Here is a 230686-nt window from a genome sequence, read left to right as displayed (position 1 = left end):
CGATGGCGGTCTCGGAGCCGAAGACCTTGGCATGCAGGGCGAGTTCCAGTCCTGCGGGATCTCCGGAGGAGACAGCGTCGAGGGCCTTCCAGGACAGCATGCGGGTGGCCTCGATCCTGCCCTTGGCGTCGGTGAGGAAGTCGGCGACGGGGCGGTGCTCGATGATCGGCACACCGCCGCCGCGGGTCTGCTGCCTGGCGAAGGCGAAGGCCACGTCGAAGGCGGCGCGCATGGTGGCGGTGGCCATCACGCCGACGGCTGCCGACGAGGCGGTGAAGGCGATGTAGGTCAGGTCCGGCCCCATGCCCTCGGTGCCGATCAGGTTGCCCTTGGGGACGCGGACGCCTTCCAGGCGCACGGTCTGGGTGAGGTGACCGCGCAAGCCGGGCATGTCCAGAGTGTCGAGCACCTGGAGGTTGTCGGGCGTGAAGTGCTCCTTCTCGACCCCGATCAGGGAGATCCCGCCGGGGGTGCGGCACACGACGACCATGAGCTCGGGGCCGGTGCCGTCCCAGCCGCCGAGGTTGGCCGACCACTGCTTCTCGCCGGTGATCACCCACTCCTCGCCGTCGAGGACAGCGGTGGTGGCGATCCCCTCGGCCGGGGCGGGCGCGGCGAAGTTGGCGGTGCCGGCCGGTTCGGAGAGCGCCATCACGGCCTGGGGTGATCCCTCGCCGGCCAGGAAGGGCGCGAGGAACCTGCTGGTCTGGTCCATGTCGCCACCGAAGTAGACCGGCGTCAGCGCGAGCAGGACCCCGCCGAGGGCCGCGACGAAGTCGGGCATGACGGCCGCCAGCTCCTCGGTCACGATCGCGGCGTCGACGCCGCTGCCCATGGTCCCGCCGAAGACCTCGGGGATCATGCCCTTGACCAGGCCGGCCGCCAGCGCCGCCTCGTGGGCGGGCTTGACCAGCAGCGCGGCCTCGTAGGGGTCAGTGGTGGAACGGACCCGATCGACCAGCGGGGCGAGATGCTGCTGGGCGAAGGCACGGGCCTGGTTACGGAGCTCGATCTGCTCCGGGGTGAGGGTGAACCCGATGGGCATGGGGTCTTCCGTCCTGCGAGTGGTCGGTGGCGGGGCGGTCAGGCGATGCCGCGGCGGGCGGGCTTGCCGATCAGGCCGGTGGTGCGCATGTAGTGGAGCACGTTGCGCAGCGGGTGCCGCTCGGGGTCGGGGTCCTTGCCCTGGCCGATGCGGCGCAGTTGGACGCCGTACCACATCAGCTCGCCCATCCCTTCGAGGTGCTTGATCCGCAGCTTTTTGATCGTGACGGGAAGCGCGGCCTCGGTGCCGGCGATCAGGCGCCGGGGCAGGTCGGGCTCCAGGATGAGCGGTCGGCCGAGACCGATCACGTCGACGGCGCCGCTCTCGAGGGCTTCGGTCATGCCCGTACGGGTGCGGAACCCGCCGGTGACCATCAGCGGCAGCGTGGTGCCGCTGTCATCGATCGCCTTGCGGACCCGTTCGGCGTAGCCGAGGAAGTATGCCTCCCGGCTCTTGGTGGAGGCCCTGGCCTCGCCCCGCTCGGCGGCGTCGGCACCCATGAAGACCGTGGACTCGTAGTTGCCGCCGGAGATCTCCAGCAGGTCGATGCCCTCTGCTGCCAGGGCGAGGACGACCTCGGTGGACTCGTCCTCGGTCATGCCGCCGCGCTGGAAGTCGGCGGAGTTGAGCTTGACCCCGATCGGGATGCCGGGACCCAGGGCGGCTCGGATCGCACGGACGATCTCGATCAGGAATCGACGGCGGTTCTCCGGGGTGCCGCCCCACTCGTCGGTGCGCCGGTTGGTCAGCGGAGAGAGGAACTGGCTGATGAGGTAGCCGTGGGCGGCATGGACCTGCACACCGGTGAAGCCGGCCTCGACCACCGTCCGTGCCGCGGCGGCGAAGCGCGCGACGATCCCGGAGATCTCCTCACGTCCCAGCGCCCGCGGCTTGCCGAAGACACCGGGGGCTCCGGAGACGGACGTGACCGACGGTGCCACCGCCTGATGGCTGCCGTTGAGGCCCTTGGGTGCCTGGCGTCCGGGGTGGTTGAGCTGAACCCATGCCTGGGCGCCCACGGCGGTGGCCGCGGCGGCCCACTCCTTGAGCAACGGCAGGTGCCGTCCGTCCTCGACGGCCACGTTGCCGGGCTCACCGAGGGCGCGGCGGTCGACCATCACGTTGCCGGTGATGAGCAGTCCTGCGCCCGAGCCGGCCCACCGGTCGTAGAGGCGGATCAGCTCCGGTGTGGGTGCGTTGTCCTGGCTGCCGATCGCCTCGCTGAGCGCGGACTTCGCGATCCTGCTCGTCAGCGTCGCGCCTGAAGGGAGAACGAGTGGAGTGTCAAGGTCGTGGGACATGCCATGAACGCTAGGCAGCCATCAGGTTGCGCCACAGAGCCCGGGCGGCACGGAAGTTACTCGATCAGGCCCGCCTGGGATCAGGCGCCGCGGAGGCGCTGTACCCGGAACGTGGAGCGGAACTCACGCGGCCCCACTCCCTTCCAGCGCCGGAACGCCTGGGAGAAGCTGGAGACCTCCACATAGCCGAGCCGATGGGCGATGGCCTCCACCGGCAGCCCCCCGGCCAGCAGCAACTCCTCCGCCAAGTGCTCCCGCACCTCATCGAGCAGGATCCGGTACGAGGTGCCCTCGGCTGTGAGGCGTTTGCGCAGGGTGCGCCCGCTCATGTGCAGAAAGGCCGCGACAGTGTCCAGAGAGGGCGGATCAGCGATCCCCGCCACGAGCTCGTCCCGGACCCGTCTGGCCACCCCGGTGCGGGCGCGACGGGAATCCAGCAGCCGGCGACACTGCTCGATCGTCTGCGCGGCGGTGTGAGGATTCGCCCCGGGCAGCGGCGCATCGACGACAGCACGGTCGATGACGAGCACGGTCTCCTCCGCGTCGAAGAGCGGCTCAAGACCGAAGACATCACGAAAGACGCTGTCGCCCTCGGGTGGCGCCGGGAAGGCGAACTCGACACGAGTGATCGCCTCCAGGTTCGGAGCGATCACGCGCTGAATCGTCATGATCGATGCGGCATCACGCTCCACATAGAAGCGACGCACCGTCGGAGGAAGCTCAGGGGCGTCGAGGCTGAGAATCAGATCGCCGTCGCGGTCTGTCCGTGCCTCGACGGTGCCCATCGCGAAGGCCAGGTCCAGAAATCTCAGGCCGACATCGACGGCCTGCCGCAGCGTGGGGCTGCTCAGCAACGCGAACCCGTAGATGCCCTGCTCGGCCAACCGGAACCGGCTGCCCATCTCCAGCCCGGGGTGACCCGACGGCACCAGCGTGATCAGGTTGCGGGCCACCGCGAGGTCGTGGCGTGGCGTGACCTCGGTCCCCGGGTCGAGCAACGCCTCCGGCGTCACTCCCGTGCCCGCCAGGCACGCCTCCGCCGGCACGCCATGGTCCGCGGCGATCTGCGTCATCAGCAGCAGGCTGACCGGCGGCCTCGGCTGATCCCAATCCATGGGGCCCAATCTAGTAACTCCGGGGCCGCACCGCATCTGTCTCGGCTCTTCGCGTGTGGCCACGCTGAAGGTGGCCACCCACCCCGAGAGAGAGGAGAACCGGTGTCCGGCTACGAGGGCCCGCCGACGTCCGGTGTACTGGTTGCCCCGGCTGATCCTGGCCTCGCCACTCGTGCCGGGGATCCGGGGTCCGTGCTGAGGCCGCGCCTGCGTGGTCGGCTCCACGCCGCCGCGGCGCCGCTGGTGCTGGCCGCGGGGATCGTGCTGATCGCTCTCGCACCGGCCGGGGCCGGGAGGGCCGCGGCCGTGGTCTATGCGGCGACCGGGTTCGTCCTCTTCGCGACCTCTGCGGTCTACCACCTCGGCGCTTGGGGCCCCCGGGCCGAACTGGCGCTGCGGCGGGTGGATCACACCAACATCTTCCTGATCACCGCCGGCAGCTACACCCCGATCGCGGTGGCCGCGCTCACCGGATTCGAGCAGGCCGCGATCCTGGCCTGGGTGTGGACCGGTGCAGCGGCGGGAATCGCGCTCCGGCTGGGCTGGCGCACCGCGCCACGAGCGCTGACCACCGGTCTCTGCATCGCCCTGGGCTGGTCGGTCGTCCCGGTGCTGAGCTCCCTCTTCGCCGCCTCCACCGCGGCCGGGGTCCTGATCGTGGTCGGCGGCGGGCTCTACACCCTCGGCGGGATCGTGTACGCCGCCAGGTGGCCCGACCCCTCACCACGGTGGTTCGGCTTCCACGAGCTGTTCCACCTCTTCACCATCACCGCCTGGACCTGCCAGTACATCGGCATCGTCCTGCTCCACCTCGGCTGACCCAACCCACAAGGATCCCTGAGGGGCCACCATGACCACCGCTCCCACCACTTCCACCACTCCCTCGGCTTCCGGCGTCCTCGGCTCGATCACCCCGGCCCTGCTCGCCTGGCTCGCCACCCGGGTCACCGCCGCCGGCCACGACACGGTCACCACCCTGGCGCCCTACACCCTGGAGCCGCTCGCCACCCTCCCGGTCTCCTCCCCGAAGGTGGTCACCGAGGCGTTCCTCACCGCCCGCGAGGCCCAGCGCGCCTGGGCGGCCCGCCCGGCGAGGGACCGCGCCGCGGTGCTGCTCCGGTTCCACGACCTGGTCCTCGACCGGCAGGACGCAGCCCTGGACCTGATGCAGGCCGAGAACGGCAAACCCCGCCGCGACGCCTTCCTGGAGATCACCGACATCGCCGCCACGGCGCGCTACTACGCCCGCATGGGGCCCTCGCTGCTCAAGCCGCGCCGCCGCAGCGGCACGATTCCCGGCCTGACCCGCACCCGGGAGCTGCACCACCCCAAGGGCGTGATCGCCGTGATCTCCCCCTGGAACTACCCGCTCTCCATGGCCGCCGGCGACACCATCGCCGCGCTCATGGCCGGCAACGCCGTGGTGCAGAAGCCCGACACCCAGACCGCACTGACCGCGCTGTGGGCCCACGAGCTGCTCGCCGAGGCGGGCCTCCCGGCCGGTGTGTGGCAGCTCGTCGTCGGCTCCGGCTCCTCGATCGGACCAGCGCTCATGGCCGGTGCGGACTACGTCATGTTCACCGGCTCGACCGCCACCGGCCGCTCCATCGCCCGCGACGCCGGGGAGCGCCTCATCGGCGCCTCCCTGGAGCTGGGCGGCAAGAACCCGATGCTGGTGCTGGCCGACGCCGACCTCGACCAGGCCGTCGAGGGCGCGATCCGCGCCTGCTTCCCGTCCGCCGGACAGCTCTGCGTCTCGATCGAACGGCTCTACGTGCACGACTCGCTGTACGACGAGTTCACCACCCGGTTCGCCGCCCGCACCCGCGAGCTCACCCTGGGAGCGGGATTCGACTACGGCTACGACGTCGGCTCCCTGACCAACCCCGCCCAACTGTCCACGGTCACCGCCCACGTCGACGACGCCGTGGCGACGGGCGCCACCGTGCTCGCCGGCGGCAGGGCCCGCCCCGACCTCGGCCCACTCTTCTACGAGCCGACCATCCTCACCGGCGTCACCTCCGACGCCGTCTGCTACCGCGCCGAGACCTTCGGGCCGCTGGTCTCGGTCTATCCCTACTCCACCGACGAGGAGGCGATCGCGCTCGCCAACGACACCGAATACGGCCTCAACGCCAGTGTCTGGACCACCAGTCCCCGCCACGGCCGGCAGGTCGCCGCCCAGATCCACGCCGGCACCGTCAACATCAACGAAGCCTTTGCCGCCGCCTGGGGCAGCCTCGACGCCCCGATGGGCGGCATGGGCGACTCCGGCCTGGGCCGACGCCACGGCGCCGACGGCCTGCTGAAGTACACCGAAGCCCAGACCATCGCCCACCAGCGACTCCACCCGATCGCCCCAGCCCGCGGCATGGACCACGACACCTTCGCCAAGGCGATCACCACCGGCCTGCGCCTGCTGAAAAGGACGCGACTGCGCTGACGAGTGAGGGCGTGAGCCTAGGCGACCGCGCCGGTGCGGGCCCTGCCGGTCCTGACGAACCGCGAAGTCGCCCGCTGACCGACGATCTCCACCGAAGTCACCCGCCCACAACCAGCATGAGCACCTCGACACCACCACACACCAGGCCGGTGAACTGCAACTTCACGATGCACACCACTCAGTGCTCGTCAGGATCGGCAAGGAGCATGGCAAGTCCGTCGCCCAGGCCGTCCTGCGCCGGACGACCCCGCGCGGCCGTCCCCAGGGCCGTGCGCGCCGAGCGCATGGCCGGGACCACCGGCGTCTTCGGCTTCCAGCTCCCATCGACGAGCAGATCGCCTGGCTCGCGGGGCACGCCGCGTCCCCGGCCGCCACCCGCCCCTCCTCACCATCTCCACGTACAGGCACAGCATGGGCGGTGCGCTTGCAGGGCGGCCGACGACACCGATGTCTGCCGTCATGGCCCGCCGCCGTTCAGCCTCCTCCCCCCGTGGCGGGGCCGGGAGCATCCCACGTGTCGAGCGGAACGGGCGGAAGCCGATAGGAGCGCACGACCGCGATCACGGAGGCGGCGAGCAGAGCCACTGCCCAGCCGACGAGATCGCGGACGGGGCGCGCCCAGGGCACCCCGGCTTCCACCCCCTGCGGCGACACACTCCCCATCGGGTCGTACACGACCGCGAGTGCGTCACCGGGGCGTGTGGTCTGCTCGCATCCCCTCCAGATGCGGACGTCGAGCGGTACGCCGTGCCGGTCGGCCACCGAGCAGAGGTAGCGCCCAGGGCCGGTTGCCGCCGTCGCGTCCTGCACGGCCGTCACCACCACGGACTCGACGCGCCCGCGCTCCGCCAGGACCACCCCCGCGGCCACCTGGGGTGCGTGGAGCGCCAGGCACACACCGAGTACGGCCACGATGCCGATGAGCGCCCGCCCTGCCCGCACCGCACAGAGGTAGACGGCCAGCGCTGCGGCGCACACCAGACCGGCCTCGCCGCGAGCTGGCCCCGCGATCCCGTACCAGGCGCCCGCGACCGTCGTACCGACGATGGCGCCCACCGCGAGCACTCCGGCGAGCAGCCCTTCCCCGGTCAGCCACCATGGCGGCAGGCCGACGAACTCCGCGGGTCCCCACACCGCGGAACGCACCTGACCCATCAGGCGTGGTTCCGCCGCGGGCCGAGGGCGATGCGGTCGCCGCATGTCCGTCTCGACCCCCCGCGTTCCGCCGCGTCGCTCGACGCCTTCCCAGTTCCCTTGCATTATGCAAAATTCACCGTGCCGGTAAAGATGCGGCGTGCGAACAGGCAAACGATCGTTACCGCGGCACCTCAGTCGCCCTGCCCGATCGCCGCCTCGCCCACCCACCCCAGCGGATGCGGCTCCGGATCGTCCGACGCCGGCGCCAGCGGCTCGCCTCCGGCCTCGTTGAAGGCGTTCAGCGCCTCGACGAGGGCCACCCGCTGGGCAGGGCCGAGCCGCTCCACGATCGCGGTGATCTCGGCGCGGCGCCGGGCGGTCACGTCCCCCACGATGCGATGCCCTTCGGCGGTGAGCCGCAACAGCGTCTCGCGGCGGTTGCCGGGATTGGTCTGCCGGTCGGCAAGGCCGGCGGCGATCAGCCGGTCCACCATGCGCATCGCCGTCGACGGCGCGACGTGGAGCTGGTCGGCCAGCGCGACCAGCTTGGTGGCACCGCGCGTGGACAGCACGACCAGCATCCGGAACTGCGGCAAGGTCACCCGCTCCTCGACCGCGGCCAATGAGCGGGCGGAGACCGCCACCAGCAGACGCGAGGCGGTCAGTACCGCACCCGTGACCGCGTCGACGTCATCCGTGGTCTCACGGCGGGTCTCGTGCACCGGCATACGTCCTTTCTACCGTGCGGAAGCCACCGCTCACGCACGGGGTGGGAGCAGTCGCCGGCTGCCGGCGCCCCGGCCCGAACCCATGGCCGCCCCCTACGCGGGACCTTGACCGCGGTAGCGCAGCAGAAGCATCGCCGCGTCGTCGTGGGCGGGTCCCGCGACGTGCTGGACCACGTCCTCCCGAAGTGCCCGCAGAGCGCCGTGCGCGTCCGGGTCCTTCAGCAGGTGCGTGCGCTCCCCGAGGGGATAGAAGCGGCCGTCGCTGTCGCGGGCCTCGGTGACGCCGTCGGTGTACAGCAGCAACTGCTCGCCGGGCGCGAAGCCGACACGGAACGGCTCGGGCGGGTCCGTCCCGTGCACACCCAGGCCCAAGGGGAGCGCGAACGAGGGCGGTTGGGGGAAGTCGGCCGTGCCGTCGCGCCGGACGAGCATCGGCGCCGGATGGCCGTAGTTGAGGAAGACGGCCTCATGATCTGTGCCGATCTCGGCGAGGATCGCGGTGACGAACTTCTCCCCCTCCAGTTCCCTGGCCACGCTGCGCTCCACACGCGCGCCGAGCCCCGTGAGGGCCGGCTCGTCGTGGGCGGCCTCACGGAATGCGCCCAGCACCACCGCGGCCGTCTCCACCGCGGCCAGCCCCTTGCCCTGTACGTCCCCCACGATGACCCGAACCCCGTGCGGCGAGGCCACCACTTCGTACAGGTCACCCCCGATCCGCGCCTCCGCCACCGCGGAGGTGTACGACACCGCGGCCTGCAAGGGCCCCGCGGTCAACGGCACCGGCCGCAGCAGTACCCGCTGGGCCACCTCCGCAATGCGCTGCACATTCGCCAGCTCCGCCTCCCGGCGCGAACGCATCACGGCCGCCGCGATGCCCGCGCCGGTCACTCCCGCCACCGAAGCCATCGCGGTGTACCCCCGCCGGGACTCGAACAGACCGTCGTACAGCCCGAGCCCCACACACAGCACCAGGGCCACGACGCCGATCAGCGCGGTGCGCCGCCAACCGCCGACCAGCCCCGCGAACGCCGGCCCGAGCGACACCAGCGGCAGCAGGCCCACCCCCGGACCGGCCACGATGTCCAGGCCCGCCACCGCGGTCATGACCATGATCGGCATCCAGGACAGGGCTGTGCCTCCGGACGACGGCTTCTTCACGGTCACGACGTACTCCAGGGGTGCGGCGGCTCCGGAGGGCCACCTTTGCCGGTAACCTTCCCCATCTTTAGACTATGCAATGGTCAGTCCGGGCCAGGCGTTCTCCCCACGGGACCTTTACCCAATCGAGCCCGAGAGCCGACAGCCCACCCGCGAGAGGGTCACGATGACACGCAGACCTCCGGACACTCAGGTCCGCCCGCACCTTCCCACCGGCTGGCGGCGCCTGGCCGCACGGCTGCCGATCGCGCTCTTCCGCGCGGGACTCGGGCCGCTCTTCGGCAAACGGCTGCTCCTGCTGCACCACACCGGCCGCGTCACGGGCCTGGATCGTCATGTGGTCCTGGAGGTCGTGCGCCACGAGCCCTCCGAGGCGAGTTGGACCGTCGCGGCCGGTTTCGGCCCGAAGGCGGACTGGTACCGGAACCTTCGTGCGCAGCCGAAGACGGTCGTCCAGTTCGGCAACCGACACCACGCCGTCACCGCCCACTTCCTGACAGCCGAGGAATGCGGTGAGGAGATGGCCCGCTACGCCCGGAAGCATCCGCGGGCGGCCCCCCGCCTGTGCGCCTTCATGGGATTCCCGGTGGACGGCACGGAGGCGTCGTTCCGGGACGCCGGACGAGCCGTGCCCTTCGTCCGCCTCGATGCCGCAGACCGGCCCCGGACGAGCGGCGAGGAGGCGCGACGACGGTGACCACCCGGGAGGCGGGTGACGACGGGATGCCCGACGAGGTCTGGCTGAAGTTCCTCACCGACAGCGAACGCGCCATCCGCGCGTCCGCTCCCAGGGAGCCCTCCGCACGGGAACGCGCCACGCGCGGCGAATCCGGCGCGGCGGCCGGCGGAAGCGGCTCCGAGGGTCCGGTGGGTGAGCTGTGGCAGCCCGGGGAGACCTCCGCCGACCCGGCCTGGCGCGACCTGGACACGAGCGCCCGGCTGCGGCATGCGGGCCGCCTCGTCGCCACAGCCGTCGCGATCGCCCTGGCCCTGGCCGCCTGGTCCTGGTTGTCCACCAGTGCGGGCGTCCCCGACGCTCCTGGCGACGGCACCGTCCAGCAGTCCGAGCGGACCCCTCTCCCGGCCCTGCCCCGCACTCCCGAATCGGCGTCCCTTTCATCCTCCCTGCCCGCTGCCGGATAGGCGGCCGGCGCCGGAGCGTCGGCCGTCCCGTCCGACGTGCAGCGCTGTCATGGCGCTGCATGCCGTGACACCCCTGTCGCACAGAGATATGTGTCCGATGAACGGATTCCCGATTCCGTATAACGGTCCGGTTGCGCCGCCTGGTGCTTCCGTGAGGCCGGGCAGATATATGACGTGCGTCACTAAAGATCCGGCAAAGTTCATGGTAGAACGTCGCAACTCCGCAGGTGGCACGAGTCCCGCCGCCGCGCGGAGTGTCGGTCTGCGAGCCGATCACAGGCCAGGGGCCTGACGTTCCGCATCCGCGGGCGCGTCACCCCAGGTCGCCGACCGGACAACGGCGTTCGCTCACAGACCGGACTTCCCCCGGCGCAGGCCTCTGCGCCGGTCCCCGCACCGCCGAGGTAGCCATAGTGTCACTCGACTCCGTCACCACGTCCGTCGATGAAGCAGTCAGCGGATTCTTCGAGCCCATCGCCGAACGGCTCGGTGAAGTCGTCTTCTACACCGTCCCCGTAGGAGGTACGGACCTCCCCCTCATCGTCGCCTGGCTCGTGGTCGCGGGTCTCGTCTTCACCGGCTGGTTCGGATTCGTCCAGCTCCGCAAGTTCAGACTCGCCATCGACGTCGTACGCGGGAAGTACGACGAGAAGGGGTCGGCCGGCGAGGTCAACCACTTCCAGGCCCTGACCGCGGCCGTCTCCGGAACCGTCGGTCTCGGCAACATCGCCGGTGTGGCCGTCGCCGTCTCCATCGGCGGCCCCGGTGCCACGTTCTGGATGATCCTGTGCGGCCTGCTCGGCATGGCCACGAAGTTCGTCGAGGTGACCCTCGGCGTGAAGTACCGCGAGGTGCACGCGGACGGCACCGTCTCCGGCGGCCCGATGCACTACCTGCCCAAGGGCCTCAAGGAGCGCTTCGGCAGCCGCGGCGCCACGTTCGGCAAGGTGCTCGCCGTCCTCGCCTCGATCATGGTCCTCTTCTTCGGCCTGTTCGGCGGCAACCTGTTCCAGGCCAACCAGAGCTACGCGCAGGTCTCCTCGACCTTCGGCGGCGAGAACGGCTTCCTGGCATCCTCCGCCGGTGCCGTCCTCTTCGGCCTCGTCGTCGCCACGCTGGTGGGTCTCGTGCTGCTCGGCGGCATCCGCTCCATCGCCTCCGTCACCAGCCGACTGGTGCCGGCGATGGCCGGCATCTACATTGTGGCCTGCCTGGTCGTCATCCTGGGGAACGTCACCCACGTGCCGGACGCCTTCCAGACCATCCTGCGGGGCGCCTTCGAGGCCGACGGCGTCGCGGGCGGTGTGATCGGTGCGCTGATCATCGGCTTCCAGCGCGCCGCCTTCTCCAACGAGGCCGGTCTCGGCTCGGCCCCGATCGCCCACTCCGCGGTCAAGACCAAGCATCCCGCGAGCGAGGGCCTGGTCGCCCTGCTGGAGCCGTTCATCGACACGGTCGTCATCTGCACCATGACCGCGCTGACCATCGTCATCGCCAACCCGGCGAGCTGGGGCGAGGCCCGCGCCGGTGAGAGCATCGGCGGCGTCACCCTCACCTCCGACGCCTTCGAGACCGTGCTGCCGTGGTTCCCGACCGTGCTCACCGTCGCGGTGCTGCTGTTCGCCTTCTCCACGATCCTGACCTGGGGCTACTACGGCCTCAAGGCCTGGTCCTACCTGTTCGGCAAGAGCAAGGCCAGCGAGACCGTCTTCAAGAGCGTGTGGAGCCTGTTCGTGATCGTGGGCGCTCTGATGTCCCTCGACTCGCTGATCAGCCTCGCCGACTCCGCGCTGTTCCTGCTGTCGGTCTTCAACATCATCGGCCTGTATCTGCTGGCCCCGGTCGTCAAGCGCGAACTCGACTCCTTCCTGGAGTACGTCCGTGCGCGCAAGGCCGGCGAGATCACCGACGGCGACGAGGACCAGGAGCCGGTGAAGACCACCGTCTGACCGCCCCCGTGGCCCGGTTCCCGAGCGGGCCCGCGCTCACCTCGCACCATGGGTGAACGCGGGCCCGCTCGTCGTGCTCCGCACTGCATTCCCGCAGGTGAGAGAGCTTCTGGCGGAACACGACGGTGCCGGTTAGGGTGTGAGGAACGCGTCAGTGTGCGGCCCCTCGGAGGCTGGTGAGCGGCGCGCGGTGTGCCGGGAAGTCTGGTCGGCGTCAGGGGCTCGTGTGCCCGCGGACCGATCCCCGGAGGCTCTGTCATGGCTGCCGCGCCACGCCGGCGTTCCCCCTTCCTCGGCCTGCTGCCGCTGCCCGAGCGCACGGCCATCACCCAGGCCCTGCGGACGGAGACGGTGGGCGGGCTGGTCCTGCTGGGGGCAGCCGTGGTGGCGCTGGTCTGGGCGAACACGCCGTGGGCCGACACCTACGAGCGCATCCGCGACGTCCACTTCGGCATACCGCCGCTCGGCCTGGACCTCTCCGTCGGCCACTGGACCGCCGACGGTCTGCTCACCCTCTTCTTCCTCGTCGCCGGCATCGAACTCAAGCGTGAACTGGTCGTCGGTGAGCTCCGCACTCCCGCCACCGCCGCCCTTCCGGTCATCGCCGCTTTCTCCGGCATGGCCGTGCCCGCCGCGGTCTACGCCGTCACCGCCACCGCGGGCGGTGGCGGTCCGGACGGCTGGGCCGTTCCGATGGCCACGGACATCGCCTTCGCACTGGCCGTGCTCGCCGTGCTCAGCACCCATCTGCCCGCCGCGCTGCGCGCCTTCCTGCTCACCCTCGCCGTCGTCGACGACCTCGGCGGCATCCTCGTCATCGCCGTCTTCTTCACCCATGACCTGAACTTCGTCGCGCTCGGCGGGGCATCGGCCGGTCTTGCCGTCTTCTACCTGCTCCAGCGCTTCCGAGTCCGGGGATGGTGGTGGTACGCCCCGCTCGGGCTCACGATCTGGGCGCTGATGTACAACGGCGGCATCCACGCCACCGTCGCCGGTGTGGCCATGGGTCTGATCCTGCGCACCACCCGCGACGAGGGCGAGGACCGCTCTCCCGGCGAACGCACCTCCCACCTTCTCCACCCCCTCTCCGCGGGCGTCGCGGTTCCCCTCTTCGCCCTCTTCGCCGCCGGGGTCGGCGTCTCGGTCACCTCACTGGGCGAGGTGTTCACCCGACCCGAGCCGCTCGGCGTGGTACTCGGGCTCGTCGCCGGCAAGACGGTCGGGATCTTCGCCGGGACCTTTCTGGCCGCGCGCTTCACCCGCGCCCGGCTCAACCCCGAACTGGCCTGGGCCGACGTCTTCGCCCTCGCCTCACTGGCCGGGATCGGCTTCACCGTCGCCCTGCTGATCGGCGATCTCGCCTTCCCCGACCCGGCAGCGGCCGCGCCCGTCAAGGCCGCCGTCCTCATCGGCTCACTGACCGCGGCCGTACTGGCGGCCGCGCTGATCAGACGCCGCAACGGTGTGTACCGGCGCCTCTGCGAGGAGGAGGACCGCGGCGAGGACCCGGACGGCGTGCCCGACGTCCGGCAAGCCGACGCCGTCACCGGGCGCTGACGCCGAAAACGGTTCGACCGGCCTCACGCGCCCGCTCCCTTCCTGCCGGAACCCGGCAAGGATTCCGGTCCCGGAGTGCACCTCAAGGAACTGTCAGGAACGCGTAAAGCACGTGTAAGATCCTCACCGGTGTGCCGGGAAGTCTGGTCGGCGGTATGGACAGAAGTCTCTTCGTCGATCGGGGGTTCTCATCATGGTGCTCGTCGTGGTGTTCGGTGTGGCGCTGCTCATCGCGGTGCTGTTGTCGGGGCTCGCGGCCCGGACCGTACTGTCGACGTCCTTCCTCTTCCTCGTCGGCGGCGCACTGGTCAGCGACGGCTTCCTCGGGCTGATCCACATCACCCCGGACAGCGAAATCGTGTCCGTGACGGCCGACTTGGCGCTGTTCGCGGTGCTGTTCACCGACGGCATGCACGTCTCGTTCCCCACGCTGCGGGAGAACTGGCGCAACCCGGCGCGCGCCCTCGGCCTCGGCATGCCGATCGCCTTCGTCGGCATGGCTCTGATCACGCACTTCCTCGTGGGGCTCGACTGGACGACGTCCTTCCTCGTCGGTGCCGTACTGGCCCCCACGGACCCGGTGTTCGCGTCCGCGATCGTCGGGCGCAAGGAAGTCCCGTCGAAGCTGCGGCAGTTGCTGAACGTGGAGAGCGGCATCAACGACGGCCTCGCGCTGCCGGTCGTCCTCGTCCTGATCGCGGCGGCCGGGCCGACGTCCGGCGACGCCGAGGCGTCGATCGGGAAGATCGCCCTGGAGCTGGTCCTCGGGCTGGCCTTCGGTGTGGTCCTGCCGTTCGCCGCGAACGAGCTCGTACGGTTCCGGCTCCTGGGCGCCGAGCCGAAGTTGCAGCCGCTCCTGCCGCTCGCGATCGGTGTGATTCTGTACGCCACGTGCCACCTCACCCACGCGAACCCCTACCTCGCCGCGTTCTCCGCCGGCGCCGTGCTCACCGCACGCTCGCCGGAAGCGCAGAAGGCGTTCGAGCCGCTCGGCGAGGCACTGGCCGAGCTGGCCAAGTTCGCCGCGCTGCTGGTGTTCGGGGCCCTGCTGACCCCGCAGTTGTTCGGTGACCTGTCGTTCGGCGGCTATGTGGCGGTGGTCCTCGCCATCGTCCTGATCCGGCCGGCCTCGCTGTTGCTGTCGCTGCTCGGGACGCGGTTCACCCGCCAGGAGAAGCTCGTGGCGGCCTGGTTCGGGCCGAAGGGCTTCGCATCGGTGGTGTACGGGCTTCTGGTGCTCCAGGCCGGGATCCCGGGGGGCGAGGAGGCGTTCACGCTCATCGCCGTGTGCATCGCCTTCTCGATCGTCGCGCACAGTTCGACCGACGTGCCGATCGCCCGGCTCTTCCACGTCGAGGAGATCGCGGGGGTGCCCGAGAGCGGCGAGGGCGAACCGGTGTCGCGACCGGGAGGTCAGGCACCGCAGGTGAGTGCCTGACCGCACCCGGCCCCCTCGCCTCCCCTGGGCGTCCGTTCGACCGGAGGTCTTCGACGACATGGCTCTGTTCCTTCAACCGCCGCCCGGTGCCACGCGGCCGGGACACATGATCGTGTGCGGTGACGACGCGCTCGCCGAGCGGCTGGCCGGCGAGCTGACGACGGTGTACCGGGAGCGGGTCACCCTGGTCGTCCCCACGTCGAGCGGCACGGACGCCACGAACTCGACGCGGGCTGCCGCCCTGCTCGGCCGGATGCAGGCTGCCCTGACCCGTACGGCCGGCGCAACCGGCGGCAGCGGACCGGCTCCCCGGATCCTGGAGACATCCGTGCTGACCGAAGCGGTGCTGGTCGAAGCGGGCGTGCGGGAAGCCTCCGCGCTGGCGCTGGTCCACGACGACGACGCGGCCAACATCCAGGCAGCCCTCGCCGCCCGTCGGCTCAACCCCCGGCTGCGCATGGTGATCAGACTCTACAACCGCAAGCTCGGCCAGCACCTGGAAGAACTCCTGGACCAGGCCGCCGTCCTCGCCGCCCCCGGCCTCGACCCCGACGCCCTGGACACCTCCACGACCGTCCTGTCGGACGCGGACACCGCGGCGCCGGCACTGGCGGCCACCGCGGTGGCCGGCACCAGCAAGGTGGTCCAGGCCGACGGACTGCTGTTGCGAGCGGTGGAGCGCACCCCGCCACGGCGCGGAGAGGTGGCCGACCCAGGTCTGTGCACGCTCGCCCTCCTGTCGTCGACCACCAACGACCCGGCGGGTGCGGAGGGTTCGGACGCGAGCGGGCAGGAGGGACCGACGCTGCTGCCCGACTTGGAGGCGGTGGCCGCCGCGACAGGCCGGGGCACGGTGGTGCTCGAAACCGTCACGCATGCCGGCACGGCCTCTCCGCCCGGCCGCCTGGCCGGGCGCGCGCTTCCGATCGCCTCGCTGTTCTCGCGCCGGCTGCGCTGGTCACTGGCCGGGCTCGTCGGCAGTGTGCTCGGGCTCGCCGTGGCGAGCTGGCTGACCACCCACGACCACCCGCTGCACGCCGCGTATCTCACCCTGCTGGACCTGTTCGCGATCGGCGACCCCGCCGTCGGTGACCCCATCGCCCGCCAGGTGCTGCAACTCCTGTCCGGCCTCGCCGGACTGCTGCTGCTCCCCGTCCTGCTGGCGGCCGTGCTGGAAGGACTCGGCACCTTCCGAACCGTCTCGGCGCTGCGCCGCCCGCCCCACGGGCTCTCCGGCCATGTCGTCCTGCTCGGTCTCGGCAAGATCGGCACCCGTGTGCTGTCCCGGCTGCGCGAACTGGACATCCCGGTGGTGTGCGTGGAAGAGGACCCGGAGGCGCGCGGGCTGCCTCTCGCGCGCCGTCTGCGGGTCCCCACCGTCCTCGGCGACGTGACCCAGGAAGGTGTCCTGGAATCCGCCAAGATCCATCGCGCGCACGCCCTGCTCGCCCTGACCAGCAGCGACACCACGAACCTCGAAGCCGCCCTGTACGCCCGCTCCGTCAAGCCGGACCTGCGGGTCGCGCTGCGCCTGTACGACGACGAGTTCGCCACCGCCGTGTACCGCACGCTGCGCGCAGCCCATCCCCAGGCCCTCACCCGCAGCCGCAGCGTCTCCACGCTCGCCGCGCCCGCCTTCGCCGGCGCCATGATGGGCCGCCAGGTCCTGGGGGCAATCCCGGTCGAACGCCGTGTCCTGCTCTTCGCGGCCCTGCACGTCGCCGGCCACCCGCATCTGGAGGGGCGCACCGTCGCCGAGTCGTTCCGGCCCGGAGCCTGGCGTGTCCTCGCCCTGGACACCGCCGCTCCGGGCGACCGGCTTCCCGACCTCGCCGCCGCTCCGGCACACGACGGCACCGGCCGGCCCGCCGGCCTCGTATGGGACCTTCACCCGGGCTATGTCCTCCGGCCCCAGGACCGGGTCGTCCTCGCCGCCACCCGTCATGGCCTGGCCGAACTCCTGGGCCGACAGCCGCGAGGCGCGCACGGCACCGGCCCGGAGCGTCCCGGGAGGAGAGTGTGAACGGGCCCGACCGAACGCACACCTGGGCTTCCGCATCGCCGGCACGCCGGGCTCGCCGGCCGCGGTCTGCGGCCATCACGCGCCGATGCACCGCAGGCGCGCTTCGGCACATTGCCGGTTTCCGGCAATGTTGACTACGTTGTGCAAGCCGGTGAACCGCTCAGGAACCGTCATCGGCGCGTAAGGACTCGGGGGACGACGTGACAGCACAGGACATTCCGCGGGAGTACGTGGAGGGCTGTGCCCGGATTCTGGCCGAGGTCTCGGCCTCGGGACGGCGCCTCACCCGGGAGGAACTCGGCTCCCGCCGGCAGCTCGGCGAGCAGGCCGCGGAGGCCGGACACGGACTGCGCGCACTTGTCAGCGCCCATCTGGTCGCCGCCCGCGCGGTGTGGCCCACGGCTCCCGGCGCGGCCGACGGCGCTCTGGCCGCACTGCACCAGGTCATCGACGCGTTCACCGACGGTTACGAACGGGCCCAACGCCACGCTGTGCGTCAGGAGGAGGCCGCCCGCCGGGAGTTCATCGACGACCTCCTCTACGGGCGCAGCGACCTGGGCCGCCTCGCCGAGCGTGCCGAACGCTTCGGCCTGCGCCTGTCGCACGCCCACGCCGTGGCCGTCGCCCGGGGCGGCACCACCTACGACGAGGGGGACAAGGTTCCCCGGCAGGTGGAACGTGCGCTCATCGCCCGTTTCGGCGACCGCAGCATTCTGCTCACGACCAAGGACGGTCGCATGCTGTGCATCGCCCCGGGCAACCAGGACGAGGTCCTGGTGTATTTCGCCAAGCAGGCCCACGCCGCCACGGAAGGCGGCCAGGTCGCCATCGGCCGCGCACAGCCCGGCCCGGGAGGAGTCGTCCACTCGTACGAAGAAGCGCTCAATGCTCTGGAACTGGCGGAACGTCTGGAGTTGGAGGACCCGGTCCTACGTGCCGTCGACTTGCTCGTGTACCCCGTTCTGGCCCGCGACAGGCAAGCCATGGCCGACCTCGTGCTGAGCAGCCTCGGCCCGCTCACCGCGGCTCGCGGCGGCGCCGAGCCCCTCCTCGGCACTCTCGCCGCCTACTTCGACTCGGGCTGCGTGGCCGCCGAAGCCGCCCGGCGTCTCTCGCTGAGCGTGCGGGCCCTGACCTACCGGTTGAAGCGCATCCACGAACTCACCGGCGCCGACCCCACCGATCCCGCTCACCGGTACATGCTCCAGACCGCGGTGATCGGTGCCCGGCTGCTGGACTGGCCGGCCAACGACATCTGACCGACCCCTCCCGCGAGGGGCACGGCCCCGTCGACCGCCCGGGGTGGCCGATGTCGTCTCCACCCGGCCGCTCACGCCCCGGGCGCCGACCGGTCGTCTGAGGTCCATGTGGTCAAGGGCGGGCTCGGCGCGTGGTGGTGGGACGTCCCCAGGGCGCCAGGAGAATGGCGGAGACGGCCGAGCCGGTCGCGGCCGGGGGACGAAGTCGGGTCGGGAAGCCGCTCGGCAATCGTCTCCCCTACCCGGGCACCTGCCGTCCATGCGGGTGCCAAGTGCCAAGCCCGCGGCGGTGGGCCGCGCAGCCCGGGGCGCCTCCGGAGCCGTCACATCCTGCGCGTCAGCCCAGACGCGGACATGTGGCCACGGCCGCGACCGTACCGGGGTACTCGCCCGAGACTACCGGGACGGTCACCTCGTTCGCCACCACGCGCATACGACGTGACAGGCAGGGAACACCGTCGTCCTGCTGTGGGCCCGACGACTGTCAGGCGCCGGCCAGTTCGGCCGCGCCGAACGAGACGTCGAAGCGGTCGCACCAGATGGTGAGACTGGTGTAGCGAGACAGGTCCGCATCAGCGGGCACCGGATAGTTCTGACTGCCCTTGTTGCCCTTGAGCCTCCCGAGACTGACGTGCTCCCCGTCGTCGAAGACATGCCAGCCGGCGCGTCCCTCCTTCACCGGCGCATCGGTCAGCCACACCCTCAGGTCCGGTCCGTTGCTGGTGTCGAGGTTCTCCAGCCGCACGACGTGGGAGCCGTCCGCCAGCCGGATCAGCTTCACCGTGCCGGACGTGGCGTGCTCGTGGCTGACCAGGTCGCCCCCGGCCACCGTCTGCGGCCCGGGAGCCGGAGAGGCGGTGGCAGAAGGCTCCGCGCGGGGCGTGCCGGACGTCCGCACCGTGCCGGGCAGCGCCTCTTCCACGGTCTCGTCCTGCCACAGCTTCCACGGCTGGAACCAGTACAGCCCGAATCCCGCCCCCGCGACCACCAACGCCAGGACAGCACCGGCCAGCCGCCCGCGCCGTGCCTTCCGAGTCCGCCGCATTCCTCTTCGCCTCCCGGGAGATCGTTCCGTCACGGTCCCATTCAACGCGGTGGGCGGATGTCGTGGAGCCCCGAAGAGATGACGGAACGCTTACGTCACACCGGCACACCGCGAATCGTCCATGTGTACGCGCAGGAACCGGAGTTGTACGCTGCAAAGATGGAGGGGGACAAGCATTTCTTCGAGCAGTACGAGCTCGACACCGCTCGGGGCCAGCTCCGTCGATCGGGTGAGCCGATCCACGTCGAACCGCGTGCCCTGGACCTGTTGTGCCATCTCGTCCGGCACCGGGACCGAGTGGTGCCGAAATGCGAACTGCTGGACGAGGTGTGGGGTGACCGCTTCGTCAGCGAGGCCGCCCTCACCACAGCTCTGCGGACCGCGCGCCTGGCCGTCGGTGACACCGGCCGTGCGCAGCGGGTGATACGCACCGTGCACCGGCGCGGCTACCAGTTCGTGGCCTCCCCGGTGTCCGCCGATGAGGCCGCCGCGCACCAAGGGGCCGGCCGGGGACCGGCCTCGGCCGTCGGACCCGGCGACGCCGCCCATCAGACCATCCGGTACTGCCGGGCGAACGACGGCGCACGCATCGCGTACGCCTCCGTGGGTTCGGGCCCGCCCTTGCTCAAGGCGGCCAACTGGATGACCCATCTCGACCTTGAGTGGACGACCCCGCTGTGGTCGCACTGGCTCAGCGGCCTCGCGCGCAGGCGCCGGCTGATCCGCTACGACGAAAGGGGCTGCGGCCTCTCGGACTGGCAGGTCCCGGGGTTCTCGTTCGACCACTGGGTCGACGACCTCGAAACCGTGGTGGACGCGGCGGGAATCGACCGGTTCCCGCTGCTCGGAGTCTCGCAGGGCGGGGCGGTCGCCGTCGCCTACGCCGTGCGCCATCCCGAACGAGTCAGCCGGCTGATCCTTGCCGGGGCCTACGCCCGGGGACGACAGGTGCGGGCGCTGGGTACGGACGAGGCGCGGGAGGCGGCGCTCGATCTCGATCTGGCGCGGGTGGGATGGATCCACCAGGATCCCAGGTTCCTGCGGGTCTTCGCCTCGCAGTTCCTGCCCGAGGGCACACCGGCGGACTGGGAGGCGTTCACCGCGTTCCAGCGGCAGACGACCTCGCCGGCGAACGGGGTGCGCTTCCTGGAGGAGTTCGCCCGCATCGACGTGTCCGGCATCGCCGACCGGGTCACCTGCCCGACGCTGATCGTCCACTCCCGCGACGACGAGCGCGTGCCGATGTCACAGGCCAGCGAGCTGGCCGCGCTCATTCCCGACAGCCGGCTCGTCCTGCTCAAGAGCCGCAATCACCTCCTCACGGCCCATGAACCGGCCTGGGACGAGTTCCTCGCCCACGTCGACGCGTTCCTGGCCGAGTGATCCCGAACGGGTCAACTGAGGGAGGCGCCCTCATGTCCCCCTCAGGAAAGCCTCAGACCTCCGTCAAGCATCAGCCCCTTGGCCGGCGCGATGCTTGAGAGGTGCCGGGCGGACGGGGAGCGGCGATTGCCCGCGACGGCCAGGCACTGACCTCAGACACGGGACACGAAAGAGAAGGACGGACCATGCGCATCACCAACACCAGGATGTCCGGCACGACGCGGACTCGTCGGGGGCTGGCGCTGCTGATCGCCTCGGGGGCCGGGATCGGCTCTCTGCTGCTGGGCACGGTGCCCGCACAGGCGAACGACACCACCAAGCAGGTCTCGGCGGACGGCCGGACGGTCGTGTTCACCACGAGCGACAGCAGCCGGAACGTGAGCGGCAGCGTCGAGTTCACCGTGAACGCCGACGGCAACTGGCAGATCACGGGAACGGGGCACAACTCCAACCTGCTGGTCCGCACGATCCACTGGACCTGCGACCTGACCTGGGACGCGGCGAAGGTGTCGCACTCGACCGGGAAGAAGGCCGTGCCCGGCAAGAAGACCCGCACCGTCAGCTCGGCCGCGTACGACCCGAACATCCAGGCGGACTTCGCCGACATCGCCGACCGCGGCCGGGCCGACTGCGACATCGTGATCGGCTGACCGCAACGGCACTGATCCGCGGAACGGCCCGGCAGGTCCTCCGCACACGATGAGACGTGAAGGGCCGTCCGGTCTCGCACCGGGCGGCCCTTCGCACGTGCCGTACGACGGGGTCGAGATGCCCGGGAGCGGCTCTCGCGGCTACTCGGAGAGGAAGGTGTCGAGGTGGGAGAGGAAAGCGGGCCAGGCGGGTTCGGCGGCGGTGAAGAGGTGGTTCCGGCTCTCGAGAAGGACCAGCCGGCTGTCGGGGATCAGAGCGGCAAGTTCCAGGGCCTGGGAGACCGGGACGCGCGCGTCGTCGCGGGCGTGGATGATCAGCGTGGGGCAGGTCACCCGGTGGGCGATGGCGGAGACGTCGATGCGCGCGAACTCCTCGATGAAGCGCAGCCCGTTGGCGGGCGAGGTCGTCTGCCGTTGATAGGCGGCGAACGCGTCCCATTCCGCAGGCGTGGAGTCGGCGAGGAACTGCGAGGCGAAGTAGCGCAGGAAACTGCTGTCCTGGGAACGCCATCCGGCGCGGGCGATGTTCAGGTCCACCTCCGCGGCGTCGCGTTCGGCAGCGCTGTCGGCCCGGACCATCTGTCCCCGGGCGTAGGCCGCGGTGAGCACCAGCCGGCTGACCCGCTCGGGGTGGCGCGCGGCATAGGCGACCGCCACCGCGCCGCCCTGTGACACCCCGAGGAGCGGGAAGCGGGCGAGGCCGACGGAGCCGACCACGGAGTCGAGGTCGTCGACCAGGTCGTCGAGGGTGAAGCGGGCCGGCACCCATTCGGAGAGGCCGCAGCCTCTCTCGTCGTAGCGGACGAGCCGGCGGCCGCGGGTGAGCCCGTCGAACCAGTGGGCCCACATCGGGGTGGTCCGGTCGAGGTCGAGGTGGGTCATCCAGTTGGCGGTCTTCACCAGGGGCGGACCCTCACCGGCGGTGGCGTAGGCGATGCGGGTGCCGTCGGCGGACCGGCAGAACCGGATGACCTCGTGGTCCGCCTCCGCACTCGCCGTGCTCGACGCCGCGACAGGCGCGGTCGGCGGAACGACGGGGGCGACCGTGGCATGGCCGACGAACTGGTAGCCGCGCCGTCGCACCGTGCGGATGAACTCCTGCCGCGTGCCGGTGTCACCGATCGCCTGGCGAGCGGTGCGCAAGCAGGTGGCGAGCGCGGCCTCGCTGACCGTGCGGCCCTGCCCCATCAGGCCGATGAGCTCCGAGCCGGGCACGACGCGGTCGCGGTGCCGGACGAGATGGCAGAGCAGATCCACCGCCTGGGGCTCGACGCGGACCTGCTGTCCGGCATGGCTGAGCCGACGGCGATCCGTGTCCAACTCGTACTGTCCGAAGTGATAAACCGCGCCGTCCACACCACGGACTGTACAACTGGCGCCTGACCTCAGGGAAATAGGACGTGCAGCTCAAGTCACTTGCGGCCATACGGTGTTGAGAGACCGTCACCTCGATGGAACCAACCGGGCGAAACCCTCTCGCGGGGAGCGACCCGGCCCTCGGCACAGATCCTCTCGGGACCGGGAGCCGCGCCGGAGGCGGTCGAGGAGGTGGGGGTGCGCCGACGGGGGCCCGCGGGGCGGTGACGGTGTCGCGGAGTTGTGGTGGCTCAGCACGGACGCCGGGTCAACCGCAGCAGGACGGCCGCCGGCTGGTTGCCCTCCGATGCAACCGGCGGCCGTTCGGTGCGATCGTGTGAAACATGCCGCTTTCGGCGTAATCAAGATGTGTTGGGCTGGTTGGCCGTCACGCTGAGCCTGTTGATCACGGTCCAGGTCAGGAGACCGCTGGTGCACGGGTCACGTGAGTGGCTGTTCGAGAGAATCCGCCGGGCTCGGCGTGAGCAGGCGCTGCCCGACATGAGCACGTACGACCGACTGCCGAGCCGCGTTCCCGGCCGCACCGTCCAGCCCGAGAAAGGCCACGGCGTATGAGCCCGACCGGAGAGCCCGAGGACATGCTCGTCGGCGAGGCGTGCCGCGATCTTCACCCGTCGGCGTTTCGCGGGCGGACCATCGAGCCAACTGTCTGCCGACGGCTCCTGCTGGACCTGCCGCAGGTCCAGCTCGCCGACCGCGATCTGCGTCGTCAGCAGCGGCCGGCACGTCTCTCCAGGCTCCGCCGGGAAGGCTGCGGCGTCGCCCCGGAGGTCGTCGCGGACCTCACGTCCCGCATCCGCACCGGAAGGTCCCATCTGCTGATCCAGACCGGCACCGAGTCCCGCAGCCTCCAGACCACCGGGGGCGCTCTCAGCCCCCGCCAGGGCTGACACCCGGAGCCAGTGGATCGGAGATCGGCGTGACCAAGAGACGTTCCGTCTTCCGCTCTGCCGGAGCGGCGCTGGTGGCCGCCGTGATCGTGGCGGTGGCGCTGACCGTGCTGGACGTCGCGCTCGCGTTCCGGGTCTACACCGGCAGCGCGATGACCGGCGGTCATGCCGACAGCGCCAGCCGCAACGTGGGCGCGCTGTTCTCCACCATCCACACCGTCGACGAGGAGACCGAGCACGCCTCCTCCGCCGCCTCCACCGGAAGACCGGTGCAGGCCCCGTACGCGATCCGCGTCAGGGCTCTGGCCGAGGACATCGACGCCGATGCCCGCCCGCTCGGCCTGGAAGCGCAGAGTTCGGCGCTCAGTGCCGCGCTCACCGACTGGCTCGCCCGGCCCGACACCGGCCTCCATCCCCTCCTCGCCGCCGCCGACGTCCTGGCCGCCGCCCTCGACGCGCACAAGGCGAAGGACCGCGAGGACGCCGTCACCGCCCAGAAGGCCCTGCTCGCCCTCCAGATGGCCTGCGTCACCGCCCTCCTGCTCATCCTGGGCGGTCTGGCGTTCGCGGTGTGGCGCAGAATCGTCATGCCGCTCGCCGACCTCGAATCCCATCTCGGACGTACCGCCAGCGGTACCGCCCCCGACACCCGCATCGCCCACCGCCCGACCCCGTGGCTCGGCGGGGTGCTCGGCCAAGCCGAACGCACCCTCCTGATCCTGAAGAGGTCCCAGCACCAGGCCGACAAGGACCGCGAGGCCCTGCGCACCGACGCCGCCGCCTCCGACGGGCTGCGCCGCATCCTGAACGCCCAGCACTCCCCCGGCTCCGGCGTGGCCGTCCACGGCAGCATCCACACGGCCGAAGGCGTCATCGCGGGCGACTTCCTCGGCACCCTCGCTCTGCCCGACGGCACCACCGTCCTCCTCCAGGGCGATGTCGCCGGCCACGGCACCGATGCCGGTCTGCTCGCGGTCCAGATCAAGAGCGCCGTCCTCGCCGTCCTCCGCCTCGATCCCGACCCCCGCACCGCGGCGGCCGCCGCCTGGACCGTGATCGAACCCGAGGACGAACGCTTCACCACCCTCGTCGTCGCCGTCCTCGACCCCGGCACCGGCCGCCTCGCCTGGCTGAACGCCGGTCATGAGATCGCCCTGCTCCGCCGGGCCGACGGCACCGTCGAGGAACTCGGTCCCACCGGACCGGTGATCGGCCCGTTCATCGCCGACCCCGACGGCATGTGGGAGGTGCGGTACTGCCCGCTCGACCCCGGCGACCTGGTCGTACTGGCCACCGACGGTCTCACCGAAGCCCGCAATAGCGCAGGGGCGATGCTCGGCCGGGAGGCGGTCACCGACGCCGTGGCCCGCGACGGGACCGACCCACGCGAGGTGGTCGACCTTCTCTACCGGGTCGCCGAGGACCACGGCACGGACTGGGACCGCGACGACACCACCGTCCTCGCCGCGATGACCGAGGAATGCGGCGGCCATGCCACCAACGCACAGGACGGATCGGCGTCCTGACGGGGCCGCCCCGGCCGGGGCGGAGCTGCCGCCGGTCGGCGGCGTGGTGGTGGTCGGGTCGCCGTACGGTGTTACTCGGCAGGCAGGGTGAGCGCCAGTTTGCCGATCACGCGGCCGTCGAGGAGGTGTCGGACGGCTGCGGCGGTCTCGGCGAGCGGATAGACGCTGTCCACCACAGGGCGGAGGGTGCCCGCGTCGATGAGGGCGGTCAGGTCGCGCAGCCCGTCTGCGTGCTCGGAGGAGATGAACGTACCCAGGTGCTGGCCTGTGAACGGTGACAGCATCTGGGCGCGGAGCTGGCGGTCGGTGCCGCCGAGCCAGCGGCCGTTCGTCTCGCCGCCGGTGATGATCAGTCGGCCGCGAGGCGTCAGGGACCGGCGTAGATCCCGCAGACGGCGGTTGCCCGCGATATCGATGATGACGTCGTAGCGGCGCGGGCCGGCGAGGAAGTCCTCGCGCGTGTAGTCGCTCACATGGTCGGCGCCCAGGGCCCGCACGGCGTCGAGCTTGGAGGTGCTCGCGACGGCGGTGACCTGGGCGCCGTAGGAGTGGGCGAGCTGGACCGCGAAGGCGCCGACGCCGCCGGCGGCGCCCGTGATCAGGACCTGCTGGCCCGACCGGATCCTGCCTTTGTCGCGCACCGCCTGGAGTGCGGTGAGCCCGCTCACGGGGACCGTCGCGGCCTCCTCGAAGGTGAGTCCGGCGGGCTTGGGAGCGATCCGGTCGGGACGGGCGGCGGCATACTCGGCGAACGCGGAGGCCGCCGTGCCGTAGACCTCGTCGCCGGGCGCGAACCCGGTCACGTCGCGGCCGACCGCTTCGACGACACCGGCGATGTTGCGGCCGGGGTTGGGGAGCCTCGGCCTGCGCAGCCCGCTCACGGGTCGGACGGCGTACGGCAGACCGGCCATCAGGTGCCAGGTCCCCCGGTCCACGCTGGAGGCGCGCACCCGCACCAGTACCTCGTCCGGCCCGATGCCGGGGCGGGCGAGGCGCGCCGGGCGCAGCACGGCTTCCGGCTCCGCGCCGTACCGGTCCTGCACGACGGCGGCCATGGTCGTGGTCCCGCCGTCGGTTGTGACGGGCTCGTTCGTGTTCCGCATCGTCGCTGCTCCCCGTCCCGTTCTCGGTCACTTACAGCGTAAGTACCTGCTTACGGCGTAAGTACAGCACTTACGGCGTAAGCTCGTCAACGCTGGCAGACCATGAAGGGAAGTGACCGTTCACCGTGCCCCGTCGAACCGGCCCGCAGCAGGCCCGCGAGACGCTCACCCGGCAGCGGGTCCTGCGCGCCGCGGTCGAACTCGCCGACACCGGCGGTTTGGAGACGCTCAGCATGCGCAAGCTGGGCGAGGCCGTCGGGGTCGAGGCGATGTCCTTGTACAACCACGTGGCCAACAAGGAGGACCTGCTGGACGGGATGGTCGATCTGGTCTTCGCCGAGGTCGAACTGCCCGCGCCGGACGACGGCTGGAGACAGGCGATGCGGCAACGGGCGCTTTCCATGCGCCACGTGCTGTCCCGCCACCGCTGGGCGATCGGGATGATGGAGTCCCGGTCCACACCGGGACCGGCCACCCTGCGTCACCATGACGCCGTTCTCGGCTGCCTGCGTCAGGGCGGGCTCTCCCTCACCCTGACCGCCCACGCCGTCTCCGTCCTCGACAGCTACATCTACGGGTTCGCCCTCCAGGAGAAGACCCTGCCCTTCGACACCCCGGCCGAGACCGCCGAAGTGGCGGAGTCCATCATGAGCGGATTCGGTGACGGCGAGTTTCCGTACCTGACCGAGATCGCGACCGCTCACGTTCTGCGGCCCGGGTACTCCTACGGCGACGAGTTCGAGTTCGGTCTGGACCTCATCCTCGACGGCCTCGCGCGGGCGGCGGGCTGACGGGGGTGGGTGGAGGCAGGGCAGCGTGGGGGCGTAGGGCGGGTGGCCGCAGGGCAGTGTGGGGGCGTGGGGCGATTGACCACGGGTCGGTGGAAGTGGGTGTCGGCCCCGATGGCGGTGCCGTAAGGCCGTGTGTGACGCTGGCAGGGACCCTGTCCATCGATCCGTCGACTCGCGGGATCCTTCGACTCACGGGAGGAGGAGCCATGACGCAGCCCGGTGCCGTCGGCTCGGCCGTTCGTCCGCCCGCGGGTACCCCGCCGGTCAGGGCAAGCCCTTCGACGGTCAAGTATCCCCGCTCCCGCGTCTGTTCCGCCCGGCGTCACCGAAGGTAGCCTGGTGGAAACCTCTTCAAGGTGGGCGATCCGATGCCTTGGTTCGTATGGCTGCTCGCCGCCGGGGTACTGGGTGCCGCGGAGTTCTTCACCCTGACCTTGGTCTTCGGGTTGCTGGCGGGCGCCGCCCTGGTGGCCGCCGTGGTCGCCGGTGCGGGCATCGGCGCCGCCGGCCAGATCGCCGCCTTCGGGGCGGTGACGGCGGCGGGGCTCCTTCTCGTCCGTCCCGTGGCGCTGCGCCACATGGCACGGCAGCCCCTCACCCGCGAGGGCACCGACGCCCTGATCGGCAGGCGGGCCGAGGTCATGCAGGAAGTCACCGCGACCCACGGCCTGATCAAGCTCTCCGGCGAGGAATGGTCCGCCCGCGCCCTCGACGAGACCTTGGTGATCCCCGTGGGAGCGTTCGTCGACGTCATGGAGATCGACGGTGCCACGGCCATCGTCTATCCCCGGGAACTCCTTCCGTGAAGGGCTGAACACACAGCAACGGAGGCATTGTGGATCCACTTGTCGTCCCTCTTCTCGTGGTGGCCCTCGTCGTGGTCGTCCTCGTGGCGTCCGCCGTGCGGATCGTCCCGCAGGCGCGGCGCTACAACATCGAGCGGTTCGGCCGGTACCGCCGGACGCTGCAACCCGGCCTGAACGTCGTCGTACCGCTGGCGGACCGCGTCAACACCAAGCTCGACGTGCGCGAGCAGGTCTATTCGTCCGACCCCAGGCCGGTGATCACCGAGGACAACCTCGTGGTGAACATCGACACCGTGCTCTACTACCAGATCACCGACCCCCGGGCCGCGGCCTACGAGGTCGCCGACTACCTCCAGGCGATCGACCAGCTCACCGTGACGACGCTGCGCAACGTCATCGGCAGCATGGACCTGGAGGAGACGCTCACCTCGCGCGAGGAGATCAACTCCCGGCTCCGCGCAGTCCTCGACGACGCCACGGGCAAGTGGGGCATCCGGGTCAACCGCGTCGAGATCAAGGCCATCGATCCTCCGGCCACCATCAAGGAGGCGATGGAGAAGCAGATGCGGGCCGAGCGCGACAAGCGCGCGGCCATCCTGCACGCCGAAGGGGAACGCCAAGCCAAGATCCTCACCGCGGAGGGCACGAAGCAGAAGGACATCCTGGAGGCGCAGGGCACACAACAGGCCATGATCCTGCGTGCGGACGGCGAGGCCAAGGCGGTGGAGCTGGTCTTCCAGGCCGTCCATCGCAACAACGCCGACCCGAAGGTGCTGGCCTACAAGTACCTCGAGACGCTCCCCCATCTGGCGAGCAGCGACAACAACACGTTCTGGGTGATCCCGGGGGAGCTGACCGAGGCGGTGCGGACCGTCACCCGCGCGTTCGGTGATCAGGCGACGCCGGCTCCGCCCACGCCCGGGCAGCCTGACGAAGCGGCCCCTGCCGACGACGCCCCGCAGGAGAGCGGGGTTCCGGAGCTCGAAGCGGGCTCGACGGTTGCGCTCGACGCCGCGGCCGCCGCCGACGAGGCCGGGAAACAGGCCGCCGCCGCGGTGAGCGACGCCAAGGCGGAGGCCGCGGCGGCGATGTCGTCCCAGGTGCCTCGGCGGGGGCAGACGTCGGACGAGTGAGCCCGCCGTCAGTCTGCCGACGGCTACACCACGACCGCGACCACGACCGCGACTCGTAATGGGAATCATTTTCAGGTAGCGTGCTGCCTCACACCCACCCATTCCGGAGGTCCCCATGGCCGTGCCCAAACGCAAGATGTCGCGCAGCAACACCCGTCACCGTCGCGCCCAGTGGAAGGCCGGCACGCCGCAGCTCGTGCCGGTCACCGTGGACGGCGTGTCCTACCTGGTCCCCCAGCGGCTGGCGAAGGCGTACGAGCGCGGCCTGTTGCGTCCCGAAGGCTGACACCCGATGTCCTACGACCGGCTCGACCGCCTGCCCGTCACCGTCCTGTCCGGTTTCCTCGGCGCCGGCAAGACCACCCTGCTCCACCACGTCTTGACCAACCGTGAGGGGCTGCGTGTCGCCGTCATCGTCAACGACATGAGCGAGGTCAACATCGACGCCGCCCTGGTGCGCGGCGGCGAAGCGGCCCTGTCCCGCACCGAGGAACGTCTGGTCGAGATGACCAACGGCTGTATCTGCTGCACTCTGCGCGACGACCTGCTGGAGGAGGTCGGCCGGCTGGCCCGCGAAGGCCGGTTCGACTACCTGCTGGTCGAGTCGTCCGGCATCTCCGAGCCCATGCCGGTGGCCGCCACGTTCGCGTTCGCCCGCGACGACGGCGTGAGACTGAGCGACGTCGCCCGGCTGGACACCATGGTCACGGTCGTCGACGCGGCGAGCTTCCTGACCGAACTCGCCCTTGGGGATGAGCTGGTGGAGCGTGGCCTCGACCAGTACGAGGGCGACGAACGCACCGTCAGCGACCTGCTGATGGATCAGATCGAGTTCGCCGACGTCATCGTGCTCAACAAGCTCGACCTCGTCGACGCCGATGCGGCCGAACGGCTTCAGGCGGCCCTCACCCGCCTCAACCCGGCGGCGCGGATCGTCCGCGCGGTCCACGGCCGCGTTCGGGTCGGCGACGTCGTGGGCACCGGGCTGTTCGACCTGGAGCGGGCCCAACAGGCCCCGGGCTGGGTCATGGAGCTCAACGGCGACCACGTACCCGAGACCGAGGAGTACGGCGTCTCCTCCACCGTCTTCCGCGCCGAAGTACCCTTCCATCCCGAGCGGCTGTGGACGTTCGTGACCTCGCGGCTGGACAGCGGCGTCTACGGACAGATCCTGCGTTCCAAGGGGTTCTTCACCCTTGGCAGCCGCCCGCACGTGACAGGGCTGTGGTCGCAGGCCGGGTCCGTGGCCCGCTTCGAACCGTCCGCCGCCCGCGGTGAGGGCAGCTCCGGCGGTCAGGAACTGGTGTTCATCGGAACCCAGTTGGACGCGGACGCCCTGCAATCGGCCCTGACCGACTGCCTCATGGCCGACGGCGAGGCCCTGCCCTCGGCCGATCCGTTCCCGGCCTGGGAGACTTCGGGCATCGACGACACCTGCGAACAGGAGCACCCCGTGCTCGTCGCCGCCCGGCCCTGAGGACGCGGGGCACCTTTGATGGGCCGTCCGCCATGGCGCGCGGCAGGGTCAGGTCATGGCCTGGTGCCCGCTGTCTTTCGGTAGCAGGGCCAGGAGTTGTCGCGTGTGACCGGGAAGCTCGACCTCCGCCAAGCCGGTGATGATGCCCCTCAGAGGTACGGGCTGGTCGACCACAACTTTGCCGTTGGACAGGAGCAAAGCCGGTACCGGAGTGTCGAGTTCGGTCTCGCTGAGCATCGGTCCGCCGAGCCCGCACAGGGCGTCCGCCTGGGCGTTGAGCTGTGCTCGGTAGGCGTCCCTGAGCGGGGCGGTGTCCATCGGGGGCTCCTTCTGTGAGGTGGGTACCAGGGCATGTGCCGGTCCACGAACGTCCGTTGGCGTGCCCCGACGGCCTGGAATCCCGCGCGCCCGCCGTCAGGGCGCGTCCTGCTCCGCCGCCTCCGCGACGCGCTTGATCTTCGCCAGGCGCCGGTCCCAGTCGGATGCGAGCGCGCTCATCCAGCGGGCTGTGGCATCCAGCGCCTCGGGGCGCACGGAGTACCGGACCTCACGTCCGACCTTCACGCTGCCGACCAGCCCGGCCGCGTCGAGAACAGCCAGATGCTTGACGACGGCCTGCCGCGAGATCGGAAGTCCCCCGGCGAGTGTGGTCGCGGTGGCCTGGCCCTGCGCGGAGAGCAGGTCCAGCATCCGCCGGCGGGTCGGATCGGCCAACGCGGCCAGGACGCTGTCGACGACGTCGCTGTCGACGGCGTGCCGGTCCGCCACGGTGCTCACGCCGCCCGAGCGGCGAGAGCGGTGAGGCACTGCTCCCATCCGACGGTGTGGTCCTTGATCACGTTGTCGCGGTTGTCCTCGGACGTCGGCAGAGCGGCGAACCCGCTCTCCACGACGCGCAGCCGGGTGCCCGCGCCCTCGGGGGTCAGGGTGAACTCCACGAGCGTGGAGTTGCCCTCGCGCAGCTCTTCTCCTGGGAACGCACTCACCCAGCGGTACGCCAGATAGCGTGGCGGGTCGGCCTTCTCCACACGCACGGGGAAGTCACCGTGCGTGGAGTGGTGGGCGACGAGCGACTGGCCCTCGACGGCCCGCGTGCCGCGCACGCCCTCGTCGTCGGTCGCCCAGAAGCCCGGCTCGGCCACCAGCGGCCAGACCTTCTCCGGGGCCGCGTCGATCACGATCTCGCGCTCGATCCGGTCAGCAGTCATGGCGTGCTCCGTCCCTGTCGTCCGCCTGTTCGGCCGTCTGCCGAACGGAGAACGTGCAACTTCAGAGTTGCACAGCGAAGGTTTTTGCGCAACCTCAGGGTTGCACAAACGTCGCGGCACCGGTGCCGCAGACCTGCGTCGGCCGACAGGCTCACATCCACCGCAGCGTCACCGGGCCGAGGCGCCGGTCAGACACACCGTGCGCCTTGGGGACGCGGGGAACCGTGGGCCGCGCCGATTGTCCCTCCGCAACGGGGGCGCCTGGCAGGGGCGAGCCATGTGGCCTCCTGAGAGAGTCCTCAGTACTCCCCGAACGACCGGACAACGCCCGCCACGTCGTCGGTCACCGCGCCCAGGCCCAGGCCGTCGAGGAGGTCGAGGCCGTTGACGTACTTCGGTCCAGTAGGGGGTCCGCATCGAGGGAGTCGAGCCAAAGCCGCTGCGAGCCGGCACCGTGAAACCGCGCAACACAGCCAGCCTGTACGTCGGTTGGCTGTCACGGCCCATGACACAGCACTCTTGATCGTCTTTCGTGCGACGCCTAGCCTCGTCCCCATGGAGACGGGGGAACCGGGCCAGGGCCGGCGGGTGGTCGTAGGGCTGCTGGCCGGGGCGGTGGGGGTGGCCGTTCTGGGGGCGGTGTTCGTCGTGCTGCCGGGTGTGGTGGTCGATCACGATCTCGCCGGGGCGAACGTCGCCGCGCAGGATCGGCTGAAGGCGGTGAACGATGTCCGGACCACGCTTCTTCAGGTGGTCGGCGGCTTGGTGCTGCTCTTCGGTGCGTACGCCACCTGGCGGCAACTGCGGGTCAGCCAGGACGGGTTGCGTGCCACTCAGGAAGGCTATGTCACCGACCGGTTCAGCCGGGCCGTCGACCAGCTCGGCAGTGACAAGCTGGATGTGCGTATCGGCGGGTTGCACGCGCTGTGGCGGATCGCGGAGCAGTCCGGCCGGGACCGGGAAGCCATCATCTCCATCCAGGCCGCGTATCTGCGGACCCATCTGCCCTGGCCGCCCACCGAGCCGCGGTCACCGGCGGCGGACGTGCCCATCAACGACATCGCGCCGCTGGAGACCCGCGCGGCCGACGCGCAGGTGGCGCTGACCGCGCTCGGCGTGCTGTGCCGGGACCGGGAGCAGTCCTGGGTCAATCTGAGCGTGACCGACCTGCGCCGCGCCGACTGCGACGGACTGTGGTTCCCCGAGGTCAACTTCGACCGCACCTGCATGGAGGCGGCGGGCTTCTACCACGCCAATCTGACCCAGGCGTCCCTGGTCTCGGTCAACCTGCGGCACACCGACCTGACGACGGCGATCCTCCGCCGGGCCCGCTGCGTCCTGGCCGACCTGCGGGGCGCGAAGCTGGTCGAAACCGACCTGCGTGACGCCGACTTCACCGAGACCGACCTGCGCGAGGCGACCTTGCGCAAGGCCGACGCCCGTGGCGCGGTCCTCCGACGCGCCGACCTTCGCCTGGCGGACCTGCGCGGCACCGACCTGAGCACCGCGGACCTCGCCGAAGCGCGTCTGACCGGCGCCCTGGCCAGCGGTCGCACCCGTTGGCCCGAGGGCTTCGACCCGACGGCCGCCGGAGTCGTCGCCACCGACGACCCGGGCCCCGAGCCCTCGCCCCTCCTCCAGCCGCCCGGGATGACGTGGCAGGCGCCGCCGCTGCGGTCCACTCCCTGACCGGACGTCGTCCCAAGGGCGTCATCCACCGACCTTGCCGGCCGTGATCTCCCGGCCGCGTGTGCTGTCGACGACGATGGGGACGCCGTCGGGGACCTGACCCTCAAGGCTGCTGAGCAGCCCGTCGATCGGAGGCAGCTCGCTGGGGCTGCGCACATGGATGTACAGGGTCCGGGAGCGTGCGTCGACGCCGGTGACCATCGCCCCTGGGGTGTCGGCGAGCCACTGCTCGGCGGCGCTCTTGGCTCTGAGGGTCCAGGTGTTGAGCAGGACGGTGGCGACCGTGTTGGCGCCCAGCGGGAGCAGGACGGCCGTGAAGAGCAGTCCGAGCATGACGTGGGCGCGGCGTGGTCCGTGGTGGGCGCGGCTGCCGTCGGCCGGGGCGTAGGTGAGGACCGTGAAGACGACCATGCCGGCGAAGACGAGGGCGAAGAGGTTGGACAGGAAGAGCACCAGCGCGCCCAGCGCCAGCCACCACGCCGTCTGGCCGGCGCAGACGCCGGTGACGACGAGGGGCGGGACGAGGGAGATCGCGATGGCCACTCCGGGCAGTACGGCGGCGACGTCCTTGCGGGCCAGCGCCACGGCGCCGGCGAAGCCCGTGGCCAGGGCGGAGACCAGGTCGAGCAGTCCCGGTGAGGTGCGGCCGGAGATCTGGCTGTTGGTCAGGAGGTCGTAGGACGGGGGCACGACCAGTGAGGCCACCGCCCCGACCGTGATCACCAGCAGGCATCCGAAGGCCACGAAGGCGGCGGCCGAACTGCGGCGGCGCTGTACGGCACCGAGGGCGATGCCCATGATGGGGGTGGAGAGCGGGGCGATGATCATCGCGCCGATGACGGTGGCGGTGGAGTTCGTCAGGATGCCGCACGCGGCGATGACCGCGGACAGCGTGAGCATGGTCCAGAACGCCGACTGCTTCGACCGGCTGTCCCCGGACGAGAGATCGAGGTCCTGCTGGAGATCGTCCAGGGATCGGCGTTGCCGGTCCGGCAGGACTTTGGCACGGAGTTGGCCGGGCATGTGGTCAGTATCGTGACCGGGACGATCATCGGCGGGCAACAACACGAGGCCCCGGGCGGCGCAGGTGGGCCATGTGCGGGTTCCGGGGTTGGTCTTGTCCATGTTCGTCGCGAAGGCCCACCGGCGTTCCCCGCCGAGTGGCCAGACGAGTGATCACACGGAGTGTCACAAACACGTACCAGTCGAAAACGAGCCACAACCATAACTTTCAGCCATGAAACGACCGCCTTTGAACACCGTCCGTAGTGGCCCGTCCGTGCGCCGGCTCCCGTCGCGTGCCGCCGCAGGGCTTGCCGGCATGGGGCTGCTGACGGCCTTCGTGCTGACCGGCGGCCCGGCGGGCGCCGCCGCGCTCGCCCCCGTCGACATCGGGAATCCGGTCGCCGGCAACAACGGCTTCGGGGTCGTGACGGAGAGCAACGCGACGTTCGGCAGCACCGAGTCGGAAGGCCCGGTCGCCGTCGGCGGGAACCTCACGTTCGGCAGCAACTACAACGTCGCCCTCAACACCCCCGGCACCTTCACCGCCCCCGGCGACGACCAGCCGACCGCCCTTCTCGTCGGCGGCGGCGTCGACTACGCGGGGAGCAGCCCGTCCGGCGTCCTCCAGGTTCTGCAGAATGGTTACGCCAAGATCGGCGACACGTCTGCCAGCGACGTTCTCATCGAGGACCAGAACGGGGCGAGCGTCAACACGCAGATCGTGGCCGACGGCGCCGGCTACAACTCCACGCCGCGTGTGCAGCTCACCGTCCAGCAGCCGGTGGCCTCGGTCCAGCAGTCCGGCCTGATGGACTTCACGACGCTGTTCTCCACCTACCGCGACCGGGCCGACTCGATGGCCACCTGCGCGGCGACCGTGATCCTGCTGGACGGCAACGGCGTCCCGCTGCCCGACCAGAACACGATCCCGCCGGGCTCGGACATCGAGATCGCGCTCACCTCGGGGCAGACCAACGTGCTGCGCCTGACCGGCGAGCAGCTCAACAACATCGACGAGCTGACCTTCCAGGACGAGCCCACCGCCGACACCCCGCTGCTCATCAACGTGGACACCACGGGCAGCGCCGGCGTCCTCACCTGGAACACGCCCACCCTCGCGGGCGTGTCCGGGGACCAGGCGCCGTACATCCTGTGGAACTTCGCCGACGCCACCGACATCACCATCGAGGAGGGCGACACGGTCGAGGGCACGATCTACGCCCCCCGCGCTAAGCTGACCGACCTCGACCCGGCGAACATCGAGGGCGACATCATCACCCACGAACTCGTCGCGGGCCCGCTGTCCGGCGGATCCGGCGGCGGCGCGGTCAACGCGGGCGAGATCCACTACTTCCCCTTCAACGCCGACCTTCGGTGCGACTCCGACACCCCGACCCCGGTCACCGGTTCGGTCAGCGTGGACAAGGTGGACGCGGAGACCGACGCGCCACTGGCCGGCGCCGAGTTCCAGTTGTGGCGCGAGACCAACGACGAAGCGGGCCTCCAGACCGACGGCACGAACCCGGACACCCAGGTCGGGGACCCGTGCACGACAGGGGCCGACGGCGAATGCGCCGAGACGGTCGAGATCGGCACCTACTACTGGCAGGAGACCGCCGCACCCACCGGCTACGACCTGCCCAACCCGGCCGTCTTCGGACCGCTCACCCTCACCGAAGACAACGCCGACGCCGGCGTCTCCATCACGGCGGAGAACACCCGCACACCCCAGCCCCCGACCCAAGGCTCGGTCAGCGTCGACAAGGTAGACGCCGACACCAACGCCCCACTGCCCGGCGCCGAATTCCAACTCTGGCGCGAGACCAACGACCAAGCCGGACTCCAGACCGACGGCACGAACCCGGACACCCAGGTCGGGGACCCGTGCACCACGGGGGCCGACGGCGAATGCGCCGAGACGGTCGAGATCGGCACCTACTACTGGCAGGAGACCGCCGCACCCACCGGCTACGACCTGCCCAACCCGGCCGTCTTCGGACCGCTCACCCTCACCGAAGACAACGCCGACGCCGGCGTCTCCATCACGGCGGAGAACACCCGCACACCCCAGCCCCCGACCCAAGGCTCGGTCAGCGTCGACAAGGTAGACGCCGACACCAACGCCCCACTGCCCGGCGCCGAATTCCAACTCTGGCGCGAGACCAACGACCAAGCCGGACTCCAGACCGACGGCACCAACCCCGACACCCAAGTCGGCGACCCGTGCACCACGGGGGCCGACGGCGAATGCGCCGAGACCGTCCCGACCGGCACCTACTACTGGCAGGAAACCGCGGCCCCGAACGGCTACGACCTCCCCAACCCCGCCGTCTTCGGACCACTGACCCTCACCGACGACAACGCCGACGCCGGTGTGTCCGTGATCGCCAGGAACACGAGGACGCCCGACGTGCCCGACGGTTCGCTGCGTCTCAAGAAGGCCGACGCCAAGACCGGGCGGGCTCTGGCGGGTGCCGAGTTCGAGCTGTGGAAGGAGTCGAACGGCCGGGCCGGACTTCAGACCAACGGTGTCAACCCGGACACCCTCGCCGGTGAGTGCACCACGAACCTCAGGGGCACCTGTGACTTCGACCCGCTCGCGTACGGCACGTACTACCTGCGGGAGACCGCCGTCCCCAACGGCTACGTCATGCCCGGCAACCCGGTGACCGGTCCGTACGTCATCAACGGCACCGACGACGACATCACCGTCACGGTGAAGAACAAGCGCGGTCACGAAGGGTACGGAGACGGCTACGGCAACCCCTGACCTCCCCGCAGTAGCTACGACCGCCTGACCGAAGACGCGGGCTGATGGCCACTCCCCCACCCCCGGCCATCAGCCCGCGTCTACGCAGGTCAAGAGCGGTTTCCTGGTCTGCGGGCGAGTCGCCGGTCCGGGAGAGTGGTCACCCCTGGAGGGTGAGGCGGGGCGAGGGCGTCGCCGGTGACGGTGGAGGGGCCATCCGGTTCAGGACCGGCGACGCGAGGAGAATCGTCATGCCCAAGCCTTTCAGGGGGAAGATCGCCTTCGACGTGCGTGACTCCGAGCCCGACTGGGCGCCGTACCTCGCGCCCAAGGCGCCCGAGAACGCCCCGAACGTGCTGGTGATCGCGTGGGACGACGTGGGCTACGGGACGATGGACTGCTTCGGGGGTCCGGTGAAGACGCCCACCATGTCGCGGATCGCCGACATGGGGGTGCGGTACTCGAACTTCCACACCACGGCGCTGTGCTCCCCGACCCGGGCCTCCCTGCTGACCGGCAGGAACGCGACGTCCAACGGCATGGCGACGATCGCCGAGTTCAGCTCCGGTTTCCCCGGCATCTCCACCCGGATCCCGTTCGAGAACGGGTTCGTCTCCGAGGTCCTGGGCGAGCGCGGCTACAACACCTACTGCGTCGGCAAGTGGCACCTCACCCCCGGCGAGGAGATCAACCAGGCTGCGTACAAGGGCCGTTGGCCGCTGGGGCGCGGCTTCGAGCAGTTCTACGGCTTTCTCGGCGGCGAGTCGAGCTGCTGGTACCCGGACCTGATCCAGGACAACCATCCGGTCGCCCCGCCGGCCACGCCCGAAGAGGGCTATCACATCGCCAAGGACTTCTCCGACAAGGCCATCGAGTACATCCGCAACGCCAAGGTCATCGATCCCGACAAGCCGTTCTTCATGTATCTCTCCCTCGACGCGGCCCATGCGCCGCACCATGTGTTCAAGGAGTGGGCGGACCGCTACAAGGGCGTCTTCGACGAGGGGTACGAGGCGATCCGGCCCGGCATCCTGCGCCGGCAGAAGGAGATGGGCCTGCTGCCGGAGGACACCGAGCTGTCCCCGATCAACCCGCACGGCGAACCCGAAGTGACGGGCCCTGACGGGCAGTTGTGGCCGATGCTCGACACCGTACGGCCCTGGGCGGACCTCACCGCCGACGAACGGCGGCTGTTCGTCAGGATGGCCGAGGTGTTCGCCGGGTATGTCTCGTACACCGACGACCAGTTGGGCCGGGTCATCGACTTCCTGGAGGCCGCGGGCGAACTGGACAACACGATCATCGTGGCCGTCTCCGACAACGGGGCGAGCGGTGAGGGCGGTCCGAACGGGACGTTCAACGAGTGGCGGTTCTTCAACGGCCTCGACACCCCGGTCGAGTTGTCCCTGGAACACCTCGACGAACTCGGCGGTCCGACGTCGTACAACCACTACAACACCGGCTGGGCCTGGGCGTTCGACACGCCGTTCCCGTACTGGAAGCGCTGGGCCGGCTACGAGGGCGGCGTGGCCGACATGTGCGTGGTCGCCTGGCCGGCGGGGATCGAGGCCCGGGGCGAGGTGCGCGGGCAGTACGTCCACGCGGTGGACGTCGTGCCCACGCTCTACGATCTGCTGGGCGTGGAGCCGCCCGAAGTGCTCAAGGGCTACCCGCAGAACCCCATCGAGGGCGAGAGCTTCAAGGCGTCCCTCACCGATCCCGAGGCGCCGGGACGGCAGACCCAGTTCTACGCGATGCTGGGGCAGCGGTCGATCTACCACGAGGGGTGGCTGGCCTGCACGGTCCACCCGCCGCTGAGCGGCTGGGGCAACTTCGAGCACGACGTCTGGGAGCTGTACGACCTCGGCACCGACCGTGCGCAGTCGACGGACCTGGCCGCGCGGGAACCGGCCCGGATGGAGACCCTCAAGAGCCTCTGGTACTACTACGCGGGCCGCTACAACGGACTGCCGCTGGACGACCGCAACGCCCTGGAACAGGTGCTGGCCGACCGCCCGCACGGCAGCCCCGAGCGAGACCGTTACGTGTACTACCCCGACACCGCGTCGGTGCCCGAGCAGTCCGGGGTGGTGACCAGCGGCCGGTCGTACACCATCGCCGCCGGGGTGGACATCGGGTCGGCGGACGCCGAGGGCGTTCTCTACGCCCACGGCGGCGTGGCGGGCGGCCACAGCCTCTACGTCAAGGACCACCGTCTGCACTACGCGTTCAACTGGGTCGGCACACATCTCCAGGTCGTGGACGCCGACCGGGAGATCCCGCCGGGCCGGCATGTGCTCACCGCCGAGTTCACCGCGACCGGCCGCAGCACCGACCCCACGATGCCCGGCGCCGCGGGCACCCTCACCCTCTACATGGACGACCAGGAGGTGGGCCACGAGGACATCGTCACCCAGCCCGGCAACTTCTGTGTCGTCGGGGACGGGATCTGCGTGGGCCGCGACGACGCGTCACCGGTCACACCCGACTACCGCGGGCCGTTCCCGTTCACCGGCGGCACGATCGACAAGGTCGTCGTCGACGTCTCCGGCGAACGCTACATCGATCACGAGGCCCAGGTACGCGGCTGGTTCATGCTCGACTGAGGGCGGAGCCGCTGCCTCGGGGAAATCGCCGGCAGTGTCAGCCTGCGGAGCGTTCCGCGAGCCACTCCAGGGCGGCCGGGCCGGCGGCGAGGACGGAGATGTGTCCGTCTCCGGGGCGCAGCCACAGTTCGGCCGACGGGCAGTGGTCCGCGAGCCATTGCGCGTGTGAGCTGGGCGCGATGCGGTCCTGGTCGCCGTGGAGGAGGAGGACCGGCACGTTGATCCGCCGCGGGGCGAAGCCCCAGGGGGCGACGTACGCCAAGTCGTCGTCGATCTGCCCGCCCGGGCCCGCCGCGACGGCCGGAGCGACGACGTCGTCGAACCAGGACCACTCACCGGATAGGGCGTCGTGGTCGGCCGCGGTGAACATCTCCGGGTCGTACTCGGCGCCGGCCGCGTGCTTCTCCTTCTCCCCGCGCCCCCGGGCGGCGGCGCGGAGCGAGGCCGCGATGGAGGGCGTCATGCCCGCGAACCAGTCCAGGCCCTCGGCGCCGAACGGAGCAAGTCCCGCCACGTCGACCACGCCCAGGACACGGTCGGGCAGGAGGGCAGCGCAGGCCAGGGCGTGCGCGCCGCCCCCGGAGTGGCCCATGACGGCGAACCGTTCGACGTCCAGCGCGCTCGCGACGGCGGCGACGTCGCCGGCCACCGACGCCACGTCGCGGCCCGGGAGAGGCGTCGATCCGCCGTACCCGGGGCGGTCGTACGAGATCCAGCGGATGCCGAGCCGCTCGGCGGCCGGGAAGAGGGGCACGGGCGGCGCGCCGATGTTCGGTGTGCCGTGGTGCCAGAAGACGACGAGGGAGCCGGCGCCCGAGCGGGTCCCGGTGTCGTGGACGCGCACGCGCCGGCCGTCGTCGAGTGTCAGATCGATCTCGGTCACTCCGCCGCCCCCGACTCCTGATCATGCACGGTCACTCCGGCCCTGCCAGAACGAGCCTACGGACCACCGATCTTGGAGACCAGCCCTCTGCGTGGCTCTCGCCGAAAGGGCGGGGATGATGGATGATCCGGATCCGCTCGGAGAAGCATGTCCTTCCCGCGGTGGCCGAGTCGAGGGAGTGCTTGTATGCCGGTCGCAGCCGACAACCGGGGGCGGAACAGGGATTGGTCGTTCAGGAGCACGGACCCTGAAGGCGGCTTCAACCCCTACGGGTGGAGCAGGGGCGACCAGGCGCGGTTCGACGGCGTGTGGACCGACGCGGGTGACGACCTCGTGGACGATCTGATCGAGGACTACGGAGTGATGTGGCCCTGGATGTGTCCCCGGCGACTGCTCACCCGGGAGCCGACCCTCGCGGAGGAGGTGTACGAGCTGGCGCGCCGAAGGCTGATCGGGCAAGGGCACACGTACGCGGACCGGCCTGATGTGGTCTACGAACACGCCGCCATGTACGGCTCCTTCCATGCCGCGCGAGCCCGGCGCTCCTGGCCGGACGCGCGGCCGCAGAAGTGCCCGTTGTGTGCGACCGTCTTCACGGCGGGGCAGCTCAATCCATGGATGGTCCGCCAGTTCGGGCCGGCCCGCTGGTGCAAGCAATGCTGTGTCGAGGCGCGCAACGGAAGCAGCGGTCCTGTCACCGCGGATGAGGCCCAGCAGAGGCTGACCACCCTATCGACGCACTTCGCCGCTGCTCCCCCGCAGGACTTCGCCCAGCGCCCCGTCCCTCTCGATCTTCCGGACGGGCAGCGTGATGCCATCGTGGGTGCGATGAGGACGTGTCCCCCGGCCGCGACGGTCCGTGGGCTGTTGGAGGCCGGAAGCTGGGTGGAGGTCCTGCGCCGTACAGGTCTGGTCCCCGAAGCGTGGCGGCCCGCCCGCGGAACCTACTGCGTGGCAGCGGACGGCCACCCGTGCAGGTCGCTGGCCGAGCGGGCCATCGACGACTGGCTCACGCGCCACGACGTGGAGCACCGGATCGAACCGGCCTGGCCCAGGCACCCTGAACACAATCCGCACGGCCGACGCCGCGCGGACTGGGAGCTGCCGGACGGCACGTACGTCGAGTACGCGGGCCTCACCAGCGACGAGTACGTCACCAAGATCCGAGCCAAGCAGCAACTCGCCCACGAGGCCGGCATCCGTCTCATCGTCATCACGCCCCCTGATCTGGCCAACCTCAGCGAGCTGCTCGAGCCGTGGGGGCGGTGAGCCGGGGCGGGGTGGGTACCTCGGCCTCTGACTCTGGCGCCGACCAAATCCGCCGCCTACGGCCTTCCCGGCTGGTCGCGGCTGATGGATCTGTCCTGACCTTCCAGGGAGGGGGTGCCCCGTGGAGCGGGATGTTCAGCTCGTGCGGGACTTCGTAACGGCTGTGCCCTGCTTCGAGGACCTGTTTGACGCGCACGTCTTCAACGAGGGCACTGTCCTGCCCCACGTGTTCTTCTGGGACGTCGTCCAGGAGACCGTCGCGTCGTTCGTCGGAGGAGACGACACGAACTGGCGCGTCACATTGCGGTTCCTGGAAGAGCAACTCCGTCTGGACGTGCACGAGGTCACCGGGGTGATTGTCACCTCGTTCCTCCTCGATTTGCCGTGGCCGGATCAGCCCGAATATGGCCTTGTCGACCACCTTGGTCCTGCCATGAGCGCGCGGTTCACCGCGATTCGGCCGTCGGGCTAGGTCAAGGGCGGTCGGCGGCGGTCTCGGTGTGTTGGTCGTGAGCTGAATGGCCGCCAGGCCCCGCCCGACGTTCAGCGCCCCGTCAGCCCCGTAGCCCTGGGCGGGGTGTCCGTCGGTGACGCCCAGGACCGGTTGGAGTCGCGTCGGTGCGGGATGCGGCACGCGGCCTGTCCGACGGGAGGCTAGGCGGGGCCGGGTACCGCCCGTCGGGCCGGGCCGGCGTAGGCGGCCAGGGGGCGGATCAGGGCGTTGTGGGTGAGTTGTTCCGTGATGTGGGCGGTCCAGCCGGTGATGCGGCTCATCACGAAGATCGGGGTGAAGGTGGGGGTGTCGAAGCCCATGAGGTGGTAGGCGAGGCCGGCCGGGTAGTCCAGGTTGGGGTGGATGCCCTTGCGGGTGATCATCGTGTGCCGCAGGGCCGCGAGCAGGGTGGCCAGGCGGGTCGCCTCCGGGTCGGCGGACCGGGCCACCAGTCGGTCCAGGGCGGCCTGCATGAGGGGGACGCGGGAGTCGCCGTTCTTGTAGACGCGGTGGCCGAAGCCCATGATCTTCCGCTTGGAGGCCAGTGCCTCGTCCAGCCAGGTCTCGGCGCGCTGCGGGTCCTCGATCTCCAGCAGCATGTGCATCACGGCCTCGTTGGCTCCGCCGTGCAGCGGGCCCTTCAGGGCGCCGATCGCGGCGGTGACCGCGCTGTACAGGTCCGAGAGGGTGGAGGTGACCACGCGCGCGGTGAACGTCGAGGCGTTGAAGCTGTGTTCGGCGTACAGCACCAGGGAGATCTCGAAGCAGCGGACCACGTCCGGGTCGGGCACGCTGCCGAAGCACATGTGGAAGAAGTTCTCGGCGTAGCCGAGGGAGGGGTCCGGCGGGATCGGGGTCAGGCCACGGCGGCGGCGCTGGTCGGCGGCCACGACGGTGGGCAGCTTGGCCAGCAGGGTGAGGGACTTGGCCCGGTTGGCGGCGGGGCTGCCGTCGTCCTCCGTGGGGTCCTCGGCGCCGAAGAAGCTGACGGCTGTGCGCAGCACGTCCATGGGGTGGCAGGTCTCGGGCAGCCGGGCCAGCAGTTCCAGCGTGGTGCGGTCCAGCGGGCGCAGGGCGCGTTCCCGGGCCCGGAAGTCGTGGAGCTGCGCCGCGTCGGGGAGTTCGCCGTACCAGAGCAGGTGGGCGACCTCCTCGAAGGAGCGGCGGGCGGCCAGGTCCTGGACCGGATAGCCGCGGTAGGTGAGGGAGTTGGTCTCCTGGACGACGGTGGAGATCTCGGTGGTGTCGACGACGACACCGGCGAGGCCGCGGTGGATCGCGGGCGCGGTGGTGGTCATGGGCGGGAGCCTTCCGGTGCGTCAGGTGCCGGGCGGGAGAGTGAAGTCGTGGACGGCGGAGTCGAAGGCCGAGTAGTCGGCGTAGCCGAGGAGTTCGTACAGGCGGGAGCGGATCTGCATGCGCGGCAGCAAGGACTTCTGGGTGCCCTCCTCGGCGAGGGTGCGCAGCCCGTCCTCGACGGCGCCCATGGCGAGGCGCAGCAGCGTGACCGGGTAGAGGGCGATGTTGTAGCCGAGGTCCTCCAGCGTGGCCGTGTCGAGGAGCGGGGTCCTGCCGAACTCGGTGAGGTTCGCGAGGAGGGGCACGTCGAGGGCCTTGCGGAACGCCTCGTACTCGGCGGTGTCGGCGAGGGCTTCGGGGAAGATCGCGTCGGCGCCGGCGTCGACGTACGCCTTGGCCCGGCCGATCGCCGCGCCCAGGCCCTCGACCGAACGGGCGTCCGTGCGGGCCATGAGGAGGAAGTCCGGGTCCCGGCGGGCGTCGACGGCCGCGCGGACCCGGCGGACCATCTCCTCGCGCGGCGTGAGGGTCTTGCCGTCGAGGTGGCCGCAGCGTTTGGGGTTGACCTGGTCCTCCAGGTGGAGTCCGGCCAGGCCGGCGTCCTCCAGGAGCTGGACCGTGCGGGCGGCGTTCAGGGGTTCGCCGAAGCCGGTGTCGGCGTCGATGAGGACGGGCAGGTCGGTGACCCGGGTCGTCTGCTGGGCGCGGGCGGCGATCTCGGTGACCGTGGTCAGCCCGATGTCGGGCAGCCCCAGGTCGGCGGCGAGGACGGCGCCGGAGAGGTAGACGGCGTCGAATCCGGTGTCCTGGATCAGCCGGGCGGAGAGCGGGTTGAGCGCGCCGGGCATCCGCAACAGCCGTCCGGAGGCGAGCTGTTCGCGGAAGGCGCGGCGGCGTCCGGCCGGAGTGGTGCGGGTGTGGAGCGGCATCAGAACAGGCCCTTCGGCAGGCACGCGTCGTGTGCGGCGACGGCCTCGGTGTCGACCGCCGGGAACAGGCCGTCCAGGCCGTCCGCCGCGAGATCCCCGAGGTGCTCGGCGGCGGACAGGAACCGGTCCTGGCCGGCCGGGGTGACGACGCCCTCGGTGAGGGTGCGGAACTTGGCGGTGTAGGCGGCGCGGTCGAAGGGGCGGGCGCCGGCCGGGTGGGCGTCGGCGACGGCGAGTTCGTCCTCGATCACCGAGCCGTCGTCCAGGGTGATCACCGCGCGTCCGCCGAAGGCCCGGCGGTCCGGGTCGGGGTCGTGGTAGCGGCGGGTCCACTCCGGGTCCTCGACCGTGGTGATCTTCCGCCACAGCTCCACCGTCGAGGGGCGGCGGGCGCGTCCGGGGGCGTAGGAGCGTTCGTGGTGCCAGGTGCCGTCCTCCAGGGCCACGGCGAAGATGTACGGCACCGAGTGGTCGAGGGTCTCTCGGCTGGCCGTGGGGTCGTACTTCTGCGGATCGTTCGCGCCGGATCCGATGACGTGGTGGGTGTGGTGGCTGGTGTGCAGGACCACCGAGCGCACCGTGTCCAGGGGGCCGGTCTTCTCGCGCAGCCGCCGGGCCAGGTCGATGACGGCCTGCGCCTGGTACTCGGCGGAGTGCTCCTTGGTGTAGGTGTCGAGGATCGCGCGGCGCGGCTCGCCGGGCTCGGGGAGCCGCACGGTGTAGTCGGAGCCGGGGCCGTCGAGCATCCAGGCCAGGAAGCCGTCCTCGCCCTCGTAGACCGGCGACGGCGAGGTCTCGCCGCGCATGGCCCGGTCCACCGCCTCGATCGCCGCCTTGCCGGCGAAGGCGGGCGCGTACGCCTTCCAGCTCGAGATCTCGCCCTTGCGGGACTGCCGGGTCGCGGTCGTGGTGTGCACCGTCTGCTGGATCGCCTGGTACACGGTCTCGGTCGGCAGCCGCAGCATCGCCCCGAGGCCGCCCGCGATGGCGGCGCCGAGGTGGGCCACGTGGTCGATGCGGTGCTCGTGCAGGCAGATGCCCTTGACCAGCGCGACGTGGATCTCGTAGGCGCTGATGATGCCGCGCAGCAGGTCGGCGCCGGTGCGGCCGGTGTGCTGGGCGACGGCCAGCAGGGGCGGGATGTTGTCGCCGGGGTGGGAGTAGTCGGCGGCCAGGTAGGTGTCGTGGAAGTCCAGCTCCCGTACGGCGGTGCCGTTCGCCCAGGCGGCCCACTCCGGGGATACCCGAGTGGGGGTGCCGAAGACGGAGGCGCCGGGGGCGGTGGCGCGGTGGGCGACGGCCTGGGCCCGGGCCACGGCGACCGGGCGGCGGCGCAGGGAGGCCATGGCCACCGAGGCGTTGTCGATCACCCGGTTGACGGCCATGGCCGCACTCTCGGTGTCCGGTTCCCCGGCATCCGTCGCGACGGACGCGAGCTTCCAGGCGAGCTGGTCCTCGCGGGGCAGCCGGTCGGCGCTGGGGTGGACACGGACGTGGTGCTCGATCACGGGACTCCTCGCGGGGTGCGGCTTGTCAGTGCTGACGTGATCGACAGTGCCCGTTCCGCATAGGCCCGACCACCTCTCCAATCTGCGAAATCCCTACATCCCGGAGCTGCGGATCTGCGAAACCTGCGAAGAATGCGGATGCTATGTTCGCAAGCGGCCCCTAGCGGACCGTCCCCCTTCCCGGCTTGCGACAAGGATGTGCGCCGTGCCACGAGGAGCAGCCGACCGCAAGGTGTACGCCCATGCCAAGCTGCGCCGCCTGCGCCGTGAGCACGGCCTCAACCAGGTCGACATGGCCCGCGCGCTCGGCATCTCCACCAGCTACGCCAATCAGCTCGAACAGAGTCAGCGCCCGCTGACCGCGTCGGTCCTGCTGCGGATCGCGGAGGTCTTCGGGGTCGACGCCGAGTTCTTCTCCGAGGCCGACGAGGACCGGCTCGCCGTCGACCTGCGCACGGCGCTCGCCGACGAGGCGTGCGCGGTCGCGCCGCTCACCCCCGAGGAGATCACCGAGGCCGCCCGTGACCACCCCGACGTGGCGCGCGCCCTGGTCGCCCTGCACCGCCGCTACCGCGACACGGTCGAACAGGCCGCCGCTCTCGGCTCCCCGGGACCGGCCGGCGGTCCGCTGCCTGCCGCCGAACCGCACGACGAGGTACGGGACTTCTTCTACGCCCACCACAACCACTTCGAACCGCTCGACACCGAAGCCGAACGGATCGCCGGGACACTCGGTCTGCGTCCGGGCAGAACGGCGGACCCGCTCACGGCGCTGCTCGCCGAGCGCCACCAGGTCCGGGTCGTGCAGGCCGCCGCCGGGCGGGCCGGTGACGCGCGGCGGTTCGTCCCCGACACCGGGCTGCTGTTCCTGTCTCCCTGGCTGAGCGACGGCCAGCGCGCCTTTCAGCTCGCCACCCAGCTCGCGCTGCTGGAGCACGGGGCGCTGCTCGACCGGATGGCGGACGGTGCCACGGGGCTGACCTCGCCGGAGTCGTCGGCGCTGGCCCGCATCGGCCTGGCGAACTACTTCGCCGGCGCGCTGCTCATGCCGTACTCCGCCTTCCACACCGCCGCCGAAGAGGTGCACTACGACATCGAGTTGCTGTCCGCCCGCTTCGGCGTCGGGTTCGAGACCGTGTGCCACCGGCTGAGCACCCTCCAGCGCACCGGCCGTCGTGGTGTCCCCTTCTCCTTCCTGCGCGTCGACCGGGCCGGCAACATCTCCAAACGGCAGTCCGCCACCGACTTCCACTTCTCCCGGCTCGGCGGCACCTGCCCGCTGTGGACGGTGTACGAGGCGTTCTCCGCGCCCGGCCGGATCCTGACACAGGTCGCCGAAATGCCCGACGGCAAGCGGTACTTCTGGGTCGCCCGCACCATCACCCGGGGTGGGTTCGGACACCGTTCCCCGCGTGCCGAGTTCGCCGTCGCCCTCGGCTGTGAACTGCGCCACGCTCACCGGCTGGTCTACGCCGAGGGCATCGCGCTCGACGACCCCCGTGCCGCCACCCCGATCGGCCTGGGCTGCCGGATCTGCGAACGCCGCGACTGCGCGCAGCGCGCCCGGCCACCGGCCGGCGGACGGCTGGCCGTCGATCCCGACCGGCGCACCTATGTGCCGTATCCGGTGGAGAGCACCGTGAGGTGACGGCGCCGGGGCCTTCAGGGAAGTGTCTCAGCGGCGCGTGTGCGGCCCCCGGAAGGCAGCTCCGGGGGCCGCACGCGCGCCACGTGGTTCAGCGGTGCCGGAAGGCGGGTGTCCGCTTGTCCGCGAAGGCGGCCATGCCCTCCTTCTGGTCGGCCGTGGCGAACACGGCGTGGAACAGGCGCCGTTCGAAGCGGACGCCCTCGGCGAGGGTCGTCTCGAAGGCCCGGCCGACGGCCTCCTTCGCCATCATGGCCACCGGCAGGGACATGCCCGCCACCGTCTCGGCCACGGCGAGCGCCTCGCCGAGCAGGTCGTCCGCGGGCACCACGCGGGAGACCAGACCCGCGCGCTCCGCCTCCGCGGCGTCCATGGTGCGCCCGGTCAGGCACAGCTCCATGGCCTTGGCCTTGCCCACCGCCCGGGTCAGCCGCTGGGAGCCGCCGAAGCCGGGGATCACCCCGAGCTTGATCTCCGGCTGGCCGAAGACGGCGGTGTCGGCGGCGAGCAGGATGTCGCACAGCATGGCCAGCTCGCAGCCCCCGCCGAGGGCGTATCCGGCGACGGCCGCGACGGTCGGGGTCCGGAGCTGTCCGAGCCGGTCCCAGGCGGTGAACCAGTCGGCGAGGTACATGTCCATGTACCCCTGCGGCTGCATCTCCTTGATGTCGGCGCCGGCCGCGAACGCCTTGGCCGACCCGGTGATGACGATGCATCCGCAGTCCGGGTCCCGGTCGAGCGCCTCGGTCGCGGCGACGACCTCGTTCATCACCCGGAGGTTCAGCGCGTTGAGCGCCTTCGGCCTGTTGAGGGTGAGCAGGGCGGTGCGGCCCTTACGTTCGACCAGGACGGTTTCGTAGCCGTCGGTCATGTGCTCGGTGGTCATGTGCTCGGTGGTCATGTGGTGTCTCCGCTCCGGTCCCTGATGGTGCGTACGATGCCGGAGAAGTCCTCCGTGTCGCCGACGCGTTCGGCGTAGTCGGCGTACAACTCGGAAGCACGCAGGCCGAGTTCCGCGTGCACACCGCCCTCGCGCAGCGCGTTGGTCGCGAGGCCCAGGTCCTTGGCCATCAGCGAGGCGGCGAACCCGGGGCGGTACTCGCGGTTGGCGGGGCTCGTCGGCACCGGCCCGGGGACGGGACAGTTGACGCTGAGTGCCCAGCACTGCCCGGACGCCGTGGAGGCCACGTCGTACAGCGCCTGATGCGACAGCCCGAGGCTCTCGGCCAGGACGAACGCCTCGCTGACGGCGATCATGGAGATGCCGAGGATCATGTTGTTGCAGATCTTGGCGGCCTGTCCGGCGCCCGCGCCGCCGCAGTGCACGGCCTTCTTGCCCATGGCCTCCAGCAGAGGGCGTGCCTCGGCGAACTCGTCCTCGCCCCCGCCCGCCATGAAGGTCAGCGTGGCGGCCTCGGCCCCGATCACCCCGCCGGACACCGGCGCGTCCAGGGCGCGCATGCCCGCGGCGACGGCCCGCTCATGAGCGGTGCGCGCGTCGGCGACGTCGATGGTGGAGCAGTCGACGAAGAGGGTGCCGGGGCGGGCGGCGGCCAGGATGTCGTCGTAAAGGCCCAGGACGTGGCGTCCGGCGGGCAGCATGCTGATGACCACGTCGGCTGCGGCCACGGCCCCGGTCACGGATGCCGCGGGCTCGACGCCGGACGCGGCGGCGGCCTCCACGGCCGCGGGGACCAGGTCGTGGCCGAGCACACGGTGGCCGGCCTTGGCCAGGTTGGCGGCCATCGGGCCGCCCATGTGGCCGAGTCCGACGAACGCGACAGTGCGGCTCACCAGACCACCTCCTCGGGGGTGTCGGACAGGGCGGCGAGGCCGAGTTCGCGCTCGCCGAGGGGTGCGAAGAAGCGCTCGACGTCCGCGGCGGTGACCTCGGCGAGGGTCGCCGGCGACCAGCGGGGGTCGCGGTCCTTGTCGATGACCTGGGCGCGGATGCCCTCCACCAGGTCGGGGGCGCGCAGACAGGCGCGGGAGACGCGGTACTCCTGGTCGAGGACCCGCTCCAGCGGGCCGAGCCGACGGGCCCGGCACACGGCGGCCAGGGTGACCTTGAGCGCGGTCGGGGACTTGGCGAGGAGGGTCTCAGCGGTGTCCTTGGCGGCCGGGCCGCCCTGGGCGAGGAGGCGCCGGACGATCTCCTCGACGGTGTCGGCGGCGAAGCAGGCGTCGATCCAGTCCCTGCGGGCCGCCAGTTCTCCCGGCGGCGGCTCCTGGACGTGACGCCGGAGGGCGTCGCGCACCGTCAGCTCGGCGAGGTCCTCGACGAAGGACCGCAGCGATTCCGAGGGCATGTGGTGGTCGGCGAGCCCGCACAGCAGGGCGTCCGCGGCGCCGATCGCCGTACCCGTCAGGGCGAGGTGCGTGCCCAGTTCGCCGGGGGCGAGGGCGAGCAGGTAGGTGCCGCCGACGTCGGGTACGAAGCCGATGCCGGTCTCGGGCATGGCGATCCGGGACCGTTCGGTGACGACGCGGACGCTGCCGTGCGCGGAGATGCCGACGCCGCCGCCCATGACGATGCCGTCCATGACGGCGACGTACGGCTTGGGGTAGCGGGCGATCCGGGCGTTGAGCGCGTATTCGTCGCGCCAGAAGGCCGCCGAGGCGCTGCCGTCGCCGTCGCGGGCGTCGTCGTGGATGGCGCGGATGTCGCCTCCGGCGCACAGACCGCGCTCCCCCGCGCCCGTGACGACGACGGTCTCGACGGCCGGGTCGTCCTCCCACTCGGTGAGCGCCTCGCCGATGCGGAGCACCATCTCGCGGGTGAGGGAGTTCAGGGCCTTGGGGCGGTTGAGGGTGATGTGGGCGGCGTGGCCGCTCCGGTGGAACAGGACGTCGTTCATCCGAACGCCTCCGTCAGACCGCGGGCCACGATGACGCGCATGATCTCGTTGGTTCCTTCCAGGATCTGATGGACCCTCAGGTCGCGGACGATCTTCTCGATGCCGTACTCGTTGAGGTAGCCGTAGCCGCCGTGGAGCTGGAGCGCCCGGTCGGCGACCGAGAAGCCGGTGTCGGTGGCGAAGCGCTTGGCCATCGCGCACAGGTACGGCGCCTGCGGATCGCCCCGGTCGAGGGCGTGGGCGGCCTGCCGCACGAGGGCGCGGGCGGCGGCCAGTTCCGTGGCCATGTCGGCGAGACGGAAGCGCAACGCCGCCGAGTCCAGCAGCCGCCCGCCGAACGCCTCCCGGTCGGCGAGGTGGGCGAGGCTGCGGTCGAGGGCGCTGCGGGCGCCGCCCAGGGAGCAGGCGGCGATGCCGAGCCGTCCGCCGTTCAGGCCGTTCATCGCGATGCGGAAGCCTTCGCCCTCGCGGCCGAGGAGCCGGTCGGCGGGCAGGCGGACTCCATCCAGGATCACCTGGCGGGTGGGCTGGGCGTTCCAGCCCATCTTCCGCTCGTTCGGCCCGAAGGAGAGGCCGGCGTCGTCCTTGTCGACGATGAAGGCGGACACCCCGTCGGCGCCCGCACCGCCGGTGCGGGCCATGACGAGGTACGTCTGGGCGGCCCCGGCGCCGGAGATGAACTGCTTCGCGCCGTTCAGCACCCAGCCGTCGCCGTCCCGGAAGGCCCGCGTGGTGAGGGCGGCCGCGTCCGAGCCGGCGCCCGGCTCGGTCAGGCAGTAGGCGGCGAGATCCTCCATGGCGCACAGGCGCGGCAGCCGACGCTCGCGCTGGCCGGCGTCGCCGTAGCGGTCGATCATCCAGGCGACCATGTTGTGGATGGAGAGGTAGCCCGCGATGGAGGGGCAGCCGGAGGCGAGGGTCTCGAACACGAGGACGCCGTCGGATCGGGTGAGGCCGCTGCCCCCGGACTCCTCGCGGACGTAGACGCCGCCGAGGCCGAGGCCGGCCGCCTTGCGCAGCACGTCCACGGGGAAGTGTTTGTCGCGGTCCCAGTCCAGGGCGTACGGGGCGAGATGGTCCTGGGCGAAGTCGAGCGTGGTCTCCACGAGGGCCTGCTGGTCCTCGGTGAGCAGGGTGCCGGTCATGTCGCTCATCCCATCGTGGGGATCGTGAAGCTCGCGCCTTCCCTCAGGCCGGCGGGCCAGCGCGAAGTGACCGTCTTCGTACGGGTGTAGAAGCGGATGGCGTCCGGGCCGTGCTGGTTGAGGTCGCCGAAGCCGGATCGCTTCCACCCGCCGAAGGTGTGGTAGGCGACCGGAACCGGGATGGGCACGTTGACGCCGACCATGCCGGTGTTCACCCGCCGGGTGAAGTCGCGGGCGGTGTCGCCGTCCCGGGTGAAGATCGCGACGCCGTTGCCGTAGGGGTGTTCGCTGGGCAGCCGCAGGGCCTGCTCGTAGTCGGCGGCGCGTACGACCGACAGCACGGGTCCGAAGATCTCCTCCCGGTAGACGCGCATGTCCGGGGTGACCCGGTCGAAGAGGGAGGCGCCGGCGAAGAAGCCGTTCTCATGGCCTGCCAGGACGAAGTCGCGGCCGTCCACCACGAGTTCGGCGCCCTCCTCGACACCGAGGTCGACGTAGGAGCGGACCCGTTCGACGGCCTCCGGGCCGACCAGGGGGCCGAAGTCCGCCGCCGGGTCGTCGCTGCGGCCGATGCGGAGGGTGCCGATGCGCTCCTTCAGCCGGGCCACGAGCGCGTCGGCCGTCTCCTCGCCAACCGGGACGGCCACGGAGATCGCCATGCAGCGCTCCCCCGCCGAGCCGTATCCCGCGCCGATCAGCGCGTCCACGGCCTGGTCGAGGTCGGCGTCCGGCATCACGATCATGTGGTTCTTGGCGCCGCCGAAGCACTGGGCGCGCTTGCCGTGGGCTGCGGCGGTCGCGTAGACGTGCGCGGCGACGGGCGTGGAACCGACGAAGCCGAGGGCGGCCACCCGGGGGTCGTCGAGGAGGGTGTCGACGGCCTCCCGTCCGCCGTTGACGACGTTGAGGACACCGGGCGGCAGCCCCGCCTCCAGGAAGAGTTCGGCGAGCCTGAGCGGGACCGACGGATCGCGTTCGGACGGCTTGAGGACGAAGGCGTTGCCGCAGGCGAGCGCGGGCGCCGCCTTCCACAGGGGGATCATCGCGGGGAAGTTGAACGGCGTGATCCCGGCGACGACCCCGAGGGGAGCGCGCAGCGAGTGGACGTCGATGCCGGTGCCGGCGTTGTCGGTGAACTCGCCCTTGAGCAGATGCGGGATTCCGGCGGCGAACTCCACGACCTCCAGGCCGCGTTGGAGGTCGCCGTGGGCGTCGGCGACCGTCTTGCCGTGCTCGGACGACAGCAGCCGGGCGAGCGGGTCCCTTTCCTGCTCGACGAGCTGGAGGAACCGCAGGAGCACGCGGGCGCGGCGCTGCGGGTTCCACTCGCCCCATTCCCGCTGGGCGTTGACGGCGTCGGCGATCGCCGCTTCCGTCTCGGCGCGGCTCGCCAGCGGCACCAGCGCCTGGACCTCCCCGGTGTTGGGGTCGTACACCTCCCCGTAGGACCCCGAGGTGCCCGGGGTGTGCTTGCCGCCGACGAAGTGCGTCAACTCGCGCACGGAGGCGCGTTCGTGCTCTCGGACCATGACTGCCTGCTCTCGTCAGGAGGGATCCGGGGATGGCGCGGCAGGCCGCCGCATGCCGACGTGGTGGCGGGCGGGTGCGGGGGCTGCGCGAGATCGCGTATGGCGTACGGGCCGTCAGGTCCTGACGGTGACGTGCGGGAGCGGGCCGGGCAGGGGCAGTGGGGCCCTGCCGGGGTCGGGTGCGCGCACCGGTGCCATGCGTGTCAGCTCCATCCTCGTGGACAACACGGAACGTCCCGCGGCCGGTATCCTGACTCCCGGATCAGCGCGCGCCGTCCGCCTTCCCGACGTCCTTCTCGTCAGTGGCGTACCGCTCGACGGCGTACTTCCCGGTCACAGTGGCGGGACCGCGCCGGAATCGCACCGGCTTCCCTGCACCGCGGGCCTTGTACGCGCGACTATATAGTTGGACATCCTAGTAAATCCAGTGCGGCGAGCCCCTCCACGAGAACGTGGCTGGTCAGCCGGGTTCGGATTCCGCCGTCCGGGGGTCGGCGAAGCGCACCGGGGCGCGGAAGCGGGCCTTGCGGGCGGCCCTGCGGAAGGTGGTCAGCACCGCGGGGCCCGCCAGCAGGACGCACACGAAGTTGGTGACCGCCCGGCCGGTGTCCCAGCCGAGGGACGTGGCGAGGTCGAAGGCGATGTAGCGCTGCCACTGCTCGGTGAAGGGGAGGCCGGGCAGATAGGCGACGGAGCTGCCGGGGTCCACAGAGAAGGGCCAGAAGGAGAGGTTGAGCAGGAAGCCGAAGAGATAGCCGGAGAGGGAGCCGTAGACGGCCAGCATCAGCACCTCGCGCCGGCCGCTCGCCCGGGGGAGGAATCCGACGAGCATCCCGACGAACGCGCACCCGAACATCTGGTACGGCATCCACGGCCCGACGCCACCGGTGATGAGCGCCGAGGCGAACAGCGAGGTGCAGCCGAGGGTGAAGCCGAAGCCGGGTCCGTAGACGCGGCCGGCGAGGACCAGGACGAAGAAGACGGTCTCGACGCCGGCCGTGCCGGCTCCCAGGGGGCGCAGGGCGGCGTTCACCGCGGACAGGACGCCCAGCATGGCCAGGGCCTTGGAGTCGATGCCGCCCTCGGCGATCTCCGACAGCACCACGCACAGGACGAGCACCAGGAGCACACCGAAGATGACGGGCGGCGCGTAGTTCGAGCCGAACTTGCCGGGTGCGACGACGAACGGCCAGAAGAAGGCGACGACGCCGAGGAACGCCGCCATCGTCATGACGACGGCGACCCGTGGGGTCAGCCGGATGGCGGCGGTCCTCACGGTCGGGCCGCCTTCACCTGGTCGACGGTCAGATACGGCAGCGGTGCGAGGATCTTCGCCGTCTGGGGTGCGAACACCGGTGAGGCCACGATGACGTCCGTAGTCGGGCCGTCCGCCACGACGTCCCCCTCGGCCATGACGATCACGCGGTCGGCGGCGCGGGCGGCGAACTCGACGTCGTGGGTGGAGACGACGACCGATCCGCCGTCCGCCGCGAGGGTGTCCACGATCTTGATGAGCGCCGTCTTGGCGCGGTAGTCCAGGCCGCGGGTCGGCTCGTCCAGGAGGACGATCCGGGGCGCGGCGGAGAGCTGGATGGCGAGGACGAGGGCGAGTTTCTGTCCTTCCGACAGGTCGCGGGGGTGCGTCGCGTCGTCGATGCCGGGCGCGATGCGGTCCAGGACGTCACGTGCTCCGACCGTGGTGCCCGACTCGGCGTCCGCCTGGTCGAGTTCCTGCTTGACGCTCTCCAGGTAGAGCAGGTCGGCGGGCGTCTGCGGGACCAGGCCGACCAGTCGGCGGGCGCGTGCGGCGGGCACGTCGTGCGGGTCGGGTCCGCCGGCGACCTTCACCGTTCCGGCGCGGCGCGGTCCTGAGCCTTGCAGCGCCCAGAGGAGGGAGGACTTTCCGGAACCGTTGCGGCCCATGAGCGCGGTCACCTCACCGGAGCGCAGCTCCAGGTCGACCTCGCGTACGGCGGGCACGCCGCGGTAGGCGACGGTGATGCCGCGGGCCGTCAGCAGCCGGGCGGGCTCCCCCGCGGGCGCCGGGCGGACCGGGTCCGGGGTGCGGCCGGCGAGTTCGGTCCGCAGGGGTGCGGCGGCGCGGCGGGCGTCGCGGACGGACAGGGGCAGCGGCGACCAGCCCGCGGCACGGCCCAGTTCGACGATCGGCGGCGCGATGGCCGACGTCCGCAGGATGTCGGCGGGCGGGCCGATGCGGGCGCGGCCGTCGCCGGGGAGGTGGATGACGCGGTCGGCGTACTGGACGACGCGTTCGAGGCGGTGCTCGGCCATCAGGACGGTGACGCCGAGGTCGTGGACGAGGCGGGTGACGGCGGCGAGGACCTCCTCGGCGGCCGTCGGGTCGAGGGCGGAGGTGGGTTCGTCGAGGACGAGCACGCGGGGGTGGGCGGTGAGGACGGATCCGATGGCGACGCGCTGCTGCTGGCCGCCGGAGAGTTCGTGCAGGGCGCGGTGGCGCAGGTCGGCGAGACCGAGCAGGTCGAGGGTCTCCTCGACACGTTTGCGCATGGTTCCCGGCGGGATCGCCAACTGCTCCATGGCGTAGGCGAGTTCCTCCTCGACGGTGTCGGTGACGAAGCCGTCGATCGGGTCCTGCCCCACCACGCCCACGACATCGGCGAGTTCGCGCGGCGGGTGGTGGGCGGTGTCACGGCCGTCGACCGTGACCCGGCCGTACAGCGTTCCGCCGGTGAAGTGCGGGACGAGTCCGTTGACCGCGCCGAGCAGCGTCGACTTGCCGACGCCCGTGTGCCCGACGACGAGGCAGAGTTCGCCCTCCTCCACGGTGAAGTCGACGTCGCGCAGGGCGGGTTCGGGCGCGTCCTCGTAGTGCACGGTGACCTGGTCGAAGGTGATCACGGGGCGTCGGCTCTCCGGGTGGGGCTGGGCGGGGGCGCGAGGAATCCGGCGGTGCCGGCGAGCAGGATCGCGGCGGTCGGCACGAGGGGCAGTCGGGGCCAGGTGAGCGGGTAGAAGGTGGGGTTGAGCTGGGCGGGGTCGTAGCCGAGGTGGGTGAGGAGCAGGACGGCGGCCAGGACGCCGCTGCCCGCCACGGCCCACTCGGGCAGGCGCCAGGGGTCGGGACGGTAGGCGGTGCGGGTGACGCGTCGGCCACCGAGACGCAGGCCCGCCACGCACAGCAGCGCGCCGAGGCCCAGGGCGGGCAGGCCGAGGAAGGCGGGCGCGGTGGCGTCCAGCAGCCCGTAGGCGCCGGCGCACAGGCCGCACATGCCGAGCAGCATGAGCGCGCCGGTGATCCGGCGGGAGCGGGGGGTGGCGCGGCCCGCGCGGCCGTAGCCGCGGGAGTCCATGGCGGCGGCGAGGCGCAGCGAGCGTTCCAGGGCGTCCTCCAGGACGGGGACGGCGATGCCGCGCAGGGCCCGCGCGCCCCGGGTCCTGCCTGCCCTCAACTTCCGGGCGCGCAGCACGCGTTGCACGCTCTGCACAAGCTGTGGGGCCACACTGAGGGCGACGGTGACGGCGACGCCGAGTTCGTACAGGGCGCCGGGCAGGACGCGCAGGGCCCGTTTGGGGTTGGCGAGGGTGTTGGCGGCGCCGATGCAGCACAGCATGCAGGCCAGCCGCAGTCCGTCGGTCGCCGCCGACAGCAGCGCTTCCAGCGAGACCGGCCCGCCGATCCGGATGCCCGCGTACCAGTCGGGGGTGGGGAGGTGCGGGAGGGAGAACAGGAAGTGGTCGCGGGGTGTGATGCCGGTGGCGAACACGGCACGGAACACCACCCTGATCGCCACGACGGTCAGGGCCAGGTACAGGTAGTACTTGAAGCCGCGCGCCCAGGGTGCCTCGGTACGGCGGGCGGTGACGACGTAGCCGAGGACCGCGAGGACGAGGAACAGCAGCAGCGGGTTGTTCGTGCGGCTGACGGCGGTGGCGAGGGCCAGCGCCCACACCCACCAGGCCATCGGATGCAGGAGGCGCGGCAGCCGTCGCCCGCCCGCGTCCGGCGCCGGGCGGGGGCCGGACATCGGCGCCTCCACGGTCGTACGGGCCACCGCGGTCACTCGGTACGGCGACGCCGGCGGGCCGCGTAGGCCGCGGCGGCGCCGATCAGCGCGACGAGGGCGGCGCCGGTGACGACCGGGGTGATCGACCCGGCGTCGTGCCGCGCGTCGGCGGCGGGCGCGGCGTCCACGACGCCGGGGCCGGGACGAGGCGCGGCCACCGCGGGTGAGGACGTCGACGGGGCGGCGGACGGGCTCGGTGTCGGTGAAGGGGTGGCGCTGGGCCCGGTCTTCTTCGGCTTCTTCTCCGGTGCGGCGGTCGTCGGCGTGCTGGTCCGCGGCTGCGGGGCGGGGCCGGTGTCGACGCCGGGCGGCGGCGGGGGCGCTTTGGCGGTGGAGGCGGGCTTGGCGGTGTCGCCCTGCGGGCGGGTGTTGTGGGCGCGCAGTTGGTCGGGGGTGACCGTGGGGCGGCCCCGGGTGCCCTCGATGTCGGTGCCGCCGAAGATCCACAGGTCGACGCTGCCGGGCTTGGGCCGGTAGAGCATGGCGCCGAGCTGGCTGTAGCTCCAGTCCCGGGCGCCCGGGTCGGCGTGCCAGTACGACCAGTAGGCGGAGGCGGGCGGGGTGAGGACGCAGTCGTCCTGGGCGGGGGTCGGGTACTGCTTGCCGCCCCGGTGCCCGCTGTAGCCGATGCGGCAGATGAAGGCGGGGCCGTCGTGTCCGGTGCCGGTGGTGCGCCAGCCGCCCTGGTTGAGCAGCTCGTAGCCGGTGGTGGGGGTGGTGCCGCAGGAGCGGTAGACCGGGCCGCCCCAGTGGCTGAAGTCGACGGCGAGCACGACCCCGGAGGTGGTGGTGCACCGGCCCATGGGCTGCGGGTCGGCCTCGGCGGGGCCGGCCGTCGCGCCGAGGGCGGCGGCCGTCAGCCCGAGCGCCGCCGCGGCCCGCGGGAGTCGTACGGTCATCGTCCGGCTCCGCTCTCCGCGCGCCGGCGGGCGACGACCGCCGTGCGCCAGCCCGCGCCCACCAGCAGAAGGGCGATCGCGGCCAGGAGGCCGGCCCGGACGCCGGTGGAGGCCAGGGCCCCGCCGCCTCCGCCGCCAGCCACGGAGGACCCCTCGGTGTCGCCGCCGGGCGTGACGATCTGCGGGACCGTACCGCTCGGGCTCGGCGTGGGCTGCGGTGAGGTGCCGGCCAGGCTGCGTTCGAGCGTGCCGAAGCTGATGCCGGTCGCGCCGCCGACCGCCTGGGTGGAGGCGCGCAGGTCGGAGCCGTCCTGGCCTTCCTTCGCGACCCGGAAACCGCCGTCGCCGTTCTGCTGCGAGGCGAGGAACGTGCGGGCGTCGGCGATCTCGTCGGCGTACTTCTCCGCGTCCAGGGACAGGCCCTGCACCGCGAGCGCGGCCGAGTTGACGGAGTTGCCCGCGGCTCCCGGGAAGCCGCCGTCGGGCAGTTGCCGGGACGCGATCCACGCGAGCGCCTTGCCGACGGCCCGCTCCGCCTCGTCGCCGCCGACCAGGTCGAGGGCCATGGCCGCGATGGCGGTGGAGTCGACGTCGGAGTCGTTGGTGGCGGGGATCAGGCTGGGCCAGGCGCCGCTGTCCTGCTGGAGGCTCTCCAGATACGCGATCGGCTCCTGCGCCTTCTCACCGGCGCGCACCTGCGCGATCACCGCCAGGGACTGGGCGAACACCGACGGGGCGTAGGTGTAGGCGCCCTTGGCGGCGCAGGAGCGGTCGGGGGCGGTGCTGGGCTTCCCGCAGACGGCCTTGTCGAGGGCGGCGATGAGGTCGTGCCCGGCGAAGTCGCGCGGATCACGGCCTACGGCCTCGGCGAGCAGGGCCGTCTTGCCGAGGGAGCCGCCGGCGGCGTAGGGCGTGCCGATGCCGGTCCAGTCGCCGACGGTGCGGCCCTCGCCGTCCTTGCCCTCGTGGTCGAGGAAGTCGACGATGCCGCGCAGTTTGGCGTTGTTCAGGCCGGTGGCGGCGAGCGCGAAGGCGCCGTCGACGGTGAGGCCGAAGTCGGCGCGGGCCGTGCCCGGTCCGGCGGTGTAGTACCGGCCCTGCTTGAGGTTGGCGGCGCTGGTGAGGTAGGCGACGCCCTTCTTCAGGTCGGGGCCGTCGTACGGTGCGGGCGTGCCCGGGGTCGTCGGGGAGCCGGAGGGGGTCGCGGGCCCGGAGGAGGGCGAGGCGGTCGGCTCCGCGCCCTTGGCGGTCAGGGCGACGAGGCTGGTGCCGGCGCCGGCGAGGACGGCGGGCGGGGTCGGGTAGAGGGCCGGGTCGGTGGCCTCCTCCTCGAACCCGAAGCCGCCGCCGTCGAGTTGCTGCCGCGCCAGCCAGCCGACGGCCGCGTCCGCGCGGGCGGTGTCACCGAGCGCGCGCAGGCCCTGGGCGGCGTAGGCGGTCGCGTAGACGCTGCCGACGGTGGAGCCGGTGTATCCGGTGAAGGCGCCGTCCTCGCGCTGGTTCTTCGTCAGGTAGGTCCGGGCCTTGGTGACGGCGTCGTCGTGGCCGCCCGCTTGGCGCAGCACGAGCGCGACGAGTCCGGTGGTGGCGGGGTCGCCGTCGCAGTACTCGCCGGGGCGGATGAGGATGCTGGTGATCCCGCCGTCGGTGCACTGGAGTTGGGTGAGGCGGTCGACGGCGGCGGCGGGCGGGGTGACTCCGGCGCGCAGCAGGGCGAGGACGGACAGCGCCTGCCCGTCGGCGTAGCCGGCGCCCGGGAAGTCGCCCTTGGCGGTGCAGCCGGGGGTCGGTTCGCCTGATTCCGGGCCCGCCGGGCACACGCTGTCGGCCAGGTCGCCCACCAGGTCGCGGCCTCCGAAGGCGTGCGGATCGGCCTCGGTGATCTCGGCGAGCAGGGCGAGGCGGGAGGCGGCGATCGCGTCGGGGGCCCGGCCGGCGCCGCCGGGGTAGGCGTAGTCGTCGGTGTGGGCGGCGAGGAACGCGCTGATCCTGCCGAGGGCTTGGCTCTTGCCCTCGGTGGCGGCGAGCGCGTAGGCGACCTCGGTGGTGAGCAGGTAGTTCGGTGCCTCGGCGCCGTCGTCGACGACGCGTTCGCCGTCGGTGAGACGGCCCTTGAGCCAGGTCGCGGCGGCGGTCAGGTCGACCTCTCCGGGGGCGCCGGTGGGGGTGGTGGAGGGGCTGCCGCTCGGGCCCGGGGTGCCGGTGCCGGCGGCGCGGACGTCGTCGGGGGTGAACGTGGGCCGGCCGGTGCTGCCGCCCACGTCCGTGCCGCCGTACACCCAGGCGTCGACGTCGCCGTCCTTGACCTTGCGGTCCATGGCGCCGTACTGGCTGTAGCTCCAGTCGGCCTGACCGGGCGAGGCGACCCAGTAGGACCAGTAGGCGGTGGCGGGCGGTGTCAGGACGCAGGACTCCTCGTCCGGAGTGGGGTACTGCGTGCCGGAGCCGCGGCCGATGCGGCAGATGAAGCCGGGCCCGTCGTGCTGGGTTCCGGCGGTGGTGAAGCCGCCGTCGTGGAGCAGGTCGTAGCCGGTGGTCGGGGTGGTGTCGCAGCCGCGTTCCACCGTGCCGCCGAACGGGCCGAAGTCCACGGCGACGATCGCGCCCTCGGTGGCGGTGCAGTCGCCGATCGGATCGGCCGCCGCCGTCGGGGCCAGGGTGAGAAACGTCATGCAGGCGGCCGCCCATGCCGCCAGGGCGGTCACAAGTGCCGTCCAGGGCACGGGTCTTGTGCCCGTGCGTCTGATTCCGCGCTCTCCGGTCCCCACAGCGGCCCCCTCGTGCCCTGTCCGGCGCGGGACGCGTACGTGGCCGGGAACCTTCGTGGCCTGGGGAGTTGAGGTTCCCCGCCCGCGAGAGGGTCGCACCACGCCGTAGTCCGCGACGGCGTTCGTAGCTCGGATCACGCGCCAGGCATTCCGGCTCGCCCGGCGTGTGGGCCGGGCCTACGGTTGCGGGTCAGCGCCGGACTTCGACCGGCTTCCCCTGGAACTGCGTGCGTGACAGGCGGATTTGAGCATGGTTCACAGGGAGCGTCAAGACGGTCCACCGAGGGCACCCGAGGTGTTCCCGGTCCCTCTGGCGAGCCGCGGGCGGGTCGGGTACCGTCCCGCACTGCCGAGTGGGGGAACCCGGTGGGAGTCCGGGGCTGACGCGCAGCGGTGTGGGACGGCCGGGAGCCGTCCCGAGCCCGAATGCCCAGGCGGCGAAGCATTTCTGGCACCCCGTCCACGCGTTGCGGACGGCGTCCGGCCCGCCGCTCCCACGGCACCGCGTGTGCGGCACCGGGACCGGGCACGGTCGGCGTCCCTCACCTCAGGAGCAGGCCGATGCCCCGTCCTCTTGTCCTTCGTCGTTCCGTCCTCACCGCCGCGGCGGCACTCGGTGCCTACGCCCTGACCACCCTGCCGGCGGCGGCGACCGCCACCCCGGCGCAGATCGCCACCTCGAAGACCAACGGTGTCGCCTACCTCAAGTCCCTTCAGGCGGCCGACGGTTCGTACGCCGGGGCGGGGCTGTCCAACGAGTGGGCGTTCAGCGCGTTCGCCGCCGCCGGTACCGCGGCCGTCGACGTCACACCGGGCGGTGACGCCTCCAAGAACGCCAGAACCGTGTATCGCACTCTGCTGTCCACCGGCGGATGGCCGTCCGCCTCCCCCGTGGTGACCGACTACGAACGCGCCACGCTCAACGCCTTCGCCGCCGGCATCGACCCGGCCCGCGTCTCCGCCTCCCGCAACCTGATCGCCGACACCTACGGTTACTGGCAGACCGCCGAGCCGGGCTACTTCGGCCCGTCGGCCAACTTCAACGGCACGGTCTTCGCCGCCCTCGCCCTGAACGGCGCCAGGACCCAGTCCGGCCAGGTCCGTGTCCCGCAGGCCCTGCGCAACGCGATCGTCACCCGGATCCGGGCCAACCAGCACAACGACGGCGGCTGGAACTACGGCAAGGCCGAGGGCAACCCCACGCAGCTCGCCGCGGCGAGCGACATCGACATGACCGGGGCCGCGATGGCCGCCCTGTGCGTCTCCGGCGTGCCGAACACCGACACGGACGTCGTGCAGGCCAAGGCGTTCCTCAAGAGCAAGCTGATCGCCAACAGCGGTGCCTTCAACGCCATGTTCGGTGTCAACACCGACTCCAACGGCTGGGCCGTCTCCGGGCTGAACGCCTGCGGCATCAACCCGCAGACCGGTGACTTCCTCACCTCCATGGGCAAGACACCGGTGGACTTCCTGATCGCCCAGCAGTTCAACCCGGGCGGCGGCTTCAAGTACCTGCCCAGCGACACCGGTCCGTCGGCGTACGCCTCCATCGACGGCCTGCGGGCCGTGGCCGGCGGCGGGTTCACCTCCGCCCCGCCCGTCCCGGTGACCTCCGGGGCTCCCCAGTGGGTCGGCCAGACGTCGTTCACCTCCGGTACGGCGACGAAGGTGGCGCTCACCGTGGACGACGGGGCGGGCGGGCTGAAGGTGTGCTCCGTCGCGTTCACCCCGACCGGATCGACCACGACACTGGGTGCCGTCCTCGACGCCGCCGTCGGCGCGGCCACCCCGTCCGGCTGCGTGACCTCGGTGACTCCGTCCTCCGGCACCGGCACGATCACCGCGCTCAACGGCAAGGCCAACAGCGGCTCCAGCACCTGGAAGGTCGGCATCGACGGCTCGGCCTTCGCCACCGCCACCCGGGGCACCACGGTGGGCGTCGGCGACACGATCGCCGTGCGCTGGGGCGTCTGACGGCGCCGGAACGGTCGTAGGGTCGCGGCATGCGCATCGTCTCCCTGCTGCCTGCCGCGACCGACATCGTCGCCGAACTCGGCCTGTCCGCCCGGCTCGTCGGCCGCACCCACGAATGCGACTGGCCGCCGCGGGAGGTCGCGTCCGTCCCCGTCGTCACCGGCGCCGACCTCGACCAGGACCGGCTCACCAGCCGGGAGATCTCCGACGCGGTCGGCGGATCGGCGCACTCCGGATCCTCGCTCTACACCCTGGACACCGAGGCACTGGCCTCCCTGCGTCCCGATGTCGTCCTCACCCAGGACCTGTGCGACGTGTGCGCCGTCTCCTACGAGAAGGTCAGCCGGACGGTCCGCCTTCTCGACGCCGACACCCGTGTGCTGAGCCTGGAGCCGCGCAGGCTGGACGACGTACTGGACTGTCTGGTCACGGTCGGGACGCTGCTCGGCGTGCGGGAACGCGCCGAGCGGCGCCGGGCCGGGCTGGCCGAGCGTCTCGCGCGAGTCCGCGCGTCGGTTGCGGACCGTACCCGCCCCCGGGTGGTGGCGATCGAATGGCTCGACCCGCTGTGGCCCGCCGGACACTGGGTGCCCGAGCAGATCACGGCGGCCGGCGGCACACCGCTCCTGGCCGCGCCCGGCGAACACACGAAGCCCATGACGTGGGAGGCGGTACGCGCCGCCCGCCCGGACGTGCTGCTCGTCCTGCCCTGCGGATTCCCACCCGAACGGACCCTGCGTGAGCGGGAGTTGCTCACCGGCCTGCCCGGGTGGGAGGACCTGCCGGCCGTGCGCGGCGATCGCGTGTGGGTCCTGGACGGCCCGTCCTACTTCAACCGTCCAGGACCCCGCATGGTGCGCGGGGCGGAGGCGCTGGCGCACGTCCTGCACGGCGTGCGGACCGGAGCACCGGTCACCCCGGCCGAGGCACGCCGTCTGTGAGACGGACCGGTCAGAACGCCGTCCAGGTGAACGCCACCTTGTCGCCCGCCTTCAGTTTGAACTGGCAGCCGCCGACCGGGGTGGACGTGCCGTTGACGGAGATGTTCCAGTACGCGACCCCGCCACCGCCGACGTTCTTGATCGTGTCGACCGAGTAGTCGTCGAACGAGGCGTACCAGGTGCCGTCCCAGGTGAAGTGCCGCTTGCGGGCGGCGTCGTCGAGGGCCGCCGTCGGGGTGGGCACGGCGGTGGGCTGGGCGCCGCCGTTGGTCCCGTCGCATCTGTGGGTGCCACCGGTCGCCGTGGTCACGTCGTGCCCCTTGGTCCTGATCTTCCCCTTGAACAGCAGGCCGTCCGGCCCCTGCACGGTCAGGGTCACCTTGACCGGGGCGTTCGTGTTCGGGGTGTGGTGCGCGTGGGCGACGGCGGGCGCGGAGGTGAGGGCGAGGCCGAGGGCGGCGGTGGTGATCAGGCCGCGTCGTACGGATGTGCGCTGCAAGGCTGAGCCTTCCTGGAACGGGCCCGCGGCCCGTCACCGAAGGAACCGGCCGGCCGTGCCGTCGGCGCACGCGGGAGCGTCGCGCCGGCTCGGGGCCAGGGCTCTCGGCTTCGCGCTGCAAACCATGACAGTGGGAAGCGGTACGCATGGCACGCCCTGGGCATCCCGACTCGCGGCCGCTCGGGCCGCTCACGGTTGCAGGTCAGCGCCGGATTCCCACCGGCTTCCCCCAGTCGCGCGCCTGTGAAGTTGTCGGATGCCGCATCCACGCCGTTCGAGAGACCGATGCCGGCCTGGCGTGAAGTCCTCGCATTCTAGGGCGAGTTACCTGAGACGGGGTTGCCTTTCGCGCAACTCACGTGCGTCCGCCCTCAGTCCAGCGAGAAGCCGGGTCCGCCGGGTGCCGAGTCGATCAGCATGCGGGTGTAGGGGGCTGTCGGCGTGTCGAAGATCTCCCGGGCGCTGCCGGACTCGACCACCTCGCCGTGCAGCAGCACGAGGACGGAATCGCTGATGCTCCGGACGACGGCCAGGTCGTGGGAGACGAAGATCAGCGTCAGGCCGATCGAGCGTTTCAGGTCCGCCAGGAGGTTCAGGACCTCCGCCTGGGTGGAGAGGTCGAGCGCCGAGGTGATCTCGTCCGCGACGATGAGCGAGGGTTCCACGGCGAGCGCCCTGGCGATGGCGATGCGCTGGCGCTGCCCGCCGGAGAACTCGCTCGGACGGCGGTCCAGAGAGGAGCCGTCGATCCGGACCAGTTCCAGCAGTTCGAGGATCCGCCGCCGGTGCCTCGACACCCGGGCGCGCCGGGGATCGAGGGCCTCGGCGATGGTCTCGCCGACGGTCCGCCGGGGATCGAGGGACGAGTACGGGTCCTGGGGGATGTACTGGATCTCCCGGCGCAGGCGTGCGCGGTCTCTGCTGCCGGCCCGCAGGCAGTCTCTTCCGTCGAAATGGATGCTGCCGCTCGTGGGCCGGTGGACGCCGACGAGGGTCTTGGCCAGCGTCGACTTGCCCGAACCGGACTCGCCCACCAGTCCGACGGTCTCGCCGGCGGCCACGGCGAGGCCGACGCCCTTGAGGATGTGTCTCCTGGGCGTGCCCAAGTGGACGTCGAGCGCGTCGACTTCGAGGAGGCGAGGGCGTCCGTCCACGGATGCTCCGGTGTTCACGTCTCGGTCCTCTCCTGGCTGACGGTGATGAACGCCGGTGTCGCGTCCAGCAGTTGACGGGTGTAGGGGTGGGAGACGTCTCCGGCCCTCAGGTCCGCGGCCCGGAGTTCCTCCACGATCCGTCCGTCGTGCATGACGAGAACCCGGTCGCACAACGCGGTGACCACGGCGATGTCGTGCGAGATGAACAGCATCGCTGTGCGGCTCTCCCGGTTGATGCGCCTGAACTGCCTGAGCACCTGCGCCTGGACGGTGACGTCGAGGGCGGTGGTCGGCTCGTCCGCGATGACGATCTTCGGGTCGGTGAGCATCGCCGTCGCGATGGTGGCCCGCTGGAGCATCCCGCCGGACAGCTCGTGCGGGTGCTGCCGCATCCGCCGGTCCGCGTCCCGTACCTGGATGCCGGTGAGGGCGGTGACGACCGTCCGTTCGGCGTCGCGCCGTTTGCGCCCGAGGTGGACGCGGGCGGTCTCGGTGAGCTGGAGCCCCATCCGGAGCGCGGGGTTGAAGGTCGTACCGGGGTCCTGGTAGATCAGCCCGATCTCGGCCGCCAGGCGTCGCGCGGGCGGTTCGCCGAGGAGGTCGAGGTCGTCCAGGCGCAGGGTGGTGGCGTGGACGGACAGGTTCTCGGGGAGGAGGCGGGCGATCGCCATGGCCGTGGTGGACTTGCCCGAGCCCGATTCGCCGACCAGGCCGAGTACTTCGCCGGGGGCGATCGCGAGCGAGACGCCGTCCACGAGCACTCTGCCGTCGGGGGTGGTGACCGAGAGACCGTCGACCTCCACCAGCGCGTCCGGGTGGGCCGGGCCCCGGGCCGCGCTCCGGGACGGGTGCGGGCGTCGGCGCGGGGTGGACGACGGGTGGAGACGTGCTCCGAGTCCGTCCCCGATGAGCATGGAGGTGATGCCCGCGTACACCAGAAGGATCGAGGGGGCGACGGCTCCCCACGGCTGGACGTAGATCGTCGCGAGCGCCTCGTTGAGGACCCGGCCGTAGTCGAACTGCGGGCTCTGCACGCCCAGTCCGAGGAACGACAGGCTCGAGATCTCCAGCAGGGTCAGGGCGAAGCTGGAGGTGACGACCATCAGCAGCGCGCCCACGATGTTGGGCAGGACGTGCCGGCTGAAGATCGCCGGCCGGCGGACGTCGAGCAGTCGTGCGGTGACGACGAAGTCCTTGGTGAGCACCGACGCGCTCAGGGTGGAGCTGAGCCGGGCGAAGCCCGGGATGCCGGCGACGCCGATCGCGACGACCGCGGACCAGGTTCCGGGGCCGAGGACGGCGGCGATGACGAGGGCGAGGATGAACGGCGGGAAGGCGACGAAGGCGTCGACGCAGCGCAGTACGGCCTCCTTCGCGCCCGAGGGCAGCAGGACGGCCGCCCCGCCGACAAGCACTCCGGAGACGACGGACAGGGCGGTCGCGGAGACCGCCATGATCAGGGTCAGCCGTGTGGCGACGAGAGCGCGCGCGAGGATGTCCCTGCCGAACTGGTCGGTGCCGAACCAGTGCTGGGAGGAAGGGGGTTGGCGCACCTGGTCCGTGAGCGAGGTCGCGGCGTCCGTGAGGAGGAGCGGCGCGGCTACGGCGACGAGCACGAGAACCGCGGCCATGGCGATGCCCACCACGAGCGCGACGGGGCGGCGGCGGGCGTCAGACATGACGGTCTCCCAGCGTGCGGGGATCGAGCAGGGCGAGGACCGTGTCGATGAGCAGGTTGACGAGGATGGCGATGAGTCCCAGGACGAGGACGATCCCCTGCACCACCGGATAGTCCTTGTAGATGATGGCCTGGACGATCTCCTGTCCGATGCCGGGGTAGTTGAAGACGCTCTCGATCACGACCGCGGCGCCGATCATGCCCGAGATGATCAGTCCGCAGAGGGTCAGCGTGCTGGTGAGCAGGTTGGGCAGGGCGTGGACGGTGTAGAGCCTGACGGCCTTGAGCCGTCGGCCGCGGGCCGTGCGCATGAAGTCCTGGGTGATGACGTTCTGGGTCTCCTGGCGGACGACCCGGGCGACGGCGAAGACCGGTCCGAGGGCGAGGGACAGCACGGGCAGGATCGCGCTCGACGGTTCCATGGCGCCGCCGGGCGGCAGCAGGTCGAGCCAGATCGACATGATCACGATGAGCAGGGTGCCCGTGACGTAGCCGGGCACGGAGGCCATGAAGCCCGCGATCGCTCCGAAGGCGAGACCGAGCCGGGGGCGGCGGCCGCCGCGGGTGAGGACGCCGACGGTCATGCCGAGCGGGAGGCCGGCCATGAGGACGACGACGATGGCCAGGGCGGTGAGCGTCACGGTGTAGGGCAGTTTGGTGGCGATGGTCTCCGACACCGAGGTGCCGTACCGGTAGGAGACGCCGAGGTCGAGGTGGAAGAGGCCGCCGACGTAGTCGGCGAGCCGGGCCGGCAGGGGCTCGTCCAGGCCGAACCTGTCGCGCAGCGCGGCGACGGCTTCCGGGGTCGCCCGGGTGCCCAGCACGGCTCGGGCCGGGTCACCGGGAAGCAGCGGCACGATCAGGAAGGTGACCAGCACCAGGAAGGCGAAGGACAGGACGAAACCGAGACCGCGCCGTAGGGCGAACGCGCGCCGACCGGTGGCCGGGCGGCCTCGTGGCGGGGTGTCGATCGACACCGGGATCATGGTGCTCAAGGTGAGGTCTCCAGGGGCGTGCCCGGGCCGGACGGGCGGTCCGGCCCGGGGCGGGTGCGGGGTCAGCCGGTGATGCGGAAGATGTGGTCGTCCAGCGAGCCGCCGAGCATGTAGACCTTGAAGCCCTCGCGCTGCGCGTAGATGTACTGCTCGGTGACGAGCGGTACGGCGTCGGCCCGCTCGATGAGCGCGTCGGTGGCCTTGTTGTAGAGGGCGCACCGGGATGTCTCGTCCGTGTCGGCGCGTGCCTGGTCGAAGGCGTCCGAGGTGACGGGGTTGTGCACGCCGCCGAGGTTGGGGCCGCCTTCGAGGACGTCGGGTCCGAGGAAGAGCGGCAGGGTGTTGGCGAGCGAGCCGAGGAAGTTGAGATCGGGGAAGATCGTCAGGTCCCAGGTGTTCGGCTGGCTGAACGCCTTGGAGACCCAGGTTCCGATGTCGACGTTGTCGAGTTCGACCTCGGCGCCCGCCTTGCGCAGGACTTCCTGGAGGTAGACGTTGCCGGCGCCGCCGGATCCGATGACCTGCGCGCCCAGGATCCTGATCTTCACGCCGTCCAGCGCGCGGGCCGCGGCCTCGGGGTCCTGGCCGATCAGGGAGTCGTTCGTCTTCGGGACACAGGTGTTGCCGGGGTTGGCGAGGGTCACACCGAGTGCTCCCGTGCCGTCGAGCGCCGACTGGTTGAGCGCCTTGCGGTCGACGGCCCGGGCGACGGCGGCCCGCTTGGTGCGGTCGGCGAAGGGGCTGCCCTTGCGTTCGTTGAACACCAGGAAGAAGGTGCCGAAGGGGTAGCTCGTCAGCGTGACGTCCGGTGAGCCGTCGAAGCGGGTCCGGGAGTCCGGCATGATCCGGGCGAGGTCGAGATCGCCGGACATGACCATGTTGGCCGTGGCGGAGGGGTCCGGGGCGACCAGGTACTCGACGGTCTTCGGGGGCGTTCCGTCGAGCTTCGTCCTCCACTTCGGCCACGTCGTGTAGTCGTCGCGCAGGGTGTAGACGTAGCGGACGCCCTTCTCGAAGCTCGTCAGGGTGTAGGGGCCCGACGCGGAGCCGTCGACCGGACCGCCGGCCAGGGCCTTGTCGTCGGCGAGGCCCTTCGGGCAGACGATCCCGGTGGCGGCGACGCTGAACGCCTGGGCGAGTTCGGCCCACGGCGCGTCGGTCTCGACCACGACGGTCGACGTGCCTTCGGCGGTGGCGGTCGGTCTGGTGCCGCCGAAGATGGCGGCCAGGGTGGACGCCTCGCCGTTCTTGACGAAGGAGTTGATCGAGTCCGACACGATCCGTGCGGTGATGGCCGTGCCGTCGGCGCAGGTGGCGCCCTCGCGGAGCGTGAAGTCGACCCGGGTCGGCGTGGCCTTCCAGGTGTCGGCGAGTCCGGGGACCAGGCCGCCGTCGTCCCTGCGCACCAGGGTGTCGTAGCTCAGCCGGGCGAGCTGGAAGTCCGGGAGCGCGAGCGCCTTGCGCGGATCCATCGAGTTGGGCGCGTCGATGGTCACGGTGGCGGTCGTGTCGCCGGCGGCTTCCTGGCCTCCCGCCGTACAGGAGCTGAGGAGGGTGAGCGTGGCCACCGCGGCCAGGGCGGTGAGCGGACGTCTGGTGGGCGAACGTCTCATGGACATGCCTTTCGTGGTGCCGGTGTCGGTGCAGGCGTCAGAGGGAGGCGATGTCGACGCGGGGCAGGTGCCGTTCGGCGGCGAATCCCGCCGCCAGCACCTCGTTCTCGGCGAAGCGGCGGCCGACGATCTGGATGCCGTTGGGCAGGGCGAGGCCGGGCAGGCTGAAGAGGTTGACCCAGGGGACGCAGCGCATCCTGTCCAGCAGCGCGACGGACGCCTCGCGTCCGATGTGGTGGTCGAAGTCGAGAGGCGGTGCGGGCATCCCGGCGACGGGGGCGATGACGAGGGGGTGGTCCTCCATCGCCGCGAGCAGGGTGTCCTGAAGGGCCCGGCGCTCGCGCCACGCCGCGAGGTAGGCGCTGACGTCGGAGCCGGTCTCGTACGCGCCGAACATCTCCTCGATGTGGACGCGCCCGCTGTCGATGACCTGGTCCCCGATGACGGGGAGGTAGTCGCGGATGAGTTCGGTGCCGATGATCTGTGCCCATACGTCGGGGGCGCGGCTCAGGTCCGGGAGCACCTGCTCCTCGACCACGTATCCCTCGGCGGTGAGGATCTCGGCGACATGGTCGAGGGACCGCTCGATCACCGGGTCCAGAACGGCACCCGTCTCGTGCCGGAGGACGGCGACCCGTCCGGGTTCCCGCGCCGGCCGCGAGCCGGCCGGCACGCTGGCGGGGTCCCGCTCGTGGTGGCCCTGGATCACGTCGTAGGTGATCTGGATGTCCCGCACGCTGCGCGCCAACGGTCCGATCTCGCACATGACTTCGTGGGAGATCCCGTCCTCCGGCACGTGGTTCGGGTTGAACTCCGCCACCCGGCCGGCTCCCGGTCGGAAGCCGTAGACGCCGCAGAAGGACGCCGGGACGCGGATCGAACCGCCCAGGTCTCCGCCGATGCCGACCGTCGCGAAGCCCGCCGCGACGTTGGCTGCGTCGCCGCCGGAGGAGCCGCCGGCCGTACGCGTGCGGTCGCGTGGGTTGACCGTGGTGCCGTACAGACCGCTGACGGTGTTCCAGCGGATGCAGAGGTCGGGGATCGCGGCGTGGCCGAGGATCAGGGCGCCCGCGTCGCGCAGGCGCCGCACGGTCAGCTCGTCCGTGTCCTGGACGTTGTCCTTGTTGACGGGCAGGCCGTCCGTCCTGCGGAGCCCGGCCACCGAGTAGGAGTCCTTGACGGAGAAGGGGACGCCGTCCAGGGGCCCGGCGATCGTCCGTCCGTGGGCGGCGTCGGCGGCGTCGGCCTCGGCGAGGACCTCGTCGGAGCGCAGCTCGACGAAGCCGTTGATGGCTCCGTTGTGGGCCTCGATGCGCTCCAGGTGGCGTGCGACCACCTCGCGGCGCGTGAGGGCGCCCGTGGCGACGGCGTCCTGGATCTCGGAGATGGTGGCGCTCTCTGTGGCTAGCACTCGTGCCTCTTCTCGCTGGTCAGCGCGGCCTGATGGCGGCCGCCACTCTGTTAACCAACGGTCTTGGTTAACGGAAACAGATGCTATTGGTTAATGGTGGGGAGCACCAGACGCACGCACGCTTCGATTCCTGGCTATGTTGGTGAGATGACCAGCTCCCCACCTCAGGGCCGTGTCCGGCGAGGCCGGCCGACGTCCCCCCTGCTGACCGAGAACGCGATCGTCGAGACGGCCTGGCAGCTCGTCCGGGAGGGGCAGCCGTTCAGCGTCGGCCGCGTCGCTCGTGAGCTGGGCGTCCATGTGTCGTCGCTCTACAACCACGTCGGATCCCGGGAGGAGCTGGTCAACCACCTCCGGGACCGGATCGTCGCCGCCTACCCCACGGACGGTCTGGACCGCATGAGCTGGCAGGACGCCGTCCGCACCGTCGCGACGACGCACCACAGGGTGTTCGTCGACCACCCCGGACTCATCCAGCTCCTCGCCCAGGTGCCGATCGACTCGGAACGCGTCCTGGCGTCGTACACACAGCTCGGCCACAAGCTCATGGCCAGCGGCCTCTCCCCCACGCGCGCCGCACAGGTCATCGACCTGGTGGACGCGCTCACCCTGGGCTCGGCCCTCACCCGCTCCGGAGACCGCCAGTCCTGGCCCGAGCACCTTCCCGGCGGCCCCGAGCTGACGGCGGAGAGCGAGCGCTGGGAATCGGAGTCGGCCCGCATCGACGCGTCCTTCACCGCGTCCGTGGAGACGCTCGTGGCGGGTCTGGAGCGGGAGCTGTCGAGGTGAGCGACGGCTCGGGCTCGTCTGCGGTGCGGTGGTTCACGGCGGTGGGCTGTCAAGCCGGGTGCGGGCTGCTGCACGGGCATGCTCAGGGCATGCCCGTCCGGATCAGTTCCTCTCGACCTTGATCGAGGACACCTTGTCGTCGAACTCACCGTCCAGGCGGGCGAGATCGCCCGTCAGGACCAGCGACCGTCCCTGAAGGCCGGGGTCGGTGAAGAGCGAGACCTTCCATCCGGCCGGGACTCGTACCGAGCTGATGATGTTGTCACCGACCTGCTGATCGGTGAGCACGGTGTAGGTTCCCGCCCCGAGCTCGGCCGACCGCCCCTTGAAGTCGTGATGCTCGAAGACCCTGGGGACCTGCGACTCGGGAATCCCGTCCATGAAATCGCTCAACGTGAGGACGGCCCCCTCGCGGATGCGCTGTTCGAATCCGAACCCAAGCTGCGACGACATGCGGCAGCACTCCTCACGTCTCGGCACCGATGAGCACGGCGGCCGGGCCCTGCCGCGTCGCGGCATCACGTGCCCGGCGCCTTGCCGTTTCGAGCGTATGAGCAGGTCAGGGCCGGTGGCGCGCACGCCTAGCCCATTGGGTGCACGGCGGCGCATCGTCGTGGACGTCGTCGTCGGCTCACCACCCGGTGCGCAGCAGATGGTTCAGGAGGAGGGCGAGGACCGCCTGAGCCGTCAGCCAGGCGCGAGGGTGGGTCAGGAAGGCGCAGGACGGCAGCAGCCACAGGGCGAACGGCAGCCAGATGCGTTCCGTCTCCGCCTTGCTCATGCCCGACAGGTCGGCGGCCAGCAGCGCGGCAAGCGCGGCGGCCACCAGCAGGGCGAGCCGGATCTCGGCGCGCGGCGCGGTCCGCCGTCCGAGGAGCACGGCCCCCGTCCGCCGCAGTCCCGCCGCCGTCGCCAGGCCCGTGATCAGCACCGTGCACGCGAGATTGGCCCACACCCAGTAGCCGTAGGGGCGGATGCCGCCCGCGCCCTGGTGGTAGCGCGTGACCAGCAGCCGGTACGCCTCCCACCAGTCGAACCCGGCGAACGTGAACGCCGCGGGGACGACCGCCAGTCCGGCGAGCAGAGCCCCGAGCAGCGCCGGCCGCGCGCGGACCTCGCGCCGGCCGAGCAGCAGCACCGCCGCGCCGAGGAGCGCGAGGAGCGTGAGGCCGTAGGAGAGGTAGCAGGCGAGACCGAACAGTAGGCCCGAGCCCGCCGCCTGGACCAGCGCCCGGCTCCGTGCCGGGCCGGTGACGGCCAGTGCCAGCAGGGCCACCGCCCATCCCGCGACGGCCGCGAAGTACGCGTCGGCGGAAGTGCCCAGCCATACCGCCGCCGGGGCGAGGACCAGGAAGGGCGCCGCCCGCCGCGCCCACTCCTCGCCCGCCAGCGCCCGGACCGCGACGAGCACGGCCACGCAGGCGGTCGCACCGGCCACGACGCACCACATCCCGGCCCAGCCGCCCCCGCGCAGCCCGAGCCGGTCGAGCAGGACGAACGTCAGGGTGGCCGCGGGAGGATGGCCGGCGACATGGGCGGGCCAGTTGTCGGGCGAGTCGAGCAGGATGTGCCCGGTGAAGTCGCGCAGGGCGGCGGGGACGTCGTGGAAGCGGTCGACGACGCGCAGGTATTCGTGACGGGTGGTGAGCCGGCCGGCGATGCCCCGCTGCCAGCCGTCGACCAGGGCCAGGGAGACGATCCACGCCAGGGCCGTACCGAAGGCCGCCGCGAGGAGCGCGCGCCAGGGCAGCCGGGCGGCCACCCGCGGGCCGTACGCCGCCACCGCGGCCGCCACCAGCAGGGCGGCCGGGGTGCCGGGACCGGCGTGCGGACCCCAGGAGGCCAGCAGCGGGGGCCAGTCGACGAACAGTGTGTGGTAGGCGTCTTGGAGGTGACGGCCGACCAGGACGGCCGTGACGACGAGCAGGGCGGCGGCCGCGGCGGCGCACAGATCACGTGAGAGGGGGCGGTTCACACCGGCACGCTAGGCCGACCGGCGGGCCGCGGGCCGCCGTCCGGGCCGGACGTCAGCGTTTCGTCATGGGTCGCGCGGCCCGTTCGGGGGCCGTCCCGGCCTACGGTCGGCGCATGCGAGACGATCCACGGCTCCCCACCTCCCCCGGCTTCTGGCGCAGCCCGCTGCGCGGCACCTGGTTCACCTCCCTGCTCGGCGTCGTCCTGCTCGTCGGTGTCACGGTGCTGTTCGTGACGGGCCTGCTCTCGTACGCCGCCTACAACCCCGGCCTGTCGCCGGTGAACGACAAGACACCGGACAAGGGACTCCTCGGCTTCTACCTGTTCGCGTGGCCGACCCACCCGCACTGGCTGTACCGGCTGACCCAGGGCGTCCACGTCACCCTGGGCATCACCCTGATCCCCGTGCTGCTGGCCAAGCTGTGGTCGGTGGTGCCGAAGCTGTTCGCGCTGCCCCCGGCCCGCTCGCTCGCCCACGCCCTGGAGCGGATCTCCCTGCTCCTGCTGGTCGGCGGCGGCCTCTTCGAGTTCGTGACCGGCGTCCTCAACGTGCAGCTCGACTACGTCTTCCCCGGCTCCTTCTATCCGCTGCACTTCTACGGCGCCTGGGTGTTCTTCGCCGCGTTCGTCGCCCACGCCGTCCTCAAGACGCCCCTCGCCCTGCGCAATCTGCGGCACATGCGGCAGACGCGCGACGAACGGCACCCGGAGGCGGACGACGACCTCACGTCCCCCCGCCCCGCCGACCCCACCGTCTCCCGGCGCGGCGCCCTGTGGTTCGTCGGGGGCGGCTCGCTGCTGCTGTTCGCGACGACGGTGGGGCAGGGCTCCGACGCCCTGCGCCGCACGGCGCTCCTCGCCCCGCACGGCGGAGCCGAACCCGGCGAGGGACCGAACGCCTTCCAGATCAACAAGACCGCCGCGTACGCCGGGATCGACCCGGCCGAGACGAGCGCCGACGTCTGGCGGCTGGAGATCGTCGGACGCACCGGCACGGTCCGGCTCAGCCGCGCCCAGCTCGCCGAACTCCCGCAGCACAGCGCGGCGTTGCCCATCGCCTGCGTGGAGGGCTGGTCGACGTCCGACCAGTGGTGGCGCGGGGTGCGGCTGTGCGACCTCGCCGCGCTCGTCGGCCACGAGGACGACCCGCCGGACCTGTTCGTGGAGTCCCTCCAGCGGCGCGGCGCCTTCCGGCACGCGGCCCTGCGCGCCAACCAGGTCGCCGACCCTCGTTCCCTGCTCGCCCTGACCGTCAACGGTGAGGACCTGTCCCCCGACCACGGCCACCCGGCACGGATCATCGTGCCGGCCGCACCCGGTGTGCTCAACACCAAGTGGGTGGCCCGGATGACCTTCGGAGACCTGTGATGCCGCGCCCGATCCCCTGGGGCAGCCCCTGGCAACTGCTGCTGCTCGCCTGCTCGTTCGCACTCGCCGCCTACGCGGGCGTACGGCTCCTCGCCGACGACTGGTTCGGCGTCGCGCTGTGGATCGTGGGCGCCGCGGTGTTGCACGACCTCGTCCTGCTGCCGCTGTACGCGGCGGCGGACCGGGCGCTCGTGCGCGGCCTCGACACGGCGGGCCGCCGGGCGTGGACGATGTACGTCCGCGTCCCGGCGGCCCTGTCCGGACTGCTGCTGCTCGTGTGGTTCCCGCTGATCAGCGGCATGGTGGACCGGCGCTACCGGTCCGCCACCGGCCTCTCCCCGGACGGCTTCCTCGCCCGCTGGCTGCTGATCACCGCGGTCCTCTTCGGCGGCTCCGCGCTGCTGCTGGCCCTGCGGCTGCGCAGCGCAAGGAAGCACCGGCCGCCCGCCGTCCACTGACCGGTCGGCCGCCAGCCCCGCGCGTACCGCAGCAGGGCCGGCGCGCCGAGCCGGGCCCACGGGAACGGGGCGCCGCTCGTGCGGCGGGCGTCGCTGATCCGGACCTGGAAGCGTTCGTCGACGTCCGCCGGCGCGGTCTCGGCGATGAGCAGCCCACCCGGGGCGAGCAGCGTCGCCGTCCGTGCGAGCAGGGCGCGCGGGTCACCCCCGATGCCGATGTTGCCGTCCATGAGCAGGACGGTGTCCCAGCGGCCCTCCCCGGGCAGCGCCTCGAAAACCGAGCGGCGCAGCGCCGGACCGCCGAGCCGGGCGGTGTGCTCGACGGCCGCCTCGCTGACGTCGACACCGAGTACGGTCCGGCCCCGGACGGCGAGTTCGGCGACCAGCCGGCCGGGGCCGCAGCCCACGTCCAGCACGGCGCCCTCGCAGCGGTCCAGCACGTCGAGGTCGACCGGGTCGGGCCGGGCACACCAGCGCTCCACCTCCAGCGGCAGCAGGCGGCCGTCGGCGCGGCGCAGGAACAGCGGGCCCCGCCCGGCGCGCAGGGCGGCGGCGTACGGATCGGCCGCCGCCCAGGCCGCGGCCGGGCCGTCGTACCCGTCGGCGTACGGCAGCGGGGTGTGCGCGTCCGGTGTGCGGGCGTCGGGCGGGGCGCTCACCGGCCGATCCCCGCCGTACAGCGGGCCAGCCGTGCGGCGAAGCGGCCGTGCGGGGCGAGCGCGGCGACGGCGTGCGCGTCGGCGGCCGTGTCGACGTCCCGCAGCCGGGGCAGTTCGCGCACCCGCAGCCCGGCGGCGGCCAGCCGTTCCCGCTGGACGGCCCCGGTCACCGGCGTCGACATGGGCACGCCGCGCAGCAGGGCGGGGTCGGGTGCCGCCAGCCCGAGCGCCCAGAAGCCGCCGTCCTCGGCCGGCCCGAAGTACGCGTCGCAGCCGGCGAAGTCGACGCCGAGCAGCTCGGGTGTGACCTGCGGGGTGTCCATACCGATCAGCAGCGCGGGCCCGGCGCACCGGGCGAAGGCGTCCGCGAGCCGCTCGTCGAGACCTCCCGCGCACTGCGGTACGACGTCGAAGCCGGGCGGGAGCCAGGGGCCGGGGGCGCCGTCCAGGACGAGGATCCGGCGGGCGGCCGGGGCGGCGGCCACCGCCCGCAGGGTGTCCGCGAGGGCGGCCGCCGCGAGCGACGCCGCCTCGTCCGGGGTGAACGGCGGTGTGAGCCGGGTCTTGACCCGGCCCGGCACGGGCTCCTTGGCGATGACGAGCAGCGTGGTCATCGGGCCGCCCCCTCCCGCTCCGGGGTCTCCTTCAGGACCCGGCTCATGTCCCGCACCGCCTGCCAGGTGCCGCGCCAGGTGCCGGTCACCTTCGAGGCGCCCGCCCGCGGCAGATAGGGCACGTCCCGCTCGGTGATCCGCCAGCCCGCGTCGGCGGCGCGCACCACCATCTGGAGCGGGTAGCCGCTGCGCCGGTCGGTGAGACCGAGGGCGAGCAGCGGCTCGCGGCGGGCCGCGCGCAGCGGGCCGAGATCGTGCAGGGCGAGGCCGGTGCGGCGGCGCAGCAGCCGGGCCAGCGCGAGGTTCCCGGTCCTGGCGTGCACCGGCCAGGAGCCCCGGCCGCGCGGACGCCGGCGGCCGAGCACCAGATCGGCCGAGCCGGCCCGGATCTCGGCCACGAACGGCACCAGCAGGGTGGGGTCGAGGGAGGCGTCGCAGTCGCAGAAGCAGACGACGTCGGCGGCGGCCGCGGCCAGTCCGGCGTCGCACGCGGCACCGAAGCCGCGTTGCGGCTCGTGCACCACGGTCGCGCCGAGCTTCCGGGCGAGGTCCGCGGAGCCGTCGGTGGAACCGTTGTCCACGACCAGGGCGCGCCAGCCGGCCGGGATCCGGGCCAGGACCCAGGGAAGGGCCTCGGCCTCGTTCAGACAGGGGAGCACGACGTCGACTTCGCCCGGCGGCGATGGTGTGGTGGTCACGGCTTCACCCTACGAACGCGAAACGGACATACCGGGCTTCGGCTCCTTACGAAACGCGGACGTCGAGGCCCCGCCCCCGCTCCCGGCCCGTGCGGACCGGGACGTGGTGGGAGGGTAGAGGCATGCAGCAGCGAGACGAGAACACAGGGGCCGCCCGGGTCCTGGTCGTCGACGACGACCCCACCGTCGCGGAGGTCGTCGCCGGCTATCTGGACCGGGCCGGCTACACCGTCGACCGGGCCGACGACGGCCCCACGGCCCTGACCCGGGCGGCGGCCCACCGGCCCGACCTGGTCGTCCTCGACCTGATGCTGCCCGGCATGGACGGACTGGAGGTCTGCCGCCGGATGCGCGGCCACGGCCCCGTCCCGGTGATCATGCTCACCGCGCGCGGCGACGAGGAGGACCGCGTCCTCGGCCTGGAGGTCGGTGCCGACGACTACGTCACCAAGCCGTTCAGCCCGCGCGAACTGGTCCTGCGAGTGGAGTCGGTCCTGCGCCGCGCCCGGCCCCGGCCGCACCCGGCGGAGCCAACCGCCGACGCCGGGACCCTGTCCGCCGGCGGGCTGACCGTCGACCCCGCGGCCCGGCGCGTCACCCGCGACGGCACCGAACTCGCCCTCACCCTGCGCGAGTTCGACCTCCTCTCCTTCTTCCTACGGCACCCGGGACGGGCGTTCGGCCGCGAGGATCTCATGCGGGAGGTCTGGGGCTGGGACTTCGGCGACCTGTCGACCGTCACCGTCCATGTCCGCCGGCTGCGCGGCAAGGTCGAGGACGACCCGGCCCGGCCCCGGCTGATCCGGACGGTCTGGGGCGTCGGATACCGCTTCGAACCGGACGGGGAGTGACCGTGCGCGACACCGTTCTCATCGCCCTGTACGCCTTCGCGGGGGCGGCGGCCACCGGACTGGCCGGCGCCGCCGCGCTGCGCCTGCTGCGCCGCCGCTCGCTCACCGCCTCCCTCGCCGTCGTGGCGGCGGTCGGCGTGATCGCCATGCTCGCGGGCACGCTCGCCGTCGCCCGGGCGATGTTCCTCTCACCGCACGACCTGACCGTGGTGACCACGGTCGTGGCGATGGCGGCGGTCGTCTCCCTGGCCACCGCACTGCTGTTGGGCCGCAGGGTCGTCGCCCGCAGCCGCGAACTCGCCGTCGCAGCCCGCTCGTTCGGCGACAGCGGCGACTTCGCCGCCCCGGCAGGCCACGCCACCGCCGAACTCGACGCGCTCAGCCGGGAACTGGCGGCGACCAGCGCCAGACTCGCCGAATCCCGCGACCGCGAACGGGCGTTGGAGACCTCACGGCGCGAACTCGTCGCCTGGATCTCGCACGACCTGCGCACCCCGCTGGCCGGACTGCGCGCCATGTCCGAGGCGCTGGAGGACGGCGTGGCCGCCGACCCCGACCGCTATCTGCGGCAGATCCGCACCGAGGTCGAGCGCCTCGACGGCATGGTCGGCGACCTCTTCGAACTCTCCCGCATCCACGCCGGCACCCTCCCGCTGACCTGCTCCCGGATCTCCCTCTACGACCTCGTCGGCGACGCCCTCGCGGGCGCCGACCCGCTCGCCCGCGAGTACGGCGTCCGGCTGGTCGGCGACCGGGTGGAGCCGGTCCCGGTGGAGGTCGACGGCAAGGAGATGAGCCGGGTGCTGGGCAACCTCCTGGTCAACGCGATCCGCCGGACGCCCGCCGACGGCACGGTGGCCATCGCCGCCGAACGCTCCCCGGAGGGCGTGGTGGTGTCGGTGACCGACGGCTGCGGCGGCATCCCCGAGGAGGATCTGTCCCGGGTCTTCGACACCGGCTGGCGCGGCACCCACGCCCGGACCCCGCCGGCGGGCGCGGGCCTGGGCCTCGCCATCGTCCGAGGGATCGTCGAGGCGCACCGCGGGCGGGCCACCGTCCGCAACATCCCGGGCGGCTGCCGTTTCGAGGTGCTGCTGCCGACGGCGCCGTAGCGTCCGGTCCGCGACGGGCGGTCCTCTCTCACCCCGCCGCCGCGAACTCCCGCATGCCCTCCTCGAAGCCGACCGCCGGCTTCCACCCCAGTTCGGCCCGCAGCCGTGACGAGTCGGCGGTGATGTGGCGGACGTCCCCGAGCCGGTACTCGCCGGTGACGACGGGCTCCGGTCCGCCGTGCGCGGCCGCCAGCGCCCGCGCCATCTCGCCGACGGTACGCGGCTCCCCGCTGCCGGTGTTGAACACGGTCAGCGCCCCGCCGCCCGGACCGGCCTCCAGCGCGGCCGTGTTGGCGGCCGCCACGTCGCGCACATGCACGAAGTCCCGGCGCTGCCGCCCGTCCTCGAAGACCCGAGGGGCCTCGCCCCGGGCCAGCGCGGACCGGAAGAAGGAGGCCACGCCCGCGTACGGGGTGTCGCGGGGCATCCGGGGCCCGTACACGTTGTGGTAGCGCAGCGACACCGCCGAACCGCCCGTGCAGCGTGCCCAGGCGGCGGCCAGGTGTTCCTGGGCGAGCTTGGTCGTGGCGTACACGTTGCGTGGATCGGCCGGGGCGTCCTCGCCCGCCAGGCCGGGTGCGAGGTCGGCCCCGCACCGCGGACACGTGGGCTCGAACCGCCCCGCGTCGAGATCGGCCACGGCCCGCGGCCCGGGCCGTACGACCCCATGCCGGGGACACGCGTACCGCCCCTCCCCGTACACGACCATCGACCCGGCCAGCACCAGACGCCGCACGCCCGCCTCGACCATGGCGGCGAGGAGTACGGCGGTGCCGAGGTCGTTGCGCGAGACGTACTCCGCCGCGTCGGCGACGCCGTTCCCGAGCCCGACCATCGCCGCCTGGTGACACACGGCGTCCACGCCCGCCAGCGCCCGGGCCACGGCGACGGGGTCGCGCACATCGGCGCCGGGATCCTCCCGGACGTCGTACACCAGCGGCTCGTGACCGCCGGCCCGCAGGGCGTCGACTACATGGGACCCGATGAACCCGGCACCGCCGGTGACCAGTACACGCATACGGCCACGCTAGATCCGCGGCGACCAACGGTCCCGCGACCCGCGGGTGACGTCATCACTCGGTAAGACCCCGGAGCGCGACCCTTCGGTGCAGTACACACGTGTCCTGCCTCACTATCGCGGCCGCGGGGCAACCCGTCCGGGCCTGGATTCTTCTCCTTGGGATGAAGATCCTGAAGATCCTTAAGAGGCGGACCCGCCTGCTCATCCTCCTGACCCTGGCCGTGGTGGTGGCCGTGACGGTGACCGTCGGCATGGTCATCCGGGCGAACACCATGGATACGCGCTCCCCGCGCGCGGAACGTGACCGGGCCGCGCCCGGAGCGGAGATACCGTCGGGGCGGGTGGACTGCCGGAAGGCCAAGTGCATCGCGCTCACCTTCGACGGCAACCCCGGCGAACCCACCGACCGGCTGATGGACCTGCTGAAGGAGTACAAGGCGCCGTCGACGTTCTTCCTGGAGGGCCGGCGCATCCACGAGTTCCCGGACGTGGTGCGGCGGATCGCCGAGGAAGGCCACGAGATCGGCGACCACACCTGGACGCACGCCGTGCTGACCGACGTCTCCGATGCGCGGATCCGCGACGAGCTGCGCCGCACGGCACGGGCCATCGCCGGCATCACCGGCAGCGAGCCGACGCTGATGCGCCCGCCCCAGGGCCGTACCGACGACCGCGTCTCCAGGATCTCGGCAGAACTGGGGATGGCTCAGGTGCTGTGGACGGTGACCGCGAAGGACTACGAGACGGACGACAGCGCGCTGATCACCGAGCGCGTGCTCGCGGGCGCCGGCCGCGACGGGATCGTCCTGCTCCACCCGCTGCACAAGGGCACCGTGCCGGCCATGCCCGCCATCCTCAAGGCACTCGACGAACAGGGCTACACCTTCGTGACGGTCTCCCAACTGCTCGCTCCGGGCGAGGCCGAGCCCGGCACGATCTACAAGTGACCGCGACGACACAGTCGTTGTCGTCGGTTCCGGCCCGCGTCAGCCGAGGCGGTTCTTGTGGATCCGGCCACCCTTGACGATGAGGGAGAGGTTGGCCTCCGGGTCGGCGAGCAGGGTGATGTCGCTGGTCGGGTCGCCGTCGACGACCAGGAGGTCGGCCCAGGCGCCGGGGCGGATCACGCCGAGGGGTGCCCGGCGGTACGGGTCGCGTTCTCCGCAGAGGCGGAACAGTTCGGCGTTGCCGGACGTCGCGATCCTCAGGGTCTCGACAGGGCTGAACCCGAACTGTGTCGCGAGGCGGGTGAGCGTCTCGCCCTGCTTGGGGGCGGATGCGGGGTCGAGCAGGAAGTCGGTGCCGAACGCGAGTTTCACGCCGTGGGCACGGGCCCAGCCGAGCGTGCGGGGCACCCCGTCGCACACGAGGCGGTTCTTCGCCGTGGAGTCCGCCGAGTCGAAGGTGTGATCGCTCTCCAGCAGCGGCTGGGTGCTCAGCCACACGCCCTTGCGGGCCAGGTGCGCGATGGTCTCCTCGTCCGCGAGCTGGCCGTGTTCGATCGACTTCACGCCCGCGTCCACGGCTCGGCGGACACCGTCGGACGTGAAGACGTGCACGGACACGTACGTGCCCCAGTCGGCCGCCGCCCGGACCGCGGCGTGCAGTTCCTCCTGCGTGAACTGGAGGGTGTCCAGCGGATCGTAGGCCGAAGTGACTCCGCCGCCGGCCATGAGCTTGATCTGGGTCGCGCCGTGTTTGAGCTGCTCGCGCACGGCCGTCAAGATCCGCTCCGGACCGTCGACGACGCGCATGAACGACAGCGTCTCCGCACGCGACGGAACTCCGCCGAAGAGGGTGGCGGCCTGGTGGACGTCGGAGAAGTCCCCGTGTCCGCTCGTCTGTGAGATCGCGGCCTGGCTGGGGTAGATGCGCGGCCCGGGGAACAGCCCGGCGTCGAACACCTGCCGCAGACAGGTGGTGTCCCCGCCCATGTCCCGCACGGTCGTGAAGCCACGCATCAGCATCTGCTGCGCCTCGGCCAGGGCCTTGTAGTACAGGACACCGGTGGGTGCGAACAGCATCTCCGGCATGGTGGCCCCGGCGGCGAACAGGTGCACGTGCGCGTCGGTGAGGCCGGGCATGAGCACCCGGCCTCCGCCGTCCACCACGACCGCCCCGGGGTCGAGCCGCTCCGGCTCCTCGGCGATCAGGCCGTCCTCGAGATACACCGCCCGTACATCACTGAGCCGGTCACTCACACCGTCGAAGACCCGCACGTTCCTGATGAGAACAGGAGGCTGTGCCGATGACTGGTCCATGCCCCGTTTCTATCCCGCGCCCACGCTGCGCGCAGGGTGGCCTGGGCCATTGGGTTTCGCCCCGGCGCACCCGTGACCGCCCACACGTACGGCGACGCGGCCCACCCCACGGGTTCGGTCAGCCGCCCTCGCGCCACCACGAGGGCGACACACTCAGACTCCAGACCTCACCCGCCGCCCCCTGGGCGCCCTCGTCCCCGCGGACGAAGATCCGCACGCCGGACTCGGGCACCCGACAACGGCGGACACATGGGCGTAGAAGTCCAGGTCGGACATCACATCTTCTCCATCCGACGGCGTGGGGGCGTGGTCGCGCTCGGAAATTCGTTTCGAACGCGGATCCGGCGCTTCTACTGTGGCGTGATGATGACTCGGGTGATCATTCTCAACGGAGGTTCCAGCTCAGGGAAATCGGGGATCGTCCGGTGTCTTCAGGCCGTGCTCCCGGATCCGTGGCTGGCGCTCGGGACGGACACGCTGGTCGAGGCGATGCCCGCGTCCATGCGGGCGGCGGACGGCGGGATCGAGTTCGCTCCGGACGGGGAGGTGGTCGTCGGTCCCGAGTTCCGGCGGCTGGAGGCGGCGTGGATCGCGGGGGTCGCCGCGATGGCGCGTGCGGGTGCCCGGGTCATCGTCGACGAGGTCTTTCTCGGCGGAGCGTACTCACAGCGGCGGTGGCAGGAAGCCCTGGGCGACCTGCGGGTGCTGTGGGTCGGCGTCAGGTGTGACGCGCCGGTGGCCGCGGGCCGCGAGGTCGCGCGGGGCGACCGGACCGTCGGGATGGCCGTCGCCCAGGCGGAAGTGGTCCACCAGGGCGTGGTCTACGACGTGCAGGTGGACACCACCCGCACGGAGGCGCTCGACTGCGCACGGGCCATCGCCGCGCGGGTCGAGTGATCGCTGCCCGGGCTCTCGGCCGCCGAGCGCCGAGCGCGCCGGGCCAGCGGCCGCCCGCGTCGCACGAACCCCGCCCCTGTGCCACGGTGAAGGACAGCATGATCGGCACCGATATCCCCCACCCCGTCGGAAGGCTGACACCGTGGCCGGGAAGAAGAAGGCGAAGACCAGCGCGAAGGGCCCGCTGTTCACGAAGCGGACCCAGTGGGACAGCATCTGGATGAACGAACCGGAGGAGCACGACTTCCCGGCGGCCGCCGACTACCTGTCGCTGCTCTACGGAAAGAAGCCGGTGCGGGAGACGGTGCGTCGCCTCCGGGACGAGAAGACCCGCCTCAGGAAGGCGAAGGACATCATGCGGGCTTCGGGCGTCGATCTGCTGCCCGCCGACAACCTGCACGTCAGGAAGAACATCGAGAAGGTCATGCGCGGCAAGAAACTCTCCCCCGTGCTGCTCGTCCGCCGCCCCGAAGGACTGATCATCGCCGACGGCTACCACCGGGTCTGCGCCGCCTACCACCTGACGGAGGACCTCACGGTCCCCTGCCGCCTGGCCTGAACGGCATGGAGAAGACCTCCCCGGACGCCGGCGCCTCGGTGTCCCCGCCCGCTGCCAAGCTGACGCTCTTCACGCTCACCGCGATGGTCGTCGGCTCGATGGTCGGCGCGGGCGTGTTCTCGCTGCCCCGGCGGTTCGCCGCGGAGACGGGTGTCGCCGGTGCCCTGATCGCCTGGCTGGTGGCGGGCACCGGCATGCTGATGCTCGCCTTCGTGTTCCAGCGCCTCGCGCTGCGCAGACCCGATCTGGACGCGGGCGTCTACGCCTACGCCAAGGCGGGCTTCGGCGAGTACCTGGGCTTCTTCTCCGCGTTCGGGTACTGGGCCAGCGCCTGCGTCGGCAATGTGACGTACTGGGTGCTGATCATGTCGACCATCGGGGCGATCGCCCCGGCGCTCGGTGACGGCGACACGCTCCTCGCGGTGGCGCTGTCCTCCGTCGGCCTGTGGGCGTTCTTCCTGCTCATCCGGCGTGGCGTCAAGGAAGCCGCGGCCATCAACCAGATCGTCACCGTGGCCAAGGTCGTACCGATCCTGGTCTTCGTGCTGCTGGCCCTGTTCTGCCTCGACCCCCAGGTGTTCGCGGACAACTGGGGCGGCGCCGACTACGCGGGCTCCCTGTTCGACCAGGTGCGCGGCACCATGCTGGCCACCGTCTTCGTCTTCCTCGGGGTCGAGGGGGCGAGCGTCTACTCCCGGCACGCCAAGAAGCGCTCCGACGTGGGGCGCGCGACGATCCTGGGCTTCGTCAGCGTCTTCTGCGTCTTCGCGTCGGTCACGATCGTGTCCTACGGCATCCTGCCGATGGCCGAGATCGCCGAACTGCGCCAGCCGTCGATGGCGGGGGTCCTGGAGGAGGCCGTCGGGACATGGGGCAAGGTCTTCGTCAGCGTCGGGCTGATCGTCTCCGTGCTCGGCGCCTATCTGGCGTGGACCCTGATGGCCGCCGAAGTGCTGTTCGTCGCCGCGAAGGACGAGGACATGCCGCGCTTCCTGAGCCGCTCCACCGCAGAGGACGTGCCCGTACCCGCGCTGCTGATGACCACGGTCCTCTCCCAGGTCGTCCTGGTCATCACGATGTTCTCGGACAACGCGTTCAACTTCGCCCTCGACCTGACGAGTGCGCTCACGCTGATCCCGTTCCTGCTGGCCGCCGCCTTCGCCCTGAAGATCGCGGTACGGCCGGACGGCAGGACCGTCGGCGGCGGCACGGGGTTCTCCGGCGATCTCGTCGTCGCGGTGCTCGCCACCGTGTACACGGCCTTCCTGCTGTACGCGGCGGGCCTGAAGTTCGTGCTGGTCTCGTTCATCTTCTACGCCCCGGCCACGGTCCTGTTCGTGATGGCGCGGCGGGAGCAAGGGCGCCGTCCGTTCTCCCCGCGCGAACTGATCATCCTCGCCGTCTCCGTCGTCGGCGCCGTGATCGGCGTCGTCGCCCTGGCCGTCGGCTGGATCAGCCTCTGACTCCCCTGGGAGGGCCCCCGTGACCGACACCCCCGTTTCCGCTTCGTACGGCGTCCATTCCGAGGTGGGCCGGCTGCGCAAGGTCCTGGTCTGCGCGCCGGGACTGGCGCATCGCAGGCTCACCCCGACCAACTCCGACGACCTGCTCTTCGACGACGTCATGTGGGTGGAGAACGCCCAGCGCGACCACGCCGACTTCGTCGACAAGCTGCGGCAGCGGGGCGTCGAGGTCGTCGAGCTGCACGACCTGCTCGCGCGGACCATGGAGATCCCCGACGCGAAGTCCTGGCTCCTGGAACGCAAGATCGTCGCGAATCAGGTCGGCCTGGGCCTGGTCGACGACACCCGCGCCTTCCTGGAGTCCCTGGACGCGCGGCAGCTCGCCGAGTTCCTCATCGGCGGCCTGGCCACGGCCGACCTCCCCGACGACTACCGCTCGGACTACGTCGGCCTGGCGCGCGAATCGACAGGTGTGCGCGAGTACTTGATGCCGCCGCTGCCCAACACGCTCTACACCCGCGACACCACCTGCTGGCTGTACGGCGGACTCACGCTGAACCCCCTGTACTGGCCCGCACGGCACGACGAGACGCTGCTGATGAAGGCGATCTACACCTTCCACCCGGACTTCGCCGGCTCGGCCGTGTGGTGGGGCGACCCCGAACAGGACTGGGGACAGGCGACGTTCGAGGGCGGCGACATCATGCCCGTCGGGCGCGGCGTGGTCCTGATGGGCATGAGCGAGCGCACCTCACGCCAGGCCATCACCCAGGTCGCGAGCGCGCTCTTCGCGAAAGGCGCCGCCGAACGCGTCATCGTCGCCGGCCTGCCGAGGCTGCGGTCCGCGATGCACCTCGACACCGTGTTCACCTTCGCCGACCGCGACATCGTCACCCTCTACCCGAGGATCATGGACTCGGTGCACACGTTCACGCTGCGGCCGGGCGACAAGGCCCCGGGGCTGCACATCACCGACGAGGGCGGTACGCCGTTCGTCGACGTCGTGGCGAAGGCGCTCGGCCTGCCCGGCCTCCGGGTCATCGAGACCGGCGGCGACGTCTACGCGTCCGAGCGCCAGCAGTGGGACAGCGGCAACAACGCCGTCGCCCTCGAACCCGGCGTCGTCTTCACCTACGACCGCAACACCCAGACCAACGCGCTGCTGCGCGAGGCGGGCGTCGAGGTCATCACCATCGTGGGCGCCGAGCTCGGTCGGGGACGCGGTGGCGGTCACTGTATGACCTGCCCCATCGTGCGCGACCCCATCACCTTCTGACTTCGCGGCTCAGTACCAGCCGTGGGTCTGCCAGAAGTTCCAGGCGGCGACGGGGCTGCCGTAGCGGGAGTTCATGTAGTCGAGGCCCCACTTGATCTGGGTGGCGGGGTTGGTCTTCCAGTCGGAGCCGGCAGAGGCCATCTTCGAGGCGGGCAGGGCCTGGACCAGGCCGTAGGCGCCGGAGGAGGAGTTGGTGGCCTTGACGTTCCAGCCGCTCTCGTGGCTGACGATGTTGGAGAAGGCCTTGTACTGCGCGGCGTCCGGGATCATCTTGTGCGCGATCGCCTGGGCCGAGGCCGACGAGGTCGCCGCGTGGGCGGGGGCCGCGGTCATGGCGATGCCGGCGGAGGCGGCGACCAGGGCGACGGCGGTGACGGCCTTCTTCGGGCTGGCGATGCGACGGATGACGGAGACGGACACAGAGAACCTTTTTCTTCGGGGACGTTGCCATCGCTCGCATGTACGTCAGGCTGCATGCGTCGGCGCCGAGGCCCGGGGGGCTTGTCGGCGCCGTGCGACGTCGTCCAGATAAGCACCCCGGACAGGCGTCCGCAATGACCCCTTTTGCTAGTTGTGGTCGTATTCGCCGACCCGACCGCCCGTGTGAGCTGGCTCTCAATGCGCAGGTCAGAGGCCGTTATGGCATGCCCATGACATCCGTTATGCCCCACTAAGTCGGGTCGTAGGTGATGTGGGTCATGTGGGGTGCTTCACCGAGCGAGCCCCTGTCCGCCGAGGCGTGCGGTTCGTCCGGGTGAGGTAGTCCCGAGGCGGTCCGGCTGGCGGAGGGCCACCACTCCGGGCAAGGATCGCTGGGTGGGGCACAGTGACGGACGTCCGGACGGACATGAGCTGGATCTCAGGGCGATCGGCGACGCCCTGACGGGTGCCGCGCTGACCACCGGGCGCCGGCACCGGCTGGCAGAGCGCAACGACGCCTTCCGGGATCTGTTCGGCGGCTGGGAGATCGGTGCCGAGGCCGCCGACGCCCTCCCCGGCTCCCGGTACGCGCCGCTGATCCGGGCTCTGGACCGCGCAGGGCACCTCGGAGAGCCGAGTCGGGCGGACCTGTCTCTGACCGCCACGGGACCAGCGGCGCCCGGGAACCGGACCTCGCGTGGCTGTGTCGTGACCTGCACCCCCGTGGCGACCGGACACGGGCCCGCGGTGCTGGTCCTCGCCACCCCGCTGCCGGACTCCTCCACAGCCCCGGAGCTTCCCGCGCCGTCCCCGGTGGACGAGGACCGGGCCCGCGCGCTGCGGCGCTTCGAGACGCTGCTCGCCGCATCCCACCAGGTCGTGTGGAAACAGGACCTCGACGGCGAGCTCAGCCTCCTGTCGTTCACCCCCGACGACTCCGGCGGGCGGCTGTGGCAGCACGAGAGCCGACAGGCGTGGATCGAGTTCGTCCACCCCAAGGACCGGGCGCGGCTGGACGGCGAGATGCGGACGGCGAAGAACGGCGGCAGCCCTTTCACCATCGTCGTCCGGGTGCGGGAGGCGGACTCTCCGGACGTCTACCGGCACGTACGCATCTCCGCGGCGCCCGTGCTGGACGGCGGCACCGTCCTGGAGTGGGTCGGCACCACCCGGGACGCCGAGGAGGAATGGCGTGTGCGCACGCGGGACCGCCTCCTGGCGCGCATGGCCCAGGCGCCGACGGCCCGCGATCTGTCCGAGGCGTTCTCCGTCACGTCGGCCGCGGTCGTTCCCGACCTCTTCGACGCTCTGGCGGTCTTCCTGTTGCGCCCGCCCGGCGACTCCGCGTTCCCCTCGCGGCACGCCGGCCGCTACACCACCGCCGGCGGGCGGACATCGGTCACCGCCCCCGGGGTGCCGTCGCCCCCGCCCCTTCCCGACGGATTCGAGCTGGGGCCGCTGGCGCGGCAGGCCCTCGACGAGGGGCGCACCAGGCTGCTCACGTTTCCGGAGGGGCGTCCCCCGGGCGATCTCGTCTCCGGCCTGTCCGGGACGTGGCTGGAGCGGGCCGGGGCGACGAGTCTTGCGCTGATCCCCGTCGTCGTCGACGGCGAACCGGTCGCGCTCGCCTCCGCCGCGACCTGCCGCGGGAACCCGCCGCCCAGCAGCGCCGACATCGCTCTGCTGGAAGAGGTGCTGGAACGCATGGGCGGTCCGCTGCGCCGCACCATCGAGCACCAGTCCGTACGCGCCACCGCGCTGGCGCTCCAGCGCTCCCTGCTGATCCCGCCGCCCACGGTCACCGGGGGCGAGGTCGCCGCCTCCTACCGGCCGGCGAGCTCGACCGCGGAGATCGGCGGCGACTGGTACGACGCGCTCGGCCTGTCCGACGGGGCCCTCGCCCTCACCATCGGGGACATCGCCGGTCACGACCTGGTGGCCGCCACCGCCATGAGCCAGCTCCACGGCATGCTCCGCGGCATCATCTTCGACCGCGCCGCACGGCAACGCCCGAGCGAGAGCCTCAGCCGGCTCGACACCGTGGCCCAGGGGCTGGAAATCGCGCCGCTCGTCACCGCCGTCCACGTGGTGCTCCGCCGGAAGCCGTCCGGACACTGGAACGCGGTGCTGTCCAACGCCGGCCATCCGCCTCCCCTGCTGATTCCCGCTTCCGCGCCGGCCCGGTACCTGTCCACCCCCGGTGGGGCGGACCCGCCGCTGTGCGTGGCGCCGGGCCTGACGCGGACGGACTGGAGCCTCGAACTAGCCCCGGGTGACACGCTGTTGCTCTACACCGACGGCCTGGTGGAGGTCCCCGGCGAGGACATCGCCGACGGCCTCGACCGGCTCGCCCGCCACACGGACAGGGCCTCCCTCCGCGCCCTGCCGCTCGCCGCCGTCATCGACGATCTCCTCAGCCGCCTCGAGAACCAGAGCGACGACGTCGCGATCATCGGATTCAGGGGAACCTGAGGGTCGTTCCCATGGGGTCGGGGACGGTCACCCGTCCTGGGTGAACGTCGCGTGGAAGCGGCGGGTCTCGTCGAGGGTGCGGACCGGGCCCGTGAGGGTGACCGTCGTCGTCAGGCGGACATCCGTGGTCGAGGCCGACAGTCTCAGCTCCAGGTCGCCCGGTTCGACAATGCGGTGACCGTCGTGGCCGGTGAAGGAGGCGACGTCCGCGGGGACCGTGACCCGCAGGCGGCGGGCCTCGCCCGGGTTCAGCGGCACGCGGTCGTAGCCGACGAGGCGTTGCACCGGCTGGACGACGGAGGCCACCGGGTCGTGCAGATAGAGCTGGACCACCTCGGTGCCGGGGCGTACGCCCGTGTTGCGGACCGTGAAGGTGAGAGTGAACTCGCCTTCCGTCGAGGCCCGCCCCGTCTCCACGGTGAGGTCGCTCCAGGCGAACGTCGTGTAGCTCAGCCCGTGGCCGAAGCCGAACGCCGGGGTCGGGTCGATGTTGGAGACATCGCTGACCTGGGCCAGCCGGGCGCCGAGGTAGGTGGTCGGCTGGGCTCCGGGACGGCGCGGCACGCTGACCGGCAGGCGCCCGGACGGGTTGGTACGGCCGCTGAGCACGCCGCAGATCGCCCGGGTGCCCTCGGCCCCCGGGAAGAAGGACTGCACGATCGCCGCCGACTCGTCCACCGCGCGGCCGAGGGCGTACGGCCGGCCGGCGAGCAGGACGGTGACGACGGGACGGCCGGTGTCGAGCAGGAGGTCGAGCAGGTGCTGCTGCGCACCGGGCAGGGTGAGCGACTCCGCGTCGCAGCCCTCGCCGCTGGTGCCCCGGCCGAACAGTCCCGCACGGTCGCCGAGGGCGGCGACGACGAGGTCCGCCCCGCGGGCCGCGGCGACCGCCTCTTCCATGCCGGAGAGGTCTCCGTCGTCGACGCCGGTGCCGCGGACGACCTGGATGTCCGCGTCGGGGAACTCGGCCGCGAGGCTGTCGTACAGGGTGGGCAGGTCGATGCCGACGGGGGTGTCCGGGTGCTGGACGCCGACGTGCATGGGGAAGGAGTAGCAGCCGAGTACGGCCGTGGCCTCGGTCGCGTTGGGCCCGATGAGCGCGATCCGGCGGGGCTCGGCGAGCGGCAGTACACCGTTGTTGCTGAGCAGGACCACCGCCTTGTCGGCGATCTCGCGGGCCAGTTCGCGGTTGGCGGGCGAGTCCAGGTCGACCGTGCCGCGCAGCGTGTCCGGGTGGTCGGTGTCGGCGCCGCGCAGCGCGGCCGGCACCGGGCTCCAGTCGGGGTCGAGCATGCCGAGCTGGGCCTTCTGGAGCAGGACCCGGCTCAGGGCGACGTCGATGAGCGACTCCGGGACACGGCCGTCCTTGACCGCCTCGACCAGGGGTTCGCCGAAGGTCTTCACGGTGGGCAGTTCGATGTCGACGCCCGCCGTGAGGGCGGTGCCTGCGGCGTCGGCCCAGTCGGCGGCGACGCCGTGCAGGGTCCTGAGGAAGGCGATGCCGAAGTAGTCGGCGACGACGGTGCCGTCGAAACCCCAGGTGTCGCGGAGCAGTCCGGTCAGCAGTCGCCGGTCGGCGGCGGCGGGTATGCCGTCGGTGTCGTTGTAGGCGTGCATCACGGAGCGGGCGCCGCCCTCGCGCACGGCCATCTCGAACGGGGGGAGCAGGACGTCGGCGCGCTCACGGTGTCCGACCGCCGCCGGGGCGAGGTTGCGGCCCGCCCGGGAGGCGGAGTAGCCGACGAAGTGCTTCAGGGTGGCGACGACTCCCGCCGATTCCAGGCCCTGCACATACGCCGTGCCGATGGTGCCGACGAGGTAGGGGTCCTCGCCGATCGTCTCCTCCACGCGTCCCCAGCGGGCGTCGCGCACCACGTCGAGGACCGGTGCGAGGCCCTGGTGGACACCGACGGACCGCAGGTCACGGCCGATGGCGGCGGCCATCCGGCGCACGGTCCCGGGGTCGAAGGTGGCGCCCCAGGACAGCGGGACGGGGTAGGCGGTGGCACCCCAGGCGGCGAAACCGGCGAGACATTCCTCGTGGGCGAGTGCGGGGATGCCGAAGCGGTTGGCCGCGACGATGCGCGCCTGGGTGCGCTGCAGGGACAGGGCTCCGAGCGCGGGGTCGACGGGCACGGTGCCGAAGGGCCGGGTGAGCTGGCCGAGTCCGGCCGGCAGCAGCGCGTCGAGGTCGACCGCCTCTTCCATGTCGTGCTGGTGGGGGGCCACTTCGCCGCCCTGGTCGGAGGCTCCGACCCAGACTCCGTAGAGCTGGGCGATCTTCTCCTCCAGGGTCATGGCGTCCATCAGGGCCGCGACTCTGGTCGTGGCGGGGCGGGTGGGGTCGTTCCACACGGGGGTGGCGGGGGTGGCGGGGGTGGTCTCTACGGCCACGTGGCGGTCACTTTCCTCCGACGCCCATCAGGCCCTGGACCAGGGCACGACGGGCGAACAGGTAAACGAGCAGGACGGGCAGCATGGAGAGCATCACGGCGCCCAGCAGGCCGGGGATGTCGATGCCGTGTTCGGTCTGGAAGTTGTACAGACCCAGCGTGATCACCTTGGTGGAGTCGGACTGGGTCAGCACGAGCGGGAACAGGAAGCCGTTCCATGCCTGGAGCGCGGCGAACACGGTGATCGTGGACAGGCCGCCACGGGAGAGCGGTACGACCAGTTGGAAGAACATACGGCGCGGAGTCGCGCCGTCCACGGCCATGGCCTCGAACAGTTCCGGGGAGATGTCCCGCATGGAGCCGCTGAGGATCAGCGCCGACATCGGCAGGCAGAACGCGGCCGTCGGCAGGATCACGCCGAGCAGATTGTCGTACAGCCCGGCTTCGCTGATCAGGTAGAACATCGGCACGATCACGGCCTGGGCCGGGATGGCGAGGCCCAGCAGGAACAGCCGGAAGACCTGGGAGGTCACCCTGCTGCGGCTGCGGACGATGGCGTACGAGAGCGGCGGGACCAGGACCAGCACCAGTCCGACCACCGCCGCGGTGACGACGATCGTGTTGAGGAAGTACTGGCCGAAGCCGGCGTCGAAGGCCCCGAGATAGTTGTCCAGGGTGAAGGTGTCGGGCACCGACACGGGGCCGTTCTCGGCGTAGTCGCCACGGGTCCGCAGGGTGGCGGCGAGCAGGACGTACAGCGGCAGACCGACCAGGAACAGCCAGACGACGGAGCCGACGCCTGCCAGGTAGTTGGGACGGCGCCTCATGACACACCCTCCATGGAACTGCGCATCTTGTCGTATCCCGACACCCGGACGACGACGAGCGAGATGACGGTGGCCGCGACGACCAGGGTGAGGGCGATGGCGGAGCCGACGCCGAAGTCGAAGCTCTTGAACGCCTTCTCGTACATGTAGTAGGCGCTGATGGTGGTGTCGGTGCCGGGTCCGCCCTGGGTGAGGATGAGCACGGTCTCGAACGTGGTCAGGCCGCCGACCGTCATGAGGATCATCGAGGTGATCATCGAGTTGCGGAGCTGGGGCAGGGTGATGTGGAAGAACTGCCGGTAGCGGCCGGCTCCGTCGATCTCCGCGGCCTGGTAGAGCACCTCGGGGACGGCTCGGGCGGCGCCTTGGTAGATCAGGGTGTGGAAGGGGGTGAACTGCCAGGTGCTCACGAACGCCAGCACGCCGATGGCCGTGGTCTGCTCGCCGAACAGATTGCCGTCACCGAACAGCCAGGTGGCCTCGGCGGGTATGCCGAAGTTGGGGTCGAGCAGGGCCCGCCACAGCACGGAGACCGCGGTGGCCGACAGCAGCAGCGGGACGAAGTAGATGGCGGAGAGCACGGCACGGTTGCGCTGATGTCCGGCCGCCCAGACACCCAGGAGGATGCTGAGGGGCGTCTGTACGACGATCCCGAGCACCGTCAGGAGCAGGGTGATCCAGATGCTCTTGAGCATCACGGGGTCGTCCAGAAGTCGCGACCAGTTCTCCGTCCCCACGAACCGTGGGGATCCGAGCCCGTTCCAGCTCATGAAGGACAGCACCGCGACCATGATCAGGGGAACGATCGCGAAGAGGGTGAAGAAGATGGCGGCGGGCAGCGCCCAGCCGAAGCCGGGCCTTCCCACGTTCGCGGCGGGCGAGCCGGCCGGCCGCCGCCGGTCCCCCTTGCGGGGCTCGGCGGCGGGCGGAGCGCTCGTGATCTGTGTGGTCATGAGCCGTTCACTCGGTCGGGAGGGCCTGCATGGCCTTGATGAAGCCGTCCGCGTCGAGCTGGCCGTTGAAGAACTGCTGCACGGCCTGCTGGATCGGCGTGCCCGCGGCCGGCGGGTACGCCTGGTCCCAGGAGAGCTGGAACGCGGGGGCCTTCGCGACCAGGTCGTACTGGAAGCGCGAGTAGTCGGGGTTGGCCGAGGAGTCGAGGAACTGTGAGGTGTTCGTGGTCGTCGGCAGGTTGCCGATGGCGAGCTGCGCCTTGACGAACTCGTCCGAGTACATGAGCTTCAGGAACTCGGCGACGGCCTCGGGGTGCTCGGTCTTCTTCAGCACCGAGTAGAAGTTGTTGGTGTTCCCGACGACGTTCGTGGCGTCACCCTTGCCGCCCGGGACGATCGGGAACGTCGTGTAGCCGAGGTCCTTCTCCGCGAACGCCTTGGCGTCCTCCTGCTGCTGGGCGTAGTACCACGAGCCCATCAGCTCGAAGCCGGCCTTGCCGGACGCCAGCAGGGCGGGCGAGGCGCCGTTGGTGTACTTGACCGAGTCGTAGTTCTTGCCGAAGGCCCCGGCGTCGACGAGTTCCCTGATCATGCTCAGGGCCTTCTTGCTGTCGTCGCTCTCCCACGCCTTCGTGTCGCCTCCCAGGGCCTTCTGGAACAGGCCGGGCCCGGCGATACGGTCGTAGAGGTACTCGAACCACATGAGCGTGGGCCACCGGTCTCCGCCGCCGAGGGCGATCGGGGTGACGCCTTCGGCCTTCAGCTTCTTGACCGCGTCGAGCAGTTCGTCCCACGTCTGGGGGGCCTTGACGCCGGCCTTGTCGAGGACCTTCTTGTTGTGGAACAGCAGGATGGGCTGTGTGCCGCGCATCGGGACGCCGTACGGCTTGCCGTCGACGACCGCGCTGTTGAAGACCGACGGCAGGAACCGGTTGTCCAGGTCCGGGTTCTTCTTGATGAAGTCGTCCAGCGGCAGCAGCAGATCGGCCTTGACGAACGGCTGGATGCTGCCGCCACCCCAGTTGAAGAAGATGTCGGGCGCCTGCGGGGTGCTGATGATCGTCTGAAGCTTCTGCTGGTAGTCCGCACCGGGGATGGTGTCGAGAACGGCCTTGACGTCGGACGTCTTGTTGAACGTATCGACGATCTGCTTCTCGACCTTGTTGCTGGCGTCCCCGTAGACCAGGACATGGATCTTGCCGTCACTCGACGACGCATCGCCGTTGCCGCAGGCGGAGAGGCTCAGGGCCAGGGTGAGCGCCGCACCGCAGGCGACCAGTCTCGGCAAGTGCGCACGTGTCTTCATCGTTCGCCTTTCGAAAGTTTCGGCCTCATTACCGAAAGTCTTTGCGTGGGGGACATTAGGTCAGACGCGTGACGCGGTCAACGGTCGAACAGGCAGCCGTTCAAACCGTTACGGACGCCGGTGGCTATACCCTGCTGACATGCACGACGACGAGGCGAGCGGCAGGGTGACCCTGGCCGAGGTGGCGAAAGCGGCCGGTGTTTCGATGCCGACAGTTTCGAAGGTCCTCAACGGACGTTCGGATGTCTCCCGCGTGACACGGGCCAAGGTCGAGCACCTGCTCGACTCCCACGGCTACCGCCGCCGCACCCGGACGCCGTCCCGGTCCCCACTGGTCGAGCTGGTCTTCCACGAGCTGGACAGCATCTGGGCGATGGAACTGATCAAGGGCGTGGCGCAGGTGGCACGGGCCAACGGGGCGACCGTGGTGCTCACCGAGAGCGGCACGCGCCACACACCCGCGCCGGAGTGGCTCGGCGGCGTGCTCCAGAGAAGACCGATGGGTGTCGTCCTCGTCTTCTCCGCGCTGCCGCAGGACGTCAAGCAGCAGCTCAGGACGGCGGCCATCCCCTTCGTCGTCATCGACCCCGCGGGCGACCCCGACCCCGACGTGCCGTCGGTCGGCTCCGCGAACTGGTCGGGCGGCCTCGCGGCCACCCGGCACCTCACCGCACAGGGCCACGCACGCGTCGCGATCATCACGGGCCCCGAGGACATGCTGTGCTCGCTCGCCCGCCTCGACGGCTATCGGTCGGCGATGGCGATGGCGGGCCTGGACGTCGACCCGCGCCTGATCCGTTTCGGCGACTTTCACGTACAGGGCGGTTTCGAGCAAGCCATGAGCCTGCTCGACGGTCCCGACCGGCCGACGGCGATCTTCGCGGGCAGCGACCTCCAGGCGCTCGGCGTCCTGGAGGCGGCCCGGCTCAAGGGGCTGAACGTGCCGCGCGACCTGTCGGTGGTCGGCTACGACGACGTGCCGCTCGCCCAGTGGTCGAGCCCACCGCTCACCACGGTGCACCAGCCCCTCCGCCAGATGGCGGAGCAGGCGGCCCGGATGCTGTTCCGCCAGGACGAACCGGGCGAAGAGGCCCAGCGCATCGAGCTGGCGACGCATCTGGTGGTACGGCAGAGCACGGCGCCGCGGCCTGGCGGGGTGTGACGGGGAGGCCGGCGGGCGGAAGCCCTTATTGCCCGGCACAGCACCCGTCTCGAATGTTTCGGTCTCACTGTCGTGTGATGTGGCGCATCACCGTAGAGGTCACCCTGCACGGAATCAACTCTCAGCGCACGCATGAGAGTTGGCGAAATCTTTCGACCTGATCACCCACGTCGGGCCTCTCATATTTCGAAGAACTTTCGGAAACTTGAGCGTTGACGGTCTGTCAGAGCGCCCCACATACTCACCAACGTTCGAAGCCTCTCCGTGACGCCGAGGATGCCTTGCGTGACGGCTGTGGCCCGGGCTCCGTCCTGCACGTCCCCCCACTCAGGAAGGAAAGGTATGACCCACGCACCCGCTCCGCCTGCCGGGAATCCCGCTTCCCGGTCCCGCGCCGGACTGTTGTCGCTGATCGGCAGGCTCTGCGCGCTGGCGCTGGTGGTCGCGGCCGCCGTCGCCGTACCGGCCACGGCGAGCGCCGACACCACCATCACGTCCAACCAGACCGGCACGGACAACGGCTACTACTACTCGCACTGGAGCGACGGCGGCGGCTCGGTGTCCATGACCCTGGGCGCGGGCGGCAACTACAAGTACCAGTGGAGCAACGTCGGGAACTTCGTCGGCGGCAAGGGCTGGAGCACCGGCGGCCGCAAGACCGTCACCTACTCCGGGTCCTTCAATCCCTCCGGCAACGCCTACCTGGCGCTGTACGGATGGTCGCAGAACCCGCTCGTCGAGTACTACATCGTCGACAACTGGGGCACCTATCGGCCCACTGGCACGTTCAAGGGCACCGTCACCAGTGACGGGGGCACGTACGACATCTACGAGACGACCCGTACCAACCAGCCCTCGATCGAGGGCACCAAGACGTTCCAGCAGTACTGGAGCGTCCGCCAGTCGAAGCGGACCGGTGGCACCATCACCACCGGCAACCACTTCGACGCCTGGGCGGGCAAGGGTATGAACCTCGGCAGGTTCAACTACATGATCATGGCCACCGAGGGCTATCAGAGCAGCGGCAACTCCAACATCACGGTCGGCGAAGGCAGCGGCGGGGGCGGAGGCGGCACGGGCGGGGGTTCCAGCGGCTGCACAGCCACACTGTCGGCCGGCGACAAGTGGAGCGACCGCTACAACCTGAACGTCTCGGTGAGCGGTTCGAGCAACTGGACCGTGACGATGAAGGTGCCCTCGCCCGCGAAGGTGCAGTCCACCTGGAACATCAGCGCGAGCTACCCCGACGCCCAGACCCTGGTCGCCAAGCCCAACGGCAACGGCAACAACTGGGGCGCGACGATCCAGACCAACGGCACCTGGACCTGGCCCACGGTCTCCTGCACCACCGGCTGACCCCGGCCCTCGCACGACACGAACGGGCAGGCCACTCCCCCGGCCTGCCCGTTCGGTTCCTGTCACGGGCCTGGTCGGCCGCAGGGGCCGGCGGCGCTGGCGTTTGCCACAGCTAGGCGAGGAAAGCCATCAGCCGGTCGTTCACCTCTTTCGGCTGTGTGAGCGGGAGGGAGTGATGGGTGGCCGCGGGAAGCACCGCAACCTCCCCCTGCACGAGCGTCCGGCGGGCTCGGTCGGCGACCTTGACGGCGTGGTGGGCGCGGCTGTGTTCCGCGAGCAGGACCAGGACCGGTATGCGAAGGTCGGCGGTCCGAGGACGGGCACCGGTGATCGGCTTCCGGCCGGGAACGGTGGCGGCCAGCCCGTAGAGGCGCTGCCAGGTCCCGTCCGGGTGCGTGCCTGCCGTCTCCCAGGCCAGGAAGGCGCGGGCGCGGGCCTCGCTCGGGCGGATCAGCGTGGGGAGCGCGCGCAGCAGATAGCCGAGGCGGAATCCGGTGAAGACCTGGGTGGGGTCCACGAGGGCGAGGCGGTCCACCCGCTGCGGCGCGTGCAGTGCGTACCTGGCGGCCATCCAGGCGCCGTACGAGTGACCGCACAGATGCGTGCGGGCGAGCCCGAGGCCGTCCAGCAGTGCGTCCAGCCAGGCCATCAGATCGTTCGCGTTCCTCAGAGGCGTGCCCCGGCGTTCCGTGCGGCCGGCGTCGCCCAGCAGATCCACGGCATGGACCCGGTATCGCTCGCCGAGGACCGGCGCGTTGGCGAACCAGACGAGGCCGGTGGCGGAGCCGCCGGGCAGCAGCACCAGCGGCGCGCCGTCCGCCTCGCCGTACACATGAACTCGGGTGGGCCCGTACGGCGTGGCGACGTCGCGCTCCTCCATGGACTCGGGCCAGCGGGCACGGAGTTCGTCGTAGGCGCGGTCGAAGGCGGGCAGGGTCACGGGGATTCCTCTCGCCAGGCGATAATCTCGTTCAGCGAGATATTATGTTACGTCGAGGAGGCTGCATGGACGACGATCAGAACCCGGCGATGGGACTGGTCCACTTGCTGCGTGCGGTCACCGTGGAGTTCGACCTGCTCGGCGCCGAGTTCGCCGCGCGCCACGGCCTGCATCCCACCGATGTGCGCGCACTGATCCACCTGCTGGACGCGGCACGCGCCGGCACGCGGGCCACGCCCGGCCGGCTCGGCGAGCAACTACGACTGAACTCTGCCGGGACCACCGCCCTCGTGGACCGACTCGAGCGGCTCGGCCTGGTCCAGCGCACCAGGGACACCGCGGACCGGCGCCGCGTGCTGCTGAACGTGACGGAGAAGGCCACGGAACTCGGGTGGGCCTTCTTCGGACCGGTGATCGGCGAGGTGGTGACGGCCGCGGAGACCTTCGAGGAGGGCGAATTGGAGACGGTGCGCCGCTTTCTGACGGCGGTACTGGAGTCCACCGGGCGGGCGGGTTCGGACTGAAGTCCGGAGGTCCGGCGCCCTGACGGGTACCGCTGAACGATCTGGCTGCTCGCCGCGTCAGTCGCCGTCCATCACAGTGGCTCCCACTGCGACGGCTTGGAGTAGTCGGGTGAGGCGCGGTTCGAAGTCGAGGGCGGCGTGTCCCCAGCGGGGGTTCTTGGCGTAGAGCTCTGCGAGCGTGGGCGTCGGGTGGGAGACCTGCCAGAGGTATGCGGTGAGGCCGAGGGCCGCAGCGACCAACTCCTGGGCCTGTGCGGTCGTGAGGGTGTCGGAGGAGGCGGTGAGGGCGTCGACAATGCCGTCGTGGGCGGCGAAGGAGTTGGTCTTGAAGCGGCGGGCCCGCTCGATGTCGACCTCGCCCTCAAGGCTGAGCGGCACGTGGGTGAGCAGGTCGCAGAACAGGGGCTGCGCGGTGAGGGTGGAGGCCACGGCGGCGGCGGACTCGGCGGGTGTCAGGTTCCGGGCGTCCGCCAGGCGGGCGGTGAGGCTGTCGCGCCACTGGTTCCAGCCGCGTTCGGCCAGCTCCAGCAGGAGTTCTTCCTTGCTGTCGAAATAGCGTCGCACGGCGGACGGGTGCAGGCCCGCGGCCTCCGTCACGGCCGCGAGCGTCACATGCCGCACTCCCCCGCGGGCAGCCGCGAGAGTGCGCGCCGCGTCGAGCAGATCCTCGGCACGGCGGAGCTTGGCCTCTGGGGAACGGGCGCGGCTCTGCATGCCCTCACCCTAACGCACGCGGGATGCGTTAGAGCGGGGAGCGTGTTAGCTTGGTTTAACGCAAGCATATTGCGTTAATGGTCCGGTCGCTGCCGGGTACCTGTATCGAAATAACGCAATCCACGTGCGTAAAACCGATGAACGCTTCCAACTTCTCACCGACTGAACGGACTTCCCCATGCATGCCGCCGTCGTCACGGCTTTCGGCCCCGCCGACGTCCTCGAACTGACCGAACTCCCCGACCCCGCGCCCGGACCCGGGCAGGTCGCCATCGACGTCACCCACGCCGCGGTGGGGCTGATCGACGTCTACGTCCGGCAGGGCCTGTACAAGGACCAGAAAGGGCTGCCGCAGCCGCCTTACGTGCCCGGACTGGAGGTGGCCGGCACCGTCCGCGCGCTGGGTGACGGAGTTGAGGGTCTGCGTGTCGGCGAACCGGTGGTGACCCTGTCGGGCACCGGCGCCGAGGGCGGGTACGCCTCCGTCGCGGTCGTCGACGCCGCGATGACCGTCAGCCTGGAGGGCAGTGGCGTCGATCCGGCGTCGGCGGTCGCGGCCGTACCCAACGCCGCGACCGCCTACCTGGCCCTCACCGAAGTGGCGCACCTCAAGCCGGGCGAACATGTCCTCGTACACGGTGCGTTGGGCGGCCTGGCGTCGGCATTCCCGGGCATGGCACGCACCCTCGGCGCGGCCGGCGTGACCGGGACGGCGCGGCGCCCCGCACTTGAGCGTGCGCGCACCTCCGCCCTGCCCTACGACGACGTACTCGCCAGTGACGACTTCGCCGAAGCTGTCGGCGACCGACGCTTCGACATCGTCGTGGATCCGGTCGGCGGCCAGGTGCGCACGGACAGCCTGCGCGTCATGGCCCCGATGGGGCGCATGCTGCTGGTGGGCAACGCCGGCGGCGACTGGCAGCACACCGTGCCCACCAACACCCTGTGGGGCGGCAACCTCGCGATGCTCGGCTTCGCCGTCGGCCACCACCTGCCCAACCACCCCGAACAGGCCCGCCCCGCCGCCCGCGCCGCACTGGAGGCAATCCGCCAGGGCCTGATACCGATCGACATCCAGACCCTGCCGCTGTCCCAGGCAGCGGAAGCGCACCGTCGTATCGAGAACGGATCGGTCGGAGGGAAGCTCGTGCTCGCGCCCTGACGGAAGTTCCTTCGCCGGGTCAACCCCTCGGGCTTTCAACCGTTTTCATCGGAAACGCCCGTCTCTATTCCGATCGGGTGAAACAATACCGTTGATTCCAGGCTGAGTTGACGTCGTCTCAGCACAACGTCGAGTCGGCAAAGGGGAGCTGAAGTGACGGTGGGGCCGACCGCGACGTACGAGGATCTGGCCGTGGCAGTACGCGACCGGGTACGCCGGATCGCCGAGTACCCGGGGCTGCGTGCCGCGTTGGAGGCCGAGGCTCTGGACGAGGCCCGGCAGCTCGGCGCGTTCGTCGACCCCGAGGTCGATCTCGATCTGGCCCTGCGGCGCGTCGATGCCTGTCGAGCGCTGGGCTGGTTCCACTGGTACCGCCACCTGGCCCTGCGTCACGGCGTGGACCAAGGAGACCTCGACAAGGCGGTGCGCCTGCTCACGTTCTGTTTCGTCGCCGGGCAGGTGGATCTGCCGACGGATCTGCTCCCGCGCATCATGCTCCAGCCCGAGGCGGTCTTCGCGATCGACTGCATGACGACGTCCGGCGCCCCGGCCCTGCAGACCCGCGTGATCACGGCAATGAGGCACACGCTGCGCGCCACCGACGACGACCACCCGACGCGATCGGTCTATCTGCGGTTCCTGGCCGAAGCACTGCTGGAGCGCTTCCGGACCGAGGGCCGCCGAAGCGACCTCGACACAGCCGTGCGGAGCTTCAGGGCGGCGCTTCACGCGGCAACCCACGGCGCCGACGACGCCGTACTGCTCCTCGGGCTGGCCGCGGCGCTGCTGGAGCGCCACACCCTCACCGGCGGCGGCTCGGATCTGGATGGGGCCGTCGACTGCCTGCGCTCGGCGTGCGCGGCCGCCCCGCCGGAAGACCCGCTCGGCACCGAAGCCGCAACCGGCTTGGTGGCCGTGCTGCTCCAGCGCTTCAGAAACACCCTGCGACGCGCGGACCTCGACGCGGCGGCGAAGACGCTGGACGACATGATGCTCCGCGACGCCGACGCCGACGCCGACGCCGACGCCGACGACAGCGACAGCGACAGCGACAGCGACAGCAACCCGGTGCACACGCTCCAACTCCTCGAAATCGGCACCGCGTTCTCGACGCTGTTCGAGCACACCCGGCGTCTGGAGGACCTGGACCGCGGCGCCGACTTCCTCGACCGCTTCGTGCGGGCCGCGCCCGACGACAACAGCGACCGGGCGCTCTGTCTGGGCATGCTGGCGCTCATGTCGCGCGACCGCTACCACGTGACCCATGAGCCCGGAGATCTCGATCGATGGATCGAGAAGGCGCGGACCGCGGTCCGTACGGTGGAAGGCGGCAGCGCGGATCACGCCACCTTCGTCGGAGAACTCGGAGTCGCCCATCAGTCGCGCTTCGACCTCAAGGGGCTGCCCGATGACCTCGACGAGGCGGTCCGGTACACGCAGACCGCGGTCGACCTCACTCCCGACGCCGGTGCCGACCGGGCGGGACATCTGACGAATCTGGCGGCAACGCTCCATACGCGGTTCACACACCAGGGGCTCCCGAAGGACCTGGACCGCGCCGTCGACTGTCTGCGTGAGGCTCTCGTGTCCGCTCCTCGTGAGGGGGACGAGCGCGCTACGACCCTGTCCAATCTCTCCGGCGCGCTCCTCGACCGCTTCCACCAGTTCAAGGCCGACAAGGACATGGACGAGGCCGTGACGGTCGGGCGGGCGGCGGTCGACAACGCGCCGCACGGCCATCCCCACCGGGCCGCCGCACAGGCCAACCTGGCCATGGTGCTCACCACTCGGTTCGATGTCTCCCGGCGCCGCGATGATCTGGACCAGGCCGTCCGCCTGTCTTCGGCCTCCGCCGCGGGCTTCGCCCCCGGCCACCCCGACCGGCCGGCGTCCCTGTGCGACTGGGGCACAGCCCTGGGCATGAGGTTCCGGCACTTCGGCGACCCCTCCGACCTGGACGAGGCCATCGGGTGCTTCCGGAAAGCCATCGAGTCCACAGGCGGCGACGTGAACCGGTGCGCGGCGGCGTGGTCGAACCTCGGGATCGCCCTACGGTCCCGCGCCGAGCGGACGTCGAACACGGCGGACCTGGACGAGGCGATCAGTCTCTTCCGCACCGCCGAACAGGGAGTTCGTGCCACCGACCATCAGCGGGTGCTCTTCCAGACCAATCGGGCGGGCGCGCTGATGCAGAGGTACGAGCGGACGAACGATCCGGCGGACCGGCAACAAGCCGTCGTAGCCATGCAAGAGGCCGCGAAGGCACCCTCGGGCAGTCCGTCGATGCGCATCGCGGCGGCCACCCGGGCGGCCGCGCTGCTCGCCGACTCCTCGGCGGGTTCGGCTGCGGACATGGCCGTGCTGGCCGTGGAGTTGCTCCCGCAGGTGGCGCCGCGGCAACTGGCCCGCGGCGATCGGCAGCGGGCGCTGGGGTCCTTGTCGGGTCTGGCCTCTTTCGCCGCCTCCCTGGTGCTTGCGGACGACCGTGCTCCGGAAGCGACTCGTGGCCGCCGGGCCCTGCAACTGCTGGAGATGGGCCGGGCGGTGCTCCTGAGCCAGGCTCTGGACATCCGCGGCGACCTCACCGAGCTTCGCCGGCGTGACCGGGCACTCGCCGACCGGTTCGTACGACTGCGGTCGCGTCTGGACCTGCCCTCGGGGCCGTCTCCTGAGCCCGCCCATTACCCGACGACGCACCCGGGGCAGCCCCGAGGAGCCGGTGAGCACCACAGGCCCCGGTTGGCGCACGCACTCGCCGACACTCTCGACGAGATCCGTCGGCTGGACGGATTCGAGTCCTTCGCCATCGCGCCCGCCGTCGGGGAACTCCTCGATCAGGCACGCCGAGGCCCGGTGGTGGTGTTCAACATCGGCGAACGCGGTGGTCACGCCCTGATGGTGACCTCAGGGGGCGTCGACACCCTGCCGCTTCCCGAACTCACCGCGGACACCACGGTCCGGAAGGCCGCGGAGTTCCGGATCGCCGTCCAGAGCATCACCGACGGCACCGACGGCGGGCTGCCCACCGATCCGCACGGGACCATGCGCGATGTCCTGGACTGGTTGTGGACCGCGGCCGCCGGACCGGTCCTGGACGCCCTCGGGCTCCACTGCCGGCCCGCGGGAAGTGCGGACTGGCCTCGGGTCTGGTGGGTGCCCGGCGGTCTGCTGGGACTGCTGCCCCTGCACGCGGCCGGGCAGTACTCCGCCCGGTCCGGCCACACGCACCGGTGCACTGTTCTCGACCGGGTCGTGTCGTCGTACACACCGACGGTGCGTGCCCTGGCCCACGCCAGGCGGCGGACCCCGGACCGGTCCGCCTCCGGCCGAGCACTGGTCGTCGCCATGCCGACCACGCCCGGACTTCCCGCCGACGGACGGCTGGACCACGTCGACGGTGAAGTGGCGGTCCTTCGCCGTCATCTGCCCGACGTCACGCTGCTGAGAGAGCCCGACGGGACCACGCCCGGCGGTCTCGGGGTGGCCCGTCCCGCGACCCCCACCAAGGCCGCGGTGCTGGACCGGCTTCCGGACTGCTCCATCGCCCACTTCGCCTGCCACGGTGAGAGCGACACGGCCGATCCCGCCCACAGTCGGCTCGTCCTGCACGACCACCGCAGTGACCCCTTCACCGTCGCGAGTCTCGACGCGGTCCACCTCGACCGCGCCGAACTCGCCTACCTCTCCGCCTGCCACACCGCGGCAAGCGACGCCGACCAGCTCCTGGACGAGGCGATCCACCTGACCTCCGCCTTCCAGTTGGCCGGCTTCCGGCATGTCGTCGGCACCCTGTGGCCCATCAACGACCGGATCGCCACGCTGGTGGCGGACACCTTCTACACCCACCTGCGCACGGGCACCGGGCGCCTGAACACCGGCCGTTCGGCGCTGGCCCTGCACCTCGCGGTGCGTGCGATCCGAGACGGCGACGACCTGTCCGCGCAGACCGACCGAGCGGCGCGGCCCTACCTCTGGGCCGCCTACTTGCACGCCGGTGCCTGACCTTCGGCACCTTGCCGGTCGTTCCTGGACCTACCTGTTGTCGCGATACGTCGGCCACGACTTCGACGCCACGGATGGGGACGGAACCGGAGCGGAACGTGTCCCGCTTCAGATCACTCCGAGGAGCCCGTTGCCGCCGAGGAGCGTGCTGTCCTTCTGCGGGAGGCCGACGGACGGGGCGGTGAACATGCGGCTGCCCTTGGCGGTGGGGCCCGCGTTGCCGCCGGGGAAGACCCATACGGCGCCGGTGAAGTTGTCCTCCGCCGCCGCGCTGACGAAGAGTTCCGGTCGGCCGTCCTTGTTGATGTCGCCGACGGCCACGGTGGTGCCGAAGTCGTCCTCGGTCTCACTTCCCCCAGGGACATGGGCGGTGTCCTGGGTGAAAGCGTAGGCGCCACCGCCCAGGGCGCCGGTGCGGCGGCCGGGGATGATCGTGACCTGCCCCGCGTCCGCCTTGGCCGTGTCCTCGTTCGGCGAGCCGATGACGATGTCCGCCAGCCCGTCCCGGTTGAGGTCGGCCACCGCGAGGGCACCGCCGAAGCCGTCTCCCTTCTCGCTCGCGCCGGGAACACCCGAGGTGTTCTGGGTGAGCTGCACGGGGCGCGCGTCCCGCGTGATGCCGTGTGCCGAGCCGTACCAGACGAGCACCCGGCCGCCGAGCACGCCGTCGACTCCGGCCTGGTCCGGCTCGTCCGGGTCCCCGGTCACGAGATCGGCGTATCCGTCGCCGTTGATGTCCCCGGTGGCCGCGATCAGGCCGTTGCCCTTCTGCTGCGCGCCGTCGTGGAAGGGGTCGACGTACACCTCGCCGCCGCTGAGGTCGCTCAGCCGGAGCGTGACGGCCACCTCGTCCGGGGAGCCGTTGCGGTCGAAGTCGCCCAGCGCGACGCTTCCGACAGAAGGGGTGTCCCGGTTCGCCACGGCCTCGCCGAACGTGCCACGGCTGCTGAACGGCCCCGTGAAACGCATCGAGCCCCCGTATCCGGCGACGAGCACCTCGGTCTTCGCACCGGGGCCTGTGCTCAGCGCCGCGACGTCCAGGCCGTAGTAGCCGCCCGCGTCGCTCTCGGGCAGGTCGGTGCCGGAGGTCAGCCCCTTCTTACTGCCCCAGAGGACTGTCACCTCCCCGGCGTCCCGGCCTCGCGCGGTGTCCTCGTAGGGGGCGGAGACCACCAGGTCCGCGTAGCCGTCCCGGTTCAGGTCCGCCGTCGCGGTGGCGCCACCGAATCCGTCGTGCGGCTCGGCCGTGCCCGGAATCCCCGCGGTGTTCTGCGTGATGATCGCCCTGCGGGACGCCGACAGGCCCGACTTCGATCCGTAGAGCACCACCACGGCACCGGCTCCCGCCTTGCCCGCGACGTTCGCCCCGGGGGCCGGCAGTACGGCGTCCCGGTAACCGTCGCCGTTGAAGTCACCGGGCACCGCCCCGTGCACGGCCACCGCGGGCGCGGCCGACAGCAGCGCAGCACCCATCACCGCGGCGACCACAAGGGCCCCCGTCCTCCAACCCCCGCGCAGACCACGTCTGTTCACCATCAGCTAGATCCCCCTCCCCCTCGACGCACCCACCGTGCGCCGCAGTCAAGGCATCCTAAGGCGAGCCCTCGAAGTGCCCGCGGCCGCCCGGGGATTCGCCAACTGCAGCTCACAGCAGGCCGGTTCGTGCTCGCGCCCTGACTGCAAGCCCGGTCCTGGCGGACGCCATCGCGGCAAGCTCACGACAGGTCGCGCACACTCTCCTCGGCACGATCCGCGGATGCCTGCCGATCTGGGCCGCCGGCCGAGGTCGCCGCGGCGCGACGCGCCGCTTCGACCCGGCGGTTGCTGGTCATGGATGCCGTGACGGCCGTCATCGCCAGGAGGAGTACGGCGGCGGCGTAGAGCGGGGTGCGGATGTCGTAGGTCGTGGCCAGCCAGCCGCCGAGGAACGCCCCGATGGGGGCGGCGCACATGGCCAGCATGCGGGAGGCGGAGGCGACTCGGCCCATCAGGTGGGCCGGGACGATCGACTGTCGGAGGGAGGGTCCGAGGACCATCGTGGCGCCCATGCCGGCCCCGCAGACGGCGAGCGACAGCCCGGCCACGTACGGGTTCGGGGCGGCGGCCAGGCCGAGGATGGCGAGCCCCTCGACGGCGGCCGTGCAGGTCAGTGCGGTGCCGGTGCCGAGGCGTCGGCCGAGGTGGGAGGCGATGCCGGCACCGAGCAGGCCGCCGGTGGCCTCCGCCGTGAGGAGCAGCCCGAAACCGTAGGTGTCGATGCCGAGGCGGTCGTGCGCGAAGAGGGCGAGGACGGTCTCCACGGCGAGGAAGGCGACGTTCCCGACCGCCGGCCGGAGCGCCAGCCCGAGCAGCAAACGGTCCCGGAAGACGTACGACGCCCCGGCGCGCGCCTGTCGGAGCAGCGACTCGCCGGTCTCCGGCACGGGCCGGGGCATGGCGGGCAGGGTGCGGACGAGCAGTGCGGAGAGCATGAAGGACACCGCGTCGGCGAGCAGCGGAAGCGCCCGTCCGAGCGCGAGCAGGGCACTGCCCGCAGGCGGTCCCGCGAAGCCGGACATGGCGGTCTGGGCGCCGCGCAGGCGGGCGTTGGCGCTCTCCAGGAGTGCGGGGTCGCGGCGGAGCAGGTCCGGCAGATAGGCCGTGGCGGCCGTGTCGAAGAACAGTCCGCCGAGGCCGAGCAGGAAGGCGACGGCCGCGAGCAGCGGAATGCTCAGGACGTCGAGCACGGCCGCCGCCGCGGGTATCCCGATCAGCACCGCCCGTACCGCGTCGGCGACCCACATCGTGCGCCGGCGGTCCCAGCGGTCCACCAGCGCACCGCCGAGCACCCCGAAGAGCAGCCACGGCAGCGTTCCCGCGGCCGTGACGACGGCGAGCGCCATCGGGTCCCGCGTCAACGTCAGGGCGAGCAGCGGCAGTGCGGCGTGTGTGACGCCGTCGCCGAACGAGGAGATCGTCTGCGCGGTCCACAGCCGTCCGAACCCGGTCGGCAACTTCCGTATGCCCGAGGTCACTTGGCGTCCCCTCCCGTCTGCTCGCGGGCCGCCGGGTGGAACAGTGCGAAGACGAGCGACGCGTCCGGCAGCGACGGATCGGACAGTTCCCGGTACTCGTCCGCCAGTGCCTGAAGTCGCGCCCCCAGCTCCGCGAACTGCTCCTCGGTGAGCCGTAGATGGGCCATCCGTACGTGCCGCTCGCCGTCCGCCGGCGCCGCCTCCAAGTCGGCGACCGCATGCCGCATCAGGACGTCCGGTCCGCCCTCGCCCGGATCGGGCAGCACGATCGCCCGCGCGGCCATCGCGTAGTACCGCTCGGTGACCCCCCTGACCTTCCGCGTCCGCACCACCTTCACCAGGCCGGCCCGCTCCAGCAGCCGTACGTGATAGCTGGAACTCCCCTTCGCCAGACCGACCTTCTCGGCGATCTGCGTGATCGTCGCCGGCTGGAACCGGAGCACGGCCATGATCCGGTGACGCGTGAGGTTGGAGACGGCGCGCAGTTGGTCGTCGGTGGTGACGTGAAAGGTCTCGGGAAGATCGTCGGTGGGCATGCGAGCAATGGTCAACGTTTCTTGACCATTGCGCAAGGGGATTGCGCGCGGGCGCCCGGGTTGTGCGGACGCCCGGCGTCTGCCGTCCGGCGCGCGAAGCCTTTCTCCCAGCGCCTCCCCGCCGCCACGTGGGCGGGCGGGGAGGCCGTCTGCGGCATCGGCGTCACGCTGCTTCGATCTGCCGGATGAATCCACCGAAGACGCCAGGTGTCCCCGGTTCCAAGTAGCCGCGCGTCACGCGCCGTCGGAGTCTCCGAGGCGCTGGCCGGGCCGAGGAGTGGACGTGGAGGGGCCCGAGTGGGACGGGTGGGACTCTTCGTCCTTGTGGTCGCGGCAGGAGCACGGCGTGGTGTAGCTGATCACGACCTCGGGCGTGCCGGTGGCGTCCTGGGTGGCGATCGCTCCGCTGGCCGAGGCGGTGACGTACGACGAACCCGCGCCGCCACCACCGCCGTTGACCCCGCCGGCCCCGCCGCCGAACCAGCCGCCTCCGCCGGCGCCCGCTCGCGCTCCTGCGGTGCCGCCCCTACCGGGCCCACCGGTCAGGCCGCCGTTGTTGCCGCCGGTGCCGGCCGTGCTGCCGCCACCTCCACCGCCCGCGCCGCCGGCATTGCTGCCGTTGCCGCCGGCCGCGCCGCCTCCTCCGCCGCCTCCGGCGACCGTGGCAGCGCCGGCGCCGCCCAGACCGCCCTGGGTGGGGCCACCGGTCTGGCCGGGGCCGCCGTTGCCGCCGTTCCCGCCCGCCGTGCCGAAGGTGCCGCCGTTGAGGCCAGGCTGTCCGTCGGTGCCGGTGCCGCCGGTGCCCGCCGCGCCGCCGGCGCCGGCGCCGTTTCCGCCGCCCGCGCCGACCGTGCCGGTGCCGGCCGCCGTGGGACCTCCGCCTCCGCCGCCGCCCGCCACCACGAGCCGTGGGTCGCCGGCCGCGCCGGTGGGCGTGCAGCCGGCAGCGGTCACCGAGCAGATCTGGATCGCGCTGGCGCCTCCGCCACCCGCACCGCCGGTGCCGGCGGTTCCTCCGCCGCCGGAGCCGCCGATGTTGCCGCTGCCCGCGCCTCCGACCTCCACGTACAGCGTCCGTCCGGCCGACACCGGCAGGTTGGCCGTCACCTCGGCGCCGAATCCGCCCGCACCGCCGTCCGTCCCCGCGGCGCCGGGGGCTCCGACGACCGTGACGCTGAGCTGGGAGACCCCCTGGGGCACGACGAACGTCGTCTCGCCGGTCGCGGTGTACGTGCAGGTGGTGACGGTTGCGTAGACCCGGCAGGGGCCCGCGTCGCCGACCGGTCCGGCGTAGGCGGATCCGGCCGCCGCCGGGACGGCGGCGAGAGCCGGTACGAGCGTGAGCGCGGCGGTCACCGCGTTGACGCGCCGCCGGGGTCTGCGGGGTGCCAGGGGCACGTGATCGTGGACAGCCATGGTGGGACTTCCCTTCATCGAGGCACTTCGTCGGACAGGTCGAGAGCGCGGCTGCGCCCCGCCCGCCGGGGATCTGTGCCGGCCGTGGCACCGTCCGGCGTGCGGCTGCCTGGAGCCGATGACCTGGCCGCGCCTCCGCCGGATGCTGCCTTCCCGTACGACGGCGTCGTGAGCGCAGAGCCGCGGCGGATTCGCCCGAACGGCTGCGAGGACGGAGGCTGCCGCGCGTCGTCGGGGTGAGTGCGGGGGTCCGGTGGGAGAGTGCCCGGGGCGCTGCGACGAAAGACCCGGGCTGCCTGGCAACGGCACTCCCGGACCAAGCCGTCCATCAGGGCGGCTCGGGCGCCCGCGCACCTCGCGGCGTCTTCAGGGACGAAACGTACGTAGGGAGCGGCTGGGTCGAAGCGCGGGACGCCAGGGGGAGGCACCGGGGCCAGGGCCGAGATGAGGAGTTCGACGACGAATCGCCGGCTGAACGTCGTGTCGGCAGAGCGCTCCTCGTCCTCTCCACCGGTCCATCCCGGGGATCGCGACCTCAGGAAGCCAGGAGATCGGCCGGCGCGTCCGCAGGGCGCGGCTGCGTCCCGCGATGCCACGCCGCAGGCCGAGCGGGCAGCCACGGCCGGACGACGCAGGAACCCACCAGGGCCTGGCAGACTGTGCGCCACCTTGGGGGGGAGAACATCGTGCCGGATGAGCTGACCGTCCGCCGGATACTCGGAGACCAGCCCTTCGCCGAGATCGGTCGGCCCGTGTGGGCGGTGGCCGACGCGCGTCATGGCTGTGTCATCGCGGCCGGTGACCTCGGGCATGTCATGTGGCGCGGTACGGGGCAGTGGCTCGGCCATCGGATCGGCGTGTACGAGGCCGGCACGCTCCGTCCGCGTCACGTCGTCGCCTCCCGGTACCCCGTGTGTGCCGTCGAGCCGCACCCCGAGCTGCCGCTCGTCGCCGTCGGCACCGGCCGTTACGACGGATCGTGGGACTTTCAGGGGGAGTTGCTCCTGCTGCACCTGGAGACCGGGCAGGTGACGAACCTGCTGTGCAAGAGCCGCCAAGTGCGCCATCTGCGCTGGCTGGAGGACGGCCGGCTCGCGATGCTGCTCTCCCCCGAGGACAAGGACGGCGGCTTCCGCAAGGGCTTCGAACTGGCCGTCGCGGCGGACGACTGGCTGTCCGCTCCGGCCGGTCTGGTCGACCCCGACGACGCACGCCATCCGATGGTCGAGAGCGGGCTCCTCCACGACCCACAGGTGGAGGACACCCTCGCGCGGCTGGCGGAGGGGCGTTGGCGGCGGCGCGCGGAGGTGCGGGACCTGGCGGTGCTGGCCGACGGCCGGGTCCTCGCCACCGGCCTGCACACGGACCTGGAGTGCTGGGATCCGTCGGGCGCACCGACGTGGGCTCTTCCTGCGGAGGGTGAAGGGAGCGTTCGGGTCGAGGCGGCCCCTGACGGCGAGTCGGCGTGGGTGACGTACCGGGGGCACCGGCGCGACGAGGGGACGGGGCGCCTGGTCGACCGAGCGATCGCCGTGCAGCGGGTGTTCACGGTGGACGGCGATGTGGTGGACACCGTAGACGTGCCGTCGGCCCCCGCGCTGCACGCCACGGCCGAAGGCTGGCTCGCCGTGCGTCCGCAGGGGCGCGACGCACGCCCCGCGCTGCTCCTCGCCCCCACGCACCAGGAGGCCGCGCGCCTCGACCTCTCCCCCAGCCGCTCCAACTCCCCCGCGCTGCGCGTCAAGCACAGCGACCGACTGCTGTACGTGGACGGCGGCCCCGGCCCGGACGACGACGCGCCCTGGATCCACGCGATCGATCCTCCCGGCGCCCACGGCCCCGCCACCGTGCGCGCCCTCTTTCCCCTGCGCTGGGATCCGGCGTCCGCGCTCCAGCCCTGGTACGGCCCCGCCGTCGAACTGAGTGCCAGCCTCGTCCACGCGGGGCGGTCGTACGAACCGGGCGCCACGTACCTGGACTCCCGCGAGGGCACCTACGTCGTGAGCCGCCAACTCCCGGACGGGCAGACACGCTGGGTGCACCTCACCGACAAGCCGCTCGCCGATCTCGACGGCGACGAGCGGAGGGTGTACGTCGTGTATCTCACCGGTGAGGTGGAGATTCTGGACGCGGTTACGGGTGAGGTGCGAGCCCGGCACACCTTGCGCGCGCACGGCCACCCGGTGACGCCAGTGTCCGCGGCGTACCGGGCGGATCAACAGCGCCTGGTCGTCGGGACGTTGGACGGACGGATCCTGGACTGTTCGGTCCCGGATTGACCAGGTCGGCGAACACCGTCCCGGTCGGACATCCGTAGCTCCCGGCGGTGTCTCGCGACGCCCGTCAAAGACGAGGAGGCGCCAGCGGATCCGAGGGACAGAACGACGAGTTCGCGGGACGTGGAATCTTCGCCCCGCCGACGGCATCGGTCGGGGTCCCGTACAGGATCCTCTGGTCGGCTCTCAGAAGGGGCGACGAGAGACGCGACCCCGGAGCCTCCCCTCGGCTCAGTGCGACGCTCTGCTCGGTCCTGTCCCTGGACAGCCCCGCTGATGGACTGGCTGGACTGGATGGACTCTTCACCGTGCTCTGGGGGGGAGTTCGGCCGGGCCCAGCGGGGTCGTCGATGACGCACGTCGTCTTCGATCAGACCTCCGAGTCGGGCATGATCTCCCGTACCTCTTGCGCGCAGCGGCACGCGGCGGCGATCTTGGCGGCCCACTCCAGTGCCTCCTCGTACGAGGGCACATCGATGATCGAGAACCCGCCGAGCACCGCCTTCGTCTCCGGATACGGGCCCTTGGTCACCGTCCCGTCGGTGAGAACGACGCTCGCCTGCTGCCTCTCCAGTCCACCGCCGAAGACCCACACACCGGCGCTCTGAGCCTCACGCACCACCTTGTGCGAAGCCTCGGCCACAGCGGGCAAGTCCTCCTCCGGAAAGGTCATCGCGCCGTCGTCGAACGAGATCAGATACCGCGTCATGCTCGGCTCCCGTGGTCATCGGCCCTTTCAGCCGTCCCTCACCATACGAGGAGCACCACGTTTCAGAACCGGCGCTGCCGCAGCCTGCGAACCGGGCGTGGATATGCGGATTGCCGGTCGGGGCCGCCGATTCCGTCCGCGCCACCCGTTCGGCGGACTCGCCGCGCGGGCGGCGGGTGGCGTACGTAGCGTCGGGCCCGGATGCGAATCGCCGTGGCACCTGGGAGAAGCTGATGACGGACGAGTCGTTGGAGAAGCAGACCACGGAGGCATGGCTCTACGGGTATCCGCTGGTCACAGCGGCCGTGACGAAGCGCTCCATGACGGCGGTCCCGGCCCGGGACGACGGGCGCCGGAAAGCCCCGGCCAACCAGTTCTGCTACATGCGCTCCACCCCGGACGCCTCCTTCACCGAGGTCGTCTCGCCGAACGCCGACACCCTGTACTCCAGCGCCTGGCTCGATCTCTCCGACCAGCCCCTGGTGCTGTCCCTGCCCGAGTTCGGTGACCGGTTCTGGATGGTCCCCGTCCTGGACGCCTGGTCGAACGTCTGCGCCGTCGTCGGCCAGCGCCGGAACGGCCCGTCCGCAGGCCCGTTCCTGATCGCCGGGCCGTCCTGGTCAGGTGCGACTCCGCCCGGCCTGACCCTGCTGAAGTCGCCCACCGCCGTGAACTGGATCATCGCCCGGTACGCGACCAGCGGCCCGTCCGACTTCCCGGCCGTCAACCGGCTCCAGGACGCCACGCGGCTGATCCCACTGTCGGAATGGACCGGCGACCCCGACGGCTACTCCCCGCCCACCGACGTCCCCGTCCCCGCCGGGACCGACACGACGACCCCGCCGGTCGACCAGGTCCACGCGCTCAGCGGCCGCGACTACTTCACCCTGCTCAACCAGATGATGGTCGACAACCCTCCCGACCCCGCCGACGCACCGTTCCTCGGCCGTCTCGCCAAACTCGGCATCGCACCCGGCGGGAGCCTGGACGGCCTGTCCGCCGAGGAGCTCGCCGCCCTGGACGCGGGCGCGCGGCGCGGCCCGGAGACCCTGCGCGACCTGCTCGCCCGGGCGGAGGCCGCGAACGCCGGTGGTTGGACCGTGCATCGGGGCCTGGGGGACTACGGCACCGACTACACCAAGCGCGCGGTCATCACCCGGTTCGGATACGGAGCCAACCTCGACGCCGACGCCCTGTATCCGCACGCCACCACCGACGCCGACGGCCGGCCTCTCGACGGTGCCCACAGCTACGTGCTCCATTTCGATGCCGGTCAGACCCCGCCCGTCGACGGCTTCTGGTCCCTCACGATGATGAACGAGCACCAGTTCTTCGCCGACAACCCGCTGAACCGCTACGCGATCGGCGACCGCAGCGGCATGCGCACCAACCCCGACGGCTCCCTGGACATCTACGTCCAGCACGACAACCCCGGCCCCGACCGCGAGAGCAACTGGCTACCGGCCCCCGCGGGCAGCTTCAACGTCTTCCTGCGCCTGTACTGGCCCCGGGAGCCTGCCCTCACGGGTCAGTGGACCCCGCCCGTGCTGCAACGCGCCGACTGAACGAGAGAGGGGTACCGGGGCCACAGGGCCAGCCTCCTCACTCTCCCTGCCCAGCACGACCTGGCACCACGGGACGGACAGCATTCGGACCGCGGAGGCAGACGGGCCCCTCCCCCACTGGGACGGCCGCCGCGGGGTACCCGGTGTACGCGAACGCCGACGACCGGGTTCCCCGGCGGCCAGGAGGTCGTCGTGCGTGGCCCGTGCAGGTGCGGCAGCCACGCCGGTTCAGTTCAGGTCAGTTCCAGCACGCCCACCGTCTGGTCTCCGCTGGTCTCTCCGGTGGGTCGGAAGCCGAGGGTCGTGTAGAAGCCTGTGGGGCCGTCCGCTCCGGGGTGCCAGGTGGTCGTCAGTAGGGTGCCTCCTCGGCGCCTGATCTCGTCGGCCACGGACTGCACGGCGAAGCGTCCGTAGCCTCGGCCCTGCTTTCCGTCCGCGATGTTGAGACGCCAGAGTCCGGAGCGGAAGTCCGTCCCTTTGCCGGTCCAGTCGATGTCGAAGAAGGCCATGAGGAACCCCACGGCTTCGTCGCCATCACAGATGAGCCGGGGCCATGCGACGCCGGGGTGGACGTACGCCTCGGCGAGTGACTTCACGACGGGGTCCACCAAGTGTTCCTGGTCGGGCCGGACTCGCAGGTCGACGGCGGTCTCGAAGTTGTCCGGGGTGATCTCTTGCAGGTGCGGCGAAGTTGGCATGTCCGCACTCTAAGCAGTCACCGCAAGCTGTTCGGCTCCGGCACCAGCGCTGAGGATCTCCACACCGGCCGGCCCACCCCAGCGAGCCGCTTCACGTAGCGGTGGGCCAAGCCCGCAACACAGCGGCGATCTTCTCCGCGGTGCAGGCCGGATCCAGGAGCACGTCCTTGAGAGCGACGGCGTCCTCGCGGGCGGGTTTGACCGTGACCCCGGCCGCCTCGAGGTACATCACGCCGGTGGCCGCGGCGACAGCGAGGTTGGAGCGCTCCAGCCAACGGCACCGGCCCAGCGTGTGCACCAACGCGGCGGCCTTGGCGTAGGGACCGTCGTAGACAGGCTGCTCGAAGAGTTCGGCGCGGTGGCGGGCGACCGCCGAGACGGGCACACCGTAGTCGTCGGGGGCCGGGTCATCCGCTCCGGCGGCCTCGGCGACCTGAAGGATCCAGGGAACGTCGATGTGCAGGTTCATCAGGCCGCGCGCGCTCCCCCGGGCGCCTGCTGGGCGTCCTCGGCGTCATCGAAGACCGACTGGTGCTCGGCCAGGAAACGCGCCGCCGCGTCCACCGCGCGGGCGCGCAGCCCGCTGGCGTCGTCCTGCACCAGCCGGGCGAGATAGTCCCCGATGCTCAGCCCCAGGTCAGCGGCACGCTTCCTCGCGAGTTCCGCCACGTCCTCGTCCACGCGTGCGCCTAGCTGTGTCTTCGCCATACCCGGATGGTAACAGTTGTTACCACCGAGAGGGCGGCGGCGCGCATGAACATCGCCGGTGGCCGTCAAGGAGAGACGAGCGACTGGGGGTTTCCGTCGTAGGTGGACGGATCGGCCGGGACGATGCCGGTGCCGACCGGGGCCGCCACGCCTCCCACGTACATGGCCCGATAGCGGTCGTAGGGGTGTTCTCCCAGTCCGTTCGCGGGAGCGGTCAGCCGGAACGGCTTTCCGTCGTCGTCGATCTCCAGTTTCTCCGGATCACGGCCCGGGACGACGACAGTGAATCGGAAGGTGAAACCGCAGGAACGCTCATTGGCTCTGACGAAAGCCGCGATTGTCTCACTCTCCCCCTTTTTCAGGGTGATACTTTTTCGCGCGAAATAGGGTTCGCCATTCTCATCCGTGGGCTCGGGAAGTCGGTCGTCCAGGTTGAAGAACAGAGTTCTCGTCTCTCCCTCGCCGCCATTGGTACCACCGTTGAGGAACAGCGTGCCCGTCAGGGGCGGGGCGCAGTCCTCCTTGGGCAGGTCGATGTTCGTGATGCGGAGTTGCTTCTCACTGCGTCCGCTGACGGTGAGAGTGATGGTTCTGAAACTGGACGGAACCCCATCGTTCTGACGGAACCAGTCATCGAATTTCAGGCCCTCCCCATAATCCTCGTTCTTCAGTTTTTCCACCTGGGAGGACGACAACTTCATGGTGGACGGGAAAACGTAGTCCCCCTTGCTCAATCCGAGAGAGGACACATCGTCCACGGACAGCGGCGATTCCGGGTCCGTGTCCGGCTCCCAGAAGACGTACGCCGAAATTGCCGCCAGCGCCACCACCGCCAGGGCTGTCGCGCCCACGACGTATCGGACACGCCTCCGCCGCGCCGCCGCGGTCGCGGTCGAACGCCGGTACTTCGGCCGCGGCTGACCGCCGCAGACGGTGTAGCCGTCCGCCCAGCGGACGACCAAGCCGTCTTGCGCCTCCCCGCTGAGGCCATGGCGCTTGCAGTACGCCACGACCAGGAGCTCCACGTACTCCCAGTCGGGCAGCCGGCGCGCCTTCCGGCCTTTCACCGTCAGGGCGTTGACCCACGCGTCCTCGGACGGGCCGCGTCCCACGCCCTCGAAACCGGGGAACTCCCTGCTCTCGACGATCCCGTTGGCGATGACGACCAGCCGGTCGTACGTGAACCCGTCGTCACGCAAGCCGTCCAGTGCCGCGCGGAACGCCGTCGGCGTCCGCTGCTCGACGGCAGTGTCCAGGAGTTCCTGCCACGTCGGTGTCCGCTCGGACATGTGCGCCCCCCGCCTGTTCGTGCAGCAGTATCCCGAAACCGCCCATCCAAGGCAGGAGCTCTTCCATATCCGGTGCAGTTCCGGCTACTTCACAGAGGCCCGCAATCCGAGTACAGCCAGGGTGCCCGCTCGGTGCGGTCGGCACCGGCGTCGCCGTCCACCACGTAAGTCAGCGCCTCTGCGAAGCTCGTGCCCAACTGCCACAGGACGCCCGGTCCTACGGCGATGACCCGCCCGCTCGCCGCCACGTACGACTTGTACTGGATCGACCACATGCCCAGAGGGCTGAAGTTCTCCCCGTAGCGGCGCCCCAGCCTCTGAGCCTCCTCGGACGCGTCGATACAGGCGTCGACGGGATCCAGGTGCAGCGACGAGGACGGGACGCGAGCCGGAGAACTCTTGATCTTCAAGTTCCCGAACTCTGCCCACACCGCTGTCGCCACGTCGTTCAACGTGAACCCGGCCGTCACCAGTTGTCGTGTCCAGATCTCGGTGTCGATCCGTCGCCCTGCGCTCCACCCGGCGATCCTGAGCGCCTCCCACACCGAAGGCCCGCAATCCATCGACAATCCATCGACGCGCTCTATGCGCCCACCCCGTTTCCTCAACGAGCCTGCTCACGCAGGTCCAGCACGTACAGGCCCGCACCCTACAGGGCTGCCCCAGCTCGAGCAGAGCAATATTCCAGCGGCATCATCCGCCACCACAGGGCCCCGTCGCAGGGAACCAAGAACGCGCCAGGCAGACTCTGCCTGTAGTAGTCGCACCGGCAGAAGGATGGTCCACGCATGATCACGCTCACCAAGGAAGACGGTCCGGCGGACCTGGATGGAGTGACCCACCTGTCCATCGGGGTGTCCTGGGACCCCACGGCCGGCACCAGTGGCGGTGTCATGGGCCTCCTGCGCCGTAAGGCCGGTACGGACCTCGATCTGATCGCCATCGCCATGCAGGGCACGGACCCCGTACGTCTGGCAGGGCTCGACTCGCTGGACCCCATGGGCAACGGCTCCCTGGTGCACAGCGGTGACAACCAGACCGGGCGCGGGGACGGCGACGACGAGACCGTCACGGTCGAGTTCGGCCGGGTCCCGTCCAACATCACGTCGATCGTGTTCGTCGCCGCCGCCTTCAAGAAGGGCAGTTCCTTCCAGAAGGCGCGCAACATCAGCTTCAAGGTGTACGACGCGACCGGCGGCACCACCCAGCAGGTCGCCGACATCTGGCCCAGCCTGCTCACCCAGGACAACGGCTGCGCCGTGGCCAAGGCCATACGGGCCGGCGGCGCCTGGAAGCTCGAAGTCATCAACACGACAGGGAAGATCAAGCAGGGCGACGAGCACGCCCTCATGCGCTTCGCCATCAGCAAGTAGGAGACGTACTACGGGGGTTGTCGTGAGCCAGGTGCTCTACAGCGAACGGTCGTGGAACCCGCTGTCACGGACCGTGGAGCTGACCGAGGCCGGTCTGCGCCGTGGCGGCAGGACCACGCCGCTGGGCGAGCTGAACCTCGCCGCCATGGCGGAGGCGTTCCTGCGGGACCGCTGGCTCGGGGGCGGCGGGGCGGAACGTCCGCGGGAGCGGCTGGCGAACGGGCCCGGCGTCGTCCCGGTGACACGCGTCACCGGGACCGCCACCCCGGTGAGGGTGCGCCAGGCCGCCGAATTCGCCGACCGTCTGGGCGAGTTGGCGGTACGGCAGTGCGGCGGGCCGGATCAGGTGGCCGCCCTGGCGGCCCGGGCCCGCGCCGAGGGCGTACCGCTGTGGATGGCCCGGCGTTTCGCACCGGGGCCCGCCGGGCCGATAGCCGTCTGTGTGGACCGGCGTCTGGTATGCGTGGACGTGTGGGGGCCGTACGCTCCCGCCGTACGGATCCGGGCGCCGCACGGCTACCGGCTCGACTCCGCGGATCCGTCCCAGGGCCTGCGTCTGACCGTCGGCGACGGCACGGCGCAGCTCGCGCTCAGGAAGAAGCTGCGCAAGTCCAAGAGCGTGGTGGAGGTGCGCCTGCCCGGGCAGCACTGGGTGCTGCGGCGGGAGAACGCCGTCAGCTCGTGGCTTCTGCGCGACGAACGGCGCGTCGCCCTCCTGACGCGTCCCCCGCGCCGGCCGACGCTCGACCCCACCACGGTCCTGCTGCCGCTCGCCCCGGTGCGGTACGAGAGCTCCGACCCGCTGGACGCCGTCATGGCGCACGTGTGCGCCGTCGCCTTCGGGCTGGGGGACACCACGGGCCGGGCGCGGTTCCGGGCACGGCGACACCCGATGGACGACGGTGATCCGATCGCCGTCGACGCCGACTGGGACCGTCCCTGGTTCAGCAACCTCGGCAGCGGAAGCGACGACAACGAGCCCGGTGGCAGCGACGGTTGGGGTTCCGACGGGGGTGACGGCGGCGACTCCGGTGGAAGCGGCGACGGTGGGGGTGGCGGGGGCGACTAGGGGGTCTCTCGCGAGATGCAGCCCCACAGATGCCTCCTGCATCTATGCGAGGGGCGTCCATTCATCTATGCGAGGGGCATCCATTCGTAGACCCTTGGCAGCCGTGACCCACACGACATCCGAAAGCACGTGGTATGGAGCTGCCTGGGGCTCGTCCAGCATCTCGCGCACGCCGGACATCTCGATGTCGCGCGAGAACTCGTCGACGGCCGACGGTGGTTGGTACTCACGTGAAGTCGCGATGGCGGTTCCGCACCGTCACCTGGGCGAACGCGTCGCCTCACTGGACCGATGGCGTGCGCAGACGCGCCAGGAGGTCGGCTTCGGCGGTGTCCGAGCGCGGGTCGTGCCAGCGGCCGAGAGGGATCGCGCGGAGGTGGCGGCCCTGGGGATCGAGGAGGTGGCCGGCCAGTTTCATGGGCCAGAGGGTGACGGCCCGGTCCGCCACCACCAGTTCCGGGTGGCGGTCGGTGAGCTGGGACTCGAAGGCGGCGATGTCGTCGACGGAGCGGAGCCACGCGGCCAGGAGCAGGTTGTGCGGGCCCGAGAGTGATGCGCAGAGCCTGATCTCGCGGATCGTGCTGATGCTCTTGGCCAGGTGTGCCGCCCGGCTCTGCGGGGCGGCGGCCCAGTACGAGACGGAGACCGGCCAGCCCGACAGCGACCGCGCCACTTCGCAGCGGTAGGCGAGTGCCCGCTCGGCGTCGAGCCGATCGAGGCGGCGGCGGACGGTGGTGGGGCTGAGGCCGGTGCGTTCGGCGAGCCGGGCGACGGGCTGGCGCGGGTCCTCGCTCAGGACGCGGACGAGTTCCAGGTCGCGTTCGGGGACCGTGCGGCTCGGCAGCCGGCCGGTGGTCGCGGGCGCGAGCTTGCGGCGCTGCTCCTCGGTGAGGCGGTCGAGCCGCCAGCGGCTGCCCTCCGTGTGGAGTGTGGTGGCGACCTGGGTGCGGGAGGCCGCCACCCCGTCGAGGGCGCCCAGCCGGAAGCCCACGTACCGGGCGAGTTCCGCATGGTCCGTGAAGACGGCGGTCACCAGGAGATCGCGGCTGCCGCTGACGTGTTCGAGGTTGAACACATGGGTGTCCTCGGCGATGCGGGCGGCCACCTCGTGCAGACGGCCGGCGGAGCAGTCGACCTCGATGAAGGCCACGAGAAGGGGACTGCCGGGGACGATCGCCTGCACGGACTGGTGGACGCCGATCCAGGCGTGCCCCGCCTTCGTCAGCCGGGCCCAGCGCCGGGCCGCCGTGGAGGCGTCGATGTCCAGGACCTCACCGAGGGTGCTCCAGTCGGCGCGGGGCGCGATCTGGAGCGCGGTGACGAGGAGATGGTCGAGTTCGTCGAGCACGGGCCACCTTCTTCCAGCACGCCGAGATCGCGGTCGTTTCTTGCAAATGATCAATACGATTCGGCGGATTCATGCATTGCCATCGACCCCATCGGCCGGATCGGCACCATACCAGCCATGTTCGAACGTGCCGACGCCCTCGCCCTCGAAGACTCCCTCGTACGGCTGCGCCATGCCCTGCATCGGCAGCCGGAGCTGGGTCTGGAGCTGCCCCGCACCCAGCAGGCGGTGCTCGACGCCCTGGCCGGTCTGCCGCTGGAGATCGGCCTCGGGAAGCAGCTCACCTCCGTCACCGCCGTACTACGCGGCGGCCGGCCCGGTCCCGCCGTCCTGCTGCGTGGTGACATGGACGCGCTCCCCGTCCAGGAGGACAGCGGGGTGCCGTACGCCTCCGAGGTCCCAGGCCGGATGCACGCCTGCGGTCATGACCTGCACACCGCCGCTCTGGTCGGTGCGGCGCGGCTGCTCGCCGCCCGCCGCGAGGAGCTGGCGGGCGATGTGGTCTTCATGTTCCAGCCCGGCGAGGAGGGCATGGGCGGCGCCCGGTTGATGATCGAGGAGGGCGTGCTCGACGCGGCGGGGACACGCGTCGCCGCCGCGTACGCCCTCCATGTCACCTCCGCGATGCTGCCCGCGGGCGTCGCCACCGTACGGCCGGGTCCGGTGCTCGCGGCCTCCGACGAGGTGACCGTCCGGGTCACCGGCGCGGGCGGCCACGGCTCCTCGCCGCACGCGGCCAAGGACCCGGTGCCCGCCGTGTGCGAGATGGTCACGGCGCTCCAGACGATGGTCACGCGCACCGTCGACATCTTCGACCCGGCCGTGGTCACCGTGGGCTCGCTGCACGCCGGATCCGCAGGCAACGTCATCCCCGAGCACGCCGAATTCGTCGCCACCGTACGGTCGTTCTCCGACGAGGCCCACGCACGCGTGCGGTCCGGCTTCGAGCGGACCGTGCGCGGCATCGCCGCCGCGCACGGCGTGGCGGTCGACATCGACTACCGGGAGAACTATCCCGTCACCGTCAACGATCCCGCCGAGGCCGCCTTCGCCCTGCGGACCGCCCGGGCCGTGTTCGGCGCCGGGCAGGTCTTCGAGGCGCCCCGCCCGATGGCCGGCTCCGAGGACTTCTCGTACGTCCTGCGCGAGGTGCCCGGCGCCTACGTCGGTCTCGGCGCCTGCCCGCCCGGCCGCGACCCGATGACGGCCCCCATGAACCACTCCGCCCAGGCGGTCTACGACGACCGCGCGGTCGTGGACGCCGCCGTACTCCTGGCCGAACTCGCCGCCGGCCGCCTCCAGTTCGCAGCCGAGGAGCCCTCATGAGCAAGACCGACCCCCGTACCTCGGCGCCCGCGGCCACCGGCGCCCCGCCCGTCGGCTCGGTCGGCGCGGTCGTCGGGCTGCTCGTCCTCTTCGAGGTGACCAGCGGTTTCCTCCAGGGCGGTATCGCCCCGCTGCTGCCGGACATCGGATCCGAACTGGGCATGGCCGACGCCGATCTCAACTGGGTGATCTCCGCCCAACTGCTCGCCGCCGCCGTGTCCGTGCCCGCCTTCGGCCGGCTCGGCGATCTGTACGGGCACCGGCTGATGCTGCGTGTCTCGCTCGTGTGCATCGCCGTCGGCTCCCTGCTCGTGGCGCTCGCTCCCTCGCTGCCCGTACTCCTCGTGGGCCGCGTGCTGCTCGGGCCGCTCGCCGCGCTGCTGCCCCTCGAGATCGCGCTCGTCCGCGACCGGCTCTCCGTGGAGCAGGCCCGCAGTGCCATCGCCCGCCTGGTCGGGGCGCTCACCCTCGGGACTCTGCTCGGCGGGGTGCTGACGGGCCTGGCACACCGGGCGACCGGCGACGTACGGATCACCCTGCTCATCCCGGCCGTCCTGGCGCTGCTGTGCATCGCGGTCTCGTTCCTCGCGATCCCGGAGTCCAGGCAGGTGCCCGGCGGGCGGCTCGACTGGCCGGGCGTGGGACTGCTGAGCGTGGCCATGCTTCTGCTGCTCACCGGGATCTCCGCGGCGAAGGGTGGTGTTTTGCTTTCCGGAGCGGTGCTCGTCCCGGTGCTCCTCGCGCTGCTGGTGGGCGCGGGGTGGGCGGTCCGGGAGCTGCGTGTCGCCGAGCCGCTGGTCGACCTGCGGGCGCTCGGTGACCGCCGCGTGGCGCCGTACTTCCTGTGCGCGGTCGCCTTCGGTGTCGTCTACTTCGGCAGTCTGGCGCCGGACGCCACCTTCCTGGCCGCGGACCCGGAACGCACCGGCTACGGCTTCGAGCTCTCGGCCCTGTCCATCTCGCTGGTCGCCCTGCCCGCGGGGGTGGTGGCGGTCCTCGGCTCCACGCTGACCGCGAGGATCGCCGGGCGCCTGGGCTACCGTCCGACGCTCGTCGCGTCGTTCGCACTGATCGGCACGAGCTTCCTCGCCACCGCCGCCTTCCACGCGGAGATCTGGCAGCTCGTGGCGGCGAAGGTGCTCGCCGGGCTCGGGATGGGGGTGGCGCTCGGCGCGATGCCCACGGTGATCGCGGAGGCGAGCGCGCCGTCCCGCACGGGCGTCACCACGGCCCTGTACAACAACGTCAAGACGCTGGGCGGGGCGATCGCCGGCGCGGCGATCGCCGTGATCCTCGCAACCCCGGCATCGGAGGGTGTCGCGTCGTCCTCCGACGGCCACGGGGCACCGAGCGAGGCCGGGTACGTGGTGGTGTGGGTGATGTGCGGTCTGCTGTCGGTCGGGGCGGCGGGGGCGGCGGCGTTCGCCCGGCGGGTGGAGGGGTGGGCTGGGTGAGGGGGCGGGGGGCCAGGGGGCTGGGGGCCAGGGGGCTGGGGGGCCTGGGCAGGGATCACTTGGGCGGGATACTGGGCGGGATACTGAAGGCATGGAATTCGCCGTCTTCGCGACCTTGCCCGGGCTGGTCATCCTGTTGACCGTCGTGGCCTTCGTGGATCAACTGCTGCTGCGCGCAGGGCGGGCCGGATTTCTGCCCTGGCGCAACAGCGCCCGGCAGGGCCAGATATCGGCGACCGGGTTCGAGCAGCTCCACGCGAGCCTCTCGCCCGGGAAGCAGAACGAACTCAAGGAACGGCAGTCGGCGCTGGTGATGCGCGACGACGAGGAGGACGGGGCACCGCCGAACCGGACGACGGTGGATCTGGAAGGGGGCACGGCGGTCGTACGTATGCCGCGGACCGGTCCGTAGGGTCGGCGCACCTCGCCCGCGTGGACGTCAGTCTGTGTGGCTGTCGGTGTGGCTTTCTGCCGTCTCCGCTGCCTTCTGCTCCTTCTGCCGCTGCACGCGCTGGTCGCGTTTGTGGACCACGAGTGCCGTTCCGGTGCCGACCACCGCCAGTGCCGTAGGGACCATCCACGGACGGTTGAGTACGTTGCGGAGGACGTGGTCGAGGGAGTAGCGGCCGGGGCCCGAGACGGCCAGGGCGAGGGAAGCCGCTCCCAGGACGCCGGAGAGTTCGAAGCCGCCCTTCTGGGCGAAGAAGCCGTTGGGCCAGGTCACCGCGCTCGCGCCGGTCATGGCGCCGGCCGCGGCCGATCCGGCGGCGGGCGTGGCGAGGCCGAGGGCCAGGAGGGTGCCACCGCCTCCCTCTGCGAGCCCGGCGGCCACCGCGCTCGGTTCGCCCGGGTCGAAGCCGACGGACTCCATGAACCGGGCGGAGCCCTTGACGCCTCCCCCGCCGAACCAGCCGAACAGCTTCTGCGAGCCGTGCGCGGCGAGGGTGCCGCCGACGGCCAGACGCAGCAACAGCAGCCCGAGATCACGTCGTTGCTCATAACCGGTCACGATCGTGATGCCTCCCCTCGCTTCATGCTCCTCTCACCTTCGCATCGCGGGCCTGGGGCGGCATTCCGACGGTTCCTGGAGGCATCAGGCATCAGGCAGAAAGGGCTAAATAGCACCAAACCCGGGCTGGTCATACCCTGGAACCTGGGGCATACCGATCTTGCGCACAACCAGCCCGGAAACAAGGTCAATAGACGGGACTTCCCATGGGTACGGTCACCACCACCGACGGCACGAGCATCTTCTACAAGGACTGGGGCCCTCGCGACGCACAGCCGATCGTGTTCCACCACGGCTGGCCGCTGAGCGCGGACGACTGGGACGCCCAACTGCTGTTCTTCCTCGGCGAGGGCTACCGCGTCATCGCCCACGACCGGCGCGGCCACGGCCGCTCCTCCCAGAGCGCGACCGGCCATGAGATGGACACCTACGCCGCCGACGTCGCCGCCCTGACCGACGCACTCGACCTGCGTGACGCCGTCCACATCGGCCATTCCACCGGCGGCGGCGAGGTCACCCGCTACGTGGCGCGCGCCAAGCCCGGGCGGGTCGCCAAGGCCGTCCTCGTCAGCGCGGTGCCCCCGATCATGGTGAAGACGCCGGCCAATCCCGGCGGGCTGCCGATCGAGGTCTTCGACGGCTTCCGCGCCGCCCTGGCCGCCAACCGCGCCCAGTTCTTCCGCGACGTCCCGGAGGGCCCGTTCTACGGCTACAACCGGCCCGGCGCCGAGGTGTCCGAGGGCGTCATCGCCAACTGGTGGCGCCAGGGCATGATGGGCGCGGCCAACGCGCACTACGAGTGCATCAAGGCGTTCTCGGAAACCGACTTCACCGAGGACCTGAAGACGATCACCGTCCCCACGCTCGTCCTGCACGGCACCGACGACCAGGTCGTGCCCTACGAGGACGCGGGCCCACTCTCCGCCGAACTCCTCCAGAACGGCCGCCTCAAGTCCTACGACGGCTACCCGCACGGCATGCTGACGACCCACGCCGAGGTCCTGAACGCCGACCTGCTGGCGTTCGTGAAGGAGTAACGGCCCGCTGAGTGATCTGGTCTCACTCCAGATAGAGAGCTGCCAAGCGGGGCAGTCGGCGCGTCATTTCGCTGCGGTCATCGAAGTCGAAGTTCCAGGCGGGGTCCAGTTCCGGGTAGCGGATGGTGCCTGGGCTGGCGGGGAGCTGATTGCCGGTCGCCGAAATGTGCGCGTGCCAGGCGATGACCAGCATGCCTTCACCTTCGAGGTCGAAGCCGTCGGCGGCGGAGGCTTGAACTATGGGCAGTTCCGCCAGGTCATCGGGGTCGGCGACTGCGCGCTCGAAGACTTCACGGCCCTGAGCGATCAGCCAACCGCGGAAGTAGTCGAAGCCGTCGTCGGAGCAGCCACCGTTGACGATGTAAGCAGCGGCCCACAGAGGGTTGGTGTAGGAGTCGGCCATCAGGTCCCACAGCACCTCCTCAGCGACGACGATCTCCTCGACCGGCCGGGAGGCCAGCAGCGAGGTGGCCTCGCGTGCGACCGCGTCGCCGTTGTTCGGGTTGGACGCCTGGTGGCGGGCTGCCTCGATGAGCTGCCAGAACTGATCTTTGTTCACGGGGGCAGAGCCTGCCATCTGCTACTGACATCGGCGCTTGCGAAGCCTGGCCCGGCAGAACCGAAACGGGCCGCAAGTCAACGGGTTCCAGATGGGGACTCCGTGCCGCTGACGACTGCGGAGGCTATCAGCGCCACCAGGTTGTCCGTCCAGCAGTCCGATTCCTTGGTGGCGACCTCGGCTCCGCAGGCTGCACAGACGAGGTTGAGGCCGTCCCGACCGTCAAGTCCGCAGCAGCCGGCGCGACGTCCTGAGTCCGGATGCAGAGCGGTGCCTGGCACGTCGTCAGGATGAAGGACGAACAGCGTGGCGTCGTGGTTGATCGCATAGGTGCCCTGCGCAACCCGCGGGTCGGCGATGCGATGGTCGGACAGGTGATCGCCGGCCGGGGTGGCCTGGGATTCCTGGAGATCGCTGGTGAGAGGGTGCTCGCAGTGCGCGCAGGCGAAGAGGGTCACCGGGACATTGTGCCGGGTTGTGCAGTGCCTGAGTCCGGTTCGATTCCCCTGCGCGGCACGAGCCGAACGGCGTCGCCGTGGCAGTCTCGGGAGGTTCCTGACATGAGCGGTTATGACGGGCGCCCGGAGAAGGCCGCTCACACGAGTCACGCCATGAGGCTCTTCACCCCGCAGGAACCCATGGGCTCTGGGTAGCTTGTTTGCCGGTCGCTATCGTGGTGGTCCTCTACTGCAGCGGCCACCGGGACGGCGTCAGTGAACAGGCTCCCCGTGCAGAACGGTGGCGAGGATTTCGTCTGTCTCTTCATCGAACCGTACTGTGACGTCTTCTGGTTGAAGCCAGGTGACGAGTTCACCGTTGTGCCAGATGATGACGTGTCGGATCCCCAATTCACGGTGGTTGCGGTCAAGAACCGTCTGGTCGTATGGATCTTCGAAGGCGGCGATCCCGCAAAGGTGATCGTCGACTACACGGTCATCGACAGCAACGGAACTGAGCTGCCGGAGGGCTACCAGTGGCCTGCTGGCCGGAGCCCCTACTGACGCCCGACCAACAGATCTCAAACACGGTCTCGGAGCCTTGGACGATCGACCAACTGCTTGCACACGGCGTTGGACACCAGTTGCGCCACGGCCACGGCGGCCAGGCCCGCAGCGGCGGCGCTACGCCCGCGCCAGCCGTCCGAGCCGTACGCCCAGCCGCCCGCCTGGGCACCTGTCCCCCGTCACCTGCGTACAGAGGCTCACCTCGGACAGAGTCGCGGTCACCAGTAGCTTCTCGACCGCGGCGTCGTGACGATCCTGTTCGGCCATCTCTGGGTCGAGGCAGATACGGACCGAGACGCCGGACTCGGCACTGTCGTCCACCGTGACGATGGGGCGGGGTGTCGAGAACTGCCGGTCGATCGCGATGCCGATCTCGGTCTCGCCCATGACCGACCAGCGGATGTCCTGGCCGCCGGAGAGTACGTCCAGGGCGGTTGCCCAGTCGTCCATGGCTTCCGGTGACAGGCGCAGGCCGAGGCGCCCGTGCGCGAACGCGCTGGTGATGACGAATTCGGCGTCGAGGTGGTGGTTGTACGCCGTGCCCCCGGGCCGGCTCCGCCCCACGACGCGCAGCCGCACGCTGCTGTCCGCGTCGATCGGGCAGATCAGGTCGGTCAGGTCGATGTCCTAGCCATCACCCATACGCCCTCCCCCAACTCCCGGCGTTCCGGATCATCGTGCACTAGTCGCAGTCCGGCACCGGCCCCGCTTCCCTCCGCCGTCACGCCGTGTGCTGGTAGGCGGGATACGTCAGGTAGCCGGCGTCGCCGCCCTGGTAGTACGTGGTCTCGTCGACGGGCGAGATCGGCAGTCCGGTGCGCAGCCGTTCGACCAGGTCCGGGTTGGCGAGGAAGCCCCGGCCGAAGCTGATGAGATCCGCGCCGAGACCCAGCCAGTGGTCGGCTTCGGAACGCCCGGTCTGCTTGGGGCCCATCGGTACCACGGGGTTCATGACGAGGGTGCCCGGCCAGGCCCGCCTCAGCCTGAGCAGGGTCTCCTCGTCGGCGGTGGCCTCGACGTGGACGTAGGCCAGGCCCAGAGGGGCGAGTTCGGCCAGCAGGGCGGTGTACAGGTCGGCGACCTCGCTCTCCTGGACGCCCCAGAAGGTCCCGCCGGGAGAGAGCCGGATGCCGGTCCGCTCGGCGCCCACCGCGTCGGCCGTGGCGGACACCGCTTCGACCGCGAACCGGATCCTCCCGGACACCGAGCCTCCGTAACGGTCGGTGCGCACATTGGCGTTGGACGACAGGAACTGGGAGATGAGATAGCCGTTGGCGCCGTGCAGTTCCACCCCGTCGAAACCGGCCTCCACGGCACGCCGCGCGGCCCCTGCGTAGGAGAGTGCCTGCTCGGGGACCTCGGCGGTGGACAGAGCGCGCGGGACGGGCGCGGGCTGCGGCCCGGCGGGGGTGAACACCGCGCCCACTGCGGGTACGGGTGAGGGACCCACCGGCTGGAGACCCGTGGTGTCGGCGTGGGACACCCGTCCACCGTGCATGATCTGCGCGAAGATCCGGCCGCCGTTGGTGTGCACGGCGTCGGTCACCGTGCGCCAGGACGCCGTCTGCTCGTCCGTGTGCAGGCCCGGCGTGCCGGGATTGGACTGGCCGACCGGGCTGGGCTGTACGCCCTCGGTGACGATCAGACCGGCCGTGGCTCGCTGGGCGTAGTAGCTCGCCATCGACGGGGTGGCGAGCCCTCCGGCCGCGGCCCTGACGCGAGTCATCGGAGCCATGACCATCCGGTTGGGCAGGCTCAGGGAACCGAGCCGGTAACTGGTGAAGAGCGTCGTCATGTCGTATCTCCTGCGTGATCTGTCGCCTCGGGATCCCGGGCGCTGGGGTTACGCTAAAACCTCACATCGATGTCAGAGGCAAGCCCGTGTGACGGGCGGCCCGGTCAGGAGGACGGCGTGCGCATCGGAGAACTCTCGGCGCGGGCCGGGGTCAGCGTCCGTTCCCTGCGCTACTACGAGGAGCAGGGCCTGCTCACCAGCACCCGCAGCGCCAGCGGGCAGCGGCACTACACGGACGACGAGGTCGAGCGGGTGGCCTTCATCCAGCGCTTGTACGCCGCGGGTCTGTCGAGCCGGACCATTGCCGAACTCCTGCCGTGCGTCGATTCCCCGAGCGAGGAGGCTTCGGACACCGCCCTGGAGCGCATGGCCGAGGAACGCGACCAGCTCAGTGAACACATCGCCGACCTGATCCGCACCCGCGAGGCACTGGAGGGGCTGATGACGGCAGCCCGAGCGCACCGCGAGCTGATGCGGACCGCCGCCGTGGCGGGCTGAACACCCATGACCGAGAACGGCGTTGATTCCGTCGAGCCCCCTGGTCAGGCCAGCAAGGCCGAGGGCTCGACGCTGTCAGCCGTTCCTCCAGAACTCCAGACAGCCGTGCGGCAGGCAGACGTCCGCGTGATCGGCCGTCCGCAGGCGATTCATCGGGCCATCGTGCCCACGAGGCCTGCCGTCGCATCCCACAGCCGACCCGCCATCACCTCGTCGAAGCCGTTCTCGCCTTGGCGGCGGACCGCCGGGCGCCTCGTAGGCCGCCGAGGCCGTCCGGGCCGATGTAGGAGTTGCCGGGGACGTCCTGGGTGGCGGCGTAGAGGACTGACAGTGCTCCGCGTTCGGGGGTGTTGGTGAGGAAGGTGAATCGGTTGATGATGTTCGAGCGGGAGTAGGAGGCCAGGGCGGTGCGGGCGATACCCGGGCTGGCGAGGACCGAGCGGAGCGGGCTGCCGGTGGCGGTCAGGCGGCGTTGGAGTTCCGGGGAAAACAGGACGACGGCGAGCTTCGACGCCTGGTAGGCGGCCATTCCGTTGTACGTACGGGTACGCCAGTCCAGGTCGGTCAGGTCGATCCTGCCATGCCGGTGCAACTGGCTGGTGACGTGCACGACGCGGTCGGTGACGTGTCCGAGGAGCAGGCTGGTCAGGAAGAAGGGGCCGGTGTGGTTGGTGGCCGTCTGGACGTCGAGGCCGTCGGCGGTGCGGCTGGAGGGGATGTCCATCACGCCGGCGTTGTTGATCAGGATGTCGAGGCGGTCCGACCAGGAGTCGGCGAAGGTGCGGACCGAGGTCATATCCGACACGTCGAAGTGGCGGACGTTCTCCACCATCGTCTGGTGCAACCACTGAATGACAGGTCGTGGCTGAGCCGCGCCGGATGCCCAACCATGAACCATGGAGCATGCATTCGACCGTTCGTCCCTGGGCGCCTTCCTGCGCACCCGGCGCACAGCGCTGCAACCCGAGGCCGTCGGGCTGCGCCGAGGCCCCCGCCGACGCGCCCCGGGCCTGCGCCGCGAGGAGATGGCGGAACTGTGCCCCATGTCCGCCGACTACTTCGCCCGCCTCAAACGCGGCGACGGCCCGCAGCCCTCGGAACAGAGGGTCGCGGCGATCGCGCGGGGCCTGCGCCTGACCCCCGAGGAACGCAACCACCTCTTCCTGTTCGTCGGCTACCGCACCGCCCCCACGGCGAGCTGCGGTCCGCGCACGTGAGTCCCGGGCTGATGCGGGTCATGGACGGTCTGGCCGACCAGGCCGCGCAGATCATGGGGCCACTCGGCGAGACGCTGGTACAGACGCCGCCCGCCGAAGCGCTTCTCGGCAACCAGACCAAGCGCGTCCACGTCCAGGTCGGCGAGATGGACCTCCCTCCACTGCCAGCTCCTCCTGGACCCCGACCAGGGACAGTCACTGCTCGTCTTCACCGCCACCCCCGGCACGGAGAGCCACGAGAAGCTCGCGCTGCTCAGCGTGCTGGGCACCGATCAGTTCGCCACCGTTACGCGGTGACACCCTTCTTTCGTCTACGTCGTACAAGTGCGGCGGTGGTACGCCTTGTTGGCGATGCGCCAGCCGTCGGTGACCTGGGTCAGCAGGAAGATGTCGGTGAACGTGTCCGCCCCGTGCGAGAGCGTCATCGTGGCGGTCGCGACGGTTCCGTGGACATCGACGGCGTCGATGCGGCGGGTGCGGGTCGGTTCGTCGGGGGCCGGTCGGCCCGGAAAGAGGGTGCAGTACTCGTCCAGGTGCCAGGAGACGAACGCGCCGTCCCGGATCCCTTCGATGTGGGCGGTGGGCAGGAACGCGTCCCGGAAGTGGGAGGGGTCGCCGGTGGCGTGTCCGCGGATGTAGGCGCGGAGCGGTTCGAGTACGGCGTCCTCCACGGCGGGGACCGTGGCGGCTACGGCGATGTCGGCCTCCGGGTCGGCGGGGGTGTCGGCGAGGCCGGACGCGCTGCGCAAGGGGGTGTTCGACGCGTCGGCCAGCAGGGCCATGTCCTTGGACAGCGCCTGGATCGTGAACGTCGCCGCGGCCGGGGCCGGATGGGTATCCAGGAAGGGGCGTTTGCGGGCCACGAGCCCGCCGAGTTGGCCGAGTTCGAGGACGTCGAGCGCCTGGGCACGGGAGAGGCCGAGCGCGTCGGCTTGTCGCAGTGAGTCGCGCAGTGCGAGGACGGCGCCGGCGAGGCTGCTGTTGGCGATCAGCTTGAGCGAGGCGGCGGTGGAGGCGTCGTCGATGTGCCGGACGGTGCCCAGTGCTTCCAGAACGGGCCGCGCCCGGTCGAGGGCGTCGTGATCCGCGGCGGCGAGGATCTGGAGGGTGCCGGAGGCAACGGCGGGTACGGAGCCGAGCACGGGTGCGTGGACGTAGGAGGGGCCGAACTGCCGGGCGAGTTCCGACGCTTGGGCGGGGGCGATCGTGCTGGTGTTGAGCACGAGCGTGTCCGTCCGCAGCGAATCGCGGACGTCGTCCAGGACCTGTCGGCAGGCGGGGCCGTCGAACAGCGCCAGGAGTACGAGGTCGGCGACGGCCACGGCGTCGTTCGGGTCGCCGGTCGTCTTGACCGCGTCCGATGTGCGCCCGGAGCGTGTCCAGCCGACGACGTTCCAACCCTGGGTGGCCAACCGGGTCGCGATCGCCTCGCCCATACGCCCCAGGCCGAGGACGGCGATCGTGCCCTGTGTCGTTGTGTGGGGTGTGGTCATGGTCGTCAGACTGGTGCAGCGTGAGGGCTGCGACAAGCGCATATTGTGCAGGTCAGCTCTGCGTGGTGCGCATATCCTGGTGCTGTGGATCTGACGGTGTGGCGAACCTTCGTGACCGTGTGCCGGCTCGGGTCGCTGTCGGCGGCGGCCGCGGAGCTCCATCACACGCAGTCGGCCGTCTCCCGGCAGATCGCCGGACTGGAGCGGCAGCTCGGTGTGCCGCTGATGGAGCGCCATGCGCGCGGTGTGCGTCCGACGGCTGCCGGCGAGGTGTTCCGGCACCATGCTCTGGCCACGCTCAACGAAGCCGACCGCGCTGTTCGCGCCGCACGGGAGGCCGGTGACGGGGCGGCGTTCAACCGGCCCCTGACCGTCGGCGCGACGCCCTCGCTTGCCGCAGGGGTCGTGCCCGAGGCCATCCGGGCCCTGCTGAAGGAGACCGGATCCCTTCGGTGGAGCCTGCTTCCCGGCCTGAGCGCGCCACTGCACGACCGTGTGGTCGCCGGCGAACTCGACATCGCCGTCGTCACGGACGCGCCGCCCGGGCTGCCGCACGACCCGCGGACCGAACGCCGGTTCCTCGGGGTGGACGACATGGTCGTCGCGCTGCCTGTGGATCATCCGCGGACCGGGGGCGGTCCCGTGCGTATGCGGGCGCTGGCCGACGAGACCTGGGCCGAGGACAACGACGGTTCCGCGGCCCTCCTGCACCAGCACGCCGCCCGTGCCGGGGTCAGCGCCCGCATCGAACTCACCGCGGCCGACCTGCCCGGCAAACTGGCCCTGGTCGCGACCGGCCACGCCATCGCGCTGATCCCCGGGGTGCTGACACGCGGGCTGCGGACGGATGTCACCACGGTGAGCCTGGTCGATCCTCCGACTCGCGGCGTCTACACGGTCGTACCGCGTCGCGACCGACACCCGCGTACGGCGGCCCTGCTCGACCACCTGGCGACGGCCTTCGCGTCGGTTCGTCCCGGCCACGACGGCGTCACTTCAGGGCCGGGCGTCGCGGCCGACCGATACGGTCCAAAGGTGCGTTGAACTTCCGGGCTTCGGCCACGTGTTGCCGTGTTGATTGAGGAAGAAGGACTGAACCGTGTCCGACCGACCTGAGATCGTCTGCATCTGCGGCTCCACCCGGTTCGTGGACGAGATGAGCGCGGCGAACCGTGAACTGACCTTCGCAGGTGCCATCGTCGTCGCGCCGGGCGTCTTCCCGCGCGCCGAGGATCACGAGGCAGGCGAGTTGATCACGGAGGAGCAGAAGACCGCGCTGTCCGCCCTCCACCTGCGCAAGATCGACCTGGCCGACCGGGTTCTGGTCGTCAACCCGGGCGGGTACATCGGCGAGTCCACGAGCAGGGAGATCGCATACGCCCAGGCCACCGGCAAACCGGTCTCGTTCACCCATCCCGTCCGCTGTACGGGGTGATGATCGTCACCGGCGTTCCGGGAGGGGGTCGGTGAAGTGCCAGCCCTTGGCGAGAAGGCCGTCCACCGCGGTCACGGCCGCGTGCAGCCGTTCCTCGGGGCTGCCGGTGAGCAGGAGGAAGCGGCGGTCGGTGCGCTCCAGTTCTTCCCTGAACCGGGCTGTCATCCAGGGGCGCAGGTGTGGGGCGTCGCGCAGACCGTCGTCCTCGAAGGGCACGCCCTCGTGGTCGGTGAGCAGGTACAGGTGGCGCGGGGTGCGGTCGGCCAGGGCCGCGACCTCGGGGGCGGGGGCGCCGAGGTAGCGCTCGTGCCAGATCGCGGTGGCGAAGGAGTCGGTGTCGCAGACGAGCACCGGGGAGCCGTCGCGTGCCGCCTGCTCCTCGTCGGCGTCCTGGTGGCGGGCTATGACGGTGAACTCCTCGGAGGTGAACTCGACTTGCGTCCAGTCGGCTCCGGGGTCGGCGGTCCGCAGGGCAGCCAGCTTCTCTTCGCTGTAGGTGCGCCCGTACTCGGGCACCCAGCCGGTGCCGGACCAGACCCCGCCGCGTGCGCGGTAGTGGGCGGCCAGCGCCCGGGAGAGGGTGGTCGTGCCCGTGGACTCGGCGCCCAGGACGACCACGCGCCGGGTGAGGGCGGCGCGCACGCCCGGGCCGAGGAAGTCCCAGCAGCCCACCGGGTCCTTGCGGACGGCCGTCGCGGAGACCGGGTACGTGGTGCGGTCCGGGTCCACGCACACCTCGGCCGCGCCGAAACGCCGGGCCAGTTCGGTGCCGTAGGACTCGGAGGTGAACACGGCGTCCACCGGCTCCGGCACGGCCGTGCGGAAGACCTCCATGTGGGCCTCCCACACCGCGGCGTCGTGCAGATCGACCGGATGGTCGTCCACCGCGCCGACGACCTCGGCTTCGGGATGAGCCTCGCGCATCCACGCCACCCGGTCGGCGAGGGGCACCGACTCCACCGAGGCGGCGCAGACCAGGACGGTCAGCCGGTCGCACTGCGCGAGGGCGGTGCGGACGAGGTGGTGATGGCCGGCGTGCGGCGGATAGAACTTGCCCAGCACCAGTCCGTGCCGGTACGGGCGGGCGGCGGCGGGGACGGGGACGGCGTTCATGCGGCCACCGCCGTGGCGGGGCGCGGGGCGGCGGCCGCGAGGGTGCGCCGCCAGCCGAGGAGGCCGACCACGCACAGGACGAGGAAGCCGACGTAGAGCAGGGAGGTCAGGTACAGGCCCTTGGCCGCGTAGAGCGGTATGTAGACCAGGTCGGCGGCGATCCACAGCCACCAGGACTCCAGCAGCTTGCGGCACTGGCCGTAGGTGGCGGTCAGGGAGAGGGCGGTGGTGAGGGCGTCCCAGAAGGGGACGGTGGAGTCGGTGGCCCGGTCGAGCAGCAGGGTGAGGGCGGCGGTGCCCAGCACGCCGGCGGCGGCGAGCCAGGCCCATTCGGTGCCCGTGGTGCGGCGTACCGGCAGCGCGCCGCCGGTGACCGGTCCGGCGCCTCGGGCCCAGGTCCACCAGCCGTAGGCCGCCAGCGCGATGAAGACGACCTGGAGGCCGGCGTCGGCGTACAGGCCGGCCTGGACGAAGAGCACGATGAAGAAGACGTTGTTGGCGATGCCGACGGGCCAGTTCGCGATGTGCTGGCGGGCCACCAGCCAGACACAGGCGGCGCCGGTCGCGAAGCCGAGCGCTTCGGTCCAGGTCAGGTTCCAGTTCACGGACAGCTCCTTAATAGTCGTGGTGACTATAAAGAGGGGTGTGGGTGGAGGGCAAGGGGGATATCGGGGCCGCGTTCGAGACAGGGGTCACGTTCGAGGGCCATTGACCGGTGAAGCACCCCACATGACCCACATCACCTACTAACCATCCCAGTAGGACATTTCGGACGCCATGGGCATGCCATAACGGCCTCTGACCTGCGCATTGAGAGCCAGCTCACACGGGCGGTCGGGTCGGCGAATACGACCATAACTAGCAAAAGGGGTCATTGCGGACGCCTTCCCGGCCTGCTTATCTGGATGACGTCGCACGGCGCCGACAAGCCCCCCGGGCCTCGGCGCCGACGCATGCACGGTGACTCACCTTGCACTGCGGGCGACCGCAACGTCCCCGAAGAAAAAGGTTCTCTGTGTCCGTCTCCGTCATCCGCCGCATCGCCAGCCCGAAGAAGGCCGTCACCGCCGTCGCCCTGGTCGCCGCCTCCGCCGGCATCGCCATGACCGCGGCCCCGGCCCACGCGGCGACGTCGTCCGCGTCCAGCGCTCAGGCGATCGCGCACAAGATGATCCCGGACGCCGCGCAGTACAAGGCCTTCTCCAACATCGTCAGCCACGAGAGCGGCTGGAACGTCAAGGCCACGAACTCCTCTTCCGGCGCCTACGGCCTGGTCCAGGCCCTGCCCGCCTCGAAGATGGCTTCTGCCGGCTCCGACTGGAAGACCAACCCCGCCACCCAGATCAAGTGGGGCCTCGACTACATGAACTCCCGCTACGGCAGCCCCGTCGCCGCCTGGAACTTCTGGCAGTCCCACGGCTGGTACTAAACCAACCCAGCCACACAGCACCACCACGCACCACGCATGACAACGGCGCCCCCGACCCCGGGGCCGCCGTTTCGGCGTATCCACCCCCTTGCTTGTCAGGATCCTCCTGACATCCGGGCGTGAACATCTGCACCGAGTGCGTGGACCTGGCCGCCTCGATCGTGGCCGAGTACCGCCCGGGTCCGACCGAGCTGCGGATGCCGATGTGGGGCAAGCTGAGCGATGCCGAGATGCTGGAGCGGCTGCCCCGGGTCGTGGCCGTCGCCGACCAGGTCGAGGCCGATCTGCGCATGTGGGTCACGGAGCTACGGCGGCGTGGTGTGACCTGGGCCAGGATCGGCCGGGCGCTGGGCATCACGCGCCAGTCGGCCTGGGAGCGGTTCTCCGGGGAGGAGTGACGAGGGTGAGCGAACATGAGCGGCTCCGGCCGACGTGGGTGTCGGACGGAGCCGCTCATGAGAGGGGTGCGGTCGCGATGACCTGCCACGTCAGTCGTCGTCGTTGCGCACCCTGACGCCGTTGGCCTCGAAGTCGTAGATGTTGTCATTGATGCGGAGGCCGTCGACGGCGCCGATCCACATGTGGTCGCGGCCCTTGCCCACCGCGGCCGTGTAGATGGTCGCGCCGTCGCCGCCGTCGTTGAGCGATGCCTTCAACTGGGCGAAGGTGCACTGGGCGGCCTGCGTACAGGTGGTCTCGTTGCCCGAGAGGAACCAGTAGCCGGTCGTGGTGGCATCGATGAAGGAGCTCCAGCGGTTCGTCACGGGGGCGGCGTCCGGCACCCACACCATCGTGGAGTAGTTGTCGTTCGGAAGCGCGTCCAGGTTCGGATCGATCTCGAACCGGATGTTCGGCATGTTCTCCGCGCCGCCGCGCTGCACGTTCTCCCCGGTCTGGAAGACGTGGAACCCGAGCCTCTGCAGGCCCTGCACCGGATCGCCGAAGAAGTCGACCTCGTTGCCGAAGTCGACCTTCTCGCTGGCGGGGGTCAGCGAGGTGGACTGGTCCGACACCGCGATGCCGAGGCTGCCTCGTCCGTACGGCGGTCTGCCGGAGGAGTCCGTCACGCCGAACGAGCCGAAGGGGCCGTTCCGCAGGTCGGCGACCGGCGAGCCGATGGTGTTGCGGGCGATCACTCCCCAGTGATCGGGGCGTTCTTGTTCTCCATAGCCACCGTCGCCGTCCGCGACCGCGGACACCGATCCCAAGAGTGTCGAGGCGACGGCCGCGGCCAGCGCCGTTGCCACGAGCGCCTTCTTCCGGGTCACGCCAAAGCGAACGCTCACACTCGTTCCTTCCAGGTGATTGAAGGGCACCCCGGCGTGCACCGGGCGCCCGAACGATGCGATCCTTCACACCACCGGCGATTACTGATGGTGACATCGCACTCACCATATGTAGACATAATCAGCCATCACGCAACAGTGATCATCGGCTGATCGCTACTTTCCGTACCGGATCCACGGCCGCGAATTTCAGCCGATCGGGGCGGTTCCCTGGGGCCCCTCAAGTCGACGTCGCCCCCGTGCCGAGCAGGGGGATCGCGCCTCCCACAGTCCATGATCAGCAGGATCCGGGACTGGGCTGGTCGGGGTCATCGGTGGGTGGACACGGTCGGGCTACCGCCGCGGGTGTCGTAAGAGGCAAACGCGTGACGGAATGCCGCCGTGGAGGTCGCCGTGGGTGAACGCCGGGGTCCACAGCCGCAGCGGTGCGTCGTGCAGGGTGCGGACGGCGGCGCCCGGCGCGGCCCATGCCGCCGGTGACCCGGTCGACGGGCCGCCGAGGCGGCCGAGCGTCGTCCCCGGGACGGCGGCGATCGCGAGCACGGGCGGCTCGCGCCACAGGACCACCGGTGTCGGGACGGGGGCGAGGGCCATCGCCTCGACCTCGGCGTCGATGCGTGTCCGGTCGGCGTCCACCTTCAGGAACACGTCGCCGACGTCGCCGGGTTCTGTCGCGTGCGCGCGCTGATGCGGGTGACCGTGTCCGCTATGTGGCGCGTTCCAGGAGCATGGTCATGCCCTGTCCGCCCGCGGCGACGACGGTGATCAGCGCGGTGCTGAGGTCGTCGTGGCGCAGGGTGGTGAGGGCGGTGGTGGTGAGGCGGGCTCCGGCGGCGCCGTAGGGTTCGCCCAGTGCGATGGAGCCGCCGTGCGGGTTCATCCGCTCGGGGTCGAGGCCGAGTTCGGCGCAGTAGGCGAGAACCTGTGCGGCGAAGGGCTCGTTGCCGCAGATGGTGTCGACATCGGCCAGGGACATGCCGGCCCGGGCCAGGACGCCGTAGGTGGCGGCGACGGGGGCGGGGCCCTCCGTCTCGGCGGAACCGGCGGACGCCCCGGTGGCCAGGATCCGGGCCAGCGGAGCGTGTCCGTGGGCGCGGGCGTACTCCTCGGACATCACGACGACCGCTGCGGCGCCGTCGGACAGAGGCGCGCTGTTTCCGGCGGTGACGCGTCCGTCGGGGCGGAACCGCGGCGGCAGTGCGGCCAGGCTCTGCGGGGTCACACCGGTGCGCGGGCAGTCGTCGGCCTCGGCGGTCGTGCCGTCGGGGAGCTTCACCGGCATGATGTCGCCGAAGTGGAAGCCCTCGGCGCGTGCCCGCTGGGTGAGGCGGTGGGAGCGGACGGCGTAGGCGTCCATGGCGGTGCGGGTGATGCCGTAGTGGTCGGCCGCGTTCTCGGCGGCCAGACCGACCGGGATGTAGGGGTCGGGGAGAGCGCCGTCGTCGCGCGGATCGGTCCAGGGGGCCGTACGCGGTCCCGAACGCCGGCGGGTGCGGTCCCGGGCCTCGCCGAAGGCGGGGTTCTCGGTGCCCGGCCAGGTGTCCGAACTGCCGTGGGCCAGCCGGGACTGCGACTCGATGCCGGCCGCGACGACGACGTCCGCGTCACCGCAGCGCACGCTCTGCGCGGCCATGCGGATCGCCTGGAGCGAGGAGGTGCAGAACCGGTTCACGGTGACGGCCGGAACGTGGTCCCAGCCGAGCAGGACGGCGGCGATCCTGGCGATGTTGAACCCTTGCTCGCCGCCGGGCAGCGCGCAGCCGACGATCAGATCGTCGACGTGGGCGGGTTCCAGGCCGGGTGTGCGGGCCAGGGCCTGGGCGACGGTTGCGGCGAGCAGGTCGTCGGGGCGTACGTCGGCCAGTACGCCTTTGTGGGCACGGCCGATGGGGGTGCGGACGGTGGAGGTGATCACAGCGTGCGGGGGCATGGGGGGTTCCGTGTCTTGAGACGGTGAGGGGGCGCGAGGGTCGTGCAGAGAGCGCTCAGGGGGCGTGCGCAGTGGTCCTGGTGGAGCGCGGGGTGGTCAAAGGCTGAACGCGGGGTGGTCAAAGGCTGAGCGCGGGGCGGTAGGTGCGCAGCCACTGGTCCAGGTCCAGGACGAGTTCCAGGCCCTCTCGGGGGAAACGGCTCTCCGCGCCGGCCTCCAGCAGCAGGCGGCGCACGGCCGCGGTGTCGAGCAGGTCCAGGGCGGGGCCGCCGTCGGCCAGGAGCCGGGTGACCTGGGAGGTGAGGGCGGTGCGGTAGGCGGGATCGCGGACGAGCGGGTACGGGCTCTTGCGCCGTTCCAGCACCGGCGGGGGCAGCAGATCGGCGACGGCGGCGCGCAGCAGGCTTTTCTCGCGACCGTCGAAGGTCTTGAACCGCCACGGGGCGTTGAAGACGTACTCGACCAGGCGGTGGTCCAGGAACGGCACACGCACCTCCAGGCCCACGCCCATGCCGAGCCGGTCGGCGCGGTCCAGCAGGCAGGGCAGGAACCGGGTGAGGTTCAGATGGCTGACACGGCGCAGAGCCGCCTCCTCGGGCGAGGTGCCGGGCAGATGCTCGATCTCCGTGCACGCGGCGCGGTGGAGCTCGCGGCGGTGTCCGGGCAGATCCAGGGCGGCTGCCAGCGCCGGGTCGAGCAGACGTGTCAGGTCGGCGCGTTCGAGCACCGTGGCCCAGGGAAAGGTGCCCGACGCCGCCGCCCGGGGCGTGAACCAGCGGTAGCCGCCGAACAGTTCGTCCGCTCCGTCGCCGGCGAGGGTGACCTTGAAGTGCTCGCGCACCGCACCGAACAGATCCAGCAGCGAGGTGTCGAAGTCTCCGAGGGTCAGCGCGTCGCGCAGCCGGCCCACCCGGGCCCGCCGTGCGGGATCGGACAGGGCTGCGGCGGTCGACCGGACCCGGCGGTGGGTGCTGCCGAGGTGACGTGCCATCAACTCGGCGTAGGGGCCGTCGGGATCGCGTCCCATCGCGTCGCCGTCGGAGCGGCGGGTGCCGAGATCCACCGTCAGGGTGTGCAGCGGTACGGTGCCGGGTCGGGCGAGCGCGGCGAGGGCGCTGGAGTCCAGGCCGCCGGAGAGCAGGACGCTCACCGGCACGTCGGCTGCCATGTGTCCGCTGACCGAGTCCTGGAGCAACTGCCGTACTCGGGCCACGGTGGTGGGCAGGTCGTCGCGATGCTCGGCCGGGGTCAGCGACCAGTACCGGCTCGCGCGCACCCCTCGGGGATCCATCGAGACGACCGTCGCCGGGGCCACTTCGCGCAGACCGGCGAATACGCTGCGGCCCGGCGTCTTGACCATCGGGTGGGCGGACAGCAGCAGTTCCCGCAGGCCGTCCGGGTCCAGGCGTGCGGACACCGCGGGATGCTCCAGAACCGCTTTGGGCTCGGAGGCGAAGACCACACCGTCGTCCACCTGCGCGTAGCACAGCGGCTTGATGCCGAACCGGTCCCGCGCGAGCGTCAGTCGCCGGGCGACCGGCTCCCACGCCGCGTAGGCGAACATGCCCTCCAGCCGGGCCGGTGCGTGCACGCCCCAGGTGTCGATCGCGTGCAGCACCACCTCACTGTCGCCGCGGGTGGCGAACCGGCGCCCGAACGAACCCAGTTCGGCCCGCAGTTGAGCGTGGTTGTAGATCTCGCCGGTGAATACGACCGCCAAGGGTCCGCGTGAGCCGCGTTCCAGCACCATCGGCTGCCGCCCGCCGACCGGGTCGACGACGGCGAGCCGTGTGTGCCCCAGCCCTGCCGAATCGTCGGTCCAGACGCCGGAGGCATCCGGGCCGCGGCAGGACAAGGCTTCGAGCATCCCCTTCAACTTCAGCGAGAAATCCTCGGTGCCCTCAGGCACCCCGCCCGCGAAACCGGCAAAGCCGACCATCCCGCACATGCTTTTGCGCGTCTCCACCGTCGTAGACGAGGCGCTCCGTCGTCCGGGCCTGCACAGCCCCTCACCCCGCACCGCGCGCCGCGCGTATCGGCGAGGAGGAGAGGCAGGGGCGGCCCGTGATCATGAGCGCCAACCAGCACCGGCCCAACGAGCAGGGCATGAGGTGGTTACCGCTCGGACCGCAACGGCGTCGATGCTTAGGCCAGTTGGCCGTCTCTTCCGTCCCGGGAGCGGGCAGGATCAGCACGAACGGCTCCACGCGCGGCAGGGCTGGACGCGCCCCGCGCCCCGCGCCCCGCTCCATGACCGGCGCCGGGTTTCAGCCGCCCACCCGCTCCACCGGGATCCACACCTCCGCCTCCGCGTGAGTGCCGTCCTCGGACACCCGTGTGCGCGAGAGCGACGGACCCGGCCGGCTGCGGTACGGGTTCGAGGGGAACCACTGCGTGTACACGTCCCGCCACAGGTACTGGACCGCGCGCGGGAACTCGCCCGAGGATTCGAACACCGCCCATGTCCCCGGTTCGACGTCGAGGCTCTCCGAAGCGCCGGGCACGTCCGCGTCGCTCACCACACCGTGGAAGTAGTCGAGTTCGGTGCCCTCCGCGTCCTCCGCGGAGTGGTTGCTGACGGCGGCGACGACACCGCCGGGCTCCCCGGCCGCACACTCCTCCCAGCGCCCGAGCGTCTCCTTGCCGATGCTCTTGACGAACTCCACGATGGCCGGGTTCATCCCCTCGTAGACCAGCGGGACCCGTGTCCCCCTGCCGACGAGCCGGAACGCGTCCTTCTCCACCACCCGGTATCGCATACTGCTGCTCCCTTCGACGATCAACCGGAAGGACATCCGCGGCTGGGAGTGCAGCGCCGCACCCGTGCGCCGCGCCTCGCCGGGGCCGACCCCGTGCACGGCGCGAAAGGCACGCGCGAACGCCTCACCCGAGCTGTACCCGTAGCGCACGGCGACATCGAGCAGCGTCCGCTCCCCCGCGAGCACCTCGGCCCCGGCGAGCGTCAGCCGCCGACGACGGATGTACTCGGAGAGCGGGATGCCCGCCAGCGCCGAGAACACCCGCCGCAGGTGGTACTCCGACGTCATCGCGATACGGGCCACCTCGGCCGCGTCGATGGACTCGTCGAGGTGCTCCTCGATGTGGTCCATGGCCTGATTCAGCCGCTCCAGCACTCCTGGCCGTCCTTCCCTCATTGATCTCCACGCTAGGGAAGCCCCACCGTGCCGGACCCGACATCCTGTGTCCGATACGGTCGGGTCTCACCGCCTCGGGGACCTTCGCGGTTCCTGCGCCGTCTCCGCGATGTCGCCGTCTCCGCGGTGTCTCCGTCTCCGCGATGTCAGTGGCCGCTGCGACCCTGGCGGCATGATCCCTTGGAACCTGCTCGATCTCGACAGAGCCCTGCGCGCCAGTTGGGCCGCCGACACCTGCTCGCCCGACGACCAGCCCGACTGGGAGCCCGGCAATCCGGCCTGGGGGCACTGTGACATCACGGCCTTGGTCGTCAACGACGTCTTCGGCGGTGATTTGGTGGTCGGTGAGGTGCACCTCGACGGGACCCAGCGTGGTTTCCACTGGTGGAACCGGCTGCCCAGCGGCGTCGAACTCGACCTCACACGCGAGCAGTTCCGGCTCGGCCAGACCGTCGACGCCGCCCGTGTCGTCGAACGCCCGCCGGGCCCTCTGCCGCGCCGCTGGGAGGAGTACCTCCTTCTGCGTGAGCGGGTGATCCAGCACCTCGGCCATCTTCCGGAGGCTGTCTGACGGAGAACGGGCGCCGGTACGCCGGCCGGTGGGAGTCCCTCGCCGACGCCGACATCGACGTCGTTTGCCGGTCCGGCGGGCCGCCGTGACGCGGTCAGCCGCTTCCGGGCTCGTCCGGGGTGACCAGGCGGCGTACGGCGTCGGTGATGACGCTGCGCCGCTGTGCGTCGGTGACGAGGTGGCCGACGTCCTCGGTGTGGTGCTGCCACATGTTGGCCAGCGCCAGGACCAGCGCGAGGATCTCGCCGGCCGGCTTGTCGGAGGTGACGGTGCCGCGCTGCTGTGCCGCCTCGATGGCGGCGATCTTCTCGTCCATGGAGCGGGCGACGATCGCGGGCACCGGTCGCTCGGCGCGCTCGAGTGAGTACCACGCGAGAAACCGCATGACCTGCGGGTACTGAGCCGCGGCGTCGTACAGGCGGCCGGCGTAGTCGGCCAGGTCGTCGGCGTCGATGGGCACCGCGTCCACCGTCTGCTCGGCGATCGCCTCGTAGACGGCCTCGAACAGGCCCTCCTTGCCGGCGAAGAACGAGTACACGAGGCCGGGGCTGATGCCTGCGCGCTTGGCGAGCCGGTCCACCCGGGCGCCGGCCACGCCGTACTCGGCGAACTCGGCCAGGGCCGCTTCCATGAGCTGCTGCCGTTTGCGGTCGGGATCGCGCGTCGCCATGCCCCCACCCTCGCCTAATGAACGTTTATTTGACAAGCCGGGTGCGCACGCGCATGCTGGGCTTAGTAAATGAACATTCATTTAGGAAGGTGCCGTCATGACCGCACAGCACTGGACCCCCGCCGACATCCCGCCCCTCGACGGCCGGACCGCCCTGATCACCGGCGCCAACAGCGGCATCGGCTACCGCACCGCCCAGGTCCTGGCACAGCACGGCGCCCGCGTCCTGCTCGCGGGGCGGAACCCCGAGTCCCTGGCCGAGGCCGCCGCCCGGCTGCGCGCCGACATACCCGGCGTGCGCCTGGAGACCGTGGAACTCGACCTCGGCGATCTCACCGCGATCCGCGACGCGGCCGCCCCGATCGCCGCCGGGGAGACGCTCGACATCCTCGTCAACAACGCCGGCGTCATGGATGTCCCCGAGCGCCGCACCACGCGTGACGGCCTCGAACTCACCGTCGGCACCAACCACCTCGGCCACTTCGCCCTGACCGCCCATCTGATGCCCGCCCTGGCCCGCTCCGCGGCCGCCCGGATCGTCGCCGTGAGCGCCATCGCCGCCACCTGGCGCTCCGGCGACCTCACCGACCTGATGAGCGAGCGGCGCTACCGCCCGATGAGCGCGTACGCGAAGTCCAAGCGCGCCAACATCGTCTTCACCCAGGAACTCGCCCGCCGCCTCGGCGGCGGCGCGCACCGAGCCGTCGCGGTCCACCCGGGCTCCGCCGTCACCAACTTGCAGCGCCACACCTCCGCCGGGCGGACGGGGCGGCTGTTCGTCGCCCTGGCCGCGCGCACGCTGATGGGCTCCGCCGACGGCGCCGCCTGGCCCTCCCTCTATGCGGCGACCCACCCCGAGGCCGTCGGCGGCGCCTTCATCGGCCCCGCCGGGCGGGACCAGACCTCCGGCACGCCCAGGCCGGTCCCCCTTCCCGCCGGGGCCGACAGCGCCGACCTCGGCGCCTGGCTGTGGCGCGAGAGCGAGCGGTTGACGGGGGTGACGTTCCGGGTTCCCGGCTCTGCGGACCGGACGAGCGCGCTATGACACGGCGAAACGAGCAGGGCGCACGGCGCGGCAGCGGCTTCTGCCGGCTGCGCGACAACAAGATCGTAGAAGCCACTCTCGCCGAGGCCGTCCTCGGCCCGCCGGGCCAACTCACCGCCTCCGACCCCGGAACCGCCTCATGAACCTCACCGTGTTTGGAGCCAGCGGACGCACCGGGCAGGCGCTGCTGCACCTCGCCCGCGAACACGACCACGGGCACGGACAGGGACAGGGACAGGGACAGGGACAGGGACACCGTACGACCGCGCATGTTCGCGACGCCGCGCGCCTCGGCGACACACCCGCGACCCGCGTCGTCACCGGATCCGTCTTCGACACGGTCAGCGTCACCGAGGCCGTACGGGACGCGGACGCCGTCGTCATCGCCCTCGGCCTGCATCGCGACCGCACCACCGCGCTGTACTCGCGCGGCACGGCGACCGTCGTCGGTGCGATGCGTCAGCACGGCATCCGCCGCCTGGTGGTCGTCTCGGAAGCCGCCTACCCGCCGCACGCCCGCGGCCCCCTCGCCCACACCGCGGCCGCCCTGTACCGGCTCGCCAACGCGCCGGCCGTACGCGAACGGCGCCTACAGGACTCCATCGTGACGATCAGTCACACAGACTGGACGATCCTCCGCCCCACACTGCTGACCCATCGCCCCTCCCGTCGGCCGCCGAGCCCGCCCGCACCGCGCCCGCGCGCCCATACGTTCTCCCGACTGACCTACCGTCAGCTCGCTGCCCAGATCCTCGACATCCTCGACGATCCAGCGACCTACCACCGCAACCTCTATCCGTGAGCCCGCACTTGGGCCCGCCCGCGAAGGAACCACCCATGAACCAGCCCGTCGCCTGGATCACCGGAGCCTCCTCCGGAATCGGCACCGCCATCGCCCGACGCCTCGTCCGCGAGGGCCACATCGTCTACGGAACCGCCCGTCGCCTGGAGCGCCTTGGCGACCTGGAGGCGGAAGGCGTACGCCCGCTCGCCCTGGACGTCACCGACGACGACGCCACGACCCGCGCCCTCGACCTCATCATCGACGAGCAGGGCCGCATCGACGTCCTGGTCAACAATGCCGGCTACGGCTCCTACGGCGCCCTCGAAGACGTCCCTGCGAGCGAGGGCCGTGCCCAGTTCGACGTCAACGTCTTCGCGCCCGCCCGGCTGACCCAGCTCGTCCTGCCCCACATGCGCGCCCAGCGCGGCGGCACCATCGTCAATGTCTCCTCCATCGGAGGAAAGATCTACGGCCCGCTCGGCAGTTGGTACCACGCCACCAAGTTCGCGCTGGAGGGCCTGAGCGACGCGCTGCGCGTCGAAGTCGCGCCGTTCGGCATCCGCGTCGTCCTCATCGAACCCGGCGCGATCCGCACCGAGTGGAACACCATCGCCCGCGACAACCTGATGAAGGTCTCCGGCCACGGCCCCTACGCCCGTCTGGCCCGTTCCGTCCACGATGTACTCGCCCGGGCCGACGCGGCCGGTACCGGCTCCCGTCCCGATGTGGTCGCCGACGCCGTCGCCAAAGCCGTGGCCTCGAACAAGCCCAAAGCCCGCTACGCCGTGGGTACCGCGGCCCGCCAGGCCGTACTCGGACGCAAGATCCTCACCGACCGCTTCCTGGACCGCATCGTCGCCCGCGCCTTCAAGGCGACTCCCGACCAGGTGCTCTGACACTCGCTGCTCGGTGTCTTCGGGTCAGAGTTCGGCAGTCCAGATCCCGGCAGGGTGTTCACTCGGGGACAGCCACAACTGCGGCTGAGAATCCCGATGTTTCTCCTCAGCCTGCTCCTCCCAGTGAAAGCGCTCGGCCATGTCGGGCCACGCGACTTGCAGCACAGGAAAGGGAGGCCGCCGGTAGAACCCGATGGCCCGCCCGAAGAAGGTCCGGTACCAACGCAGATCAACCCGTCTGAGGGCGACTTGGTGACCCTCGACAATCCCGGGATGCCTCTGGCCGTCAGCCAGCGCAGAGCCCGCGGCAGGCTTCTCCGCAAGCCTGTTGAGCGCACGGTGCATGGCATGGACATCGAGCCCGAACATGGCGAGTTCAGGTGCGCCGTAGGTGTGCGCCAGGCCGATCGTGTAGGCGAATCCAGGACCGATCTCGTCTTCGGGGACCATCACGACGTGCCACCCGTGCCGCCGCACATCTTCGATGATCGTCGGATCAGCGCGGTCCGCGTCGCCCCGGTCACCGTAGTCATGGCAGAGGACACAGCGACACAGGAACGGATCACCAGTCATGTGTGCAGGCTACGAGGCGAGCGTCCGGTTTGGGCTCTGTACCGGTCCCGTTTGCCCCTGTCAGCGTGATGGAGCGACGGCCTGGGGGTCCAACGGGCGCCCGACGAGTGAGTCGAGGACGTAGCGTGCGGCGATGAGGGCGTCGATCGCCGCGTCGATCCTGCGGCGCTCCTTCGCCAGGCCGTCGATGAGTTCTGGGCAACGCCCGGCCAGGACGACCGTGTCGTCGACGGCGCCGGGAAGGATCTCCGCGACGGCGGACGTGCCGAGGCCTGCGGAGAGCAGGATCTGGATGCGCCGCACGGTGGTGACGGTGCGTTCGTCGTAGTCACGGTAGCCGTTCGGCAGGCGCGTCGGGGTGAGCAGGTTCTGCTCTTCGTAGTAGCGCAGGGAGCGCTGGCTCACGCCGGTGCGGCGTGAGAGTTCGCCGATCCTCATGAGGACGAGTCCAGCAGGGCTTGACCTTGACGTCAATGTGAAGGTTTAGCGTTCGGTGCATGATCGCAACCCCGCATGAGAGCGCACCACTTACGCCCGTGACCGTCCTCGGCCTCGGCCCGATGGGCCGCGCCCTGGCCTCCGCCTTCCTCAACGCCCGTCAGCCGGTAACCGTTTGGAACCGCACGCCGGGGAAGGCCGGCGACCTTCCCGACCGTGGTGCCGTGGTGGTCGACTCGGTCCAGGCCGCGGTGCGGGCCGGAGAGGTGATCATTGTCTGCCTCATCGACTACGACGCCGTGCGGGCCACGCTCGAAGACTCGCGGGCGGACTGGACGAACCGGCGCCTGATCAACCTCACCAGTGGAGAACCGGCTCAAGCTCGCCAGATGTCACAGTGGGCTTCCGCACGCGGAATCGACTACCTCGACGGCGCGATCCTGACCCCGACCCCGACGATCGGCACCCCAGCCGCCGCCGTCCTCCTCAGCGGCTCCCACGATGTCTACGAGTCAGTCCGGGAGACGATGAACGCCGTCGGCAGCACCGTGACGCATCTCGGCGACGATCCCGGCCAGGCATCCGCATACGAGGTCGCACTGCTGGACATCTTCGCGACCTCGGTCAACGGCATCGTGCACGCCTTCGCGCTCGCGTCCGCCGAGGGGATCGAGCCCGAACGGTTCGCCGCCCTCGCCACCGGCATCGGTGGCCTCCTCCCGGAGATGATCACGCGCTTCGCTCAGCAGATCCGGGCTGACCACTACCCCGGAGACCGGTCCACGATCGCTTCCGCAGCGTCCGGGATCACTCACGTCATCAACACCGCCACCAGCCACGGAATCGATGCGGCGATGCTCACCGCGGCAAAGGCCGTCATCGACCGGGCGGTCGCCGACGGCTACGGGTCGGAGGGACTGGCACGTCTGACGACCGTCCTGCACAAGGAAGCCACTGGCACTGGCACTGCATAGAGGCACAACCGCCTTCAGCCGGCACGACTACTTCTCATACACCGGTGACTCCGTCGATCCTCTCCCGGATGAGGTCTGCGTGGCCGTTGTGACGTGCGTACTCCTCGATCATGTGCACCATGATCCAGCGCAGGGAGACCCCCTGCTCGCCGGCGTGAGCCGCTTCCTGTTCGGACAGTCGGCCGGAGTCGTCCAGCGATGCGTCGGCGATCAGCTCACGGCCCCGGGCGACCTCGGACTGCCAGACGGCCATCACCTTGTCGAGCCCTCGGTCCGGACCGAGTGCGTAGCCGTCGACGTTGTTCTCCCCGAAGACCGGCGGCACGTCCTGGTTTGCGAACACGCGCTGGAACCAGTTGCGTTCGACCTCAGCCATGTGCTGCACGAGACCGAGCAGCGTCATCGGCGAGGGCGGCACTGCGGCGAGCCGTAGTTGGTCGCCCTTGAGGCCCGAACACTTCAGGGCAAGCGTGGCTCGGTGAAAGTCCAGCCATGCCTCCAGCATGGCGCGCTCGTCGGCGTGCGCGGGTGGGATGGGCCGTCCGTCCGGTGTCGTATGCATCGGAACACCATGGCAGCAACAGTCCCCCACGTGTTGTACGTGGGGGACTTGTCGGGCCGACCGGCCACAGCACCTGCGTTCCCAGGTCTGTGGTCTGTGGTCTGTGGTCTGTGGCGGTCAGACGCGCGGACGTTCGAAGGTCAGCAGCAGTCCCTCGACGGCGCCGGGGCCTATGCGGCCCTTGACGTCGGCAGCGGTAATGGCCTTGAGGCCCCAGCCGTCCTCGGCATGCTTGTTCAGGACCTTCTCCAGCTTGTCGCTGTCCAGGGCGTCGCCGATCAGCGATTCCCGGAAGGTGACGACCTTGTATTCGTAGACCTGGGCGCTGCTCATGACGTGGTCCTCCTGCTGGCCGAGTCGGGGTGAGATTGTTGGGGCCAGCCAATCACCCCTGGGTACGGGTACATACGTCGGCCCCCGATACCTCTCTGGCTCTGCATCGCTAGAGTGCGGTGCCGACATCGAGAGCGGGAGCAACACGGGTGAACGACGACGAGAGCATACGGCGCTACGGTCTCCACCCCGTGGGCACCGACCTCGACGACATCCGCGAACTGTTGAAAGACCACACGGAACGTGAGCGGCGCTCTCAGGGCGAGGGCGACACCGAGCTGATGAAGCTCTGCTGCGTCCAGTTGTTCAATGCCGGGGTCACCGAGGACGTACTCCTCATCTGGGACGCGAAGACCGCAAGCATGGATGCCGCCTGTTCGATCGATGTCCAGTTGCTGTGCGGACGGGGGCTCACCGAGACGAAGACGTATCTCTCGGCCCTTGGTACGCCGGAGGCAGAAGCGGCTCTTGAGCGGCTGCTCGAGTGTGAAGAGGCGGGCGATTTCGAAGACTTCGGCGTCGAGGAGTACTCGGCCCGGTACGCCGACTACTACGACGAGTGAGGCGGAGCGACAGCGCGACACTCTCTGGAGAGCCCTGAACAAGTCCTGGGCACCGGGTGGGAAATCCACACAACGCTGCCAGGCGAGGGCGAGCCGCGCGCTGCGTGTGCCGGTCTCCGTGCAGGATGGCTTCCCTGCGGATGTCGAGAACCCGCCACCGGCTCCGTCCCAGGAGCATGGGCGGCCACCTCCGGCCGTACAAGGGAGAAGGAGAAAGCGGCATGGCGATTCAGCGGATGGACAATGTCGGCATCGTCGTAGAGGACCTGGATGCCGCTGTCGCGTTCTTCCTGGAACTCGGTATGGAGCTGGAGGGCAGGGCGGAGATCGAGGGTGCCTTCGCCGACCAGTGCACCGGACTCGACGGTGTCCGCTGTGACGTCGCGATGGTCCGGACCCCGGACGGCCACAGCCGGCTCGAGCTGGCGAAGTACCGCAGCCCCGCGGTGATCAGCGACGGACCGCGCAACCGGCCCCACAACGTTCTGGGCACGCACCGCGTCATGTTCGCCGTCGACGACATCAAGGACACCGTTGCCCGGCTGCGCCCTCACGGCGCCGAACTCGTCGGCGAGATCGCGCGGTTCGAGGACAGCTATCTGCTCTGCTACCTCCGTGGACCGGAGGGCATCATCGTCGGGCTGGCCGAACAATTGGGCTGACCGGACGGAACCGGACCGGACAGCCGAAAAGGTCATCGCCAAGCTTAAGTGAGCAATGTTCAGGACTTGTGGATCGATTCCGGGAAGGCACGCCCGTGCTCAGCGCAGTCACCGACGACGGCTCCACCCAGTCCGGTTCCCTGATCGATGAGATCGTGCGGGAAGGCGCCCGCCGGATGCTCGCCACCGCGTCGACGATGAGACGGGCGAGCGCAAACGGTTCTCCTCGAAGATCCTGCCGCCGTGGTGCCGTAAGTCCCCGAAGCTCTCCGAAGTGCTGCCGCTGCTCTACTTGCACGGCTTGTCGTCCGGCGACTTCGTCCCGGCGCTGGAGCAGTTCCTCGGCGGCACCGCCGGGCTGTCGGCCGCGACCGTGACACGGCTGACCAGGCAGTGGAGCGAGGACCACGCTGCCTTCCAGAATCGGGACCTGTCGGATCGCGACTTCGTCTGCGTGTGGGCTGACGGCGTGCACCCGAAGGTCCGGCTGGGCCAGGCCCACTCGTGCGTCCTGGTCCTGCTCGGGGTCCGGCTGGACGGCACGAAAGAGCTGATCGCCCTGGCCGAGGGCCTGCGGGTGTCGACCGAGTCGTGGTCCGATTTGCTGCGCGACTGTCGCCGGCGCGGGATGCGCGACCCCGAGCTGGTCATCTGCGACGGTGCCATGGGCCTGTGGCGGGCACTCGCCGGGGTGTTCCCGGCAGCCAGGCCGCAAAGGTGCTGGGTTCACATAGCCCGCAACGTCGCGAACTGCCTGCCAAGTCCGCGCAGCCCGGCGCGACGAAGGCGATGCAGGAGATCTACAACGCCGAGGACCGCACCCACGCCGAGAAGGCGAACTCCTGGCCTTCTACGATTTCCCCGCCGAGCACTGGATTCACTTGCGGACCACCAACCCCATCGAGTCGACCTTCTCCACGGTCAAGCTCCGCACCAAGGTCACCCGTGGCGCGGGCAGCCCGGCGGCCGCCCTCGCGATGGTGTTCAAGTTGGTCGAGTCCGCTCAGGCCCGATGGCGTACGATCACCGGATCCCACCTGGTGTCCCTGGTTCGCGCCGGTGCACGATTCGAGAACGGCGTCCTGGTCGAGCGCGAGGAGCAGGCCGCATGAACGTCCACGACATCCTGCAGAACCCGGACGAGCACGTCCGCTTCGCGGCCTACCTCGACAAGCTGGAGCACGTTGCCGACGCGAACGAGGTCAGCCTGGTCAGCCGCGTGCTCAGTGATCCGGACCAGACGATGGCCCAGTCCGCTGTGCTGCGGCACCTGGACCGTCGAGCCGCCGGCCTCTACCCCGGTCCCGCCTACGAGGGGTGGGCGCAGGCGATGACCCAGGCCACGATCGACCACCCCTTCCTGGCTCAGCGCCTGCGGGAGTGGTCACTCTTCCGCGCCGTCACGCTCAAGCTGCCCTGGCAGCCGGAGGACCTGCTCGCGTCATCCAACTGGCTCCAGCTCAAGACCGCCGCCGGGACGAACAGCGAGGCCATCGAGATCCTCGCCAAAGCCGGCCGCACCAAGCGGATCCGTAACACTGCCACGATCGGCCACAACCACCGCAGCGAGAGCTGAAAACAGCTCACCCACAACTCATGACTATTGCTCGCTCAAGTACGCCCAGTCCCGGCCCGACAAAACTGCCTGGCCGGGCTGCCCGGCGGTGCCGACGCACGGGCCTCGCCTCCGACAGCGCCGACGATGTCGCGCTCCTCGCGCTGCGACTCCCATCGGCCGACCGTCCTCGGGACGTGGCAACCGGAGCAGACTGACTTGAGCGGGGCGGCTGAGAGCAGGGTGGCAATGCAGGGATGCCGCCGTCGGCCTGCGCCTTGGCTCGTAGGGGCGGTGCGGTCTCGGCCCGCCATGGTGATCCGGAGCAGCTCGCGGTGCGCCTGGGCTGCCGTCATCGGTACCGGCCGGCACCGTTCGGCATCGCCTCCAGCGCGGCACTGCGACCAGTGGTCAGTCTGTCAGCACGGCATGCCAGGATCCGGGCATGACGGGTACCGATGCAGCTCATGGCCTGGACGTTCTCCGCGCGGACATCCCCTTCTACACGCTCACCTTCGCCAAGGGCCTGTCCCCCATCGAGTTGCTGACCCGTATGGGGGTGGACCCCGAGACGCCGGCCCTCCGCGACCGCCTGGATCTGGAGGACTACTTCGGTGACACCGTCCTCGACAAGGACGAACCGGTGGTGACGACCGGGGTCGACGGTGTGTGGACCTGGGCATGGGAGCAGGGCGGCAGTCATGGGCTGGACGAGGCGGTGCTGTCCAGGGTCTCGGAGGGGACGGAGGCAGTCGCGCTTCACTACAACGACAAGCCGATGCACTGGTTCAAGTACGCGGTCGGGGGCGACATCGTCGTCGGCTTCCACACCCTTCAGCCGGTCGAGTGGACCGGCCTGGATCCCCACCGGCTCGATGCGTTCATGCGCCCTCTCGGCCTCGTTTCAGGGGAGTCGGCTCCGTTGTACGGCGTCCTGGCTCTCGCCGAGGCAGCCTTCGGGCTGCGGGTGACGCCGGCCGGGGAGGGTCAGGAACGCTGGAGCGGCAGTCTGCTGCCTCTGCCCGCTGAGAGGTGAGGGGCTTCCCAGCGCGGTGCCGGTGTCGGCGATGGGGTGTAGTGGACCAGGTCGAGCCGACTTCCGGGGCGCTCTGTGCGCCTTCGGCGGCAGCAGCTCCTGCGGGGTGGTGAATTGCGGCTCCGTGCCCCTGGCCGCTTCGCCCCAGAGGATCGCGACGGTCCGGCACCTCGGCCAGGCGTTCCATCAGGCACGGGAACGGTCCCGAGATGCTCGCGGAGTTGGTCAAAGGCCGGCGGAATCGACGATGACGCGTCGGCCGGTACGGTTCATTCGACCGCGGTGTCCGCCGCCTCTGCGTCTGCCTCCGCATCCCCCTCCGCCTCCCCCTCCGCCTCCGCCTCCGCCTCCGCCTCCGCCTCCCAACGAAGCAAGTCGCCCGGCTGGCACGCGAGCACCTCGCAGAGCGCGGCGAGCGTCGCGAAGCGCACCGCCTTGGCGCGGCCGTTCTTGAGTACCGCCAGGTTGGCAGGCGTGATCCCCACGCGGTCGGCAAGCTCGCCCACGGACATCTTCCGCCTGGCCAGCATCACGTCGATGTCAACGGCGATGGGCATCAGATCACCTCGTCCAACTCGGCCTGCATCTGCGTCGCTTCGACGTCGCGGGCGACGGCCTGGGCGAGCAGCATCCGCAGCACGAGCACGATGAGCGCGATTCCCAGGATGGCCACGCCGATCCCGCCCATGATGAGGGTGACACCGGGGTCGTCCCGCTGGCCGGGCGCGTTCAGGGCCGTGACCGCGAACCACACGAGGGCAGCCGCGACGATCGCGCCGATGATGACGTCCACGTACCGGAAAGCGGCGTGGGAGAACACGGTTCCGCGTCGCACCATCGTCACCAGTCGCCAGACACAGACCACGGCGACCTGGACTGTCCCGATGCCCAGGATCGTGATCACGCGCAGCGGGGTCAGCGGGAGCGAGCCGTCCTCCGGGTCGTTCCCGCTGACCAACGCCCACACCATCAATGCCTGTACGAGCACCGTGCCGGTGAGCACCACCACGAGCACGGCGCGCAGCGCGCGCACTGTCAGCTTTCCCACTGCTCCACCTTTCCATCGAGATACGATGGGAATCTATCGAATATCGATAGATCGAGCAATGGCTGAGTCGGTGACGGGTCGCGGACTCGCCCATGGCGGCATGCCCTCGCCTCCTCTCCTGCGGCTTGCGCGATACGAAGTTCATGGCGAGGCGCCTCAAGAGGGCAGCGCACTCAGCTCGCCACCGTCGGCGAACAGAACCGCTCCATTGACGTAAGAGCTGGCCTCGCCGACGAGGAACGACACGACTTCGGCAATCTCGCGAGGGTCTCCGGCCCGGCCGCGGGCGTTCGTCCTGTCCAGCATCGCTACGTGCTCACCGAGCATGGCCTTCGTGCCCTCGGTGCGCACGGGGCCGGGCGAGACGGTGTTGACGCGCACCCCGGACCGGCCGAACTCGGTCGCCCAGTAGCGGGTGAGGATCTCGGCGCCGGCCTTGGAGGCGGCGTAGGCGGCGCCGACCGGGGCGGGCATGCGGGCCGCGCTGGAGCCGACGATCACGATCGAGCCGTGTCCCCGCTCGGCCATGCCCGGTGCCAGCGCACCGACCAGCAGGAACGGCGCGCGCGTGTTGACCGCGACCTGCCGGTCGAAGCTCGCGGCGTCACTCGCGGCCGTCGGGGCGAACTCGTACAGCCCCGCACTGTTGACCAGGATGTCCACCGCTCCGGCCTCGGCGGCCAGGCGGAGCGTGTCATCGGCGTCGGCGAGGTCCGCGGCGACGAAACGGGCACTGCCGCCCTCGGTCTCGATCTCCTTGACCAGGGCCGCGCCACGGACGTGATCGCGGCCGTGCAGGACGACGTACGCGCCCTGGCGGGCCAGCTTCCGGGCGACGGCCTTGCCGATGCCGGACGTCGCTCCGGTGACGAGTGCGGTACGGCCGTGCAGAACGGTGGTTCCGGCGTTCATGGCGGTCTTCCTTGCCGTGGTGCTCACGGCGCGCGGTGCGGATCACGACCGGCGCCCTTCCACAAACAACTATGCATCGCAGATGTTCTGTCAGCAAGAACATCTGTCGATGAGCGTATGCGGTACGATGTGCCGGTGAGCGCATCCACGTCCGAGAGCATGAAGCCGCGCGCCGAGGCGGAGCCCCTGACGCTGGACACCGATCTGGGCTGGGCGATCCGCATGGTCTCCGCGGCCTTCCGCCGCGTCGCCACCGACTCCGTCACCGACCTGCCCGGCGGGGCCCGCGGCTACCTGGTCCTGGTCGCGCTGGCCGGCGGCAGCGAGCCGCCTTCCCAGCTCGCCCTGGCCAAAGAGGTCAGCCTCGACCGCACGGTGATGACCTACCTCCTCGACGACCTCGAAGCCCACGACCTGGTCACCCGCAAACCCGACCCCCGCGACCGTCGCGCCCGCCAGGTGCTCCTCACCGACACCGGACGCGCCCGTCTCGCGGAGGTACGCGAGAAGCTCGGCGCCGCCGAGGCGCGCCTGCTCACGGACCTCGACGCCAAGGACACCGAGCAACTGCGCACGCTGCTCGCCCGCGTCGCGCAGACCGCACAGCGCGAGGTCATCGGCCCCGACGCGGCGGAGTGTTAGGCGCGCGCATGGCGTTGTCGGCGGGCTGGAATAGGCTCACCGCATGGTGCGGAGCAGTGCGGAAAACGTCGTCGGGTATCTGGCCGAGGTGCCCGAGGAACGCAGGGACGCCCTGATCAGGCTGCGGCAACTGTGCCGAGCCGAGCTCACGGGGTTCGACGAGGTCATGGCATACGGCATGCCGACGTACCAGCGGGACGGCGCCGCCGAGATCGCCTTCGCGAGCCAGACGCAGTACATCTCCTTCTACCTCATGCGGAGCGACGTTCGGGAGGCGTTCGAGGAGCGGTTGAGCGGACGGGACATGGGCAAGGGCTGTCTGCGGTTCCGCAAGCCGGGGGACGTCGATTTCGATCTGGTGCGAGACCTGTTGAGGGCTGTGGCGACTGCCCCGGGCACGATCTGCTGAGGGGGCGGTGGGGATCGGTTCCGCACGAGGCACGCGCGGCCGGCAGTGGGCGGAGCCTGCGGACATCGCGCCCCACGAAGAACATCCGCAGGCCCTTCGTCAGATTGCCGACACGCCCGCACCAGGCCGCCGCACCATGAAGACGTCGATCGGGTCCTGAGCCTCCACCGTGAACCCATGGCGCTCGTACAGCCGTCGGGCGGCGCTGCCCTGGAGGACGTTCAGACGAACGGGCACGCCGTCGGCATCGATCCGTTCCAGCACGGCGCGCAGCACGGCCGATCCGAGGCCCCGGCCCTGAAGGTGCGGTGCGAGATAGAAGTGCTCCAGCCACCGGCCGTCCTCCGCCGGCCGCACCGTCACGCAGCCCGCGAAGGCGTCATCGGCCACGACGATCGACGTGTGGTGCGCAGAGAAGGAATCCCGCAGCCGCTGCCGGACCCTGTGCTCGTCGAACCGTCCCAATCGCTCCAGGTCCGGGCGCATCACCACCGCCCGCAACTCCGCGACCGCCTCGACATCCGCCGGTTCCGCGGAACGCAGCGCCCAGTCCATGGGACGGCCCGGCCTTGTGCCGTCCGCCTTCGCACTCTTCGTCATGGGCCACAGCATCTCAACAACCCATGACGGCTCCTTCACGGTACGCGCGAGCAGGTCAGGGCTCTGTCGTGGCGACCTTGAGGCCGAAGCCGATGAGGACGACACCCGTGGTCCGGTCCATCGCCCGGCGCACGCGGGGCTTCTGGAAGAAGGCGCGCGCTTTGGCCAGGAGCATCACGTAACCGCCGAGCCACACCGCGGTCAGCAGCGCGTGAGTGAGGACCAGCAGTGCCATACCGGCGTGCGGGGACAGGCCGGCCGGGGCCAGCGCGGGCAGCAGGCCGGTGTAGAAGACGGCGATCTTGGGGTTGAAGACGTTGCTGATCAGACCGGTCCGCCAGGGACTGCCGAGGACGGGCGCGGCGGGGAGGGTGCCCACGGTCCGTGCGTGCGGCGCCTGCGGGCCGGGCAGGTCGTTGCCGTCATCCCCGGCGGCCTGGCCGCGTCGGCTGTGGACCAGTGCCTGGACGCCGAGGAGGACCAAGTAGGCGGCCCCGGCCAGCTTGACCAGGGTGTACGCGGTCGCGGAGGCAGCCAGAACCGCAGAGAGACCCACGACCGTGAGAACGCCCCACACCAGCAGGCCCGTGGTGATCCCGCCGACCGTCCGCAGACCGTCCCGCCATCCGGCCGAGACGGCCCGCTTCGTCACGACGGCCATGTCCGGACCGGGCACCACGGTCAGCACGGCCAGCACACCGGCGGCGGTGAGGAACTGTATGAGCACGCTTGCAGTCTCACATCCCCGGGCCCCCGGCCGTGCGAGCAGACCTTCACATTGTTCCGACAGCACGGTGAGGCGATGGCTGCGCCCCTGCCGCCCGCAGCACTTCGGCGGTGTCAGGGTGCGGACCGCCGTCCGCCCACTCCAGCGGTGTCCTGCCCGTGCCCTGGTCTTCGCGGAGATTGGGATCCGCGCCGTGTGCCAGCAACTGCCGGACCGTTTCGGTGTGTCCCCAGCAGGCGGCCGCACACAACGGTGTGCCGTCCGAGCCGGGGCCGCTGCTCTCGATGTCGGGGGAAGCCCCGGCTTCCAAGAGCAGACGGGCTATCTCGGCCTCACCCTGCACCGAGGCCAAGTACAGCGGAGTGGTGCCGTCGCCATCCCTCCAGTCCGGATCTGCTCCCCTGCGCAACAGAGCCTTCGTGCTTCTGCCGTCCCCTGTGAGGATCGCTTCGAAGAGACGATGCGAGAGCTTCTTCTGCCGGCGTTGCTTCATGGTCCGTCAGGCTAGCGATCACGAGCCCGTCGCCCTCCGTAAGCCTCCCCCGTGTCTCATGACCGATGTGGTGAACTCAGCGGGTGCAAAACGGCGTTGGCGTGCGATGCTGGGCGCTCACTTCCGTCTCACCCCGAGTCGTACCACTCGGGCGCGATCTGACAACGTTGTCAGATCCAACAGGCCCCGCCCGTGCGTGCGTTGAACAACAACTGCTGGAGAGGTTGACGTGCCGATCAGATCCCACCCTCCCTTCGCCCACCCACCCGTGGCCCCTCCGAGACCCGCCCGCCCGCAGTGCCATCCCCGCCCGCGCCCCCTGCGCGCAACCATCGCCGCGCTGCTCGCCGGGGCGCTCGGTGTCGCCGCACTCGCGGGTGGCGGTACGGCGTCGGCGGTGCCCGTCGCGGCGGCCCCGGCTGCGGGGGCCGGGGGGACGGACTACACGCGTCTCGTCGACCCGTTCGTGTCCACCGCCGGGGATGACGGCAACGATCTGCCCGGCGCGCAGGCGCCGCACGGGCTGGCGAAAGTCAACCCGCTGACCACGCCGGGCCGTAACCACACCGGGTACGACTACAACGAGGACCACATCGCGGGCTTCACCGCGACGAACCTCGACGGCGTCGGCGGTTCGGGAGGCGGTGGTGACCTGCTCGTGGTGCCGACCTCCGTGCGGTACGACAAGCGCCCCGCCCCCAGCACGTACGCCCACGAGTTCAGCCACGACGACGAGACCGCGACGCCCGGCTACTACCAGGTCGGCCTCGGGGCCATCTCCGGAACCGCGTCCTCGGTGAAACGGGATTCCGGCACCATCCAGGCCGAGTTGGCCGCGACGACCCGCACGGCGCTCGAACGGTTCAGCTTCCCCGCCGGGTCGAACCCGCAGCTCGTCCTCGATCTCGCGAACAACTTCACCAGCCGCACCCGCTCGACGCTGAAGGCGACGACGCTCGCGGACGGGACCACGTCCATCACCGGGCTCGTCGCCGGATCGTTCAACGGCGCCTCGTACAAGCTGTTCTACGCGGCCACCACGAACGTTCCCGTGGCCTCGCTCAAGAGTTGGGGCGGCGACGGCCGGCTGAGCGACGCGACCGCGCAGGAGGGGACCGACACCGGCGCCGTGCTCGGGTTCGACGCGGCCGCCGCGGACGACATCGAGCTGCGCATCACGCTGTCGCCGATCAGCGAGGAACAGGCAGCGGCCGACCAGCGCAGTGAAGTGGGCGGGCTCACCTTCGAGCAGGCCCGCGCGCAGACCAAGGCGGCCTGGAACAGCGCGCTCGGCGCCGTCGACGTGCGCTCCTCGGCGAAGTCCGATCCCGACGCGACGCTCACCAAGCAGTTCTACACGCACCTGTACCGCATGTACGCGCTGCCGGTGAACGCCACCAGCACCAGCGGGACGTACCGCGGGGTGGACGGCCGTGTGCACAAGGCCAACGGGTTCACGTACTACGACGGTTGGTCCACCTGGGACGACTTCCGCAAGTACTCGGTCGAGGCGTACATCGACCCGGCCGCCTACCGGGACATGGTGCAGTCGCTCGTCGTGCTCTTCGCCGACGCGCGCGCCTCGGGCAAGAGCCTGGGCAGCCTCACCCACTCGGTGCCGACCGTGCGGTGGGAGCGCTCGGCCGTGCTGGTCGCCGACGCGCTGTCGAAGGGCTTCAAGAACTTCGACCGGCTCGACGAGGCGTACCCGGCGCTGCTGTCGTACTCCGGGTACTACACGGGCGCGCAGTTGCGGCAGGGTTACGTCAGCGGCGATCCCGGTACGACCGTGCAGCGCGGCTACGACCAGTGGGCGCTGTCCGTCATCGCCGACGCGCTCGGCAAGGACGCGGACGCGAAGAAGCTGCGCACACAGGCGACGATGGCGATCGACAACCTCGTGAAGCCCGGCGCCTGGACCGCCGCCGACGGCACGAAGGTGGGTCTGCTCACCCCGCGCGCGACGGGCGGGGCCTGGCAGAGCGCCGACTACGAGAAGTTCGAGGCGGCCGGCCTCTACCAGGGCACGCTCTGGCAGTACCACTGGTACGACGCGTACGACATGGGCGGCCTCATCAAGGCCATGGGCGGCGACAAGGCCGGCAAGGCCGCGGTCAGACACCTGTTCGGCGAGGACTCCGGCGCCGACGACGGCTCGACCATGCTGCACTCCAACGCGAACGAGATCGACCTTCAGGCCCCGTACCTCTTCAACTACACAGGTGAGCCGAGCCTGACGCAGAAGTGGGTACGCGCCATCTACACCGGCACGACCTGGAACCGCTACATCGCGACGGGCTCGACCAACGAAGCCCCCAGCTCCGGCGGCGAGTTCAGGCCGCCGATCAAGACCAAGGTCTACAAGCTCGCCCCGGACGGCTTCCTGCCGACCATGGACAACGACGCCGGCACCATGTCGACCATGTTCGTCGCCGCCGCCCTGGGTCTGTTCCCGGTGACCGCCGGTTCGAGCCAGTTCCAGATCGGCAGCCCGTTCTTCGACTCCACGACGATCACCTACGCCAACGGCTCGCGGTTCACGGTGAAGGCCGACGGGGTGTCGCCGAGCAGCTACTACGTGCAGAGCGCGACCCTCAACGGCAAGCGGTTCGGCAACACTTGGCTCGACTACGCGCACATCGTCTCGGGCGGAACCCTCGACTTCACCATGGGTTCCAAGCCTTCGCAGTGGGGCACGCGCACCGAGCCCGCCTACTCGCTCGACACCCATGGGGGTGACACGGGCGGCGGCGCGGGAACGGGCAAGGGCGACACCGTCGTCTCCGCCCGCCCGACCACCGTGGGCACCACCGAGAACGGCACCCTCGACGGCAGCGTGCAGCTCACCCTGTCCGGTCCGGCGTCCTTCGCCGCCCGCAAAGGAACCAGCCTGACGAAGACCGGAGCGGCCACCGTGACGGGCCTGCCGGGCGGAGTCAGGGCCGACCTGCGCGTCACCGGATCGCGTACAGCTACGCTCTCGCTCACCGGCACAGCACAGGTCGACGCACGCATCGGCATCACGTTCGCCGATACCGCCTTCGCTCACGGCATTCCGGCCTCGACCGTGCGCGGCACCGGGGTGTCCCCGACCGATTCGCTCCTCGTCTCCGCCGCCGCGGTGCACCGCAAGTCGCTGCGCGCGCTGGTCGATCAGGCGTCCCTGGTGCGCAGCGGCAACTACTCCGACGGCTCCTGGACGTTGTTCCGCTCGGCGCTCGAACGCGCGCGGACCGTTCTCGCGGACACCACGTCGGCGACGGGCACGCTGATGGCGGCGCAGGACGCGCTGGAGTCGGCCGTCGACACGCTCACCATCGACGAGGGCGGTTACGCCGTCCTCCAGGCCGAGTCCCCCGACGAGATGGAAGGCCCCCGCCTCACGAAGGAGAAGAACAACTCCGACGGCAACCTCGGTGGTGTCACCGAGGGAGCGTGGGAGCGGTACGCCAAGCTGGACTTCGGCGGGGTCGCCCCGCGGTCCGTGTCGGTGCGCTACGCCAACTCGCAGGCCACGACCGCGAAGCCGAGCAGCGTCGACATCCACGCCGGCGCCGCGGACGGGCCCGTCGTCGCCACCGTCCAGCTTCCCGGAACGGGCGGCTGGCAGTACTACAGCACCGTGCAGGCGGCCGTCACCGACCCGGACGCCCTGCTGCGCGCCTCCAGTGCGACGTTCGTGTTCCACGCGCCGGCCGGGCAGCAGTGGGTGTCGAACTTCGACTGGTACCAGTTCTCGCCGTACGAGGTCCCCTCCTCCCCCGCCACCACGCTCGCCACACTGACCGCGGTCAACAGCACGACAACCGGCGGCGGTTCGGCGCCGCTCAACCTCTCGAACGGCATCTTCGAGAACGTCACGAACGGCGCGTGGGCCGAGTGGAAGGACACCGATCTCCGCAACGGCGCCGACACCGTCACCGTCCGCTACGACAAGCCCCAGTCGCGCGCGGCCTCGGACTCGCACATCGAGCTGCGCCTCGGCTCGCGGGACGGCCCGAAGACCGTCGCCGTCCCCCTCGACTACACCGGATCCGGCTGGGGCACCATCGCCACCACGAGCGTGGACCTCGACCCGGGCGTCTTCACCGGCGTCCAGGACGTGTACGCCACCTTCGTCTCCGGCACCCACTCGTCGTCGCAGCCCTATGTGGGCAACATCTACGCGCTGACGCTCACTCAGGAGGCCGACGCACCGGCGGGCTTCGACGCCACCGCGTTCCGCTCCCACAGCGGCGGCGGCCTCAAGAGCGAGCCGGTCGGCTGGAGCGGCGCGGGTTCCACCACCAACCTCGGCGGCACCTACGACGGGGCCTGGCTCGACTACGGGGACATCGACTTCGGCGGTTCCCCGAAGAACACCGTCACCCTCACCTACGTCAACAACTCCGCGCGCTGCGGCATAGGTTCGGCCGTCCAGCTCTACCTGGACTCCTTCGACCCGGCCCGTCCGGGGACGCCGTACGCGACCGTCCCGCTGCCGGTGACCGGGTCCGCGTGGTCGTCCGGAGGGACGACGAGCCTCACCCTGCCCACGGCGATCACGGGCAGGCACTCGGTCCATCTGCGGCTGACGACGACGCCGGACTCCTCGCACCCGTACGTCGCGAATCTGGGCCGCATCACCTTCGCCCACGTGGCGGCGCCCGCCGTCACGGACAAGTCCGCCCTGCGCAAGGCGATCGAGCGGTACGAGGGGCTCTCCGCCGACGCGGCGCGCTACACCACCATCGACTTCGGTGTGTTCCGGCGCGAACTCGCCGCCGCCCGCACCCTCCTGGACGCCGAAGGCGCTGGCCAGCTCGAAGTCGACAACCTGACCCGCAGCCTGACCTTCGCCGCCCAGCAGTTGGTCCCGCTGCCGAGACTCCGCCTGGAGAACCTGGTCACGACCGCCTCACTCATCGACAACTCCCGCTACACGGAGGCGTCGTGGAAGGCGTTCAGCAAAGCACTCGCCGAGGCGAAGACCACGGTGGCGGACGACAAGGCGACGGACGCGACCCTGACGGATCGCCATAGCGCCCTCCAGCGTGCCCTGTCCGCGCTCGTCACCAAGCCCAAGGCCGTGCCGGCCGCGCCCGACGCGGTGTCGGCGACCTCGGCGGGCACGAGCGTGACCGTCGCCTGGTCCGCGCCTCGTGACACCGGCGGTTCGCCGGTCACCGGCTACAGGGTCACCCTGGACGACGGCCACCAGGTCGAGATCCGCGATCCGGACAGCCGCAGCACGACGTTCGCCCGGCTGCCGTCCGGCAAGCCGTACACGGCGCGGGTCCGCGCGGTGAACGCCGTCGGCACCTCGCAGCCGAGCCCGCCCACGGCACCCGTGGTGACCGGCGGGAGCAAGCCGCAGAAGCCGGGCGTCACGGGTGTGTTCACCGACGGCGAGCTGGTCCGCGTGGACTGGCGGCCGGCCGGGGACGGCGGCTTCCCGGTCCTCGGCTACACCGTGGCCCTCGGCGACGGAACCACCACACACGTCTCCGCCACGACCCACACGGCCGTGCTCGCGACGAAGGGCAGGGCGAAGGCGCACACGGCGACCGTCACCGCCGTCACCCTGGCCGGAACCTCGGACGACAACCCTGAGCCCACGAGAGCAAACACCGCTTCCGACCCGTCCTACGAACCGTCCCCCTTCCCCGACGACGTCCTCAACGCGACCTACGCATCGGACAAGTGGCCCGGATCCGGCGACGGCACCGACTACTTCACCAGCCTCCTCGACGGCTTCACCGACCTCGGCCCCGGCATCCTCGGCGCCAACAGCAAGCAGCCCCAGGGCGCTTCGCTGACCGCGGAGAACGACCGGATCGCCGTACGCATCAACAACGCGGCGACGCAGAAGGACGTCGACCGGGCCGACATCGACGCGACGAACAGCTCCACCGTCACCATGGCCGACGGCCTCGGCTCCCGGCTCGGCCCGATGTACAGCGAGGCCCTGAAGAACGGCCAACTGCCCAAGACCAGCGCCCTGTTCTCCCGCGTCACGAAGAACCTCGACAAGGGCGACGCGGCGAAGAACCGCTTCGGCTATCTGCGCCCGTACGTGCGGCTCGGGTTCGTCGGCGACGGCGGCCATGTCTACGAGTCGCAGAACGGCTCGTACGGCGGCCTCGCCACCAGCGGCTCGTACCCGAGCGGGCACACCTACGGCGGTTACGAGGCGGGTACGATCCTCGCCACGCTCCTGCCCGAGCTGGCGCCGTCGATCCTCGCGCGCACCTCGGAGTACGGCGACAACCGTGTCGTCCTCGGGTTCCACTACCCGCTGGACGTCATGGGCGGCCGGATCTCGGCGCAGGCGACCGTCGCGCACCGGTGGGCGGATCCCGAGTTCGCGGATCTGCTGAAGCAGGCCCACACGGAGATCGAGAGCGTCCTGCTCGCGCAGTGCGAGAAGGAGGGGTACGGCAGCACGCTCACGGCCTGCGAGGGCGACTCCTACGCCGGCTTGAGCAGGGCGCAGAGCGTCGACCTGTACACCCGGCGTCTGACCTACGGTTTCTCGCAGGCCGGCAAGGCCGGGCAGGCTCTGCGGGCGCCGTCCGACGCGGCGGCCCTGCTGATCACGGCCTTCCCGGACCTCACCGCCGAACAGCGCACCCAGGTCCTGGAGCAGACCGCCACGGACTCCGGCTATCCCCTCGACCTCACCTCGGCGGGCGAGGCGAGCTGGCAGCGGATCAACCTGGCGGCGGCGATGTCGGCGACGGTGGTCGTGGGCGCCGACGGTTCGGTCACGGTGACGAACTTCGCGGACGCCACCAAGGCCAGTGTCGCCGACGCGTCGGCGATCACCGTGGGAGGTGTGGCGATCGACGGGTTCGACCCGAACGTGTCCACGTACGTCGTCGACTGGCCGAGGAACAAGAGGATCCCGGCCGTCTCCGCCGTACCGGCACAGCCCGGCGCCCGGGTGAAGGTCAGCGACGGCAGCACGGTCCTGTCGCCGAACGGCTCCCGGCTCACCACCCGCACCATCAAGGTGACGTCGGCCAACGGTTCGTTCACCCGCACGTACGCGATCGGGTTCCATCCGACGAGCAGCGATCACCGGACGGTCGCAACCAGTGGCAACGAACTCTGGTCACCGGCGTCGGAATGGGAGGGACTGCTCGTGAAGTAGCGTCGATGGCCCTCTGGTTGAGCCACGGTGGTTCAACCGGAGGGCCATCGACAGCCGTCTCCGTCTACGAACGCCCACCGAACGCCTGCTCTGCCTCCTGGTAGCGCTCCGCGAGGAGCGGGTCCATCAGCGTGGAGCCCGGTCCGTAGAACTTGCCGAATTTCTCACGGTACTTGGCGAACCAGTGCGGGCGGTCGGACAGGAAGAAGACGTCGTGCAGGGCGATGGCGCGGATGGCGAGGACGGGCACGGGTGCCCGGCTCACCGCGAAGCGGGGGTTGCGTGCGGCCGTCACCTCGCAGTTCTCGTGGAACTGGCCGATCATGAGGCCCCGTTCCACGAAGTCGTCCTTCACCCGGGCCTGGGCCTGGTCGAGCAGTGCCGTGTCCTCGCCGCGGAGATCGGGGAGGACGACCGCCATGGCCTGGAGCATGGGGTTCCTGCCCTGCCAGGTCGTCAGCTCGTACTCCCGCAGGCTGCTGCGGGCGATCTCCTCCACCAGCTCGCGGCTCGGCGCCGGCCCGACGAGCCGCAGACGGATCTCCATGGTCCGGTTCTTGCGGGAGGGCGACACGAACGGGCAGATCGGCCCCGTGCGGCCGATCTCCGGATGGGATGCGGAGATGTACTCGGTCAGCCAGGTCTCGACCGTGTCCAGCGCGGAGGCGAGGTCGACGGCGGCCGCGGTGGACGACGTCATGGTGTACCCGTCAGGTCGGCGACGCGGTCGACTGCCGTGCGGGCGAGCCGGTGGATCTCCCACTCGTCCGGGATACGCGTGTTGACGAAGGTCAGGACGTCGTCCTTGGTGACGATCGCCCAGGCGGTCTCGATACGGAAGTGGTCGACGGTGGACAGCCAGCGCACCACGAAGCCGCCGTCCCCCAGCTCGATCGGCGCCAAGTCCACTCTGCTGATGTCGAGTTGGACGCCATCGTTCAGTTCCATCCGGTACCGCTCGCATGCGCGCACCGCGTCGTGGAGCTGCTCGTACACCTGCCGGCAGGCGCCGTTGCCGAACTGGGCGACATGGTGGAAGACGACGGACCCGACGACGTTCGTGAACAGTGCGGAGGCGTGGTGTGTCGTGTCGGGGTGCGTGCCGTGCGTGAGCATGTTCGTCAGGTCCACGATGGCCCGCCCCGACTCGTCGCCGGAGACGTACGCCGGATCGTAGGCGGCGCTCGGTTCCTCGCCGAAGAACGACTCCTCCAGATCCTCCTCCCTCAACAGCAGTTGCCGAAAAGCGGCGTCGTCCATCGCGGTCTCCTATCGGCGCGCCAGGCTCAGCGGGCGCATGTCGGTCCAGTGCTTCTCGACGTAAGCGAGACAGGTCTGCCGGTCGCTCTCGCCGAGCGCGACCGTCCAGCCGGCGGGCACTTCGGCGAACGCGGGCCACAGCGAGTGCTGGCCCTCGTCGTTGACGAGCACGAGGAACGTTCCGTCGGGGTTCTCGAAGGGGTTGCTCATCCTTGCTCCCTGCGTGTGGCGGTCGGGGCGGGGTGGGACGGACTCGTCACTGCTCTTCCAGAGCCCTCGTCACGTACGCGTGGATGCCGTCGACAGAGGTGAACAGGCCCATGTCCTCGAACTGCGGGTCGATGACCACGCCGTGGCGCTCCTCCAGCCCGTGCTGGAGGACGATCAGGGTGAACGAGTCGATCACCAGCTCGCTGTCGTCGGAGAGTTCCTCGGGCGGTCCGAGCCCCGCGCTGTCGGTCAATATCGCTCTGATGTCGTCTTTCGAGATCAACGGCCCCCCTGTGCCTGCGAAGTGAGTTCCGACGTGATGTGCTCGTGCAGGAGCGCGGGGTCGCGGATCAGCTTCCCCATCGAGTTCCGCGGCAGCAGCCGCGTGACGACGAACCGCTTGGGGACCTTGACGGGACTCAGCCGCTCCCGGCACCAGGCGGTGAGATGGCCGGCGGTCACCGTCTCGTCGGCTCCTACGAACGCCTCGACGACCTGATCGTGTGTCACCACGGCCTCGGTCACCCGAGGATGGGCCAGCAGGGCGGTCTCGACCTCCGTGAGGTCGACCTTCAGTCCGCCGACCACGACCAGCGAGTCGGCCCGGCCGAGCAGGGTGAGGACCCCGGTCGCCGGGTCCTGGTGGACCCGGTCACAGGTGCGCAGCCAGCCGTCCGAGAAGCGGTCGGCGTGATCGCCGTACAGGTACGGTGACCGGTCCATGCGGACGTACAGCTCCTCGCCGGCGACCTTCACCTCGGCGCCGGGCACCGGGGGCCCCACCTCCGGTGGCACGGTCGTGCCGGACAGGTCGCCCGCGAGCAGCCCGATCTCGGTGAGGCCGTAGACCGGGCTGACGGGCAGGCCGAAGCGGGCGCGGAACCGGTCGTAGGTCTCCTGCGGCACCCGTTCGCCGCCGGACACCGCGAGCCGCAGCGCGGGCAGTTCGGGCCGGTCCCCGACGCGGGACAGCAGCTCGTGGTGGACGGGTGTGCCGTACACGGCGGTCGTCTCGGTGGAGGCCATCAGCCGCACCACCTCCGCCGGGCGGAGTGTCGGCGGGACGATCAGGGTCGCCCCGGCCGCGAGGGCGTGCAGGACGCCGCTGACCAGGCCCATGTTGTGCATGACCGAGTTCAGCAGCATCAGGCGGTCGCCCCTGCCGGGGATTCCGGGAAGTGCGCTGTGCCGGTCGAGTTCGGCGAGCACGGAGTCCGCGGGGCGGCCGATCACCTTGGGCCGTCCGGTCGAGCCCGAGCTGAACTGCACCAGGCGTACTCCGTCGACGGCGGGCCGGCCGTCGGGCATCCGCAGGACCGTGAAGTCGGACTCCTGCCGGAATCCGGCCACCGGCCCGCCGGCGCCCGCCGCGACGACGAGGTACTGCGGACGCACCAGCTCGGTCAGCGGCTCGTACTCGGCCGGTTTCAGCCGGAAGTCGACCAGGACCACCTGCGCCCCGCGACTCCACAGGGCGAGCAGCACCTGTAGATAGGTGAAACTCGGCTTCATTCTCAGAAGAACCGAGCTTCCCTCCCCGATTCCGTGGTCGCGAAAAAGCTTTCCGAGATCGGCGACCGCCGTGCGTAACTGCCCTCGGGTGACCGGTGCGCGGGAAACAGCCCATATCTCGTCGTCCGCGCCCCGGCTCAGCAGATGACTTCCCCACCATGTCTTTGCCATACAGGCTTCCTTTTGAGAAACAGGTCCGGGAAACATGCGATCCGACATTCAGTGAGGGCGAAACTAACACTGCCCGGAAACGACGGGCAAGCGCCCGCCCCTCCATGGACAAGAGACGTCCGTCCTGCGCTGCTGGTTGTCTCCGCCCCGGCCCTCACGAAGGTTCACCGGCCCTTCACAAGGGAGTTTCAGGTGCGCCGACACGGTGAAGGCGCACGCCGGGCCGCCGTCACGTGTGTGTGCCGGCTTCGGCGGGCGGTCCTGTTGTCCCGCCGGCGGGACATGCGTGTGGCATAGCCCATTGATCTCCTTGACCCTCAGAACTTCCCGGGGTTAGGTTCTCCTCGGTTGTGATTCCGGGCAGTTGTGCCCGATTTCAGCGCGTACGGCGAGCCGCATCGCTCCTCATGGCCCGATGGCCGCCGTTCCACTGTTGCGCTTCGAATTGTCGGCCCGCTTTCCGGGCCGTTGTGAGTTTTCATTCCTGCCTCTCCGGCCGTCCGTGCGGGGGATATCTCGGAGGTGGAGACTTGTCCGTCAATGCCGTCACGACGCTGCCCCTCACGGCTGCGCAGCGCGAGATATGGATCGCCGAGCAGCAACTCAAGGAAGCGAATCGTGTATTCCGGGTGGGCGAATACCTGGAGATCCACGGACCCGTGGATCCGGCGCTCTTCACGCAGGCCCTGAAACGGGTCGTCGCCGAGGCCGACGCCCTGCATGTCCGCTTTGTCGAGCAACGCGGGGAGGTCCGGCAGGCCGTCCACGAGCCCGGCGACTGGTCGCCCGCACTGGTCGACCTGAGCGCGGAGCCGGATCCCGAACGGGCTGCCCTCGACTGGCTGAACGCCGCGGTCGCCCGGCCGATGAACCTCGAAGAGGACCGACTGTTCGACCACGCGCTCCTGCGACTGAGCGCCGACCGCTTCCACTGGTACCAGGGCTACCACCACGCCGTGATGGACGCCTTCGGATCCCTGCTGATCACCCGCAGGGTCGCCGACGTCTACAGCGCACTCGCCGAGGGCGGCCCGGTCGGGGCGAGCCCGTTCGGGTCACTGTCCGACCTGGTGGCCGCCGACGAGACGTACCGGGCGTCGGAACGATTCGCCCAGGACAGGGCCTACTGGACGGATCGCTTCGCCGATCGCCCCGAGCCGGCCGGGATCGTCGGTCGGCCCACGACCACACCAGAGCGCTATCTCCGGCACACGACGGCACTGGATCCGGGGGAACTGACCGAGCTGCGCGACGCCGCGCGCCGGGCGCGGGTCCCCTGGTCGCACCTGGTCATCGCCGCCGCGGCTGTCCATGTCCATCGGACGACCGGCGCGTCGACCGTGGTGCTCGGCCTGCCGGTGACGGCACGCCTGGACCAGGTGCAGCGGCGGACGCCGGGCACCGCCTCCAACGTCCTCCCGCTCAGGCTGTCGCTCCGACCGGACCTGACGCTCGGTGAACTCCTCGGCCAGGTCGGAACCCGTGTACGCGACCTGGGCGCCCATCAGCGGTACCGGGCCGAGGACATCCAGCGAGACCTGGCGCTGCCCGGCAGTACGGGGACGTGGTACGCGCCGATCGTCAACGTCATGTCCTTCGACTACGCGATCACGTTCGCCGGCCTGCCGACCACCGCCCACAACCTCTCCTCGGGCCTGGTGGGCGACCTCACGCTCGCCGTGTGGGACCGACGCGACGGCACCGGCCCGACGGTCGACCTGAACGCCCATCCCGAACTCTGCCCGGCGCCCGAACTGGCCGCTCATCATCGGCGCCTGCTCATCGCGTTGAGGGCCGTCACGGCGACCGCGCTCGACGATCCGATCGGCCGGATCGACCTGCTCACCTCGGAGGAGCGAGCCGCGCTGCTGCCCGCCACCGAGACCCTCATACCGTCGACGCGCACCCTGCCGGAACTCTTCGAGGCACAGGCCGCCCGGACACCGCGAGCAACGGCCGTGGTCTGCGACGACACCACGCTGAGCTACCAGGATCTCAACGAGCGCGCGAATCGGCTGGCGCACCTGCTGGCCACCCGGCACGACATCGGCCCCGAGCACATCGTGGCTCTGGCCCTGCCCCGCTCCCCCGAGCTGGTCGTCTGCGTCCTCGCCGTCCTCAAGACCGGTGCCGCCTACCTGCCCCTCGACCCCGCCTACCCACCCGCCCGTCTCACCCACATGATCGGCGACGCCCGGCCCGCCCTCCTTCTCACCACGACCGACGCCAACCCGCCCGGCGACACGCCCCGCCTTCACCTCGACACCCTCGACCTCACCCACCAGCCCACTCACAACCCCACCACCGCTCTCTCCCCCGACCACCCCGCCTACATCATCTACACCTCCGGCTCCACCGGCCGGCCCAAGGGCGTCGTCAACACCCACCGGAACGTGGTGCGGCTCTTCGGCGCCACCCGGAAGTGGTTCGGATTCGGCCCCGACGACGTGTGGACACTGTTCCACTCGTACGCCTTCGACTTCTCCGTCTGGGAGTTGTGGGGCGCGCTGCTGCACGGCGGCCGACTGGTCGTGGTGCCCTACGAGGTCAGCCGGACGCCCGGCGCGTTCCTCGATCTGCTGGCGGATCACGGCGTCACGGTCCTCAACCAGACGCCGTCGGCCTTCTACCAGTTGGCGCAGGCGGACGCCTCCCGGCCGGGACGTCGACTCGCCTTGCGTACCGTGGTGTTCGGCGGTGAGGCGCTGCAACCGTCCCGCCTCGCCGACTGGTACGAACGCCACGCCGACGACGCGCCGCTGCTGGTCAACATGTACGGCATCACCGAGACGACGGTGCATGTCACGTACCAGCCGCTGACCCGCGAGCGGGCGACCGCTGCGTCGACGAGCGTGATCGGGGTGGGCATCCCCGATCTGCGCACCTATGTGCTGGGGCCGGGGCTGGAGTTGGTGGCGCCCGGTGTGGTGGGCGAGCTGTATGTCGCGGGGGCCGGTGTCGCCCGCGGCTACCTGGGCAGGCCCGGCCTGACCGCGGAGCGTTTCGTCGCGGACCCGTACGCCGCCGAAGCCGGGGCGCGCATGTACCGCACCGGAGATCTGGTGCGCCGAAACACGGACGGCGAACTGGAGTTCATCGGCCGGGCCGACCACCAGGTCAAGATCCGCGGCTTCCGCATCGAACCCGGCGAGATCGAGAAGATCCTCACCGACCACTCGGGCGTGGCCGAGGCCGCGGTGGTGGTGCGCCGTGAACAGTCCGGTGATGCTTCCCTGGTCGCGTACGTGGTGGCGCGGGAGGCCCTCCGGGCCGAGGAGGTACGGGAGTTCACGCGCGAGCGGCTGCCTGAGCACATGGTGCCCGCGGCCGTCGTACTCCTGGATTCCCTTCCTCTGACGGCCAACGGCAAGCTGGACCACGCGGCGCTGCCCGCACCGGAGTTCGCGTCGGCCGGGTCGGGACGGGGACCGCGTACACCGCAGGAGCAGATCGTCTGCGATCTGTTCGCTCAGGTCCTCGGACTGCCTCGCGTCGGCGTGGACGACGACTTCTTCGACCTCGGCGGGCACTCGCTGCTGGCCACCCGGCTGATCGCCCAAGTCCGGGCCGCGTTCGGCGTCGAGCTGGAGCTGCGCGCACTGTTCGAGGGCCCGACCCCGGCCGCGGTCGCGGCTCTCCTGGACACCGCGGCGCCCGCGAGGCCGGCGTTGACCGTCCGGGAGCGTCCGCGGGTCCTGCCGCTCTCCTCGGCCCAGCGGCGGCTGTGGTTTCTGCACCGGATGGAGGGGCCGAGCGCCACGTACAACATTCCTCTCGTGGTGCGGCTGACCGGCGAGCTGGACCGTGACGCGCTGCGTGCGGCTCTCGCCGAGGTGGTGGCCCGGCACGAGAGTCTGCGCACGGTGTTCCCCGATGTCGACGGCATGCCGTGTCAACAGGTGCTTGCCCCCGAGACGGCCGTACCGCAGCTCGCGGTCACGTCCACGACCGAGGCGGAACTGCCGGACGTCCTCGCATCGGCGGCCCGGCACGCCTTCGACCTGGCGACCGAACCTCCCCTGCGCGCCCAGTTGTTCACGCTCTCGACTGAGAAGCACGCCCTCCTGGTCGTGGTGCATCACATCGCAGGCGACGGGTGGTCGCTCGGGCCGCTCTCCCGGGAGCTGACGGAGGCGTACGCCGCGTGGACGCGAGGGCACGCGCCGAAGTGGTCACCTCTGCCGGTCCAGTACGCCGACTACACCCTGTGGCAGAACGAACTGCTCGGCGACCAGAACGACCCCGACAGCCTGTTCGCCACACAGATCGACTACTGGACCCACGCGCTGGCCGATCTGCCCGATCACCTCACCCTCCCCACCGACCGGCCCCGCCCGGCGGTGATGACGTATCGGGGTGACTACCTCACCGTCGACATCGACCCCGAACTCCACCTACGTCTGGCCGACTTCGCGCGGGCTTCGGGGGCCAGTCTGTTCATGGTCCTGCAAGCGGGACTGGCCGCTCTCCTCACCCGTCTGGGCGGCGGGGAGGACATCCCGCTCGGCAGTCCGATCGCCGGGCGTACGGACCAGGCCCTCAACCACCTCATCGGGTTCTTCGTCAACACCCTTGTCCTGCGCACCGATACGAGCGGCGACCCGACCTTCGGCGATCTGGTCCAGCGCGTGCGGGAGACCAATCTCGCCGCTTACGCCCACCAGGACGTGCCCTTCGAGCACCTGGTCGAACTCCTCAACCCGACCCGTACTCTCTCGCACCACCCGCTCTTCCAGACCATGCTCGCCCTCCAGAACGCCCCCGAGACCGAGTTCGAGCTACCGGGGCTGCGTGCCGGTGTCGAGTTGGGCAGGACGGGCACGGCGAAGTTCGACCTGTTCTTCAGCCTTGCCGAGCGGCGGGGGGAGCGTGGTGAGCCGCAGGGCATCACCGGTGCTGTCGAGTACTCCAGTGACATCTATGACGCGTCCACCGTCCGGGATCTCTTCGACCGGTGGGTCCGGTTGCTGGATGCGGCCGTGGCGGATCCCGACAGGTCGCTGAGCGGCATCGACCTCCTCTCGGCCGAGGAACGCCGGCGGACTCTCGTGGAGTTCAACGACACCGCCGTGGCTCTGCCCGACGCCTCCCTCGGCGAGCTGTTCGCGCGGCAGGTGAGCAGGACTCCCAATGCCCCGGCGGTCACCTGCGGGACCACCACGCTGACCTATGCGGAGCTGGACGCCCGCGCCAACCGGCTCGCGCACGAGCTGATCGCCCGTGGAGTCCGGCCCGGCGACGCCGTCGCCGTTCTCCTGCAACGCTCCACCGCCACGGTCGTCACGGTCCTGGCCCTGACCAAGGCCGGCGCCGTCCACGTCCCCCTCGACACCCGCTACCCGGCCGAACGCATCCGCCACGTCCTCACCGACACCGGCGCCGCCACCTCGCCCATCGTCACCGACGCGACTACGCAACCCCAACTCCCGGCAGAGGCAGCCAACGTGCTCGTCATCGACGTCAGCGACATGGCAGGTGGCGAGCGGGAAGCACCGAACGTGGCCGTGCACCCGGACGATGCGCTCTACGTGATGTACACCTCCGGCTCGACGGGGACGCCCAAGGGCATCATCGTCACCCACCGCAACGTCACCGCCCTCGCGCTGGACCCCCGCTTCGACGCCCACGCACATCAGCGTGTTCTCCTTCACTCCCCCACCGCCTTCGACGCCTCCACCTACGAGCTGTGGATCCCGCTCCTCAACGGCGGAACCGTCGTCGTCGCCCCGCCAGGCGACCTCGACATGCCGACCCTGCACGACACCATCACCACTCAGCGCGTCACGGCGCTCTGGCTCACCAGCTCCCTCCTCAACCTCGTCACCGACCACACCCCCGAAACACTCGCCCACGTACACCAGGTCTGGACCGGCGGCGAAGCCGTCTCCGGCGCGACCGTCCAACAACTCCAGCGCGTTTGCCCGGCGTTGACCGTCATCGACGGGTACGGCCCCACCGAGACCACCACCTTCGCCACCCACCACCCCGTCCCCCGCCCTTACACCGGCAACCCCACCGTCCCCATCGGCCGCCCCATGGCCAACACCCGCACCTACGTACTCGACCCCCACCTCCAACCTGTCCCGCCCGGCGCCACGGGCGAACTGCACATCGGCGGCGCCGGTCTCGCCCGCGGTTATCTGAACCGGCCGGGACTGACCGCGGAACGCTTCATCGCCGACCCCTACGCCAGCGAACCCGGCGCCCGCATGTACCGCACCGGCGACCTGGTGCGCTGGAACGCCGACGGCGATCTCGAGTACCTGGGCCGCAGCGACCACCAGCTCAAGATCCGCGGCTTCCGCATCGAACCCGGCGAGATCGAGAACACCCTCACCGACCACCCCGACATCACCCAAGCCGCCGTCATCGCACACCACGACGAGCCCGGCAACCCTCGACGCCTCACCGCATACGTCGTCGCCGACACCGCCGTAACGCCGGAACATCTACGTGAGTTCGTGCGGCGGCGGCTGCCGGAGTACATGGTGCCGTCCGCGTTCGTCGTCCTCGACCGGCTGCCGTTGACGGCCAACGGCAAGCTCGACCGGGCCGCGCTGCCCGCTCCCGAGTCGGCGGCGCGGGCGGATGTTCCGCGCCGGGAGCCGCGTAGCGCGCGCGAGCGGCTCCTCGGGGAGTTGTTCGCGCGGGCTCTCGGCGTGGACCGGGTCGGGCCCGACGAGGACTTCTTCGCGCTCGGCGGGGACAGCATCGTCTCGATCCGTCTGGTCAGCCTGGCGCGTTCGGCGGGCGTCGGGTTCACGGTCCGGGACGTCTTCGAGCAGCGGACGGTGGCCGGACTCGCGGTGGTCGCCGAGGAGTTGGCGCTGTCGGACTCGGACGTCGATGACACGGGCGTGGGCACGGTGGAACCGACCCCGATCATGCGCTGGTTCGACGCACGCGGCGGCGGAGTGGACGCGTTCCACCAGGCGATGCTGCTGGAGGTGCCTGCCGGGCTGCGCGAGGACGACCTCACCGCGGCCGTGCAGGCGCTCGTGGACCACCATGACGCGCTGCGGCTGACCCGGACGCCGGGCGGTGGTCCGTACGGCGGATCGTGGTCGCTCGCGGTCGGGCCGGTGGGCTCCGTGTCGGCCGGGGACGTGGTGCGCCGCGTCGGGACCGGTGACGCCGGCGTGGATCAGGCGCTGGTCCGCGTCGAGGCGGAGGCGGCGTCGGCCCGGTTGTCGGCCGAACGGGGGCTGCTGGTGCAGGTGGTCTGGTTCGACGCCGGACCGGCACGTCCGGGCAGGCTGTTGTTCGTCGTCAACCATCTCGCGGTGGACGGGGTGTCCTGGCGGATCCTGCTTCCGGATCTCGTCGCGGCCTGTGAGGAGGCGAGGCTCGGCCGTCCGCCGCGGCTGGATCCCGTGGGCACGTCGCTGCGCCGCTGGTCGCGGATCCTCGCGGCGGAGGCCCTACGGCCGGCCCGCGCCGCGGAGGCAGCCCTGTGGACCGGCGTGCTCGGCGCGGCCGATCCGCCGTTGACCGTCGGCCGGCTGGATCCCGTACGGGACACCGTGGGCCGGGCCCGCGAGGTCGGGTTCTCCCTGCCGCCCGAGGTCACCACCCCGCTCCTGACCACCGTCCCGACGGCCTTCCACGCAGGGGTGGACGACGTCCTGCTGACCGCGCTCGCCCTGGCGGTCGCCCAGTGGCGCCGCGCGCATGCCCGGGGACGGCACTCGGCGCTGCTGGTGGACGTGGAGGGGCACGGCCGTGAGGAGATCGTCGAGGGCGTGGACCTGTCACGCACCGTGGGCTGGTTCACCTTGCTGTATCCCGTCCGCGTCGACCCGGGCCCCCTGGCCTGGGAGGAGGTCACCGGCGGCGGGCCGGGCCTCGGGCAGGCGCTGAAGCGGGTCAAGGAACAGGTGCGGTCCCTGCCCGACCGGGGCCTGGGCTTCGGCCTGCTGCGCCATCTCGATCCCGGGACCGGGCCGGAGTTGGCCGGGCTCGCCGTTCCGCAGATCGGGTTCAACTACCTCGGCCGGTTCCCCTCCGCGGGCACACCGGTGGTTCCCGGCACTCCGGGGTGGGCCGTGGCGTCGGAGACGGAGACGGGTCTGCTGAGCGGCGCCGATCCGGCGACCGCCCTGGCCCACGGGCTGGAGGTCAACTCCATGGTCCGCGACGCGCCGGACGGGCCGGTGCTGGAAGCCGTCTGGACCTGGGCCCCGGATCTCTGGCGCGAGCAGCACGTCCGGGTCCTCGCCGACCACTGGTTCCAGGCGATCCGGGGCCTGGTCCGCCACGGCGACCGGTCCGGCACGGGCGGCCACACGCCCTCGGACTTCCCCCTGACCGAACTCAGCCAGCACGACATCGAGCAGCTCGAAGCCGCGTGGAGGAATCAGACATGACGTCGTCCGGCCTGGAAGACATTCTTCCCCTCTCCCCCATGCAGGAGGGGTTGCTGTTCCACTCCCGCTACGAGCAGGACGGCGCGGACGTCTACGCGGTGCAGCACGTCTTCGACCTCGAAGGCGCCCTCGACGGGGCCCGCCTGCGGTCCGCGGCCCGCGCGCTGGTCCAGCGGCACCCGAACCTGCGCGCCGGATTCCGGCAGGTGGACTCGGGACAGACCGTGCAACTGATTCCACGTCAGTTCGACTTGCCCTGGGAGGAGTCCGACCTGGCGTCACTGTCGGCGGCCGAGGCGGAAGCGGAGCTGGCGCGGCTCGCCACCAAGGAGCACCGCCGCCGATTCGACCTGGCCGAGCCGCCGCTGCTGCGCTTCTCCCTGGTACGGATGCCCGGGGAACGTCACCGCCTGCTGATGACCACCCATCACATCCTGCTCGACGGCTGGTCGATGCCCATCCTCATGCGTGAACTGACCACGCTGTACGACAGCCGGAGCGACGCCGCCGCGCTGCCCCGGCCGGCCCCCTACCGGCAGTACCTGGGCTGGCTCACACGGCAGGACCGTCCGGCGGCCGAGGCGGCCTGGCGGGAGGCACTCGCCGGCCTGGAGCAGCCGACGTTGCTGACTCCGGTGGATCCGGGCCGTCCCGGGCTGATGCCGGAACGGATCATCGTGGAGCTGGACGAAGATCGCACGGTGGCGCTGGCCGAGTGGTCGCGCCGGCAGGGGGTGACCCTGAACACCGTTCTCCAGGCGGCCTGGGGACTGGTGCTGAGCCGCCGCACGGGCCACGACGACGTGGTGTTCGGGGCCGTCGTCGCGGGCCGTGACCCTCAACTGCCCGGCGTCGAGGACATGGTGGGCCTCCTCATCACCATGGTGCCGGTGCGGGTTCCACTGGATCCGGCGCAGTCGCTGCGGTCGACCGTCGTACGGCTCCAGGACGCGCAGTCTCGGCTCACCCCGCACCAGCACCTGGGGCTGGCCCGCATCCAGCGACTCGCCGGGCTGGGGGACCTCTTCGACACCTCCTTGGTGTTCGAGAACTACCCGTGGGACGACCCCGCCGACCTGCCGGACACCGGGCTGCGCATCACCCCGGACCTCGGCCGCGCCCGCGACGCGACCCACTACCCGCTGACCCTGATCGCCGCCCCGGGCCGCCGTCTCTACCTGCGCCTGGACTACCGCGACGATCTCTTCGACCGGGCCACGGCCTCCGGGTTCCTCGACCGGCTGATCCGGGTCCTCGACCTCGTCGTCACCGAACCCGACCGGCCGATCGGACGGATCGACCTGCTCACGGCGGAGGAACGCGTCGCGCTGCTCCCCGCCGCAGAGGTGCAGAAGCCGTCGCAGAGCACCCTGCCCGAACTGTTCGAGGCCCAGGCCGCCCGCACACCGCGGACGACGGCCGTGGTCTGCGACGACACCACGCTGACCTACGAGGAACTCAACGAACGCGCCAACCGGTTGGCGCATCTGCTCACCACCACCCACGGCATCGGCCCCGAGCACATCGTGGCCCTGGCCCTGCCCCGCTCCCCCGAGTTGGTCGCAGCCGTCCTTGCCGTCCTCAAGGCGGGTGCCGCCTACCTCCCCCTCGATCCCGCGTACCCGTCCGCCCGCCTCTCCCACATGATCAGCGATGCCCGGCCCACGCTCCTCCTCACCACGACCGACGCCGACCTGCCCAGCGACACGCCCCGCCTTCACCTCGACACCCTCGACCTCACCCTCCAGCCCACTCACAACCCGACCACACCCCTCGCTCCCGACAATCCCGCCTACGTCATCTACACCTCCGGCTCCACCGGCCGGCCCAAGGGCGTCGTCATGCCCGCGGGCGCCCTCGTGAACCTCTTGCAGTGGCATCACGGAGCGGTCGGCGGCAAACCGGGCGCGAGGGTCGCGCAGTTCACGGCGATCAGCTTCGACGTGTCCGCGCAGGAGATGCTGTCGGCGCTGGTCCACGGCAAGACGCTGGTGGTCCCCGACGAGGACGTCCGGCGTGACGCGGCCCGGTTCGCCGAGTGGCTCGACGAGCAGCGGGTGGAGGAACTCTTCGCGCCGAACCTGGTGTTGGAGGCCGTCGCCGAGGCCGCCGTGGAGCAGGGGCGTGCGCTGCCGCGGCTGCGGACCGTCGCACAGGCGGGCGAGGCGTTGACGCTGAGCAGTGTGGTCCGTGAGTTCCAACGGTCGGCGCCGGGCCGCGTGCTGCACAACCACTACGGTCCCACCGAGACGCATGTGGTCACGGCCCACACCCTGGGCGCCGACCCCGACACGTGGCCGCTCTCCGCCCCGGTCGGTCGCCCTGTCTCCAACACCCGTGCATATGTTCTGGGTTCGGGGCTGGAGTTGATGGCGCCCGGCGTGGTGGGCGAGCTGTACATCGCGGGAGCCTGTGTCGCTCGCGGCTATCTCGGCAAGCCAGGGCTGACCGCTGAGCGCTTCGTCGCGGACCCCTACGCCGCCGAAGCCGGGGCGCGCATGTACCGCACCGGCGACCTGGTCCGCCGGAACCCCGACGGCGAACTGGAATTCGTCGGCCGCGCCGACCAGCAGGTCAAGATCCGCGGCTTCCGCATCGAACCCGGCGAGATCGAGAACGTCCTCACCGACCACCCCGACATCGCCCAAGCCGCCGTCGTCACCCATGAGGACCAGCCCGGCAGGGCCCGGCTGGTGGCCTATGTGGTGGCGCAGGAAGTCCTCCGGGCAGACGAGGTACGGGAATTCACGCGCGACCGGCTGCCCGAGCACATGGTGCCCTCGGCCGTCGTACTCCTGGACTCCCTCCCCCTCACGGCCAACGGCAAGCTGGACCGGGGCGCGCTACCGGCGCCGGAGTTCGCGGCGGCCGGGGCCGGGTGGGAGGCGCGTACGCCGCAGGAGCAGATCGTGTGCGATCTGTTCGCGCAGGTCCTCGGACTGCCGCGCGTCGGCGTGGACGACGACTTCTTCGAGCTTGGTGGGCACTCGTTGCTGGCCACCCGGCTGATCGCGCGTATCCGGGCGGCCCTAAGTGTCGAGATCGGCCTGCGCACACTCTTCGAGGCGCGCACTGCGGGCGCGGTTGCGGCTCGCCTCGACACCGCAGGGCCGGCACGACTCGCGCTGACCAAGCAGCAGTTGCCCGAGGCTGTCCCGCTGTCGTTCGCGCAACGGCGGCTGTGGTTCCTGCACAAGATGGAAGGGCAGAGCGCGACCTACAACATCCCGTTGGTCCTGCGGCTCACGGGTGAGCTGGACCGTGACGCGTTGCGCGCGGCCCTGGGTGACGTGGTGGCCCGGCACGAGAGTCTGCGGACGGTGTTCCAGGAGGTCGACGGCACTCCGTACCAGCGCGTCCTCGACAACGTGACCGTCGACCTGCCCACCACCGGCATCACAGAGGCCGAACTGTCGGACGCCCTGGCATCAGCGGCACGCCACTCCTTCGACCTGGCGACCGAACCTCCCCTGTGCGCCGAGTTGTACCGGCTCGCACCCGATCGGCATGTCCTGATCCTGATCATGCATCACATCGCGGGGGACGGCTGGTCGCTGGGACCGCTCGCCGCCGATCTCACCCGCGCCTACACCGCACGCACCCAGGGCCAGACACCCCAATGGCCGCCCCTGCCGGTCCAGTACGCCGACTACACCCTGTGGCAGAACGAACTCCTCGGCGACCAGAACGACCCCGACAGCCTCTTCGCCACCCAGATCGACTACTGGACCGACACCCTCGCCGGCCTCCCCGAACAACTCGCCCTCCCCACCGACCGACCCCGCCCGGCGGTCATGACGTACCGGGGCGACTACCTCACCGTCGACATCGACCCCGAACTCCATCAGCGTCTCACCGACCTCGCACGGGCATCCGGCGCCAGCCTGTTCATGGTCCTGCAAGCGGGACTGGCCGCTCTCCTCACCCGTCTGGGCGCCGGGGAGGACATTCCCCTCGGCAGCCCCATCGCCGGGCGCACCGACCAGGCCCTCGACCACCTCATCGGGTTCTTCGTCAACACCCTTGTCCTGCGCACCGATACGAGCGGCAACCCCACCTTCACCCAACTCGTCCAGCGCGTACGGGAGACGAGCCTCGCCGCCTACGCCCACCAGGACGTTCCCTTCGAATACCTCGTCGAACTCCTCAACCCCACCCGCACCCTCTCCCACCACCCCCTCTTCCAGACCATGCTCGCCCTCCAGAACGCCCCCGAAGCCCACTTCCAACTCCCCCACCTCACCATCGACATCAACCCCGGACGCACCGGCACCGCCAAATTCGACCTCTTCATCAGCCTCGCCGTACAACGGGGACCACACGGCGAGCCGCAGGGCATCACCGGCGCCATCGAATACTCCAGCGACATCTACGACCCGCCCACCGTCCAGAACCTCTTCGACCGCTGGACACAGCTCCTCGACGCAGCCACGACCCACCCCGACCAGCCGCTCAACCACATCGACCTTCTCTCGGCCGAGGAACACCGGCAGTTGCTCGACACCTGGCTGGACACCGAGACCGAGGTCGGCGAGGGCCTGCTGCCGGGCCGTTTCGCCGAGCAGGCCGCCGAGACCCCGGACGCGGTGGCTGTGATCGCCGGGGACACGTCCCTGACGTACGCGGAGCTGAACCGATCCGCCAACCGGCTGGCTCATGCCCTGCTCCGCCGCGGTGCCGGACCGGAACGCGTGGTCGCCCTGGCGCTGCCGCGGTCCACGGATCTGGTCGTCGCCCTGTTGGCCGTGCTCAAGACCGGTGCCGCGTACCTGCCGCTGGACCCCGACCACCCGGCCGGGCGTATCGAGTACGTGCTGGAGGACGCTCGGCCCGCCCTGCTGCTCACCACCCTGTCGACCAACTCCCGGACGCCCGGCGGCGGCTCGACCGAGCGACTGGTGCTGGACTCCCCGGATGTGCGGACGCTGCTCGCCGACTGCCCTGACACGGACCCGGACGACACGGACCGCGGGACACCGCTGCGGGCCGCCGACGCCGCGTACGTGATCTACACATCCGGTTCGACAGGCCGACCCAAGGGCGTGGTCGTGCCGCACTCGGCGCTGCTCAACTTCCTGGACGCCATGCGGCGGAGGGCCCCGCTCCGGCCGGAGGAACGGCTGCTCGCGGTCACGACGGTGGCCTTCGACATCGCCGCGCTGGAGCTGTACCACCCGCTCCTGTCGGGCGCCGCGGTCGTCCTCGCGCCCAAGGAGGCCGTCCCTCAGCCGTCCGCCGTCCTCGACCTGATCGCCCGGCACGGCGTCACGGTCGTCCAGGGGACACCGTCCCTGTGGCAACTGCTGGTCGCCCACGAGCCGGAGGCCCTGCGCGGCCTGCGGATCCTGGTGGGCGGCGAGGCCCTGCCCACGCCGCTCGCCGAGTCGATGCGTGCGCTCACGGACGACCTGACCAACCTGTACGGGCCCACCGAGACCACCATCTGGTCGACCGCCGCGGATCTGGCCGACGGCACGGGCGCCGCGCCGATCGGCCGGCCGATCTCCAACACGCGTGTCTATGTGCTGGGGTCGGGGCTGGAGTTGGTGGCGCCCGGTGTGGTGGGCGAGCTGTACATCGCGGGAGCCGGTGTCGCCCGCGGCTATCTGGGCAGGCCCGGCCTCACGGCGGAGCGCTTCGTCGCCGACCCCTACTCCGTCGAACCCGGGGCGCGCATGTACCGCACCGGCGACCTGGTGCGCTGGAACCCGGACGGCGAGCTGGAGTTCATCGGCCGCGCCGACCACCAGGTCAAGATCCGCGGCTTCCGTATCGAACCCGGCGAGATCGAGACGACGCTCACCGACCATCCCGACATCGCCCAGGCCGCCGTCGTCGTCCGTGAGGACCAGCCCGGCGACGCCCGCCTCGTCGCGTACGTCGTCGCGGACACCTCGACCCGGGCGCACGACCAGGCAGTGGAGCAGGACCAGCTCGGCGAGTGGCAGCACCTGTACGACTCCGTGTACACCACGGCGCCGAAGACGGCCTTCGGTGAGAACTTCGCGAGCTGGAACAGCAGTTACGACGGTGAGCCGATCCCGCTGCCCGAGATGCGGGAGTGGCGCGACACGACCGTCGACCGCATCAGGGCGCTCCGGCCGCGCCGCGTCCTGGAGATCGGCGTGGGCACGGGTCTGCTCCTGGCGAGGCTGGCGCCCGCGTGCGAGGAGTACTGGGGCACGGACTTCTCCGACACCGTCATCGAGGATCTGAAGCGCCATGTCGAGGACGATCCCGTCCTGGCCGCGCGCGTCCGGCTGCACACCCGGCCCGCCCATGACTTCGACGGTCTTCCCACGGGCCACTTCGACACGATCGTGCTCAACTCGGTGGTCCAGTACTTCCCGAACGCCGGATACCTGGAACAGGTGATCCACAACGCGATCCGGGCGCTCGCCCCGGGTGGGGCACTGTTCATCGGTGACGTCCGCAACCCCCGCCTGCTGCGCACCTTCGCCGCCGGAGTGCAGACCGCGCGTGCCGACGACCCCACCGACACCGCCGCGATCCGCCGCGCCGTCGAACAGAGCCTGGTCCTGGAGAAAGAACTCCTCATCGACCCCGAGTACTTCACCGCACTCACCCAGCACGTCCCCGACATCACCGGCGCCGACATCCAACTCAAGCGCGGCACCGCCCACAACGAACTCACCCGCTACCGCTACGACACCACCCTCTACAAGTCCGGCACCACACCCGAACCCCTCAGGGACACCCCCACCCGGCCGTGGGCCGGGGACCTGGACTCCCTCGCCGATCACCTGCGCACCGCGCGGCCCGACCGGCTCCGGGTGACCGGCGTTCCCAACCCGCGCCTCGTCCGCGAACTCGCCCTACAGCGGGCCCTCGACGCCGGCGATCCCCTGCCCGCCGACGTCAGCGCGGAGCAGTTCGGCCTGGAGGTCTTCCATGACCTGGGCGACGAGCACGACTACTGGACCGGCATCACCTGGAACACCCACGACCACGGCGCCGTGGACATCGTCTTCGTCGAGCGGAGCCGGCTGGCGGGCCGTGTCCCCGTCGGCACCTACGCCCCTCTCCACACCGGCACCTCCCACACCCCCCTGTCCACGTGGACGACGGACCCGGCCGCTCGTCGCGGGACCGGCGCCCTGGTCACCGCGCTCCGTGAGCACGCCCGCCACCAACTGCCCGACTACATGGTCCCGACGGCCGTCGTCCCGCTCGACCGGCTCCCCCTGACGGCCAACGGGAAGCTGGACCGGGCCGCGCTGCCGGTACCGGAGTTCGCGTCGGCCGGGTCGGGGCGGGGGCCGCGTACGCCGCAGGAGCAGATCGTCTGCGACCTGTTCGCCCAGGTCCTCGGACTGCCTCGCGTCGGCGTGGACGACGACTTCTTCGACCTCGGCGGCCACTCGCTGCTGGCCACCCGGCTGATCGCCCAGATCAGGGCCGCGTTCGGCGTCGAGCTGGAGCTGCGCGCACTGTTCGAGGGCCCCACCCCGGCCGCGGTGGCGGCCATCCTGGACACGGCCGGCCCCGGACGCCTGGCGCTCACCGTGCGGCCGCGGCCTGAGGTCATGCCGCTGTCCTTCGCGCAGCGCAGGCTGTGGTTCATCCACAAGATGGAGGGTCCCAGCGCGACGTACAACATCCCGCTCGCTCTGCGTCTCACGGGTGAGTTGGACCGGGACGCGCTGCGCACGGCCCTCGGTGACGTGGTGGCCCGGCACGAGAGTCTGCGCACGGTGTTCCCGGAGGTCGAGGGCGTCCCGTGCCAGCGGGTGCTGGCCCCCGAGACGGCCGTACCGCGGCTCACCGTCACGCCCACGACCGAGGCGGAACTGCCGGACGTCCTCGCATCGGCGGCCCGGCACGCCTTCGACCTGGCGACCGAACCGCCCCTGCGCGCCAACCTCTTCGAGCTCTCGGCGCAGGAGTACGTGCTGCTGCTGGTCGTGCATCACATCGCGGGGGACGGCTGGTCGCTCGGGCCGCTCGCCGCCGATCTCACCCGCGCCTACACCGCACGCACCCAGGGCCAGACACCCCAGTGGCCGCCCCTGCCCGTCCAGTACGCCGACTACACCCTCTGGCAGAACGAACTCCTCGGCGACCAGAACGACCCCGACAGCCTCTTCGCCACACAGATCGACTACTGGACCCACGCGCTGGCCGAACTCCCCGACCAGCTCACGCTCCCCACCGATCGCCCGCGACCGACAGTGATGACGTACCGAGGGGACTACGTCACCGTCGACATCGATCCAGACCTGCACCGGCGCCTCACCGAAGTGGCACGGGCTTCCGGCGCCAGCCTGTTCATGGTCCTGCAAGCCGGACTCGCCGCTCTTCTCACCCGTCTGGGCGCCGGGGAGGACATCCCACTCGGCAGTCCGATCGCCGGGCGCACCGACCAGGCCCTCGACCACCTCATCGGCTTCTTCGTCAACACCCTCGTCCTGCGCACCGACACCAGCGGCAACCCCACCTTCACCGAACTCATCCAGCGGGTACGGGAGACGAGCCTCGCCGCCTACGCCCACCAGGACGTGCCCTTCGAATACCTCGTCGAACTCCTCAACCCGACCCGCACCCTCTCCCACCACCCCCTCTTCCAGACCATGCTCGCCCTCCAGAACGCCCCCGAAGCAACCTTCCAACTCCCCGACCTCACCATCGACATCAACCCCGGACGCACCGGCACCGCCAAATTCGACCTCTTCATCAGCCTCGCCGAACAACGGGGAGAACATGGGGAGCCGCAGGGCATCACCGGCGCTGTCGAGTACTCCAGCGACATCTACGACGCGCCCACCGTCCAGAACCTCTTCGACCGCTGGACGCAGCTCCTCGACGCGGCCGTGTCCGATCCCGACCGGTCGCTCGGCCACATCGATCTCCTCTCGGCCGAGGAACACCGGCGGACTCTCGTGGAGTTCAACGACACCGCCGTGGCTCTGCCCGACGCCTCCCTCGGCGAACTGTTCGCACGGCAGGCGAGCACGACCCCTGACGCCCCGGCGGTCACCTGCGGCGCCACCACGCTGACCTTCGCGGAACTGGACGCCCACGCGAACTGGCTCGCGCACAAACTGATCGCCCGTGGCGTCCGCCCCGGGGACGCCGTCGCCGTTCTCCTCCAACGCTCCACCGCAACCGTCACCACCGTCCTCGCCCTGACCAAGGCCGGCGCCGTCCACGTCCCCCTCGACACCCGCTACCCGGCCGAACGCATCCGCCACGTCCTCACCGACACCGGCGCCGCACTCGTCGTCACCGACGCACCGTCGCAGTCCCACCTACCCCTGGAATCAGCCGAGTTGTACGTCATCGATGCGGACGACCGGGGCGAGGTGAGTCCCGAGGCACCGGGCATGGCTGTCCATCCCGAGGACGCGGCATATGTGATGTACACCTCCGGCTCGACGGGGACACCCAAGGGCATCATCGTCACCCACCGCAACGTCACCGCCCTCGCCCTCGATCCCCGCTTCGAACCCCACGCCCACCGACGCGTCCTGCTCCATTCCCCCACCGCCTTCGACGCCTCCACCTACGAGCTGTGGGTCCCCCTCCTCAACGGCGGAACCGTCATCGTCGCCCCACCAGGCGACCTCGACATCCCCACCCTCCACCACACCATCACCACCCACCGCATCACCGCACTCTGGCTCACCAGCTCCCTCCTCAACCTCATCACCGACCACACCCCCGAAACACTCACCCACGTACACCAGGTCTGGACCGGCGGCGAAGCCGTCTCCGGCGCGACCGTCCAACAACTCCAGCGCGCTTGCCCGGCGTTGACCGTCATCGACGGCTACGGCCCCACCGAGACCACCACCTTCGCCACCCACCACCCCGTCCCCCGCCCCTACACCGGCAACCCCACCGTCCCCATCGGCCGCCCCATGGCCAACACCCGCACCTACGTACTCGACACACAACTCCGCCCCGTACCGCCCGGCGTGACCGGAGAGCTGTACATCGCCGGCGCCCATCTGGCCCGCGGCTACCTCGGCAAGCCCCATCTCACCGCCGAACGCTTCGTCGCCGACCCCTACGCCACCGAACCCGGCGCCCGCATGTACCGCACAGGCGACCTCGCACGCCACAACCCCGACGGCGACCTCGAATACCTCGGCCGCACCGACCACCAGCTCAAGATCCGTGGCTTCCGCATCGAACCCGGCGAGATCGAGAACACCCTCACCGACCACCCCGACATCGCCCAGGCCGCCGTCGTCGCACACCACGACCAGCCCGGCGACACCCGCCTCACCGCCTACATCGTGCCCGACACCACCGACACGGCGAAGGACGACGAGGAGCGGAGCCAGATCGGCGAGTGGCAGGATCTCTACGACTCCCTGTACTCGGGAGCCGGGGCCGATAAGGCGTCCGGTTTCGGTGAGGACTTCTCGGGCTGGAACAGCAGTTACGACGGCCGGCCGATCCCGCTCCCCGAGATGCGGGAGTGGCGTGCGGCCACGGTCGAGCGGATCAGGGCGCTCGGGCCGCGCCGCGTCCTGGAGATCGGCGTGGGCACGGGTCTGCTCCTGGCGAAGTTGGCGCCCGCGTGCGAGGAGTACTGGGGCACCGACTTCTCTCCGGTCGTCGTGGAGGCGTTGCGGCACCATGTCGACGCCGATCCCGAGTTGGCGCGCCGCGTGAAGCTGCGCGTCCAGGCCGCGCACCAGCACGGCGGGCTTCCGCAGGGCCACTTCGACACGATCGTGCTCAACTCGGTCGTCCAGTACTTCCCGAACGCCGATTACCTGCACCAGGTCATCGAGCAGGCATTCCGTCTCCTCGCCCCAGGCGGCGCCCTGTTCATCGGTGACATCCGCAACCCACGACTGCTGCGGACGTTCACCGCCGGAGTACAGACCGCGCGTGCCGACGACCCCACCGACACCGCCGCCGTCCGCCGCGCCGTCGAACAGAGCCTGGTCCTGGAGAAGGAACTCCTCATCGACCCCGAGTACTTCACCGCACTCACCCACCACATCCCCGACATCACCGGCGCCGACATCCAACTCAAGCGCGGCACCGCCCACAACGAACTCACCCGCTACCGCTACGACACCACCCTCCACAAAGCCGGCACCACACCCCGCCCCCTCACCGACGCCCCCACCCACCCCTGGCCCGGCAACCTGGCCACCCTCGCCGCACGGCTCCGCACCGCGCGACCCGACCGGCTGCGCGTGACCGGCGTTCCCCACTCGCGCATCGCGCGCGATCTGGCCGTACAGCGCGCGCTCGAAGCCGGGACGGTGCCGGCCGATCCGGTCGCGCCCGGTGTCGATCCGGAGGAGTTCCATCGTCTGGGCGAGGAGCACGGGTACTGGACGGCGGTCACCTGGAACGCGTACGACCCGGCGGCTCTCGACGTCGTCCTTGTCAGGCGGGGGCTGCTGGGCGACGGTGTGCCCGTCGGGGTCTACCTGCCCGCGGATGCCGTCGGCGCCGGCAGGCCGCTGTCGTCCTGGACGACCAGCCCGGCCACCGGCCGGGACACCGGTTCGCTGCTCAGGGCCGTGCACGAGCACATCCGGCGTCATCTGCCCGAGTACATGCGGCCCACCGCCGTCGTTCCGCTCGACCGGCTTCCGCTGACCGCCAACGGCAAGCTCGACCGTGCCGCGCTGCCCGCGTTCGACGTGGAGCGCGGCGACATCGGGCGGGCGCCCGCGACGCCGCAGGAGCAGGTGGTGTGCGAGCTGTTCGCGGAGGTGCTGGGCCGGCCCGTGGTCGGGGTGGCCGAGGACTTCTTCGACCTGGGCGGGCACTCCCTGCTGGCCACGCGGCTGATGGCCCGGCTGCGGGCGGCCTTCGGCGTGGAGCTGGGTGTGCGGAGCCTGTTCGAGGCGCCGACCCCGGCCGGGATCGCGGCGCGGCTCGACGTGGACGACGCGGACGGCTCGTACGAGGTGGTGCTGCCGTTGCGGACCGGGGGCGGCGGGCCGCCGTTGTTCTGCATCCATCCGGGTGGCGGCATCGGCTGGTCGTACAGCGCGCTCATCAAGCACCTGGGTCCGCGGTACCCGCTGTACGGGATCCAAGCGCGCGGGCTGGCGCGTCCGGAGCCCCGGCCGGGCAGCATCGAGGAGATGGCGGTGGACTACGCCGATCAGATCCAGACGGTGCAGCCGCACGGTCCGTACCATCTGGCGGGCTGGTCGTTCGGCGGGCTGTGCGCGCACGCGCTGGCCGCGGAGTTCCAGCAGCGCGGTGAACCGGTGGCGCTGGTCGCGGTTCTCGACGTCATCCCGGACTGGCAGGGTCTGACCCACGCCGACGTGCCCGCCCCCGACGACCGGGTGATGCTGCTGTACCACGTCGGTCTCGTCGACGACGGCAGTCACCGGCCCGACGACGAGGAGATGACGTTCGCCGAGGCGCGGGAGATCCTGCGCCGTCAGGGCAGCGTGCTGGCCAACCTGGACGAGGACCGGCTCACGACGATCACCGAGATCTCGGCGAACAACACCCATCTGACGATCGACTACCGGCCCGGCCCGATCGACGGCGACCTGCTGCTGATCGCCTGCTCGCAGCAGCAGGACCCGCCGGTCACGGCCGCGGCCTGGCAGCCGTACGTCCGCGGCACCGTCGAGGCCCATGAGGTGCCCGGCGAGCACGGGACGATGCTGACCCGCTCGGACACGCTGGCCGGGATCGGCCGGATCCTCGCGGCCAAGCTGCATGAACTCTCCGGCGACGAGTGAGCCTCGCAGGCCCCGCCCACAAGGCATCCCCCGTCCGCATTCTGCGAGGACCGACAACCGAGGACTGACAACGATGCTGACCGACGTACTCTCCGTCGACCTGGCCAAGGCGCTGGCGGCCGTGGACGGCTGGCTGAGCGACTACATCCGTCAACCGCACAGCGAACTCGGACGGCCCGGTCCGGTGTGCCCGTTCGTCGAACCGGCCCAGCGCGCCGACGCGTTGGAGATCCGGGTCAGGCTGGTGGGCCCCACCCCGAGCCAGACCCTGATCGACGAGATCGTCCGCTGCGGCCTCGACGAGTTCAGCGAGGTCGACTGGCGGGCCGGCAACCCGAATCTGCGCTCGCTGCTGCTCGTCCTGCCCGATCTGCCGGCCGAGCATCTGCACCTGCTGGACGCGGCGCACGCCGCGCTCAAGCCGGAGAGTGTGCGGCGCGGGCTGATGATCGCCCAGTTCCACGAGAAGTGCCGCGAGAAGGCGGCCCGCAACCCGCGGTTCGAGGTGAGTTACGCGCCCGTGCCGATGATGGCGGTGCGGTCGATGGCGATCCACGACGTGCTGTTCCTGGCGGACCGGCGGGAATGGTTCGAGGAGTACGCGAGCCGCTTCGGGGCGCGCTACCGCGCCTCGGGGCACGGCATCGACCCGTTGCTGACCGAGGTGTACGAGCGGGCTCGCGCCGTCCACGGGACGGGGAGTTGAGCGTATGGGTGACGAACTCGCCCTGGGGGTCCGCGCGGTGAGCGGCGCCGCGGTGTACCGGGGCATGGACCGGGCCACGTTGGACCGGCAGTACTCGCCGAGTTCCCGGGTGCCGAGCCTGGACGCCTACCTGCGGGCGTACGAGCGGCTGAGCGCGGCCGCCCGCCGGGACCACCCGGTGCGGGCCGGTCTCGCCTACGGTCCGCACCGGGCGGAGCGGCTGGACTACTTTCCCGGCCCGGCTTCCGGGCGCTGCCCGCTGCTGGTGTTCGTGCACGGCGGGAACTGGCAGGCGCTCGGCCGGGCCGAATCGGCTTTCCCCGCACCGGCGTTGCTGGCGGAGGGGGCGGCGGTCGCGGTGATCGAGTACGGGCTGGCACCGGACGTCGGCCTGGACGCCATGGCGGGCATGGTGCGGCGGAGCGTGGACTGGCTGCTGCGGCACGCCGACGGGCTCGGGTTCGCCCCGCACCGGCTGCATCTGTGCGGGACCTCGGCGGGCGCGCATCTGGCCACGATGACCCTGCTGCCCGATCCGGCGGACGGACCGGACGTGTCCGGCCGGATCGCCGGGGCGGTGCTGCTCAGCGGCGTCTACGACCTGGAGCCGGTACGGCTGTCGTACGTCAACGACGCGCTGCGGCTGGACGAGGCCGGGGCGCGCCGCAACAGCCCGCTGCACCGCCTGCCGGAGCGGCTGCCCCCTGTGGTGGTGGCCCGGGGCGGCAACGAGACCGAGGAGTACGTGCGCCAGCACGACCGGATGGTGACGGCACTGCGCCCCCGGCAGGCGGTCACGGAGGTCGTCGCCGACCGGCGCGACCACTTCGATCTCCCCTACGACCTGGGCGTACGGGGCACCGGACTTGGCGACGCGGTCCTCGCGCAGATGGGACTGGGAAACGCTCGGACGGGACTGGGAGGAACGAGCACATGAGCACCGAGCAGACCGCCCAGCGCTCCGAGGCGAGCCCGCGGTGTCCGCTGTCCGCCGGATCCGCGCCCGCGTCCGGCACCACCACCGCGTACGCGCACTATGCGCGGATGGACGAGCTGCTGGCGCTCCAGCATCCGCTCAGCCCGGCCGAGACCGAGCCGGGGTTCATCATCATGAGCCAGGTCAAGGAGCTGCTGTTCAAGCTGCTGCACACGGAACTCACCACCGCTCGGGACCAGTTGAGTGGCGACCGGCTCGGCGACGCGTTGTGGACGCTGCGCCGCGCGGGGCGTGTGCAGCAGGTGCTGCTCGTGTCGTGGGAGACGTTCTCCGTGCTGTCGCCCGCGGAGTTCTGCGAGTTCCGGGACGTGCTGGGGTCGGCCTCCGGCTTTCAGTCGGCGGGCTACCGGCGGCTGGAGTTCCTGCTCGGCAACAAGAACCCGGCGATGACCGAACCGCACCGGGACACGGTCGGCTACGACGCGGTGGTCGGCCAACTGCACGAGCCGAGTCTGTACGACGCCGCGCTCGCGCTGCTGGCCCGCCGCGGGCTGCTCACACCGGACGACGGGCCGGTGCGGGACGCCACCGTGCCGTATCGCGGCGGTGCGGAGGTCGAGGAGGCGTGGCGGGCGGTCTACCGGGATCCGGTCCGCCATCAGGACCTGCATCTGCTGGCCGAGGCGCTGATGGACGTGGCGGACCGGTTCGCGCGCTGGCGTTACACCCATCTGGTCACCGTGCAGCGGATGTTGGGCGCCAAGCCGGGCACCGGCGGCACCGAGGGCGTGTCCTGGCTCGCCCGGATCAGCGAGCACCGTTTCTTCCCTGAGCTGTGGTCGGTGCGCTCCACGCTCTGATCCGGCGAACGACACGAGAGAGCGGCACAAGAGCACGGAAGAGAGCGGCACAAGAGAGCGACACGAGAGAGAAGGAGGGCCTCGATGACGGGCGGAATCCCACGCACCGTGGCCGAGGAACTGGACGCGGCCGATCCGCTGGCCGAGTTCCGGAAGCGGTTCGTCATCAGCGATCCGGAGCTGATCTACCTGGACGGCAATTCACTGGGCCGGCTGCCTGCGGACACCCCTGACCTGCTGCGCGCGGTGGTCGAGGAGGGCTGGGGAGGCGGGCTGGTGCGGTCGTGGGAGCGCTGGATCGACTGGGGCGCCCGGCTCGGCGACCGTCTCGCCGAGCATGTGCTCGGCGCGCGGCCGGGCGAGGTCGTGGTGTCGGACTCGACCTCGGTGAACCTGTACAAGCTGGCCGGGGCCGCCCTCGGCGCGGCTCCGGGGCGCGGTACCGTCCTGATCGACGCCGAGGATTTCCCGACCAATCGGTACGTCATGCAGGGCCTCGCCGATCAGCGGGGGCTGCGTCTGCGCCGGCTCCCCTCCGATCTCGACGGCGGCCTCGATCTCGACGTGCTCCGCTCCGCTCTGGACGAGGACGTCGCGCTGGTGGTGCTGTCGCTGGTGTCGTACCGCAGCGGAGCGCTCGTGGACATGGCGCGGGTGAACGAGCTGGCTCGTTCGGTCGGTACGCGCGTGCTGTGGGACCTGTCGCACGCCGCGGGGGTGGTGCCCGTCGATCTGGCCGCCGACGGCGCGGATCTCGCCGTCGGGTGCACCTACAAGTACCTGAACGGCGGCCCCGGTTCGCCCGCGTTCCTCTATGTGCGCCGCGCTCTTCAGTCGCGGCTGCGGCAGCCGGTGTGGGGCTGGTTCGGGCAGCGCGAGCAGTTCCGGATGGGCCCCGACTACGATCCCGTGCCGGGCATCGAGCGCTTCCTGGTGAGCACGCCCCCGCTGCTGTCGCTGGCGGCGATCGAGCCGGCCCTTGCCCTGGTCGAGGAGGCCGGTGTGGCGCGGATCCGGGCGAAGGGGCTGCGGCTGGGCCGGCTGGCCGACGATCTGGCGGACGCCTGGCTCACTCCCCTGGGCTTCCGGGCCGCCTCGCCCCGTCCGCCGGAACGGCGCGGTGCGCATCTGTCGCTGCGCCATCCCGATGCCTGGCGGATCTGCCGGGCGCTGGCGGCGGACGCGAAGGTCGTGTGCGACTACCGGGTCCCGGACCGGCTGCGGATCGGCCCGTCCCCGCTCTACACACGGTTCACCGAGGTCTGGGACGCGCTGTCCCGGATCCGTGAGGTCGCGGCCGAGGGCACGTACGTGTCCCGGCCCGCCGATCTCGCTCGGGTGACCTGATCGCCGGCTCGCTCCCCGGCTCCTCCGCCCGAACCTCACCACCCCCTGCCGAAACGGAGTGCCCATGGCACGCACATCCCCGCTCACCACCGACGGACTGGTCCAGATCCTGTTCGGCTCCTCGGCCTTCCAGATGCTCAACGCGGGCCGCAACCTCGGCCTGTTCTCCCTGCTGCACCGGCATCCCGGGCTGACCCCGGCGGAGATCGGCGAGGAACTCGGCCTGGCGGAACGACCGGTGCAGATACTGCTTCTCGGCACCACAGCACTGGGACTGACGGAGCGTCAGGACGATGGATACGTCAACGCGGGGCTGTTGAACTGCCTGTTCGAGGACGGGACCTGGGACATCGTCGAGGATCTGATCGAGTACGAGGAGCGGATCGTCCGCCCCGCCGAGGTGGACTTCACCCAGTCCCTGCGCGAGAACACCAACGTCGGCCTGCGCCGGATCAAGGGCTCGGGCACGGATCTGTACCACCGGCTGTCCGCGGATCCCGACCTTGAGCAGTTGTTCTACCGCTGCATGCGGTCCTGGTCCCGGCTGTCCAATCCCGTGCTGGTCGAGAAGGCCGATCTGACCGGGGTGCGCCGGGTGCTCGACGTGGGCGGCGGCGACGGCGTCAACGCCATCGCCCTCGCGCAGGCCAACCCCGGTGTCGAGTTCACCGTCCTCGACCTGCCCGGCACGGTGGAGATCGCCCGCCGCAAGATCGCCGAGCACGGTCTGTCCGACCGGATCGCCGTCCGCGCGGCCGACATCTTCGCCGACACCTATCCGTCGGGGCACGACTGTGTGCTCTTCGCCAACCAGTTGGTGATCTGGTCGCCGCAGGAGAACCTGCGGCTGCTGCGCAAGGCTCACGCGGCGCTGCCGGACGGCGGGCGGGTCGTCGTGTTCAACGCGATGTCCGACGACAGCGGTGACGGCCCCCTGTACGCGGCCCTCGACAACGTGTACTTCGCGACGCTGCCCGCCGCGAGCAGTGCCATTCACCGGTGGGGCCAGTACGAGGAGTGGTTCGCCGCGGCCGGTTTCGTGAAGTACGAGCGGCTGCCGGGCGGCCGGTGGACGCCGCACGGCGTGATCAGCGCGGTCAAATGACGCCCCCGCGAGAACCGGAGCCGGCCATGTCCCACGCCTCGCACGACACAGGATCGACGACCGTTGCGGGCGCGGCGTGCCCCGCTGCCGGCCCGCACATGATGGATCCGGACCTGCTCGCGGACCCCTTCACCGGCTACGGCCGACTGCGCGAGCGGGGCCCGGTCGTCCGCGGCAGGTTCGTCGACGGCACCCCGGTGTGGTTCGTGACCCGCTACGACGACGTCCGCGCGGTGCTGCGCGACCCCCGCTTCGTCAACACCCCCTCCCCCGTGCCCGGCGAGGGAGGCGCGGATCCGCGCGAGGGCATGATGGACCTGCTCAACGTCCCCGAGCCTCTGCGGGTCTATCTGCTCGGCTCGATCCTCGACAGCGATCCGCCGGACCATCCGAGGCTGCGCCGACTGGTGACCCGGGCGTTCGCGGCCCGCCGGATCCTCGGTCTGCGGCCCGGGATCGAGCGGATCGCCGACCGGCTGCTCGCCGAACTGCCGCGCCGGGAGGAGGAGGACGGCACGGTCGACCTCCTGGAGCATTTCGCGTATCCGTTGTCGATCACGGTGATCTGCGAGCTGGTCGGGATCCCGGCGACCGACCTGGAGCGGTGGCGGGAGTGGGGCGGCGACCTGGTGTCGATGCGGCCGGAACGGCTGCGGCACTCCTTCCCCGTGATGATCGACTACTGCCACAGGCTGATCGAACAGCGTCGCGCCGCGCTCACGGACGATCTGCTGAGCGAGCTGATCCGCGCGCAGGACGACGACGGCGGACGGCTCAGCGACATCGAGACGGTCACCATGATCCTCACCCTGGTGCTGGCCGGCCATGAGACCAGCGCCCATCTGATCGGCAACGGCACCGCCGCCTTGCTCACGCATCCCGGCCAGTGGGCGCTGCTGCGCAAGGACCCGGCGCTGCTGCCGCGCGCGGTGCACGAGCTGATGCGCTGGTGCGGGTCGGTGCATGTGGCGCGGCTGCGCTACGCCACCGAGGACCTGGAGCTGGCCGGTACTCCCGTCGCGCGCGGCGACGCGGTCCAACTGGTGCTGGTGTCGGCCAACTTCGACCCACGGCACTACTCCGATCCGGACCGGCTGGACATCACGCGCCATCAGGAGGGGCAGGCCGAGAACCACGTGGGCTTCGGCCACGGCATCCACTACTGCCTGGGCGCCACGCTGGCCCGGCAGGAGGGCGAGGTGGCGCTCGCCCGGCTGCTGGAGACCTACCCGGACCTGGCCCTGGCGGACGGCGATCCGGAGGTGCGTCGGGCCCGGCTGCCGGGCAGTTGGCGTCTCGACGCACTGCGCCTGCGACTACGGCCGTGACGGCGACGACGGCAGCGCGAGGCCGAGGGCTCCACGGTGCGTACCCGTGGAGCCCTCGGCGCTCGGGTGTTCGGGTTCGGTCAGGTGGGAGGCGGGGCGTCCGCCACGGCGATGGCCTGTACGGGGCAGGACAGTGCCGCTTCCGTCACCCGTTCACGGGGTGCCGTCTCCGCTGCTCCGGGGAGGAGCGCGGAGTAGCCGTCGTCGTCCTGGGTGAACACGCCCGGTGCCGTCAGGGCGCACTGCCCGGATCCGATGCAGGTGTGGTGGTCGATGCGTATCCGCATAGGAGGCGGTCTCCGATGGTCGGGCCGGCGGGCCGTCAGGGGCCGAGTTCGTGCGCGGCGGCACGGTCGAGGGTCAGGAGGATCCATTCCTCGAAGTCCCGGTCGTCCTTCGACGCGGCCTCGCGCCAGCGCTCCACTCGTTCGTGGGGCGCGCTGATGCGGGGCAGGCTGGCCCGCGCGGGGGCGATGGCCCGGTTGCCGCGGCGGCTCTCCCGCAACTGGACCCTGAGCTGGTTCCTGGACCAGCCGTGCTGTTCCGCGCGGTCGAGCCAGGTGTCGGCCTCGGCGGGAGGCAGGGAGGCCACCTCGGCGTGGTGTCCGAAGCTGAGGTTCTCGCGTCGGCGCGCGCTCTCGAAGTGCCGGGCGACCCAGGCGTAGTTGCGCAGGGTCTGGTAGTCGAGTCCGGCGGCCTGGACCCCGGCCTGGTAGCGGTCGGCGTAGCACTCCTGGCCGTAGACGAGCCAGTCCCCCAGGCACCAGGCGGAGGAGTCGGCGATGCGGAAGATGTACAGCCCGGCCTTCTCCCACCGGTCGTACGACAGGGCGGTGGGGATCTTCAGGCCGACCCGGGTGGTGAGGATCTGCTCGCGGCCGGCGGTCCAGGGGGGAACAGCCCTGCCGCCCGCTCTGCGGCCGACCGGTAGGTGTTTGTCCTGCCGGTCGTCCTTGGCGAAGTGCTGCATGTACACCCCCATGACATTAGGAAATGACAACTTCCGTGCCGGTGGTCAACGGCCGGGAGTCGTAAAGCGACTGGCCCACGAGAAACCCTAGATCACCGTTCAGATGCAGTAACGAACCTTTCTAGTCAAAATGCGGCCGCCTTGGACGCGAACATGCCTCCGCGGGAAATGTTCGCGCGCCGAGAGCGTCGTACCGCAGGGGCCGTCAGGGCGTGGGGGCGGAGGCGAGGACCGCGCCGCCGGAGCCGGTCCGCCGGGCCGCGTCGATGCCGTCGAGGATCACGTCCAGGCCGACCCGGAACGCCTCCTCGGCCTCGCGCTCCAGATACGGCGCGGCGTCGTCGGCCCCCGGTTCGGCCGCGGCGGCGAGGGTCGCCCGCGACTCCAGCGCCGCCAGGGCGGGGAAGCGTCCGGCGAAGTCGGGGGCCACCTCCATGAGGAGCGCGGACCGCTCGGCCCACCACTCCTCGTCGGACACGCCGGTGTCCGGCGCGGCCTGCCGGTGCTCGGCGGCGACCCGGGCCATACCCCGCACGAACTGGAACAACACGGCGATGACCCGTCTCGTGTGCAGCGGTTCCAGGCCGGCCGCGCCGAGGATCCGCACCAGCGTCTCCATCTGCGCGTACTCGTTCGGCCCGAGGACGGGTCTGGCCTGGGACACCTGGAGCACCCACGGGTGGCGCAGACAGAACGCCCAGACGTCGTCGGCCCAGGCCGTGACCGCCGGGCGCCAGCCAGCGTCGGTCGGGTACTCGGTGGGCAGTTCGCCCAGCACCCGGTCGTGCATGAGGTCGACCAGTTCGCTCTTGCTCGGCACGTACGTGTAGAGCGCCATGGCGGTCCGCCCGAGCCGGGCGCCGACCGCGCGCATCGACAGGGCCCCCATTCCCTGTTCGTCCGCGACCGCGACACCCGCGGCCACAATCGTGTCCACATCGAGCCCGGGCTTGGGTCCGGGCCCTGTTCTGGCGCCCCGGGATTCGGCCGGGCGCCACAGCAGAGACATGGACCTGCGGGCGTCACCCTGTCCGGCAAACACAACCACCTTGCAACTCCTTACCCCATAAAGTAACCTCGCCGAGGCATCTCTTTACAGGGTAAAGATACCAGGTGGGCGCGGGCCCGCCCCGGGATGCCCGACGTTCTCGGAAGGTTTTCGATGGCAGAGCTCCCCGTCACGTTCATCCAGGTCACCGACATCACTCGCATCACACCGCGGATGGCTCGCGTGACGTTCGAGGCCGACGACCTCGACGACTCCGTCGGCCGGACCCCGGACCAGCAGCTCAAGCTGTGCTTCCCCCGGTCCGGCCAGCGCCTGCCCGTGCTGCCGGAGCAGAGCGACGACGCGACGAGCTGGTACCAGGCGTTCCTGGCCGTCCCCGAGGACGAGCGGCCGTGGATGCGCAGCTTCACCCTCCGTCGGCGGATCCCCGGGACCAGGACCGTCGAGATCGACTTCGTCCTGCACGGCGACACCGGACCGGCCACCCGCTGGGCCGGCTCCGCCCGGCCCGGCGACCGCATCGGCATGGTGGGCCCGTCGGCGGTCTACGCCCGGCCGGTCTCCCTCACCGACTCGATCGCCGCCGCCGACTGGCTGCTGCTCGCCGGCGACGAGACCGCGCTGCCCGCCATCGGCAGCCTGCTCGACGCCCTGCCGAAGGAAGCCCACGCCGTGGCCTACATCGAGGTCGCCGACGACGGCGAGCAGCAGGACCTGGAGACAGCGGGCGACGCCACCGTCCACTGGCTGCACCGCGACGGGACGCCGGCGGGCCGTAGCGAGGTGCTGATCGACGCCGTCCGCGGGGCCGAGTTCCCGCCCGGGCGCCCCTTCATCTGGCTGGCCGGGGAGTCGGGCGCGGTCCGCGCGCTGCGCCGTCATCTGGTCGACGAGCGGGGGCTGGACAAGCGGTCGATCGACTTCAGCGGCTACTGGCGCTTCAAGCTCACCCAGGACGACGCCCCGACCACCGAGGACATGGCCGAGGCGCAGGAGCGGCTCGCAGAGTTCCAGGCCGCCGCCGACGACCGTGCCTGACGAGCGCAGCGACGGAAGCGGCCGCCTGTCGGCCGGGCAGCGTCGCGATCCGGCCGGGGGACGGCCGGTACGAGAGAAGGATCCCATGATCACAGTGCGAGGTCTCGCCCGCCGGTTCACCCTGAGGGGCCGTACCGTCGACGCGGTCAAAGGCATCGACTTCGATGTGGCGGCAGGCGAACTGGTCGGATTCCTGGGTCCCAACGGGGCCGGAAAGACCACGACCTTACGGATGCTCACCACCCTGCTGCGCCCCACCGGCGGCACCGGCACCGTGGCCGGCTGCGACCTCCTGACGGACCCCCAGGGCGTACGGCGCAACATCGGCTACGTCCCCCAGGGCGGCTCCACCTGGCCGGAGTCCAAGGTCGCCGAGGAGATCGAACTCCAGGCCCGGCTGTACGGTCTGTCACGCGCCGAGGCCCGGCGGCGCGGGGCCCTGCTCGCGGAACGGCTCGACCTGGCCGGACTGGACCAGCGCCCCGCCAAGACGCTCTCCGGCGGTCAGCGCCGGCGGCTCGACATCGCGCTCGGACTGGTCCACGAACCGGCGCTGGTCTTCCTCGACGAACCCACCACCGGACTGGATCCGCAGAGCCGGGCCAACCTGTGGGACCACGTCCGCCGGATGCGCGCCGAGCAGGGCATGACCGTCTTCCTCACCACCCACTACCTCGACGAGGCCGACGCCCTGTGCGACCGCATCCTCGTCACCGACGACGGCACGATCGTCGCCGAGGGCACCCCGGAGGAGCTGAAGGCCCGCGTCTCCGGCGACGCGGTCACCGTCGAGGTGGCCGACCGGGCCACCGAGGCGGCCTCACTCGCCGAACGGCTGACCGGCGCGCACGAGGTGACCGTCACCGCCGACACGGTCCGCTTCCGGGTGCCCCGGGGCGATGTCGCGCTGCCGGAGCTGCTGCGCGTCCTCGACGGCCACGGCATCACCATGACCTCGGTCAAGGTCAACCGGCCCACCCTCGACGACGTGTTCCTCGGTCTCACCGGGCGCTCCCTGCGGGACGGCGAGACCGCGCCCCAGGCCGTGGAGGCCGCCCATGCTGCGTGACACCCGGCTGATCTTCCTGCGGGACATGAGGCTCTCGCTGCGCAGTCCGACCTGGCTGATCATCGGGATCATGCAGCCGCTGCTGTATCTGTTCCTCTTCGGGCCGCTCATGGTGACGGTCGTCGACCACACGCCCGGCTTCCCGCCCGGCGACGCCTGGGCCGTGCTCACACCGGCGCTCATCGTGCAGACGGCACTGTTCAGCGGCTCCTTCGCCGGTGTCGGCCTGCTCACCGAGTACCGGGTCGGTGTGGTCGACCGCTTCCGCGGCACCCCGGCGAGCCGGGCCGCGCTGCTGTTCGGCAAGGTGCTGGCCCAGGCCGTGCAGGCCACCGCCCAGTCCGCCCTGATCGTGCTGGTGACCCTCCTCGTCTTCGACCTCGACGCCCCGGTGTCCGGCATGCTGCTCAGCCTGCTGATCGCCGCGGTCCTGGCCATCACGCTGTCCTCGGGGTCGTACGCGCTGGCGATGATCCTCAAGAGCGAGGCCGCGTTCCCCTCCCTGATGAACGCGGTGCTCCTGCCGCTGCTCCTGCTGTCCGGCGTCCTTCTGCCGGTCACCGCGCAGCTCGCCCCCGACTGGCTGTACAACCTGGCGCGGATCAACCCGCTGACCCATGTGGTCGACGCCGAACGCGCGGCGTTCCGGGGGGACTTGGGTTCGACGGGGCTGCTGACCGGTTCCCTCGTGCTCGTGCTCATGGCCGGGCTCGCGCTGCTGTGGGGGACGCGGACGTTCCAGAAGGAGAACGCGTGACGGCACCGGATTCCTGACAGCGCCGGATTCCTGACGGCGCCGGGCATACAGGGCTCACCGGCCGACCCCGAGACCGGGCTCCCCCTTTCCCCCGGAGGGGGAGCCCACCCGTACCACCGAAGAGCACGAGGAGCACATGTGAGGACCGACGCCATCAGGGTGACCGGTGCCCGGGAGAACAACCTCAAGAACGTCTCACTGACCATCCCGAGAGGACGGCTGACGGTCTTCACCGGCGTCTCCGGCTCGGGCAAGTCGTCCCTGGTGTTCGACACCCTCGCGGCCGAGGCGCAGCGGCAGCTCAACGAGACGTTCACCGCCTTCGTCCGCAACTTCCTGCCCGATCACGGCCGTCCGGACGTGGACGCCGTCGAGAACATCTCCGCCGCGGTCGTCATCGACCAGAAGCGCCTGGGCGGCAACCCGCGCTCCACCGTGGGCACGATCACCGACATCAACCCCCTGCTGCGCCTGCTGTTCTCCCGCGCCGGGGACCCCGCCGGACTGCCGCCGAGCACCTTCTCCTTCAACGACCCCCAGGGCATGTGTCCGACCTGCGAGGGCCTGGGCACGGTCGTGAGGCCCGACCTCGACGCGCTCGTCGACCGCTCCCGCTCCCTCCGCCAAGGCGCGCTGCTCCACCCCGACTTCTCCAACGACACCTGGTACTGGCTGAGTTACATGGAGTCGGGCCTCTTCGACAACGACAAGCCGCTGTCCGACTTCACCGAGCGGGAGTGGCAGGCGCTGCTGCACGGCGAACTGCCGCACAAGCTCCGCCTGGACTGGCAGGGCAACACGCTGAACGTCAAGTACGAGGGCCTGGTGGACAAGTTCACCCGGCTCTACATCAAGAAGGAGGACATGTCCGAGCGCAACCGCCAGGCGCTCCGGCGGTTCGTGCACTCGGCTCCCTGCCCCGACTGCGGCGGCACCCGGCTGGCGCCCGCCGCGCTCTCCACCCGGATCGGCGGCCATCACATCGCGGACCTCACCGCCATGGAGGCCGAGCGCCTGACGGAGGTCCTGTCTGGGCTGGACCTGCCCCACGTCAAACCCGTCCTGGACGACCTGGTCGCCCGGCTGCGGCACCTGCTGGAGATCGGTCTCGGCTATCTGAGCCTGAACCGGGAGACCCGCACCCTCTCGGGCGGCGAGTCGCAGCGGATCAAGACGGTCCGCCATCTGTCCAGCAGCCTCACCGAGATGCTGTACGTCTTCGACGAGCCGAGTGTCGGCCTGCACCCCCGGGACGTGCACCGGCTCAAGGAACTCCTGCTCGCCCTGCGGGACAAGGGCAACACCGTCCTCGTGGTCGAGCACGATCCCGACGTCATGGCCATCGCGGACCATGTGGTCGACATGGGCCCCAGGGCCGGGACGCTCGGCGGCACGGTCGTCTTCGAGGGCACCTTCGCCGGTCTCACCGAGGCCGACACCCTCACCGGGCGTCACCTGAAGCGCCGGCTGCCCCTGAAGACCGCGCCTCGCCGCCCCACCGGCACGCTCACCGTCACCCACGCCACGAGCCACAACCTCAAGGACGTCACGGTCGGCTTCCCCACCGGCGTCCTGACCGTGGTCACCGGTGTCGCCGGGTCCGGCAAGAGTTCCCTCGTCAACGACGCGTTCCTCAGGCAGCACCCCGACGCCGTCGTGATCGACCAGTCGGCGGTGACGGCGGGACGGCGGTCCAACACGGCGACGTACACCGGCCTTTCGGACCCGATCCGCAAGCTGTTCGCCAAGGCCAACGGCGTCAGCGCCTCCCTGTTCAGCGCCAACTCCAAAGGCGCCTGCGCGAATTGCCAGGGCCTCGGCGTGCTCTACACCGACCTGGCGTTCCTGGAGACGCTGAAGTCCGTGTGCGAGGTCTGCCGGGGCCGCCGCTTCTCCGAGGACGTCCTCGGCCACCGTCTGCGCGGTCGATCGATCAGCGACGTACTGGAGATGACGGCGGCGGAGGCGGCGGACTTCTTCACCGAGCCCAAGCTCCGCCCGGTCCTGCACGCCCTGAACGACGTGGGCCTGGACTACCTGCGCCTCGGCCAGCCGCTCAGCACCCTGTCCGGCGGCGAGTGTCAGCGCCTCAAGCTCGCCGCCGATCTGCACCGGGTCGGCAGTGTCTACGTCATGGACGAGCCGACGACCGGCCTGCACATGTCGGACGTCCAGCGCCTCCTCGGCATCGTCGAACGCCTCGTCGACCAGGGCAACACCGTCATCGTCATCGAGCACAACCTCGATGTCGTCCGAAGCGCCGACTGGATCATCGACCTCGGCCCCGAGGGAGGCAGCGGCGGCGGCCACGTCCTGTTCGAGGGAACCCCGGCGGACCTCCTGAAGACCACGGACTCCCATACGGCGGCGTACCTGCGCGCGGACCTCTCACAGGGGTGAAACGGTTCTGAGCCGCCCCGCCCACACCGCTCGCCCCGCCGTGTCGCCGGGCCTGAGGCCGAAGGTCACGACGCGGGCAGTTGCCGGTCCAGATCCCACAGGCGTACGGAGTCGTCGGCGCTGGCCACCCGACGGCCGTCCGGGCTGAACGCGACCGCGCACAGGGCACCGGCGTGCTCGGAAAGGACGGCGATCTCGGTGCCGTCGTTCGGATTCCACAGGCGTACGGTCTCGTCCTCGGCGGCGCTGGCCAGTGCCTTGCCGTCCGGGCTGAACGCCACGGCCCGGACGACGCTGGTGTGCCCGTCGAGAGTGGCGGCCTTCTCGCGGCCGGTCACGCTCCAGAGGCTCACGGAGTTGTCCCAGCAACCGCTGGCGAGGGTCCCGCCGTCCGGACCGAACGCCACCGAGCTGACGTAGTTGGCGTGGCTGAACCTGGCGACGGTCTTCCGGCCGGCCACGCTCCACAGGCGCACCGAGTTGTCCCAACTGCCGCTGGCGAGCGTCCTGCCGTCCGGACTGAACGCCACCGCCGCGACGTTGGAGTCATGCCCGTCGAGCCGCTCGAGGAGCTTTCGGTCGGCCGGGCTCCACAGGCGGATCGAGGCGTCGAGGCCCCCGCTGGCGAGCGTCCTGCCGTCCGGGCTGAAGGCGAGCGACGACACCTGCTGCTTGTGCCCCTCGAGTGTGCCGACCAGGCTTCTGTCGGCCGCGTTCCACAGATGAATGGTCCCGTCGGCGCCTCCGCCCGCGAGTGTCCGGCCGTCCGGGCTGAACGCGAGCGCCCAGAACAGGCCGGTGAGCTTGGCCGGTTCGACGTCGCCGTCCGGGGCGGTCACGTTCCACAGGCGGACGGTGTTGTCCTCGCTCGCGGAGGCGAGGCTCTTGCCGTTCGGGCTGTAGGCCAGCGCGTACACGCCCTTGGTGTGGCCGGGGAGGCTGGTGTCGGCCCGGATCGCGTCGTCCTTCGTGTCGGACGTCCAGGCCCACCACCCGCCGGTCGCCCCGATGGCGACGGTGGCGCCGGCGAAGAGGAGGGTCCGTCGGCGCGGTCCGCTCGGCACGGCGGGGGTGGGAGTGGCGGCCGTCGAGGGTCGTCGTCGTGCCGATGTCGCGGGACGGGTCGGGGGGTGGACCGCGTTCGGCGGCTGGGCGGGGGCGGTGACGGTGGACAGGTGATGGATCTGCCGGGGCGGGGCGGGTGGCTGCTGACCGCGTTGTGTGGGCGGGTGGTGCAGGGCGGTCAGCCGTACGGCGAGTGCCGCCGCGGTGGGCCGCTTGCCGGGGTCCTTGGCCAGCAACTCCTCCAGGACCGGGCCGAGTTCTCCCGCGTGCCGGGGCGCCGGCAGCGGCTTGGTGAGGATCGCGTGGAACAACGGCATCAGGCTCGGGGCGTCGAAGGGCACGTTTCCCTCGACGGCGGCGTAGAGGGTGGCGCCCAGGGACCACAGGTCGCCGGACGCGGCCGCCTCCCCGCCCTCGATCTGCTCGGGCGGCATGTACTGGGGCGTGCCGACCACGGCCCCCGTACGCGTCAGTCTGGTTCCGGCGGATCCGTCCAGGACGCGGGCGATACCGAAGTCGGTGATGATCGTGCGCCGGTCCTGGACGAGGACGTTGTCGGGCTTGAGGTCGCGGTGCACCACGCCCGCGCCATGGGCGTGCGCGAGCGCGTCGGCCATCTGCGCCCCGATCGCGGCGACGCGCTTCCACGGCAGCCGGCCGTCCTGCGCGACGAGCCCGGCCAGGGACGGACCGGAAACGTACTCCATGACAATCCAGGGCACGTCCGCGTCCCTCACCACGTCGTGGACCGTGATGATGCCGGGATGCCCGAGTTTCGCGGCGACCTCGGCCTCGCGCAGCGTGCGCCGGACGAGCTGCGCGCGGTCCCCGGGCGGCAGCCCGTCGGGCAGCAGGACCTCCTTGACCGCGACCTGCCGGTTCAGCGTCTCGTCGACACCGCGCCACACCCGGCCCATACCGCCCTGGCCGATCAGCGCCGCCAACCGGTACCGCCCGCCCACCAGGCGCCCCATTTCCCCCACCATGACCGTCACTCTACGTCTGACGATCTTCACCCAGGTGGTCTTCGGTGAATTGCTGTCGTGCGCGGGGAGCCGCAGCGTCGTCAGCAGCATTCCCGACGCCGAAAGAGTGACCATGAAGCTCATACGCTCCCCCCTCACCCACCGGATCCTCGCGCCTGCGGCGCTCCTGCCTGCGGCAGTCCTCGCGGTCGCCACGGCCGGCACAGCCGTGGCGTCCGAGCGCGGTGGCGGCAGTGCCGAGTCCCAGGACAGCGGCAAGCCGACGGTCGTCCTCGTGCACGGAGCGTGGGCGGACGCCTCCGGCTGGAACGAGGTCAGCGAGAGCCTGCGGGCGCAGGGGTATCCCGTGGTCGCCACGGCCAACCCGCTGCGGAGCCTCTCCGGCGACGCCGCCTACATCGCCGCCCGCCTGAAGACGATCAAGGGCCCGATCGTCCTCGTCGGCCACTCCTACGGCGGCGCGGTCATCACCAACGCCGCCGCCGGGAACCCGAACGTCAAGTCCCTCGTCTACATCGCGGCCTTCGTGCCGGACAAGGGCGAGGACACGCTCAAGCTGGCCGCGAAGTTCCCGGGAAGCCACCTCTCGGACGACCCCGACGCGCCGCTGCCCACAGCCCTCGACGCGGTTCCGCTCGGCTCCGGGCCCACCGACGTCGACCTCTACATCAAGCCCGACAAGTTCAGCGACGTGTTCCTGAGCGACCGGCTCGACAAGGCCAAGGCCGCCGTCCTGGCCGCCTCCCAGCGCCCGGTCACCCCGGTGGCGGGCGCCGAGCCCTCCAAGGCCGCCGCGTGGAAGACGATCCCGTCCTGGTACCTCGTGGCCACGGACGACCGCACGATCGGCACGGAGAACCTGCGCTACATGGCCAAGCGCGCCGGCTCCACCACGGTCGAGGTCGACGCCCCGCACGCGGTCCTGGAGACCAACCCCGACGCCGTCACCCACCTGATCCTCCAGGCCGCCCACGACAACCGCCCGAGCCTGGCGAAGACCGGCACCACGACGCGGACCGCGGCCCTCGGGGGTGCGGCCGCACTGGCGGTCGCGGCGGGAGCGGTGCTCGTGATCCGCACGCGACGGTCGGGCTCGGGTGCCTGATCGCTCCACGGTCTGCTGAGCGGGCCGGCGGGAGCGCGGACGATCTCAGGCATCAGGCGGATCCGTGGCCTGCGCCCCGCCGGCCTTCACGGGAAACACAGCGACGCCTTCTCCAGGACGTGGCGCGTGAGCGTCCCGCCCCACACGACCCTGCCCCGGTACATCGTGCCCCGGGCGCCCTGCAGGCCCGACGTCTCCACCGTGATCGGCCGCCCGATCACGGACGTCCCGAGGATGCGCGCGTCCGTGACCGCCCACGCACGGGCGGTCGGCTGGACGCCGGCGCCGGCCAGGGCGGGCCGCAACCAACTGCCTCGCGTTGGAAGGTATTCGGGCCGCACACTGTCCCGGCCTGTCAGGTCAGAGCCAGCCGTGCTTCAGTCCACAGCCGCTCGAACTCCTCCGCGGGGATCTCGGTGACCTGCGACTGGTCCTGCCCGTCGGCCATGGGCCATGTGCGGCCTTCGGCGAGTACAGCCACAGATCTTCGTCCTCGTAGTAGGTACGGAACCACGTCGCCATGCCGCAATCCTGACCCATCGGGTAGTGCATAGAAGTGGCGTTCGGGTACCCGGCCCCCAGCCCACAAGGTCAGCGCCGACCTGTTCCAGGGCTTGAACGACGTCGGCTTCTCGCTCGCGCCGAACGCGGTCACCTACTGGGTCGGGGAGGCGATGCGGGGCATCGACTACCAGGACCTGGACGAGACGCCCCAGGAGACGGCCGCCACCACGGCCGCCCTCGCCGCGAACACCGTCCACCTCGCCCGTTCGCTCAAGGCGGCGCCGTTCCCCGCCGCGGGCTGACCGCCGTAAGGAGGAGTGCCATGCCCACCCAGGACACGGACCGCGTTCCCGACCCCGTCACACGCCACCCCGGAACCCCGCTTCCCGACCAGGGGCAGGAGCATCCCGGCCGGACCGAGGAGATGGAGCCGCGGCCGGATCACGGGGAGGATTCCTACCAGGGCCACGAGACGCTCCTGGACCGGGCGGCCGTGGTCACCGGTGGTGACTCCGGGATCGGCAGGGCCGTGTGCCTGGCCTTCGCACGGGAGGGCGCCGACGTTGTCTTCACCCATCTGGCCGAGGAAGCGAAGGAGGCGGAGGAGACCGCGCGACTGATCCGTGCGGCAGGGCGTACCGCCGTGGCCGTGGAGTGCGACATCCGGGACGAGGCCCGGTGCGACGGTCTCATCGACCGGGCGGTGAGCGAGCTGGGGCGCGTGGACATCCTCGTCAACAACGCCGCCTACCAGATGTCCCAGCCCGACGGGATCGAGGCGATCACCACGGAGCAGTTCGACCGGGTGGTGAAGACCAACCTCTACGGGATGTTCTGGCTCACCCGCAGGGCCCTCGCCCATATGCCGCGCGGTGGATCGGTCATCAACACGACCTCCGTCCAGGGCTACCAGCCCAGCCCCCACCTCCTGGACTACGCCATGACGAAGTCGGCGATCATCTCCTTCACCCACGGCCTCGCCCAGATGGTCGCCGAGCGCGGCATCCGCGTGAACGCCGTGGCACCCGGCCCGGTCTGGACACCGCTGATCCCCGCCACCATGCCGGACACCACGACGTTCGGGGAGCAGTCCCCCCTGGGGCGGCCGGCCCAGCCTGCGGAGATGGCACCTGCCTACGTCTTCCTCGCCTCGCCCCAGGCCGGTTACATCACCGGGGAGATCGTCAACGCCACCGGCGGGACGCCCCTTCCCTGAGCCGAGTCGACCCCCGGCACCGCGATGGACGTCGTGCGCAGCGGTGGTCATGAACGAACCACCCTCTCTCCGCGGGCCGGGGCGACCGTTCGTCCCGGCCCGTGATGCCGCGGCAGATCGCCCGGCCGGTCCAGCGGTACGACGTCGGCGGCGTCGTCGTCAGGCCTGCTTGATCGCGGAGATGTCGAACTCCAGGACGACCTTGTCGCCGACCAGGACGCCGCCGCCTTCCAGGGCCGCGTTCCAGGAGACGCCGAACTCCTTGCGGGAGATGGTCACCGAGCCTTCGAGACCGACGCGCTGGTTGCCGTAGGGGTCGACGGCGTTGCCGGTGTACTCGAAGTCGATGGTGACCGGCTTGGTGGTGTCCTTGACGGTGAGGTCGCCCGTGACCTGGTACTCCGCGTCGGACTTCTTCACGACCCCGGTGGTGCGGAACGTGATGTCGGGGAAGTTGGGCGCGTCCAGGAAGTCGTTGGTGCGCAGGTGCTGGTCGCGCTGTTCGACGCCGGTGTCGATGCTCTTGGCCTTGATGACCACCTCGGCGGTGGACTTGGCCGGGTCGGCGCCGTCCAGGTGCGCGGTGCCCTCGAACTCGTGGAAGGCGCCGCGCACCTTGGTGACCATGGCGTGGCGGGCGACGAACCCGATCCGGGTGTGGGTCGGGTCGAGGACGTAGTCACCGGTCAGCTCAGAGAGTGCGGCGGTCATTGTCAGCTACCTCCGTAGGGTCCGGATCCCGACGGCGGTCCGCCCGGATCGTTCCCGGCTCACGCTAGGCGGCGGGCGCTCGCCGACCCGGTCGAACGCGCGCGGCGGGGGCGGATTGCACCCTGACCGGTGACTGCGCCCGGGCAAGCGGAGGCCGATACGGCCGGTCCACCGGCTTCAGGAGGTGAGGACGGAGTCGTCCTCCGTACGGGCGCCGGGCAGCCGGAAGCGGGCTGCGACGAGAGCGGCCCGGGTTCTACGACGTCAATGTGCCCGCGGAACGACTGGGCGTCGAGGACCGGCGGGAGGAGGACCGGCGCAAGCCGTTCCCGCTCGTCCTCAGCGGCAACGCCCCTTCGGACGAGGCCCTCAACGCCCTCGTGGGTTTCCATCCGCAGCGCGAGGACTGGCGTCGGCCCTTCCTGGTCTACCTGATGGGACCGGGTGTCGGCGACGAGAACACCTTCGAGGCCGAGCACGCGGACGAGCCCGAGGTGGAGACCGTCCTCGGCTTCCGGCCGGCTCATGCCGTCAACGTCAGCGCCGGCTGCAACGGCGGGATCGACCGCGTGGCCACGGCTTGTGGCCCGGGCACCTGTGCCGTTCAGCCAACTGTGCGGGCTGCTCGCAGAGATGATCGACCGGGTGCCGATGCTGGTCCTCGCGGATCTCGCCATGCGGCCGGCGAACGCGGGCTCTGTCCACCTGCTACGACGTGGCCTCGCGGCCGGGCACGGTCATGGCCTGTTGTGGACGTCGGCGGCTGGGGCGGGCGGTGCCGAGGGGTCAGCCGGGTACTCGCGGGTGCGTCGCCGACGGAACGGCCGTCGGCGCGTTCGTCGCCTTAGTCGCTTTAGTCGCTTGAGGAAGAGGACCACATGTTCCGAGTCTTGTACCGCGCAGCGCTCCCCGCGGTCGGCGTCCTGGCGCTCGGCGTCGTGCCCGCCGCGCAGGCCGAGGCCGCGTCTGCGCAGGCCGAGCCCTGCGTGCAGAAGTTGGCCGTGGTCAACAACGCGGGCTTCGTGCTCTCGTGGTCGGCGAGCACGCGCACCGGTGAGCAGTCCGCGTCGACCGACGCCTACCCGATCAATCAGACCCGAACGATCGATCTGAACACCACGTCGTTCCCCGAGGGGACCGAAGTCCGCCCCTTCGTGCGGGCCACGGGCGGGACATCCAACTACGGCAACTCCTATGTCTCGTACTGCGACAACGGCCAGACGGCGACGTACACCGTCACCGGCACCACGCTCGACTACTCGGTCACCTTGCTGAACTGACCCGCTCGGGCTGAGGTCTGTGGCCCGGTGTACAGCAGAACAGGAACGGTTTCGTGTGGGCCCACAGGGGAACTCGGGGCGCTTCACACCGCAGGTCGAGACGCTCGACGCAGAGACGCAGGAAGAAGTGAAGTGCCGTGATCACGCATGCCGCCCGGAAGAAGCCCTTGATCGTGGCCAGGACCGGCTGGGCGGAGGCCCGAGAGGTGCGCGCCGGTCGAGGTATACGCACGTGTCTGTCCGCGGTCGAGCCCGACGAGAAGTGCGCGGCGCCCCAGGCTCCAGCTCACTCGAACGTCATCAGGGGCGAGGACTGAACCTCTTCGCGACGGCGCCCCTACCCCCGCGCCCGCAGACAGCGTCGTAGCTCCTCCGCGTACGGGAGGGCGACGCCCGCCGTCACGATTGCCGCGAGGGCCGCCAGGTAGGGGCCGGGCAGCGGTCGTTCCTTGGGGAGGAGGCGCCAGTCCTGGGGGCCGGGGCCGCCGCGGAGGGTGGCGCGGACCTGGTCGGCGTGGAGGCAGGCCGTGAACGCCAGGGCCGTGAGCGGGAGCACTTCGAGGAAGCTGTGGATGTGCTGTTCGATCGGCCGGATCTCGCGTTCGCCGGTGGCCAGCGTGACGTCCCAGACGGCCGTGGCTCCGTGCGCGACGGCCGCGCCGCCCATCACGGTGAGCACGAAGGGATTGACGCGGGCGAGCAGGCCCAGCAGCACCGGGACGCCGGCCTCGGTCATCATCAGCGCGTGCACCGCGGACTCCTTGGTGCCGCTGGTGTGTTCGATGTCGGTGCGGCGGTGCATCCACCAGTCGGCGAGCCCGGGCGCGACCCACAGCGGGAGCAGGCCGAGCAGCAGGAAGCGTCGGTCCGCGTCGGCCACGTCCGTCGAGTGGAGCGGGACGCGCAGGTTGCGGGGCCGCCGCCAGTCACGCCAAGCCGTCCTGGGCAGGAAACGCAGTGCCATTCCAACCTCCGTGAGCGGGATCGGCTTCCCCGGTACCCCTGCGCGCGCTCGCGACACTCAGACGTGTTCGGCAGCGACCACGGCAGACGTCGTCCGGGAACGGCGCCGCGCCCCGGCCGGTGTGGTGAGTACGGCGAGGCAGCCGACGACCAGGGCGACGCCGAGCCATCCGGGCAGGGGCAGCCGTTCGCCGACCACGACGACGGCCAGTACGGCGGCGACGGCCGGTTCGAGCAGGGAGAGGGTGGTCGCGGTGCTCGCCGGTACGTGGGCGAGGCCCCAGCCGAACAGGACGTAGCCGAGGAACATCGGGACGAGGGCCATGTAGGTGCCGACGGCCGCGTTGGACCAGGAGTCGAGGAGTGGCGCGCCGGTGGCCAGGAGCACCGGCATCAGGAGCAGGCCGCCGATTCCGAATACGGCGCCCATGGCGGCGGACGATCCGACGCCGTGGCTGATCAGGCGATGGGCTGCCCAGGAGTAGAGGGCGTAGGTGAATCCGGCGACCAGGCCGAGACCGACGCCGAGCACCGTCGCCCCCGCGGAACCCGCCCCGGCACCGGCACCGGTGGACGCGTGGGCCGCTTCGGCCGCGCACAGCAGCACCGTGCCGGCCAGGCCGAGCGCGGCGCCGGTCGTCCAACGGCGCGTGAGACGGCGTCCGTCGACGGTACGCTCGACGAGGGCCGAGGCGAGGGGGGCCGAGCCGATCGACACGACGGTTCCGGTGGCGACGCCGGCGAGGTGCATGGAGCTGTAGAAGGCCAGCGGGTAGATCGCCACAGCGAGTGCCCCGAGCAGCACGGCACCGCGCCGTGCGCGCAGGCCGGCCGACTCGCGGCGGATGCGCGGTGCGGCGACGAGGGCTTGGAGCAGTCCGCCGAGGCCCATGGCGACCGCGCCGATGGCGAGTGGGCCCACGTCCGGGGCGAATGTCGCGGCGGTGCCCGTGGTGCCCCACAGCACCGACGCCAGGAGGACGCACAGCGAGCCGGTCGGGTGTCCGGTGCGGTGCTTCACAGTCGGTCCAGGAGATCGGCGGCCATCGAGCGAGCGTGTTCCAGACGGGTGTCCACGCCCTCCAGGCCCGCGCGGGCCATCGCCCCTTCCAGCAGGAACGACAGGTGCTCCGCCGTAGCGCGCGCCCGCTCCCGGTGGTCGGGCAGAAGCTCTTCGAGGTGTCCGGCGAGCAGGTCCTCGACCTCCTCCTTGTGGCGGCGCACCACGGCCCGGCCCTCGTCGCCCGCGGGGAGTTCGGCGGCGGCGTTCAGCAGGCCACAGCCCCGGAACCCGTGCTCGTAGGCGAAGTTGGCGTGGTCGGCGTAGGCGTCGAACACGGCGAGTACGCCGCGGCGCGGATCCGGGGCCACGGCCGACCATCGCCGCCGGTACAGGTCCAGCCACTCCTCGTGCCGCGCGTCCAGGTACGCCATGACCAGGTCGGACTTGGAGGAGAAGTTGTTGTACAGGCTCATCTTCGCCACGCCCGCCTCGGCGGTGATCGCGTCGATCCCGGTGGCCGACACGCCGTCCGCATAGAAGCGCCGCGCGGCGGCAGCGAGCAGCTTCTCCCGCGCGGCTCCACGCCGTCGGCGGGGCGGCGGTGCGGCAGCGTCGATCTCGGTCATGACACCCTTCCCACTAATTAGGTAGACCAGTCTACCTACCAGGGCGGGATCAGACCACACGGTCACGGAACGGTTGGAAGGCGCACCAGCCCAACGCTTGCCCAGGAGCAATCAGATCGCCTTCCGCGAGGTCGAGAACCTTGCACCGCAGAGCCTCACCCAGACGGAAGACGGGCCTCAGCGCGTCGTCGCCGGAGCCCCGAATGTGAAGCATGATCGAGTCCACCGGGTCTTCTGAGCCGATGTTGAGCTCGATGGACCACGTGAGGCCGGACAGTTCGCCCCACGTGGGGTCCGAGAGGTCGACTTCGGGAACGGCCTGTTTGACGGTCACGAGCACATCGGATTGCCTGCCCAGCGGGGCCGAAGTGCAGTCAGCGGGAAGCTCGTGCATCGAGCTGACACCGTCGGGAAGGCGGCGGATGACCGCACGCCAGGGGACGCCGTCTGATTCGGACCACAGCTCCAGCAGCTCCGACGGCTCGGTCATGACACGGTCGAGGGCCTGCCGGGCGAGGTCGCGCAGGCCGGTGATGTGGTCGCACCTCATCGCCGGGAGAGCCGCACGCGTCGTCCTCATGGGTGGTTTTCAGTCGTTCTGTCGGGATGTCGGCCAAGTGGGGCACCCGCCGCCTATGCTTCTACACGCTTGTAGATGAAGTGAGTGGGCGGCCCGGATGGTTCCCGGTGTCGTCCGGCGAAGAACCGTACGTACACATGAAGGAGTGAACGCCACGATGGTGTTCAAGCGGCTGCTCGGCTCGCTCGGTGTGGGTGGGCCCACCGTGGACACGGTCCTCGACCCGGGCGCGGTCATGCCCGGCGGGCAACTCGGCGGGCAGGTTCAACTCAAGGGCGGTGACAGCGACTTCACGGTCGAGCACATCACCCTGGAGCTGGTGGCCCGTGTCGAGGCCGAGCACGACGGTGGGGAGTCCGAGCGCGCGGTCGTCTTCGAACGGTTCACCGTCGGGGGCGGCTTCCGTCTCGACGCCGGTGAACTGCACAGCGTGCCGTTCAGCGTGACGGTGCCCTGGGAGACTCCGATCACCGAGCTGCATGGGCAAGCCCTGGGCGTCGTACTCGGTGTGCGCACCGAGCTGGCGATCGCGGGTGCCAAGGACAAGGGTGACCTCGACCGGCTCGCCGTGCGGCCACTGCCCGTCCAGGAGGCGGTACTTGAGGCGCTCGGCCGGCTCGGCTTCGGCTTCAGGTCCGCGGACCTGGAACTGGGGCGCATCGGCGGTACCGGGCAGCAACTTCCCTTCTATCAGGAGATCGAGCTGACCCCGGCGCCTCAATACGCCCACCAGGTCAACGAGATCGAGGTGACCTTCCTCGCGGGTCCGGGAGGCGTGGAGGTGGTCCTGGAGGCCGACAAGCGCGGCGGGCACGACGCCGTGAGCCGTTTCGCCGTCGGCCACCAGGGTGTCGAGCAGGTCGACTGGCACACCGAAGTCGACCGCTGGATCCGTCAGTTGGTCGAGCACTACGACGGTCGTCACAGCAGCCACTCCCACCACGACGATCACGGCCACCGCTCCGGCCCCGGCATCGGCACCGCCGTCGCGGCCGGCGCGGCCGGGCTCGCCGTCGGGGTCGTCGGCGGCATGGTCGCGGCCGAAGTCATCGACGAGGTGGGCGACTTCTTCGAGGGCGACGACGAGGACGAGAACGAGAACGAAGACGGCGGCGAGGACTGACAGCGACCGCCCTCCCCCTACCGAACAGCCCCCTAGCGAACAGCCCCCTCCCGCCCCGCCGCCCTCCGCACCGCCAGCACCATCGTCAACCCTCCACCCGGCGTGTCCTCCGCATGCAGGCTGCCGCCGATCGCCTCCGCGAAGCCGAGGGCGACCGCCAGGCCGAGGCCGACGCCGTTGCCGCGGGGGGCGTCGCCGTGGCGTTGGAAGGGTTCGAAGATGCGGGGCTTGGCCTCGTCGGGGACACCGGGGCCGCGGTCCACGACGCGGACCTCCACACGGTCGGCGACGGCGCTCGCGGAGACCAGGACGCGCTGCCCCGGTGGGCTGTACTTCACGGCGTTCTCCACGACGTTGGCGACCGAGCGCTCCAGGAGGCCGCGGTCGACGTCCACCATGGGCAGGGTCTCCGGGATGTCCAGGTCCACGCTGTCCTCGGGGACGCCGCCCAGCGCCATCGGGATCACCTCGTCGAGGTCGGTCTCGCGGATGATCGGGGTGACCGTGCCGGTCTGGAGCCGGGACATGTCGAGCAGGTTGCCCACCAGGTGGTCGAGCCGGTCGGCACCGTCCTCGATGGCCTCCAGGAGTTCCGCCCGGTCCTGCTCGGACCACTCGACATCGTCGGAGCGCAGGGAGGTGACCGCCGCCTTGATGCCGGCGAGCGGGGTGCGCAGGTCGTGGCTGACGGCGGCGAGCAGGGCGGTGCGGATGCGGTTGCCCTCGGCGAGTTCCTCGGCACGGTCCGCTTCCTCCTGAAGGCGCCGGCGGTCCACGACCACCGCCGCCTGAGCGGCGAAGGCGGCCAGCACCCGGCGGTCCGCGGCCGGCAGCACCCGGCCGGACAGGGCCAGCGCCATCCGGTCGCCGACCGGGACGTCGACGTCCGCCTCGTCGGGCACGGCGCAGGGGCGGGGGCCGACGCTGCCCGCGCGGGTCCAGGGCGCCACGTCGCTCTCGCGCTCCAGCAGCGCCACCGACTCCATGCCGAAGGTCTCGCGGACCCGTTCCAGCAGGGCGTCGAGGCTGGTCTCGCCGCGCAGGACATGGCCGGCGAGGAAGGAGAGGATCTCCGACTCGGCGCGCGCCCGCGCCGCCTGGTCGGTGCGCCGGGCGGCCAGGTCCACGACCGACGCGACGGCCACGGCGACCCCGACGAAGACCGCGATGGCGACGATGTTCTGCGGGTCGGCGATGGTCAGCGTGTGGGCGGGCGGGCTGAAGAACCAGTTGAGCAGCAGCGACCCCACCACCGCGGACGCCAGCGCCGGGAGCAGCCCGCCCAGCAGGGCCGCCGCGACCGTCAGCGTCAGGAACAGCAGCATGTCGTTGGCGAGGCCGACGTCCGGGACGACGCTCGTCAGCAGCCAGGTGAACAGGAGGGGGCCGAGGACGCCGACCAGCCAGCCGGCGACGACCCGGGACCGTCCGAGACGGGCGCCGCGCGCCGCGGGCAGGCCGCGGCCCTTGCCCGCCTGGCCGTGCGTGATGAGGTGGACGTCGAGGTCGGGTCCGGAGTCGCGGGCCACGGTCGCGCCGACGCCGGGGCCGAAGACGTACTGCCAGCTCCGGCGGCGAGAGACGCCGAGCACGATCTGTGTGGCGTTCACGCCCCGCGCGAAGTCGAGCAGGGCGGCGGGGATGTCGTCGCCGACGACGTGGTGGAAGGTGCCGCCGAGGTCCTCGACCAGCGTGCGCTGGACGGCCAGTTCCTTGGGCGAGGCGGCGGTGAGGCCGTCGCTGCGGGAGATGTAGACGGCGAGCACCTCGCCGCCCGCGCCCTTCTCGGCGAGCCGCGCGGCGCGCCGTACGAGCGTGCGTCCTTCGGGGCCGCCGGTCAGGCCGACGACGATCCGCTCGCGCGAGCCCCAGATCGCCGACACCCGGTGCGCGCTGCGGTACTCGTTCAGGTATTCGTCCACCCGGTCGGCCACCCACAGCAGCGCCAGTTCGCGCAGCGCGGTGAGGTTGCCGGGGCGGAAGTAGTGGGAGAGGGCCGCGTCGACCTTGTCCGGGCGGTAGACGTTGCCGTGCGCCATACGGCGGCGCAGCGCCTCCGGTGACATGTCGACCAGCTCGATCTGGTCGGCACGCCGTACGACCTCGTCGGGGACGGTCTCGCGCTGCCGGACCCCGGTGATCGACTCGACCACGTCGCCGAGGGACTCCAGGTGCTGGATGTTGACGGTGGAGACGACGTCGATGCCCGCGGCGAGCAGTTCCTCCACGTCCTGCCAGCGCTTGGCGTTGCGCGAGCCGGGCACGTTGGTGTGGGCCAGCTCGTCCACGAGGGCGACGGCGGGGGCGCGCCGCAGGACGGCGTCCACGTCCATCTCGGTGAAGGGCGCGCCCCGGTAGGCGAGTTCACGGCGCGGGACCTGTTCGAGGCCGTGCAGCATCACCTCGGTGCGCGGCCGGTCGTGGTGTTCCACGAAGGCGACGACGCAGTCGGTGCCGCGCTCGGCCCGGCGGTGCGCCTCCGAGAGCATCGCGTAGGTCTTGCCGACGCCCGGTGCCGCGCCGAGGTAGATCCGGAGCTTGCCGCGTGCCATGTCGTTCCTCGGTGGGGCATAGGGGGTGGGGCTTCGCAGGCCGGTCGTAGAAGGCCAGAGGTCGCAGGGTCACGCTTCGAAGCGGTAACCCATGCCCGGCTCGGTGATCAGATAGCGGGGGTGGGAGGGGTCGTTCTCCAGTTTGCGGCGCAGTTGGGCCATGTAGACGCGCAGGTAGTTGCTCTTGTTGCGCTGCGAGATGCCCCAGACCTCCTGGAGGAGGTGCTTCTGCGTGACGAGCTGTCCCGGATGGGTGACCAGGATCTCCAGCAGATGCCACTCGGTCGGGGTGAGCCGTACGTCCTGTCCGCCCCGGACGACCTTCTTGGCCAGCAGGTCGATGGTGAAGCCGTCGGTCTCGACCAGCGAGGTCTCGGGGGCGACCGGGACGTCCTCGGTGCGCCGGACGGCGGCGCGCAGCCGGGCGAGCAGTTCGTCCATGCTGAACGGCTTGGTGATGTAGTCGTCCGCGCCGGCGTCGAGCGCGGACACCTTCTCGCTGGACGACTGCCGGGCGGACAGCACCAGGATCGGCGCCCGGGTCCAGCCGCGCAGGGCCCTGATGACCTCGACGCCGTCCATGTCGGGCAGGCCGAGGTCCAGCAGGACCACGTCGGGCTGGCGGGCGGCGGCCAGCCGCAGGGCCGTGGCCCCGTCGGGGGCGGCGTCCACGCCGTAGTGGCGCGCCTGCAAGTTGATCACCAGGGCCCGCACGAGCTGCGGGTTGTCCTCCACCACGAGCACCCGGGTCATGGGTGTGTGCCTCTCCTGTCGTACGCCGGGCCCGAGCGGGACGCCGTCAGCTTCGCGCCACGAGTTCCCTCAGGGCGATGTTGAGCCGCAGCACGTTCACCCGCGGCTCACCGATGAAGCCGAGCGTACGGCCCTCGGTGTGCTCCGCCACGAGCCGCCGCACCTCGGCGACGGGCAGCCCGTTGAGCTGGGCCACCCGGTGGACCTGGAGTTCGGCGTACGACGGTGAGATGTCGGGGTCGAGGCCCGAGCCGGAGGAGGTGACCGCGTCGGCGGGGACGTCCGACGGCTTCACGGGGTGGCCGGGCACGGAGTTGTCCCGGACGACGGCGGCTTTGGCGTCCTTCACCCAGCGGATCAGCTCCGCGTTGTCGCCGGACCGGTTGGTCGCACCGGACAGGATGATCGAGTACTGCGTGTTGACGCTGTTGGTGCCGAGGCCGTTCTGCGGACGGCCCTGGAACCACCGCAGGTCGGCGGCCGGGGTCTCCTCCCCCTCCTTCAGCGGCAGGTGGTACGCCTGGCCGATCAGGGCGGAGCCGACGACCCGGCCTCCGGAGGTGATCTCCGAGCCGTTCGCCTTGTCGCCGAACAGGCCCTGGGCGATGCCGGTGACGGCGAGCGGGTAGAGGACGCCGGTCACCAGGGTCAGCACGAGGAGGGCGCGCAGGCCCGCCCCGAGCAACCGGGCGGTGTTCGATACCGAGTTGTTCATGGCGATCAGCCGATTCCGGGGACGAGGGAGAGGAGCAGGTCGATGAGTTTGATGCCGACGAAGGGGGCGATCAGGCCGCCGAGGCCGTAGACGGCGAGGTTGCGCCGGAGCATCCGGTCCGCGCTCACCGGCCGGTACCGCACGCCCTTCAGGGCCAGCGGCACCAGCGCGACGATGATCAGCGCGTTGAAGATCACGGCCGACAGGATCGCGGAGTCCGGCGAGGACAGGCCCATGATGTTGAGCCGGTCCAGTCCCGGGTACACCGCCGCGAACAGCGCCGGGATGATCGCGAAGTACTTCGCCACGTCGTTGGCGATGGAGAACGTGGTCAACGCACCCCGGGTGATGAGGAGTTGCTTGCCGATCTCGACGATCTCGATGAGCTTGGTCGGATCGGAGTCGAGGTCGACCATGTTGCCGGCCTCCTTGGCAGCCGACGTGCCGCTGTTCATCGCCACGCCGACATCCGCCTGGGCCAGCGCGGGGGCGTCGTTGGTGCCGTCACCGGTCATCGCGACCAGCTTGCCGCCGGCCTGTTCCCGCTTGATGAGGGCCATCTTGTCCTCGGGCGTGGCCTCGGCGAGGAAGTCGTCGACGCCCGCCTCCTCGGCGATCGCCTTGGCGGTCAGCGGGTTGTCGCCCGTGATCATGACGGTCTTGATGCCCATGCGGCGCAGTTCCCCGAACCGCTCGCGCATACCGTCCTTGACGACGTCCTTGAGGTGGATGACGCCCAACACGCGGGCGCCGTCGGCGTCTTCGACGGCCACGAGGAGCGGGGTGCCGCCCTCGGCGGCGATGCGGTCGGTCAACTCCCTTGCGTCCTGGAAGGCTTCGGGGCCCCGTGCGTGCCGGGCAGCTTCCCCGTGCCGTTCGGCCACCCACGCGATCACCGAACTCGCCGCGCCCTTACGGACCTTGCGGCCGTCGACGTCCACTCCCGACATCCGGGTCCGGGCACTGAACTCGATCCACTCGGCGCCGGCCAGCTCGCCCTGGTGCCGTTCGCGCAGCCCGTACCGCTCCTTCGCCAGGACGACGACGGAACGGCCCTCGGGTGTCTCGTCGGCCAGCGACGAGAGCTGGGCCGCGTCGGCGACCTCGGCCTCCGTCGTACCGGGCACCGGCAGGAACGCGGCGGCCCGGCGGTTGCCGAGCGTGATGGTGCCGGTCTTGTCGAGGAGCAGCGTGGAGACGTCCCCGGCCGCCTCGACCGCACGGCCCGACGTGGCCAGGACGTTGCGCTGGACCAGGCGGTCCATGCCCGCGATGCCGATCGCGGAGAGCAGGGCGCCGATGGTGGTGGGGATCAGGCAGACCAGCAGGGCGACCAGCACGACGACGCTCAACTCGGCGCCGGCGTGGTCCGCGAACGGCGGCAGGGTCGCCACCGCCAGCAGGAAGGCGATCGTCAGCGAGGCGAGCAGGATGCTCAGCGCGATCTCGTTCGGTGTCTTCTGCCGGGCCGCGCCCTCGACCAGGCTGATCATCCGGTCGATGAAGGTCTCACCGGGCCTGGTCGTGATCTTGACGACGATCCGGTCGGACAGGACCTTCGTGCCGCCGGTGACGGCAGAGCGGTCGCCGCCGGACTCGCGGATGACGGGCGCCGACTCGCCGGTGATGGCCGACTCGTCGACCGAGGCGACGCCCTCGACGACATCGCCGTCACCGGGGATGACGTCACCGGCCTCGCAGACGACCAGATCGCCGATCCTCAGCTCGGTGCCGGGCACCACGGTCCCGTCGACCTTGCGCGCCACGGTGCCGGTCTTGGCCCGGCGCAGGGTCTCGGCCTGTGCCTTGCCGCGGCCCTCGGCGACGGCCTCCGCGAGGTTGGCGAAGAGCACGGTGAGCCAGAGCCAGGCGCTGACGGTCCAGCCGAACCAGTCGCCGGGGTTCTTGAAGGAGAAGACCGTCGTCAGGACGGAGCCCACGAGGACCACGAACATCACGGGAGTCTTGATCATCACCCGTGGGTCGAGTTTGCGGAACGCGTCCGGCAGCGACTGCACCAACTGCCTGGGGTCGAAGAGGCCGGCGCCGACACGGCGGCCGTCGGGGGGTGTGGGGCGGCCTGCCGAAGCGTCCTGGTCGGGCGCGAGGGTGGTGGTGGGTGTGGACATGGAGTCCTCTGGCTTCTCATGGGTTTCGGCGGGGGTGGTCGTCACGCCAGCCCCTCGGCGAGCGGGCCCAGTGCGAGGGCGGGGAAGTACGTGAGACCGGTGATGATGAGGATCGCGCCCACCAGCAGCCCGGTGAACAGCGGTTTCTCGGTGCGCAGGGTGCCCGCGGTGGCCGGGACGGGCGTCTGCCGGGCCAGCGAGCCGGCGAGCGCCAGCACGAACACCATCGGCACGAAACGGCCGAACAGCATGGCCAGACCCAGGGTGCTGTTGAACCACTGGGTGTCGGCGTTCAGACCGGCGAAGGCCGAGCCGTTGTTATTCGCGGCGGACGTATAGGCGTAGAGGATCTCCGAGAACCCGTGCGCCCCGCTGTTGGTCATGGAGTGCGGCGGGGTCGGCAGGGCCATCGCGAAGGCCGTGAGGACCAGCGCGAGCGCCGGCGTGACGAGGATGTAGAGGGCGGCCAGTTTGATCTCGCGGGTGCCGATCTTCTTGCCCAGGTACTCGGGGGTGCGGCCGACCATCAGTCCGGCGATGAACACGGCGATGACGGCCATGATCAGCATGCCGTAGAGGCCGGAGCCCACGCCGCCGGGCGCGATCTCGCCCAGCATCATGCCGAGCAGGGTGAGGCCGCCGCCGAGGCCGGTGAAGGAGGAGTGGAAGGAGTCCACCGCGCCGGTGGAGGTGAGGGTCGTCGACACGGCGAAGATCGACGAGCCGCCGATGCCGAACCTGGCCTCCTTCCCCTCCATCGCCCCGCCGGCCAGGTCGAAGGCCGGGCCGTGGTGGGCGAACTCGGTCCACATCATCAGCGCGACGAAGCCGAGCCAGATCGTGCCCATCGCGGCGAGGATCGCGTAGCCCTGCCGCACCGAACCGACCATGACACCGAAGGCGCGGGGCAGCGAGAACGGCACGACGAGGATCAGAAAGATCTCGAAGAGGTTGGAGAACGGGGTGGGGTTCTCGAAGGGGTGCGCGGAGTTGGCGTTGAAGTACCCGCCGCCGTTGGTGCCCAGCTCCTTGATGGCCTCCTGGGAGGCGACCGCCCCGCCGTTCCACTGCTGCGAGCCGCCCATGAACTGGCCGACCTCGTGGATGCCGGAGAAGTTCTGGATCACCCCGCAGGCGACCAGCACGACCGCGGCGACGAACGCCAGCGGCAGCAGCACGCGTACGACACCGCGCACCAGGTCGGACCAGAAGTTCCCCAGCTCACCGGTACGGGACCGTGCGAAGCCGCGCACCAGCGCCACGGCGACGGCCATGCCGACGGCCGCGGAGACGAAGTTCTGCACGGCGAGCCCGGCGGTCTGCACGACGTGGCCCATGGCCTGCTCGCCGTAGTACGACTGCCAGTTGGTGTTGGTCACGAACGACACGGCCGTGTTGAACGCCTGGTCCGGATCGATCGCGTCGAAGCCGAGCGAGCCGGGCAGAACGCCCTGGAGGCGCTGGAGGCCGTAGAGGAAGAGCACGCCGACGGCGGAGAAGGCGAGGACTCCGCGCAGATACGCGGTCCAGGTCATCTCGGTGTCGGGGTCGGCACCGATGCCCTGGTAGATCCACTTCTCGATGCGCAGGTGGCGCCGGGAGGAGTAGACCCTGGCCATGTGATTGCCGAGGGGGATGTGGACGAGCGCCAGCGCGCCCGTCAGCGCGACGAGCTGGAGCACGCCGGCGGTTATGGGGCCCATGGCGTCTCTCAGAACCTCTCCGGGAAGATCAGGGCGAGGACGAGATAGCCCAGCAGGGCGACGGCCACGACCAGGCCGACGACGTTCTCGGCGGTCACGGCTTCGTCACCCCCTTGGCGATGAGGGCCACCAGCGCGAAACCCGCGAGCACGGTGACGACGAAGGCCGGATCGGCCATCGCGAACTCCTGGAGTCAGGGGCGGTTGGAACGGACGAGTAGATGAAAACTCGGCCGTGGCCGGTTCGGGACGCCCGTTGACGGCACTCTTACGGGAGTGCGGGGGATCTTGACGGAACCCATACGCCCGGTGTTCGTGCCTGTGACCAGGGGAACTCGTCTCGGAACGGCCTCAGGCCCGGACCGCTGCCGCTCGCGGCGGTCCGGGTCCGGGCCTGGGCCTGGGGCCGTGTCGGGCTACGGCTCGTACGCCGTAGGTCTGCCGCCGGCTGGATCTGCCGGCAGCCGCCTCTGCTACCAGTTGAAGGTGAGCTTCGGCTTCGCGTTGCGGGCCAGGGTGTGGGCGAAGTCGGGCCACCACGCGCCGGCCGGCGGGTCCTCGACGCCGCCGTACTCGGGGTCGCCGGGTCCGGGCGTGCCGCGGTGGCAGGTGCCGTCGGACTCGCCGATGATCTTCACGTAGAGGTAGGCGTCCGCCAGTGGCTGCCCGGTGTCGGCGGTGGGGCGGGGGCCGACGCCGCGTCCCGGGGCGTTGCACCAGTGCTCGGGGTCGGTGTACTTGCCCGGCGGCGAGGTCCAGGCGCCGAGGCCGTTGCGGCTGGTGTCCAGGACGTAGTGGCTGAGTTCATCGGCGGGCGGTGTGCCGACGTTCTCGTCGTACCAGGCGTCGGTCCAGCGCCAGGTGGAGGTGTCCTCGAAGGAGACCGCGTTGCCGGGTTGGCCGTCGTTGGGGGCGGCGGACGAGTAGTACTGGTTGGCGCATTCGGCCGTGCGGTCCGCGGTGGAGCCGGAGCCGTCCGCCGTGGCGTGGCGGACGCACTTGGAGACCCAGGTGCCGTAGCGGTTCAACTGGTCGGTGGGCTGGTAGTTGGAGACGTTGAGGGCGAAGCCCTGGGCCTTGTCGAGTCCGGCGTCGAGCAGCCGCTGGGCGATGGTTCCGACCGGCTGCCAGTTGCTGCTGCCGGCGTCGATGTACACCGAGGTCGCGGGCCGCCGAGCGAGGGTTTCGACCGCCGACCTGACGCTCGCGATCCGCTCCGTGGTCTGCGTGCCGGTGGGGTCGGCGTTCGCGCCGCAGTCCTTGGGGAGCAGGGCGAGTCCGTCCGGCTCCACGACGGTGAGGGCTTTGCCGTTGCCGATGCCCTGGGCGACGCCCTGCACCCATGCGTCGTAGGCGGCGGCGTCGGCCGCGCCTCCGCTGGAGTAGAAGCTGCAGTCCCGGCCGGGCACGTTGTAGAGGACCAGGACGGGGACCGCGTGGGCGGCCTTCGCGGCCTTCATGATGCCCTGGACGCGACGCCGGACCTCGTCGGGGGTGCCTTCGGTCAGCCAGAACGATTCGGGCCAGGAGGCGAGTTTGGCCATGTTCAGCGCGTCGGCGAGCCGGCCTTCGCGCAGATCGGTGACGGCCTGCTTGGCGGCCTTGCTGACCGGATCGACGTAGAAGCGGGTGTCGTGGGACAGCGCGCGGCGGTCGGTGGCGCGGTCCGTGGTGGAGGGTGCCGCCATGGCCTGACCGGTGAGGCCGAGGGCGGTGACGGCTGCGCACGCGATGGTGGCGAGGTGGCGTATCGGGAGGGGGCGGCTCATGGGCGGGGGCTCTCCTTGACAAGGGGGTGACGAGGACGAGGCGTTGCTGCCGGGGGGTGTGGTTCACCTGGCCCCGGCTGGTGCACGCGGGTCCGGCCGGCAGGGGCGGCGCACGGGCCCGTCGGCTCGGACCGCTCTGACGTGGGGTGGCGAGGGGTAGCGAGGGACAGCACTTTTGGGAGCGCTTCCAGCGGTGTCCTGATGATGGTGCTGGCGATGTCTGATGTCAAGCATGTAACGACTGCCGTCGAAACGGGAGTTGAAGCGGGCGCGACGGTGCGCCGGCAGCCCCGGTCCTCGTTCACATCGTGAACGTCCAAGAGGCGGAAGACTGAAGCGATGTCCCGTGGATCACCCCTCGAACCGCGGATGCGCTCCGTCTTCTTCAATCTTTGAACTCTTCGTCGACCGTTCCAAGACCCGCTGTCATCTTCCCGAAGCGGGGAGTTGGCCCGCTCCCCGGACTCCGCGTGATGGGTGCGGCAAGCAGGCTGCACTGGGTGAAACGGACTCCATCACATTGGAAGCACTTCCAGTTCGACGCGGCTGGTCAGTCCCACCAGAACCACCAGTCCCCGCGCGTCATGAGGTCCTCGTGATACGTGGACCAGTCCAGGTCGGGATCCATGAAGAAGACGTCCGGACAGGCCAGGTAATGCTCCGCGGCGAGGACTTGGGCCTGCTGGACGTCCGCCGGCCGACCGGCGACAGAGACATACAGGCTGCCGTGCCCGAAGCCCACGATACGCAGACCGAACCGGTCCTCCCAGGAGCGCAGCACCGCCGACAGCTCCCGCGCGGTCATATGGTTCGACATCCCGCTCCAGCCCACGGCGGCGGGCGCGTCAGCGCCCCGCGAGACCTGAACGAGCGCGAGACACCGGGCTCGACCGTCGCGGGCGACAGCGGACGCCACTTCACCCGCGCACGCGTCCACGTCGGTCGACGTCACGGCAGGCCGCGCGAGACCTGGCCACTCCTGGAACGACGGCCATGAGTCGTCGGTCCACCGGCTCCGGAGGTACGAGGCGGCGTCGATGTCAGCGCCGTGGCCGCCGCCCGCCGGCTCGAACGAGTCGTCCGGGTACTCCAGCAGGATCGGGTACAGGCCGCTCTCAAGACGGCGTGCGTAGAGGCGCTTCCACCAGTCGGCCGCGTGCGCCACGGGTCCGTCGCTCATCCACACCACCGGGTGCGGATCACGACACGGCCCCACGAGGCGCCCGGGCGGCAAGCCGTTCACCAGTTGTCTGGCGTCTTCGCTCATCGGTCCAGGCATGAGCGGAATGTACGTGGCGCCTCTGACAGAGCCGTTGGTTGTGAACACTGCCGCCCAGGTGCGACCGTGCCGCCGAACCGACTCCGTCGGGGTCTTCGCTTCGTTTGTGCCGGTCAGAGCCATGTCGGCGACGCTTGTACATTGCATAAGTCACCTAGGGCTGCTATCTATTTGCTTCACGCATCAACCACAGGATCTTCACATTGTGAAGAACTTCCTTGCCGGTTCGGGCGCTCATGGCGCGGTCGCATCAGCAGACCGCGTGCCGAGGTCGGTTCCCCCAGCCGGCACCCGGCCCGTGATGTGTCCGGGTGGTCGGGGAGTTCGCGTGACTCCACCTGTAGGTCCGTCGGGCCTACTAGTCATCAGGGAAGCAAATGAGCACCTGTCCGTCCTGCGCTGAACCCATGGCCGCAGGTCACGCGTTCTGCGGCAGATGCGGGGCACCGGTCGTGCCCGCGCAGCCGGCAGCGGCGCCGATGACACCGCCGATGCCGCCTGCACCGCCCGCCTCTCCCGTGCCGCCCGCCTCTCCCGTGCCGTCCGCGCCGCCCGAGATGTGGAACGCCCCGGCGCCGGGCCGTCTGTCCGTCCTGTTCACCCGTGTCCGGCCGGACGCACAGTCCGCCAAGGCCGCGGCCGTCGGCGCGCTTTCGGCTCTGGGGAGCCAGCTCGTTCTGTTGTTCGTCGTCCTCGTCGTCACCGCCCAGTTCCTCCCCGAGGAGCACACCGGCACGGTGGGCGACTGGCTGACCTCCACGGTGTGGCTGGCCGGACTGGCCCTTCGAGGCACGCTCGGTCTGACGATCGAGGGGGCCGGGGACTCCGCATCGGGCAGCGGGTTCGGGGACTTGACGTCGGGGTCCGTCGCCGGTCAGGCGGAGTTCGGCATCACCCTTCAGATGCTGCTGTTCACGTGCACCGCCCTGTTCGCCGTGTGGTGGTTCGCCCGGCGCGGCGAGCGGCGCGCGGCGGCGGAGACCTGGGCGCGCCTCGCGGGCCGGTCCGCCACCGCTGCTCTCGTCTACGCCGTCGCCATGAGCGTGCTCGTGCCGGCCACCCACTCCTCCGCCGTCTTCGGCATGAGGACCGAGGAACTCGGGCCGGTGTCGGTCGACTTGGGCGTCAGCCTGTGGCCGCTCCTTCCGTACACCGTCGTCTTCGTCCTCCTCGCCGACTTCGCCGCCCGTGCCGTCGTCCGCCGCGGCGCCGTGAGCGGGCTGCCGGACGCGTTCGCCGGACGCCTGCACGGCTGGCGGTCCCCGCTGGTCGCCGCGGGCACGGTGACCGCGGTTCTGCTCGGCCTCGCCGCCCTGACGGCGCTGGGCTTCGCCGTCTTCGGCGACACCGGCGATCTGAACACCGGTGCCGCACTGGGACTTTCGCTGCTCACCCTGGTCAACTCCGCCGTCTGGCTGGCCGGTGTGGCCCTGGGCGTCACGGCCGGGAGCTCCCTGAAGGGCGGCGCGAGCGTCGAGTCCTTCCTCGGCAACGACGACACCAGCCAGTTGGAGGACGCGAAGGCGGGCCTGTTCACCGGCAACATGCCCGCGGCCGCCTACCTTCTGCTGCTCCTGGTCGCCTTCGTGGTGATCGTCGCCGCGATCCGTCACGCGCTGGCCCACGACCCCCGGGAGCGCATGCTGAGCACCCTGTGGAGGTTCGCGGCCGCCATGGCCGTGCTGTGGGTGCCGCTCGCCGTCGTGTCCGGTCTGCACGCCTCGATCGACGGAGGCGTCGACATCGGGGTGGGCCCCTTCGGCGCCAGCGGCACGGCGCACGGTTCCGTGTCCTTCGGCCTGAGTGTCTTCGGAGCGCTGTTCGTGGCGCTGGTGTGGGGTGGACTGCTGCTGGTCGCGGCGCAGTTCGTGACCCGGCCGCTGCTGAGCGCCTTCCCCGCCGCGGGTGCGTGGATCCTGCGCATGCCCGGCCTGCCCGTGCACCCGCAGTGGGCCGCGCTGCTCGCCGACGCGGCGCAGCGCAAGGGCCGTCCGGTGCCGTCCCGGCTGACGAGTGCGCCGGCCGAGCCGCTCGCCTGTCCGCCGCTGGCCACCGACGCGAAGTGGGCACGGTTCACCGGCATCGGCCTGATCGCCGTCGTCGTGCTGGGCGGTGGCGCTACGGCTGCCTGGTCGGTCGTGGATTCCCAGGTCTACGGCCCGAAGGTCGCCGCCGAGGACTACCTGCGGGCCGTCGCGGACGGACGTGCCGAGGACGCCCTCGCACTGCTCGACAACCCGGAGTCCGGACCGCTGCTGACGCAGGCCGCGCTGGGCGCCCAGCGCAAGGCCGCCCCGCTGACCGACGTGAGCGTCGACGACGTGGACGAGTCCGGAACGCTGGCCACCGCCACCGTCACCTACTCGGTGGACGGGGAGGAGTACGAGACCTCGCTGCTCCTGATCGCCGACGACGAGGACAAGCACCTCGGCCTGTGGCGGAACTGGAAGGTGTCCGACGGCCTGGCGCGAGTGGAAGTGACGGCGTCCTCGCTGCTCGACAAGGCCAAGGTGAACGGTGTCCCGGTGCCCCTGCACGACGGCAGCGCCGAACTCGCCGTCTTTCCGGGCACGGTGACCGTCGAGGGCGCGGACTCCGGCTATGTCGCCGCCGACGGCGGCGCATCGGTCACGGTGGAGCCCGGCGACAGCGCAAGCGCCGACGCCCTGGAGGCGACACTCACCGCCCAGGGCGAACAGGCCGCGCAGGAAGCCGTGTTCACCGAGCTGACCCAGTGCGCGGAGCGGAGCACGACCCTCGAACCCGAGGACTGCCCGTTGAGCCCGGACACCTACTACTCCTCGCTCGACGAGACCGAGGACGTCGTCTGGACCCAGCGGTCGGAGCCGGTCCTCGACACCGAACTGGCCGAGGACGGAACCGTCATGGTCACCGGCTCCCTCGACTTCGCGGTGCGTTGGGTCAGCGTCGACACCTGGGACGACACCAAGGAGAAGCAGCAGGACACCTGCACGCAGTCCTTCTCGGCGACGGTCGATCTCTCTGGCGCCGCCCCCACCGTGACCTTCGACTCCGGTTACTACGACTGGTAGTCGCGCTTCACCGCGCTCTCCGTCACCGGAGCCTTCCCTTTCCCTCTTACTGCCTTCACCTTTTGAGGAGTAACGCCATGAACATGGACAAGACCTCCGCCGAAGCCACAGTGGAAACCCCGGCCGCCGTCACCACCGCGCCGGCCCCGACGCAGGCGGCAGGCTTCGGACCGGCACCCGTCGTGCCGGCCGTGCCCGCCGTGCCGGCCGTGTCCGCCGCCTCTGTCGTCCCCGCCCAGGTGCCGGGTTACCCCGTCCACGTCACTCAGGCGGTGCCCAAGGAGCTGCGCGTGGGCGCCGGCGCGCGTTTCGGCGCCTACCTGCTCAACCTCCTGCTGGCGGTCGTCACGCTGGGCATCGGCTGGCTGGCCTGGGCCATGGTCACCTGGTCCACCGACTCGGCGAACCCGGGCCAGAAGCTCCTGGGCCTGAGCATCGTGAAGAAGGACACCGGCGCCCGGCTGACCTGGGGCGAGATGTTCGTCCGTAACTTCCTGCTGGGCGGCATGGTGCTGGGCTTCCTCAGCACGATCACGCTGTCCATCGTGGCCTGGATCAACCTGTTCAAGATCTTCGGCAGCGAGAAGCAGAACCTGGTCGACTCGATGGCCGGCTCGGTCGTCGTCAAGCGCACCGCCTGAGCGCCGCCCTCCTTCTCGTCCGACCGTCCAGGACGTACCGGTTCGCCGGTGCGTCCTGGACGAACGTCGTTCTGGGACCCCGGTTGGACTGGAAGCGCTACCAAAACTAGCCGATCGCCCGGCAGGAATGTCAAGAGGCGGCCGCCACCAGGACCTTCCGCGCCTCTCCGCACCCCCGCTCAAAACCGCAGCTCAGCGCCGCACACGATCCCCGCATCGCACGCTCCCACGCGGGGTTCCACCCAACTTCTCCCACCCCACCAACCCTTGACAGCCCCCAGTTCACGACCCATCTTCTTGGGAGCGCTCCCAAGAGCGCCCCGCACGTGGACTCCGCCGGTTCGGTCGGCCCCGTGCATCCGGTCGATCCTTCTCACCGACGGAGAGCCCCATGAGTACAGAACAGGGCCCCACCCGGCCCGACCCCGGCCTTCCCGACTTCCCCGGTCTCCCCGCAGACTTCCTCTGGGGCGCGGCAACGTCCGCCTACCAGATCGAGGGCGCGGCGGCGGTGGACGGGCGCACCCCGTCGATCTGGGACACGTTCAGCCATACGCCCGGGGCCGTCGACAACGGCGACCACGGTGACGTGGCCTGCGATCACTACCACCGCCTGCCCGAGGACCTCGACCTCCTGAGCGGCCTCGGGCTGGACGCCTACCGCTTCTCCCTGTCCTGGCCGCGCATCCAGCCCGGTGGACGGGGCCCCGCGAACGCCAAGGGGCTGGACTTCTACGATCGTCTCGTCGACGGACTCCTCGAACGCGGCATCGCTCCCTGGGCGACGCTCTACCACTGGGATCTGCCCCAGGAGTTGGAGGACGCGGGCGGCTGGCCGCACCGGGACACCGCCTACCGTCTGGCGGACTTCGCCGAGATCGCCGTCGGCCGTCTCGGGGACCGGGTGCACCACTGGATCACGCTCAACGAACCCTTCTGCTCGGCCATGCTCGGCTATCACGTCGGCTGCCACGCCCCGGGCCGCAAGGACTTCCCCGCCGCCGTGCGGGCCGTGCACCATCTGCTGCTCGGGCACGGTCTGGCCACGCAGCGGATCCGCGCGACGGTCGAGCGGCCGGCGGAGGTCGGGATCACGTTCAACCCGGCCCAGGTGTACGCCGCCGGCGACTCCCCCGAGCACCTCGACGCCGCGCGGCGGGCGGACGGGATGGGCCGGCGTCTGTATCTCGACCCGGTCCTGCTCGGCCGCTACCCCAAGGACGTGAGCGAGGATCTCGAACGCCGTGGCGCGCCCCTGCCGGTGCGGGACGGGGATCTCGAAGTCATCGCCCAGCCGCTGGACTTCCTCGGC

General features: G+C 70.8%; 197 protein-coding genes, 3 pseudogenes and 3 riboswitches (2 of these 203 running past the window's edge). Of the genes and pseudogenes, 91 read left to right on the top strand and 109 right to left on the bottom strand.

Going from position 1 to position 230686, the window contains the following annotated elements:
• From AFM16_RS37670 to AFM16_RS37660, 3 genes are all read right to left on the bottom strand, one after another.
• Window positions 1-1045, bottom strand: partial view of an acyl-CoA dehydrogenase family protein gene (locus AFM16_RS37670; protein WP_078636719.1) — the 5' portion only. Its footprint begins 194 nt before the window's first position; the window shows 1045 of its 1239 coding nt (coding positions 1-1045); the start codon lies at window positions 1043-1045; its stop codon lies beyond the left edge, outside the window.
• A gap of 38 nt (window positions 1046-1083) precedes the next feature.
• Window positions 1084-2346: an NADH:flavin oxidoreductase/NADH oxidase family protein gene (locus AFM16_RS37665; RefSeq protein ID WP_078636718.1), complete on the bottom strand. Its 1263-nt coding sequence runs from the start codon at window positions 2344-2346 to the stop codon at window positions 1084-1086.
• A gap of 80 nt (window positions 2347-2426) precedes the next feature.
• Complete coding sequence (locus AFM16_RS37660) at window positions 2427-3461, bottom strand: AraC family transcriptional regulator (protein ID WP_078636717.1); 1035 nt, start codon at window positions 3459-3461, stop codon at window positions 2427-2429.
• Window positions 3462-3653: 192 nt separating this feature from the next.
• Between AFM16_RS37660 and trhA the strand changes: the two genes are divergently transcribed.
• Together trhA and AFM16_RS37650 are read left to right on the top strand one after the other, a co-directional pair.
• Complete coding sequence (trhA, locus tag AFM16_RS37655) at window positions 3654-4280, top strand: PAQR family membrane homeostasis protein TrhA (RefSeq protein ID WP_245177920.1); 627 nt, start codon at window positions 3654-3656, stop codon at window positions 4278-4280.
• A 31-nt stretch (window positions 4281-4311) separates the two neighbouring features.
• A complete protein-coding gene (locus AFM16_RS37650; protein ID WP_078636715.1) occupies window positions 4312-5904 on the top strand; it encodes a succinic semialdehyde dehydrogenase in 1593 nt (530 codons plus the stop codon).
• Window positions 5905-6082: 178 nt separating this feature from the next.
• On the opposite strand, the gene AFM16_RS39635 is transcribed toward AFM16_RS37650, so the two are convergent.
• The 4 genes from AFM16_RS39635 to AFM16_RS37635 form a co-directional block, all read right to left on the bottom strand.
• Window positions 6083-6259, bottom strand: coding sequence for a hypothetical protein (locus AFM16_RS39635; RefSeq protein WP_167797334.1), 177 nt, complete (start codon window positions 6257-6259; stop codon window positions 6083-6085).
• A gap of 119 nt (window positions 6260-6378) precedes the next feature.
• On the bottom strand, window positions 6379-7059 hold the full coding sequence (locus AFM16_RS37645; RefSeq protein ID WP_078636714.1) for a hypothetical protein: 681 nt from the start codon (window positions 7057-7059) through the stop codon (window positions 6379-6381).
• 173 nt (window positions 7060-7232) lie between these two features.
• Entirely contained in the window at window positions 7233-7769 is a 537-nt protein-coding gene (locus AFM16_RS37640) for a MarR family winged helix-turn-helix transcriptional regulator (protein WP_078636713.1), read from the bottom strand.
• A 93-nt stretch (window positions 7770-7862) separates the two neighbouring features.
• Window positions 7863-8933 carry a PP2C family protein-serine/threonine phosphatase gene (locus AFM16_RS37635; protein ID WP_078636712.1) on the bottom strand — a complete coding sequence of 357 codons (1071 nt, stop codon included), beginning with the start codon at window positions 8931-8933 and terminating at the stop codon, window positions 7863-7865.
• A 160-nt stretch (window positions 8934-9093) separates the two neighbouring features.
• Here AFM16_RS37635 and AFM16_RS37630 point away from each other — a divergent pair, with 160 nt between their 5' ends.
• The 7 genes from AFM16_RS37630 (at window position 9094) to AFM16_RS37600 (ending at window position 18296) form a co-directional block, all read left to right on the top strand.
• Entirely contained in the window at window positions 9094-9624 is a 531-nt protein-coding gene (locus AFM16_RS37630; protein ID WP_078636711.1) for a nitroreductase family deazaflavin-dependent oxidoreductase, read from the top strand.
• Window positions 9621-10070: a hypothetical protein gene (locus AFM16_RS37625; protein ID WP_078636710.1), complete on the top strand. Its 450-nt coding sequence runs from the start codon at window positions 9621-9623 to the stop codon at window positions 10068-10070. The genes AFM16_RS37630 and AFM16_RS37625 overlap by 4 nt, the downstream gene beginning before the upstream one ends.
• Before the next feature lie 413 nt (window positions 10071-10483).
• Window positions 10484-12019 carry an alanine/glycine:cation symporter family protein gene (locus tag AFM16_RS37620; RefSeq protein WP_078636709.1) on the top strand — a complete coding sequence of 512 codons (1536 nt, stop codon included), beginning with the start codon at window positions 10484-10486 and terminating at the stop codon, window positions 12017-12019.
• Window positions 12020-12277: 258 nt separating this feature from the next.
• Window positions 12278-13576 (top strand): Na+/H+ antiporter NhaA, encoded by a 1299-nt coding sequence (gene nhaA / locus AFM16_RS37615; RefSeq protein WP_078636708.1) that lies wholly within the window; start codon window positions 12278-12280, stop codon window positions 13574-13576.
• Between the two features lie 193 nt (window positions 13577-13769).
• Window positions 13770-15014, top strand: coding sequence for a cation:proton antiporter (locus AFM16_RS37610; RefSeq protein ID WP_078636707.1), 1245 nt, complete (start codon window positions 13770-13772; stop codon window positions 15012-15014).
• Between the two features lie 106 nt (window positions 15015-15120).
• Window positions 15121-17037, top strand: a complete 1917-nt coding sequence (locus AFM16_RS37605; RefSeq protein WP_078636706.1) for a potassium channel family protein — start codon at window positions 15121-15123, stop codon at window positions 17035-17037.
• A gap of 200 nt (window positions 17038-17237) precedes the next feature.
• Window positions 17238-18296 (top strand): PucR family transcriptional regulator, encoded by a 1059-nt coding sequence (locus tag AFM16_RS37600; RefSeq protein ID WP_078636705.1) that lies wholly within the window; start codon window positions 17238-17240, stop codon window positions 18294-18296.
• 484 nt (window positions 18297-18780) lie between these two features.
• Here the strand turns inward: AFM16_RS37600 and AFM16_RS37595 are convergent, their stop codons facing one another.
• A complete protein-coding gene (locus tag AFM16_RS37595) occupies window positions 18781-19341 on the bottom strand; it encodes a DM13 domain-containing protein (protein ID WP_078636704.1) in 561 nt (186 codons plus the stop codon).
• A 159-nt stretch (window positions 19342-19500) separates the two neighbouring features.
• On the opposite strand from AFM16_RS37595, the gene AFM16_RS37590 reads away from it, so the two are divergent.
• Together AFM16_RS37590 and AFM16_RS37585 are read left to right on the top strand one after the other, a co-directional pair.
• Entirely contained in the window at window positions 19501-20724 is a 1224-nt protein-coding gene (locus AFM16_RS37590) for an alpha/beta hydrolase (protein ID WP_078636703.1), read from the top strand.
• Between the two features lie 185 nt (window positions 20725-20909).
• Window positions 20910-21374, top strand: a complete 465-nt coding sequence (locus tag AFM16_RS37585) for a hypothetical protein (RefSeq protein WP_078636702.1) — start codon at window positions 20910-20912, stop codon at window positions 21372-21374.
• A gap of 141 nt (window positions 21375-21515) precedes the next feature.
• Here the strand turns inward: AFM16_RS37585 and AFM16_RS37580 are convergent, their stop codons facing one another.
• Complete coding sequence (locus tag AFM16_RS37580; protein ID WP_078636701.1) at window positions 21516-22730, bottom strand: alpha/beta hydrolase; 1215 nt, start codon at window positions 22728-22730, stop codon at window positions 21516-21518.
• Between the two features lie 572 nt (window positions 22731-23302).
• On the opposite strand from AFM16_RS37580, the gene AFM16_RS37570 reads away from it, so the two are divergent.
• A complete protein-coding gene (locus tag AFM16_RS37570; protein ID WP_078636699.1) occupies window positions 23303-23641 on the top strand; it encodes a hypothetical protein in 339 nt (112 codons plus the stop codon).
• Between the two features lie 29 nt (window positions 23642-23670).
• Window positions 23671-25167, top strand: a complete 1497-nt coding sequence (locus tag AFM16_RS37565) for a PP2C family protein-serine/threonine phosphatase (RefSeq protein WP_143648543.1) — start codon at window positions 23671-23673, stop codon at window positions 25165-25167.
• Window positions 25168-25238: 71 nt separating this feature from the next.
• Here AFM16_RS37565 and AFM16_RS37560 read toward each other — a convergent pair whose 3' ends face one another.
• Window positions 25239-26270 carry an NAD(P)-dependent alcohol dehydrogenase gene (locus tag AFM16_RS37560; RefSeq protein ID WP_245177919.1) on the bottom strand — a complete coding sequence of 344 codons (1032 nt, stop codon included), beginning with the start codon at window positions 26268-26270 and terminating at the stop codon, window positions 25239-25241.
• A gap of 125 nt (window positions 26271-26395) precedes the next feature.
• Here AFM16_RS37560 and AFM16_RS37555 point away from each other — a divergent pair, with 125 nt between their 5' ends.
• The 5 genes from AFM16_RS37555 (at window position 26396) to AFM16_RS37535 (ending at window position 30477) form a co-directional block, all read left to right on the top strand.
• A complete protein-coding gene (locus AFM16_RS37555) occupies window positions 26396-27061 on the top strand; it encodes a TetR/AcrR family transcriptional regulator (RefSeq protein WP_078636697.1) in 666 nt (221 codons plus the stop codon).
• A gap of 368 nt (window positions 27062-27429) precedes the next feature.
• Entirely contained in the window at window positions 27430-27867 is a 438-nt protein-coding gene (locus tag AFM16_RS37550) for an NfeD family protein (RefSeq protein WP_078636696.1), read from the top strand.
• 29 nt (window positions 27868-27896) lie between these two features.
• On the top strand, window positions 27897-29000 hold the full coding sequence (locus tag AFM16_RS37545) for an SPFH domain-containing protein (protein WP_078636695.1): 1104 nt from the start codon (window positions 27897-27899) through the stop codon (window positions 28998-29000).
• A 115-nt stretch (window positions 29001-29115) separates the two neighbouring features.
• On the top strand, window positions 29116-29286 hold the full coding sequence (gene rpmF / locus AFM16_RS37540) for a 50S ribosomal protein L32 (RefSeq protein ID WP_078636694.1): 171 nt from the start codon (window positions 29116-29118) through the stop codon (window positions 29284-29286).
• Window positions 29287-29292: 6 nt separating this feature from the next.
• Window positions 29293-30477, top strand: a complete 1185-nt coding sequence (locus tag AFM16_RS37535) for a GTP-binding protein (RefSeq protein ID WP_078636693.1) — start codon at window positions 29293-29295, stop codon at window positions 30475-30477.
• A gap of 48 nt (window positions 30478-30525) precedes the next feature.
• On the opposite strand, the gene AFM16_RS37530 is transcribed toward AFM16_RS37535, so the two are convergent.
• The 3 genes from AFM16_RS37530 to AFM16_RS37520 all read right to left on the bottom strand — a co-directional run bounded on the left by AFM16_RS37530 (window position 30526) and on the right by AFM16_RS37520 (window position 31685).
• Entirely contained in the window at window positions 30526-30795 is a 270-nt protein-coding gene (locus tag AFM16_RS37530) for a hypothetical protein (RefSeq protein WP_179123356.1), read from the bottom strand.
• Window positions 30796-30891: 96 nt separating this feature from the next.
• Window positions 30892-31167 carry an ArsR/SmtB family transcription factor gene (locus AFM16_RS37525; protein ID WP_245178040.1) on the bottom strand — a complete coding sequence of 92 codons (276 nt, stop codon included), beginning with the start codon at window positions 31165-31167 and terminating at the stop codon, window positions 30892-30894.
• 83 nt (window positions 31168-31250) lie between these two features.
• A complete protein-coding gene (locus tag AFM16_RS37520) occupies window positions 31251-31685 on the bottom strand; it encodes an SRPBCC domain-containing protein (protein ID WP_078636691.1) in 435 nt (144 codons plus the stop codon).
• Between the two features lie 555 nt (window positions 31686-32240).
• Here AFM16_RS37520 and AFM16_RS37515 point away from each other — a divergent pair.
• Window positions 32241-33374: a pentapeptide repeat-containing protein gene (locus AFM16_RS37515; RefSeq protein ID WP_078636690.1), complete on the top strand. Its 1134-nt coding sequence runs from the start codon at window positions 32241-32243 to the stop codon at window positions 33372-33374.
• A 21-nt stretch (window positions 33375-33395) separates the two neighbouring features.
• On the opposite strand, the gene AFM16_RS37510 is transcribed toward AFM16_RS37515, so the two are convergent.
• Window positions 33396-34397, bottom strand: a complete 1002-nt coding sequence (locus AFM16_RS37510) for a DUF389 domain-containing protein (protein ID WP_078636689.1) — start codon at window positions 34395-34397, stop codon at window positions 33396-33398.
• 298 nt (window positions 34398-34695) lie between these two features.
• On the opposite strand from AFM16_RS37510, the gene AFM16_RS39630 reads away from it, so the two are divergent.
• Entirely contained in the window at window positions 34696-37149 is a 2454-nt protein-coding gene (locus tag AFM16_RS39630) for a choice-of-anchor A family protein (protein WP_245177916.1), read from the top strand.
• Between the two features lie 230 nt (window positions 37150-37379).
• Window positions 37380-39734 (top strand): arylsulfatase, encoded by a 2355-nt coding sequence (locus tag AFM16_RS37500; RefSeq protein ID WP_078636687.1) that lies wholly within the window; start codon window positions 37380-37382, stop codon window positions 39732-39734.
• Between the two features lie 37 nt (window positions 39735-39771).
• Here the strand turns inward: AFM16_RS37500 and AFM16_RS37495 are convergent, their stop codons facing one another.
• On the bottom strand, window positions 39772-40617 hold the full coding sequence (locus AFM16_RS37495) for an alpha/beta fold hydrolase (RefSeq protein ID WP_078636686.1): 846 nt from the start codon (window positions 40615-40617) through the stop codon (window positions 39772-39774).
• A 186-nt stretch (window positions 40618-40803) separates the two neighbouring features.
• Between AFM16_RS37495 and AFM16_RS37490 the strand changes: the two genes are divergently transcribed.
• Window positions 40804-41886, top strand: coding sequence for a hypothetical protein (locus AFM16_RS37490; protein ID WP_078636685.1), 1083 nt, complete (start codon window positions 40804-40806; stop codon window positions 41884-41886).
• Between the two features lie 121 nt (window positions 41887-42007).
• On the top strand, window positions 42008-42358 hold the full coding sequence (locus AFM16_RS37485) for a hypothetical protein (protein ID WP_078636684.1): 351 nt from the start codon (window positions 42008-42010) through the stop codon (window positions 42356-42358).
• A gap of 182 nt (window positions 42359-42540) precedes the next feature.
• Here AFM16_RS37485 and AFM16_RS37480 read toward each other — a convergent pair whose 3' ends face one another.
• Genes AFM16_RS37480 through AFM16_RS37470 form a run of 3 tightly spaced genes read right to left on the bottom strand, consistent with a single transcriptional unit; the run spans window position 42541 to window position 46115 of the window.
• Complete coding sequence (locus AFM16_RS37480; protein ID WP_078636683.1) at window positions 42541-43677, bottom strand: bifunctional 2-methylcitrate synthase/citrate synthase; 1137 nt, start codon at window positions 43675-43677, stop codon at window positions 42541-42543.
• A gap of 21 nt (window positions 43678-43698) precedes the next feature.
• On the bottom strand, window positions 43699-44607 hold the full coding sequence (prpB, locus tag AFM16_RS37475) for a methylisocitrate lyase (protein WP_078636682.1): 909 nt from the start codon (window positions 44605-44607) through the stop codon (window positions 43699-43701).
• Window positions 44607-46115, bottom strand: a complete 1509-nt coding sequence (locus AFM16_RS37470) for an MmgE/PrpD family protein (RefSeq protein WP_078636681.1) — start codon at window positions 46113-46115, stop codon at window positions 44607-44609. Before AFM16_RS37470 ends, prpB begins: the two co-directional genes overlap by 1 nt.
• A 205-nt stretch (window positions 46116-46320) precedes the next feature.
• On the opposite strand from AFM16_RS37470, the gene AFM16_RS37465 reads away from it, so the two are divergent.
• Window positions 46321-47763, top strand: coding sequence for a short-chain fatty acyl-CoA regulator family protein (locus AFM16_RS37465; RefSeq protein WP_078636680.1), 1443 nt, complete (start codon window positions 46321-46323; stop codon window positions 47761-47763).
• 88 nt (window positions 47764-47851) lie between these two features.
• On the opposite strand, the gene AFM16_RS37460 is transcribed toward AFM16_RS37465, so the two are convergent.
• The 10 genes from AFM16_RS37460 to AFM16_RS37415 form a co-directional block, all read right to left on the bottom strand.
• A complete protein-coding gene (locus AFM16_RS37460) occupies window positions 47852-48631 on the bottom strand; it encodes an enoyl-CoA hydratase (protein ID WP_107419355.1) in 780 nt (259 codons plus the stop codon).
• 26 nt (window positions 48632-48657) lie between these two features.
• On the bottom strand, window positions 48658-49554 hold the full coding sequence (mmsB, locus tag AFM16_RS37455) for a 3-hydroxyisobutyrate dehydrogenase (RefSeq protein ID WP_245177915.1): 897 nt from the start codon (window positions 49552-49554) through the stop codon (window positions 48658-48660).
• Window positions 49551-50618, bottom strand: coding sequence for an enoyl-CoA hydratase/isomerase family protein (locus tag AFM16_RS37450; RefSeq protein WP_245177914.1), 1068 nt, complete (start codon window positions 50616-50618; stop codon window positions 49551-49553). Before AFM16_RS37450 ends, mmsB begins: the two co-directional genes overlap by 4 nt.
• Window positions 50615-51763: an acyl-CoA dehydrogenase family protein gene (locus AFM16_RS37445; RefSeq protein WP_078636679.1), complete on the bottom strand. Its 1149-nt coding sequence runs from the start codon at window positions 51761-51763 to the stop codon at window positions 50615-50617. The genes AFM16_RS37450 and AFM16_RS37445 overlap by 4 nt, the downstream gene beginning before the upstream one ends.
• Window positions 51764-51768: 5 nt before the next feature.
• Entirely contained in the window at window positions 51769-53292 is a 1524-nt protein-coding gene (locus tag AFM16_RS37440; RefSeq protein ID WP_078636678.1) for a CoA-acylating methylmalonate-semialdehyde dehydrogenase, read from the bottom strand.
• Between the two features lie 223 nt (window positions 53293-53515).
• Window positions 53516-53689, bottom strand: a riboswitch (cobalamin riboswitch).
• Window positions 53690-53752: 63 nt separating this feature from the next.
• A complete protein-coding gene (locus AFM16_RS37435; RefSeq protein WP_078637246.1) occupies window positions 53753-54523 on the bottom strand; it encodes an ECF transporter S component in 771 nt (256 codons plus the stop codon).
• 41 nt (window positions 54524-54564) lie between these two features.
• Window positions 54565-56172, bottom strand: coding sequence for an ABC transporter ATP-binding protein (locus AFM16_RS37430; RefSeq protein WP_078636677.1), 1608 nt, complete (start codon window positions 56170-56172; stop codon window positions 54565-54567).
• Window positions 56169-57299: an energy-coupling factor transporter transmembrane component T gene (locus AFM16_RS37425; protein WP_107419229.1), complete on the bottom strand. Its 1131-nt coding sequence runs from the start codon at window positions 57297-57299 to the stop codon at window positions 56169-56171. The genes AFM16_RS37430 and AFM16_RS37425 overlap by 4 nt, the downstream gene beginning before the upstream one ends.
• Window positions 57300-57331: 32 nt before the next feature.
• Entirely contained in the window at window positions 57332-58237 is a 906-nt protein-coding gene (locus tag AFM16_RS37420) for a hypothetical protein (protein ID WP_078636676.1), read from the bottom strand.
• The gene (locus AFM16_RS37415) at window positions 58234-61005 is read right to left on the bottom strand and encodes a prenyltransferase/squalene oxidase repeat-containing protein (RefSeq protein WP_078636675.1); all 2772 of its coding nucleotides are present in this window, start codon (window positions 61003-61005) and stop codon (window positions 58234-58236) included. Before AFM16_RS37415 ends, AFM16_RS37420 begins: the two co-directional genes overlap by 4 nt.
• Window positions 61006-61362: 357 nt before the next feature.
• Window positions 61363-61436, top strand: a riboswitch (cobalamin riboswitch).
• A 130-nt stretch (window positions 61437-61566) separates the two neighbouring features.
• On the opposite strand from AFM16_RS37415, the gene AFM16_RS37410 reads away from it, so the two are divergent.
• Together AFM16_RS37410 and AFM16_RS37405 are read left to right on the top strand one after the other, a co-directional pair.
• On the top strand, window positions 61567-62979 hold the full coding sequence (locus AFM16_RS37410) for a prenyltransferase/squalene oxidase repeat-containing protein (RefSeq protein ID WP_078636674.1): 1413 nt from the start codon (window positions 61567-61569) through the stop codon (window positions 62977-62979).
• A 29-nt stretch (window positions 62980-63008) separates the two neighbouring features.
• A complete protein-coding gene (locus AFM16_RS37405; RefSeq protein ID WP_078636673.1) occupies window positions 63009-63920 on the top strand; it encodes a cobalamin-binding protein in 912 nt (303 codons plus the stop codon).
• Window positions 63921-63930: 10 nt separating this feature from the next.
• Here the strand turns inward: AFM16_RS37405 and AFM16_RS37400 are convergent, their stop codons facing one another.
• The 6 genes from AFM16_RS37400 to AFM16_RS37375 form a co-directional block, all read right to left on the bottom strand.
• Complete coding sequence (locus AFM16_RS37400) at window positions 63931-64419, bottom strand: DUF4430 domain-containing protein (protein WP_078636672.1); 489 nt, start codon at window positions 64417-64419, stop codon at window positions 63931-63933.
• Window positions 64420-64577: 158 nt separating this feature from the next.
• Window positions 64578-64649, bottom strand: a riboswitch (cobalamin riboswitch).
• Window positions 64650-64790: 141 nt separating this feature from the next.
• Window positions 64791-65591: an ABC transporter ATP-binding protein gene (locus AFM16_RS37395; RefSeq protein WP_078636671.1), complete on the bottom strand. Its 801-nt coding sequence runs from the start codon at window positions 65589-65591 to the stop codon at window positions 64791-64793.
• Entirely contained in the window at window positions 65588-67252 is a 1665-nt protein-coding gene (locus AFM16_RS37390; RefSeq protein ID WP_078636670.1) for a dipeptide/oligopeptide/nickel ABC transporter permease/ATP-binding protein, read from the bottom strand. Before AFM16_RS37390 ends, AFM16_RS37395 begins: the two co-directional genes overlap by 4 nt.
• A complete protein-coding gene (locus AFM16_RS37385; RefSeq protein ID WP_078636669.1) occupies window positions 67245-68237 on the bottom strand; it encodes an ABC transporter permease in 993 nt (330 codons plus the stop codon). The genes AFM16_RS37390 and AFM16_RS37385 overlap by 8 nt, the downstream gene beginning before the upstream one ends.
• 71 nt (window positions 68238-68308) lie before the next feature.
• Window positions 68309-69859 (bottom strand): ABC transporter substrate-binding protein, encoded by a 1551-nt coding sequence (locus tag AFM16_RS37380; protein ID WP_078637245.1) that lies wholly within the window; start codon window positions 69857-69859, stop codon window positions 68309-68311.
• Window positions 69860-69896: 37 nt separating this feature from the next.
• Complete coding sequence (locus AFM16_RS37375) at window positions 69897-71270, bottom strand: amidase (protein WP_167797333.1); 1374 nt, start codon at window positions 71268-71270, stop codon at window positions 69897-69899.
• Between the two features lie 147 nt (window positions 71271-71417).
• Between AFM16_RS37375 and AFM16_RS37370 the strand changes: the two genes are divergently transcribed.
• Window positions 71418-72059, top strand: coding sequence for a TetR/AcrR family transcriptional regulator (locus AFM16_RS37370; RefSeq protein WP_167797332.1), 642 nt, complete (start codon window positions 71418-71420; stop codon window positions 72057-72059).
• Window positions 72060-72161: 102 nt separating this feature from the next.
• Here the strand turns inward: AFM16_RS37370 and AFM16_RS37365 are convergent, their stop codons facing one another.
• Window positions 72162-72512, bottom strand: coding sequence for a beta/gamma crystallin family protein (locus tag AFM16_RS37365; RefSeq protein WP_078636666.1), 351 nt, complete (start codon window positions 72510-72512; stop codon window positions 72162-72164).
• Between the two features lie 178 nt (window positions 72513-72690).
• A complete protein-coding gene (locus AFM16_RS37360) occupies window positions 72691-74034 on the bottom strand; it encodes a hypothetical protein (RefSeq protein ID WP_078636665.1) in 1344 nt (447 codons plus the stop codon).
• A 113-nt stretch (window positions 74035-74147) separates the two neighbouring features.
• Here AFM16_RS37360 and AFM16_RS37355 point away from each other — a divergent pair, with 113 nt between their 5' ends.
• A complete protein-coding gene (locus AFM16_RS37355; RefSeq protein WP_078636664.1) occupies window positions 74148-75401 on the top strand; it encodes a molybdopterin-dependent oxidoreductase in 1254 nt (417 codons plus the stop codon).
• A gap of 313 nt (window positions 75402-75714) precedes the next feature.
• Here AFM16_RS37355 and AFM16_RS37345 read toward each other — a convergent pair whose 3' ends face one another.
• The 3 genes from AFM16_RS37345 to AFM16_RS37335 are packed head-to-tail and all read right to left on the bottom strand — an operon-like array spanning window position 75715 to window position 77830.
• Window positions 75715-76473, bottom strand: a complete 759-nt coding sequence (locus AFM16_RS37345) for a class I SAM-dependent methyltransferase (RefSeq protein WP_078637243.1) — start codon at window positions 76471-76473, stop codon at window positions 75715-75717.
• Between the two features lie 41 nt (window positions 76474-76514).
• Entirely contained in the window at window positions 76515-77132 is a 618-nt protein-coding gene (locus AFM16_RS37340) for a TIGR04282 family arsenosugar biosynthesis glycosyltransferase (protein WP_078636663.1), read from the bottom strand.
• The gene (locus AFM16_RS37335; protein WP_078636662.1) at window positions 77129-77830 is read right to left on the bottom strand and encodes a glycosyltransferase family 2 protein; all 702 of its coding nucleotides are present in this window, start codon (window positions 77828-77830) and stop codon (window positions 77129-77131) included. The genes AFM16_RS37340 and AFM16_RS37335 overlap by 4 nt, the downstream gene beginning before the upstream one ends.
• 122 nt (window positions 77831-77952) lie before the next feature.
• On the opposite strand from AFM16_RS37335, the gene AFM16_RS37330 reads away from it, so the two are divergent.
• Window positions 77953-78681 (top strand): response regulator transcription factor, encoded by a 729-nt coding sequence (locus tag AFM16_RS37330; protein WP_078636661.1) that lies wholly within the window; start codon window positions 77953-77955, stop codon window positions 78679-78681.
• A 2-nt stretch (window positions 78682-78683) separates the two neighbouring features.
• Entirely contained in the window at window positions 78684-79793 is a 1110-nt protein-coding gene (locus AFM16_RS37325; protein WP_078637242.1) for a sensor histidine kinase, read from the top strand.
• 28 nt (window positions 79794-79821) lie between these two features.
• Here AFM16_RS37325 and AFM16_RS37320 read toward each other — a convergent pair whose 3' ends face one another.
• Window positions 79822-80811 carry an NAD-dependent epimerase/dehydratase family protein gene (locus AFM16_RS37320; protein WP_078636660.1) on the bottom strand — a complete coding sequence of 330 codons (990 nt, stop codon included), beginning with the start codon at window positions 80809-80811 and terminating at the stop codon, window positions 79822-79824.
• A gap of 164 nt (window positions 80812-80975) precedes the next feature.
• Here AFM16_RS37320 and AFM16_RS37315 point away from each other — a divergent pair, with 164 nt between their 5' ends.
• Complete coding sequence (locus tag AFM16_RS37315; RefSeq protein ID WP_179123355.1) at window positions 80976-81761, top strand: polysaccharide deacetylase family protein; 786 nt, start codon at window positions 80976-80978, stop codon at window positions 81759-81761.
• 39 nt (window positions 81762-81800) lie between these two features.
• Here the strand turns inward: AFM16_RS37315 and AFM16_RS37310 are convergent, their stop codons facing one another.
• Window positions 81801-83075 (bottom strand): metal-dependent hydrolase family protein, encoded by a 1275-nt coding sequence (locus AFM16_RS37310; protein WP_078636659.1) that lies wholly within the window; start codon window positions 83073-83075, stop codon window positions 81801-81803.
• A gap of 363 nt (window positions 83076-83438) precedes the next feature.
• Between AFM16_RS37310 and cpt the strand changes: the two genes are divergently transcribed.
• The 4 genes from cpt (at window position 83439) to AFM16_RS37290 (ending at window position 87270) form a co-directional block, all read left to right on the top strand.
• The gene (gene cpt / locus AFM16_RS37305) at window positions 83439-83972 is read left to right on the top strand and encodes a chloramphenicol phosphotransferase CPT (protein WP_078636658.1); all 534 of its coding nucleotides are present in this window, start codon (window positions 83439-83441) and stop codon (window positions 83970-83972) included.
• 142 nt (window positions 83973-84114) lie between these two features.
• The gene (locus AFM16_RS37300) at window positions 84115-84531 is read left to right on the top strand and encodes a hypothetical protein (RefSeq protein ID WP_218670756.1); all 417 of its coding nucleotides are present in this window, start codon (window positions 84115-84117) and stop codon (window positions 84529-84531) included.
• 5 nt (window positions 84532-84536) lie between these two features.
• Window positions 84537-85994 carry a basic amino acid/polyamine antiporter gene (locus AFM16_RS37295; RefSeq protein ID WP_078636657.1) on the top strand — a complete coding sequence of 486 codons (1458 nt, stop codon included), beginning with the start codon at window positions 84537-84539 and terminating at the stop codon, window positions 85992-85994.
• A gap of 19 nt (window positions 85995-86013) precedes the next feature.
• Window positions 86014-87270 (top strand): arginine deiminase, encoded by a 1257-nt coding sequence (locus AFM16_RS37290; RefSeq protein ID WP_030793528.1) that lies wholly within the window; start codon window positions 86014-86016, stop codon window positions 87268-87270.
• Between the two features lie 9 nt (window positions 87271-87279).
• On the opposite strand, the gene AFM16_RS37285 is transcribed toward AFM16_RS37290, so the two are convergent.
• A complete protein-coding gene (locus tag AFM16_RS37285; RefSeq protein WP_078636656.1) occupies window positions 87280-87690 on the bottom strand; it encodes an aggregation-promoting factor C-terminal-like domain-containing protein in 411 nt (136 codons plus the stop codon).
• A gap of 396 nt (window positions 87691-88086) precedes the next feature.
• On the opposite strand from AFM16_RS37285, the gene AFM16_RS37280 reads away from it, so the two are divergent.
• The gene (locus tag AFM16_RS37280; RefSeq protein WP_245177912.1) at window positions 88087-90162 is read left to right on the top strand and encodes a SpoIIE family protein phosphatase; all 2076 of its coding nucleotides are present in this window, start codon (window positions 88087-88089) and stop codon (window positions 90160-90162) included.
• A 27-nt stretch (window positions 90163-90189) separates the two neighbouring features.
• On the opposite strand, the gene AFM16_RS37275 is transcribed toward AFM16_RS37280, so the two are convergent.
• From AFM16_RS37275 to AFM16_RS37260, 4 genes are read right to left on the bottom strand one after another with little or no spacing between them, the layout of a single operon-like run.
• Entirely contained in the window at window positions 90190-92556 is a 2367-nt protein-coding gene (locus AFM16_RS37275; RefSeq protein ID WP_078636655.1) for a beta-xylosidase/alpha-l-arabinosidase, read from the bottom strand.
• A gap of 7 nt (window positions 92557-92563) precedes the next feature.
• On the bottom strand, window positions 92564-93382 hold the full coding sequence (locus tag AFM16_RS37270; RefSeq protein WP_030797719.1) for a carbohydrate ABC transporter permease: 819 nt from the start codon (window positions 93380-93382) through the stop codon (window positions 92564-92566).
• On the bottom strand, window positions 93379-94335 hold the full coding sequence (locus tag AFM16_RS37265; RefSeq protein WP_078636654.1) for a carbohydrate ABC transporter permease: 957 nt from the start codon (window positions 94333-94335) through the stop codon (window positions 93379-93381). The genes AFM16_RS37270 and AFM16_RS37265 overlap by 4 nt, the downstream gene beginning before the upstream one ends.
• A 7-nt stretch (window positions 94336-94342) precedes the next feature.
• Window positions 94343-95641, bottom strand: a complete 1299-nt coding sequence (locus AFM16_RS37260; RefSeq protein ID WP_078636653.1) for an ABC transporter substrate-binding protein — start codon at window positions 95639-95641, stop codon at window positions 94343-94345.
• Window positions 95642-95780: 139 nt separating this feature from the next.
• On the opposite strand from AFM16_RS37260, the gene AFM16_RS37255 reads away from it, so the two are divergent.
• Window positions 95781-96803 (top strand): LacI family DNA-binding transcriptional regulator, encoded by a 1023-nt coding sequence (locus tag AFM16_RS37255; protein WP_167797331.1) that lies wholly within the window; start codon window positions 95781-95783, stop codon window positions 96801-96803.
• 342 nt (window positions 96804-97145) lie between these two features.
• Entirely contained in the window at window positions 97146-98159 is a 1014-nt protein-coding gene (gene xynA, locus AFM16_RS37250) for an endo-1,4-beta-xylanase XynA (RefSeq protein WP_051781164.1), read from the top strand.
• Between the two features lie 112 nt (window positions 98160-98271).
• Here xynA and AFM16_RS37245 read toward each other — a convergent pair whose 3' ends face one another.
• A complete protein-coding gene (locus tag AFM16_RS37245) occupies window positions 98272-99105 on the bottom strand; it encodes an alpha/beta fold hydrolase (protein WP_370628155.1) in 834 nt (277 codons plus the stop codon).
• Between the two features lie 59 nt (window positions 99106-99164).
• Here AFM16_RS37245 and AFM16_RS37240 point away from each other — a divergent pair, with 59 nt between their 5' ends.
• On the top strand, window positions 99165-99623 hold the full coding sequence (locus AFM16_RS37240; RefSeq protein ID WP_030797732.1) for a MarR family winged helix-turn-helix transcriptional regulator: 459 nt from the start codon (window positions 99165-99167) through the stop codon (window positions 99621-99623).
• A 57-nt stretch (window positions 99624-99680) separates the two neighbouring features.
• Here the strand turns inward: AFM16_RS37240 and AFM16_RS37235 are convergent, their stop codons facing one another.
• Complete coding sequence (locus AFM16_RS37235) at window positions 99681-100337, bottom strand: TetR family transcriptional regulator (protein ID WP_078636651.1); 657 nt, start codon at window positions 100335-100337, stop codon at window positions 99681-99683.
• A gap of 178 nt (window positions 100338-100515) precedes the next feature.
• Between AFM16_RS37235 and AFM16_RS37230 the strand changes: the two genes are divergently transcribed.
• Complete coding sequence (locus AFM16_RS37230) at window positions 100516-101499, top strand: quinone oxidoreductase family protein (RefSeq protein WP_078636650.1); 984 nt, start codon at window positions 100516-100518, stop codon at window positions 101497-101499.
• A 192-nt stretch (window positions 101500-101691) separates the two neighbouring features.
• Entirely contained in the window at window positions 101692-105501 is a 3810-nt protein-coding gene (locus AFM16_RS37225) for a CHAT domain-containing protein (RefSeq protein ID WP_143648540.1), read from the top strand.
• A 108-nt stretch (window positions 105502-105609) separates the two neighbouring features.
• Here the strand turns inward: AFM16_RS37225 and AFM16_RS37220 are convergent, their stop codons facing one another.
• From AFM16_RS37220 to AFM16_RS37205, 4 genes are all read right to left on the bottom strand, one after another.
• On the bottom strand, window positions 105610-106989 hold the full coding sequence (locus AFM16_RS37220; RefSeq protein WP_245177910.1) for a VCBS repeat-containing protein: 1380 nt from the start codon (window positions 106987-106989) through the stop codon (window positions 105610-105612).
• A 227-nt stretch (window positions 106990-107216) separates the two neighbouring features.
• Window positions 107217-108515, bottom strand: coding sequence for an MFS transporter (locus AFM16_RS37215; RefSeq protein ID WP_078636647.1), 1299 nt, complete (start codon window positions 108513-108515; stop codon window positions 107217-107219).
• Complete coding sequence (locus AFM16_RS37210) at window positions 108512-109051, bottom strand: ArsR/SmtB family transcription factor (protein WP_078636646.1); 540 nt, start codon at window positions 109049-109051, stop codon at window positions 108512-108514. Before AFM16_RS37210 ends, AFM16_RS37215 begins: the two co-directional genes overlap by 4 nt.
• Window positions 109052-109285: 234 nt before the next feature.
• Window positions 109286-110467, bottom strand: a complete 1182-nt coding sequence (locus tag AFM16_RS37205) for a hypothetical protein (protein ID WP_078636645.1) — start codon at window positions 110465-110467, stop codon at window positions 109286-109288.
• A gap of 686 nt (window positions 110468-111153) precedes the next feature.
• Here AFM16_RS37205 and AFM16_RS37200 point away from each other — a divergent pair.
• Window positions 111154-112746, top strand: a complete 1593-nt coding sequence (locus AFM16_RS37200; RefSeq protein WP_078636644.1) for a PQQ-binding-like beta-propeller repeat protein — start codon at window positions 111154-111156, stop codon at window positions 112744-112746.
• A gap of 367 nt (window positions 112747-113113) precedes the next feature.
• Here AFM16_RS37200 and AFM16_RS37195 read toward each other — a convergent pair whose 3' ends face one another.
• Window positions 113114-113452 carry a YciI family protein gene (locus tag AFM16_RS37195; protein WP_030797752.1) on the bottom strand — a complete coding sequence of 113 codons (339 nt, stop codon included), beginning with the start codon at window positions 113450-113452 and terminating at the stop codon, window positions 113114-113116.
• A gap of 233 nt (window positions 113453-113685) precedes the next feature.
• On the opposite strand from AFM16_RS37195, the gene AFM16_RS37190 reads away from it, so the two are divergent.
• The gene (locus tag AFM16_RS37190) at window positions 113686-115017 is read left to right on the top strand and encodes a DUF1254 domain-containing protein (RefSeq protein ID WP_030797754.1); all 1332 of its coding nucleotides are present in this window, start codon (window positions 113686-113688) and stop codon (window positions 115015-115017) included.
• A 233-nt stretch (window positions 115018-115250) separates the two neighbouring features.
• On the opposite strand, the gene AFM16_RS37185 is transcribed toward AFM16_RS37190, so the two are convergent.
• The 5 genes from AFM16_RS37185 to AFM16_RS37165 all read right to left on the bottom strand — a co-directional run bounded on the left by AFM16_RS37185 (window position 115251) and on the right by AFM16_RS37165 (window position 118257).
• On the bottom strand, window positions 115251-115715 hold the full coding sequence (locus tag AFM16_RS37185; protein ID WP_030797756.1) for a GNAT family N-acetyltransferase: 465 nt from the start codon (window positions 115713-115715) through the stop codon (window positions 115251-115253).
• Between the two features lie 91 nt (window positions 115716-115806).
• Window positions 115807-116184, bottom strand: coding sequence for a hypothetical protein (locus tag AFM16_RS37180; protein ID WP_030797759.1), 378 nt, complete (start codon window positions 116182-116184; stop codon window positions 115807-115809).
• A complete protein-coding gene (locus tag AFM16_RS37175; protein WP_030797760.1) occupies window positions 116184-116423 on the bottom strand; it encodes a hypothetical protein in 240 nt (79 codons plus the stop codon). The genes AFM16_RS37180 and AFM16_RS37175 overlap by 1 nt, the downstream gene beginning before the upstream one ends.
• 65 nt (window positions 116424-116488) lie before the next feature.
• Window positions 116489-117712, bottom strand: a complete 1224-nt coding sequence (locus AFM16_RS37170) for a hypothetical protein (protein WP_078636643.1) — start codon at window positions 117710-117712, stop codon at window positions 116489-116491.
• A gap of 89 nt (window positions 117713-117801) precedes the next feature.
• On the bottom strand, window positions 117802-118257 hold the full coding sequence (locus AFM16_RS37165; RefSeq protein ID WP_167797328.1) for an SUKH-3 domain-containing protein: 456 nt from the start codon (window positions 118255-118257) through the stop codon (window positions 117802-117804).
• Window positions 118258-118500: 243 nt separating this feature from the next.
• On the opposite strand from AFM16_RS37165, the gene AFM16_RS37160 reads away from it, so the two are divergent.
• Window positions 118501-119085 carry a TerD family protein gene (locus tag AFM16_RS37160; protein WP_078636641.1) on the top strand — a complete coding sequence of 195 codons (585 nt, stop codon included), beginning with the start codon at window positions 118501-118503 and terminating at the stop codon, window positions 119083-119085.
• A gap of 22 nt (window positions 119086-119107) precedes the next feature.
• On the top strand, window positions 119108-120154 hold the full coding sequence (locus AFM16_RS37155) for a hypothetical protein (protein ID WP_078636640.1): 1047 nt from the start codon (window positions 119108-119110) through the stop codon (window positions 120152-120154).
• A 280-nt stretch (window positions 120155-120434) separates the two neighbouring features.
• Here AFM16_RS37155 and AFM16_RS37150 read toward each other — a convergent pair whose 3' ends face one another.
• Window positions 120435-121502: an Lrp/AsnC family transcriptional regulator gene (locus tag AFM16_RS37150; protein ID WP_078636639.1), complete on the bottom strand. Its 1068-nt coding sequence runs from the start codon at window positions 121500-121502 to the stop codon at window positions 120435-120437.
• A 117-nt stretch (window positions 121503-121619) separates the two neighbouring features.
• Here AFM16_RS37150 and AFM16_RS37145 point away from each other — a divergent pair, with 117 nt between their 5' ends.
• The 3 genes from AFM16_RS37145 to AFM16_RS37135 all read left to right on the top strand — a co-directional run bounded on the left by AFM16_RS37145 (window position 121620) and on the right by AFM16_RS37135 (window position 124694).
• A complete protein-coding gene (locus AFM16_RS37145; RefSeq protein WP_078636638.1) occupies window positions 121620-122828 on the top strand; it encodes a M20 metallopeptidase family protein in 1209 nt (402 codons plus the stop codon).
• Window positions 122825-124282 carry an MFS transporter gene (locus AFM16_RS37140; RefSeq protein WP_078636637.1) on the top strand — a complete coding sequence of 486 codons (1458 nt, stop codon included), beginning with the start codon at window positions 122825-122827 and terminating at the stop codon, window positions 124280-124282. Before AFM16_RS37145 ends, AFM16_RS37140 begins: the two co-directional genes overlap by 4 nt.
• Window positions 124283-124373: 91 nt before the next feature.
• Window positions 124374-124694, top strand: a complete 321-nt coding sequence (locus tag AFM16_RS37135; protein WP_078636636.1) for a DUF6191 domain-containing protein — start codon at window positions 124374-124376, stop codon at window positions 124692-124694.
• 27 nt (window positions 124695-124721) lie between these two features.
• Here AFM16_RS37135 and AFM16_RS37130 read toward each other — a convergent pair whose 3' ends face one another.
• On the bottom strand, window positions 124722-125291 hold the full coding sequence (locus AFM16_RS37130; protein WP_078636635.1) for a DoxX family protein: 570 nt from the start codon (window positions 125289-125291) through the stop codon (window positions 124722-124724).
• 206 nt (window positions 125292-125497) lie between these two features.
• On the opposite strand from AFM16_RS37130, the gene AFM16_RS37125 reads away from it, so the two are divergent.
• A complete protein-coding gene (locus AFM16_RS37125; RefSeq protein WP_078636634.1) occupies window positions 125498-126328 on the top strand; it encodes an alpha/beta fold hydrolase in 831 nt (276 codons plus the stop codon).
• A 22-nt stretch (window positions 126329-126350) separates the two neighbouring features.
• Here AFM16_RS37125 and AFM16_RS37120 read toward each other — a convergent pair whose 3' ends face one another.
• Both AFM16_RS37120 and AFM16_RS39195 read right to left on the bottom strand, forming a co-directional pair.
• Window positions 126351-126887 carry a DUF4240 domain-containing protein gene (locus AFM16_RS37120; RefSeq protein WP_030797782.1) on the bottom strand — a complete coding sequence of 179 codons (537 nt, stop codon included), beginning with the start codon at window positions 126885-126887 and terminating at the stop codon, window positions 126351-126353.
• Between the two features lie 77 nt (window positions 126888-126964).
• Entirely contained in the window at window positions 126965-127345 is a 381-nt protein-coding gene (locus tag AFM16_RS39195) for a hypothetical protein (RefSeq protein WP_143648536.1), read from the bottom strand.
• 270 nt (window positions 127346-127615) lie between these two features.
• Here AFM16_RS39195 and AFM16_RS37110 point away from each other — a divergent pair, with 270 nt between their 5' ends.
• Window positions 127616-127888: a hypothetical protein gene (locus tag AFM16_RS37110; protein ID WP_051781172.1), complete on the top strand. Its 273-nt coding sequence runs from the start codon at window positions 127616-127618 to the stop codon at window positions 127886-127888.
• Between the two features lie 120 nt (window positions 127889-128008).
• Here AFM16_RS37110 and AFM16_RS37100 read toward each other — a convergent pair whose 3' ends face one another.
• Together AFM16_RS37100 and AFM16_RS37095 are read right to left on the bottom strand one after the other, a co-directional pair.
• On the bottom strand, window positions 128009-128497 hold the full coding sequence (locus AFM16_RS37100) for a DUF5959 family protein (protein ID WP_256861390.1): 489 nt from the start codon (window positions 128495-128497) through the stop codon (window positions 128009-128011).
• Between the two features lie 115 nt (window positions 128498-128612).
• The gene (locus AFM16_RS37095; RefSeq protein ID WP_078636631.1) at window positions 128613-129686 is read right to left on the bottom strand and encodes an alkene reductase; all 1074 of its coding nucleotides are present in this window, start codon (window positions 129684-129686) and stop codon (window positions 128613-128615) included.
• A gap of 117 nt (window positions 129687-129803) precedes the next feature.
• On the opposite strand from AFM16_RS37095, the gene AFM16_RS37090 reads away from it, so the two are divergent.
• Complete coding sequence (locus AFM16_RS37090) at window positions 129804-130184, top strand: MerR family transcriptional regulator (protein ID WP_179123354.1); 381 nt, start codon at window positions 129804-129806, stop codon at window positions 130182-130184.
• A gap of 205 nt (window positions 130185-130389) precedes the next feature.
• On the opposite strand, the gene AFM16_RS37085 is transcribed toward AFM16_RS37090, so the two are convergent.
• Window positions 130390-131028 carry an SDR family NAD(P)-dependent oxidoreductase gene (locus AFM16_RS37085; protein WP_245177909.1) on the bottom strand — a complete coding sequence of 213 codons (639 nt, stop codon included), beginning with the start codon at window positions 131026-131028 and terminating at the stop codon, window positions 130390-130392.
• Window positions 131029-131080: 52 nt separating this feature from the next.
• On the opposite strand from AFM16_RS37085, the gene AFM16_RS40780 reads away from it, so the two are divergent.
• Window positions 131081-131401, top strand: a complete 321-nt coding sequence (locus AFM16_RS40780) for a helix-turn-helix domain-containing protein (RefSeq protein ID WP_441348950.1) — start codon at window positions 131081-131083, stop codon at window positions 131399-131401.
• On the opposite strand, the gene AFM16_RS40775 is transcribed toward AFM16_RS40780, so the two are convergent.
• Window positions 131359-131670, bottom strand: a complete 312-nt coding sequence (locus AFM16_RS40775) for a hypothetical protein (RefSeq protein WP_441348949.1) — start codon at window positions 131668-131670, stop codon at window positions 131359-131361. The two genes, AFM16_RS40780 and AFM16_RS40775, sit on opposite strands and share 43 nt — an antisense overlap.
• A 42-nt stretch (window positions 131671-131712) precedes the next feature.
• Entirely contained in the window at window positions 131713-132894 is a 1182-nt protein-coding gene (locus tag AFM16_RS37075; RefSeq protein WP_078636629.1) for a nuclear transport factor 2 family protein, read from the bottom strand.
• 84 nt (window positions 132895-132978) lie between these two features.
• Here AFM16_RS37075 and AFM16_RS37070 point away from each other — a divergent pair, with 84 nt between their 5' ends.
• Together AFM16_RS37070 and AFM16_RS37065 are read left to right on the top strand one after the other, a co-directional pair.
• Window positions 132979-133938 carry a LysR family transcriptional regulator gene (locus tag AFM16_RS37070; RefSeq protein ID WP_078636628.1) on the top strand — a complete coding sequence of 320 codons (960 nt, stop codon included), beginning with the start codon at window positions 132979-132981 and terminating at the stop codon, window positions 133936-133938.
• A gap of 55 nt (window positions 133939-133993) precedes the next feature.
• On the top strand, window positions 133994-134329 hold the full coding sequence (locus AFM16_RS37065) for a hypothetical protein (protein ID WP_078636627.1): 336 nt from the start codon (window positions 133994-133996) through the stop codon (window positions 134327-134329).
• A gap of 6 nt (window positions 134330-134335) precedes the next feature.
• On the opposite strand, the gene AFM16_RS37060 is transcribed toward AFM16_RS37065, so the two are convergent.
• Window positions 134336-135442 carry an AAA family ATPase gene (locus AFM16_RS37060; RefSeq protein ID WP_078636626.1) on the bottom strand — a complete coding sequence of 369 codons (1107 nt, stop codon included), beginning with the start codon at window positions 135440-135442 and terminating at the stop codon, window positions 134336-134338.
• The gene (pnuC, locus tag AFM16_RS37055; protein WP_245178039.1) at window positions 135439-136053 is read right to left on the bottom strand and encodes a nicotinamide riboside transporter PnuC; all 615 of its coding nucleotides are present in this window, start codon (window positions 136051-136053) and stop codon (window positions 135439-135441) included. Before pnuC ends, AFM16_RS37060 begins: the two co-directional genes overlap by 4 nt.
• Before the next feature lie 404 nt (window positions 136054-136457).
• Between pnuC and AFM16_RS37050 the strand changes: the two genes are divergently transcribed.
• Together AFM16_RS37050 and AFM16_RS37045 are read left to right on the top strand one after the other, a co-directional pair.
• Window positions 136458-136871, top strand: coding sequence for an aggregation-promoting factor C-terminal-like domain-containing protein (locus AFM16_RS37050; protein WP_078633328.1), 414 nt, complete (start codon window positions 136458-136460; stop codon window positions 136869-136871).
• 119 nt (window positions 136872-136990) lie between these two features.
• Window positions 136991-137269 (top strand): hypothetical protein, encoded by a 279-nt coding sequence (locus tag AFM16_RS37045; RefSeq protein ID WP_078636625.1) that lies wholly within the window; start codon window positions 136991-136993, stop codon window positions 137267-137269.
• A 90-nt stretch (window positions 137270-137359) separates the two neighbouring features.
• Here the strand turns inward: AFM16_RS37045 and AFM16_RS37040 are convergent, their stop codons facing one another.
• From AFM16_RS37040 to AFM16_RS37020, 5 genes and pseudogenes are all read right to left on the bottom strand, one after another.
• On the bottom strand, window positions 137360-138157 hold the full coding sequence (locus AFM16_RS37040; RefSeq protein ID WP_245177908.1) for a hypothetical protein: 798 nt from the start codon (window positions 138155-138157) through the stop codon (window positions 137360-137362).
• A 384-nt stretch (window positions 138158-138541) separates the two neighbouring features.
• A pseudogene (locus AFM16_RS37035) lies at window positions 138542-138805 on the bottom strand (aminoglycoside phosphotransferase family protein); the annotation flags it as partial.
• 58 nt (window positions 138806-138863) lie between these two features.
• Complete coding sequence (locus tag AFM16_RS37030) at window positions 138864-140087, bottom strand: acetyl-CoA C-acyltransferase (RefSeq protein WP_078636623.1); 1224 nt, start codon at window positions 140085-140087, stop codon at window positions 138864-138866.
• Between the two features lie 118 nt (window positions 140088-140205).
• On the bottom strand, window positions 140206-142026 hold the full coding sequence (asnB, locus tag AFM16_RS37025; protein ID WP_167797327.1) for an asparagine synthase (glutamine-hydrolyzing): 1821 nt from the start codon (window positions 142024-142026) through the stop codon (window positions 140206-140208).
• A 328-nt stretch (window positions 142027-142354) separates the two neighbouring features.
• Window positions 142355-143221, bottom strand: coding sequence for an AraC family transcriptional regulator (locus AFM16_RS37020; RefSeq protein WP_078636621.1), 867 nt, complete (start codon window positions 143219-143221; stop codon window positions 142355-142357).
• A gap of 193 nt (window positions 143222-143414) precedes the next feature.
• Here AFM16_RS37020 and AFM16_RS37015 point away from each other — a divergent pair, with 193 nt between their 5' ends.
• Complete coding sequence (locus AFM16_RS37015; protein ID WP_030797163.1) at window positions 143415-143813, top strand: YunG family protein; 399 nt, start codon at window positions 143415-143417, stop codon at window positions 143811-143813.
• Window positions 143814-143907: 94 nt separating this feature from the next.
• On the opposite strand, the gene AFM16_RS37010 is transcribed toward AFM16_RS37015, so the two are convergent.
• A complete protein-coding gene (locus AFM16_RS37010; protein WP_030797166.1) occupies window positions 143908-144483 on the bottom strand; it encodes a TetR family transcriptional regulator in 576 nt (191 codons plus the stop codon).
• A 97-nt stretch (window positions 144484-144580) separates the two neighbouring features.
• Between AFM16_RS37010 and AFM16_RS37005 the strand changes: the two genes are divergently transcribed.
• Genes AFM16_RS37005 through AFM16_RS36995 form a run of 4 tightly spaced genes read left to right on the top strand, consistent with a single transcriptional unit; the run spans window position 144581 to window position 147208 of the window.
• Complete coding sequence (locus tag AFM16_RS37005; RefSeq protein ID WP_030797167.1) at window positions 144581-145528, top strand: oxidoreductase; 948 nt, start codon at window positions 144581-144583, stop codon at window positions 145526-145528.
• Entirely contained in the window at window positions 145525-145671 is a 147-nt protein-coding gene (locus AFM16_RS39625; RefSeq protein WP_167797326.1) for a hypothetical protein, read from the top strand. Before AFM16_RS37005 ends, AFM16_RS39625 begins: the two co-directional genes overlap by 4 nt.
• Complete coding sequence (locus AFM16_RS37000) at window positions 145668-146330, top strand: NAD(P)-dependent oxidoreductase (protein ID WP_078636620.1); 663 nt, start codon at window positions 145668-145670, stop codon at window positions 146328-146330. The genes AFM16_RS39625 and AFM16_RS37000 overlap by 4 nt, the downstream gene beginning before the upstream one ends.
• Before the next feature lie 35 nt (window positions 146331-146365).
• The gene (locus AFM16_RS36995) at window positions 146366-147208 is read left to right on the top strand and encodes an oxidoreductase (protein ID WP_078636619.1); all 843 of its coding nucleotides are present in this window, start codon (window positions 146366-146368) and stop codon (window positions 147206-147208) included.
• Window positions 147209-147232: 24 nt separating this feature from the next.
• Here the strand turns inward: AFM16_RS36995 and AFM16_RS36990 are convergent, their stop codons facing one another.
• Together AFM16_RS36990 and AFM16_RS36985 are read right to left on the bottom strand one after the other, a co-directional pair.
• Window positions 147233-147781, bottom strand: coding sequence for a DUF4262 domain-containing protein (locus AFM16_RS36990; RefSeq protein ID WP_030797173.1), 549 nt, complete (start codon window positions 147779-147781; stop codon window positions 147233-147235).
• Window positions 147782-147841: 60 nt separating this feature from the next.
• Window positions 147842-148219 carry a MerR family transcriptional regulator gene (locus tag AFM16_RS36985; RefSeq protein WP_078636618.1) on the bottom strand — a complete coding sequence of 126 codons (378 nt, stop codon included), beginning with the start codon at window positions 148217-148219 and terminating at the stop codon, window positions 147842-147844.
• 59 nt (window positions 148220-148278) lie between these two features.
• Here AFM16_RS36985 and AFM16_RS36980 point away from each other — a divergent pair, with 59 nt between their 5' ends.
• Window positions 148279-149193, top strand: a complete 915-nt coding sequence (locus tag AFM16_RS36980) for an NAD(P)-dependent oxidoreductase (RefSeq protein WP_078636617.1) — start codon at window positions 148279-148281, stop codon at window positions 149191-149193.
• 34 nt (window positions 149194-149227) lie between these two features.
• Here AFM16_RS36980 and AFM16_RS36975 read toward each other — a convergent pair whose 3' ends face one another.
• Window positions 149228-149755 (bottom strand): DinB family protein, encoded by a 528-nt coding sequence (locus AFM16_RS36975; protein ID WP_107419228.1) that lies wholly within the window; start codon window positions 149753-149755, stop codon window positions 149228-149230.
• Between the two features lie 117 nt (window positions 149756-149872).
• The gene (locus AFM16_RS36970; protein WP_030797182.1) at window positions 149873-150088 is read right to left on the bottom strand and encodes a DUF4177 domain-containing protein; all 216 of its coding nucleotides are present in this window, start codon (window positions 150086-150088) and stop codon (window positions 149873-149875) included.
• Between the two features lie 149 nt (window positions 150089-150237).
• On the opposite strand from AFM16_RS36970, the gene AFM16_RS36965 reads away from it, so the two are divergent.
• The 5 genes and pseudogenes from AFM16_RS36965 (at window position 150238) to AFM16_RS36945 (ending at window position 153904) form a co-directional block, all read left to right on the top strand.
• The gene (locus tag AFM16_RS36965; protein WP_078636615.1) at window positions 150238-150651 is read left to right on the top strand and encodes a hypothetical protein; all 414 of its coding nucleotides are present in this window, start codon (window positions 150238-150240) and stop codon (window positions 150649-150651) included.
• 221 nt (window positions 150652-150872) lie between these two features.
• Window positions 150873-151313, top strand: coding sequence for a VOC family protein (locus AFM16_RS36960; protein ID WP_030797187.1), 441 nt, complete (start codon window positions 150873-150875; stop codon window positions 151311-151313).
• A 187-nt stretch (window positions 151314-151500) separates the two neighbouring features.
• Window positions 151501-152425: pseudogene (locus tag AFM16_RS36955) on the top strand (IS256 family transposase); the annotation flags it as partial.
• The gene (locus tag AFM16_RS36950; RefSeq protein ID WP_078636614.1) at window positions 152422-152889 is read left to right on the top strand and encodes a hypothetical protein; all 468 of its coding nucleotides are present in this window, start codon (window positions 152422-152424) and stop codon (window positions 152887-152889) included. The pseudogene AFM16_RS36955 and the gene AFM16_RS36950, both read left to right, overlap by 4 nt.
• 424 nt (window positions 152890-153313) lie before the next feature.
• The gene (locus tag AFM16_RS36945; protein WP_245177907.1) at window positions 153314-153904 is read left to right on the top strand and encodes a DUF6461 domain-containing protein; all 591 of its coding nucleotides are present in this window, start codon (window positions 153314-153316) and stop codon (window positions 153902-153904) included.
• Window positions 153905-154173: 269 nt separating this feature from the next.
• Here the strand turns inward: AFM16_RS36945 and AFM16_RS36940 are convergent, their stop codons facing one another.
• From AFM16_RS36940 to AFM16_RS36930, 3 genes are all read right to left on the bottom strand, one after another.
• Window positions 154174-154461, bottom strand: a complete 288-nt coding sequence (locus tag AFM16_RS36940) for a helix-turn-helix domain-containing protein (RefSeq protein WP_078636613.1) — start codon at window positions 154459-154461, stop codon at window positions 154174-154176.
• The gene (locus AFM16_RS36935) at window positions 154461-154952 is read right to left on the bottom strand and encodes a DUF2975 domain-containing protein (RefSeq protein WP_078636612.1); all 492 of its coding nucleotides are present in this window, start codon (window positions 154950-154952) and stop codon (window positions 154461-154463) included. Before AFM16_RS36935 ends, AFM16_RS36940 begins: the two co-directional genes overlap by 1 nt.
• A 156-nt stretch (window positions 154953-155108) precedes the next feature.
• The gene (locus tag AFM16_RS36930) at window positions 155109-155864 is read right to left on the bottom strand and encodes an SDR family NAD(P)-dependent oxidoreductase (RefSeq protein WP_078636611.1); all 756 of its coding nucleotides are present in this window, start codon (window positions 155862-155864) and stop codon (window positions 155109-155111) included.
• Window positions 155865-155999: 135 nt separating this feature from the next.
• Here AFM16_RS36930 and AFM16_RS36925 point away from each other — a divergent pair, with 135 nt between their 5' ends.
• Window positions 156000-156506: a MarR family winged helix-turn-helix transcriptional regulator gene (locus tag AFM16_RS36925; RefSeq protein ID WP_245177906.1), complete on the top strand. Its 507-nt coding sequence runs from the start codon at window positions 156000-156002 to the stop codon at window positions 156504-156506.
• A gap of 43 nt (window positions 156507-156549) precedes the next feature.
• Window positions 156550-156915, top strand: a complete 366-nt coding sequence (locus AFM16_RS36920; RefSeq protein WP_078636609.1) for an iron chaperone — start codon at window positions 156550-156552, stop codon at window positions 156913-156915.
• Between the two features lie 99 nt (window positions 156916-157014).
• Here the strand turns inward: AFM16_RS36920 and AFM16_RS36915 are convergent, their stop codons facing one another.
• The 3 genes from AFM16_RS36915 to AFM16_RS36905 all read right to left on the bottom strand — a co-directional run bounded on the left by AFM16_RS36915 (window position 157015) and on the right by AFM16_RS36905 (window position 158735).
• Window positions 157015-157470, bottom strand: a complete 456-nt coding sequence (locus AFM16_RS36915) for a GNAT family N-acetyltransferase (RefSeq protein ID WP_078637237.1) — start codon at window positions 157468-157470, stop codon at window positions 157015-157017.
• A 100-nt stretch (window positions 157471-157570) separates the two neighbouring features.
• The gene (locus AFM16_RS36910) at window positions 157571-158242 is read right to left on the bottom strand and encodes a LysE family translocator (protein WP_078636608.1); all 672 of its coding nucleotides are present in this window, start codon (window positions 158240-158242) and stop codon (window positions 157571-157573) included.
• A gap of 46 nt (window positions 158243-158288) precedes the next feature.
• A complete protein-coding gene (locus AFM16_RS36905) occupies window positions 158289-158735 on the bottom strand; it encodes an ankyrin repeat domain-containing protein (RefSeq protein WP_078636607.1) in 447 nt (148 codons plus the stop codon).
• A gap of 268 nt (window positions 158736-159003) precedes the next feature.
• On the opposite strand from AFM16_RS36905, the gene AFM16_RS36900 reads away from it, so the two are divergent.
• Entirely contained in the window at window positions 159004-165870 is a 6867-nt protein-coding gene (locus AFM16_RS36900; protein ID WP_107419227.1) for a glycoside hydrolase domain-containing protein, read from the top strand.
• A gap of 64 nt (window positions 165871-165934) precedes the next feature.
• Here AFM16_RS36900 and AFM16_RS36895 read toward each other — a convergent pair whose 3' ends face one another.
• From AFM16_RS36895 to AFM16_RS36875, 5 genes are read right to left on the bottom strand one after another with little or no spacing between them, the layout of a single operon-like run.
• On the bottom strand, window positions 165935-166570 hold the full coding sequence (locus AFM16_RS36895) for a DUF6875 domain-containing protein (RefSeq protein WP_078636605.1): 636 nt from the start codon (window positions 166568-166570) through the stop codon (window positions 165935-165937).
• Entirely contained in the window at window positions 166567-167130 is a 564-nt protein-coding gene (locus tag AFM16_RS36890) for a hypothetical protein (protein ID WP_030797215.1), read from the bottom strand. Before AFM16_RS36890 ends, AFM16_RS36895 begins: the two co-directional genes overlap by 4 nt.
• A gap of 9 nt (window positions 167131-167139) precedes the next feature.
• The gene (locus tag AFM16_RS36885; protein WP_030797217.1) at window positions 167140-167340 is read right to left on the bottom strand and encodes an MbtH family protein; all 201 of its coding nucleotides are present in this window, start codon (window positions 167338-167340) and stop codon (window positions 167140-167142) included.
• A 46-nt stretch (window positions 167341-167386) separates the two neighbouring features.
• Window positions 167387-167593, bottom strand: a complete 207-nt coding sequence (locus AFM16_RS36880; protein ID WP_143648532.1) for a hypothetical protein — start codon at window positions 167591-167593, stop codon at window positions 167387-167389.
• Window positions 167594-167619: 26 nt separating this feature from the next.
• Window positions 167620-169023 carry a class I adenylate-forming enzyme family protein gene (locus tag AFM16_RS36875; protein WP_063754170.1) on the bottom strand — a complete coding sequence of 468 codons (1404 nt, stop codon included), beginning with the start codon at window positions 169021-169023 and terminating at the stop codon, window positions 167620-167622.
• Window positions 169024-169553: 530 nt separating this feature from the next.
• Here AFM16_RS36875 and AFM16_RS36870 point away from each other — a divergent pair.
• The 8 genes from AFM16_RS36870 to AFM16_RS36835 all read left to right on the top strand — a co-directional run bounded on the left by AFM16_RS36870 (window position 169554) and on the right by AFM16_RS36835 (window position 196376).
• Window positions 169554-177389, top strand: coding sequence for a non-ribosomal peptide synthetase (locus tag AFM16_RS36870; RefSeq protein ID WP_245177904.1), 7836 nt, complete (start codon window positions 169554-169556; stop codon window positions 177387-177389).
• Window positions 177386-190093 (top strand): non-ribosomal peptide synthetase, encoded by a 12708-nt coding sequence (locus AFM16_RS36865; RefSeq protein WP_078636602.1) that lies wholly within the window; start codon window positions 177386-177388, stop codon window positions 190091-190093. The genes AFM16_RS36870 and AFM16_RS36865 overlap by 4 nt, the downstream gene beginning before the upstream one ends.
• A 73-nt stretch (window positions 190094-190166) precedes the next feature.
• Entirely contained in the window at window positions 190167-190799 is a 633-nt protein-coding gene (locus AFM16_RS36860; RefSeq protein WP_078636601.1) for a DUF6875 domain-containing protein, read from the top strand.
• Window positions 190800-190803: 4 nt separating this feature from the next.
• On the top strand, window positions 190804-191736 hold the full coding sequence (locus AFM16_RS36855) for an alpha/beta hydrolase (protein ID WP_078636600.1): 933 nt from the start codon (window positions 190804-190806) through the stop codon (window positions 191734-191736).
• Window positions 191733-192596 (top strand): tryptophan 2,3-dioxygenase, encoded by an 864-nt coding sequence (locus tag AFM16_RS40535; RefSeq protein ID WP_078636599.1) that lies wholly within the window; start codon window positions 191733-191735, stop codon window positions 192594-192596. The genes AFM16_RS36855 and AFM16_RS40535 overlap by 4 nt, the downstream gene beginning before the upstream one ends.
• An 84-nt stretch (window positions 192597-192680) precedes the next feature.
• A complete protein-coding gene (gene kynU, locus AFM16_RS36845) occupies window positions 192681-193943 on the top strand; it encodes a kynureninase (protein ID WP_030797233.1) in 1263 nt (420 codons plus the stop codon).
• 64 nt (window positions 193944-194007) lie between these two features.
• Window positions 194008-195048: a methyltransferase gene (locus tag AFM16_RS36840; RefSeq protein ID WP_030797236.1), complete on the top strand. Its 1041-nt coding sequence runs from the start codon at window positions 194008-194010 to the stop codon at window positions 195046-195048.
• A 26-nt stretch (window positions 195049-195074) separates the two neighbouring features.
• Window positions 195075-196376: a cytochrome P450 family protein gene (locus AFM16_RS36835; RefSeq protein ID WP_245177903.1), complete on the top strand. Its 1302-nt coding sequence runs from the start codon at window positions 195075-195077 to the stop codon at window positions 196374-196376.
• Window positions 196377-196456: 80 nt separating this feature from the next.
• On the opposite strand, the gene AFM16_RS36830 is transcribed toward AFM16_RS36835, so the two are convergent.
• From AFM16_RS36830 to AFM16_RS36820, 3 genes are all read right to left on the bottom strand, one after another.
• A complete protein-coding gene (locus AFM16_RS36830) occupies window positions 196457-196663 on the bottom strand; it encodes a ferredoxin (protein WP_030797239.1) in 207 nt (68 codons plus the stop codon).
• Between the two features lie 35 nt (window positions 196664-196698).
• Window positions 196699-197358, bottom strand: a complete 660-nt coding sequence (locus tag AFM16_RS36825) for an LmbU family transcriptional regulator (RefSeq protein ID WP_205070508.1) — start codon at window positions 197356-197358, stop codon at window positions 196699-196701.
• 193 nt (window positions 197359-197551) lie between these two features.
• Entirely contained in the window at window positions 197552-198394 is an 843-nt protein-coding gene (locus AFM16_RS36820; protein WP_051781104.1) for a TetR/AcrR family transcriptional regulator, read from the bottom strand.
• A gap of 114 nt (window positions 198395-198508) precedes the next feature.
• On the opposite strand from AFM16_RS36820, the gene AFM16_RS36815 reads away from it, so the two are divergent.
• The 4 genes from AFM16_RS36815 (at window position 198509) to AFM16_RS36800 (ending at window position 203619) form a co-directional block, all read left to right on the top strand.
• Window positions 198509-199393, top strand: coding sequence for a siderophore-interacting protein (locus tag AFM16_RS36815; protein ID WP_078636598.1), 885 nt, complete (start codon window positions 198509-198511; stop codon window positions 199391-199393).
• 85 nt (window positions 199394-199478) lie between these two features.
• Entirely contained in the window at window positions 199479-200462 is a 984-nt protein-coding gene (locus AFM16_RS36810; protein WP_078636597.1) for an ATP-binding cassette domain-containing protein, read from the top strand.
• Window positions 200452-201219: an ABC transporter permease gene (locus AFM16_RS36805; RefSeq protein ID WP_078636596.1), complete on the top strand. Its 768-nt coding sequence runs from the start codon at window positions 200452-200454 to the stop codon at window positions 201217-201219. Before AFM16_RS36810 ends, AFM16_RS36805 begins: the two co-directional genes overlap by 11 nt.
• 138 nt (window positions 201220-201357) lie before the next feature.
• The gene (locus AFM16_RS36800) at window positions 201358-203619 is read left to right on the top strand and encodes an ATP-binding cassette domain-containing protein (protein ID WP_078636595.1); all 2262 of its coding nucleotides are present in this window, start codon (window positions 201358-201360) and stop codon (window positions 203617-203619) included.
• Window positions 203620-203684: 65 nt separating this feature from the next.
• On the opposite strand, the gene AFM16_RS36795 is transcribed toward AFM16_RS36800, so the two are convergent.
• Window positions 203685-205784, bottom strand: a complete 2100-nt coding sequence (locus AFM16_RS36795) for a WD40 repeat domain-containing serine/threonine protein kinase (RefSeq protein ID WP_167797325.1) — start codon at window positions 205782-205784, stop codon at window positions 203685-203687.
• On the opposite strand from AFM16_RS36795, the gene AFM16_RS36790 reads away from it, so the two are divergent.
• The gene (locus AFM16_RS36790) at window positions 205783-206775 is read left to right on the top strand and encodes an alpha/beta fold hydrolase (protein WP_078636593.1); all 993 of its coding nucleotides are present in this window, start codon (window positions 205783-205785) and stop codon (window positions 206773-206775) included. The two genes, AFM16_RS36795 and AFM16_RS36790, sit on opposite strands and share 2 nt — an antisense overlap.
• 86 nt (window positions 206776-206861) lie before the next feature.
• Here AFM16_RS36790 and AFM16_RS36785 read toward each other — a convergent pair whose 3' ends face one another.
• Together AFM16_RS36785 and AFM16_RS40335 are read right to left on the bottom strand one after the other, a co-directional pair.
• Entirely contained in the window at window positions 206862-207080 is a 219-nt protein-coding gene (locus tag AFM16_RS36785; RefSeq protein WP_078636592.1) for a hypothetical protein, read from the bottom strand.
• Window positions 207081-207130: 50 nt separating this feature from the next.
• Window positions 207131-207256 (bottom strand): hypothetical protein, encoded by a 126-nt coding sequence (locus AFM16_RS40335; protein WP_256861381.1) that lies wholly within the window; start codon window positions 207254-207256, stop codon window positions 207131-207133.
• An 85-nt stretch (window positions 207257-207341) separates the two neighbouring features.
• Between AFM16_RS40335 and AFM16_RS36780 the strand changes: the two are divergent.
• Together AFM16_RS36780 and AFM16_RS36775 are read left to right on the top strand one after the other, a co-directional pair.
• Window positions 207342-207581 (top strand): annotated as a pseudogene (locus AFM16_RS36780) (NADPH-dependent oxidoreductase); the annotation flags it as partial.
• Window positions 207582-207601: 20 nt separating this feature from the next.
• Window positions 207602-208495 carry an SDR family oxidoreductase gene (locus tag AFM16_RS36775; protein WP_078636590.1) on the top strand — a complete coding sequence of 298 codons (894 nt, stop codon included), beginning with the start codon at window positions 207602-207604 and terminating at the stop codon, window positions 208493-208495.
• Between the two features lie 159 nt (window positions 208496-208654).
• Here AFM16_RS36775 and AFM16_RS36770 read toward each other — a convergent pair whose 3' ends face one another.
• A complete protein-coding gene (locus AFM16_RS36770; RefSeq protein ID WP_078636589.1) occupies window positions 208655-209206 on the bottom strand; it encodes a YceI family protein in 552 nt (183 codons plus the stop codon).
• A 269-nt stretch (window positions 209207-209475) separates the two neighbouring features.
• Between AFM16_RS36770 and AFM16_RS40705 the strand changes: the two genes are divergently transcribed.
• A complete protein-coding gene (locus tag AFM16_RS40705) occupies window positions 209476-210054 on the top strand; it encodes a DUF6368 family protein (RefSeq protein WP_359731047.1) in 579 nt (192 codons plus the stop codon).
• A 30-nt stretch (window positions 210055-210084) separates the two neighbouring features.
• Window positions 210085-210486, top strand: a complete 402-nt coding sequence (locus tag AFM16_RS36765; RefSeq protein ID WP_078636588.1) for a hypothetical protein — start codon at window positions 210085-210087, stop codon at window positions 210484-210486.
• Between the two features lie 337 nt (window positions 210487-210823).
• Here the strand turns inward: AFM16_RS36765 and AFM16_RS36755 are convergent, their stop codons facing one another.
• From AFM16_RS36755 to AFM16_RS40700, 4 genes are read right to left on the bottom strand one after another with little or no spacing between them, the layout of a single operon-like run.
• Window positions 210824-211450: a diguanylate cyclase gene (locus AFM16_RS36755; protein WP_078636586.1), complete on the bottom strand. Its 627-nt coding sequence runs from the start codon at window positions 211448-211450 to the stop codon at window positions 210824-210826.
• 57 nt (window positions 211451-211507) lie between these two features.
• Entirely contained in the window at window positions 211508-212470 is a 963-nt protein-coding gene (locus AFM16_RS36750) for a DMT family transporter (RefSeq protein ID WP_078636585.1), read from the bottom strand.
• A complete protein-coding gene (locus AFM16_RS36745; protein WP_078636584.1) occupies window positions 212467-213078 on the bottom strand; it encodes a TetR/AcrR family transcriptional regulator in 612 nt (203 codons plus the stop codon). The genes AFM16_RS36750 and AFM16_RS36745 overlap by 4 nt, the downstream gene beginning before the upstream one ends.
• A 49-nt stretch (window positions 213079-213127) precedes the next feature.
• Entirely contained in the window at window positions 213128-213658 is a 531-nt protein-coding gene (locus AFM16_RS40700) for a DUF4259 domain-containing protein (protein ID WP_078636583.1), read from the bottom strand.
• Window positions 213659-213815: 157 nt separating this feature from the next.
• Between AFM16_RS40700 and AFM16_RS36735 the strand changes: the two genes are divergently transcribed.
• On the top strand, window positions 213816-214781 hold the full coding sequence (locus AFM16_RS36735) for a sporulation protein (RefSeq protein ID WP_078636582.1): 966 nt from the start codon (window positions 213816-213818) through the stop codon (window positions 214779-214781).
• Window positions 214782-214813: 32 nt separating this feature from the next.
• On the opposite strand, the gene AFM16_RS36730 is transcribed toward AFM16_RS36735, so the two are convergent.
• The 8 genes from AFM16_RS36730 to AFM16_RS36695 form a co-directional block, all read right to left on the bottom strand.
• Window positions 214814-217333 carry a sensor histidine kinase gene (locus tag AFM16_RS36730; RefSeq protein WP_078636581.1) on the bottom strand — a complete coding sequence of 840 codons (2520 nt, stop codon included), beginning with the start codon at window positions 217331-217333 and terminating at the stop codon, window positions 214814-214816.
• Window positions 217334-217402: 69 nt separating this feature from the next.
• Window positions 217403-218086, bottom strand: a complete 684-nt coding sequence (locus AFM16_RS36725) for a response regulator (RefSeq protein WP_030797302.1) — start codon at window positions 218084-218086, stop codon at window positions 217403-217405.
• A gap of 46 nt (window positions 218087-218132) precedes the next feature.
• Entirely contained in the window at window positions 218133-218801 is a 669-nt protein-coding gene (locus tag AFM16_RS36720) for a potassium-transporting ATPase subunit C (RefSeq protein ID WP_078636580.1), read from the bottom strand.
• 5 nt (window positions 218802-218806) lie between these two features.
• Window positions 218807-220930, bottom strand: a complete 2124-nt coding sequence (gene kdpB, locus AFM16_RS36715; protein WP_078636579.1) for a potassium-transporting ATPase subunit KdpB — start codon at window positions 220928-220930, stop codon at window positions 218807-218809.
• A gap of 41 nt (window positions 220931-220971) precedes the next feature.
• Window positions 220972-222633, bottom strand: coding sequence for a potassium-transporting ATPase subunit KdpA (gene kdpA / locus AFM16_RS36710; RefSeq protein WP_078636578.1), 1662 nt, complete (start codon window positions 222631-222633; stop codon window positions 220972-220974).
• Between the two features lie 8 nt (window positions 222634-222641).
• Window positions 222642-222731, bottom strand: a complete 90-nt coding sequence (gene kdpF, locus AFM16_RS36705) for a K(+)-transporting ATPase subunit F (RefSeq protein ID WP_009326374.1) — start codon at window positions 222729-222731, stop codon at window positions 222642-222644.
• Window positions 222732-223105: 374 nt separating this feature from the next.
• Entirely contained in the window at window positions 223106-224401 is a 1296-nt protein-coding gene (locus tag AFM16_RS36700; RefSeq protein WP_078636577.1) for a glycoside hydrolase family 6 protein, read from the bottom strand.
• A gap of 550 nt (window positions 224402-224951) precedes the next feature.
• On the bottom strand, window positions 224952-225668 hold the full coding sequence (locus AFM16_RS36695; protein ID WP_245177902.1) for a DUF4253 domain-containing protein: 717 nt from the start codon (window positions 225666-225668) through the stop codon (window positions 224952-224954).
• 503 nt (window positions 225669-226171) lie between these two features.
• Here AFM16_RS36695 and AFM16_RS36690 point away from each other — a divergent pair.
• The 3 genes from AFM16_RS36690 to AFM16_RS36680 form a co-directional block, all read left to right on the top strand.
• The gene (locus AFM16_RS36690) at window positions 226172-228733 is read left to right on the top strand and encodes a serine/threonine-protein kinase (protein WP_143648528.1); all 2562 of its coding nucleotides are present in this window, start codon (window positions 226172-226174) and stop codon (window positions 228731-228733) included.
• 77 nt (window positions 228734-228810) lie between these two features.
• Window positions 228811-229374 (top strand): RDD family protein, encoded by a 564-nt coding sequence (locus AFM16_RS36685; RefSeq protein WP_078636575.1) that lies wholly within the window; start codon window positions 228811-228813, stop codon window positions 229372-229374.
• Between the two features lie 391 nt (window positions 229375-229765).
• Window positions 229766-230686: the 5' portion of a GH1 family beta-glucosidase gene (locus AFM16_RS36680; protein WP_078636574.1), read on the top strand. The gene runs 474 nt beyond the window's last position; only the first 921 of its 1395 coding nucleotides appear in the window; the start codon lies at window positions 229766-229768; the stop codon falls past the right edge of the window.

This window comes from Streptomyces antibioticus (assembly GCF_002019855.1).
GTDB classification, from domain to species: Bacteria; Actinomycetota; Actinomycetes; order Streptomycetales; family Streptomycetaceae; genus Streptomyces; species Streptomyces antibioticus_B.
Note: the sequence above shows the minus strand (reverse complement) of the source record. Positions and strands in the feature narration are given on the sequence as shown.

Excerpts from the sequence above, each read along its gene's own strand:
- AFM16_RS37510 (WP_078636689.1), bottom strand. The coding sequence starts at position 34,397 with ATGCCCGGCCAACTCCGTGCCAAAGTCCTGCCGGACCGGCAACGCCGA.
- AFM16_RS36945 (WP_245177907.1), top strand. The coding sequence starts at position 153,314 with ATGACGGGTACCGATGCAGCTCATGGCCTGGACGTTCTCCGCGCGGAC.
- AFM16_RS36815 (WP_078636598.1), top strand. The coding sequence starts at position 198,509 with ATGGCAGAGCTCCCCGTCACGTTCATCCAGGTCACCGACATCACTCGC.
- AFM16_RS37390 (WP_078636670.1), bottom strand. The coding sequence starts at position 67,252 with ATGTCTGACGCCCGCCGCCGCCCCGTCGCGCTCGTGGTGGGCATCGCC.
- AFM16_RS39630 (WP_245177916.1), top strand. The coding sequence starts at position 34,696 with ATGGGGCTGCTGACGGCCTTCGTGCTGACCGGCGGCCCGGCGGGCGCC.
- AFM16_RS37315 (WP_179123355.1), top strand. The coding sequence starts at position 80,976 with ATGAAGATCCTGAAGATCCTTAAGAGGCGGACCCGCCTGCTCATCCTC.
- AFM16_RS37255 (WP_167797331.1), top strand. The coding sequence starts at position 95,781 with ATGCACGACGACGAGGCGAGCGGCAGGGTGACCCTGGCCGAGGTGGCG.
- AFM16_RS36695 (WP_245177902.1), bottom strand. The coding sequence starts at position 225,668 with ATGAGCGAAGACGCCAGACAACTGGTGAACGGCTTGCCGCCCGGGCGC.
- AFM16_RS36980 (WP_078636617.1), top strand. The coding sequence starts at position 148,279 with ATGATCGCAACCCCGCATGAGAGCGCACCACTTACGCCCGTGACCGTC.
- nhaA (WP_078636708.1), top strand. The coding sequence starts at position 12,278 with ATGGCTGCCGCGCCACGCCGGCGTTCCCCCTTCCTCGGCCTGCTGCCG.
- AFM16_RS39625 (WP_167797326.1), top strand. The coding sequence starts at position 145,525 with ATGACACGGCGAAACGAGCAGGGCGCACGGCGCGGCAGCGGCTTCTGC.
- AFM16_RS37525 (WP_245178040.1), bottom strand. The coding sequence starts at position 31,167 with ATGCTGGACCTGCTCTCCGCGCAGGGCCAGGCCACCGCGACCACACTC.
- AFM16_RS37650 (WP_078636715.1), top strand. The coding sequence starts at position 4,312 with ATGACCACCGCTCCCACCACTTCCACCACTCCCTCGGCTTCCGGCGTC.
- AFM16_RS36875 (WP_063754170.1), bottom strand. The coding sequence starts at position 169,023 with ATGGCAAAGACATGGTGGGGAAGTCATCTGCTGAGCCGGGGCGCGGAC.
- AFM16_RS37125 (WP_078636634.1), top strand. The coding sequence starts at position 125,498 with ATGGGTACGGTCACCACCACCGACGGCACGAGCATCTTCTACAAGGAC.
- AFM16_RS36890 (WP_030797215.1), bottom strand. The coding sequence starts at position 167,130 with ATGGACGACGCCGCTTTTCGGCAACTGCTGTTGAGGGAGGAGGATCTG.
- AFM16_RS37660 (WP_078636717.1), bottom strand. The coding sequence starts at position 3,461 with ATGGATTGGGATCAGCCGAGGCCGCCGGTCAGCCTGCTGCTGATGACG.
- AFM16_RS37445 (WP_078636679.1), bottom strand. The coding sequence starts at position 51,763 with ATGACCGGCACCCTGCTCACCGAGGACCAGCAGGCCCTCGTGGAGACC.
- AFM16_RS37520 (WP_078636691.1), bottom strand. The coding sequence starts at position 31,685 with ATGACTGCTGACCGGATCGAGCGCGAGATCGTGATCGACGCGGCCCCG.
- AFM16_RS37000 (WP_078636620.1), top strand. The coding sequence starts at position 145,668 with ATGAACCTCACCGTGTTTGGAGCCAGCGGACGCACCGGGCAGGCGCTG.
- AFM16_RS37195 (WP_030797752.1), bottom strand. The coding sequence starts at position 113,452 with ATGACGCGGTATCTGATCTCGTTCGACGACGGCGCGATGACCTTTCCG.
- AFM16_RS36745 (WP_078636584.1), bottom strand. The coding sequence starts at position 213,078 with ATGACCGAGATCGACGCTGCCGCACCGCCGCCCCGCCGACGGCGTGGA.
- AFM16_RS37140 (WP_078636637.1), top strand. The coding sequence starts at position 122,825 with ATGAGCAAGACCGACCCCCGTACCTCGGCGCCCGCGGCCACCGGCGCC.
- AFM16_RS37310 (WP_078636659.1), bottom strand. The coding sequence starts at position 83,075 with ATGGACCAGTCATCGGCACAGCCTCCTGTTCTCATCAGGAACGTGCGG.
- AFM16_RS37380 (WP_078637245.1), bottom strand. The coding sequence starts at position 69,859 with ATGAGACGTTCGCCCACCAGACGTCCGCTCACCGCCCTGGCCGCGGTG.
- AFM16_RS36985 (WP_078636618.1), bottom strand. The coding sequence starts at position 148,219 with ATGAGGATCGGCGAACTCTCACGCCGCACCGGCGTGAGCCAGCGCTCC.
- AFM16_RS37145 (WP_078636638.1), top strand. The coding sequence starts at position 121,620 with ATGTTCGAACGTGCCGACGCCCTCGCCCTCGAAGACTCCCTCGTACGG.
- AFM16_RS37630 (WP_078636711.1), top strand. The coding sequence starts at position 9,094 with ATGACACGCAGACCTCCGGACACTCAGGTCCGCCCGCACCTTCCCACC.
- AFM16_RS37370 (WP_167797332.1), top strand. The coding sequence starts at position 71,418 with ATGACCAGCTCCCCACCTCAGGGCCGTGTCCGGCGAGGCCGGCCGACG.
- AFM16_RS37460 (WP_107419355.1), bottom strand. The coding sequence starts at position 48,631 with ATGACCGACGGCTACGAAACCGTCCTGGTCGAACGTAAGGGCCGCACC.
- AFM16_RS36830 (WP_030797239.1), bottom strand. The coding sequence starts at position 196,663 with ATGCGGATACGCATCGACCACCACACCTGCATCGGATCCGGGCAGTGC.
- AFM16_RS37435 (WP_078637246.1), bottom strand. The coding sequence starts at position 54,523 with ATGACGATGGCGGCGTTCCTCGGCGTCGTCGCCTTCTTCTGGCCGTTC.
- cpt (WP_078636658.1), top strand. The coding sequence starts at position 83,439 with ATGATGACTCGGGTGATCATTCTCAACGGAGGTTCCAGCTCAGGGAAA.
- AFM16_RS37560 (WP_245177919.1), bottom strand. The coding sequence starts at position 26,270 with ATGCGGAACACGAACGAGCCCGTCACAACCGACGGCGGGACCACGACC.
- kdpB (WP_078636579.1), bottom strand. The coding sequence starts at position 220,930 with ATGTCCACACCCACCACCACCCTCGCGCCCGACCAGGACGCTTCGGCA.
- kynU (WP_030797233.1), top strand. The coding sequence starts at position 192,681 with ATGACGGGCGGAATCCCACGCACCGTGGCCGAGGAACTGGACGCGGCC.
- AFM16_RS37410 (WP_078636674.1), top strand. The coding sequence starts at position 61,567 with ATGCCCCGTCCTCTTGTCCTTCGTCGTTCCGTCCTCACCGCCGCGGCG.
- AFM16_RS40780 (WP_441348950.1), top strand. The coding sequence starts at position 131,081 with ATGGAGCATGCATTCGACCGTTCGTCCCTGGGCGCCTTCCTGCGCACC.
- AFM16_RS36895 (WP_078636605.1), bottom strand. The coding sequence starts at position 166,570 with ATGACGTCGTCCACCGCGGCCGCCGTCGACCTCGCCTCCGCGCTGGAC.
- AFM16_RS37180 (WP_030797759.1), bottom strand. The coding sequence starts at position 116,184 with ATGAACCTGCACATCGACGTTCCCTGGATCCTTCAGGTCGCCGAGGCC.
- AFM16_RS36730 (WP_078636581.1), bottom strand. The coding sequence starts at position 217,333 with ATGGCACGCGGCAAGCTCCGGATCTACCTCGGCGCGGCACCGGGCGTC.
- AFM16_RS37185 (WP_030797756.1), bottom strand. The coding sequence starts at position 115,715 with ATGCCAACTTCGCCGCACCTGCAAGAGATCACCCCGGACAACTTCGAG.
- AFM16_RS37365 (WP_078636666.1), bottom strand. The coding sequence starts at position 72,512 with ATGTCGTCGCAGCTTGGGTTCGGATTCGAACAGCGCATCCGCGAGGGG.
- AFM16_RS36960 (WP_030797187.1), top strand. The coding sequence starts at position 150,873 with ATGGCGATTCAGCGGATGGACAATGTCGGCATCGTCGTAGAGGACCTG.
- AFM16_RS36775 (WP_078636590.1), top strand. The coding sequence starts at position 207,602 with ATGCCCACCCAGGACACGGACCGCGTTCCCGACCCCGTCACACGCCAC.
- AFM16_RS37385 (WP_078636669.1), bottom strand. The coding sequence starts at position 68,237 with ATGATCCCGGTGTCGATCGACACCCCGCCACGAGGCCGCCCGGCCACC.
- AFM16_RS37440 (WP_078636678.1), bottom strand. The coding sequence starts at position 53,292 with ATGGTCCGAGAGCACGAACGCGCCTCCGTGCGCGAGTTGACGCACTTC.
- AFM16_RS37450 (WP_245177914.1), bottom strand. The coding sequence starts at position 50,618 with ATGAACGACGTCCTGTTCCACCGGAGCGGCCACGCCGCCCACATCACC.
- prpB (WP_078636682.1), bottom strand. The coding sequence starts at position 44,607 with ATGCCGCTCCACACCCGCACCACTCCGGCCGGACGCCGCCGCGCCTTC.
- AFM16_RS37515 (WP_078636690.1), top strand. The coding sequence starts at position 32,241 with ATGGAGACGGGGGAACCGGGCCAGGGCCGGCGGGTGGTCGTAGGGCTG.
- AFM16_RS37230 (WP_078636650.1), top strand. The coding sequence starts at position 100,516 with ATGCATGCCGCCGTCGTCACGGCTTTCGGCCCCGCCGACGTCCTCGAA.
- AFM16_RS36860 (WP_078636601.1), top strand. The coding sequence starts at position 190,167 with ATGCTGACCGACGTACTCTCCGTCGACCTGGCCAAGGCGCTGGCGGCC.
- AFM16_RS37135 (WP_078636636.1), top strand. The coding sequence starts at position 124,374 with ATGGAATTCGCCGTCTTCGCGACCTTGCCCGGGCTGGTCATCCTGTTG.
- kdpA (WP_078636578.1), bottom strand. The coding sequence starts at position 222,633 with ATGGGCCCCATAACCGCCGGCGTGCTCCAGCTCGTCGCGCTGACGGGC.
- AFM16_RS37405 (WP_078636673.1), top strand. The coding sequence starts at position 63,009 with ATGCGCATCGTCTCCCTGCTGCCTGCCGCGACCGACATCGTCGCCGAA.
- AFM16_RS36940 (WP_078636613.1), bottom strand. The coding sequence starts at position 154,461 with ATGCCCATCGCCGTTGACATCGACGTGATGCTGGCCAGGCGGAAGATG.
- AFM16_RS36950 (WP_078636614.1), top strand. The coding sequence starts at position 152,422 with ATGAACGTCCACGACATCCTGCAGAACCCGGACGAGCACGTCCGCTTC.
- AFM16_RS37425 (WP_107419229.1), bottom strand. The coding sequence starts at position 57,299 with ATGTCCGGCCCCCGCCCGGCGCCGGACGCGGGCGGGCGACGGCTGCCG.
- AFM16_RS36720 (WP_078636580.1), bottom strand. The coding sequence starts at position 218,801 with ATGAACAACTCGGTATCGAACACCGCCCGGTTGCTCGGGGCGGGCCTG.
- AFM16_RS37480 (WP_078636683.1), bottom strand. The coding sequence starts at position 43,677 with ATGACCACCACCGCGCCCGCGATCCACCGCGGCCTCGCCGGTGTCGTC.
- AFM16_RS37175 (WP_030797760.1), bottom strand. The coding sequence starts at position 116,423 with ATGGCGAAGACACAGCTAGGCGCACGCGTGGACGAGGACGTGGCGGAA.
- AFM16_RS37170 (WP_078636643.1), bottom strand. The coding sequence starts at position 117,712 with ATGTCCGAGCGGACACCGACGTGGCAGGAACTCCTGGACACTGCCGTC.
- AFM16_RS37010 (WP_030797166.1), bottom strand. The coding sequence starts at position 144,483 with ATGGCGACGCGCGATCCCGACCGCAAACGGCAGCAGCTCATGGAAGCG.
- AFM16_RS36855 (WP_078636600.1), top strand. The coding sequence starts at position 190,804 with ATGGGTGACGAACTCGCCCTGGGGGTCCGCGCGGTGAGCGGCGCCGCG.
- AFM16_RS36795 (WP_167797325.1), bottom strand. The coding sequence starts at position 205,784 with ATGGTCACTCTTTCGGCGTCGGGAATGCTGCTGACGACGCTGCGGCTC.
- AFM16_RS37420 (WP_078636676.1), bottom strand. The coding sequence starts at position 58,237 with ATGACCGTACGACTCCCGCGGGCCGCGGCGGCGCTCGGGCTGACGGCC.
- AFM16_RS36810 (WP_078636597.1), top strand. The coding sequence starts at position 199,479 with ATGATCACAGTGCGAGGTCTCGCCCGCCGGTTCACCCTGAGGGGCCGT.
- AFM16_RS37530 (WP_179123356.1), bottom strand. The coding sequence starts at position 30,795 with ATGGACACCGCCCCGCTCAGGGACGCCTACCGAGCACAGCTCAACGCC.
- AFM16_RS36885 (WP_030797217.1), bottom strand. The coding sequence starts at position 167,340 with ATGAGCAACCCCTTCGAGAACCCCGACGGAACGTTCCTCGTGCTCGTC.
- AFM16_RS37160 (WP_078636641.1), top strand. The coding sequence starts at position 118,501 with ATGATCACGCTCACCAAGGAAGACGGTCCGGCGGACCTGGATGGAGTG.
- AFM16_RS36930 (WP_078636611.1), bottom strand. The coding sequence starts at position 155,864 with ATGAACGCCGGAACCACCGTTCTGCACGGCCGTACCGCACTCGTCACC.
- rpmF (WP_078636694.1), top strand. The coding sequence starts at position 29,116 with ATGGCCGTGCCCAAACGCAAGATGTCGCGCAGCAACACCCGTCACCGT.
- AFM16_RS37585 (WP_078636702.1), top strand. The coding sequence starts at position 20,910 with ATGCGCATCACCAACACCAGGATGTCCGGCACGACGCGGACTCGTCGG.
- AFM16_RS40535 (WP_078636599.1), top strand. The coding sequence starts at position 191,733 with ATGAGCACCGAGCAGACCGCCCAGCGCTCCGAGGCGAGCCCGCGGTGT.
- AFM16_RS37075 (WP_078636629.1), bottom strand. The coding sequence starts at position 132,894 with ATGACCACACCCCACACAACGACACAGGGCACGATCGCCGTCCTCGGC.
- AFM16_RS37595 (WP_078636704.1), bottom strand. The coding sequence starts at position 19,341 with ATGCGGCGGACTCGGAAGGCACGGCGCGGGCGGCTGGCCGGTGCTGTC.
- AFM16_RS36790 (WP_078636593.1), top strand. The coding sequence starts at position 205,783 with ATGAAGCTCATACGCTCCCCCCTCACCCACCGGATCCTCGCGCCTGCG.
- AFM16_RS36915 (WP_078637237.1), bottom strand. The coding sequence starts at position 157,470 with ATGGACTGGGCGCTGCGTTCCGCGGAACCGGCGGATGTCGAGGCGGTC.
- AFM16_RS36765 (WP_078636588.1), top strand. The coding sequence starts at position 210,085 with ATGTTCCGAGTCTTGTACCGCGCAGCGCTCCCCGCGGTCGGCGTCCTG.
- AFM16_RS37610 (WP_078636707.1), top strand. The coding sequence starts at position 13,770 with ATGGTGCTCGTCGTGGTGTTCGGTGTGGCGCTGCTCATCGCGGTGCTG.
- AFM16_RS37260 (WP_078636653.1), bottom strand. The coding sequence starts at position 95,641 with ATGAAGACACGTGCGCACTTGCCGAGACTGGTCGCCTGCGGTGCGGCG.
- AFM16_RS36700 (WP_078636577.1), bottom strand. The coding sequence starts at position 224,401 with ATGAGCCGCCCCCTCCCGATACGCCACCTCGCCACCATCGCGTGCGCA.
- AFM16_RS36920 (WP_078636609.1), top strand. The coding sequence starts at position 156,550 with ATGGTGCGGAGCAGTGCGGAAAACGTCGTCGGGTATCTGGCCGAGGTG.
- AFM16_RS40700 (WP_078636583.1), bottom strand. The coding sequence starts at position 213,658 with ATGAGGACGACGCGTGCGGCTCTCCCGGCGATGAGGTGCGACCACATC.
- AFM16_RS36975 (WP_107419228.1), bottom strand. The coding sequence starts at position 149,755 with ATGCATACGACACCGGACGGACGGCCCATCCCACCCGCGCACGCCGAC.
- AFM16_RS36690 (WP_143648528.1), top strand. The coding sequence starts at position 226,172 with ATGCCGCCTGCACCGCCCGCCTCTCCCGTGCCGCCCGCCTCTCCCGTG.
- AFM16_RS36805 (WP_078636596.1), top strand. The coding sequence starts at position 200,452 with ATGCTGCGTGACACCCGGCTGATCTTCCTGCGGGACATGAGGCTCTCG.
- AFM16_RS37210 (WP_078636646.1), bottom strand. The coding sequence starts at position 109,051 with ATGCCCACCGACGATCTTCCCGAGACCTTTCACGTCACCACCGACGAC.
- AFM16_RS37550 (WP_078636696.1), top strand. The coding sequence starts at position 27,430 with ATGCCTTGGTTCGTATGGCTGCTCGCCGCCGGGGTACTGGGTGCCGCG.
- AFM16_RS37005 (WP_030797167.1), top strand. The coding sequence starts at position 144,581 with ATGACCGCACAGCACTGGACCCCCGCCGACATCCCGCCCCTCGACGGC.
- AFM16_RS37295 (WP_078636657.1), top strand. The coding sequence starts at position 84,537 with ATGGAGAAGACCTCCCCGGACGCCGGCGCCTCGGTGTCCCCGCCCGCT.
- xynA (WP_051781164.1), top strand. The coding sequence starts at position 97,146 with ATGACCCACGCACCCGCTCCGCCTGCCGGGAATCCCGCTTCCCGGTCC.
- AFM16_RS36840 (WP_030797236.1), top strand. The coding sequence starts at position 194,008 with ATGGCACGCACATCCCCGCTCACCACCGACGGACTGGTCCAGATCCTG.
- AFM16_RS37590 (WP_078636703.1), top strand. The coding sequence starts at position 19,501 with ATGGAGGGGGACAAGCATTTCTTCGAGCAGTACGAGCTCGACACCGCT.
- AFM16_RS37240 (WP_030797732.1), top strand. The coding sequence starts at position 99,165 with ATGGACGACGATCAGAACCCGGCGATGGGACTGGTCCACTTGCTGCGT.
- AFM16_RS36735 (WP_078636582.1), top strand. The coding sequence starts at position 213,816 with ATGGTGTTCAAGCGGCTGCTCGGCTCGCTCGGTGTGGGTGGGCCCACC.
- AFM16_RS37060 (WP_078636626.1), bottom strand. The coding sequence starts at position 135,442 with ATGAACGCCGTCCCCGTCCCCGCCGCCGCCCGCCCGTACCGGCACGGA.
- AFM16_RS36835 (WP_245177903.1), top strand. The coding sequence starts at position 195,075 with ATGTCCCACGCCTCGCACGACACAGGATCGACGACCGTTGCGGGCGCG.
- AFM16_RS36825 (WP_205070508.1), bottom strand. The coding sequence starts at position 197,358 with ATGGGGGTGTACATGCAGCACTTCGCCAAGGACGACCGGCAGGACAAA.
- AFM16_RS37665 (WP_078636718.1), bottom strand. The coding sequence starts at position 2,346 with ATGTCCCACGACCTTGACACTCCACTCGTTCTCCCTTCAGGCGCGACG.
- AFM16_RS36755 (WP_078636586.1), bottom strand. The coding sequence starts at position 211,450 with ATGGCACTGCGTTTCCTGCCCAGGACGGCTTGGCGTGACTGGCGGCGG.
- AFM16_RS37490 (WP_078636685.1), top strand. The coding sequence starts at position 40,804 with ATGCCGGTCGCAGCCGACAACCGGGGGCGGAACAGGGATTGGTCGTTC.
- AFM16_RS36685 (WP_078636575.1), top strand. The coding sequence starts at position 228,811 with ATGAACATGGACAAGACCTCCGCCGAAGCCACAGTGGAAACCCCGGCC.
- AFM16_RS37605 (WP_078636706.1), top strand. The coding sequence starts at position 15,121 with ATGATCGTGTGCGGTGACGACGCGCTCGCCGAGCGGCTGGCCGGCGAG.
- AFM16_RS37205 (WP_078636645.1), bottom strand. The coding sequence starts at position 110,467 with ATGGCTGTCCACGATCACGTGCCCCTGGCACCCCGCAGACCCCGGCGG.
- AFM16_RS37095 (WP_078636631.1), bottom strand. The coding sequence starts at position 129,686 with ATGACGACGCTCTTCACCAGTTACCGGCTCGGTTCCCTGAGCCTGCCC.
- AFM16_RS36725 (WP_030797302.1), bottom strand. The coding sequence starts at position 218,086 with ATGACCCGGGTGCTCGTGGTGGAGGACAACCCGCAGCTCGTGCGGGCC.
- AFM16_RS37330 (WP_078636661.1), top strand. The coding sequence starts at position 77,953 with ATGCAGCAGCGAGACGAGAACACAGGGGCCGCCCGGGTCCTGGTCGTC.
- AFM16_RS37030 (WP_078636623.1), bottom strand. The coding sequence starts at position 140,087 with ATGCCCCCGCACGCTGTGATCACCTCCACCGTCCGCACCCCCATCGGC.
- AFM16_RS37015 (WP_030797163.1), top strand. The coding sequence starts at position 143,415 with ATGATCCCTTGGAACCTGCTCGATCTCGACAGAGCCCTGCGCGCCAGT.
- AFM16_RS36990 (WP_030797173.1), bottom strand. The coding sequence starts at position 147,781 with ATGACTGGTGATCCGTTCCTGTGTCGCTGTGTCCTCTGCCATGACTAC.
- asnB (WP_167797327.1), bottom strand. The coding sequence starts at position 142,026 with ATGGTCGGCTTTGCCGGTTTCGCGGGCGGGGTGCCTGAGGGCACCGAG.
- AFM16_RS37645 (WP_078636714.1), bottom strand. The coding sequence starts at position 7,059 with ATGGGTCAGGTGCGTTCCGCGGTGTGGGGACCCGCGGAGTTCGTCGGC.
- AFM16_RS36995 (WP_078636619.1), top strand. The coding sequence starts at position 146,366 with ATGAACCAGCCCGTCGCCTGGATCACCGGAGCCTCCTCCGGAATCGGC.
- AFM16_RS37500 (WP_078636687.1), top strand. The coding sequence starts at position 37,380 with ATGCCCAAGCCTTTCAGGGGGAAGATCGCCTTCGACGTGCGTGACTCC.
- AFM16_RS37355 (WP_078636664.1), top strand. The coding sequence starts at position 74,148 with ATGCGAGACGATCCACGGCTCCCCACCTCCCCCGGCTTCTGGCGCAGC.
- AFM16_RS37270 (WP_030797719.1), bottom strand. The coding sequence starts at position 93,382 with ATGAGGCGCCGTCCCAACTACCTGGCAGGCGTCGGCTCCGTCGTCTGG.
- AFM16_RS37265 (WP_078636654.1), bottom strand. The coding sequence starts at position 94,335 with ATGACCACACAGATCACGAGCGCTCCGCCCGCCGCCGAGCCCCGCAAG.
- AFM16_RS37235 (WP_078636651.1), bottom strand. The coding sequence starts at position 100,337 with ATGCAGAGCCGCGCCCGTTCCCCAGAGGCCAAGCTCCGCCGTGCCGAG.
- AFM16_RS37340 (WP_078636663.1), bottom strand. The coding sequence starts at position 77,132 with ATGACCACGCTGCTCGTCATCGCCAAGGAGCCCGTGCCGGGCCGGGTC.
- AFM16_RS36865 (WP_078636602.1), top strand. The coding sequence starts at position 177,386 with ATGACGTCGTCCGGCCTGGAAGACATTCTTCCCCTCTCCCCCATGCAG.
- AFM16_RS37320 (WP_078636660.1), bottom strand. The coding sequence starts at position 80,811 with ATGCGTGTACTGGTCACCGGCGGTGCCGGGTTCATCGGGTCCCATGTA.
- AFM16_RS37570 (WP_078636699.1), top strand. The coding sequence starts at position 23,303 with ATGAGCCCGACCGGAGAGCCCGAGGACATGCTCGTCGGCGAGGCGTGC.
- AFM16_RS36970 (WP_030797182.1), bottom strand. The coding sequence starts at position 150,088 with ATGAGCAGCGCCCAGGTCTACGAATACAAGGTCGTCACCTTCCGGGAA.
- AFM16_RS36770 (WP_078636589.1), bottom strand. The coding sequence starts at position 209,206 with ATGACCGCCGCACTCTCTGAGCTGACCGGTGACTACGTCCTCGACCCG.
- AFM16_RS37535 (WP_078636693.1), top strand. The coding sequence starts at position 29,293 with ATGTCCTACGACCGGCTCGACCGCCTGCCCGTCACCGTCCTGTCCGGT.
- AFM16_RS36905 (WP_078636607.1), bottom strand. The coding sequence starts at position 158,735 with ATGAAGCAACGCCGGCAGAAGAAGCTCTCGCATCGTCTCTTCGAAGCG.
- AFM16_RS37190 (WP_030797754.1), top strand. The coding sequence starts at position 113,686 with ATGACGGACGAGTCGTTGGAGAAGCAGACCACGGAGGCATGGCTCTAC.
- AFM16_RS37640 (WP_078636713.1), bottom strand. The coding sequence starts at position 7,769 with ATGCCGGTGCACGAGACCCGCCGTGAGACCACGGATGACGTCGACGCG.